This window comes from Rhodospirillales bacterium, assembly GCA_014323865.1.
Taxonomy (GTDB): domain Bacteria; phylum Pseudomonadota; class Alphaproteobacteria; order SP197; family SP197; genus SP197.
Genome location: JACONG010000010.1, coordinates 1 through 223,880, shown reverse-complemented (window position 1 = coordinate 223,880; position 223,880 = coordinate 1). Strand labels below are relative to the sequence as shown.

The following is a 223,880-nucleotide window of genomic DNA, read 5'->3' as shown; positions in this document are numbered from 1 at the left end:
TGCAGGCACATCGAGGCCTTCTGGCAGGCGGCCCGCGATATCCTCCTCGCTGACCGGCTGCGGCGAGGCAAACAGCAACGCTTCGATCATGCGGAGGTCTTCGGAAATCTCGCTCATGAATCGTCGCCCCGCTGTTTGGTCCTGACTTCGATCGGCCCGAACGCGCCCGACTGCCGCAGTTCGATCTGACCCTGCCGGGTCAACTCGAGCGAGGCGGACAGCGTCGAACTGACAGCGGAGCGATAGATGATCCCGCCTTTCACCTCCTCGGGAAGCAGGGCGAACATATCCTTCCAATCGGGCAGATTGCCGACCAGAGCGCTGAGCCGCTCGATCGCCTGCTCCATCGTGAAGACCTCGACCGGACGCGGACGCCAGTTGCGCCCCTCGCTGCGGCGTGTGTGGTCGGCATAGGCGTTGAGCAGCTCATAGAGCGAGGCTTTCCAGACCACGTCGACATCGACCGGCAGCCCCTCTGCATTGCCACAGCAAAACATATCGACGCCGAGCTGCGGACGCTGCATCAGGCGCTTGGCGTTCTCGCGGATCGCTTCCAGCCGGTGCAGATGGAACTGCAGTGCCTCGGCCATCAGTTCGGGGCTGGGGTCTTCCTCCTCGTCGACCGGCAGCAGCAGGCGCGATTTGAGGTAAGCCAGCCAGGCAGCCATCACGAGGTAGTCGGCGGCCAGATCAAGCCGGATCTCGCGCGCCTCGGTGACAAACGCCAGGTACTGGTCGGCCAGTTCCAGGATGGAGATACGCGTCAGATCGACCTTCTGCTGGCGCGCGAGTGTCAGCAGGAGGTCGAGCGGTCCCTCGAAACCGCTGACATCGACGATAAACGCGGAGTTCGTGGCTTTCGCGTCTCCCGGCCAGGAATCCTCGAAAGCGTCCGTCGTACCCTGCATGGCAGCCCGCCTAGCTCCCCTGCCCTGCCAACATCAAAACCACATTGATCACACACTGCACGGGCGGGCCCAGAATCCACCCCAACACGTTCAGGGGCTGACCGATCTGTTGACCGATAAGCGGCGGCAGCGCAATCAACGCAATGATGATCAGCATGCCGTAGCGTTCAGTGCGCGCATAGGGCCGCGCCAGATTTGTCGGCAGAAGTCCCGTCATGACTCGCCCGCCGTCCAGCGGCAGCAGGGGCAGCATGTTGAAGACCGCGAGCACGACGTTGATGATCAGGGCATTGCGCAGGTTGTCGGACGTCCATTGCGCCCACTCCGCCGGAAGCAAGGGAACGAGATGCAGCAGCACGGCGGCGCTGAACGCCATGAGGAGGTTGATGCCCGGGCCGGCAGCAGCAACCCAGATCATGTCCTGCCTGGGCCGATGCAGCTGCCGGAAGTTCACCGGAACCGGCTTTGCATAGCCGAACAGGAACGGTGCGCCGGTCAGCAGAAGCAGACCGGGCAGCAGGACCGTGCCGAACTTGTCGGTATGAACGATCGGATTGAAGGTGACCCGGCCGAGCTGCTTGGCTGTGTTGTCGCCCAGCTTCCAGGCAACCCAGCCGTGCGCCGCCTCGTGCAGCGTGATCGCCGTGACGACCGGCAGGACCCAGACCGAGATCTGGTAGAGAAGACCCGCGGGATCGCCGAACATCAGCTCGCAGCCAGAAGAGCATCGAGGCGGGCAAGGGCCGCGTCGGGATCGAACCCGGGCTCCGGCTGAGAGCGTCGGGCAGCAGCGGATCGCACACGCCGCAGGGCATCGCCGTCGAGTTCCGGCACCGCATCGGCAACCGTACGCCTGGAGTCCAGAGGTTGATTGCAGTGCATCACGACATCGCAACCCGCCGCCAGGGAGGCCCGTGCGCGTTCTGCATGACTGCCGGACAACGCCTCCATGTCGATCGCATCGCTGACCAGCACGCCGTCGAAGCCGATCTCCCCGCGGATGACGTCACCGATAACCCTCGGTGACTGCGTCGCCGGGCGGTCCGGGTCGATCGCCGCATAGATCACGTGGGCGGTCATGCCCCAGGGCATGTCGCGCAAGGCATGAAACGGGCGCGTATCGTGGTCGCGCAATGTCTCCAGACTGGCATCGGTCGTCGGCAGGACATCGTGCGGGTCGACCGAACCCCGGCCGTGACCGGGCATATGCTTGATCATGGGCGCGACGCCGCCGGCCTGAAGACCGTCGCAATAGGACCGGCCGCAGACCGCCACGGTTTCGTGGTTGCTGCCGAAGGCACGGTCGCCGATGACGGCGTGCATGCCCTTGATCCGGAGATCCAGACAAGGCGCGCAGACCACATCGATCCCCATGGCGCGCATGTCGTGGGCAAGCAGCCGGCCCGCCAAACCGGCCGCTTCGGGACCGGCCGTGCCGAGCCGTTCGGCAGCGACACCGCCCCACCAGTGAGGTTCACGCAAGCGCGCAACGCGCCCGCCCTCCTGGTCGATCATGACCGGCGCATCGTCTCGCCCTACGACAGAGCGAAATTCTACAATCAAATTACATACTTGATCTGGATTATTAATGTTCCGTGCAAAGAGAATCAGCCCCAGGGGATCGGAGTCACGCAGGAACGCCCGCTCCTCATCGCCCAAGGTCAGACCGGCAAGATCGGTAATCAGCGCCTTGGGCATCGCGTCAGGGACCAACCACGAGGCAGTCGATGTCCCGCTGCCTGAGATCGGAACACAACGTCTCCGCGCCCGCGCGACTGTCGTAGGCCCCGACCTGGAGCCGATAGAATGTCGCCTCGCCGATCACGGCCTCGATGATCAGGGCGTCGACATCGGCAAGCAGGTCGTTGTTGTTGAGATAGAGCCGGTCCCAGGCCGCCGTGGCGATGTCACGCGATGAATAGGCGGCGATCTGAACCCGCGTCAGCCCGTCGCCCCTGGGAACGGCAGCGCCGTCGAGTGCAGGCTCTCCGGTGTTCGTGGCGACCGTCCCGGTTGTCGCCCTGCTCGTGCCTTCAACGGCCGACACGACGTCTTCGAAGGTCAGACCCGCATCGTCGGTCAGACCCGCGTTGTCGGCACCGGCGGCGAGCGAGACCGTGGTCTCATCAACGGCGGCGATCGTAACGGCCGGAGCTTCGGGCGGTTCCGGCTTCTCGGTCGGGATCGGCAACCCGCCGGGAACGGCATTGGCCACATCGGTCATGACCTGATCGACCAGCGTGGTCACCGCGTCGGGGCTGTAGAACGGGTCGGTGCCGACCGTGGTGATGGTCTCCGCAACGCCCGAAACCTCGACGTCGATGATGTCTGAATCGTCGGCTGTGTCCTTGAGTGCCATCGGTCGTTCGGGCTCGGGCATAAGGACTTCAAGCTTCTCGCCCTCCGCTTCACCACCGAACGTTTCGATCAGGATCGCGACGTCTGTGTGCTCGATTTCGGCACCACCGGGGTCGTCCGGAACCTGCTTGTAAGGCGAGTTGTTCGCGGTGAAGTAAGGCATCTCGCCAGACACCGACGGCGTGCCCTGGAGGAACTGATAGCCCTGCCAACCGCCGTAGACAAGCCCGCCGAGGACCAGGAGGCCGATCACCCAGCCGGTCGGAAAGCGCCGCTGCCGCTGCTCGTCGTCATCATCGTCGCAGGATGCCCGAGGCGCCGGTGCAGGCGGAGGCGGTTCGACATAGGCAGGGGGTTCGGGCTCGACGTCCGGCTTTACCTCGGGCCCGGGCTGCGGTGCCTTGTTGTCGCCTCCACAGAAAAGCTTGGGTTCCCTGCGCGTGCTCAGCGCATTTCCTCCCTGGGTTCGACACCGAAGAGATGAAGCCCTTCGGCAATCACCTGCCTGACGCCATCGATCAGTGCAAGCCTTGCACGTGTCAGCCCCTCATTATCTTCCACAAGGAAGCGCAGGGAAGGATCGTCGCGCCCCTTGTTCCACAACGCGTGGAATTCCCCTGCAACTTCATGCAGATAGGTGGCGATCCGGTGAGGCTGGTGCGCCTCGGCCGCGCCCTCGACAACCCGGGGCCAGCGCGCCAGGACCTTGATCAGGCCCAACTCGGCTTCATCCGACAAACCTGAGAGGTCGGTTTCGGAGAGAGCCGACGTATCGATCCCTGCCTCGGCGACATTGCGCATGACCGAACAGATCCGGGCGTGTGCGTAGTGCACGTAAAAGACGGGGTTGTCCTTCGACTGTTCCCGGACCTTCACGAGATCGAAATCGAGCGGCGCATCGGGCTTTCTGGTCAGCATGATGAACCGGACGACATCCTTGCCAACTGCCTCGACAACGTCGCGCAGTGTAATGAAACGCCCTGCCCGCTTCGACATCCGGAACGGCTCGCCGTTCTCGAAAAGGTTCACCAGCTGGGTCAGCAGAACGTCGAAATCGGCTTTGCCATCCGAGAGCGCTGCGACCGAGGCCTTCAAACGCCTGACGTAACCGGCATGGTCGACACCGAAGATGTTGATCATCACATCGAAACCGCGCTCAACCTTGCCGTTGTGGTAAGCGATGTCGGGCGCGAAATAGGTCCAGGTGCCGTCCGACTTCTTGAGGGGACGGTCCAGGTCGTCACCGAAGTCCGAGGACTTGAAGAGCGTCTGGGGCACAGGCTCCCAGTCCTCCGGCTTCTTGCCTTTGGGGGGCTCCAGCACACCGGTATAGATCAGGCCCTTCGATTCGAGCTTGGCGAGACAGGCCTCGATACCGCCCGATTCGACCATGGCACGCTCGGAACTGAAAACCTCCTGGTTGATACCGACCAGCGCGAGGTCTTCGCGAATCATGTCCATCATCGCTTCGATGGTGAACCGGCGAACAGCGATTAGCGGCTCCGGCAGAGGGCTCGCGCCCCGTTCCACCGCGCCCACCGCCTCTTTCAGGGCGGTACCGTGGTCGCGCGCCAAGGCTTCACCCACGGCCATCAGGTATTCGCCCGGATAGAGCCCCCCGAAGGCCTCGGCGGGCACGTCATCGCCGAGCGCCTGCAGGTAGCGCAGGTAGGACGACCAGGCGAGCTTGTCGACCTGGGCGCCTGCGTCGTTGACGTAGTACTCACGCGTGACGTCGTAACCGACCGCAGCCAACAGCGAGGCCAGCGCATCACCATAGACCGCACCGCGAGCATGGCCGACGTGGAGTGGGCCCGTGGGATTGGCCGAGACGTATTCGACGTTCGCCGTACGTCCCGCGCCGAGGTTCGGCAACTGCGCCAACGCGCCGGCGCGCAACAGAGTGGTCAAGCGGTCGCGCCAGAAGTCGTCGGCCAGCCGGATGTTGACGAAGCCGGGTCCGGCCACATCGACCCCTGCCACGTCGCTGTCTTCGCCCAGGCGATCGGCAATCTGCTGTGCGAGATCACGCGGCTTCACCCCGGCGGATTTGGCCAGGACCAGCGCAGCGTTGGTGGACACGTCACCATGGCTTGTGTCGCGTGGGGGCTCTGCCAGTATACGGTCGATCATGCCGCCGGCAGCGAGCGCACCGGACGCCTGCATGTCTTCGATTATCTTCTGAACTCGCCCAGTAAACTCACCGTAAACATTCATCTTTCTTCGCCACTACACGATGGTGTTCTTCCTGTGCGAACCGATCACTCATACCCGCGATATAGTCGGCGATCACCCGCATGCGAGCGGTCTCGTCCCGACCGACAAGGCAGTGACGCCACTCCTCGGGCAGATGCTGCGGACTGTCGCTGAAGATCGCGAACAACGCACGCAGAAGCTCGGCAGCCTCGCGGCGCTCAACCTTTACGCGGTCGTGATGATACATATTCGTGAATAGCCAGGCCTTCAAGGCCGTGTTGGCCTCCGCAACCGAGGGGCTGAACGCGATCACCGGCGCGCCGTGCCAGCGCACATCATCGGCGCTCTCGACGCCGCTTTCGGCGATCCTCAGACGGGATTCCTCGGTCAGATCGCCGACCAGCCGGTTGATGATCCGGCGCACCGTCTCCTGCACCAACCGGTCGGAGGCGGCACCGGGATAACGCTCGATGACCTCGCGTGCGGCATCGCCCGCGAGCGGCGCACCGAGCAGGTCATCGAGCGTGAAGAGGCCGGCCCGCAACCCGTCGTCGATGTCGTGGCTGTGATAGGCGATGTCGTCGGCAATCGCAGCGGTCTGGGCTTCTGCACCGGCGAAGGTATCGACCTGAAGGTCGTGGACGGCGCAATAGTCGCGGATCGCGCGCGGCACCTCGCCGGCGATCGGGCCGTTGTGCTTCACCACCCCTTCGAGCGCCTCCCAAGTCAGGTTGAGGCCATCGAAATCGGCATAGCGGGTTTCGAGCTCGGTCAGAATGCGCAGGGTCTGCACGTTGTGATCGAACCCGCCCCAGGCCTCCATGGCAGCATCCAGCACATCCTCGCCAGCATGACCGAAAGGCGTATGGCCGAGATCGTGCGCCAACGATACCGCCTCGGCGAGATCTTCGTTGAGCCGCAACGACCGCGCGACCGAGCGCGCGATCTGGGCCACCTCCAGACTGTGGGTCAGCCGCGTGCGGAAATGATCGCCTTCGGTCGCGATGAACACCTGAGTCTTGTGCATGAGACGGCGGAATGCCCGGCAATGGACGATTCGATCGCGGTCACGCTGAAAGACCGATCGGCTTCGACTCTCGGGTTCGGGAAAGCGCCGTCCCCTGCTTTGCGCGGGATCGCAAGCGTAGGGCGCGAGGGAGCCGGTCGTCATGGCGCGGAACCTAGTGTTCCGTTAGGGCAATAGCAATGCGTTGAATTGACACGCATTCGCGCGCACCTACATTGAGAGTACAAGAGAGAAACGGCCATGAGCGACATGACCACCATCGATGGTATAAATGTGACCCCCGATGCTGCCAAGCGCATCGGGGAGATCATGACCGCAGAACGTGGCGATGCTGCGGCGGGACGTCTGCGCATTGTGGTCACCGGCGGCGGCTGCTCTGGCTTCCAGTACCACTTCAAGATCGACGAAGGGCCCGAAGACGGCGATATCGAATATGTCTCGGGCGGTGCCAGGGTCGTGGTCGACGATATCTCGCTCCAGTTCCTGGCAGGTTCCACGCTGGAATTCATCCAGAACCTCGAAGGCAGCTACTTCACGCTGGAGAACCCGAACGCCACATCGTCCTGCGGCTGCGGCACCTCGTTCGCGATCTAGCCGTCAGGCTCTGGCCTCCCCTTCGTGTGCCCGCTATCGTCGGCCCATGAAGATTGCCACCTGGAACGTCAACTCGATCAAGGCGCGCCTGCCGAATGTTCTGGCGTGGCTGAATGATGCCGCGCCCGACGTGGCGCTGCTGCAGGAGCTCAGGACGGTCGAGGACGGCTTCCCGTTCCTGGAAATCGAAGAGCTCGGCTACAACTGCGCGGTTGTCGGCCAGAAGACCTACAACGGCGTGGCAGTGCTTTCGAAGCACCCTCTGGACATCGAAACCAGGGTCCTTCCGGGCAACGACAGCGATGAACAAGCCCGTTACCTGGAAGCGGTTACCAACGGCGTTCGGGTCGCCGCGATATATCTGCCCAACGGCAATCCGACTCCGGGCGAAAAGTTCGACTACAAGCTCGCCTGGATGGACCGTCTGGTCGACCACGCCCACACGCTTCTGACATACGAAGAGGCCGTCGTTCTGGGTGGCGACTACAACGTCTGTCCGACCGACGCCGACGTCTACGACCCGGAAGGCTGGGCTGACGATGCGCTGTGCCGACCGGAATGCCGCGCTCGCTTCCGCAAGTTGCTCTGGTTCGGCTATACTGAGGCCTACCGCACGCTGCACCCGGACACGGCCCGTGCCTGGAGTTTTTGGGACTATAAGGGCGGTGCATGGCGGCACGACCACGGCGTTCGCATCGACCACCTTCTGCTCTCTCCGCATGCCGCAGACCGTCTGGTCGCCTGCGACATCGACCGTGAACCCCGCGGCAAGGAGAAGGCATCCGATCACACACCCGTCTGGTGTGAGCTTGCATGATGAAAACCACGACGATCGCGTGTGTTGTCTTTGCCGTGGCGCTGAGCGATTGCCTGGGTTCGCGGACACAATCGTCAGGCACAAGCGTTCCATCATCGACCTATGGCACGGCGCCTTCGAGCTTCGATGAGGTCGCCGTCATCCCTGGATGGTCCGTGAGGACTGGAACGCCGTTTATGAGATGACAACCGGCCCCGCTCAACGCGACGCCGTTGCCCTGGAAATGCTGGGGTTGGCGATCAATGATGGCTCCGTCACAGCGTCCCGGTTTGTCGACGGGTGCAGGGTGCTGCCAGACCATGCCGCGGGTTCACCGTCGCCATGGCCGCTGTACGAGGCCAGGTCGTTGCCTGGCGCACGTCCCCTGCGTCTGGTATGTCGCCGGTGCCGAGAACGGCGGGGCGGACGCGCAGTTCAAGGCTGGACGTCCGTTCCTGGCCGGCGAAATCGTCCGCTTCGATCTCGAACGCACAACCGAAATGCTGTTCGCGGCCGACGCCGTAGACACACGCCTCTACGCAGGCATGATCGGTGAGGCCCTCTCCTACAGCCTGCCGATCATTGCGGAGAACGCCGGCGAGCATGAGGTTGGCCCCTATGCCTCGATCAGTCTTCTCCCCTAGCTTGAGATTTCCCAGCAGACAAAGGACTATCTCACCACTTCGGAAGCGGACGTCGAAAGACGCATCACCGATGTGTTGCCCGCAGAAGCGGTCGAAGCAACACGAGATCCTGCCAATCAGTACATCGAACTTGTCAACGATCCGAAAACGCTGCAACGAGCGCTGGAGGAGTTTCTGGAGTCTTAGGATTCGAGGCCGCCGGGCCAACCCCCGGGCCGGCCCTTGGAACAACGTTTGGAAGGAGGAAAACGATGGCAGCATTGCCCGAAAAGGTCGAGGGATGGCCTTTGTCCACTCCGCGCTCTGTGACGCTCGGCAGGGGCAGGCACAGGCGCGGTCGTCTTGGTTTCGTCCTTTTGACCAACGAAGAAACGGCCGATGACGACATCCGCAACATCGTACCCAGCGACGTCGGCGTCTTCTACACACGGGTGCACATCGATGACCCTGTTGACGTTGCCAACCTGTCCGCTGTCGGTGACCGCCTGCCAGCCTGCGCGGCCTTGCTGCCAGAAGACATGGACGCCGTCGCCTATGTCTGCACGTCCGGCAGTGTCGTCGTCGGTGAGGACGAGGTCGCGCGCAAGTTGTCCGAGGGTCAGCCGGGTGCCAGGGCCACATCGGTAGCAGCGTGCGTGATCGCGGCCATGCGGGCGCTCGGCATGACAAAGGTCGTGCTCGGCACCCCCTATCTTGATGAGGTCAACCATTTCGAGGCCGACTGGCTGGTCGATCGCGGCTTTGAGGTTCTCGACGTCCAGGGCCTGTGCCTGGAGACCGGCCGTCAGATGTGCCAGGTCGAACCCGAGGACCTCGTCAAACTCGCACTGGAGATCAATCGACCCGACGCGGACGGCATCTTCATCTCCTGCACGGCACTACGCACGGTCGAGGTGATTGAAGAAATCGAGCAGAAGACCGGAAAACCCTGCGTGGCCAGCAACCAGGCTCTGATCTGGCATATGATGCGGCTCGCAGGCGTGAACGACAGGATCGAGGGGCTCGGGCGACTTTATCGGGAACACTGAATTTGGCACCCCGGCGACGCAACGCCCGGGACCGTCTGGCCCGCATCGAAGCCGCGCTCGCCGCGTTTCGACAACGGCTGATTCGACCGCGCGTCGATCGGGTTCCCCCTGCTTGCTATGGAGCAGACGGTCGAGAGCGTGATGATTGGCGTGAGCGTCGTCTTTGCCGAACCTGGACGCGGAGCGCCGGGCAACCAGGCCGACATACCTCATAACCGGTGTGATGCGCGCGCTGAAGACGCCCGGCGCGACCCGTATTGTTGTCGCAACCCCTTATCCCGACGAGGTCAACCGGATCGAGGCCCACTACGTGGCCGCCCAGGGCTTCGACATTCCGGACATCCAGGCGCTCAACATTGAAAACGATGTCGACATGGTGCGCGTCACGCCGGACTACCTGCTGGAGTACGGTACCGGGGTTGGCCGGCCCGAGACCGAAGCGATCTTGATGATCTGCGGCACCCTGCAATCCATGGAAATCATTGATGCCCTGTAAGCGCGAACCCGCAAGCCTCTCGTGACATCCAATCAGGCGATGTTGCGGTGCGATCCGCTACCGGATGTCGGCCGAGACCTTCGAAACCAACAACTGCCACTGTCGCAGTTGCCACATGGCGGCAGGCGCTCTTGTTATGGCCTTCGTCGATCTGAAGCCCGGAGAGTTTCGCTGAACCTCCGGAATGCCCGCCATGACGTATCCTCACTGGGCGGCAGGCGCTCTTGTTATGGCCTTCGTCGATCTGAAGCCCGGAGAGTTTCGCTGAACCTCCGGAACGCCCGCCATGACGTATCCTCACTGGGCGGCAGGCGCGGAACGTCGCTCCCCTACGAAGACAGCGACTGGCCGAGAGAGGTTCATGTCTGCACCTCAACCCTGGATGATCCGGCCACCCTTCCGCCGACCGTTCACACCACGATGGCCGACAACATCCCATAGTTCCGCTGCGATGACAGATTGCCGGAACTCGAGGGGGTTTGGAGCGAACTCCGTCCCCTGAAGGGCCGACGCTGCCGACGTGATCAATGCGGCGATCCGACGCCCGGAACGCCAACCGACACCTAGAGGTCGGCGAAAACGTGCGTTTCGCCCTGCCCACCGGGATGGGTCACGGCGCCAAAACGGGCCGGACCGACCGTCTGGGCGTACTTCCAGATGGTGCCGGCGTTGTAGTCCGTCTGGCGCGGTTGCCAATCCGCCTTGCGCGCGGCCAGTTCCTCGTCGGAGAGCTCGACATCGAGCGTGCCCTTTTCGGCGTCGATGACGATCATGTCACCGTTCTGGAGAAGGCCGATCGGGCCGCCCTCGGCCGCCTCCGGCCCAACATGGCCGATACAGAAGCCGCGCGTTCCGCCCGAGAACCGCCCATCCGTGATGAGGGCGACCTTTTCGCCCATGCCCTGGCCGTAGAGTGCGCTGGTGGTCGAGAGCATCTCGCGCATGCCCGGGCCGCCCTTGGGGCCCTCGTAGCGCACGATCAGGACATCACCTTCGTTGAATTCCTGGCGCAGCACGGCCTCAAGGCAGTCTTCCTCGCGGTCGAAACAGCGCGCAGGCCCGCGGAACCGGAGGGTTTTCATGCCGGCGATCTTCACGATCCCGCCCTGCGGTGCGAGGTTGCCCTTCAGCCCGACCACGCCGCCCGTTGTCGAAAGCGGATTGCTGATCGGCCGGATGACGTCCTGGTCCTCCGGGAACACCACATCGGCATGATTCTCGGCCAGCGTCTTTCCGGTCACCGTCAGGCAGTCGCCGTGCAGATAGCCGCCATCCAGCAGCGCCTTGATCAGGATCGGGATGCCGCCGGCCTCGTAGAGATCCTTGGCGACGTAACGGCCGCCCGGCTTGAGATCGGCGATGTAGGGCGTCTTGCGAAAGATCTCACAGACCTCGTCGAGCGTGAACCCGATGCCGGCCTCATGCGCAATCGCGGGAAGATGCAGCCCCGCGTTGGTTGAACCGCCCGAGGCCGCGACGACGACCGCCGCATTCTCAAGCGCCTTGCGCGTGACGATGTCGCGCGGACGGATACTCTTTCCGATCAGCTCCATCACCGCGTGCCCCGCGCGCTCGCAGAAGGCGTCGCGGCTCTCGTAGGGTGCCGGCGTCGAGGCCGAGTACGGCAGAGCCAGGCCGATCGCCTCGGAGACCGTCGCCATGGTGTTCGCCGTGAACTGACCGCCGCAGGAGCCGCCCGACGGACATGCCGCGTGTTCGACAATGCCGAGGTCCTCGTCGGACATGTTCCCGGCTGCGTTTGCACCGACCGCCTCGAAGACATCGATGATCGTCACGTCCTTGCCGCGGAACTTGCCGGGCAGGATCGAACCGCCATAGATGAAGACCGACGGCACGTTGAGCCGCACCATCGACATCATCATGCCCGGCAGGGATTTGTCGCAGCCCGCGAGACCGACAAGGCCATCGTAGCAATGCCCGCGCATGGTGAGTTCAACTGAGTCAGCGATGACTTCGCGGCTCACCAGTGACGACTTCATGCCGTGATGGCCCATGGCGATGCCATCGGTCACCGTGATGGTCGTGAACTCGCGCGGTGTGCCACCGGCAGCCTTCACGCCCTTCTTCACCGCCTGCGCCTGACGCATCAGGGTGATGTTACAGGGTGCTGCTTCGTTCCAGGTTGTGGCGACACCGACGAAAGGCTGCGCCACATCGTCATCGGTCAGGCCCATGGCGTAGTAGAAGGCCCTGTGCGGTGCACTCTTCGGTCCCACCGACACGTGTCGGCTCGGCAGTTTCGACTTGTCCCAACGGGTCATGGCGTCTCTCCCTGAAACGAAACGTCTTGTTTGTCGCGGCGGAGACTAGTGGTGCGGTCCCGCGATGTCACGCTGCACCCGGGTCCCCTCGCCGTTGCCGTTGTGCCAAGCAGCGGCTCCATTCCCGTGCGGCTTCCGCCCAATCATGCGTCATGCCCACCACGTCCCGATCTCGATCGGCGTCGCGCTCGCAGCCGGGCTTTGCGGGCTCTACGGGTTGCCGCAACGCTATCTCGAGGGCGAGGACATGACGGGCGGCTGGAGAGCACTCACGCAGTACATCATCCCGCTCGTGCTGATGACGCTTCACGCCACAGCACGGCACGAACGTCTTCGGTGCCGCAGGATATGATCACGAGTAAATTGAATCTGCTCTGGAAGGAAGGGCTTTGACATGTCGATAAATGAATACGGGCGCATCACGCGCATCGGCCTGCGGCACGCGCGCGAGGCCTTTCGCGATCCGATGACAGTCGCGGGCCAATGGCAGGGTCTCAACTATCACGCCATGCCGGACTTTGACGCCGCCCTGCGCGAATACGACAGTTTCGTCGAAGTCCTCTCGCTTGCCGGTGCCGATATCCATTTCCTGCCCCACGGCGACGGCCTGTCGATCGATTCGATTTATGTGCGGGACGCGTCGATCCCCTCGCCCAAGGGTGTGATCCACTGCAACATGGGCAAACCTGCGCGCAAGGCCGAACCCGGTGTCAACGGCGGCGTCTATGACAGCCAGGGTGTTGCCATTGCTGGCACCATCACGGGCGACGGCCACATCGAGGGTGGCGATTTCGTCTGGCTCGATGACAGGACCTGCGCCGTCGCCTGCGGCTACCGCACCAATGCCGAGGGCATTCGCCAACTACGCGCGCTGCTCGGTGCGGACGTTCACGTCGAAGTCTGCCCGCTACCTCACTTCAGGGGGCCATCGGACGTGTTTCATCTGATGTCAATTCTGTCGCCGCTCGATCGTGATCTTGCGCTTGTCTATTCGCCGCTGATGCCCGTGCCGTTCCGCAACTGGTTGCTGGAACGCGGGCTCTGCTTGGTCGAAGTGCCCGACGAGGAGTTCGAAAGCATGGGCTGCAACGTGCTCGCGACCGCGCCGCGCCGTTGCGTGATGGTCGAAGGCAACCCCGAAACCCGTCGTCGGCTGGAGACCGCAGGTTGTGAGGTCGTGACCTATGACGGCAGCGAGATCAGCCGCAAGGGTGAAGGCGGGCCGACCTGTCTGACCCGACCGCTGGAACGCGACAGCTAGGCCGCAAGCCGCACGATTCCGCCCTCGAGCCAGCACTCGATGAAGCGCTCGGTCCAGGCCTGGATCGAGGCTTCGTAGGACGCAGACAAGCGCAACTGCTGCGGAAGGCTCTGGATGCCCGGACGGCCGAGCTGCGTGTCGTTGTCGCCATACCAACCTTCGAGATCGGCGTGCTTGGCATCGGGGTGTCCCTGCAGGCCGATTGCGGAGCCCAGGGCGTATGCCTGAACCGGGAACGCCTCGTTGCGAGCGAGCAGCGTTGCGCCTTCGGGCAGGTGCATGATGCCCTCGTAGTGCGCCTGGTAGATGTGGCTGAGGCCGAAGAACAGGCTCGCGCCCTCGGCGGTCGGCTCCAGGGGATAGAACCCGAGTTCCATCAGGCCGTCCGGACGGGGGCCACCCTCACCGCCGAACGCCATGGCAATCAGCTGAGCGCCGAGGCACATGCCCAGGACCGGACGATCGCCGCGCTCGACCACCTTGCGCACCCAGGCCATTTCACGGATCAGCCAGGGCCAGCGCTCCGACTGGCGCATTGACCCCTCACAACCACCGGCAATCACAACGCCGGCGTAGGCCGATGCGTCTTCAGGCAAGGGATCGCCATCGACATGGCACAGGAAATCGATCTCATAGCCCCGAGTGTCCAGGACGTCGGCGATGCGCGTGCTGGTCCAGTCGCGGCGGTGGATGATATAGAGAATGCGATCGGACATCATGATTACGCCGCCTCCGCTTCGCTGCAAGCCGAACCGACCCAGGTGTCGATGAACCGTTCCGTCCAGGCCTGGATCGAGTCCTCATAGACCGCGGCCAGACGCAGCTGCTCCTCGACGCTCTGAGCGCCAAAGAAGTCGATGTAGGGATCGTTCTCCAGGAACTCGCGGGTCAGCTTTTCGAGCGCGACATCGGGATGGAACTGCGTGCCGTAAGCGTGGTCGCCAATGCGGAACGCCTGCACCGGAAACTGGTTTCCGCGCGCCAGCAGCACAGCGTTGTCCGGCAGCCGGAAGATGCCTTCGTAATGTGCCTCGTAGAAATGGCTGGTGCCCTCGAAGAGGTCGCGTCCGGCTTCGGTCGCGTCGATCTGATAGAAGCCGAGTTCACACAGCTCGTCAGGACGGCCCCAGATCTTGCCGTCGTAGGCCGCGGCCAGGAGCTGCGCGCCCATGCAGATTCCATAGGTCGGCACACCCTTGTCGACAGCCTCACGGATGTAGGCGATCTCGTCGGCGACCCACTGCAGTTCGTCGGGCCGGGCAGCATGGCCGTCCTCGCTGCCGCCGATCACCAGGGCGGTGTAGCCGTCGACCGGCGGCAAGGTATCGCCGAAGGCCGGGCAGACGAATTCGATCGTATGGCCGCGCGAGCGCAGGACTTCGGCCACGCGACAGTCCGTCCAAGCCTGGTTGTGAACGACGTAAAGAATGCTTGATGACATTGAGAGATCCCCCGGAAATACGGGTTCATGCCCGTCATCGAGAGGTAATCCGGGCCATTACATGAATCCAGCGGAGAATTTTCAACATCTTCATGAACGATTCTCAAGTTATGGGATGAGCCGCTTCGTCACCCGGTCGCACACCACCGCGTCGCCACGATCGATCATGTGAACGCGGTCGTCTGGGTGAAGCAGATCAGCCGGGCGCCGATGGCGTCGGCGTGCTGCGACCAAGCCTTCAAGGTGCTCTCGATCAACGCATTGAACTCGGCGCGTTCGGCGTCATGGTTCTCCGCGTTGTGACGCAGTGGGTAAAACGCGTCGTTCTTCCGGCCGTAGAGCGGTTGCTGCCTTTTCGGTATCTGGCCCATGTGAGGGGGCAGGGTCTTGCCGTCGCCGTCACCCCAACCGCGAAACAGAACGAACCGCCGAGGACCAGATCGACCGGTTCGTCGGCCGGTATCTCATCGAGCCGGATCTCCCGCCCGCCCGCGCCTATGCTGCGTCGCAAGCCCCAGGCATCTGTCTGGCAACGCCCTTGGCTGGAGTTGGGGATCGTCAAGCGCATGACGAACGGCTCCCAGACCCGCACAATGTCGAGCCGATGGGTAAAGCCGCATCTGCGGCAACAGCACATAGACACGCGAGAGATCGCAGCCGTCGGAGGCCTTCGGTTCGTTGGTATCAGCCATGGCGCACCATACTCTGCCCTTACGGCTGCGCCTCAGGCGGCCTCGAGCCGCGCCAGGGCCTCGGCCAAGCGGTCGCGCGACTGCTCCGCCGCAGCAAGACGCTCCCGGTTCTCCTCAACGACCTCGTCGGGCGCATTGGCCAGGAACTTCTCGTTCGAGAGCTTCTTGCCGAGACCGGCCACCTCACCGTCGGCCTTGCCGATCGCCTTCTTCAAGCGTGTCACCTCGGCCGCGATGTCGATCACGTCTTCAAGCGGCAGGATGAGCGTGGCACCATCGAACACGGCTTGGGCCGAACCCGCAGGTGTCGTGTTGGCGCGGTCAATGCTCTCCAGACGCGCCAGCCGCAGGATGAGGTCCCGGTGGCGTGCCATGCGAGCCTCGGCCTCCGCGCCACCGTCCTTGAGCAACGCCACGATCCTGGCACCGGCCGGCACGTTGACCTCAGCGCGGATCGTACGGATCAGCGAGATCAGGCGGACGATCCAGTCCATCTCATTGGATGCTGCGACGTCGATCGCTTCCTCGCCATAGGTGGGCCAACCGGCGCGGATGAGCCTGGTCTCGCGATGACCGTCCAGCTGACGCCACAGCTCCTCGGTGATGAAGGGCATGATGGGATGCAGCATCAGCAGCAGCTGGTCGAGAGCCCAACCGGTCGCCGCACGAGTCTCGGCCGCAGCCGCCTCGTCGTCACTGTTGAGGATCGGCTTGGTGAACTCGAGGTACCAGTCGCAGAACACGTTCCAGGCTGCCTGATAGGCCGCCTGCGCACCGTCGTTGAAGCGATAGGCCGCAAGCGCCACATCGAGACGGATGCGGAGCCGCGCCATCTCGCTCGCGATCCAGCGGTTCACGGTCTCCCTGCAGGTTGACGGGTCGAACGTGCTGTCGGCAACGCAGCCGTTCATCTCGCAGTAACGCGCCGCATTCCAGAGCTTGGTTCCGAAGTTGCGATAGCCCTCCACACGCTGCTTCGAGAGCTTGATGTCACGCCCGGGCACCGCCATGGCGCAGAGCGTGAAGCGCAGCGCGTCGGCACCGTACTCGTCGATCAGTTCCAGGGGATCGATGATGTTCCCCTTGGACTTCGACATCTTGGCGCCCTTCTCGTCCCGCACCAGCGCATGGATGTAGACGGTGTGGAACGGCACCTCTTTCATGAAGTGAAGTCCCATCATCATCATGCGGGCGACCCAGAAGAAGATGATATCGAAGCCCGTGACCAGCACATCGGTCGGGTAATAGCGGCGCAGTTCCGGAGTGTCCTCGGGCCAGCCGAGGGTCGAGAACGGCCACAGCGCCGACGAGAACCACGTGTCGAGCACGTCGGGGTCACGCTCCAGCGGAACGTCTTCGCCGTAGTGCTCGCGCGCCCTGAGCCGTGCCGCCTCCTCGTCATGCGCCACAAAGACCTCGCCGTCGGGCCCGTACCACGCGGGAATCTGGTGGCCCCACCAGAGTTGGCGCGAGATGCACCAGGGCTGAATGTTGCGCATCCACTCATAGTAGGTCCTGGTCCAGTTCTCTGGCACGAAGCAGGTCTTGCCCTCCTCGACCGCCCTGATGGCAGGTTCGGCCAGCGTCCTGGCGTCCGCATACCACTGCTCTGTCAGCCAGGGCTCGATCGGCACGCCGCCACGGTCCCCGAACGGCACCTGATGGAGATGTTCGTCGATCGTCTCCAGAAAGCCGTCGGCCTCCATGTCGGCGACGATACGCTCGCGCGCCTCGAAACGGTCGAGGCCGCGGTAGGCTGCGGGCGCGTTCTCGTTGATGCGTGCTTCGGCATCCAGAATGTTGATCATTTCGAGGTTGTGGCGCTTGCCGACCTCGAAGTCGTTGAAATCGTGCGCCGGCGTGATCTTCACCGCACCGGAACCCTGTTCGGGGTCAGCGTACTCATCAGCCACGATCACGATCCTGCGGCCGACCAGCGGCAGAATGGCGTGTTTGCCGACAAGGTCGCGATAGCGCTCATCGTCGGGGTGCACGGCCACCGCAGTATCGCCCAGCATCGTCTCCGGCCGGGTCGTCGCGACGGTGATGAAACGACCGTCTTCGCCCTCGACGGGGTAGCGGAAGTGCCAGAGATGGCCCTTCACCTCCTGCTGCTGGACTTCCAGATCGGAGATCGCGGTCAACAGCCTGGGATCCCAGTTGACCAGGCGTTTGTCCTTGTAGATAAGGCCGGCTTCGTAGAGGTCGACGAAGACCTTGATCACGGCCTCACTCAGGCCCTCGTCCATGGTGAAGCGTTCGCGCGACCAGTCCGCCGAGGCACCCAGGCGCCGAAGCTGCCGGCCGATCAGGCCGCCGGACTCACCCTTCCAGGTCCAGACCTTGTCGATGAAGGCTTCCCGCCCCATTTCGCGCCGGTCGAGACCCTGTTCGGCAAGCTGACGCTCGACCACCATCTGCGTCGCGATGCCGGCATGATCCATGCCCGGCTGCCAGAGCGCATCGCGCCCCTTCATGCGCTCGTGGCGGATCAGGATGTCCTGCAGCGTGTTGTTGAGAGCATGGCCCATATGCAGGCTGCCGGTGACGTTCGGCGGCGGAATGACGATGGTGTAGGGCTGCGCGTTGTCACGGCTGCCGATTGAGAACGAGCCGTCGCGGTCCCAGTCTTCATAAAGGTTCTGTTCGACGCCGTTGGCGTCGTAGGTCTTTTCAAGCATGGCTTGGTTCCAGGACAGCAACGCCGCGGAGGGTCATCCGCGGCGCCGGGTTATAGACGATCCTGTCGTTTTGTCAGTTCCTGTCGTCGCCCTCGAGCCGCCGCGAGAGGTAGCGTACTTCACGCTCGACAATCCGTTCGACAATGGCCGGCAGATTCTCGTCCAGCCATTGGCTCAGCATGGGCCTGAGCTGTTCCATCACAAGCTGCTCGATCGGCCGGCCTTGAGGTACGCCTTCAAGCGGATCGCGCTCGGTCGCCCGGGCGAGCGAACCAAGGGCGGCGGCGGCAGAACTGCGCGTGGCTTCCGACATCAGACCGTCGTCGCTCATGGGTTTCTCCTCCTGGAGCGGTTTCTCATTATCGGGCACAGCGTCGGCAACCGGTGCGATCCCGATGTCCTCGGGAACATGCGACACATCCGTGCCGGTGATGTGGGCCGCTTCTTCGGCCTCGGGGACCGCAGCCTCGCCATCGTTCTCTTCCGGCGGATCCGCCTCAGCGGCCTCAGGCATTTCCGGCACGTCGGCTTCCGCTTCGGCTTCGATCACTTCGGCCAAGTCGAGCGGCTCGGCATCCTCGTCATCGGCTATCTCGGCGAGGCCGACGATGTCATCGTCGGGCGCAGCATCGTCCTGCGCGTCCCGAACGGTCGTATCGCCCCTGGAATCGTCCTCGTCGATGATCTTGCGAATCGACGCCAGGATGTCCTCCATCGAGGGATCCTGACTGTTCGTGGAATCTGCCATCGCCTCAACCGTTCTCGTTCGCATGCAGATTATGCGATTTGTGGGCCTTCCGAAACATAGTCGGGTAGTCGGGAGCTATACTACCCACGCATTCGCATGCAGATTATGCTATTTGTGGGCCTTCCGAAACGTCAGCCATCTCCAGCAGTCAGTCGTCGGTCAGACCGCCGTATCCCCACCACGCGTCGCGGGCCTCGTCGTAATACTCCTCGACGTCGTAAATCACGACCGGGAGCCGAAGGTCGTCGGCGGTCAGGCGCCCAAGCGTGGCCTGCAGGGCGTAGCTCGCGACCACGGCATCGCGTTCGGCCGTCACCAGCCTGATCTGGCTCTCGAACAGCTCCTGCTCGGCATCGAGGATGTCCAGAACGGTGCGCTCGCCCACCTGCGCCTCGCGCTCGGTGCCCTCAAGGGCGATGGTGTTGGCCTCGACCTCGGCCATGAAGGCGTCGACCTCGGCCAGAGCCGTCGCGAAAGCCTGCCACGAACTGATGACATTCGCTTCGACCTGACGCCGTGCCTCATCGATCTGAATACGTCTCTGGGCCGCCGTCTGGGTCGCCTCACGGATCTGGGAGGATTCGAATCCGGCCTGGTAAAGCGGAACCGTCAGTTGCACCTGAATTGAAAACTCGTCCTGATCGGCGATCGTCGTGCTGAGATCATCAAGATGCTGATAGCTGGCAATCAGGTTGATGTGGGGCAGCAGATCGGCGAACTGGATGTCGATACCGTCCCTTGCAGCCAACTCGGTCGCCAGCGCCTGACGGATCACGGAACTTTCGCGCTCGGCGATATGCTGCGCCTCATCGACATCCTGCGGCAGTCCGACCAGAACGCCCGGCCGCGACAACACAGTGGGCGCGATCCCGATCGTCTCCTCGAACGACGCGTTCTCGCTGATCAGTGAGCCTTCCGCCCGGATTCGATCTGCAACCGCGCCGGCATGCCGGGCGCGCGCCTGCGAAACGTCGGTCCGGGTCACTTCACCGACACGAAACCGGTCCTCGGTCGCCTCAAGCTGGCGCAGCAGGCGCTGTTCGTTGCTGACCGCAAGGTTCACCACCTCGCGTGCAAGCACGACGTCCATGTAGCTCGTAACCGCGTCCAGCAGGACCTGCTGTTCGATGTTCTGAAGGCTGGCCCGCTGGGCGATAATGATGTTGTCGGCCTGTGACACTTTCGCGGCAGTCCTGCCACCCTGATAGAGCGGCTGGTTCAGGCTGAGCCCATAGTTGTTCGGGTTCGAAGACTCCCAGGGCGACAAGTTCGTCTCGCTGCGTTCGTACGCTAACGCACCGGTCGCCGAGAGTGTCGGCCTGAAACCCGACAGTGCCTGCGAAATCTGCTCATCGACCGAACGGAGCTCGGCGCGCGCCGCCAACAGCGTCGGGTTGCTGTTGTAGGTCAGAGCCATCACCTCCTCGAGGCCCTGGGCCCAGGACGGCGTCGCAGCGCCTGCCAGCAGCGCGAAGGCGGAACTGGCGGCGAGGGTTCTAAAGCTGAAATGCGGCTTCACGTACGAAACTCCGCAAAGGTGGGACATTGGCGTCAAACAACACGCGCTGTCCGACAGCACCGCCGGTGCCGCGGCGCATCACGACAGCCTTGCCGACCCCGCGATCGTCGACGACCGTCAAGAGACGACCACCGTCAGCGAGCTGTTCGGTTATCCCGTCGGGAACCTCGCCACAGCGCCCCTCGATGATGATCACATCGTAAGGTGCCTGCCTGGGATACCCCTCGACAAGCTCGCCCTCCACCACGACACCGTTGTCGACACCGAGATCGGACAAAACACGGTCGGCATGGGCAACAAACTCGGGATCATCGTCGAGCCCCACGACCGTCTCGGCAAGGTGCGAGACCAGCGCAACGGCGTAACCCGTGGTGCAGCCGACAACCAGGACCGCGTCGCTCGCCGTGATCTCGGCCGTCTGCAGAAGGCGGGCCAGCACCATGGGCTCGGTGACATAACGTTCGCACTTGATCCGGAGATCCTCATCGACATAGGCAATCGACCGCAGATGCTCGGGCAGAAAAACCTCGCGCGGGATATCACCCAGCGCATCGAGAATCCGCTCGTCAGTGACCTTCACGGTCCGTATCTGGCTGTCCACCATGGCCTTTCGGGCCTTGACGAAATCGACCATGAACAGGGCTTTCCGCAGGTTCCAGAACGATGACTTCTTTAACCCTTGTCCATCGCGCGCGCAACCGGCGTCTCCGGTTGACCGGCATCACACATCCAACCGAAGCGCCGCGGCGCACTGGAACCAGGCGAAGGCTTGCGCGTCATCGTGCGGCATGGCGTCGCCGTCGTGGCAGGCGAGGCTGGCGACCCTGGATCGCATGGCGGCGGGCCAAAAGCGACGGCAACAAACCTGTTGCAGCCCCTCTGCGAAACCGCTAGGAACGCCCGCTCCGCGGCCAGGTGGCAGAGTGGTGATGCAGCGGACTGCAAATCCGCTTACATCGGTTCGATTCCGGTCCTGGCCTCCACTCATCTCAAGACCAGGTTATCTTGAGATCAGGCGTCGATGAATGGCGGCAGCCGACTTCGATCATGTTCTGGCGCAGTTCGGTCTTGAGGATCGACAGCATGTGATCGCCACCCGAACGGCCCCCGCGGCGACGGCATGGACGAAGGCGCGTCCCGGCAGGACGAAGTCAGCCCCAGTCCGATCAGCCACATTTCATCAAGCGCCGAACACACGCCGCCGACGTCTGGCAGGCAGGCGTCGGGGCCGACCGCTTCGCGGATGACGTGCAACACGGATATGGACGTCGGCACCGCATCGAGCTGGTGACCGTCATGGTTCGAGACGGCGATCGCGTCGTCACCGATCAGGCGCTGTATACCCGTCAGCGTACGCATTGACGTGCGCGGGGCCATCCGTATAAGATCTTTCTGCCACTGATCCGCGATAGCTCAGTTGGTAGAGCAGCTGGCTGTTAACCAGCGGGTCGTAGGTTCGAGTCCTACTCGCGGAGCCAATTCGAAAAGGCTGCATCAGACCGATGCGGCCTTTTCTTTTTTTCTCCCTGCTTCCCTTGTCCGAAGTACCCTTGGACCGCGCCGCGTCCGGGCCGCGACGGGGACACATGGCAGACCAGGATTTCCAGAGCGACATCGCCGCGCACCACGACGCACCATGATGGAGGTCTGGGAAGACCAGATCCATCCCGACCTCTTCGAGGGCGATGACGCCCACGGCCGCGACGCGGTGATCCTCGACCTCTGGGAAAGCTACCTAGAAGCAACATGAACGAAACCACGATCCAACCGCCCCAGGCGATCCTCGATATGCTGCCCGACGACGGCAGCGGTCCGGTGTTCAAGGAACCCTGGCAAGCCCGCATCTTTGCGCTGGTCTCGCAGATGTACATGGACGGGCAGTACATATGGGACGATTTCAAACACCTGCTGATCGACGAAATCCAGACCAACGGGGCCGACGACGGCAGCGACTACTACGAACGCTGGCTTGCCGCAGCGGAACGGCTGGTGACGGCCAAGGGCATGGCCCAAACGGCCGCCCTGGCCGAGCGCAAGGCGCATCTTGCGGACCATCCTCCGCACCCGACCACATCCGACTCCGGACCGATCGCCGTCGATCCCGCGCGCAAGTCCTGACCATGACGTTGGAACGCGCCCGCAAGGAGGCCCTCAACCGCCTCGTCGCAGCGCATCGCAGCAAGGATGACGACACGGCCGCGCGCCTGACCGCCGAACGGTGCCCGACCAGGACGATCCGGAGGCTCACCGTCGCACCAAGGTCGCCCTTATGAACCAACGGCCTCATCCCGGCGGCCATCACGGCACAGGTCAACTGCGTCAATGCCGGCATGCGGATCGGCAAACGCCTCGCCGATGACGAGACTCCGCTGACCGCATCGATCCCGATCCACGACGATTGCACCGATGACAGAGCCGCCATCCATCGCCAACGCAACCTTCACCTTCACAATGTCCCCTGGCACAATGTCCCCTGGTTCCTCCCGATGGTTGCGCGCCTTGCAGGGCAGATCGGCGATGCGGCCAGGTGTTGTCGGCCGTCAACGCGGTGGCCGGTCCAGCGGCGCGGAATCCGGCCGATCCGGGACCGATCGGTGCGCTGTGTTGAGGGTCGTTTCGCGATGCAGGATGTAGAGGCCGCTGGCGATGACAATGGTCGAGCCGGTGACGATCCAGACGTCGGGTACGGTGTCGAACACGAGGTAGCCCAGGATCACGGCCCAGACGATGCTGGTGTACTTGAACGGCGCGACAAGCCCGATCTCGGCGTAACGCACCGCCTCGATCATCAGGTACTGCGCGCCGGCCAGCAGGACACCCGCACCGGCCAGGAGGCCGATGTGCTCCCAGGTCATGGCTTGCCAGGCGACCGCGTGCCAGCCCACGACGGGCGCGAGCGACGAGACGAGGCCTGCCAGCATGACGGCAACCGTGGTCACCATGAGGATCGACGACGAACTGTCGGAAACACTCAGCCTGCGCGTCACGATGTCGCGCAGGGCACCGGTCACCGCCGCACCGAGTGGCAGCAGCGCGGCGAGTGCGATCCCCTCGCCTGTGGGCTTGAGAGCCACGACCACGCCGCACAAGCCGACGATGACAGCCGACCAGCGCCGCCAGCCGACCCGCTCGCCCAGCATCGGCACGGCCAGCACCGTGCCCAGCAACGGCGCGGCAAAGGCGATTGCGAGCGCATCGGCGATCGGCATCAGGCTGATCGCGGTGACGAAGAGGAACATGCCGCAGACCACAATGCCGGATCGCACGGCATGGCCCTTCACATTGCGCACGCGCAGGTTCGACAGTCCCCCCTCGTTGAGCGCCAGGAGCAGGATCGGCGGAAACACGAAGATCGCGCGCACGAACATGATCTGGCCCACCGGATAATCCGTGGTCAGCCATTTCAGGATCGCGTCGTTGAAGGTGACCAGAGCGCAACCGGCCACCATGCAGAGAAGACCCTTGACGCCTGGCGCCATACGCGCGGCTTGCAAAACAACCATAACGACCCTCTTAGCACCGCTCCCGCAGGCATTGACAGGGCGACCGTGAACGGCAACGAAGGCAAACCCGCGCGCCGTGGGTCATCAGCCGCATTTCCTTGAGGACACCACGTGACCGCAACCGATTCCTCCACCAACCGTTTCGAGACCGATCTCGATCAGACGCCGGCCAACCACGAGGCCCTGACGCCGATCGATTTCCTGGTCCGCTCGGCCCTCACCCATCCGGCCAGGACCGCCTGGGTCTACGGCGACCGGTCCGCGACCTATGCCGAAATGCACGATCGCTGCCGGCGACTGGCGAGCGCCCTGCGCAAGCATGGCGTCGAGCGCGGCGAGAGCGTTGCGATCATGGCCCAGAACGGCCCGGCGATCCTGGAGGCGCACTTCGGCGTCCCGATGGCCGGCGCGGTCCTCAACGCGCTCAACTTCCGCCTCGACGCGGCGTCCATCGCCTTCATGCTGGGCCATGCGGGCACGCGCGTCCTGATCGCCGACCGCGAGTTTACCGCCACCATGGAAGAGGCCGTGGCCCAGCACGGCAAGCCGCTCCATGTCATCGCGATCGACGACCCCGATACCGACAACGAGACCGGCTTCGGCGACACGACATACGAGGCATTCCTGGAGGCCGGCGATTCCGCCGACGAGCCCGTTCTGCCCGCTGACGAATGGAACGCGGTCTCGCTCAACTACACATCAGGCACCACGGGCAACCCCAAGGGCGTGGTCTATCACCATCGCGGTGCCTTCCTGAACGGCATCGGCAACGGCATGTCGCTCGGCTTCTCCGGCGAAACGGTGAACCTCTGGACCCTGCCGATGTTCCATTGCAACGGCTGGTGCCATGCCTGGGGCGTCACGGCGTTTGCCGGAACCCATATCCTGCTGCGCAAGGTCGATTCGAAGGCGATCTTCCGCCTGATCGACGAGCACAGGGTCACGCACATGGCCGGTGCGCCGATCGTGCTCAACATGATCCTGAACGCACCCGACGAACACAAACGCACCTTCCCCCAGACCGTGACGATCTCGACCGGTGGCGCTGCGCCACCGAGCGCCGTGATCGCGGGCATGGAGGCGCTGGGCTTCAGGGTCATCCACCTCTACGGCCTGACCGAAACCTATGGTCCCGCTCTGATTGCATCCTGTCAGGACGACTGGATGGACATGTCCGTCGAGGACCGGGCCCAGGCCATGTCGCGCCAGGGCCTGCGTCATCCCATGGTTGCCGGCCACATGGTGGCCGATCCCGACACGATGCAACCCGTCCCCGCCGACGGCGAGACGATCGGCGAGATCATGCTGCGCGGCAACACGGTGATGAAGGGCTATCTCTCCAACCCCGACCAGACACGCAAGGACCTGGCCGGCGGCTGGTTCCACTCGGGCGATCTCGGCGTGATGCATCCCGACGGCTACATCCAAGTGAAGGACCGCTCCAAGGATATCATCATCTCGGGCGGTGAGAACATCAGCTCGATCGAGATCGAGGACATGCTGTTCAAGCATCCGGCCGTCATGGAGGCCGCCGTGGTCGCGCGCAGCGACGAGACATGGGGCGAAACACCCTGCGCCTTCGTGACACTCAAACCCGGTCGGGAAGCAACCGACCCGACCGACATCATCGGCTTCTGTCGCGACAACATGGCCCACTTCAAGGTGCCGAAGACCATCGTCTACGGACCGCTGCCGAAGACTGCGACCGGCAAGATCCGGAAGTTCGCCCTGCGGGATCGGGCCAATGCGCTCGGTCTTGACGACGCCGACTTCGACGTCAACCGCCGCTAGCACCCTCACAGACAGGAGTTCACGCCCATGAATCGTCCCGCGCCACAGGATGTTCGTTCCATCGCCTGCATCGGCGGCGGCGTCATCGGCGCCGGCTGGGCCGCCGGTTTCGCGGCCAGGGGCTACGATGTCACCGTGCAGGACATCAATCCGGCCGCCAAGGCCCGGATGCGCCGCATCATCGATTCGGCCTGGCCGAGCCTCGAAGCCATGGGCCTCAGCGAGGGCGCCTCGAAGGATCGCGTGGCGTTCACGACCGACCTCGCCGCAGCCGTGGCCAATGCCGACTTCGTGCAGGAAAGCGGGCCCGAGCGGATCGACATCAAGCAGGAGATGTACGCCGCCATGGACGCGGCGATGCCCAACGATGTGGTGATCGCATCATCCACCTCGGGCCTGCTGATATCCGACATCCAGGCGAAGGCGGGCAATCCGGGCCGCATGGTGCTGGGCCACCCCTTCAATCCGCCCTACCTGATGCCGCTGGTCGAAGTCGTCGGCGGCAAGCAGACGGGTGCCTCAGCGGTCGACTGGGCCTGCGAGTTCTACACTGTCGCCGGAAAACACCCGCTCAGGATGGATCGCGAGGTGCCCGGTCACATCGCCGATCGTCTGCAGCAGGCAATGTGGAACGAGATCGTCTACATGGTCGATGCTTGCGAGGCGACGCCCGAACAGATCGACGAATCGATCGTCTACGGCTTCGGCCCGCGGCTGGCCGTGATGGGCTACTGCCTGCTGTTTCATCTGGCGGGCGGCGAAGGCGGCATGCGCCACTTCCTCAGGCATTTCGACCCCGCCGTCTCCGACGACTGGACCCGCCTGCCTTCGCCGCCGATCACCGACGAACTGATCGAGACGTTCGCCGCCGGGGCCGAACGCCTGCAGGGCAACCGCACCATCGAAGAGCTCAACGCACTGCGCGACAAGGCGCTCGTCGGCTTTCTGCAGCACTTCAATGCGGTGACCGGCGAGGGCGGAACCCGGCCATGACGGTCTTCATCCGACAGGCGGCCTTTCGTCGCCAGGTCGGAAAACCCGGCGCAATCGCGCATGAGTGCACCGCACATCGGGCGCAGCGCTTGACCGATGCACCTCCCGTGCCCTAACACTGGGCCGGGAGCGAACATGGATCGAACATGAGGAGACGAGAGAATGACTTGTACCGGAACACGGGGCACCGGAACACGGGATATGCGTGGCAGGATCCGCCACGGGATCGCGGGCGCAATCCTGGCAACGCTGATGCTGACCGGTCAGGCCGGGGCGCAGGTCGTCGGATGCGACTGGACAGACTGGGCGTTCTGGGACGGCGCGGACCTGCCGGACGTGGAACGTTGCATCGCCGCCGGTGCCGACATCCGCGCGCGGGACGAAGACGGATGGACACCGCTGCACGTGGCGGCGCGTGACGGCACAGCGGAGAGCGTGCAGGCCCTGATCGACGCCGGGGCTGACACCGAGGCGCGGACCGACAACGGAGCGACGCCGCTGCACGTGGCGGCGGGTCACGGCACGGCAGAGACCGTGAAGGCCCTGATCGACGCCGGGGCCGATATCGGGGCGCGGGCCGAAGGTGGTTTGACACCACAGAGGAGACCGTGAAGGCCCTGATCGACGCCGGTGCCGACATCCGCGCGCGGAACGAATTCGGCAAGCTCCCCGCCGATCTTGCCGAAGACAACGAAGCGGTGCGCAATCATCCCGTGTTCTGGGTGCTGAACGACGCGCGGTTCGACTGACCGGCGGGCGTCGGGATCGGGGTGCGAAACGAAGGCGGCACGCGTCCTGTCGATCTTGCCAGGCACAACGACGCCATTGCCGATCGTGCCGTGTTCGGGAAACCTGGAGCGTGAATCCGCTTCAGCTCTCAACAATGAGGAGACACCCATGGCTGCGAACACCAACCGTGCCCTGACCCTGAGGGAATACCCGGTCGGCGCGCCGGGGCCTGAGCACTTCGATCTGGTCGAGAGCCCGGCGGCAGAGCCCGGCGACGGCGAGGTGCTGGTCCGCTCGATCTATCTCACGGTCGATCCCTACATGCGCGGACGCCTGCGGCCCGGACCCAGCTATGCCGAGCCGCAGAAGATCGGCAAGGTCATGGTCGGCGAGGTCGCCGGTGAGGTCGTCGCCTCGAACGCCGACGGCGTCGCCGTCGGCGACTACGTTGCCGCCCATATCGGCTGGCAGACACACGGCATCGCCGATTGCCGCGACCTGCGCAAGCTCGATCCCGCAGCCGCACCGATCTCGACCGCGCTCGGCGTTCTCGGCATGCCGGGCCTGACCGCCTACTTCGGCATGCTCGAGGTCCTGACGCCGCGCGCCGGCGACACGCTGGTCGTGAATGCCGCGTCGGGTGCGGTTGGCAGCGTGGTCGGCCAGATCGGCAAGATCGCGGGCTGTCGCGTCGTCGGCGTCGCGGGCTCGGACGAGAAGTGCGACTTCATCATCAGGGAGCTCGGCTTCGATGCCGCCATCAACCACCGCACCACAACGGATATGTCGGCCGCCATGCGCGAGACCTGTCCCGACGGCATCGACTGCTACTTCGACAATGTCGGCGGCCCGATCAGCGACGCCGCCTTCGAGAACATGGCGATGTGGGCGCGGGTCGGCATCTGCGGCCAGATCGCGCAGTATAACGACACCGAACAGGCCATGGGCCCGCGCAACCTGCGCCACGTCCTGGTCAAGCGTGCCACGATGCGTGGCCTGCTCGTGTTCGACTGGCAGGCCCGCTACCACGAAGGCCTCGCGCGTCTGACCCGTTGGGTTCAGGATGGCCGCATCAAGTACCGCGAGGACATCGTGGAGGGCCTGGAAAACGCCCCTGCCGCCTTCGCTGGCCTGATGGAAGGCAAGAACTTCGGCAAACAGCTCGTCAGGATCGGAGACGATCCGACGCGATAGGAGCGCACCGATGAAGATCACCGCCGGGCGGCGCTGTCTCCCGGGCATCCGTTACACCCCTGGGGGCAATGTGCAGGGCATGACGTGCGCCTTCGGCGGGATCGAGATGGCGATGTGGGACGCTCGGGTGGCATCCAGCGCACCCGGCCAGACGCTGTTCCGCTGGTATGCCGACGACGTCTGCAACGAAGGCACGCCCGTACCGAAGAACGGCAGGGTCCCGGTACCGATGGGGCCGTCCGACGCTGCCACCAGCGCTACCTCGAGGAAGGTGCCTTCCCCATGAGCGACAGCGGTCCGCGCGACTTCAGGATGCACTTCAGGCGGATTTAGAAGGTCTCGGGCCGCACCGACGCTTCATTGACGTCCGGGTGGCCAGGGATGTCGGCGACGCTGTTGAAGAGACGGGCATCCCGGCCCGCCTCGCGAGCGGTCTCAACCATGGTCTCCGTATCGTCGAGGACAATCAACGGACCCGTACCCGGACACGCTCCGTCTGCCGGCCCCACGCCGCCGCATCGTGCGCAGCCGCCTCGACGATCCAGCTGCGGAAGGAGGCGATCGCGGGTTCCCCGGCCCGGTCGCGGCGGTAGACCAGGAACATCCGGGTGCCGGTCGGCAGGGTGATGTCAAAGGGTTCGACCAGGGCGCCTGAGCGCAGGTCCTCGTTCACCAGCGACCGGGTGGCAAGCACCGCTCCCCTGCTGTCCCGTGCCGCACGAATGGCATGGCTGTGGGCCGTGAAGTGCAGGCCCCGCGTGCCATCGACAGCCGTCGCGCCGGCTTCCTTGAGCAATTTCGGCCAGTCCGGCCAATCCCCCTGCCCGACCGGCCAGTCGAGATGGATCAGCAGATGGTGCTGCAGGTCGTCGGGTTCGCGCAACGGGTGGTCCCCGTCCAGCAGCGACGGCGGACACACCACGATGACCTCCTCGTCGCCGAAGAGCTGTTCGGCGACCAGACCGGGATAACGGCCGCCACCCCAGCGGACGCCGATGTCGATGGGGTCGCGTTCGAAGTCGACCAGACGGTCGGATGCGTCGATCAGGATATCGAGGTCGGGGCAGACGGTGCGGAATGCCGACAATCGTGGCACCAGCCAGCTTCCGCCGAAGGTCGGTTCGGTGGTGACACGCAGGATCGGGTTCATACGGCTTTCGCGAATACGGCGCACACCCTCCGCCAGAAAATCGAAACCGCGGCGCAGTTCATTCAGCCCAGACCGCGCATCGGGCGTCGGGACGAGGCATCGGTTCTCGCGATCAAACAAGCGAATGCCGAGGTCATTCTCCAGCGCCTTGACCTGGTGGCTGACCGCGGCCGGCGTGACATGAAGCTCCTCGGCAGCACGCGTCAGGCTCATGTGACGCGCCGCAGCTTCAAATGCGCGTAGCGCTCCAAGCGAGGGAAGACGTTCCGACATTTTCAGTTTTCCTAAAAACAGGTGCGCAGACTTCTCGTTTGAGAAATCGGGCGTCCGGGCTCACATTTCAGGCACGCAAGCGGGCAGAACGAAAGATCGAACGCTGTCGCAGACAAGAGGGAGTTGAGCAATGTTTGACGCCATATGCAAGAACCTCACGACCCGCCAGAGCCTTCGCCGGATCGCCCGGCTCGACCGCCACCTCAAGCACGACATCGGTCTGGGCCACATCGCCGACCCCGACCGCCACGAACCCCTGCTCATGCCGACCCGCGGTCCGTTCGAACGCGACACCGCCTGACATGGCTGTCGCGGAGCAGGTGGCGACGCGGTTCTGGCGGCGCATCGACAAGGTCTGGACGGCGAGCGGGACGATCCTGCTCGCGGTTCTGGCGTTCAATGCCGATCAGTTCCGCGACTCCCTTCTCTTCCTGTTCGAGAGCTGGATCCGGGTGCTGCCGTTCGTCGCCGTCTCAAGCATGATGGCGGCATCGATCGCCGCCACCGCGCTCGATCGTCCGCTCGGCGAGACCCTGCGCCGGCGGACCGTGCATGCAGTCCTCCTCGCCGGTGTCTTCGGCGCGCTCTCGCCTTTCTGTTCGGTCAGCGTCGTGCCGCTGGTCGCGGGCCTGCTCGGCGCTGGCGTCCCCCTGGCACCCGTCATGGCCTTCTGGGTCGGCTCACCGCTGATCGATCCCGAGATGTTCGTGCTGACGGTCGGCATCGTCGACCTGCCGTTCGCTCTGGTTCGCGCGCTGACCGCGATCCTCTCCGGTCTGCTGGCCGGGTTTCTCACCCTGGCACTGATCCGCTTTTCCTGGGTTCGCTCGCCCCTGCGCGCCGACGTCCCGTTCGACAACCCGGGCACAATCTACGGCACCGGGTGCGGCACCGATAACGAGCGCCCCGTCATGCTGCGCTTCTGGCGCGACCCGGAACGACGCACACGCTTCGCGATCCAGGCGCGTTCGATCGCCTTCTTCATGATCAGGTGGCTCACCCTCGCCTTCGTGATCGAGAGCCTGCTGCTGGCCTGGGTTCCGCCCGGGCAGGCCGCAGCCCTGCTCGGCAGCGGCGCGTGGTGGACCGTGCCTCTGGCAGCCTTCGTCGGCATACCCACTTACCTCAACGGCTATGCCGCGGTTCCGGTGATCGCCGGTCTGCTGGAACTCGGCATGGAGCCGGGTGCCGCGATCGCCTTCATGATCGGCGGCGAGGTGACATCGATTCCCACGGCCATGGCTGTCTTCGTGGTGGTCCGGCGCAAGGTGTTCGCGCTCTACCTCACACTCGGCCTGGGCAGCGCAATCCTGATGGGCTGGCTGACCCGGCTCCTCCTGGCGACGAGCTAGAGCGTCTTCACGCACCCGCTCCAGACGTGTCGGCAGCGCCCTGGCCCGCCTTGGCCCGCCCTGGCGACGACGCGGTTGTGTCCGATGTCGCCCGCCGGCGACGGAACGGAATGCCGGACCCGCCGGTCACCCCTATCGAACCGACGCCCGCCGGTCAGTCATACCGCGCTTCGTTCAGCACCCAGAACACGGGATGATTGCGCACCGCTTCGTTGTCTTCGGCGAGATCGGCGGCGAGAATGCCGCCTTCGCCCCGCGCGCGGATGTCGGCACCGGCGGCGATCAGGGCCTCCACGGTCTCTGGTGTGCCCTCACCCGCCGCAAAGTGCAGCGGTGTCGCTCCGAGTCCGCCCCACGCTTCGATATCGGCACCGGCGGCGATCAGGGCCTCCACGCTCTCCGCTGTGCCGAGACCCGCCGCCAGGTGCAGCGGTGTGAATCCGCCTTCGTCCCGCGCGCCGATGTCGGCACCGGCGGCGACCAGGGCCTGCACGGTCTCCGCTGTGCCGTCAAACGCCGCCACGTGCAGCGGTGTCAGTCCGAGTTCGGTCCGCGCTCCGATGTCGGCACCGGCGGCGATCAGGGCCTGCACGCTCTCCGCTGTACCGCGCGCCGCCGCCACGTGCAGCGGTGTCGCTCCGCTTTCGGACCGCGCTTCGATATCGGCACCGGCGGCGATGCAGCGTTCCACGGTCGGCAGGTCCGCGCCGCCCCAGAACGCCGGTTCCGTCCAGTCGCATCCGACGACCTGCGCCCCGGCCTGACCGGTCAGCATCAGCGTTGCCAGGATTGCGCCCGCGATCCCGTGGCGGGTCCTGTCACGCAGGCCTGTGGTCTTGCTGCTCGTCATTCTTTCGTCTCCATTCTCTCGTCTCCGCAATCATGTTAATCCAAAGGGCATGTTGATCCAAAGGGTTCGGTGGCTTGACGTTCACGCACCCCTGAACAGCCCGAACGTCAGGATCCGATGTCGATCCGTGTTCGATCCATGTTCTCTTCCGGCGCAATGTAGGGCACGGGAGGTGCATCGGTCAAGCGCTGCGCCCGATGTACGGTGCACCCATGGGCGGTTGCGCCTGAGCTTCCGGCCTGGCGACGAAAGGCCGCCATGCCGGCCGAAGCAGGGCAGACCATGGACGACGGCCAGGTCAGCCAGACCCTGACCGACGCGAGGCTCAAGCGCGACGAACATCCCGTTCATGCCTTCATGCCTTCGCGGAGCTTGACGGTCGTGCGCATCGTCGATGCCGCGTTTACGCTGGGCGTTGCATGGGGCCGGACATCGATCGGGGCAACGTCGCCCTCGGATCGCAGGCGCTCCCGCAGTGCCGCGGGAGCGAGCCGTTCCGCACGCATCAGGCGGGAACGTCATCGAAGCTCTCGTAGACGCCCTTCCCTTCGTTGTACGCCTTGCGGCCCTTCAGATACGCGAAGCCGAGGCCGTAGAGATGGAGATGCATGTTCAGTTCGCCGGGCTCGATGTGAATCGAGTGGTAGTCGTTGGGCATCAGGCAGACACCCGACCCTTTCCTTACCTCGACCTCGCGGGCGACCCTGGGCGGTGCCACGCCGATCGGTCCCCCGTCGCCCTCATAGATACGGTTGAGCTCGAGGCCCCGGATTCCGGTCACCACCGCCCAGGTCGTGTGGTTATGGGCCGGCGTGGCAACCTGTCTGTCGGCGACCTCCAGGTAGAGTTCGAAGCGTCCGTCGTCATCGACCGACAACACCTCGAACAGCTCCCCGTTGTTGCCTTCCGGGATCGGAAACTCCTCGACGGGAAAGAGCTCGGTACGGCTCGACAGACCGATCATGACCTCACGGATGTTCTCCAGCGATTTGCGCGTCACGCCCTGCCCGGCTTCGATCGTGCGGACCCTCGCGAGGGCCTCCTCGATGGCGGCGATACGTTCTGCACGTTCTGCTGTAACGGACATGGCGGACATGGCGGGCTCTCCTTCGTTGTTCACCAGTGGCCGCGGGCGTCGATCGGCCAGATATCAACGAGCCTATCGCCGCGCACCACATGGTAGCAATCGTGGAGCGCGAGGGCTTCGAGGCGAAGTGAGCGACACGGACGCCACTGGCGTCACCCGCACACGGGGCGGCCAGGGCGCGGGCCGATCACGCTCAGGCCGTGGGGTCCTTAGGCACATGGGGAACGGCTCGCCGTATCCCGTATCCCAGCAGGATGGCCAGCACACCGCCGCCAAACCCGTACATGCCGACGGCCTGCCATGAACGGTCGGTCTCGGTGACCTCGTCGTGGATGTCCTGATAGGTCACGACGGTGCCCTCATGAAGTGGGTCGTGCTCGACCAGGCCCCAGACGTCGTAGGCCCCGTCCAGCCCCGGTTTGCCGTCAATCTCGACAAGAATGTCGACCTGGCGATTGATGCCCAGACGGTCCCGCACCTCGACGTATTGCGGATAGCGGGAGACGTAGCGATAACGTTTGTCGTGGTCGCGATAGATGAAATAGACGATGTCGGTCCCGTCGAAATCCTTCTCCAGGCGGATGCCGCGAAGGAACCCCTCGTACCATTCCAGCTGATCCTCGCTCGGCACATTCGGAATATGCGCGAAGCAGAGCGCCGCCCCGAACACGGCGGAGACCCCGCCCAGAACGTACAGCCAACCGGCAAACACACGCATCGAACGATCTCCCGGAAAGCTGTCGCAACTTCCTACTTGCGAGCAGCCTCAGGCGCTCAGGCCGGTCGATGGCGACCATTAATCCATCAGGATGCGGTGTAGCTGAGGGGCACCTGGAAATACAGACTGCCTACCTATAACTAAGGAATCGAGCCATAACCTGCATCAAGCCGGGAAAGCCGGAGCTGAGGAACACATAGATATACAGACTGCCTACAAGGACTGCACAGAACAGAGAAAGAAGGCCGAAGTGCTCCAAGATGGCGTCCTTGAGATGCTTCCCAGCGCGCCATGCGACGACGGAGAAGAGAAGCCACAGCACGGTCAGCATCATGAAGCTGTTGATAGCGACGAAACTGTGGAAGTAGTTCAAGTTCTCCATGGTGGTTACTCATGTTGTGTGTAGGCTATATATCATGTCACCTTATCCCGCCTCAGGGGTCGGGCGGCACAAAAAAGAACTCGAGATGGCCCAGACCGGGCGTCAGGGCGCCCCACCCGGCCTCGCTGAAGGTCAGCATCGCAAGCGCCGATGTCGGATACCTGGACTTGAGTCGATCCATGGCATCGCCATTCGACGTCATGGCAAGCGTGCTCGCTGTCTGCTGCAGCGTGGGATCGTGCCCGACGACCATGATCCTTTCGATGTCATCGCCGAGCCTGCGCAGCATCGCGATGAGACGATCGGCGTCCATGCCGTAAATCCCGGGGAGATGGCGCACCCTGGGATCGCCCAAAGCGGGCAGCACGATGGCGAGGGTCTCTTTCGTCCGTACAGCCGTTGAACACAGAACGAGATCACATCCGAGACCGCGGTCTTCGAGCCACGCCCTGAGCTTCCCGGCGCGCCGCTGTCCCTTCTTCTGAAGTGGCCGGTCGTGGTCCTGCAGTTCGGGATCGGCCCAGCTCGACTTGGCGTGGCGAAGCAGATAGAGCGTCGTCGGCACGGTCGCCTCCTTCCGGACGAAAATCGCCGACATCCAAATCCGGGCAATTTTATGCTATGATTGCGCTATCAATGGCGAGGCCAGACATTATCACACGGAAGTTGTGACAGGGAGTTCCGAATGGTCGACGATGACCTTCGCAACAACGATGACGCCGTTTCCAATACGAGCGCGGAGAATTCACCGGCGGCGGCCGCCGCAACCGTGGAAACGCCCCTGCCGCTCGGACGATACATCAATCGGGAACTGAGCTGGCTCGCCTTCAACACGCGGGTCCTGGAAGAGGCGCGCAACCCGCGCCATTCCCTGCTGGAACGCCTGCGCTTCCTGTCGATCTCGGCGAACAATCACGACGAGTTCCAGATGGTACGTGTAGCCGGCCTGAAGGCCCAGGTCGAAGCCGGGGTCACAACGCCGAGCATCGACGGCCTCACACCCCTGCAGCAGCTGGAAGAGATCAAGCGCCAGTCCGATCAGCTGATTGCCGGCCAGTACGACACCTGGCGCGGCCTGCGCGAACAGCTTGATGCCGAGCACATCGTTCTCGTCGAGGAGCATGAGCTCACCGACGCCGAGCAGACATGGCTCGCCGACCGGTTCGACATGGAGATTCTGCCGCTTCTGACGCCCATGGCGATCGACCCGGCGCATCCCTTTCCGTTCATCCCGAACTTCGGCTTCGGCCTGGTCCTGAAGTTCCATCGCGCCAGGCAGGACGAACCGGTCTACGCCATCATTCGTCTGCCGCAGCAGACCGATCGGTTCATCCGCATGCCCGGCAACATTCATCGTTTCCTACCGCTTGAGCAGGCGGTGCGCATGCATCTGAAGCGGCTCTTCCCGGGCTTCCGCCTGCTCGGCCTCGGTTACTTCCGCGTCGTCCGCGACAGCGAGATCGAGATCGACGAGGAGTCGGAAGACCTCGTCCGCCATTTCGAGTCCGCGCTCAAGCGCCGCCGCCGCGGCAGTGTGATCGATCTCGTGGTCGACCGGGAAATGCCCGACGAGCTGCGCCGCCTGCTGATGGATCGCCTGCTGATCGATCCCGATGACGTCACCGAGGTCACGGGCGAGCTGGGTCTCGCCGATCTCAGCCAACTCATCGTGGGTGACCGACCCGACCTGCTGTTCGAACCCTATGCCGCACGTTTCCCGGAACGCATCCGGGACTTCGGCGGCAACTGCTTCGATGCCATCCGGGCCAAGGACATCATCGTTCATCATCCCTATGAGAGCTTCGATGTCGTCGTGCAGTTCGTGCAGCAGGCCGCACGGGACCCCGCCGTCGTCGCGATCAAGCAGACGCTCTACCGGACCAGCGAGGGCTCACCGATCGTCAAGGCGCTGATTGAGGCGGCCGAGGCCGGCAAATCGGTCACGGCCGTGGTCGAGCTCAAGGCCCGTTTCGACGAGGAAGCGAACATCCGCTGGGCCCGCGATCTGGAGCGTGCCGGCGCGCAGATCGTCTATGGCTTCGTCGATCTCAAGACGCACTCCAAAATGTCACTCGTTGTGCGCCGCGAGAGCGGACGCCTGACGAGCTACGTCCACTACGGCACCGGCAACTACCATCCGATCACGGCCAAGATTTATACCGATCTTTCGCTCTTCACGGCCGATCCGGCGCTGTGTCGCGACGCCAACCGGATTTTCAACTACCTCACCGGCTACATCCGCCCGCGCAACTTCGAGGCCGTGGTGGTGGCACCGCTGAGCATGCGCGACGAACTGACCGCGCTGATTCGTTGCGAGGCCGACAATGCGTGCAACGGCAAACCGGCGGGTATCTGGTGCAAGATGAACTCGCTCGTCGATCCCGATCTGATCGACCTGCTCTATGAGGCCTCCCAGGCCGGCGTGCCGATTGAGCTCGTAATCCGCGGCATCTGCTGCCTGCGTCCGGGCGTGCCGGGTCTGTCGGAGACGATCAGGGTCAAGAGTATCGTCGGCCGTTTCCTCGAACACTCGCGCATCTTCTGTTTTGCCGACGGGCAGTCCCTGCCCTCGCCCAGGGCCAAGGTCTTCGTCTCGTCGGCGGACTGGATGCCGCGCAATATCGACCGCAGGGTCGAGACCATGGTGCCGATCAACAACGCCACGGTGCACCGCCAGGTGCTCGATCAGATCATGATCGCCAACCTGCGCGATGTCGCGCACTCCTGGATGCTCGATGCGGAGGGCAGCTACACCCGGCTGACAAGCGACGAGAGCGCCTTCAGCGCCCACCGATTCTTCATGATCAACCCGAGCCTGTCGGGCCGGGGCAGCGCGCTGCAGAAGCAGATTCGGCGCGGCAACGTGGCGGCCAACAGCCAGGGATGAGTTCGCGCTTCACGCCAGAGCTGGTCGGGACATCGGGCCACAGGCTCGGCATCGTCGACATCGGCTCGAACTCGATCCGCCTGGTGGTCTACGACCGTTTGAGTCGTGCGCCGCTGCCCATCGTCAACCGCAAGGCCGTGATCGGCCTGGGCACCGATGTCGAACGCTCGGGCCGGTTCAGCGACTCGCTCTTCTGGCAGGCCGTGGACGCCGTCGATGCCCTGGTCCGGACGGCCCATGACGTGCCCGTGGCCGACCTTGCCCTGCTCGCCACCGCAGGCGTGCGCAGCGCCGGGAACGGCGATGACTTCTGCCGCACCGTCGAAGCGAAGACCGGATCGATCGTCACGGTCCTGAGCGGTGACGAGGAGGCACGCCTGTCCGCACTGGGCGTGGTGTCGGCTGTGCCCGATGTCACAGGCGTGATCGGCGATCTGGGCGGCGGCAGCCTGGAACTGGTCGCCCTCAGGAACGGCACCATCATCGGACAGTCCTCGCTCGACATCGGTCCGCTGCGCCTGATCGAACGGACAGGTGGCGAACTCGGTGACGCCACCCGCGTGATCGACAAGGCCCTCGCGAAGGTTGATTGGCTGCGCGACTGGATCGGCCTGCCGTTTTATGCGGTCGGTGGTGCCTGGCGTGCCGTCGCCCGGCTTCACATGGCACAGCAGGACTATCCGCTGCAGGTCGTGCATGGCTATCGCATGGCTCGTCGCGAGGCGCGCGACTTCGCCGGAATGCTCGAACACCTCGGCAGCGAGACCATCGCCCGCATCCGCACGGTGTCGGCGAAACGTGCCGAGACGCTGCCGTGGGGTGCGATCGCGCTGGAACGGGTCCTCACCGTGCTCAAGCCCAACGAGTTGGTGTTCTCGGCGCACGGCCTTCGCGAGGGCCATCATTTCCGCATGCTGGATCGCGCGATCCAGTTGGAAGATCCTCTGCTGTCCGCCTGCCGCGAACTGGCCGGCCAGCATCGCCGCTTCTCCGACCCCTCCGGCGCCCTTGAAGCCTGGCTCATGCCGCTTGCCTCCCAATTCGTGGAGGTCGACACACGTCTCGTTCGGGCGGCCTGCATCCTGGCTGACATCGGCTGGAACGAGCACCCGGAGTACCGCGCCGAACAGGCGCTCAGCCGCATTCTGCGCATGCCCTGGTCCGTTCTGGACCACGAACAGCGCGCCCTTCTGGCACTCACCGTGTTCGTTCGTTACGGCGGTTCGGCCGGCTCCGGCGAAGCCGCCGGATGTCGAAGCCTGCTCGACGAGGACGGGATCGGAGAGGCCAAGGCACTGGGCAAGGCCCTCCGGCTGGCCCTTGAGATCTGCGCCGGTCGTGGCCACGTGCTCGACAAGACGCCTTTGGAACGCTCGGACGACAGTCTGTTGCTCGCGATCGGCCCCGACGCGGTGATCGCGTCCTTCGACAGGATCGAACGCTACGCCGCCTCGCTCGGCCGTGCGCTCGATATGCCGGTCAACGTCGAACAAAGGCTGGCAACACTCGCGCCCAAAAAAGCCGCCAGCTGAAGGGCCTTCTTTCCTGATCTGAATCGAACACGGGGATTCCCATTCGTTCCACCAGATGATTCTCTACCCGCAGGGGCTTCGGGAGGCAGATATGGGGCGTTGCTACGGATTGAACCTTCGCCGCCGGGTCGGAATACCTTTGCCGTCGAGTACGTCAAAAAGCACTCCAAACACCTTTGCTCCCATGGCTGGCAGACAGTCGACACCAACCATCGGGACGTTGTGATTGACCGACAGATGGTGCATCGCGTTGACGTCACCTTCAGTACGGGGCGGGATGGACCATGAGGACCCGGCCGCTCGCGCGACCCTCAGGCAGCAAATTCCAGCAGCAACTGGTCGACCGCGACCGAGTCGCCCCTGGCCGTGTGCACCTTGCCGATCTCACCCGAACGCTCGGCGCGCAGGATGTTCTCCATCTTCATGGCATCGACGATGGCGAGAGCCTGTCCGGCCTCCACCCTGTCGCCTTCGTTGACCAGCACATCGACGATCATGCCGGGCATGGGCGAGAGCACCATTGAGGTGGTGTCGACCGGCTCCTTCTCCGGCATCCGCGCCAGCAGCGTCTCTGCCTTCTCGGACATGATGACGACGCTGTCGCTGACCCCGGCGTGGACCAGATGCCAATGCGTACCGTGGCGTTCGATCTGAACAGTCGCCGGCTCGCTGTCGACCGTGCCCTCGAACAGGGTCTGCCCGGGCCGCCATGCACCACGCACAGCAACGGGGCCGGAATCGACCGTCATATCGAGTCCACCGGTCACCAGTCGGGCCGAGGCGTGGACATGATCATCCGAGAACCGGGCCATCCAGCGATCGGGTACGGCGACAGGGCCATCCAAGGTGCCGGAAATGCCACGATCACGGGCCAGCACCGTGAGATGGGCCAGCAGGCCGACGCCCGCCATCACCTTCTTTTGGCGTTCGCCGAAATCGGCACCGGAGAATCCGTCAGGCCAGGTTTCATCGACAAATGCGGTGGTCAGAGCGCCACTCTGGAAGCGCGCGTCGCGCATGATCGCGCCGAGAAAGTCGATGTTGTGACGCACACCACGAACCTGGAAGCCGTTGAGTGCCTCCTGCATCGCCACAACCACGGCCGCGCGATCAGGGCCATGCACCACCAGCTTCGCAATCATGGGATCGTAGAACATGGTGACCTCGGAGCCCTCCTCGACCCCGCTGTCGATCCGCACCGTCGCGCTCTCCTCTGGCGTCCGGTAACGGCTCAGCCGCCCGATCGACGGCAGGAAACCGCGATAGGGATCCTCGGCATAGATCCGGGCCTCCATGGCCCAGCCGTCAATGCCGACGTCGTCCTGGGTGAAGGCAAGCGTCTCGCCCGCCGCGACACGGATCATCTGTTCGACCAGATCGAGACCGGTGATCATCTCCGTCACCGGATGCTCGACCTGCAATCTTGTATTCATTTCGAGGAAATAGAAGTTCTTGTCCTGATCAGACACAAACTCCACGGTACCTGCGGAACGGTAGTCCACGGCACGCGCCAGGGCGCAGGCCTGCTCACCCATGATGCGCCGGGTCTCGGCATCCAGAAGCGGGCTCGGCGCCTCCTCAACGACCTTCTGGTGGCGGCGCTGGATCGAACATTCGCGCTCGTTGAGCCAGATGACATTGCCGTGGCCGTCGGCCATGAGCTGAATTTCGATATGACGGGGATTCTCGATGAACTTCTCGAGGAAGACCCGGCCGTCGCCGAACGACGTCTCAGCCTCCGAACGGGCCGCGCGGAAGCCCTCACGCGCCTCGTCGTCGCCGTCAACGACACGCATGCCCTTGCCGCCACCGCCCGCGGCGGCCTTGACCATGACGGGATAACCGATCTGCTGGGCGATCTTCACGGCCTCGTCGGGATCGTCGATCTCCGCCATGACACCGGGAATGACGTTGACCCCGGCCTCCCGGGCGATCTTCTTGGACTCGATCTTGTCGCCCATGGCGGCCACGGCACCGACCGGTGGGCCGATAAAAACAGCGCCCGCGTCCTCGACCGCCTTCACGAACTGCGCGTTCTCCGACAGGAAACCAAAGCCCGGATGCACCGCCTCGGCGCCGGTTTCCCTGATCGCCTGGGCGATCCTGTCGATCAGCAGGTAGCTCTGTCCGGGCGGCGGCGGCCCCAGATAGACCGCCTCGTCGGCCATACGGACATGCAGCGCACCGTCATCGGCCTCCGAATAGACCGCCACGGTGGCGATCCCCATCCTGCGGCAGGTCCTGATGACCCGGCAGGCGATCTCGCCGCGATTCGCAATGAGAATTTTTCTGAACATTTTGTCTGGTCCATTCTCAGAGCGGAATATTATCGTGCTTCTTCCACGGATTTTCGAGCTCCTTGCCCCGCAGCATCCTGAGCGCACCGCAGAGCCGACGGCGGGTGTTGTGGGGCATGATCACTTCGTCGATGAAGCCGCGCTGGGCGGCGACGAAGGGATTGGCGAAACGCTCCTGGTACTCCTGGGTCCGCGCCTCGATCTTCTCGTCGTCGCCGATGTCGGCCCGGAAGATGATCTCCACCGCGCCCTTCGAGCCCATGACCGCGATCTCCGAGGTCGGCCAGGCATAGTTCACGTCGCCGCGCAGGTGCTTGGACGCCATGACGACATAGGCACCGCCGTAGGCCTTGCGCGTGATGCAGGTGACCTTGGGCACGGTCGCCTCGGCATAGGCGTAAAGCAGCTTGGCACCGTGCTTGATGATGCCGTTGTACTCCTGGGCCGTACCCGGCAGGAAACCGGGTACGTCGACGAAGGTGACGATCGGGATGTTGAAGCAGTCGCAGAAACGCACGAAGCGCGCGGCCTTCCGCGCGGCGTCGATGTCGAGGCAGCCGGCCAGCACCATCGGCTGGTTGGCGACGATGCCGACGGTATGGCCCTCCATGCGAGCGAAGCCGACGATGATGTTGGCCGCGTGCGAAGGCTGGATCTCGAAGAAATGGCCCTCGTCGACCACCTTCAGGATCAGTTCCTTCATGTCGTAGGGCCTGTTCGGGTTCGCAGGCACCAGGTTGTCAAGCGACATCTCCGGCCGGTCGGTCGGATCCTCGGTCTCCAGCACGGCTGCCGTGTCGCGGTTCGACGACGGCAGGAAATCGACAAACCGGCGCACTTCGGCCAGGGCCTCGACATCGTGCTCGAAGGCCAGATCGGCGACACCCGACTTCGACGTGTGGGTCGTTGCACCGCCCAGTTCCTCTTGGGTCACGACCTCATGGGTCACGGTCTTCACGACGTCGGGGCCGGTGACAAACATGTAGGACGTGTCCTTCACCATGAAGATGAAGTCGGTCATGGCGGGCGAATAGACCGCACCGCCCGCACATGGGCCCATGATGACCGAGATCTGCGGTACGACGCCCGAGGCCAGCACGTTGCGCTGGAACACCTCTGCATAGCCCGCAAGCGAATCCACGCCCTCCTGAATGCGCGCGCCGCCGCTGTCGTTGAGGCCAATCACCGGCGCGCCGACCTGCATCGCGCGATCCATGATCTTGCAGATCTTGAGCGCATGGCTATCCGACAGCGAACCGCCGAACACCGTGAAATCCTGGCTGAACACGAACACGAGGCGGCCGTTCACGGTTCCCCAGCCGGTCACCACGCCGTCGCCGGGCACCTTCTGCTGCTCCATGCCGAACTCGGCGCAGCGGTGCTCCATGAACATGTCCCATTCCTCGAAGGACCCTTCATCGAGCAGGAGTTCTATCCGTTCCCGCGCGGTCAGCTTGCCTTTGGCATGCTGGTTGGCGATGCGTTTCTCGCCGCCACCCAGGCGCGCGAGCGAACGGCGCTCTTCAAGCTCGCCGATGACATCCTGCATGGGCGTCCCGTCCCTTTCACTTGCTTGCCGTGGCTCCGGTTCTATCCGCAGTCCAGCGCGCCAGCAAGCAACCCCTCAACCCTCTGTGTGCAGAAGCGAAATGAAGCGCTCGACCGCCAGAATGCTGGCCTTTAGGCCGTCCAGACGTTCCCATGCGTCGCGATCGTCGCCCCAGACCTCCAGCGCATAGAGATCGTCGAGACAGCCCGCCTCGAACGCTGCCGCCCCATCGACATGGCGATCGAGGAAGGCCAGCGCGATGACCAGCGACCCCGTCGAGACGGTCAGGGTGTGGGCCGCCATCAGATGGAAGTCGTCGAGCCCCTCAAGGGCGCGTGCGAGCGCTGAAACCGCCGGTTCCGGCTGCTCGACATGCAGAATGCCGGAGGTCACCGCCAGCAGCGCATCGTGCCGCGCTGCGGCCCAGTCGACGAACGGCTGCCAGGCCTCCATCTGCCGTTGGGCCAGTTCAGCCGGGCTGTCGGTGCGGTAACAGATGAGATCGGAGCCGCCGTAGGCCGTGAGATCCTCCAGAATGGCCGCTCGTTCGGGGCCGACACGATCAATGGCCGTGGTTGCAAGACGCATCAACGGCATGATCTCGGGGTCGACGGTCTCGCCCTGCCCATCCCATTCGTTCGCAATGGCCGCGGCCAGACCGGCTGTCGGAACCATGAGAGTGGCGCGCCTGGGGGTCTTCACCGGCCGCCCGTCGAGCGTGACGCCATGGCCTCCCGTGAGCACCTCGGTGCCGCTGGTCCTGTAGAAGCGCTTCATGGCCCGACCATGCGTCCGAGCACCTCGGGGATCAGGTCGTGCAAATGCAGCGAATCCGTTGCAATGGCCTGCGCACCGGCGTCGCTGGGCGTCTGATCGGGATGGCAACCCCAAGCCACGCCGAGAGTTGCGAACCCCGCTGCGCGGACCATTTCGATGTCGAACACCATGTCCTCGAACACGACGGTCACCTCGGGCTCCGCGCCGACCGCGCCCATCGCCTGGAACACCATCCCCTCATGGAGCGGCTCACGCTCGCATGGTCAGGCTCCCGGCGCAGGGCGAAGAAGCAACGTTTGTGGTCTTCCTCAACCGCCGCGATCATCATGGCATTGAGGTCCGGTGCCAGCATGGTCACAACCTCATCGAGTCTCACCCCTGCGACGCCCCGGACAGATGCGCGCGACGGCACCGGCAGCCCCTGCAGCTGAAAGGCCCGGTCCATGGCTGTCGTGCTGACATGCTGGCTGTCAGCCAACGTGCCGTCACAGTCGAAGACAACGAGGTGAACGCCGTTCATTTGTCATTTTCCAGCGCAAACCCGAAGAAATCCCAGCTCTTGCGCAGGTCGGCGGGCAACGGCGCCGTGGCGTGCAGCACACCGCCGGAGGGATGGGGAATGCAGATCGAACGGGCATGCAGATGAACCCGACGCGCCACCGCCTGTCGGTCGAAAAACGCCTGTCGGCCGCCGTACTTGCCGTCTCCCAGGATCGGATGGCCGATGGCCGCGCAATGCGCGCGCAACTGATGCGTGCGACCGGTCAGCGGCTTCAGTTCCAGCCAAGCGGCCTTGCCGCCCGCATGATCGAGGGTCCGCATCCGGGTTGCCGCACGCTGTCCCTCTTCCATATCGACCTGGACCCGCTCGCCCCCGGCCCGCCCTTTCTTGAGCAACGGCAGCAGGATGCAGCCCCCAGCGGGGTCCGGGGCGCCGGCAACAAGTGCCCAGTAGGTCTTTTCGGCGTCCCTGCCCTTGAAACTCTTATGCAGCGCGCGCGCCGCCTGCGCTGTGCGGGCCAGCAGCAGGACACCGCTGGTGTCGCGGTCGAGGCGATGCACCAGGCGCGGCCGTTCTTCGACGCCAAAGCGCAGGCCGTCGAGCATGGCATCGAGATGGCGTTCGGTCGCCGTGCCGCCCTGCACTGCAAGACCTGCGGGTTTGTCGAGGACCAGGACGTGGTCGTCGCTGTGAATCACACATTGGGCGAGATCGTCGAGGTCACGCTCGCTCGGCGTCCAGCCCCGGCGCGGCTCCGCGGCCTGCTCATCGGCATCGGGCAGCGGCGGCAGCCGCACGGTTTGCCCGGCGCCGAGCCGATCGCCGGCCTTGCAGCGTTTGCCGTCGAGTCGTATCTGGCCGGTCCGCAGCAGCTTCGAGAGCCTGCCGTGCCCGACATGCGGAAATTTACCGTGAAACCAGCGATCCAGCCGCATCTCGGCATCGGCCGCCTTGACCGTCAGATGCTGCACGCCGCTCATGTGAGCACCAGACGCATCAACCGCAGCCCGGCAAGGAGCGCCAGAACCGAAAGCGCAACCGACGAGACGATGTAGATCGCCGCCAGCATGAGATTGCCCCGATCCAACTGCAAGATCACGTCCAGCGAAAAGGTCGAGAACGTCGTGAAGGCTCCGAGGAAACCCACCACCAGCAGCGCCCGAACCTCCTGCGAGACGGACCAGGACAGCGCCAGCGTCTCTGTCAGCGCCCCAAGGATGAAGGATCCCAGCACATTCACCACAAGCGTGCCGAACGGAAAACCGTGGCCCATGAGAGCCGTTACGCCGACCACCGCAAGGTAACGGGCTATGGTCCCGATCGCGCCGCCGGCTGCGACGAAGAGCAGCATCTTCAGCATGTTCACTCCGTGTCGCGTTGCCGCTTGTTGCGCAGCTTCTGCCAGTATTCGAGGCGCTTGCCGATCTCGCGCTCGAATCCGCGCTCGACGGGCTCGTAGTAGCGCTCGCGCGCCATGCCGGCGGGGAAGTAGTTCTGGCCCGAGAAGGCGTCGGGTGCGTCGTGATCGTAGTCGTAGCCTGCACCGTAGCCCATGTCCTTCATCATGCGCGTGGGCGCGTTGAGGATGATCCTGGGCGGGGTCAGGCTGCCGCTTTCCCTGGCGCTTCGCGTGGCCGCTTTGAAGGCCTTGTAAGCAGCATTCGATTTGGGTGCCGTGGCGCAATAGACAACGGCCTGGGCAATGGCCAATTCGCCTTCGGGCGATCCGAGGAAGTCATAGGTATCCTTGGCCGCAATCGCCTGCCTCAGGGCCTCTGGATCGGCCATGCCGATATCCTCGATCGCCATGCGCACGACCCGGCGCGCGACATAGAGCGGATCCTCGCCTGCATCCAACATCCTGGCGAGCCAGTAGAGCGAGGCATCGGGATCAGACCCCCGCACGGACTTGTGGAGCGCACTGATGAGGTTGTAGTGCCCCTCCTCCGCCTTGTCGTAGACCGGCACGCGGCGTTGCACGACCTCGGCAAGCTGCTCCCGGTTCAGCGGCTCCAGCGCATCGAGGACCAGAAGCTCCTCGGCGATGTTGAGCAGAAACCGGCCGTCGCCGTCCGCCATGTTGGCCAGCGCCGCGCGGGCATCATCCTCCAGCGGCAGGGTGCGTCCCTGCAGCGCCTCGGCCCGCCGCAAGAGCTCACCCAGCGCCTCCTCGGAGAGCCGGTTGAGCACCATGACCTGACAACGCGAGGTCAGCGCCGAATTGACCTCGAAGGAGGGGTTTTCGGTCGTGGCGCCGACCAGAATGACCGTGCCGTCCTCGACAAAGGGCAGCAGCGCATCCTGCTGGGCCTTGTTGAAGCGGTGGATCTCATCCACGAACAGCAGTGTGCCGAGCCCGTCCTTGCGCCGCGCCTGAGCCCTTTCGAAGACCTTGCGCAGATCCGCCACGCCGGCGAAGACCGCCGAGATCGGCTCGAACACGAGGTCGGTCCTGTCGGCCAGCAGACGCGCGACCGTGGTCTTGCCCGTGCCCGGCGGGCCCCAAAGGATCATCGACGCCAGCCTGCCCTGCCCGACCATCCGTCCGATCGGACCGGCTGCCGCCAGCAGATGGTCCTGGCCCACGACCTCTTCCAGCCGCGCGGGCCGCAGCCGGTCGGCCAACGGCCGCAGCGCCTGGGATTCGAACAGCGTGTTCATCCAACCGGTGTCATCCCGGCCAAGCGCCGAAGTCGCGCCCAGCCGGGACCCATGCCTGAACAATGCGATCTGTAACCATGTTGACGCCTGGTAACCTGCATCACCACCATCGGCGATGCCCTACTACGTCTATATCATGGCGAGCCAGAAGCGCGGGACGATCTATGTCGCATGACCAACGCTTACGGCTCGTATTCCTTCGATGCCTGTTTGTATTGCACCCAGTCACCCGGCGGCGGCTGAGGCGACCCCCATGGAACAGTCGGTCGACGCCGTGCTGCGGAACATCGTCGATGGGCTCGTAAGGCCCGAACGCGACTATGGCGTCGACGCCACGGCGACCGCCCCTCGACGCGGCAGCAAGAGCTCGGTGCCCGCCCTCTGATCTCGCGCTGTTGCAGCCCGGAGAGCGAGGCGCTATAAGCCCGCGTTCTGAAGTCGGGTCGATCACCGCCTGCGCTCCCGAACGCAGCCAAACGATGCGATAGATCGCTTGAAGATTTTTTCGCATCTCGCTGATTTGACGCGACAATCGGAGTGTAGCTCAGCCTGGTAGAGCACTGTCTTCGGGAGGCAGGGGCCGGAGGTTCGAATCCTCCCACTCCGACCATTCTTGATCCTTGGACATCGTTCCGAAACGCATCTCACTCGCCGCCACCCGTTCGTCACCGGGCATGGCGGTTTACCCACGTGGCGATTGTCTCAATGTCTGTCACTCGAAGAGCCTGCAACCGCGGCCTTGCGAGGCGTTGCAACCGGTGAGCACGCGGGCTATCGACACGATGCAATTGTGCGCGTGAGGCTCCAGACATGGTCAACGATCCGCTTGCCGCTCTGCCCAAGGTCGCCTGGGGCAAGGGCATCCACATCTACGACCAGGACGGGAAGCGCTACATCGACGCTTCGGGTGGCCCCGCGACGTTCTGCATCGGCCACGGCAACGAAGAGGTGAACCAGGCGATCAAGGATCAGCTCGATAAGATCGCGTTCGGTTACCGCAACCATTTCCGCAGCGATGCGGCGGAAGAGTTGGCCGAGATCATTCGCAAGAAGGCGGGCGGCACGCTTCAGCATGTGATCTTCACGACCGGCGGTTCGGAGTCGGTCGAAGGCTGCCTCAAGCTCGCCCTGCAATACCACGCCGCGCGCGGCGAGATGTCGCGCCGCCGCTTCATCAGCCGTCAGCGTTCCTGGCACGGCAACACGCTCGGCGCACTGTCGGTCTCCGGCTTCCAGGCTCGGCAGGAGCCCTACTACGGTTCGCTGCTCGACGTCAGCCTCCTCTCGCCCGTCAACACCTACCGCCCGCCCGAAGGCGTAGCGCCCGAGAATGTTGCGGAGTACTGCGCGAACGAGCTGGAGGAAGAAATCATCAAGCAGGGCGCCGAGAATGTGGCCGCGTTCATCTTCGAGCCGCTGGTCGGTGCCGCTGGCGGTGCCGTGCCCGCGCCCGAGGGCTACGCCCAGCGTATCCGTGAGATCTGCGACCGCCACGGCGTCCTGATGATCGCCGATGAGGTGATGTGCGGCGTCGGTCGTTGCGGCACCTGGCGCGCGCTGGAACACGACGGCGTCGAACCCGATCTCATGCCGGTCGCCAAGGGCCTGGGTGGCGGCTACCAGCCTCTCGGCGCCTGCGTCTACTCCAGGAAGGTCGCCGAGCCGATCTACGGTGTGCACGGCATGCCCATCACGGGCCACACCTTCACGGCCCACACCGTATCCTGCGCAGCCGGCGTTGCCGTCCAGACGATCATCGAGCGCAACAACCTGCTGCAGAACGTTACCGAGACCGGTGCCTACCTGCGCACCCGGCTGCAGGCGGCCCTGGGCCAGCACACCCATGTCGGCAACATCCGCGGCCGCGGGTTCTTCCAGGGCATCGAGCTGGTCGAAGACCGTGACAGCAAGGAACCCTTCGCTCCGGACGCCCGCATGTTCCATCGCGTGATGAAGACCGGTTTCGACAACGGCCTGATCGTCTACCCGACCGGCGGCAACGTCGACGGTGTGAAGGGCGATCAGATCATTGTCTCCCCGCCCTACAACGCGACCCGCGACGAGGTCGACGAAATCGTCGATCTGCTCGCCACCACCATCGATCAAGCCATCGCTTCCTGGACGCCATGACCCGCACGTCCGTCAAGAAGACACGCAAGTCCAAGAGAACTGCCGTGCTGAGAAGGGTTCTGATCGGCCTTGTTGTGATTGCTGTCACCGGCGGTGCCATCGAGTTGGCGTCGGCACAGTCGCAGTGGCGCTACGAGTGGCCCGACACCGATTTCGAGAATACCTCGATCGATCTTGATGAGATCCTCTCCGGCGGCCCGCCGAAGGATGGTATTCCCTCGATCGACGATCCGATCTTCGTGCCGGTCTCGGAAATGGATGACCTGCCGGGCATCGAGCCGATTATAAGTGTCAAGGTCGGCGGCGAAGCACGCGCCTATCCCCTGCGCATCCTGCTGTGGCACGAGATCGTCAACGACACGGTCGCCGGCATCCCGCTGACGATCACCTTCTGTCCGCTCTGCAACACCGGCATCGTGTTCGAACGCACGATCGACGGTGTGGTCTACGACTTCGGGACGACCGGCAAGCTGCGGAACTCCGATCTCGTCATGTACGACCGGCAGACGGAGAGTTGGTGGCAGCAGTTCACAGGCCGTGCCATCGTCGGCGACATGAACGGCGCCAGGCTGGTCGCCTACCCGTCCCGACTGGAGTCCTTCGACCGCTTCAAGGAGCGTCATCCCGACGGCATGGTCCAGATCCCGAATAACGAACGGGCCCGCCAGTACGGTACCAACCCCTATATCGGTTACGACAGGCGTGATGCCCCTTACGGCTTCTTCGAGGGCGACCTGCCGACAGAGGTGCCACCGTTGTCCCGTGTCGTCCGCGTCGACGACCGGGCCTGGTCATTGCTTCTGCTGCAGTCGGAGGGCCGGATCGAAGACGGCAATCTCGTGATCACCTGGAAACCCGGTCAGGCATCGGCGCTCGACGATCACGACATCGCGCTGAGCGTCGACATCGGCAATGTCGTCGTGCAGAGGATGACCGATCACGGGCTGGTCGACGAGGTCTACACGGTCGACTTCGCCTTTGCGTTCAAGGCGTTTTATCCGGAGAGCGACATATTGACCGCCGCCGATCAGTGAAGTTCGGGCTCAGCCTCCAGGAACAGCGTGAGCACGCCGGTGTAGGCATAGAGCCGGTCGAACGAGATTTCGCCGTTGCCAAAGAAACCCACGATCGGGATGTCGCCCAAGACCTCTTGGACGATCTTCATCTCGTTGCCCTCGTCGCCAAACAGGTTGGGACCGCGCGCAAGGCAGCTGAAGTAGAGCCCGCCGCAAGGCTTGAGCGCACGCGCCTTCATATCGTGCAGCATGCGTCGCAGGTCGGTCTCGGCAGCCTCGCGATCGCGCCGGCAGAACATCAGCGCATCGCCTTCCTGAACGTGATCGCCGATCACGATCGAACGGGCCTCGGGATCAAGCTCGAGCAGGTTGCGAACCAGATAATCGCCCATGTCCGAGCCTGTCACGGGGAGCGCGACATGAAGCGCGCCCGACAACGAACGCAGATCCGTGACGCCCGCTTCGGCCAGCACCTCGACAAAGACGTCCATCGCCGGCCGGTCATCGAGCCCGAGCACGACGTTGTCCTTCGCATCGGTGACCTGATGGTAACCGCCGAGCGGCGAACAGCCCTGGGTCAGACCGGCGGCGACCCGCGCATCGGTCACGAGCAGACCCGAAAGGCTGTTGTCGGCCGGATGCCCTGCGATGGTGCCGAAGGCTCCGCGCGACGACGTCAGTCCGCCGACCAGAAAGCCGTCGGTGTCACGCGCCAGCCGGGGAATGTCGCTCACCAGTTCTTCACGCCGGGGATCACCATGCACGATGCCGAACGCGCCACCGGGACCGGCACCGAGTTCGCTGTAGGCCGTGATCGCCTCGTCGACCGAGGTGAAGGTGTTGATACCCGAACCCGGAAGGTTACAGGTCATCGCAACGATCCCGGGCCTATCGAAATACTCGACGCAGGTGGCGCAAATCCCGATGCCGATCGTGCCGCACCAATGGAGCGTTCCCGTCGCCGCCGAAAGGAACGACGTGATGTCACCCAGATGGTTCGCGAAATGGTCCGTGACATAAACGAAACCAACATCGTCCTCGTCACGGTCGCCAAGCTGCTCCGCCACCCGGCGGGCCGCCTTCTGCCATGTCGTGTCGGTGGCATGGCCCATGACGAAACGCGAGCCGGAAACAAGCGACGAATGATCCATGTCCGCACCATAGAACGCCTTGGGACGCGGTCAACACTGGCCGCCGCAGTGGTAGACTGGGCCATGCCGTTTCCACTGCCGCGCAGGCCTTTCGCCGCTCTCGCCAATCTTCTTGCCCTTGCGGTTCTGGCGTTGGCCACCAACGTCCGCGCCGAGCCATGGACCGTGCACGGCCTGACCTTCAGCGACGAGGAAGGCGGGTTCACCATCCGGGCCGTCTTCGGCAGCGGATCGTTGAGCGATCCCATCACGGTCGTCGAGGAGGTCACGAGCACACAGGGCGTGGTGCTGATCGTTCGCGGCCTGGGCCCGCATTCCGGGAATCCCATTCCGACCGCACACCCGGCGGGGTTCGCCATTCGCAAGATCGTGATCAATGCGACCGGGCGCACCTGGAACCGCTACGATATTCAACTGCAGAAGAGCTTCGGAACGCCGAGCGATCTCTACGACGGCCTGTCCTTCGGCCAGATGTCGGAAGCCGGACGGCCCTTCCCGTCCGACGGTTTCGCCCAAAGCGCCATCTTCGAAGAGCCCAGCGACAGTCTCAGCTTCTTCGACGGCGTGGTCGAGCCGGACGAAGCCGTGGCGATGACCTTCGTCATCACCGCGACCGGCCCTGTGCCGGAGTTCTTCGTGCTGCAACAGCCCAACCATCCCATCGCCCAGTTGTTGTCGCCCGGTGGGCGACCTGTTCGTATTGATCCGCCTGCGCCTCGTAACGGGACCGACTCCTCTTTGCTTTCATCGTCACGCATCTTGCCAACACGCCCTGGCTTGGATGGACAACGGCCTGATCGTGCACTTCGTCCTGGCGCTTGAGGCGGTCTGGCGTCACGGCTCGCTCGCCATGCCATGGCGCGATACCATGCAGACATCTCCGGGGCTCATCGCGCCGATCCTGGTCGCCGGACACGTCGCCGACCGGCGCGACTTCATCAGCCTCTCCGAAGACCAGCTTCCCTATTGATACGGTCTTCATCCTGAAATGCTGCTTCGTGGCGATGGGACAGGCGCCCGAACGGCTCAACGACGACATGGCGAACGATCTGCCGCAGCTCTTTCGCATGGGGATCGGCATCCATGCGGGGGCCGTCGCACCGCGCTGCGCATCCTCGCGTTCCGGGAAGCCGTGGATGTGCAGCGCGGTGTCGGTTGACAGCGGGCGGCGCTTGACTCAGGTTGGAGTCATGGGACGAGTGCGCCATAACGTCAGGGTACGCGTGTTGTGTGCGTTTCTGTCCGTATCCCTCTTTGCGGCGTCCGCCGACGCCGGATACGACGAAGGTGTCGAGGCTTTCGCCGTCGGTGACTACGCCGCGGCCATGGCCGAATGGTGGCCGTTGGCCGAGGCAGGAGACGCCAACAGTCAGTACGGCCTGGGCGTGATCTTCGAGAACGGTCACGGTGTCGGGCGCGATTATCGCGAAGCCGCCGAGTGGTACCTTGGAGCCGCGGAACAGGGCCATACCGGCGCGCAGTTCAATCTGGGGCATCTCTACCGCCTGGGGGCCGGCGTTCCGCCGAGCATGGACGAAGCCGTGCGGTGGTGGCAGGCGGCCGCCGATCAGGGGCTCACGCAGGCTCAGGTCCTCATGGGTCTCGCCTACCAGCGCGGCGACGGAGTCGCGGCCAATGCCGAGACAGCCGTCGAATTGTTCACACTCGCGGCCGATCAGGGTTACCCTCCGGGACAGTATGCGCTCGGGTTTGCCTACGAGACCGGATCCGGCGTCGAGAGGAACATTGATACCGCGCGACACTACTACGAGCTGGCCGCGGCCGCCGGAGTCGAGCAGGCGATCAGTCGCCTGACGTCCCTGACCTTCCCGCCAACGCCCGAGGAGCCGCCTCCGCCGCCCGCCGAAGAGGATGTCATCGACCAGCTGGCGGGCACCGCAAACGGCAACCAGACCGCCCATATCGAGGATCCCGCAGCACCCCCTCGCTCCCCGGCACCGGCATCCGGGCCGGTCTACATTCAGCCGGTCTACATTCAGGTTGCAGCCTACGTCGACGCAGACCGCGCCGAGCGCGCCTGGAGCGACCTTGAGAAACGCCATCCCGACCTGCTCAAGGGGCTGCCGCACAGGGTGACATCGGCCCTGCGCGATGACGGCAGCTCCGTGTTCCGCCTACAGGCCGGGCCGCTGCCGATCAGCGACGAAGCCGAGGCTATCTGCGACCTGCTGAAACAACAGCAGACCGACTGTTTCATCGTTCGGGACTAGTCGAGCATCAACTGCAGGTCGCGCAGGGCTCGGTCGGAAGGACGCGGGCAATCCAGCCGGTACCATCGTCGCTCCCCGGCATCCCCTCACAGAAGGGATGGGCATACAGCACCTCCCTTCCGGCTGTCGGCCCAGATCATGGCCGCAGACTGTGTCACATCCTGTACTCCTCGGGAATGAAGAGCATAGAATCGCGTTCGGCATGGACATGGCAGTCGATACAGAACGCAACGTTGCCGAAACCTTCACCTTTGGTCGTTCCGATCACGTTGCCGTTCCGAAGGATCAACGGCCTGGCGAACACGGCCATTTCCACACCTTCCTTCGCACCTCGGGCATGAAACGCGGCGTGGAGCCCATTCCCTACGACGGTGACGCGACATGGCCGGTCAACCGATGGATCACCGGGATGGTCCGGCTGTTCCAGCCGCTCGTGAAAGACCTGATCCGCGAGCGCGACCTTGCCGTTGACGCCCGCCACCGCAGCCATCCAGGCGATGTCTATGAAGACAAGGGCCTGGAGGTCACCTCGCAGAGCCCGATCTCCGTCGAGAAACAGATCACCCGGCTGCGAGCCCTGCTCGCAGGGTAGTTGTTTCTTTAGCCTCAGTCGCCGGTCCTCGCTCCGCAGGCGTCTGGCGATTGATGCGGGATCACCAAAAACGCACGCCGCCCCCGGAGAGGGAGCCGGGAGCGGCGCGGCTTAAGAACGTCGGCCGGCTTGCGGTCGTATGGTCGGGGACGAGGATACGGACCGCGTCCACCGGGCGGGTCCCGGGGGAGTGGACGTATCGCCCGGCACCGGGCGCGAAGCCCGGGACCGACGTCTCATGAGATGGATATGTGCACTCCGTCACACCCCGGCAAGGGGTCCAATCAAACTTCTCGACGATGTGAACCCGACCACAAACCCTTACACTGCTGGGGCTTCAGGATTTCAGGCCGCTTGCAACGCGAGATAGCGGTCGACGTCATCAACGCTGTTGAAGAGATGAGGACTGGCCCGGACGCGAGTCGATCGACGAGATCAAGCGGGCGATGCCCTCCGATGCGTTGCCGACGAAGGCGTGTTCGTCCGGCGTCATCGCCGTTTTTCACCATTGGCACGGTCGGTTGCATAGCGTTCAAACGCGTCACGATGATGCACGAGCATCGGGCTTTGTCCGCCGCTGCTGAGAAGCACGACTCCATCGTCGAGACCGATGAACTCGGATCGTGGCGCGGAAAGCATTTGTGTCATGGTGTTCCGCAGGCCTGGCGGCCCAGACAGCTTGTCTTGCCAAGCCTGGTGCAAGCCCCAGGCCAACGCACCCGTTTCTGCTACAATATTGATGCCGATGACGATCGCCAATGCCCCTGCCCCGATGCTGAGCGCGCGATGCGCCCGGCGTGCATGGCGTTCGGCGGCTCCGAGCGGCCAGGCTGCGACCATCGACAGCGCCACCATTCCCAGGATCGAGCCGGCGCCGAACAGGACGACATAGATCAGCGCCACGACCGCATCCTGCGTGGCCGCGACCACGAGCGCGAGCAGGCCGGCGGACCCGGCCGTACCGTGAACCAGACCGACCGCCAGGGCACGCATCGGCAGACCCCGGGGATGCTCATGGCGATGCGGGTCCCCATCATGCGGACCGGACGCCTCGGCGTGGCTGTGTGCGTGGAGATGAGGTTTGCCATCGTCATGGCGATGGACGTGGAAGTGCACCTTCTTCCGACGCAGGCACCACAGCACATCCGCGCCGAGCAGCACGAGCATGACACCGACTCCGAACTCCAGTGTCGCGCTCAGGCGCTCACTGAGGTGCAGGCCGAGAAGGACCGCCGCCGAGCAGAGCGCGAACAGCGTGATCGTATGGCCCAACCCCCAGGCCGCGCCGCGCAGGGCCAAAGATCGCCGCGAGGACGGCTGACCTGCCGCCATGGCACCCACGGCTGCCAGATGATCGGCCTCCAGCGCATGCTGCATGCCGATCAGAAATCCCAGTGCCAAAAATCCTTCCAAGGGGTACCGCCCATCTTTCCGAAGTCGCCCACTGTGCGGAGCCGAAAGCGGGCTTCCTCGCACGATCGGGAACCAGCGGAAAGAGGGTGCGACCGGAAATCGGCACCACGTGTGGCCACGGCATGGGCGGAGTGATAGGTCAGACTCCGCGCCGCCCCGGCTTCAGGGAGAGGATGACGCCATGTCTGACGACCGTTTCGCCAACGCGCGCGAGGTGATTGCGCCGACGGGTACGGAGATCACCGCGAAGAGCTGGCTGACCGAAGCGCCTCTGCGGATGATGATGAACAACCTTGATCCCAACGTGGCCGAAAAGCCCGAGGAGCTGGTGGTCTACGGCGGCATCGGCCGCGCCGCCCGCGACTGGGGCAGCTTCGACCGAATCTGCGGCGCTCTACGCGAGCTCGAGGACAACGAAACGCTGCTGGTGCAGTCGGGCAAGCCGGTCGGCGTCTTCCGCACCCACAAGGACGCACCCCGCGTTCTGATCGCGAACTCGAACCTCGTCGGCCACTGGAATTCGTGGGACCACTTCCACGAGCTCGATCGCAAGGGCCTCATGATGTACGGTCAGATGACGGCCGGTTCCTGGATCTACATCGGCAGCCAGGGGATCGTTCAGGGCACCTATGAGACCTTAGTGGAGGCTGGCCGCCAGCACTTCGGCGGCGACCTCACGGGCAAGTGGATCCTGACCGGAGGCCTCGGCGGCATGGGCGGCGCGCAGCCGCTGGCAGCCACGATGGCGGGCGCCTCAATGCTGGCTATCGAGTGCCGTCCGAGCCGCATCGATCGCCGTCTGGAAACCCGCTACCTCGACCGGATGGCAATCTCGCTGGACGAGGCCCTTGGGATCATCGACCAGGCCAGGGCCTCGGGCGAAGCCGTCTCGGTCGGGCTGGTCGGCAACTGCGCCGAACTGCTGCCTCAGATGGTCGAAAAGGGCATCCGGCCTGACATGGTGACGGACCAGACGAGTGCCCATGACCCCATCAACGGCTACCTTCCGGCAGGCTGGACCCTGGAGGAGTGGGAGGAACGGAGCCGGAGCGATCCCGCGGGCACCGAACAGGCCGCACGGGAGAGCATGAAGCTGCACGTTCAGGCCATGCTCGACTTCCAGAAGGTGGGTGTTCCCACCTTCGACTACGGCAACAACATCCGCCAGATGGCGCTGGAGAACGGCCTCGAGAACGCCTTCGACTTTCCGGGTTTCGTCCCGGCCTATATCCGGCCGCTGTTCTGTCGCGGTGTCGGCCCGTTCCGCTGGTGCGCGTTGTCGGGCGATCCCGAGGACATTTACGCGACCGATGCCATGATGAAGGAGGCCGTGCCCGACAATCCACACCTTCACCGCTGGCTCGACATGGCCAGGGAGCGCATCAGCTTCCAGGGTCTACCCGCACGCATCTGCTGGATCGGTCTGGGCGACCGTGCGCGTGCCGGCCTCGCCTTCAACAGGATGGTGCGCGACGGCGTGCTCAAGGCACCGATCGTGATCGGCCGCGACCACCTGGACTCGGGTTCGGTGGCGAGTCCCAACCGCGAGACCGAGGACATGCGGGACGGTTCGGACGCCGTGGCCGACTGGCCCCTGCTCAACGCCATGCTGAACGTTGCCTCGGGCGCGACATGGGTCTCGATCCACAACGGCGGCGGGGTCGGGATCGGCTACAGCCAGCACGCCGGCATGGTTGTCGTGTGCGACGGCAGCGAAGAGGCCGGCCGTCGCCTGGAGAATGTGCTGACCAATGATCCCGCGACCGGCGTGATGCGCCATGCCGACGCCGGCTATCAGGAGGCGATCGACTGCGCCACCGAGCAGCGCCTGAACCTGCCGATGCTGGGACAGGGGTGAGCGAGACGTTCCGGCATCGCGAGGCACGGGAAGCAGGCGCAGACGGCATTGCGCGGGTTCACCGCACCGCGCGGGAAAAGGGCCATGCACCGTTCTTCCCGCTGGATGCGCTTGAGACCCACCTGGCGCGCACCGGGCCTGCATATTGGCGGGGCTACCTGCCGACCGTTCTCAGCACGGAAGACCGTTTCATCATCGCCGAGGAAGACCGCGGCGTGCTGATCATCGCGCCACAGGCCGAGATCGTCCGGGGTGTGACGACCGTTCGCCATCACCTCCGTGGGCGCGATGAAAACCAGGCCGGCACCGCCAAGCACGAAGCGCAACAGATGGGCCAGGTACCAGTCATGCGACAACCCATCGCGCGCCGGATACCGGCGCGGTCGATCAGAACGTGATCAGTTCCAGGGCGAGTCCGACTTGCGGCTGTAGCTCGCATGGCCGGCAAGGATGTCCTCGGAGACAATGCCCCAGTTGCGCTCGCCGACCTTGATATCGTTGTCGACATTGTTGCGCAGCCAGCCGTTCCTGACGCGCTCGTTCCAGTTCAGGTAGAGCATCCCGTCGCGCACCGTCCAGGCATTCTCCGGGTCGACTTCGGCAGCATACGGGCCCTTCGAGAGAGCATAGGCGCACCAACCGCCGAACTGCGGCGCATAGGTCTCGGGGTCGCCAGCGAACAGATCGCGGTTCTCGGCAGACGAGAAGAGCCACGTGGCACCGTCCCACTCGTGGGAGAACTCTTCCGAACCGGCGACGGCGCGGTTCTCCGTGAAGTACGCCACAGTGTCCCAGCCACCGATGGCGATGCCGTCGGGCGTGATGTTGACCGCGGTCCCGGCATTGGCATGCGCGGTGCCACCGGCGGCGACACCGAATCCAAAGGCGACCAACACTGCGAGCAGAATTTTGCGAGTCATGATTTCCCCTCTCGTTCGGTTTGATGAAGCCGTCCACTGCCCTCTGAGCGGGAGATTAGGGGTGCGCCGGCCGAGAGGCCAGTCGCAGGTCTTCACAAAAGTGCCAGCCCGATGTCAGGCCGGCACAACCGTTGTGCCGTCCTTGACCGCACGGTGCAGGGAATTGAAGCCGATGCGGTAGCTCAGCTCGGCGGGTCGTTCGATATCCCAGATCGCCAGATCGGCGGCCTTGCCGACGCTCAGAGTGCCGCGTGTGGCGAGCATGCCAAGGGCCCGGGCCGCCTCGCGCGTCGTGCCGGCCAGCGCTTCCTCCGGCGTCATGCGGAAAAGTATCGCCGCCATGTTCATCATCAGCAGAAGCGAGGTCGCCGGCGAGCTTCCGGGATTGCAGTCGGTCGAGACCGCCATGGGCACGCCCGACCGGCGCAAGAGATCGACCGGCGGCACGTTGGTGTCGCGCAGGAAGTAAAAGGCCCCGGGCAGCATGACGGCCACGGTGCCCGCTTCGGCCATCGCAGCAGCGCCTTCCTCCGACAGGAACTCGAGATGATCGCACGACAGCGCACCACAACGCGCGGCGAGCGCTGCCCCGCCCATGTCCGAGAGCTGTTCGGCATGAAGCTTCACCGGCAGGCCGAGGTGCCTGGCTTTTGCGAAGACACGTCCGGTCTGCGCGGCATCGAAGGCGATATGCTCGCAGAAAGCATCGACCGCATCGGCCAGCCCTTCCTCGGCGACAGCGGGCATCGCCTCATCGCAGACAAGATCAATGTAGGCGTCCGCCTCACCCTCGTACTCGGGCGGCAGGGCATGCGCGCCCAGAAACGTCGTCGCGATTGTCACCGGCCGCAGCTCGCCGAGGCGGCGCGCCGCGCGCAGCATGGTGCACTCGGTCTCGATGTCGAGCCCGTAGCCGGATTTCACCTCGATCGTTGTCACGCCTTCGGCGCGTAGCGCATCGACCCGCTTGAGGGCACCGGTGACCAACGTGTCGAGATCGGCGTCACGGGTCGCGCGCACCGTTGAGAGAATGCCGCCACCGGCCTGCAGCAAGGCCTCATAACGCGCGCCGCCGAGCCGCATTTCGAATTCGGCGGCACGATCGCCGCCGTAGACGAGATGAGTGTGGCAATCGATCAGGCCGGGCGTCACCCAGCGCCATTCGAGGTCGACAACATCGCGCGCCAGGGTATCGGCCGGGCCGGGCAGTTCGGCCTCCGCATCACAAAAGACGATCGTCCCGTCCTTCACGCCGATCGCGCCGGGTTCGATGGCACCGTAGGGTGCGCCTCCGCCCTCCATGGTGGCCAGGCGCGCGTTGCGCCAGAGTGTGTCCCACATGCCTCGTCTCCCGCTTGGATCGACCGTAGTGTTGTGGCGGTCACAGTGGCAAGGCTTGCGACCCTCCCGTCGCTGCGCTTAAGTCTCCGCCTCGCAGGGGCAACAGCGACTCCATGACCGACTATTTCGCCACATCAGCACTTCTTCCGAAGGGCTGGAGCGACAACGTGCTCATCGTCGTCGGCGACGACGGTGCAATCACCTCGATCAAGGCCAACAGCCGGGCAAGCCGCGGTGCGGTGTGGCTCACCGGTCCTGTGCTGCCCGGCATGGCGAACCTCCACAGCCACGCCTTCCAGCGTGCCATGGCCGGCCTCGGCGAGAAGGCCGGCACCGGCAGCCAGGACAGCTTCTGGACCTGGCGCGAGATCATGTACAGGTTCCTGGCGCGCCTCGATCCCCGCCAGGTCGGTGCAATCACCGCACAGCTCTATCTCGAGATGCTCAAGGCCGGATTCACCACGGTCGGCGAGTTCCACTACCTGCATCACCAGCCCGACGGCACGCCCTACGACGATCTTGGCGAGATGGCGCATCGCGCGATCGATGCCGCGCACCGGACCGGTATCGCCATGACCATGCTGCCGGTGCTCTATACCTACGGCGGGTTCGGCGGGCAGCCACATCAGACGCAGCAGCGCCGCTTTATCAATGGTGCCGACCGTTTCCTTCGGCTTTTCGGCGATCTCTGCAAACGCTACGGCAATGACCCGCAGGTCCGGCTCGGCATCGCGCCGCATTCCCTTCGCGCGGTCAGCAAGGGCGTGCTCTCCGAAGCGCTGACCGGACTCAACCGGATCGACGACGGCGCACCGGTCCACATTCACATCGCCGAACAGGCCAAGGAGGTCGACGACTGCATCGCCTGGTCGGGCCAGCGCCCGGTCACCTGGCTCTATGACAACTTTCCCGTCGATGAACGCTGGTGCCTGGTGCACGCCACCCACATCAACCGGATAGAAATCTGGATGGTGGCGCACAGCCGCGCCGTGGCCGGGCTCTGCCCCACGACCGAAGCCAACCTGGGCGATGGCATCTTCCCGCTAGGGGTTTTCATGCGGGGCGAGGGCCGGTTTGGGATCGGTTCGGACAGCCATATCTCGGTCAGCCCGGTCGAGGAGCTGCGCTGGCTTGAGTATGTCCAACGTCTGCGCCGCGAACTGCGCAACGTGATGGCGTCGGATCGCGAACGCCACACGGGCGCGAGACTCTGGAACGCCGCACTCGCCGGCGGTGCGCAGGCACTCGGTCGTCCGATCGACGGCATCAGGGCGGGCAACCGGGCCGATTTCATTGCGCTCAATCCCAATCACCCGATCCTCTTCGGCCGCAGTGGCCATCATGTCACCGACAGCCTCGTCTTCTCGGGCAACGACACCACGGTCTCCGACGTCGTGGTCGGTGGCCGCCACATAATCCAGGACGGTCACCACACTGATGAAGAGAGGATTGCGCGCGCTTACCACAAGGCCGTCAAAGACCTGATGGATTAGGCAAGGTCGAGCGACTCGACGCTGAGCGTCTCACCGTCACGAACCAGTCCTGCCACGGCCGCAATGTCGGGCGCCATCAGGCGGTCCTGATCCCAGAACGCCGCAACATCGCGAATGCTCCCATGGGCCGCCGCCAACGGCGGCGACGTCTTCAGCGGCTTGCGGAAATCGATGCCCTGGGCGGCGCCCAGGAGTTCGATGGCAACGATCTCCGCCAGATTGTCGTTCATCGCGGCCAGGCGGCGGGCGCCGTGGGTGGCCATGGAGACGTGGTCTTCCTGATTGGCCGAGGTCGGCAGGCTGTCGATCGACACTGGCGTGGCGCGCTGCTTGTTTTCGGCAGCCAGCGCGGCGGCGGTGACCTGGGCGACCATGAAGCCGGAATTGACGCCGCTGTCCTCGACCAGGAAGGGTGGCAGTTCGCTCATGCGCGAATCCGTCAGGAGCGCCATGCGCCGTTCGGAGAGCGAGCCGATCTCGGACAGCGCCAGCGCGATGACGTCGGCGGCCATGGCGACAGGTTCGGCGTGGAAGTTGCCACCCGAGAGCACATCGCCTTCGGCGGCGAAGACGAGCGGGTTGTCGGTGACCGCATTGGCCTCGCGCAGTAGCACGCCGGCGGCAAACCGAAGATGGTCCAGGCAGGCACCCATCACCTGGGGCTGGCAGCGCAGGGAATACGGATCCTGTACGCGGTCGCAATCCTCATGGGACTTTCTGATCTCGCTGCCTTCGAGGAGGCCGCGATAGATTGCCGCAACCTCGATCTGGCCGGGCTGCCCGCGGGCATCGGATATCCTGGGATCGAACGGTGTATCGGCACCCAGCGAGGCATCGACCGACATCGCACCCGCGATCATGGCGGCGCCGAAGTTGTCCTGCGCACGATAGAGGCCGTCGAGCGCAAGGGCCGTCGAGACCTGGGTGCCATTGAGCAGAGCGAGCCCCTCCTTGGCGCAGAACGCAATCGGCTTGATCCCGATCCGCTCAAGCGCCACAGCGGCCGACACCGTGTCCCCGGCCATGCGCACGTCGCCGACCCCCATCAGAACGGCGCTGAGATGAGCGAGCGGGGCGAGGTCGCCGGAGGCACCCACGGAGCCCTTCGACGGGACGACCGGCAGGGCGGCGGCATTGTAGAGCGCGATAAGGGCCTCGATGGTGGTGCGCTGACAACCGGAGAAACCGCGCGCCAGCGCGTTGATCTTCAGGGCAAGAACGAGGCGCACAACGTCGGCGGCGAGCGCTTCGCCCGTTCCGGCGGCATGACTGAGCACGATGCGGCGCTGCAGATCGAGCAGGCGGTCCCGGGGTATCGCGGTCCTGGCGAGGCTGCCAAAGCCCGTGTTGATGCCATAGACCCGATCCTCGCTATCGGCCACGTCGAGCACGAGCTGCGCCGACACGTCGACCGCAGGCCATGCGGCTTCGTCCAGCACAAGCCGTATAGAACCGTCGCGCAGACGCCGGATGTCGTCATGGCCCAGCACTCCAGGCGTCATTACGAAGGTTTCAGTCATCGGAAGCCCCATTCGCCGCACTGCAATTTCCGTGTTTACACTGTTCCGGACCGGACCTAATAGCGATCCCAAGAAGCGTTTGGGGACAAGGAGATTTCATGGCGCGTGAGAGACGGCGCGAGCGACGGACACGGTCTGCAGAACCGGCGGTGCGTCAGTCGCCCTGGCGGGAGGTGGTCAACCGGTTCCCGCCAATGACGCCGGTGTCCGAAGACGAGCTGAAATTCATCCAGGACCGCTCGCTGAAGGTGCTGGAAGAGGTCGGCATCGAGTTCCTGCACGACCGCGCCCTCGACATTCTCGAGGCCGCCGGTGCCGACGTGAACCGCGACACGCTCCGCGTGCGGTTCGACCGCGGTCTTGTGACCGAGAGCATCGCCAGGGCACCTTCGGAATTCCGGCTCCATGCCCGCAATCCCGAGCGCAACATCACGATCGGCGGCAACCGCATCGCGTTCTGCCCGGTTGCCAGCCCGCCCTTCGTGCATGACATGGACGGCGGTCGCCGGGAAGGCAACTTCCACGACTACTGCAACTTCCTGCGCCTGGGTCAGAGTCTCAACGCGCTCCACTTCTTCGGCGGCTATCCGGTCGAGCCGACCGACCTGCCAGCCGCCAGCCGTCACCTCGACTGCCTGCAGGCCTTCGTCACACTGACCGACCGCGCCTGGCACGCCTATTCACTGGGTTCGGAGCGGATCGACGATGCGCTCTCGATCATCTGTATCGCGCGGGGAATGAGTCGCGAAGAGATCAGGGCGGAGCCGAGCATCGTCACGGTCATCAACGCCAACTCGCCGCTCCGGTTCGATACACCCATGCTCGACGGCATGATGGCGATGGCCGAGCACAACCAGCCCGTCATCGTCACGCCATTCACTCTCTGTGGTGCCATGGCGCCCGCCACCGTCGCCGGTGCACTGACGCAGCAGAATGCCGAGGCGCTCGCCGGATTGACCATGGTGCAGCTGACCAATCCCGGCGCACCGATGGTCTACGGTGGGTTCACGAGCAATGTCGACATGAAGACCGGCGCACCGGCCTTCGGCACACCGGAGTTCACCCGTGCGGCGATGATCGGCGGTCAGCTCGCCCGGCTCAACGGCGTGCCCTACCGGTCCAGCAACGCCAACGCCTCGACCTCGGTCGACGCGCAGGCAGCCTATGAGAGCCAGATGTCGCTCTGGGGTGCCGTGATGGGCCACGCCAACATCATGCTGCATGGTGCAGGCTGGCTCGAAGGCGGTCTGGTGGCGAGCTTCGAGAAAATGGTGATCGACGCCGACACCATCCAGATGATCGCCGAGGTCATGGAACCGGTTGTCGTCACCGATGACGAGATCGGCATTGAGGCCATGCGCGACGTGGGCCCGGGCGGCCACTTCTTCGGGACCCAACATACCCTGGAGCGCTACGAGACCGCGTTCTACGAACCCATGGTCTCGGACTGGCGCAACTTCGAGAGCTGGGAGGAAGCGGGCAGCCCCGATGCAGCGACCCGGGCCAACGGCATCTACAAGGCCCTGATCGCGGCTTACGAGCCCCCTGCCCTCGATCCCGCCATCGCCGAGGAACTCGACGCCTTTGTCACGCGCCGCAAGAGTGAGATCGGACGGCAGGCGGCCTAGTCGGGCGAAAACGGGACGGAACGTGACGGGCTGGTGTTTGTTGCCGCGTGAATCGCGCGCCTAGCCTGTCCGCGCCCGTTCGGAGTGTTCCATGTCCCGCCGTTCCAGCTCCCGCCGCCGCACCTCGGGTCGCGAGCGGTCATCCGGCCTCACCCAGCTTCCCTGGCGCGAGATTCGCAACCCGTTTCCACCGCTCAACGTGCTCTCCGAGGATCAGCTTGAGCATATCCATCAGGCTTCGCTGACGATCCTCGAGGACCTCGGCATGGAAGTGATGGGCGAGGATGCCCGCCGCCTTTACCGCGATGCCGGTGCCGACGTGGACGACAGCACCATGCGGGTGCGCATGGACCGCGATATGGTGATGGAGCATGTCAGCAAGGCGCCGTCGGAGTTCACGCTCCACAGCCGCGTGCCGGGCCGAGACGTGACGCTCGGCGGCAACCGGATCGTGGTGACCTCGGTCTCCAGCCCGCCCAACACGTCGGACCTCGACAACGGCCGCCGACCCGGCACCTTCGAGGACTTCCAGAACCTCGTGCGCGTGGCGACAAGCCTCAACTGCATCCACTTCTTCGCGGGTTATCCCGTGGAACCGATCGACTTGCCGGTCCCGACCCGGCACCTCGACTGCTACATGACCTTCATCACCCAGACCGACCGGGTCTGGCGCACCTACGCGCTGGGTGCCGAGCGCAGCCGCGACGGCATCGTGATGAACCGGATCGCACGCGGCATCGATGAAGACGAGATGCGCGAGAAGCCGGGCATCATCACGCTGATCAACACGAATTCGCCGCTCCGCCTCGACGAACCCATGAGCCAGGGTCTGATCGAGATGGCGACCGCCGGACAGGCCGTCTCGATTACGCCGTTCACCCTTTTGGGTGCCATGGCACCGACCTCCCTCGCGGGCGCACTTGCCCAGCAGAACGCCGAGGCGCTGGCGGGTATCGCACTGATCCAGCTTGTCCGGCCCGGCAATCCCTCGGTCTACGGCGGCTTCACCTCAAACGTCGACATGAAGTCGGGCGCGCCGGCCTTCGGCACGCCGGAATACGTGAAGGCGACGCTGGCGGGCGGCCAGTTGGCGCGCAAGTACGGCATCCCGTTCCGCTCGAGCAACGTGAACGCCTCGAACGCGGTCGACGCCCAGGCGGCCTACGAGAGCGGCATGTCCCTGTGGGCGGCGTTCATGGCACACGGCAACTTCATCCACCACGGCGCGGGCTGGCTCGAGGGCGGGCTGGTCGCGAGCTTCGAGAAGATGATCGTGGATGCGGAAATGCTGCAGGGCATGTTCGAGACCATGGCGCCGGTCACGGTGAACGACGCCGAGATCGGCATCGATGCCATGGCCGAGGTCGGCCCCGGCGGCCACTTCTTCGGCACGCAGCACACGCTCGACCGTTACGAGAACGCGTTCTACGCGCCCATGCTGTCGGACTGGCGCAATTACGAGACCTGGGTCGAGGCCGGCAGACCGGATGCTGCGGTCCGTGCCAACCGAATCTGGAAACAGATCCTGGCCGACTTTGAGGAACCGCCGCTCGATCCGGCGATCTGTGAGGAGCTTGAAGCCTTTGTTGCCAGGCGCAAGGCCGAAGGCGGTGTCCACGACAACTGATCGGATTGCCCAATTATAACTGGATCAGGCTGGATCAGGCTGGATCGGGCTGGATGTCGATCGGGGGGATGTCCTGCGTTCAGCGCGGACGGTTTGACAGCGCTCCCGGCGACGGCAATGATCGGTGCCGATGACCGATCATGATATCCTGCACACCGAAGACAACTTCGACAGTGACTTCGAAAGACTGACCGGCCACGCGCCGTTCGCCTGGCAAAGACGGCTTTTCACGGACTGGTTCCAAGATGGCCGGATCCCGCAAGCCCTCGACCTTCCGACCGGTCTTGGCAAGACCTCGGTCATGGCGATCTGGTATCTGGCGCAACAGTCCGGTGCCGGGCTGCCGCGCCGCCTCGTCTATGTGGTCGACCGCCGGGCGGTGGTCGACCAGGCGACAAGCGAGGCGGAGAAACTGGCGGCCCGCGATGCGGAGCTGCGCGTCAGCACGCTGCGTGGCCAGTATGCAGACAACCGCGCGTGGCTTGAGGATCCGGCGGCTCCGGCGATCGTGGTCGGCACCGTGGACATGATCGGCTCGCGCCTGCTGTTTTCCGGCTATGGCGTCTCGCGCGGGATGCGCCCCTTTCACGCCGGTTTGCTCGGTGCCGACGCGCTCGTGGTGCTGGACGAATCGCATCTCGTACCGCCGTTCGAGCGGCTGTTGCGCGCGGTCGAGGACCAGGGACGCGGCGACGATCGGGGTCGCAGCCTCGCAGCGGCGAACGAGGCGGATCGGGCTGCGATTCCGCCTTTCCGGCTGCTTTGTCTCTCGGCGACCGGACGCGGGGGGACGGACCGTGAGCCGGATAGCGATGTCTTCCGGCTTGAGGAGGCAGACCGCGAGGACAGTGTCGTCCGGCAAAGGCTGGACGCGCCAAAGAGATTGGCCATGCGTGACATCGACGATGAGCCAAAGCCGGTCGAACTTGCGCAGAAACTGGCAGACGAGGCCTGGAAACTCGCCGATGAGGGAACCGCGGCGTCAACCTTCCTTGTCTATTGCAACAGTCGCGAGGTCGCGGAAAAGACAAAAGAAGCGCTCGATAAAAAAGCCAAGCAGGCCAACAATGTCGAGACCGAATTGCTCGTCGGTGCCCGGCGCGTTCGTGAGCGCAGCAGGGCAGAACAGCGCCTCAAGGAGCTTGGCTTCCTCGCCGGAGACAACGGCAAGCAAGATCGGGACGGTTCCGCCTTTCTCATCGCCACCTCGGCAGGCGAGGTCGGTATCGATCTCGATGCCGATCACATGGTGTGCGATCTCGTTGCCTTCGAGCGGCTTGTGCAGCGCTTCGGGCGGGTCAACCGGCGCGGCGGCAAGAAGGCTGAAATCCGGCTCATCGTGGCCAGAGACAAATCGGCCGATGCCCGGGAGGCGGTCAAGGATGCTGCGAAAGACCTTCTCGAAGAACTCCGTGATGCCTCTGGTTGCAGCGGCGATGCGGATGACGAAGCGTTCGATGTGAGCCCCGGCAATCTGCTCAACCTGAAAGAACGTGCGGAAGGCGATCCGTGCCTTGCCGCCAAGATCAAGGCCGCAACGACACCGGCCCCGCTCTACCCGGCGTTGACGCGACCGCTTGTCGATGCTTGGTCGATGACATCGCTGGAGCACCATAGCGGCCGGCCGGAGGTGAACCCCTGGCTGCGCGGCTGGGAGGAGGATGAGAGGCCCCGGACCACTGTGATCTGGCGCAGCCATTTGCCGGTTCGTCCCTCTGGCGATGGCGATGCAACCGCAAGCGAGGAGAGCGAGCGCAATGCGTTCTTCCGCGCCGCCCCGCCGCATCTCACCGAGCGGCTGGAAACGGAGACCCACCGGGTTTCCGACTGGCTGCTTGCGCGGGTCAGGAAAATCGAGAAGATATCGAAGTCTGCCGATGCAAGGACAGACCCGCCCGATGCAGACGACGAGTCTCCAGAAACCGCGCAATGTCCCCCGCTGGACGAGGGAACCGTCGTCGCCCTTGCCCTTGACAATCGTGGCGAAGTGTCCCGATCCTGGCGGCTGGACGATCTCATCATCGACAAGACAAAGGGCAAGACAAAGGACGGGATCAAGAAAGCGCTCTCTGGCCATGCTGTGGTGGTGGTCGATGCACGGCTCGGCGGGCTCTCGAAAGCCGGGCTTCTGGACGAGAACATCGACGAACCCCCGCAGACCCTGGACAGCGGCGAAGCGTGGCTTGACGGACTGGTCCCGGATTTCAAGGTGCAGCGGTCGCAGGCTTGCGAAACTCTGCCGGACCGCACGGTGCACAGCTTCGCGATAGCTTACTCCGAGGAGGGCGAGCCGACAGAGTTCCTGCATGTCCAGACTCTGGCAAATGAGACGAGCGAGACGAGCCGTTCGGTCGCTGCCAATGCGCAGCTTTTGGAGGACCACCTTGCCGAGACGGCGGAAAAGGCAAAGGCGCTCGGCGAACGACTCGGCTTGCCGGAAGACTATCGCCAGGCCCTCGTTCTGGCGGCACGGCTGCATGACGAGGGCAAGCGGGCAGAATCCTGGCAAAGGGCAGCGAACGCGCCTGGGGACGGGGTTTATGCGAAAACCAGGGGCCCCTTTCGGGGTAACGAACTCAACGGCTACCGCCATGAATTCGGATCGCTTCCCCATGCCGAGCGCGATGAGGAGTTTGCCGCGCTCTCCCCTGGGCTGCAGGATTTGACGCTGCATCTGGTTGCCGCCCACCATGGCCGCGCCCGCCCGACGATCCCGACGCTGGGCTGCGAGGACGCGCCACCCTCGGTTCTGCGGAAACGCGCCCGGGATGTCGCGCGGCGCTTTGCGCGGCTGCAGGAACGCTGGGGACCCTGGGGGCTCGCCTGGTTCGAGACGCTGCTGCGCGCTGCCGATCAGCAGGCATCGCGCGACAACGATGCGCGGAACGGTGCGGACTGATGGCGCAGGCCTCCATTCCGGTCGATCCGTTCAATCCCGGACAGGTGTTCGCCTGTCTGGGCTTCATGGAAGCCGCCGACATCCTGCTCGGTCACGCGGAAGGCGGGTTCGACTGGCAGTCGAAGGATGGCGATACGCGCTTTGTGCTGAAGGCCGACGGCGACGAAAACCCGTTCGCGACAGTGCTGGAGTTTCTGGCCGAAGCCGAAATCGTCTCGCTTGCGCCTGCCGGATCGTCGAATGACACCGAGAAATGGAACATAAAGCAGGTAAGCCTGCCGAACGACGATCCGTTTCCGTTCCCCGATCCGGACAGCCCGGCGACGCTGCCAGCCCGACTGACAACAGCCGACGGACGAGAGATCGTCATCGATCATTGGGGCGACGGAACGATCCGCCGCGACAGGGTGAAGTTCTGGGCAGGGTCCGGCGGCTATCCCGGTGTCGCTCTTGTGAGGGATGCGCGCGACCTGATCAAATCCAGCCTCGATGAGCAGGGTTGGAAGGTTGCAGATGCAGCTTCGGACCCATTCGCACTTTCGGCTGTTCAATCCAGCAGTTTTCGTTTCGATTGGCGACGGGACTACATTCCAATCGATGCCGGATTTTCTCCCAACGACCACAAAAAAATAAGGATGCTCGGGTTTCCGATTGTCGAACTGCTCGCGGCGATTGGCCTCACGAATGCACGACCGCAGCGTCTCGGAATTCTTGAATATCGATACGGCATTGCAGGTCTGGAAGGATCACGGCTCTTGAGTCCGATTTTTCTTCGCGCCGCGCTGGGCGCGGGTCCCGCGATACCGTACGCTGGAAACGATGCGTTTCTGCCGCTTCCCCGCAGAACGTTCCACATGCAACTGGGTTGGCCCGCCCAAGAAGGCCAAGCGCGCTGCATTCTCGATGTCGATGAGGAGATCGATCCATGACCGAAACACAGATAACGCCAGAGACGTTCGACCGATGGGCTGACGACAGGAAGGGGCCGGTTGCCCTGCATCTGAAGCAGACGCTGCTGCCCGTCGAGGGCGAAGGGGGCGTGATTTTTCCGCCGACCTATGCGAACATCGGTTATAATATCGACGCACTCCAGGACGGCACGAAGGTCGCGACCATCGACAGTGTCGGCTCGCAAGCCAACCGGATCGAGCCCGTGTTCAGGGACGAGCCGTATTCGAACCTAGTGCCGCAAATCGATATCGCTTACGGCAATGAGAAGACGGTGTCGATCCTCGAGGTCGGGCACCGGCTGGGCGACGCCTTGATTCGCTCAACGGGCGACGATCTGCCGGGAAAAGCCTAATCCGCCTTCGAGGACCTGAACAGGACCGGCAATGCGGGCGCCATTGCCAGGCTGGCACCGACCTCGCTGGTGTTCGGGGTCTGGGATTCGCGCGGTACCCAGGCCAAGCTCCCGCGCCTCGTGCAGTCGGTCGTCCGCGCTTGGGATGTCTCCGAATTGACGCGCTCGGCGCAATACGAACCGCCTCTGGATTACGCTGAACTGGATGTCTTCAGCGAAGCCGAAAAGGAAAAGCAAAGCGGCGATTCGAAAAGCCCGTTGGCGAAACGCGGTTTTGTCCATGTCCCGGCTGTCGGAACCCATGGCGGTGTGATCGCGCGCGGTCCGATCGAGCGCGACGTAACGGTGAACCTGGTGGCGTTGCGCCGGCTCCGGGGCAGCGATGGTGGCAATGGCGATGAAACACGGCGACTGCGGCGTTATGTTCTGGGCCTTTGTCTGGTTGCCGCGACCGCACCGATGGACCCCTTTCTGCGCCAGGGGTGCCTGCTCGTCTCCGATCCCGACGCGCCGGCGCAATGGCACCTTGTCGGGCGTTCGGGGGAACGATCTGCAATCGTGCCGGATGAAAAAACGGTGCTCGATTATGCGACAAGGTCTGCCGAGGCCTTCGGCGTGGGCGAAAACATGACTGTGACGTTCGACAAGGCCCGCGCAAAGGAAGACACAAAAAAGAAAACGGAGGGAGAGCAGGCCTGAGCCATGGTCCGGGCGCTTCTCCTCTCGGTCCGCTTCCATGACGGCCGCTACCATGGTGTCAGCGACGGTGTCGGCGACTGGCCCCCTGCGCCGGCGCGTCTTTTCCAGGCGCTGCTTGCGGGGGGTGCGCGGGGTGGGGTTGTGGCCGAGGAGGCGACGGCGGCGCTGCGCTGGCTCGAAGGGCTCGCGCCGCCTTCGATCGCCGCGCCGCCCGGGCGAACGGGAGTCGGCCATACGACATATGTCCCGAACAACGATCTCGACGCGGCGCTCAGGGAGAAGAAACACGGCGGCAATCTTGCCGCAGCAGTGGCCAGCATCCGTGTCGGGAAGACGATCCGACCGCAGATCTTCAAGGCCGACATGCCTTTTCTGTACATGTGGACCGTCGATGACGATCCGGAGAACGACGTTCATGCCTCATATGTATGCGCCATGGCGGAGGACGTGTTCCAGTTGGGCCGCGGCGTGGACATGGCATGGGCATGCGGGGAGATGCTCGACGGGCGAGACGGCGAAAAACGGCTCGCCGATCACGCCAACAACGGTGGAGTGGTGTACCGCCCTGGGGGCAACGGGTCCCGCCCCCTTGCCTGTCCTGTGCCCGGCTCGCTCGACAGTCTGATCGCGCGCCATCGTGCATTCGTCAGCCGGTTTTCGCCCCGTTACCGGAACAAGCCGACGAAGAAGGATCCGGCACACCGCGTACCCGACGGGCTGGTTTTTGCCCAGCCGCCGAAGCCCCGTTTCAACCGCATTGCCTATGGCAGCCAGCCATGTGACAGCCCGCCATGGCACAGGGTTTACGAGATTCGCGATACTGCGGGCCAGGGCTGGCAGCCACAGTCGGCGTCCGACGCGGTGCAGCTGGTCGAGAGGGTGCGCGATCTGGCCGCCGCCAGGCTCATTTCGGGACTGGCTTCGGGACTTCCAAAGCGGCAAGCGGAGATCGAGCGCCTTGTGATTGGACGCGGTGCCGGGCCGCGCGACAAGAGTGCGCGGATTCGCATCGTGCCGTTGCCGTCCATCGGCCATAAGCACGCCGATTACGGCATCCGCCGCCTGCTGGTCGAGGTTCCGCCGGACTGCAGGATCGAATCCGGCGACATCGACTGGGCCTTTGCGGGCCTCGATCTGGGCAGGGGACGCCGTCTTCTGCCGACTGCCGCCGACACGATGCTGAAGCACTACGGGATCGCCGACGAAAAAGGCCATCGGTCATGGCGATCGGTGACGCCGGTGGCGCTACCCTTTTCTGCCAGGCGCGCCGGCGGTCGCAAATCCGCACCCGTTCGGCTTGAGGAGGAGGCACGGGCGACTGGCGCGGTCACCCGGGCCCTGCGCCATGCCGGGATCGCCGTACCCCCCATGACGGTGCGGGTCCAGCGGGAGCCGTTCGATGCAAAGGGCACCCGTGCCGAAGCCTTTGCGGCGGGGCGGTTCTGCGCCTCCCGCCTGTGGCATCTGGAGATCGTCTTCCGGGAACCGGTTCCCGGCCCGCTCGCGATCGGCGATGGCCGCTATGTCGGCCTCGGTCTCATGCAGCCTGTCCGCAGGACAGGCCGCGGCCTGTGGGTGTTTGCCATGCCGCCGGAAAACCGCATCGGCGTCGCCGATACCGGCCCGTTGCTTGAGGCCGTGCGCAGGGCGCTGATGGCGCTTTCCCGATGCGACGACGGCAATGTGCCTCTTCTTTTCTGCGGCCACGAAGGCGACGGGCCGGCACGATCGGGCCGACACCGCCATATCTTCCTGACCGCCGAGGATGCCGATGGCGATGGTCATCTCGACCGGCTTCTGGTGGCTGCGCCGTGGCTCTGCGATCGTTCGCGGGGCGCTCCGAAACCCGCAGAGCGTGCGATGTTCGACGAGATCGTTCCGTGCCTGCGCCGGTTGCGGGCCGGTCGGCTCGGTGTCCTGGAATTTGCCGAACCCGTTACGCCTCCCGAGGGCGATCCGATTGTCGGACCCGCACGGGCCTGGACAAGCCGAACGCCCTATCGTCCGACCCGTCACGCCAGCCGTGGCCGCGACGCGGAAGCGGCGGTGTGCGAGGATGCCGCGCTCGAATGCCGACGCCGCGGCCTGCCCGTGCCGTGCATCGACGTTCTGGCGTTCCGTGCGGGGCCAAAAGGCGGGAACCCTTCGGCCCGCCTGCGCCTGCGTTTCACCACCGCCGTGGACGGGCCGTTGCTGCTCGGTCGCGACAGCCATCGCGGCGGGGGCCTGTTCGTCGCGGAAAGTCCGTTCGTCGCGGACAATAATGGCGACGATGACATCCGGCGGCCAGTTTGAACTGCACCTTACGGCGCCCGCGGCCGATGACCAGACCCCACTGGCCCCGGCCCGCATGGTCAACGAATTCGTCTATTGTCCGCGCCTGGCCTATCTGATGTGGGCACAGGGCGAATGGGCCGAGACCGGCGATACGGTCGAGGGCCGGCGCGTCCACGCCCGTGTCGACAAGCCCGGTACGCCGTTGCCGGCACCCGAAGCGCTCGACGACGACGCTGCCGAATTTGAAAGCGTCGTCAGTCGTTCGATGACACTGTCATCGCAGCGGCTGGGCGTTATTGCCAGGCTCGATGTCGCAGAGGCCGGGAACGGCACGGTCACGCCCGTCGACTACAAGCGCGGCAAGCGCCCGCATGTCGCACACGGTGCTTTTGAGCCCGAACGCATCCAGGTGTGCCTTCAGGCCCTGCTTCTCGAAGAGCATGGCTATCGCGTCGAAGAGGGTGCGATATGGTATGCCGGCAGCAGAGAGCGTGTGCGGGTGGCGCTCGATGACGACCTGCGGTCTGTAACGCTCGCGGCAGTCGGCGATTTGCGGCTGACCGTGACGCAGGGCCGCATACCGCCGCCCCTGAAGGACAGCCCGAAATGTCCGCGGTGTGCGCTTGTGACCGTGTGCCTGCCCGATGAGGTTCGCTGCCTGTCGGGCATGTCCCTCGAACCGCGTTCTGTCGCCGTGCCCGCGGATGACGCCTTGCCGCTTGTGGTTCAGGCCCAGGGGGCCCGTATCGGCAAGGACGCGCAATCCCTGAAAATCAGCCATGACGAAGAGGAGACCCGGGTTCGCCTTATCGACATTTCCGATGTCGCGCTGTTCGGCAATATCGCGATCACGACGCCGGCCCTCTCGGCCCTGCTTGAACGGGAGATCCCGGTCAGTTTCCACAGCTACGGCGGCTGGTTTCGCGGCATTGCACACGGCGCGGGGCATCGCAATGTCGAGGTGCGCACGGCACAATATGCCATGAGCTTCGACAGGGCGGCCTGTTTGCGTTTTTCACGGGAGCTCGTTGCTGCCAAGATCGTCAACCAGCGGACGATCCTGCGGCGAAACTGGCGGGGAATGCCGGATGAACGCAAACCCGTCCTTGATCGCCTGGCAGCGGCCAGGAAATCCGTCGGAGGTGCCGAGACACCCGCAAGGCTTCTTGGCCTCGAAGGGGATGCGGCGGCCGTTTACTTCCGTGCCTTTGCCGGGCTGATCGACGCGCCGCAATCCGACAAGGGATCGCACGCTTTCGACTTCAGGGCCAGAAATCGCCGCCCTCCGGCGGACCCCGTCAACGCCATGCTGTCCCTGGCCTATGCCATGTTGACGCGGCACCTGACCGTCGCACTCAGTTCCGTCGGGCTCGATCCCTATCGCGGCTTTTTCCATGCGCCGCGCTACGGACGACCGGCGCTTGCGCTCGATATCATGGAACCGTTCCGGCCGATCATCGCCGACAGCGTTGTCCTCAATGCTGTTAACAACGGCGAAATCCGGCCAGGCGATTTTGTCGTGGCCCCGACCGGAACGGCGCTGAACCAGGCCGGCCGCCGCAGGTTCGTGCAGGCCTTCGAACGCCGGCTGTCGCAGGAAACGACACACCCCGTCTTCGGCTACCGCGTCAGCATGCGCCGAATGCTGATCGTGCAGGCCCGATTGCTGTCGCGTTTCCTGCTCGGGGAGTTGCCGTCATACCCTCACTACCTGCCACGTTGAACGTCTCTGCATGAGCAAGGAACAACTCTATATTGTCACTTACGACATCGCCGACAAACGGCGTTGGCGGCGGGTGTTCAGGATCATGCAGGGATATGGAGAATGGCTGCAACTTTCGGTCTTCCAGTGTCGACTGACAAGGAGACGCCGTGCCGAACTCGAGACAGAGCTTCGTGAGGCGGTGAAGGACGGCCACGATCACGTTCTTTTGCTCGATGTCGGCCCTGCCGCAAAGGTCAATCCGGCGATCGAAAGCATCGGCAAGCAGTTTTCGCAGGTACAACGTCAGGCAACGGTGATCTGATAACGCCAACCGAGGGGACAAGGTGAGACATCGGGGTTTCCGTGACCTGCTGCCGCGTCGATTCGAGAGGTCCGGTGCCGATATGAACCTCACCAGCGCTCGATTCCTGCAAGTGGCTGTTATCATTCGGATGTTTGAAATTGTAAACGCATGGGCCGGGATTTCGGGGCTGACCGCCTTGCAAGGCAAGGCAGCGCTCGAATTCACGCGGGATTTGTGTTTCTCTGCAATGGATTATAGGATGGCGGCTTCCGGGGCACACGTGCCCCGGCCTCATTGAAGCCTTGAGCAATCCTATCTCGACGAGCGGCGCAACGAGTAGCTTCCGGGGCACACGTGCCCCGGCCTCATTGAAGCGGAGAATTGGTCCGCCGCCTCGAACGGACTGTCCGGCGCTTCCGGGGCACACGTGCCCCAGCCTCATTGAAGCACCTTCAAGAGTTCAAGGACACCCAAGCCGAAATCTGCTTCCGGGGCACACGTGCCCCGGCCTCATTGAAGCCCATCGGGTGGTCGGACTTCCACAAGCCGGTGCCGAGCTTCCGGGGCACACGTGCCCCGGCCTCATTGAAGCTTCCGCCGTCTTCGTTTGTGCGCCTCAGTGAAGGGAGCGCTTCCGGGGCACACGTGCCCCGGCCTCATTGAAGCGTGGCTACGCCGCCGAGTGGCGGCTCCGCAAGGTCCGGGGCTTCCGGGGCACACGTGCCCCGGCCTCATTGAAGCATCATCCTGCTGGCATCGACGAGGTACCAGGCGGTCTTGCTTCCGGGGCACACGTGCCCCGGCCTCATTGAAGCGAAGGTGTGCGACGGGCAGGGCTTGTTACTGCTGAAGACGCTTCCGGGGCACACGTGCCCCGGCCTCATTGAAGCGCAGTCAGCGAGGTCGTTCGACGCCTGCCGGCCCGGCCCATCATGCGCCTGGCGCTCGGCCAGGGCGGCGCGCTCACGAGTCCACGTCCTTCGGCCAGCGGAAGAGGAACGGGAGCGCCGCGCTGATCGCAACAAAACGGATGAGCTGGTGGCCCGCGACAAACGCCGGGTCCAGGCCGAGCGAGAAGGCAAGCACCGGCATGGCATCAAAGCCGCCTGGCGCATAGGCAAGCCAGAGTTGGACGAAGGGCACGCCGGTGAACACCGAAACGGGCCAGGCCATCAGACCCATCAGGACGATGCCCAGCAGGATGCCGCCGACACCGGCCTTCAGGCTGTGCCACATGTAGGGCAGCGTCGTCCCGGCAAAGCGGGCACCGACGACCGAACCGCTGACGATCAGCGACGGATACAGAAGCTCGCCCGGCATGAGGCCGTCGACCACACCGGTCATTGAGAGCCCGCCGACGAACAACATCGGCGCGATGAAGGTCGGTGCCGGGAAGCGCAACGTCTTCACAAGCGGCACGATGGCACATGACAGCGCGATCAGCAGGATCGCCGGACCCCAGTCGAGCGCCGGTCTCGCGCCCGCAAGCGCAACATGCCTGAGTTCGTCGTTGAGCGCGCCGACCGCAGGAATCAGCGTGAGAAGCGTGGCCAGACGCAGGGTGTGGAGGATGGCAACACGCCGTGCGTCGACATTGAGCTGCAGGGCAAGCACGACGACATGGCCGAGCGCGCCCGGAATGGCGCACATGCGCGCCGTGCGGCGGTCGATCCCGTGCAGCCGCTCCAGGTAGAGCGGAACCAGCGTCATCAACAGCACCAGGCCGATCAGCAAGCCGACAAGGGAGACCGGCCACTCGGGCAGGGCGTCGAGGGTCCGGCGATCCACGGTCGTACCCAGGATCGCGCCGAGGATGACAAACGCAGCCTCGCGCAGGGGCATCGGCAGGGCGACCGGCACCCTGGCCAGCGCCGCCAGCGCGACGGCTATCATCGAACCGGCCAGGAAGGCAGCGGGAACGCCGACCGAATCGAAGACGATGCCGCCCGCCGTTCCGATGGCAAGCGTGATCGTCGCCCAGAGCAGCTGACGCCGCGTCGGCCATGGCAAGCGCGGTATCACGCACGCCTCCACAGCCGCGCAGGCGGCACCACGGCGAGCGCAAGGCGAAGGGTCAGGAAGGTGACGGGATCAGCCAGGGCGGTGCCGCGGTCAGGTGTGCTGCGCCTCCGGTGCCAGCTCTTCGACATTCGGATGAACGTTCGGATGGACAGGCTCGTCCTTCGGCACGAAGAGAAACTGCCTGACGATGTCGCGGTAGCCCTTCCACAGAAACCCGCCGTTGGCTTCGAGCCAGGCGTCCCGGTTCTCGCGGTAGATACGCGGCAGTTCGTACCACGCGGTACCCGGCAGTTCGTGGTGCACCGCGTGCAGGTTGTTGTTGAGGAAGAGCAGGGCCATGGGCGCTTCGGCCTCGTTGATACAGATGCGGTGATCGACCGAGACCGCCGGACGATGCTCGGCATAGGACCGCATCATGATCAGCGAAACCCCGAGATACATGCAGGGCAGGTAGAGCCAGAGCGGAAAGCCCACCACGCCGACGAGCCAGGTCAGAACCAGGGCACAGCCGATGGCATGCAGGACCCAGCTGTTGAGATCGGTGGTGTCACCCTGCGCCAAGCGACGGACAGCGTCGCCGCAGAGCGCGCCGGTCGCAAGGGCCGGACCGATCGATAAGCGGCCAAGGACCGTGTTGTTGAACCGAAGCACGGCCTTGCGGAACGCACCCATCCGCTCCCACTGCCGGGGCGTGACGTAGCAGCTCTCGGGATCGTCGATCGGACATGTCAGATGGAAGTCCATGTGGTGCGCAAGATGTGTGTCACGATAGAGCCCGTACGGAAACCACATGCCGAGCGGCGGGAAGACCAGGAGCTCGTTCAGCCAGGTGATGCGCGTGGGGTGACCGTGGAGCACCTCGTGCTGCAGATGGCCGTGCCAGCACAGCAGAATTGCCGCGACAGGAATGATGAGCCATGCCGGCAAGGCGGCGTGCCACCATGTCAGCGCAAGCCAGCTGGCGTAGATCACAAGGATCACGCCCCAGGTGGGCAGTTCCCAGCGACGCCACAGCGCCGGGGTGTCTGCTCGCAAGGTGTCGGTTCGGATTGTCATGCGCCCCAACGAAGCCTCCCCGTTCGTCACATGTCATTTTCGTCGGGTGTCATTGGAGCGACACCAAAGCCCTCGCGACAATGTGACTCTGCAAACATTTTGCATCGCTTTGTCACCAAAGACATCGTATGTTCATTTTTATCAACAATTGTGGTAAACCATGCGTCCCTACGACAGACGCGACGCCACCCGTGTGTTCCGCGAACGCCTGATGGCAGTCATCAAGCGGCAGGGCGGCAGCCAGGCCGCCTTCGCCCGGCAGATCGGCGTCGATCGCTCGACGCTGTCGCAGCTTCTCAGCACCCGGGAGGACCGGCTGCCCCGCGCCGACACGGTCGCGGCCATCGCGCAGACCTGCCAGGTCAGCGCCGACTGGCTGCTCGGCCTGAGCCAGCAGGAGCAGGCAGACGACGCGATCATCGGCACGCCGCTGGAGATCGCGACCGACGCGTGGGACCCGGCCAACCGGAAGCTGCGCGCGTGGCATGCCGAGGCGGCCGGCTACAAGGTGCGCTATGTGCCGACCACCCTGCCCGATCTGCTGAAGACCCGGCAGGTCAACGCGTTCGAGTACAACGCCAGCAAGGGCATGAGCCCGGAGCTCGCCGTGCGCACGGCCCAGGACCACCTTGCCTACTCACGCCGGCCCGAGACCGATATGGAGATCTGCAGTTCGCTCCATGCCCTGGAGGGGTTTGCGGCCGGCGAGGGCATCTGGCGCGACCTGCCGACGGAGGCGCGGCATCAACAGCTCGAAACCATCGCAACCCTGGCCGACGAACTCTATCCGACGGTGCGCTGGTTTCTTTTCGACGCTCTGGAGCGTTACGCACCGCCGATGACGATCTTCGGGCCCAAACGTGCGGTGCTATACACGGGCGAGGTCTATTTCGTCTTCAACAGCACCGACCATATTCGGCTACTCACGCAACACTTCGATTCCCTGATACGGTCGGCCGTCGTCCAGCCGCCGGAGATCCCGGGACTGGCGCGACATCTCCTGGCAACGATGGACGAATAAGGCTTCCACCATGACCGGCAATGCCCACCACGAGGACAACCACGGGGCCAACAACACTGGCGGCTGCCTGTGCGGTGCCGTGCGTTACACCGTGACAGGCGCTATGCGCGAGGTGGTCGCCTGTCATTGCGGCCAGTGCCAACGGATGCACGGCAACTTCGCGGCTTACAGCGCCTGCGACACGGACCGGCTCGGATTCGACACGGACGAGGGGCTGACCTGGTTTCGCGCTTCGGACACGGCGCAACGCGGCTTCTGCCGGCATTGCGGATCGAGCCTGTTCTGGAAGCCGGATTTTGCCGATTACGTCGCAGTCTCGGCAGGCACTCTCGATCAGCCGACCAACCTCAGGCTGGCGAAACACATCTTCACCGCCGACAAGCCGGACTGGTACGAGATCTGCGACGGCCTGACCCGGCATGAAGGCAGTTCGTTCGGGCGAGACGCATGACCATCGCCAGCCTGCCCATGTACGATCTGGAACCGCTGCGCGAGGCAACCGATGCGTGGTGGCGGGCGATCGCCACGGCGCTTCGCTGTCACGGCTTCCGCGATGTGCCCGACACACTCGACCGCGGCGACTTCGGGGACCGGTTCGATCACTGGTCGTCGCCCGATCTGTTGCTCTCCCAGACCTGCGGCTATCCGCTGACCCACGACTTCGCAGACAAGGTCCGGCTGGTGGCGATCCCCTTCTACAGCGCGCCGCACACCGTGAGTCACCAGTACTGCAGCGTTGTCATGGTCCGTGACGATGACCCCGCGACGTCGATCGGGGACCTGCGCGGCAAACGCGCCGCGGTGAACGGCTTCGACTCCCAATCCGGTTTCAACGCGCTGCGCGCCACGGTCGCGCCCCATGCCCGCGGCGGCCGCTTCTTCAGCAAGGTGATCGAAACGGGACATCACCACGCCTCGCTGCGCAAGGTGGCGGAGGGCGAGGCCGACGTCTGCGCCATCGACTGCGTGTCCCACGCACTGTGGTGCGACACGATGCCCGAACGGGTTGCAGGCACGCGTCTGCTCACCACCACCCCGCTCGCGCCGAACCTGCCCTATGTCACCCATATCGGGCGGCGCGACGAGGAGGTCGAGGCGATGCAACTGGCTCTGGTCGAGGCGTCCGGGAACACCGATGTCGCCGAGGCCCGAAAGGCCGTGCGGCTGGCCGGATTCAACTTTCTGCCGGCCTCGGTCTACCACACGATCGAGGCAATGGAGCAACAGGCAGCCGCTCTGGGATACCCGGATCTGGCCTGACGACCACGACATCTTGGGCTGGGGACAAGCACGAACCTCAACATCTGTGTAATTTAAGGATAAACCAGAAAATGCTTGAATCTCAACAAGATATAGGGTTTCCTTGATTGCATAAATCAAAGGATAACCCTCATGGTCCTTGACACGCCACACTGGGCGGGCACCCCGCCCCAGGCGGGCCGTTACGCGGTCATTTACGCCGATCCGCCGTGGCACTTCGCCACATGGAGCGGGAAGGGCGAGGGTCGCAGCGCCACGGCGCATTACGGCTGCATGTCACAACGTGACCTGGCAGCGCTCCCCGTTGCGTCATGGGCGGCCCCGGATGCGGCGCTGCTCATGTGGACGACCGACACGCACCTTCCCCGGGCGCTGGACCTGATTGAGGCATGGGGCTTCACCTACAAGACGGTTGGCTTCACCTGGGCGAAGCTGAACCGGTCGGCGACCGGCAGGGGCAGCTACACCGACCGGGATTTCTTCACCGGGATGGGATACTGGACGCGGGCGAACCCGGAACAATGCCTGCTGGCAACCCGTGGCAAGCCGCAGCGCCAGGGCCGTGACGTGCGCCAGCTTGTGGTCGCACCCCGGCGCGAGCACAGCCGCAAGCCGGATGAGGTTTATGACCGCATCGAACGGCTGATCGACGGCCCCTATCTTGAGATGTTCGCCCGCCAGACCCGGCCCGGATGGGACGCATGGGGCGATGAGGCCGGCATGTTCGACGGTGGCCGCGCTGAGACCCGCCGATGGCCGTCCAATCTCAAGCGCCACCCCGACAGCATCGCCGCCCGATGATCCGGGACCTGGAGAGGATCGCGGGGCTGCCAGCGCGGGCCTGTCGGGATCCCGGCTCTCCGCTCCACGGCGGCCGGGATGACAATCGAGGCAGTCAGTTCAGCAGCACATCCTCGTAAGGGAAGGTCGAGAGCCGTGCCGCACCCTTGTCGGTGATCAGGACCTGCTCTTCGAGTTTCACGCCTTCGTTGCCGTCCTCGGCACCGATGTAGCTTTCGACGCAGAGCGTCATGCCGGTCTCCAGCATGCCGGTCGACGACATATCGGCATTGTCGGTGAAGGCGATCGACGGGTACTCGTCGACCAGGCCGACGCCGTGGGCGGTGATGCCATAGCGGCGGGCGTGGAACTCGTTGGGGATGCGCCAGGACTTTTGGGCCGCCTCGACGAAGGTCATGCCGGGCTGCAGCATGTCGATGTTGTGCTGCACCTGCTCGTAGGCATAGGTGTAGAGCCGCTTCTGTTCGTCGGTCGGGCGCCCGGGCCCGCAGAAGTACGTGCGTGAGATATCGGCGCAGTAGCCCAGCGGTCCGACGAGATCGGTGTCGAAGGCGACCAGCTCGCCGGCCCGGATGATCCGGCTGGACGCCTCGCGGAACCACGGGTTCGTGCGCCCGCCCGATGCCAGAAGCCGGGTCTCGATCCATTCGCCGCCGAGCGCGATGTTGACCCGGTGGAGATGCGACCAGAGCTCGATCTCGGTGATGCCGGGCCGGAGCTCCTCATGCATCTTCGTCATGCCGGCCTCGCAGGCCGAGATCGCGATGCACATGGCGGCGACCTCGTCGTCGGACTTGATGACGCGCGCCAGCTCGGTGACGCGCGTGCCGCTGTGGAGTTCGTAACCCATCGCCTGCAGGGCGTTGGCACCCTCGAAATCGAGACGGTCGGCGGCAATGCGCTTGCCCGCGTTGTCGCCGCGCATGACCTCGTCGATGTCCCTTGCCCAGAGCGCGACCCGCTCATCGATACGTTCGGAGGCGGTCATGTAAATGTAGCCGATCGCCGGCCGGACCTCGCGGATGGTTTCCAGATGGCCATGGAGGTGCATCGACTTCGCATAGTCGAACAGCACCGGCACGCCTTCGACCGGGACCCAGCAGTAGCGGATCGGGTTGTGGGTGAACCAGACCTGCATGTTGGACGAGCCGGTCGCGTAGCGGATGTTGAGCGGGTCGTAGAGGATGATGCCGCCGATATCGAGGCGCCCGAGCTGCTCCTGAATGCGGCCCAGCCGGTAGGCACGCATGCGCTTCATGTCGATCTGCGGTTCAGCGTCGTGCTGCGCAAGACCCGGTGTGTTGCGGGCCAGTGTGTTGCTGTCTGGAGCGATGCTTTCGAGGTCTTGCCGGGACACGGCGGCTCTCAGTTCAGGAGCTCGTGTTCGTAAGGATAGGTCGACAGGCGCTGGGGACCGTCCCCGGTGACCAGGACCTGCTCCTCCAGCTTGACGCCCTCGTTGCCGTCCTCGGCCCCGATGTAGCTCTCGACACAGACGGTCATGCCGGCTTCCAGCATGCCGGGCATTGAGGTATCGGCCTTGTCGGAGAAGGTCAGATATGGCCATTCGTCGGCAAGGCCCACGCCGTGGGTCATCGCCCCGTAGCGCCGGGCGACGAACTCGTTGGGCACCCGCCAGGAGGTCTCGGCGACCTCGCGGAAGGTGCGCCCCGCGCGCATCTCGTCGATGTTCGTCTGGATCTGCTCGTAAGCGTAGTTGTAAAGGCGCTTCTGCTCGTCGGTCGGGCGGCCAGGCTTGCAGAACCAGGTGCGGCTGATGTCGGAACAGTAACCGAAGGGACCGATCATATCGGTGTCGAAGGCCACCAGTTCGCCCGCCCGGATGATCCGGTCGCTGCATTCGCGAAACCACGGGTTGGTGCGCCCGCCCGAGGACAGCAGTCGGGTTTCGATCCACTCACCACCCATGGCGATGTTGACCTGATGGAGGTTCGACCAGAGCTGATTCTCGGTGATGCCGGCCCTGAGCTCCTCCTGCATCTTCGCCATGCCGGCCTCGCAGACGGAGATCGAAATCAGCATCGCCCGGATCTCGTCATCGGACTTGATCGAACGGGCCCGCTCCATGACTTCCTGGCCGTTGTGGATCGTGAAACCCCGGGCCTCCAGCGCCTTCGCGCCTGAGGGGTCGAGGTGGTCTGCGGCCACGCGCGTCTCGCCGCCGGCGGTCTCGCGGATCACATCGGCCAGTTCATCGGCCCACACGGTGACCTTACTTTCATAGTCGTCGCCTGCACCGAAATAGGTCCATGTCCGCGCCGGCCGGATCTCGGCGATGGTCTCCAGATGCTCCGCCAGATGGACGGTGAGCGGATCGTCGAACAGCACCGTCTTGCCCGTGGCGGGTACCCAGCAGTAGCGGTGCTGGTTATGCAGGATCCAGACCTGCATGTTCGACGAGCCGTTGGCGTAGCGCACATTGATCGGGTCGTAGAGCAAGACGCCGCCGAGGTTCCTCTCCTGCAGCATCTGCTGCACGCGGCCGAGTCGGTAGCCACGCATCCGCACGATATCGATCTGCGGCTCGGCATCGTGCTGCGCAATGCCGCGCGTATCGCGCGCCATGCGGATGCTTTCGAGGGGAATGTCGTTCATGGAGGAGACCTGCCGATTTGAGACCGACGCCATGAGACGGTCTGGCGCACAAGCTGTCAATGCGAATTGTCCTTGCAGGCATCGGAAATCGGAGTAACATTCAGACACACTCAACGGGAGCAACGCCATGGCGCGACAACGCCGGACGCGGAAGGACCTGGGCACCGAGCGCAGGGCGCTCAACACCCTGCCGTGGCGCAAGGTCGAGAACCCCTTCCCGCCGATCGAACCGTTGCGCGCCGATCAGATCGAGGCGATCCACCGCACGTCGCTGCGCGTGCTCGACGAACTCGGCATGAAGGTGCTCTGCGGGGAGACGCGGAGCCTGCTGCGCGATGCCGGTGCGCGGGTCGACGAGGCAGGCGAGATGGTCTTCATGGAGCCCGGGCTCGTGGAGGAACGGATCACGACGACACCCGAACATTTTACACAGCACGCACGCAATCCTGCAAAATCGATCGAGGTCGGCGGCAACGTCATCAACTTCGGACCGGTCGGCGGGCCTGCCTTCACCAGCGATCTCGACCGCGGTCGACGCGCCGGCACTTTCAACGAACTCTGTGATTTCATTCGCCTGATCCAGATGTTCGACATTCTCCAGATCAGCGGTGCGGGATCGTTCGCGCCGCTCGATCTTCATCAGGACTCGCGCCACCTCGATCAGGGGCTCGCGGCCTACACGCTGACCGACAAGGTGGTGGGATCGGGCCTTCTGGGTGCCGGCAGGGCACGCGACGGCCTGGAACTCGCCAAGATTGCCCATGGCATGAACGACAGCGACCTGGAGCGGAAGGTCGTGACAGCGGGCGGCATCAACACGAACTCGCCGCGACAGCTCGACGCCAACATGGCCCAGGGGCTTCTGACGCTGACCCGTGCCAACCAGCCCGTGGTCGTCACACCCTTCACCTTGTCCGGCGCGATGGCGCCCGCCACCGTGGCGGGCGCGCTGGCTCAGCAGAACGCCGAGGCGCTGTTCGGCCTGGCGCTGATCCAGATCGTCCGGCCCGGCGCGCCTGCGGTCTACGGCGGCTTCACCAGCAATGTTGACATGAAGACCGGCGCACCGGCCTTCGGGACGCCGGAATACACACTGGCGACCCAGGCGACCGGTCAGCTCTGCCGCCGCTACGGGGTGCCCTATCGTTCATCGAACACAAACGCATCGAATGCGCCCGATGCCCAAGCCGCCTATGAGAGCATGATGTCGCTCTGGGCCGCAGTCATGGGCCACGCCAACATCATCTTTCACGCCGCGGGCTGGCTCGAAGGCGGCCTTGTCGGCAACTTCGAAAAGCTGATCATCGACGTCGAGATGCTGCAAATGATGGCGGTCTATCTGGAAGGCATTCGGGTCGACGACGACAGCCTCGCCTTCGACGCCATCGCCGAGGTCCAGCCGGGCGGGCACTATTTCGGCGCCCGACATACGCTGGCGCGCTACGAGGACGCCTTCTACGCACCGCTGGTGTCGGACTGGAACAACTTCGAGAACTGGTCGGAGGCTGGCGCCAAGGACACCGCCACACGCGCCAACGACGTCTGGAAGCGCATGTTGAAGAACTACGAGAAACCGCCGCTCGACCCCGCCAGGGAGGAGGCGATGCGGGACTACGTTGCCCAGCGCAAGGAAGCGATCCACGGCAAGGCGGCCTAGATCAGCTGCGGCGGCTCAGAACAAGGGGGTGCCTCAGAACAAGGGGTGTTGTGGTGTGGCGAGCGCCGTCCTGAGGAGTGACAGACCGAGCAGCAGGATCACAACGCCGCCGGCAAGGGCGATCCAGTCGGTCCAGTTCGGCCCATGGCTGTGAGAGTGGCTGTGCCCGAGCCGTTCGGCCAGTTGTGCCGCATGATCGCGAAACACCAGCGTCACCAACGCAAGAATGCCGAGCGAGAGTGCCGTGCCCGCCGACATGGCGATCGCGGCCCCGATGCCGGCCCAGCGCAGATCGATAGCACAGGCGAGCAGGAGCACAAGGATGGCGCCGCTGCAGGGGCGCAGGCCGATGGTGAAGGCCACAGCCACCAGCTTGCGCCACCCCCAGCCCGCTTCGACCGAACCGTGATGGTGGCGATGCCCCTTCCCTCTCATGCGCCGCAGGGCTGAGATGCAGAGGACCACGCCGATCAGCATGACAAGGCCATAGCTGACCGTTTCGAGATCGGTTGCCAGGCCGCGTGCCTGCCGCAAGGGGATTTCAAGGATCAGCACCGCCACCTGAACGGCGACGATGGCCGTCAGTCCCTGGAACATGGCCGACATCGACGACAATCCGAGCCCCCGCGCCAGATCGCTGCGCTGGGTCATCAGATAGGTCGCCAGCACCGCCTTGCCATGCCCGGGCCCGACCGCATGGAACACGCCGTAGAGGAAACTCACAGCGATCAGCGTCCACGCCGCGGCGCGGCCCTGCTCACGGATCGCATGGATGGCTGCGGTCAGGGCATCGAAGAATGCCCTTTGCCGAGCCTGAATCCAGACAACGGCATCGCCCCACAGCCCCGTGACGGCAATCAGCCAGACAACAAGGCAGCCCGCCAGGGTCCCGGCGAGTGCGACAATCCCCCAGACCCGCGCGGGCGGGTTCAGCAATCCACTGCGATCCATTCGGCGAACAATTCACCCAAGTTGTCGGGAGCGGTGGCATTGATGTCGAGGGCGGCGACCAACCCGACCGCCTCGGGCGTCGGCTCCGGCGCGATCAGGTCCGTGTCGCATCCGGACGGCGCACCACCGGCGAGCGAGATCGGTTCGCCCTCGACATGCAACATCTCGGCGAAGTAGGTCGGATCGAAGATGGCATAACGAATGGCGTCGTCACGAGGATCGATCGGCTGCTCAAGCGGAACCGTGAAACGCATCCAGATCCGTTCGCCCGCGATCCCCGTCACCGCACCCTCCGCAATGCCGAGCGCCAGAGAATGAGAGCCGATGCGCACATCGTTGAAGTAGCGGAAGGGCTCCAGGGTCATCATGTTCTCGTCGGCCACGTCCTGAAGACCGGCCTGCGTGACACCCCCTTCGGCCTTCAGCTCCTCGACGATGAAAAGCGAGTAGTAGATATCGAAGGTCCATGTCTGCTCGATGCCGGTGATCTCTCCCGCATCGTTGAACACAGGCGCACTCACGAGATCGATCCAGGCATGGGGATGCGCTTCAGCGCGCCCGATGGCGATCAGCAGAAGCCCGGCAATGAAACCTGCATATGCACGTTGGATCATGGCATCCTCATACCAGATTGGAGGGCATCATGGTCTCATAATCGGGCGAGAGTCGGGCGGGCCGGGCCTCAAGCGATCCGCTCGATGTTTCGCCCCCTTCGTGCGAAGCCGGCTTCGGCATGAGCCGGATGGCGATGGTGCTGCCCGACGAGGGCCAGACCACCGCACAGACCACCGCGCGGTCATCCCGGAAACCGCAACGCCATCACGTGACGGGATTGCGGTTTTGCGTGGCCGCGATGACACCGGGTGGGGTCAGGCGCGCAGGCGTTCGTTTCCGGGATCGAACGGGCTTTCCGGCAGGATCGTCACCCGCCTGGTCTCACCCAGAATGTCGATCGTGAGTTCGTTGCCCTCGGCCGCCTGGTCGGGATGGACCATGGCGAGCACCATCGATTTGCCGATCCGGAAGCCATAGCCGCCGGAGGTGGCGCGGCCGACCAGCTTGCCGTCCTTGCGGATCGGGTTGTTGCCCAGCGCGTCGGCGTCGGTCACGTCGTGTACCTCCATTGTGACGAACCGATTCCGGAAACCGCGCTGCTGCCACGCGGTCAGGCCCTGCCGGCCCTTGAAGTCGCCCTTGTTGAGATGGACGAACCGATCGAGCCCGCTCTCGAAGGCGGCGTATTCGATCGACATCTCCTGGCCGACGAGCTTGTAGGACTTCTCGAGCCGCATCGAATCCATGGCACGGATGCCGAAGGGCCTGATGCCGAGGTCTTCGCCGGCGGCCATGACGGCATCGAAGATATGGTTCTGGTACTCGACCGGGTGGTGAAGCTCCCAACCGAGCTCGCCGACGAAGTTCATGCGGATCGCGAGCGACGGTGCGAGGCCGACGTCGATCCAGCGTCCCGAAAGCCACTTGAAGGCCTCGTTGGAGAGATCATCGCGGGTGATGCGCTGCAACAGTTCGCGGGACTTCGGCCCCGCGATCACCAGCACGCCCATCCGGTTGGTCAGGTCGTCGAAGCGCACCGAGCCGTCGGTCGGCATGTGCTTCCTGAGCCAGTCGTGGTCGAGGCGTGTCGTGGCGCCCGCACTGACGATGTAGAAGCTGTCAGCCGCCTCGCGCCGGATCGTGAACTCGGAATGCACACCGCCGGGATCGGTCAGCGAATGCACGAGACCGACACGGCCGACGGTCTTCGGCAGCTTGTTGGCGATCATGGAGTCGAGGAAGTCCTCGGCACCGGGGCCAGAGATACGGCACTTGGCGAAGGCCGACATGTCGAGCATGCCGACGTTCTCATGCGTGTTGCGGACCTCGTTGCCGACGGGCTCGAACCAGGCCGAGCGACGGAACGACCAGTCGTCTTCCCGTGGCGTGCCCTCGGGCGCGAACCAGTTGGCCCGCTCCCAGCCGAACGTCTGGCCGAAGACGGCCCCCAGTTCTTTCAGCCGGTCGTGGCACGGGAAGGTGCGCAGCGGCCTGCCCGCTTCGCGCTCCTCGTCGGGGTAGTGGATCGTGAAGACGTTGGCGTAGGCCTCCTCGTTCTTCTTCACGAGGAAGGACCTGGTGCAGTAGTCGCCGAAGCGGCGGGGGTCGACGCCCAGCATGTCGATCGTGGGCGTGCCGTCGACCATCCACTCGGCAAGCTGCCAGCCAGCACCGCCGGCAGCGGTGATGCCGAAGCTGTGGCCTTCGTTGAGCCAGACGTTCGGGAGGTCCCAGGCCGGGCCGATAATGGGCGAGCCATCGGGTGTGTAGCAGATCGCACCGTTGTAGACCTGCTTGACGCCGACCTCCCCGAAGGCCGGCACCCGCTCGATCGCCGACTCGATATGCGGTGCCAGGCGCTCGATGTCCTCCTGGAAGAGTTCGTATTCCATGTCGTCGGAAGGACCGTCGACATAGCAGGCCGGCGCACCGGCCTCGTAGGGGCCGAGGATCAGGCCGCCGCGCTCCTCGCGCATGTACCAGCTGCCGTCCGAACCGCGCAGCACGCCCATTTCGGGCAGGCCCTGCTCCTTGCGGGCGACGATCGCGGGATGGGAGTCGGTGACGATGTACTGGTGTTCGACAGGAATGACCGGAACCTCGAGCCCCATCATTGCGCCGACATCGCGGGCGAAGCTGCCCGAAGCGGTCACGATGTGCTCGCAGGTGATGTCGCCCTTGTCGGTCCTGACCAGCCACTCGCCGCCCGAGGTGCGCTCGATGCCGGTGACGCAGGTGTTACGGTCGATCTCGGCGCCCCGGTTCCGCGCGCCGGCGGCAAGGGCCTGGGTCAGATCGGCGGGCTGAATGTAGCCGTCTTCGGGATGCTGGATCGCACCGACCAGCCCGGTGGTGTCGCACAGCGGCCAGACCTCCCCGACCTCGTCCGGCGTGAGAAAATTGACCTCGACGCCGATGGTCTCGGCCACACCGGCGTACTGATGGTACTCGTCCATGCGGTCGCGGTTGGTCGCGAGGCGGATGTTGGAGACCTTCCTGAAGCCGACATCCATGCCGGTCTCTTCCTGGAGCTCCTGATAGAAGCGCACCGAATACTTGTGTACCTGGCCGACCGAGTAGCTCATGTTGAAGAGTGGCAGCAATCCGGCAGCATGCCACGTGGAGCCCGATGTCAGCTCCTTGCGCTCGACCAGGACCACATCGGTCCAACCCTTCCTGGCAAGGTGGTAGAGCGTGCCGACACCGACAACACCACCACCGATCACGACAACACGAGCATGGGTCTTCATCGCGCCACTCCCTCAGCCGAAGGCTTCCCCGGTCGCCATCTGTTCCGACAACATCTGTCCCGACAAATGGCAGGGCGCTTCACTAGCGCGCAGCGGGACAGTGAAGTTTCATGCAAACGACATCCGGACCGTTCGCGACGTCCGCCATGGATTATTCGCCGCACGTTCGCCGCACGCAACCGGCCGGGGGGCCAGGGGCAACCTCCGATCCGGACGATTCCCCCGGCGCGCGATTCAGGATGCTCTCAGGCTTCGGATGCAGAGCATCTTCACGCACTAGAAGGCGTGCACCATCTGCACGGCCGGACGCTCGGCCACGGCGTCGGCGATACGCCTGGCGTTCGGGAACTCGGCAAGCGCGGGATGACCCATGCCGGTGTTCAGCCAGGTCGTGAGCATGTGGAGGTGGACGTCGGCCGCGCTGAAACGCTCACCGACAAACCATGTCCTGCCCTCGAGCGCGGCATCGATGTAGCCCCAGATCTCGCGCAGCCGTTCGCAGGAACGCTCCCGTGAGGCGGCATGGTGCTCCTCGCCCTTGGTGTAGCGGGCCGGGTAATAGGTCATCTGGTAGGCGATCTGCAGCGTGTTCGACATGTAGACCAGCCAGGTCAGGAACGGCCCACGCGCGGGGTTGCCAACCGCCGGTGCAAGGCCCGCTTCCGGATGTTTGTCCGTCAGGTAGATCGAGATCGCCGAAGCCTCGTGCATCGCGACATCGCCGTCGATCAGGACCGGCACCCAGCCGTTGGGATTGTGCTTGAGAAGCTCCGGATGACGCGGGCCGCCCCACTTGATGCCGGTCTGGATCATCTCGTACTCCGCGCCGATCTCCTCGAGCAGGATACGCGGCGCATAGGCGGCGGAGCCGCGGGCGTGGATCAAACGGTACATGGCTGTTCCTCCTGTCCGGGTCCTTGTCCGGGCTCTTTTGTGGTCGGTCCCAGTTATGGCCGCCACAGGTCTGGCGACAAGGAGCGAACCATGTCAATGGCATAACCCAGCGCCGCAAGAAACCCGGTCGCGGTCATCGGATTACATCCGCGGTCATGGCATCCCGGAGCGGATCTGCTCGCCCGCAAGGAAGTCCTCGACATCGACCTTGCCAGGCAGCGTCGCCTCCGGCCAATCGGGCCTGGCTGCGCGCTCCCACCAGCAGGGTGTGTCCTTTCCATCCGTCGACGAAGACGTTGCCTGCCATGCCACGGTTCCTCGCCTTGCCGGCTGGAACCCCGGTCCAGCCACAGACGGGCGGCAAACCGGAACCGGCGGATAATCCGACCGCAGACGACGAAATGGCCCGCATCTGCGGCGCAATCTGGCCGATTTGGCTCCCGACCGCGTGTCATAAGCAGCCACAAATCGCGAAAACGCAGGAGTTTTCGATGAGCGACGAACAGGATCAGGGCCAGGCAGGGGGCGGACGTCGGGGCCGCAGGGGACGCGGCGACCGGGGCGGCAGCGGCGCACGACGGGCGCAACGCGGCCAGAAGTTCGACACCACGCCCCTGCCCTATATCCAGCGCAAAGTGCCCGTGTTCGATGTCCTCTCCGAAGAGGGCATGGAGATCATCGAGAACAACGCCGAAACCATCATGGAAGAGGTCGGCATCGCCATCAAGGACGATCCCGAGATCGTGGCGATGTGGAAGGACGCCGGTGCCCAGGTCGCCAGGGATGGCGAGACACTGCATGTGCCGCGTGGCCTGGCCCGCGAGCTGCTGAAGACGGCACCGAGGCACTTCATGCAGGTCGCACGCAATCCCGACCGCACTGTCAAGATCGGCGACGGTGCCACCGTCTTCGCTCCTGTCTACGGACCGCCCTTCATCCGCAATCTTGATGAAGGTCGGCGCTACGCCACGATCGAGGACTTCAACAACTTCGTGAAGCTGGCTTACATGACGCCCGCCATGCACCACTCGGGCGGCACCGTGTGCGAGCCGGTCGACATCCCGGTGAACAAGCGTCACCTCGACATGGTCTACGCCCACCTGCGCTACAGCGACAAGCCGTTCATGGGTTCGGTGACAGCGCCCGAGCGCGCCCGGGACACCGTCGACATGGCAAAGATCGTGCTCGGCGAGGACACGGTCGAGAACAGCTGCTGCATCATCAATCTGATCAACGCCAACTCGCCCATGACCTTCGACGGCACCATGCTGGGGGCCATGAAGGTCTATGCCGGCGCGGGCCAGGCCTGCGTCGTCTCCCCGTTCATCCTGGCAGGCGCGATGAGCCCCGTGACGGTGGCCGGCACCGTGGCCCAGCTGTTTGCCGAGGCACTCGTCGGCATGGCGACCACACAGCTGATCCGCAAGGGCGCACCGGTGGTGTTCGGCACCTTCGGCAGCTCAATCTCGATGCAGTCGGGCGCGCCGACCTTCGGCACGCCGGAACCGGCCCTGGTGCTCTTCGCCTCGGCCCAGCTTGCACGCCGCCTGGGCGTACCGTTCCGTTCGGGCGGTTCGCTGTGCGGCTCGAAGATCCCCGACGCCCAGGCGGCCTATGAGAGTGCCCAGACGATCCTGCCGACCCTGATGGGTGGTGTGAACTTCGTGCTGCATGCCGCGGGCTGGCTCGAAGGCGGCCTTGCCTCGGGTTACGAGAAGTTCGTCATGGATGCCGACCAGATCGGCATGATGCAGGTGCTGGCCGGCGGCGTCGACATCTCCGAGAACGGCCAGGCCATGGACGCCATCCGCACGGTCGGACCGGGTGCGCATTTCCTCGGCTGCGCCCACACCCAGGCCAACTTCGAGAACGCCTTTTATCGCTCGACGATCGCCGACAACAACAGCTTCGAGCAGTGGGAGTCGGAAGGCTCGCTGGACGCCGCCAGGCGCGCCAACAAGCTCTGGAAGGAGATGCTGGCCGACTACGAGGCACCTTCCATCGATCCCGGCATCGACGAAGCGCTGATCGCGTTCATGACCAGAAAGAAGGACTCGATGCCCGACGCCTTCACCTGAGAAGCTGGCACATGAAGCTGGCATGCGCCTCGTCGCACTGGCCGCAGCCGGTGGCCAGGAACCATTCCATTTCGGTCTCATCGGGGCCGAGGCCGGGCCGGGGCATATCCCGTTCAGAGTGAATCAATCTGAACGGAACATGCTGTGAGGCTTTGGATGCAGAGCGGATTCACGCACTTCGTTGGAACCGGTGTCATTCGCTGGCCTTGGCGCTAGCCTTGGCGCTGGCGCTGGAGCGGGCCGGACGACACCAGGTCGGTGTCCCGGGCTCGGGCACCACCGCCACGCCGTAGGGGCCGCCGCCGGTCTCGAACCAGGTCCAGAGGTAGTCGGTCTGGCTGCGTTCGATGTGGATGTCGAACACAGCGTTGTCCGCCACCTGGTGGATGATGACCGGGCTGCGGCTGATGAAGCTCTGAGCGCAGCGTCCCGTTCCGAAGGCACGCGGATGCAGGTCGAGCGGGCAGCCCATGGCAATCACATCGCGGGCCATGTCTCCGCTGACGCGGATCGTGGAGCGACCCTCCGTGACATCGACGACCGACGCACTGGCGCCGGCGAGCGCTTCGACCAGGTTCTCTTCGATCGCCGCTTCCGCCCCTGCCGGACCGACGATCAGCCATTCGGCCGGCCCAAGCCACAACGCGCAGAGGTTGTTGCCCTCGGCCACGGTGTTGGGCTCGGGCGGCAGTTCCACGCCGACCGCCTGCCTCACGGTTGCACCGTCAGCCTTGCCGCGAATGTTGATCTTGGCGAGGAAGCGCCGCTCGGTGAGCACCAGCGCGGCCGCACCCGTGTCGTCGGACGCCCGTGCGTCGAGCGCGCGATGGGCCAGCGGGCTCTGGCGGAGATAGCTGTCAGCCACGGAGACGCTCCCCCTCCTCGTCGAAGAAGACCGGTTTCACGACCTTCGCTCTGACGATCCTGTTCTCGAGCGGGATCGCCACCTGCTCGCCCATGCGTTCGTGCCCGCGCTTGAGCAGCGCCATGGCGATCGAGCGCCCGCAGTTCGGGCTGTAGTAGCTCGACGACACCCAGCCCTCCATGGGCACCGGTGCCTGGGCAGCGGGTTCGGGCGAGATATGGGCGCCTTCGGGGATCACCTCGTTGGGGTTCTCGGTCAGCAGGCCGACGAGCTGCTTGCGGTCCTCGCGCAGGGTGTCGGGACGCAAGAGCCCGCGCATGCCGAGGAAATCGTCCTTCTTCCTGGAGACGATCCAGCTCATGCCGAGGTCGTGGGGCGTCGTCGTGCCGTCAGTATCCTGGCCGACGATGATGAAACCCTTCTCGGCGCGCAGCACATGCATCGCCTCGGTGCCATAGGTCGTGATGTTGTACGTCTCACCCGCGGTGATCAGCGCACGCCAGAGTGCGAGCGCGCAGCTCGACGGCACATGAACCTCAAAGCCGGTCTCGCCCGAGAAGCTGATGCGGAAGATGCGGCCCTCGATGCCTGCGACCTCGCCATCCTGCCAGGTCATGAACGGGAACGCCTCGTTCGAGAGATCCATCGCGGTCAGCTCGCTCAGAAGGCGGCGGCTGTCGGGTCCCGCGATGGCGATCGCGGCCCACTGGGTCGTGACCGAGGTGCAATAGACTTCGAGGTCCGTCCACTCGGTCTGGAGCCATTCCTCGAGCCAGTTCAGCACGTTGGGAGCGCCCCCCGTGGTGGTCGACATGAGGAACCGGTTCTCGCCGATTCGCGCGGTCACACCGTCGTCGAACACCATGCCGTCGTCCTTGCACATCAGGCCGTAGCGGCAGGACCCCACCTTCAGCGTCGAGAACCTGTTGGTGTAGATGCGGTCGAGGAACCCGGCGGCGTCAGGACCCTGGATGTCGATCTTGCCCAGCGTCGAGGCATCGAGGATGGCGACCGACGTACGTGCGGCAAGCACTTCGCGATCGACCGCCTGCTTCACCGTCTCGCCGTCGCGCAGATAGCAATACGGGCGCTTCCAGGCGCCGACGTCCTCGAAACGGGCGCCATGCTTCTCGTGCCAGCCGTGCATCGGCGTCTTGCGCACGGGATCGAGCAGCTCGGAGCCGGTGTCGATGCCGGCCAGCGCACCGATCGTCACGGGCGTGTACATCGGCCGGAACGTCGTGTGACCGACCTGCGGGATCGGCTCACCACGGAGATCGGCCAGGATCGCAAGACCGTTGACGTTCGAGGTCTTGCCCTGGTCCGTGCCCATGCCGGTCGTGGTGTAGCGCTTGACGTGCTCGATCGAGGCGTAGTTTTCGCGGTGGGCCAGTGCAATGTCGGACGCCGTTACGTCGTTCTGGAAGTCGTGGAACCGCTTGGCGCCCTTGCGGTCGGTCGGCACCGACCAGATCGCCTCGAGATTGAGGACCCCGTCGCTCTCATCGGCCTCGACATCCGGCACAGCCATCGGCGCGACGGGAAAGCCTGCCGATGTCGCGGCCTCGGCGCCGGCCTCGGAACCTTCCGCGAGGCAACCCGCCAGAGACAGCGTGCCTCCCGCAGCACCAACGCTGGCCTGCGCCTGCTTCAGCACACCGGGAACGAAGCTCGCCAGCCCCTCGTCCCAGCGCATCCTGGCACCTGACTGCGAGGCCAGGTGAACCGTGGGATTCCAGCCGCCCGACATCATGACGAGATCACAGCCGAACGAACGGGCCGCACCGCTGACCGAGGTGCCGTCGTCGCCCAGGGCCATGACATCGACACCGGCAACCTGCCTGGCACCCGTGACGTTCGTGATCGCGCTCCGGGCAATCACCTTGATGCCACGGTCACGCGCGGCGCGCACCGGACCACCTTCCGGCCTGGCACGCACGTCAATGATGGCGACAACGTGGATTCCGCCGTCGGCCGCATCCGCCGCCGCGCGGTAGGCGCTGTCGTTGTTGGTGAAAACAACAGCACGATTGCCCGGCCTGACGCCATAACGGTTGACGTAGGTCCGTACCGAATCGGCGAGCATGACGCCCGGCCGGTCGTTCTGGGCAAAGACGAGCGGACGTTCGATCGCGCCGGTCGCGAGCACGACCCGGCGGGCGCGGATCTTCCAGACACGCTGACGCGGACCGATGCGTTCGCCGATCGGCTGGTGGTCGGTCAGCCGTTCGGCGGCCATCAGGAAGTTATGATCGTAGTAACCCGCGACGGTCGTGCGCGACAGCAAGCGGACTTCGGGCATGGCCTCGAGGTCCCTGACCATGCCGGCGACCCATTCGGCTGCAGGCTCGCCGCCGATCCCGGCGCGGCTGGAGAGCAGCGATCCACCGAACGCCGACTGTTCGTCGGCCAGGATCACCCGGGCACCCGAGGCACCGGCGGCGTGCGCGGCCGCGAGGCCGGCCGGACCGCCACCGACGACGAGGACGTCGCAGTGGGTGCGGCGCTTCTCATAACTGTCGGGATCGGGCTCGGTTGGCGCCCTGCCCAAGCCTGCCGCACGGCGGATGAACTTCTCATAGAACATCCATGCGCCGTCGGGCCACATGAAGGTCTTGTAGTAGAAGCCGGCCGGAAAGATTTTCGACAGCACATTGTTGATGCCACCGACGTCGAGATTGAGGCTCGGCCAGCGGTTCTGGCTCTCCGCCACGAGCCCGTCGTAGAGCTCGATCTGCGTTGCGCGGATATTGGGCTCGGTGTGCGCGTCGGTCGCAAGCTGGATCAGTGCGTTGGGCTCTTCAGAGCCTGCGGAGACGATGCCGCGCGGACGATGATACTTGAAGCTGCGGCCCACGAGCCGGATGCCGTTTGCCAGCAGGGCCGAGGCCAGCGTATCACCGCCATGACCGGTATAGCTCCGCCCGTCGAAGGTGAAGTTGACGCGCTGGCCGCGATCGACATGGCCGCCGTCGCTGTTGCGGAAGGGCTGGCTCATCGGTCGCTCTCCCCGCCGTCGCGGGCGGGCGGCTTCTCGGTGATGCCGTATACTGCGAGGATCTCATGGGTCACGGTGTCGCGCGCGACGTGAAACCACTGGCGGCAGCCATGCGCATGGAACCAGCGCTCAAAGTGCACACCCTTGGGGTTCTTGCGCATGAAGAGATAGTCGGCCCACTCCTCATCGGTCGCGGTCCTGGGATCGGGCCGTACGATGTGACCCTCGCCGCCGCAGATGAACTCGGAACTCTCGCGTTCGCCGCACCAGGGGCAGGTGATCAGAAGCATCCTCGTTCCTCCCCTAGTGCGCCACGGCCGCAGCGCCGTGCTCGTCGATCAGGAAGCCGGTCTCGAAGCGCTTGAGGTCGAATGCCTCGTTGAGCTTGTGGGGGCGATCCTGCGCAATGGTGTGGGCGAACGACCAGCCCGAGCCCGGCGTCGCCTTGAAGCCGCCGGTACCCCAGCCGCAGTTCATGTAGAAGCCCTCGACCGGAGTCTTCGAGATGATCGGGCTGGCATCCGGGCAGATGTCGACGATGCCGCCCCAGGTGCGCATCACGCGCAGGCGGCTGACAATCGGGTAGAGCTCGATCAGACCCTCGAGCTGGTGCTCGATGATGTCGATGCCACCGTTCTGGCTGTAGCTGTTGAAGCCATCGATGCCGGCGCCGAGCACCAGTTCGCCCTTGTCGGACTGGCTGATGTAGACGTGCACGGTGTTCGACATGATGACGGTGTCGAGCACCGGCTTGATCGGCTCCGAGACCATGGCCTGGAGGCAGTGGCTCTCGACCGGCATCCGCAAACCCGCCATCTGGCCGACGACCGAGGCGTGGCCTGCCGGCACGGCGCCGACCTTGTTGGCCTTGATTGGGCCCTTGGTGGTCTCTACACCGACGACCTTGCCGTTCTCGACATCGATCCCGGTGACCTCGCAGTTCTGGATGATGTCGATGCCGTACTCGTCGGCGCGGCGCGCGAAACCCCAGGCAACAGCATCATGGCGCGCGTTGCCCGCGCGGCGCTGCATGGCACCGCCCAGCACCGGATAGCGGATCGACTTCGAGATGTTGATGATCGGCGCGATTTCCTTGATCTGTTCGGGCGTGACGAGCTCGTAATCGATGCCGTTCAGCCGGCAGGCATGGCCGCGCCGGGCCAGCTCCTTCAGGTCGTGCTCGTTGTGCGCCAGGTTGATCACGCCGCGCGCGCTGAACATGACGTTGTAGTTCAGGTCCTGGCTCAGGCCCTCGAAGAGCTGCAGCGACTTCTCGTAGAGGAACGCGCTCTCGTCCCACAGATAGTTGGAGCGGACAATCGTGGTGTTCCGGCCGGTGTTGCCGCCACCCAGCCAGCCCTTCTCCAGGACCGCGACATTGGTGATGCCGTGTTCCTTGGCAAGGTAGTAGGCCGTCGCCAGACCATGACCGCCGCCACCGATGATGATGACATCATAGGCCGGCTTCGGCTCTGGACTGCGCCAAGCCTGGGGCCAGTTCTTGTGATAGTCGCGAGCCTGCCTGAGCAGGCTGAAGATCGAATACTTCATGGCAGCTTCTACGCCGATCGCCCCAACGAAGACGAACCTTTCGACCACAGCCGAAAAGGCGGCGCAAGCTAACGAGGGTAGCCAACCCCGTTTGTCCCGTGAACGACGCAATGCGTTGGAAAACGACCCGCGTCAGGCCGACATTGAGAATGCACCGGGTGCCAGCGGTTGTATCGGGCCGGAGTGACATTCCCCTCGCGTGTCACGGCAAAAGGAACACTCCAGATATTCAACCAGACCACCGGCCAGCCCGGCAAACCAGGCTCTCGGCGGCTGGCGACAGCCTCGTCGCACGTCCGTCCTGGCCCTGCTGTTGATGCTGCTATCGGCGTCGCTCGCTTCGGCACGAGCCCAGGTCCCATGCACCCATGATGACCACTATCTCGCACCGGGTTCCGAAGGCAATGTTCTCGATGAACTCCGAGCCGACGGCCGCGTGGATGTGACAAGGCTTGAGAATGTCATCGCCGAAGACTTGCATGCAACGCGTTCCTTCCGCTGTTCTGAGGCTTGACCTGCCTGACCTACCGGTCCAACGCCATCGATCAGGAGATCGGACTCCGCATGCTCTCAAGATTGGCGAGACACGGATCTTCGGACGCGCCTTATGCAGGCGGCATGTACATGGCTCAGGAAAAACCCGTCGAAGCCCTGTCGACGCTCTATCTTGCCCGCACCTGCCAGCCATCCGACCCCTTCGTCGATCCCGATCGCGAAGTGCCGCAAGGCGACGACTATCGATCGGCCGAAGAGATCAGGGACTCATTGATCGCCGTGCTTGAGGACAACCTGGGGGCCTCTCTCGCAAACCAGATGAAAACACTTGCGGTCCAGTACGAATGGGAATGCTGCGCCCAGACGACGTCCAGCGCCACGACCCTGTCGCCGCCCGACTCGCGAGGCGAGGAGCGGGGCGGTCGACAAGCTTGGCGTTACTCCGCCGCGTCCTTCTGGTGGAAGATGGGCTCGACCTGGGCCAGCTCGCGCAGCGGGATGTGGCACTTGATGACGTGGCCGTCGCCGACATCCTGGTTGGGCGGTTCCTGCTCGTCGCAAAGCTTGCCGAGATAGCGCGGACAGCGGGTCGAGAAGCGGCAGCCCGACGGCGGGTTCAGCACCGACGGCATCTCGCCTTCGAGACGAATGCGCTTCTGCTCAATATCCGGATCCGGGATCGGCACGGCCGAGAGCAGCGCCTCCGTATACGGGTGATACGGCGGATCGAAGATTTTGTCGGCGGCACCCGATTCCATGATCTGGCCGAGATACATCACGACGATCTCATCGGAGATGAAACGCACGACCGAAAGGTCGTGGCTGATGAAGAGCAGAGTCGTGTTGTACTGCTTCTGCACGTCGTTCAGCAGGTTGATCACGGCAGCCTGCACCGACACGTCGAGCGCGGAGACCGGCTCGTCGGCGATCACCATGCTCGGGTTGCCGGCGAAGGCGCGAGCCACAGCGATACGCTGCTTCTGCCCGCCCGAAAGCTGGCGCGGCTTGCGGGTGATGAAGGCCCGCGGCAGGCGCACGATCTCGAGCATGTCGCCGACGCGATCGCGGATCTTCCCGGGATCCTGCTCGATGCCGAACTTCTTGATCACGCGGCCGATGCAATGACCGACCGAATGGCTCGGGTTGAGTGTGCCGTCCGGGTTCTGGAAGACCATCTGCAAGGCACGGATCAGCTTGGGGTCACGCTTCTGCGCCGGGATCACGCCGATGTTCGTGCCTTCGAACATGATTTCGCCGTCGGTCGCGGTCTCGAGACCGGTCAGCACCTTGGCGAAGGTCGACTTGCCGCAGCCGGACTCACCCACAATTGCCACCGTGCGGCCGCGCTGGGCCTCGAAGTTCAGCTTCTCGTTTGCCTTCACGTAATGCTTGCTCTCGCCCTTGAAGAGCGCGGCAAGCGACATGTCCGAGATCTCGTAGAACTTGCTCATCTCGTTGATGTCGAGAACGGCTTCACCTTCGGAGACGTCGACCTCGCTGCCGGCTTCGGACGCGACATGTTCGATCTCGTCCACACGCAGGCACCGGGCGCGATGGGTGGAGCTGCCATCCAGGTGTTCGATCGGAATCTCGCCCTGATCGCACACGCCCGGCTTGAAATACTTGCAACGCGGGCCGAAGGCACACCCCGGGGGCCGCTCATGCGGCAACGAGACCTGACCGGGGATCGGCTCCAGCGTGCGCGCGTGCTTGTCGGCCCCAAGTGTCGGGATGCAGTCGAAGAGGCCGAAGGTGTAAGGATGACGGGTCTTCTTGAAGAGCTCGTCGATCGTGCCCTCTTCCACCATCGAACCCGAATACATCACGCCGACCCGGTCGCAGACCTTCACGATCAGACCGAGATTGTGGCTGATGTAGAGCAGCGTGGTGTTGTACTTCTCACGCAGGTTCGCGATCAGGTCGATCACCGTCGCCTCGACCGTCACGTCGAGCGCCGTGGTGGGCTCGTCGAGCAGGAGGAGCGACGGGTTCGAGAGCATCGCCATGGCGATGACGACACGCTGCTGCTGACCGCCCGAGATCTGGTGCGGGTAACGCGCCATGACCTTGTCGGGGTCGGGCATGTTGACGTCGCGCAGCATCTGGACACAACGCTCATAGGCCTGTTTGTCGGAGAGTCCCTCGTGGATGACGAGCACTTCCTTGAGCTGGGTGCCGATGGTCAGGCTGGGGTTCAGCGCGCTCATCGGTTCCTGGTAGACCATGGCGATCTTGGAGCCGCGAATGTCCCGCAACTCCTCCTGCGACATGGTCGACATGTCCCGGCCCTCGAATTTGATCGAGCCCTTCACGATGCCGCCGTTCCGGCCAAGGTAGTTCATGATCGCCATGGCAACCGTGGATTTGCCGCAACCGGACTCGCCGACGAGGCCGTAGCTCTCGCCGCGCTTCAGCCTGAGCGAGAAATCGGGCACCGCCGGGATCTCGCCGATCCGGGTGAAGTACGAGATCCCGATATTGTCGATCTCGAGGACGTAGTCGTCGCTGGTCTGATCGGTCATGGCGTCAGTCCCTCGTCGAGATTTCGCGCAGGCCGTCGGCGAACAGATTGAAGCCGACAACGAGGCTGGAGACGGCGATCGACGGAATGATCGCGAGATAGGCCTTGCCCGGCACGGTCACGAAGGTCCGTGCTCCGGCAACCATGCCACCCCAGTCAGGCTCGGGCGGCGGCAGGCCGAGACCAAGGAAACCGAGAATACCGATCGTGATGACCGTGTAGCCCATGCGCAGACAGGCATCGACGATCAGCGGCCCCCGAGCGTTCGGCAGCAATTCCACGGCCATGATGTAGAGGCTCTTCTCACCCCTGATCTGCGCCGCGGAGACATACTCCAGATTGCGCAGATCGAGCGTCAGGCCTCGGACAATACGGCCGATGCCTGGAGACGCCGCAAGCGTCACCGCAACGATGATGTTGATCGCCGAAGCGCCGAACACCGAGATGATGATGATGAAGAGGATGATCAACGGGAACGACAGGATGATGTCGCTGATACGGCTGATCACATTGTCGACCCAGCCACCGTAGTAACCGGCCATCATGCCCATCAGGATGCCCAGGAAGTAGGCGCAGATCATGGCCGCCGGCGCGATCACCAGCGTGTTGCGTGCGCCATAAGCCAGCCGCGACCAAAGGTCACGACCCAATTCATCGGTGCCAAGCCAGTGCGGACCCTCGGTAAACGGTTCCTTCAGCGTATGAAGATAGTCGTTCTCGAGCGGGCCGAAGACTGTGATGACATCGGCGAAGATGGCGACAAAGACCCAGAAGATGATGATTGCAACGCCGATCATCGCCGACCAGGATTCGCCCAGCAGGCCAATGTTGTAGATGAACTTGGCGAAGCCTGTGCGATCCGGCTGTTCCGCGCTCTTGGGCGCGTTGCCGTCGACCTGGGGAGTCTGTTCTTGTGTCTGATCCGTCATGGCAGCCTCCCTCAGGTGAACCGGATACGCGGGTTGATGTACATGTACCCGACGTCACCGATGAGCTGCGTCGATACGGCAATGAACACCGCGATCAACGTGGCAGCCTCCACCATTGTGATGTCACCGAAGGTCGCCGACTCCAGGAGCATCTTGCCGAAGCCCGGATAACCGAAGGCGATCTCGGTCACGACCACGCCCGTGATCAGGAAAGGAATCTGCAGCAGAATGACCGTGAACGGCGCGATCAGCGCGTTGCGCAGCGCGTGTTTCATGATTACCTGGCGATAGGGAATACCCTTCAGAATGGCGGTTCGAATGTAGGGTCTGGTCATGACCTCGACCATCGAGCCGCGCACCATGCGCGCCACGTAGCCGAAGTCGTAGAGCACAAGCACAGCGACCGGCATGATCATCTGCGAGGCCCATGACCATTCATCGAAGTTCTGCATGGTCGATGTACCGGGTAACCACCCCAGCATCAGCACGAAGACGGCCGATAAGAACACTGCCGATGCGAACTCCGGTATCGAGGTCAGGGTGATGCTGGTGTACGACAACGTTCGATCGAGTGCGCTGCCCTCCCGCATCCCCGACAGCACACCAAAGACCAGAGAGAGCGGGACGATGATGGCGAAGGCAATACCTGCGAGTATCAGCGTGTTCTCCAGCCGTCGCCAGATCGTGTCGTTGACCGGACCCTTGTATTTCAGCGAATAGCCGAAATTCCCGAAGTACTGGTCACCACGGGGATCGTCGAAGCCCAGGCCCAGATCGGGATCCTGCAGCGGATCGGCGATCACGCCCACCAGCACGCCGACCCACCGGAAGTAGCGTGTGAGCAGCGGATCATCGAGATTCAGCTTCTCGTAGAGAATGTCTTTTTGTTCCGGGGTCGCGTACGGACCGAGCGTCTTGCTCGCCACGTTACCCGGTGTGAATTCCATGAGCGCGAAGACGATGAACGAGGCCACCACCATGGTGGCCGCCATCATCAGCAACCGCTTGAGGATAAAGACGACCATACCCCCGTTGCTCCCTCAGCCTGTGTTCCCCGCCGACCGGCCACTTGTTGCAGCTCTTCGTTCGGCTGTTGTCGACAACCTTGGGCCATGGCCGGACATCGAGTCCATAGCCGCAACGGCAAAAAGTGTTCCGAATTCACCGCATACAGTCACAATCTGGTCAACATCGGTCCGGTGGCCCGCTGGACACGCCAAAGTGCCATGAAGTCAAGGATCAATGCAGGGGAACGACCATGGGTGCCATCGATTCGGTTGCCGATCTCACGGAGTACGGCCGCACAAGGCTGTCTTGAAGACGTCTTCATGCGCGAGATGCTCTACAGCGAGGTCGCGAAGACCCCGACCTTGCGCTCCATACTTGCGCTCCATATCGGCGAGCAGATCGCCCCGAAGCTGATCGAGCCCCTGCGTAGCCCATTCGGCCACGTGACGATCCGCGGTCGCTGGCCTGGTGGATCCGCGCGACAACCTGCCGGGCTACGCCGGGATGATCTTCTTTCCCAGGCTCGCGGCCTTCAACATCCGCTGGTACGAGGGCGAACCGACCAAGGCGATCGACATCGACGACGGCGTCAGCCTGGAAGAGGAGGTCCTGATATGCCCCGCCATGGAGAACTTCGCAGGCGACGTATCGCAGGGCGGCCGCGTCATCGAAGACTGCGCGGCCGGCAGCCTCGCTCTTGACGATGGCGGCCACGTTGAGGGGCTGGAGACCGACCAAGGCGTGCTGACAACAAACAAGGTGCTCCTCGCCACGGGGCCCGACACCGGCGATGTGCTGGCAGCGCTGCCGCGCTGTCCTCCCAGGCCAGCAGCAGGGCGGTTCCGGCTGCCTTCCAGTTGCCGAGAGCATCAAGCGCCAGAACGCGCTTGCCACACCGGGCCGATCCGTCGAGCACATCGTCGATGGCAAACACGTTGAGGCTCTCCACGCCCGGCAACGATTCCTGGAACGGCAGCGCACGCTGATAGCCGTCGCGCACCGCCCATGGCCCGTTCGCGGTAGTAGCCAAGGTGCCGTTCGCCGCACAGCCGCTCCGCGGCCATGCTCGCCGTATACGCTCCGAACACGGCACGATTGCGTAGGATCAGATCACGCAGCGCGAACGGCTCGAAAAAGTCTGGAAACGGATCGGACATGGCGAACGGCCGATTGCCAGCAGCAGGCCACTCACAGTAGCGTTCTGCGGTTCTCCTGCAACAGGGCAAACGCATGACCGCCGAACGTTTCGATGCGCTCAACGCCGCTGTCGTCGACGCGCTGCGCCAGGCCGCAACGCAACCGTTTATGCCGCGACCGGAACTGGAAACCGCCCGGACACGACTGGAGGGTCTCAGCTTCACCAGCGCCAGCAAACGCCCGCCTCATCCGATGGTTGCACGTGAACTCGAAAGCGCAGCGGTCCGGCACGCTGACGCGCGCAAGGTCCATCACGCTCTGATTGACGCATCGCCGTTCCTCACGTGGAACGGCGCCGAACGGGTCTACGGCAGGGAACCGGGCATGGAGGCGTTCTGCGCCAGCTACGCGTTTGCAGCCCTTGCCGCGCCCGCATCCTGGGTCGGCGACGGCGGCGCAGCCAGTTCGACCGTAGGTCTGAGCTTCACCGTGCAGGGACCCGGCGTGACGTACCCGCCGCACGCTCACAAGGCGGTCGAGCTCTACTACATCATCGCCGGCAAGGGCCTTTGGAAGTGCGGCGACGAACCCTGGATCGAGCGTTATCCCGGTGAGGTCATCCTCCACACCGCCGGCATGCGGCATGCCATGCGCACGCTGGACCAGCCGCTCGTCTCGCTTGCCATCTGGATCACCGATGTCGATTCGCCGATCGCCATCGTGCGGGCCTAGGCTGCTGGCACCATTCGAAGGAAAACAATCATGAATGTCTACATCAGCGGCGACACCGAGGACGTCACGGGCATCACCCATTGGGACGAGGCCGAGATCGGCAAGCCCGGCTATGAGACCCTCCGCGACCAGATGACCGCCGAAGCGGCGACCGCATTGGTGGCCTTTTCGGGCTGGCGTTTCTTTTCGTTTCAGCGATGACTGCCTGTAACGACGCGCGGGGCACCCATCTCTTCGGTCACGGGCTGGAGCGGAAAGAGCGTGTTCAAGCTGAGCTCCGGCGTCTTCGGCCAGGTCCACTCGCAGACCCGCTGCCAGAGGTCGTTGTTCCGGTAGAGCGCCTGGGCCGGTTCGCCCGGGCCGATGCCGATGAGCTGCGCTGTGTTCATCGTGGTCGACGCCATCGGACTCCGCGAGGAAGGCCTCGGCGACCTCGTGGACGAGCGGTGTCAGTATGATGTCGATGAAGGCGTTGCTGTGCTGGGCGAGGCTTGCGAAGCGAACGGTGTTGCGGCCCGTGCTGACGTGGAGGCGCTGGAGAGCCAACGCCCTTGCCCCCTCAGCTCCGCAACCGGGCGACGTCGGGCGACGACAGCAGACTGTCGATCGGCGGCGTCTGGCCCTCGGCGCAACACTCTTCAGCCAGAAACGCGATGACATCGCGCATGCGCGCATAGTTCGCCGTGCAGTGGTGCGTCGTGCCTTCCTTGCGCCGGTCAACAAGGCCCTGCAGTTCGAGGTGTTTCAGGTGATGGGTCAGTGTCGAAGCGGGAATGCTGACCGCTTTCTGGATGGCGCCCACGGGTCGCCCAGCCTCTCCGGCACGCACCAGCAGACGAAAGATTGCGAGACGGGTGGGATTGCCGAGCGCCTCGAGCGAGGCGGCCATCTGTTCCAGTCGTTCCATGCAACGAAGATATGGGCCCGGAGACGGCGCGACAATCTTTGTTCGAAAAATATCGAAATAAGGTTGACTCCGATACAAACTATCATACTAGTATAGTCGAATTATTGATCAGCCGGAGGACCAACCGATGAAACTCCATGTCTCCATGCGCGTCGCCGACTACGAGAAGGCCGTCGCGTTCTACAGCGGCCTGTTCGGCCAGGAACCGAGCGTGACGCGCGAGAACTACGCCAAGTGGGATGTCGAAGATCCCAGCGTCAACTTCGTGATCGAAAGCGAGCGCGGCGAGCCCGGCTTCGACCACATCGGCATCCAGGTCGCCGACCATGACGAGCTCAACACTGTAGCCGACCGCATGCGCGCCATGGATCGCCCCTTCCTCGATATCGAGCAGACCACCTGCTGCTTCGCCAGGATGGAGAAGGCCTGGGTCAAGGGAGAGGCGAACGACGCTTGGGAAACCTTCCTGACCCACAGCCACGACGCCGAGGAGTACGGCGTCGACCGCAGTCACCTGCTCGACCGGGGTATCCATCGTCCAAGCCAATGCCCTTGAACGACCGGCATCGACGCGACGGATCACCAGTGATGGATGGCCAGTGATGGATGGCCAGTGATGGATGGCCAGTGATGGATGGCCAGTGATGGATGGCCCGGTCAAGCCGGGCTCTTCCGCAGTCTGTTGGATAAGGAATGCGCCTGCCGCTCAGCTCGCGCTCACACCTGTGGCAGCGGATGTTTGCGGCGCATGCCGGTGAGTGCGTTCATGACGATGGCGGCGAAGACGATGCCGCCGCCCCAGAAGGTCGCTTCGACCGGCACCTCGCCGAGGATCATCCAAACCCAGCTCGGGCCGAAGACAATCTCGGGGAGAGACAGCAGGGCCAGTTCGCCGGCGGACACATGCTTCGAACCTGCGAATGAAGAGCGCCATGCCGCCGGTCATCTGCACCACGCCCATCATGGCGGCCCGGAAGAGATCGTTGCCGGTGACGCTGAGGCCGTAGCCGTCGGCGAAGGCCATACCCGTCGAGAAGATGAAGCCGATCAATGCGCCTGCGACAATACAGGGCAGCATCTCGACGTTGCGGCGACGCACTGGCCTACGAAGTCACCCGGTTGTTCAAGTCGAACGGACATGGAGATCGCGAGGAAGAAGGTGCGCCAGGCGACAATCTGCCAGACCTCGGCGTGATCGATCAGGCGGAAAAGAGCCCGCCCAACGACCAGAACATGCCGGCTGCCGCGACCAGGATGAGGCCACGGGTGTCGTTCTCCGAACGCAGCGGCGGGTCGGCGGCCTCAGTCACAGACAACGGTCCGAAGTCTGGGTCGGCGGCACCCTCGGTCGGCGCCTCGGCGAGGTAACCGCGAACGACTGCGTCCGAGCGTGCCATACAGGCAGCTCTCCGTTCCGCAAGGTCGCCCAGCGCCGTGTCATCGCCGGCAGCCCTGACTTCGCTCTCGGCCTTGCCGCGTTGAAGCGGGTCCAGCAACAGGCCGTCCCGATGATGATATCGGGCGCATGGCCGGCAACGCCGACCTCGTCGAAGCCAGCGCCCCCATCAGTACGTTGAATCTGCGCTCCGACGTGATGTGCGGGCCGCCGGCGCTCCACGATCAGCTCACGATATCGGGTAGCACCGCCTTGCGCTCGGCCATGAAGGCCTGGAGTTCTTCGTCCTTTGCGGGATCGAGCTCGGGCGCCTCGTAATGAGCAAGCATGCGCTTGGCCTTTTCGACGGCGCGCTGGTCGTGAGTCTTCGCACCCTCGGCTTCCCACTGCTCGTAGCTGTTGTTGTCGGCCAACTGGGGCATGAAGAATCCGTTGAGGTAGTTCCGCTGGGTGTGGGCGCAGCCAAGGAAATGATTGCCCGGACCGACCTCCCGGATGGCTTCCATGCCGAGCCCGTTCTCCGTCATGTCGAGTGGCTCGGTGAAGGCCTGAAGCATGGCGATCTGCTCGGTGTCCATGATGAACTTGCCGTAGCCGGCGGTGAGACCGGCCTCGAGCCAGCCGGCCGAGTGCAGCACGAAGTTGGTGCCGGCGAGCAGAGTCGCCGTCATGGTCTGCATCGATTCGTAGGCGGCCTGGGCATCGGCGATCTTGGCACCGTTCAGCATGCCGCCCGAGCGCAACGGCACGCCGTACTTCCGGGAGAGCTGGCCGACGGCATAGATCATTTGCAGCGTCTCGGGCGTGCCCATCATCGGCGCGCCCGACTGCATCGAGACCGTGGCGAGGAAGCTGCCGTAGACCATCGGCACGCCGGGCTTCACGAGTTGGCTGTAGGCCAGGCCCGCCGTCACCTCGGCGTTGAGCTGGGCGATCGCGCCTGCAGTCGCGACCGGGGCCATCGCACCGGCCATGATGAACGGCGTGATGAGCACCGCCTGGTTGTGCTCGGCATAGTGCCGCAGCGCTCCGAGCATGGATTCGTCCCACACCAGCGGCGAGTTGCAGTTCACCACCGAGGTCATCACCGTGTTCTCACGGATGAAGTCCGCGCCGAACAGGATCTCGACCATCTTGCAGGAGTCATAGGCGCGTTCGGGTGCCGACTGCACACCCATGAACGGCTTGTCCGAGTACTTCATGTGCGAATAGATGATGTCGAGATGCCGCTTGGGAACGGGCACATTGACAGGTTCACAGATGATGCCGCCGTCGTGGTGCAGCTCGGGCGTCATGTAGGTCAGCTTGATGAAGTTCTGCAGGTCTTCGAGCGTGGCGTAGCGCCTGTTGTTGTCGAAGTCGCGCACGAAGGGCGAACCGAAGGTCGGTGCGAAGACGGTGTGCTTGCCGCCGATCAACACGGTGCGGTCGGGATTGCGAGCGACCTGGGTGTACTGCTCGGGGATCAGCGCCAGCTTCTCCTCGGTCAGGCCGCGCGGGATGTGGACCCGCTCACCCTTCACATCGGCGCCCGCCTCCTTCCAGTGGGCCAGCGCCACCTCGTCGCGGAAGTCGATGCCGACCTCCTCCAGGATCTCCATGGAGGTGTCGTGGATCAGCTCCAGCCCCGCCTCGTCGAACAGTTCATAGAGCGGTATGTTGCGGGTGATGTAGCGCTTCTGGACGATCGGCGCGCCGACCCGCTCCTTGCGCCTTGCCGCACGTCCACCCCGCCTCGATTGCGCTGATGCCGCCATGGGCCTCATTCCAAGAGATCACGCGGCTATGTGAGGCTTGCCGAAGGGCGAGTCAATCAGGGACAGCGAGGTGTGGGGGCACACGACGACTCGGGGTTGGCGGTCATGTCGCTTACGGACGGACCACATCGACGCCGCAGCCGAACAAATGCTGCACTGCACAAGACTGTGACCGGCGATATGAACCCTTGGAACTGCGCCCGTGACACCGTCGTCACAACCGGGCGGATTTGGTTTGGATTGCGTCAGGATTGGTCGACGTGTGTCGTAATTGTGACAAGCCGTGTCGCGATCATTCTAGCCATGGGGACCATGACGGGCCTACCTGTGCGACCGAGTTCAATCCGAAGCCGCCGTAGGAGTGCGTCACATGGCCGACGAAGAGGACGATCTCGATCTCAGCACGTTGGATGATGATGAACTTGTGCAACAGATGCACGAGGACCTCTACGATGGTCTCGCAGATGAGATCGTCGAGGGCGTCAACATTCTGCTGGGGCGCGGATGGGAACCGTACAAGGTTCTGACCGAAGCGCTGGTCGAAGGCATGCGGATCGTCGGTATCGACTTCCGCGACGGCATTCTCTTCGTGCCTGAGGTGCTCCTGGCCGCCAACTCGATGAAGGCCGGCATGAACATCCTGCGCCCGCTGCTCGCCGAGACCGGCGCGCCGAAGCTGGGCTCTATGGTGATCGGCACCGTGAAGGGCGACATTCACGACATCGGCAAGAATCTCGTGGGCATGATGCTCGAGGGTGCCGGTTTCGATGTCTGGGATATCGGCATCAACAACGATGCAGATGCCTACATGGATGCGCTCGAAGAGCACAAGCCGGACTTCCTCGGCATGTCGGCTCTTTTGACCACGACCATGCCCTACATGAAGGTCGTGATCGACACGCTGAAGGAGCGTGGCCTGCGCGATGAGTACATGGTTCTCGTCGGCGGTGCGCCGCTCAACGAGGCCTTCGCCGACAGCGTGGGCGCCGATGCCTACTGCCGCGACGCGGCGGTGGCCGTCGAGACCGCCAAGACCATGGTTGCCGAACGCCGCCAGGGCGCGCCCGCGGCCTGATCACGACGTGGCCGACCGCAGCCTTGTCATTGCCTGCGGAGCGCTGGCCTGGGAGATCATGGCGCTCATCCATGCCAACGGATGGGACGCCATCGAAGTCCAATGCCTGCCCGCCGACTGGCACAACAGGCCACAGCTCATTCCTGAGGGGGTGCGCGAGAAGATTCGTGCGGCGCGCGAAGAGTTCGACCATATCTACGTCGCTTATGGAGATTGCGGCACCGGCGGCTTGCTCGACGCGGTTCTGGAGGAGGAAGGTGTCGAGCGCATCCGCGGTCCGCACTGCTACCAGTTCTATGCCGGCGACGAGGAATTCACGGCCCTGCACGAAGCCGAGCTCGGTACGTTTTATCTGACCGACTACCTCGCCAAACACTTCGAGACCCTGATCCTGAAGGGCATGGGTGTTGACCGGCACCCCGAGATCGAATCGATGCTGTTCGGCAATTACAAGAAGCTCGTCTATCTGGCCCAAACTCACAACGCAGACGTAGAAGCCAAGGCCCGAGCCGCCGCCGAGCGCCTGAACCTCGACTTCGAGATGATCTTCACCGGTTACGGCGGACTGCAGCCCCTGCTCGCCGAAGCCAACAACGCCGCCACCCGAGTACAATTATGGCAACCCTGACGATTGTTTACTGGCGCGACATCCCTGCGCAAGTCATCGCGAAGGCCGGACGCAAGAACGCCAAGCGTGTTCTGCCCGAGCGCTTCGAGAAGGCGATCGATCAGTCGGCCATGTACGCCAAATTGGGCGATACCGATTCCTATCTCGAGCACTGGCGCCGTGGCGAATCCGTTGCCTGCGGCGATGACCTGGAGACCGAAGCCGACGTGCTGGCCACCAAGCTCGACACCGAGTTCACCGATGAGGTCCTGGCGGGTTACATCCGCGCCGGCGGCCTGAAGCCAGAGGCATAGGGAGACGATGACCATGAAATCGAACGGCAATCTGGAAGCCAAGCTGCGCGCCGGCGATTTCGTGCTGACGGCCGAGACCACCCCGCCCGACGGCGCGAGCGAAGCCTCGGTCATGGACAAGGTAGGCTGCCTCAAGGGACTGGTCGATGCGGTCAACGTGACTGACGGTGCCGGCGCCCGTGCGCACATGTCGGCCATCGCAACCTGCGCCATGATGGCCAACAACGGCATCGAGCCCGTCCTGCAGTTCACAACGCGCGATCGCAACCGGCTGGCCATCCAGGGCGACATGATCGGCGCGCCCGCACTCGGCATTCACTCAATCCTCTGCCTGCACGGCGACAGCATCACCAACGGCGACCAGCCCGATGCCAAACCTGTGGAAGACATGGACAGCCGCGGACTGATGTCGATGGCGCGCCATATGCGCGATACCGGCACCTTCCCTGCCCCAAGCGAGCGCAAGATCGATCCTGCGCCGGGCCTGATCATCGGCGGCGCGGAGACACCACGCGACCCCGACGAGAACTTCAACACCAAGGGCATCGAAGCCAAGCTCGAAGCCGGTGCCGATTTCTTCCAGACGCAGTTCGCCTACGACATTGAGGTTCTGAAGCGCTACATGGCCGCCCTGGTCGACCGCGGCATCACCGAGAAGGCATTCTTCATCGTCGGCGTAGGTCCGATCATGTCGGCCCGCTCGGCGCGCTGGATGACCGAGAATCTTTTCGGCGTGCATGTTCCCGACCATGTCATCGCGCGCATCGAGGGCGCGGATGACGAGAAGGCGGAGGGCCGCAAGATCTGCGCCGAACTGGTCGAGCAGTTCAAGGAAATCGAGGGTATCAGCGGCGCGCATCTGATGGCGCCACGCGGCGAGAAGGCCATCGCCCAGACGTTGTCGGATTACAACCTGCGCGGCTGAGCTGCCGCGCCAAACGGAGGCTGCGCCATGCGCGCGATGCGTCTGTGGTCCGTGCGGAATTCGCGCGGATTGATGAAGCTCTATGAGATGTTCGAAGGCACGATCATGGTGATCGAGCCGCTCGCACGGAAGATCGGCTACCAGAAGCTGGAAAGGCCGGTCGTCGCGGTCGAACGCAACATCAAAGGCTTGATGTTCGATTGCCAGATGTGCGGGCAGTGCGCACTCAGCTCGACCGGCATGTCATGCCCCATGAACTGCCCGAAGAACCTGCGCAACGGTCCCTGCGGCGGCGTTCGCAGCAACGGTCACTGCGAGGTGAAACCCGAGATGCCATGCGTATGGGTCGAGGCATGGGAGGGCAGCCAAGCCATGGCCAACGGCAAGTTCTTCGATGTCCAGGAGCCCGTCGATCATCGTATGAAGGGGAGCTCCTCCTGGCTGCGGATCATGCGCCAGAAGAAGGACGGCACCTATCCCGAGCCGAAGGAGTCGGCGCGCACGGACATCGGGAAGATCGCGACATGACATCCGACGACCTCGACAATCCCTGCCAACCGACGGGCCCGCTGAACGAGGGTCCGGCGTTCCCGGAGATAATCGACCCGGGTGCACCGCTGGAGCTCCTCCCCGGCCATACCTCACGCGGCCGACTCGAGCGCATCCTGCGGGCCGGCGAGTTCGCCGTGACCGCCGAGCTGTCGCCGCCCGATTCCGCCGACCCCATGGATGTCTTCGAACGTGCTTCGATCTTCGACGGATGGGTTGATGCTATCAACGCGACCGACGGTTCCGGCGCGAACTGCCACATGTCGAGTGTCGGTGTCTGCGCCCTGCTCACCCGCGTGGGCTACGTGCCGGTGATGCAGATATCGGCGCGCGACCGCAACCGCATCGCCATCCAGGGCGACGTGTTGGGCGCATCTGCCATGGGTGTGGCGAACATCCTGTGTCTGACCGGCGACGGCGTGCAGTGCGGCGACCATCCCGAGGCCAGGCCGGTCTTCGACCTGGACTGCATGGGTTCGCTCGAAATCCTGCGCACAATGCGTGACGAGAGGACCTTCTCCTCGGGACGCAAGCTCGACAAGGCACCCGAGCTCTTGCTCGGCGCAGCCGCCAATCCCTTCGCTCCGCCGTACGACGTGCGGCCGCTGCGGCTGGCCAAGAAGATCGCGGCGGGTGCGCAGTTCGTGCAGACACAGTACTGCTACGACATCCTGCTGCTCGAAGAGTACATGAAGCGTGTTCGCGACATGGGGCTCCACGAGAAGTGCTTCATCCTGGTCGGTGTCGGCCCGCTCGCCTCGGCCCGTACAGCGAAGTGGATTCGCTCCAACGTGCCCGGTGTTCACATCCCCGACGACGTCATCAAGCGTCTCGAAGGCGCGGAGAAGCAGAAGGCCGAGGGCAAGCAGCTCTGCATCGACCTGATCCAGCAGATCAGGGAGATCGAAGGCGTTTCCGGCATCCACCTGATGGCGTATCGTCAGGAGGAGAGCGTTGCCGAGATCATCGAAAAATCCGACGTCCTGAAGGGTCGTGCACCCCACGCCGTCGACCCCGTTATTCCCGACTATATGCAACAGAGGTTCAAAGCGAAGGCATGACCGAGACCGTTATCAGCTCGGCGACCAAGACCGTTATCATCGGCTTCGATCGCCCGTTCACCGTGATCGGCGAACGCATCAACCCCACGGGCCGCAAGAAGCTCGCCGCCGAGATGGCCGAAGGCGACTACAGCCGCGTGGAATCCGACACCGTCGCGCAGGTCCAGGCCGGCGCGCATATGCTGGACGTCAACGCTGGCGTGCCCTTGGCCGACGAGCCGCAGATGCTCTGTGACTGCATCAAGCTGGTGCAGTCGCTGACGGACGTGCCGCTCTCGATCGACAGCTCGATCGTCGCCGCGCTTGAGAAGGGCCTGGAAGCCTACGTCGGCAAGCCCCTGGTTAATTCGGTCACAGGCGAGGAAGAGCGCCTCGAGTCGGTTCTGCCTCTGGTCGCAAAGTACAACGCCGCGGTCGTCGCCATCTCGAACGACGAGACCGGCATCTCCGAGGATCCCGACGAGCGCTACGCCGTCGCCAGGAAGATCGTCGAGCGCGCCCAGGATCACGGGATTCCGCCCGAGGATGTCGTCGTCGATCCGCTCGTCATGCCGATCGGCGCCATTGGCGAGGCCGGCCGTACGGCCTTCAAGATCATCCGCCGCCTGCGCGAGGAGCTGAAGGTCAACACGACCTGCGGCGCCTCGAACATCTCTTTCGGTCTTCCCGCGCGCCCGGCACTGAACGCCGCATTCCTCACCATGGCCGCCTCGAATGGCATGACCTCGGCGATCACGAATCCGCTCGAAGCCGAGATCATGACCGGCCTGCGTGCGGCCGACGTCATGAACGGCGTCGACAAGAACTGCCACACCTGGATCTCGCTGAACTCAGGGTCCGGCTCGGGCGGCGCCTCAATCGCCGAAGCGCGCGCCAAGCGTCGCGAGGGACGGAGGCGTCGTGCCTGACGATCCTCTTGTCGTCTTTACCCCGTCGGGCAGGCGAGGCCGGTTCCGACGCGGCACGCAGCTTCTGCAGGCAGCGCGCGAGTTGGGCGTGGATCTCGACTCCGTCTGCGGCGGACGCGGCATCTGCACGCGTTGCCAGGTGCGCATCGGCGAAGGCGACTTCGCCAAACACGGCATCGCATCATCGCAGGACAATCTGACGCCGCTGACCGACGCCGAGGAGCGCCAGCGCAAGAGCGGGCTGCTCAAGGAAAATCGCCGGCTCTCGTGCCAGGTCCGCATCGGTGGCGACCTTGTGGTCGACGTACCGGAAGAAAGCCAGGTCCATCGCCAGATCGTGCGCAAGCGCGCCGACGCCCGCACAGTCGAGGTCGATCCCGTCGTCCGACCCATGTATGTCGAGATCCCCGAACCCGACATGCATGACCCGGCGTCCCACCTTCGCCGCTTGGAAAAAGCGCTGAAGGAGACCTGGGACGTAACGGTCGCGGGCGTCGATGCACATGTCCTGCGCAAGCTTCACAAGACGCTGGAAGACGGCGAGTACAAGGCGACGGTGATGGTGCGTCGGGGCAAGCGGCTGGTCGATATCCGACCGGGCTTCCACGACAAGGTCCATGGCATTGCGACCGATGTCGGCTCGACCACGATTGCCATGCACCTCTGCGACCTGCTAACCGGCGAAGTGCTCGCCTCGGCGGGCCAGATGAACCCGCAGATCCGTTTCGGCGAAGATCTCATGAGCCGTGTCAGCTATGCGATGATGAACGAGGGCGGTGCCGAGGCCATGACCGAGGTCGTGCGCAAGGCGCTCAACGACCTCGCGCAGGAGACCGCCAGGGAAGCCGGCGTCGACCTCAACGACATCATGGAGGTCTCGATCGTCGGCAACCCGGTGATGCACCACCTGGTGCTGGGACTCGATCCCACACCGCTCGGATTCGCACCGTTTGCGCTGACGACCGATGACGCGACGATCATGCTGGCGTCCGACATCGATCTCCATCTCAACACCGGCTCGCGCATCTACGTGCTGCCCTGTATCGCGGGCCACGTCGGTGCCGATGCCGCCGGCGTCGTGCTGTGCGAGATGCCCTACAAGAACGACGAGATGACGCTGATCGTCGATGTCGGCACCAACGCCGAGATCATCCTGGGCAACAGGGACCGGCTGCTTGCCGCCTCCTCGCCCACGGGTCCGGCCTTCGAGGGTGCACAGATCAGCTCGGGTCAGCGCGCCGCGCCCGGTGCCATCGAACGTGTCGCGATCGACCCCGAGACACTGGAACCCCGCTTCAAGGTGATCGGCGATGAGCGCTGGTCGAACGAGGAAGGTTTCGACATCGAGCCCACCGGTATCTGCGGCTCCGGCATCATCGAGGCCCTGGCAGAGATGTACCTCACCGGCCTGCTCACGACCGACGGTGTGATCGACGGTGCCATGGCGGCGAAGACCCCGCGTGTGATCCAGCAGGAGCGCACCTTCGCCTATGTGCTTCACGACGGCTCGCCCCAGATCACCGTGACCCAGAACGACATCCGCCAGATTCAGCTCGCCAAGGGCGCGCTCCATGCCGGTGCGCGTCTTCTGATGGATCACATGGAGATCGACGCGGTCGACAAGGTCACGCTGGCAGGTGCCTTCGGCAGTCATATCGACCCCAGGTACGCCATGATCCTGGGCATGATCCCCGACTGCGATCTCGGCAACGTGTGCTCGGCCGGCAATGCCGCCGGCACCGGCGCACGCATCGCACTCCTGAACGGGTCGCTGCGCAAGGAACTCGAGAACCAGGTCCGCCGCATCGAGAAGATCGAAACAGCGGTCGAGCCGAAGTTCCAGGAGCACTTCGTCGAGAGCATGGCGATCCCCCACAAGACGGCGAGCTATCCCAACCTCACACAGGAGGTGACCTTGCCCGAGCCGAAGTTCGCCCAGACCGATGACGATGCCGGTGGCGGACGCCGCAGGCGCCGCCGCGAGGGCCGCAGGGGGAGTGAGGCGGCGGAATAGGCACCCACCGCCGTCTCATCCCGGACAAGCGGCCCAGCGCCTTCACACCGATAACTCCTGGCCCACACCGCTCCGGAGCCTCGGCAATCTCTGCGTGAACGCGACGATCGCGCTGACCGACGACATGGCCGAAAACGGCGCCACGCTGATCATTCCGGGCAGCCATATCTGGAACAAGGGCGAAGATGGCCGAGCCCGGGGACATCGTTCCGACGGAGATGCCGGCGGGCACGGGCGCGATCTTCACCGGCGAGACCATTTACATCGGCGGCACAAGCACCGCGACCTATATCCTCCGTGGCCTCTCGATCTCCGACTGCGAGGGGCTGGCTGCGGCCGGTCGAGAACCACGATCTCAACCTGCCGGCCGATGTGGTGAAGACCCTGCCCAAACGCGCCCAGCAGATCCTCGGCTGGCACGTCCACCACGGCACCGGCGTGCCCGGCTACAACGAAATGGGCAACCCGCAGGACATGTTCCGTTGATCTTCAGGATCCGGTCCCCTGCTCGGACCACTGCTTAAGAAGTTCGTCGATGAGGTGGCGAACATCGAGACGCTTGGCCCAATCGGCCGGCATACCTTCGAAGCCGTAGGCCGCTCCCCAAAGCTGACCGGCGATGCTCGCCGTGCTGTCGCTGTCGCCATCGTGGTTCGCAGAAACGCGCAACGCCTCCTTGAAATCCTTCGCCACAAGGACGGCATAGAGTGCGATGGCGAGCGCCTCTTCACCAACCCACCCCTCGCCGAGCGCCTGGATTGCTTTGTCGTCGGCGCGCCGTGGTGAAGACGCAGCACTTCGGGCAGCGCGGATTGCTTGTACTGTCTCAAGACCGTCTTCTTCTTGCTCAAGAAGGGTCAACATGCGCTCAGACACGTCGTCGTAGGTCATGCCGCGAATGAGTCCGGCAATCATCGTCGCCATCGCTCCTGCCGACAGGTATCCGCACGGATGGCCATGAGTGAGTGCGGCTGTCCGAGACGCGAGATCGAAGAGGTTGTCCTGATCGATGTCCGACCAGAACGCTACCGGTGCGACACGCATGACACCGCCGCATCCCTTGCTGTCGTTCCGCGGTGAGGCGGGCGATCCCATACCGCCGTTTCGGAGCGCTGAGAGGCATGTGATGCCCGGCGCGCGCCGAACATGAAGAATCTCATCCCTCGCGAGGGCTCCAGCGAACGGTCGGGACGTGTTCGGTTGCTGTGTTTGATACCAGTCGAGATAAGCCTCGTTGACCGAATGGAGGACGGAGTCCGGGACGTTCCGGTTGGGAGGGCAACGCAAGAGACCTTCAAGCGTAAACAAGGTCATCTGCGTATCGTCGGAGACAATGAGGTGGCCGCGATGGAAGACAGGCTCGGTGATTCCGCAGGGACCAAATCGGTTTCGGATTTCCGACAATCGATCGAACTCGATTTCGAAGCCGAAAGCGTCACCGACCGCGCCACCGATCAAACAGGCGCGCACACGGTCATGGATTGTCGGAGTCTTGCCTGGGCCAGAGCTCATGACGCCCCGCGCCGCTCCTCGCGGGGGGTGCGGCCGAAGTATTCGCGGTAGCGGCGGCTGAAGTGGGAGGCCGAGACGAACCCCGCGGCCAGAGCGATCGACAGGATCGATGCCGACCCCTGCATCAGCATCAGGCGGGCATGGTGCAGGCGCAGTTCGCGGTAGTAGCGCGACGGCGTGCGGCCCAGGTGCTTCTTGAAAAGGCGCTCGAGCTGGCGAGTCGACAATCCAACGGAGTCGGCGATGTCGGGCAGCGGCAACGGTTCTTCAAGGTTCGATTCCATCTCACCGATCGCCGCCAGCAGTTTGGGATCGCTCACGCCGACGCGTGACTGCAGGGCCATGCGCTGGTGATCATGGGATTCGCGGATGCGCTCGTGGATGAACTGTTCGGAGACCTTGCCGGCGAGCTCGGCACCGTGCTGCAGGGTGATCATGTGCAGCATGAGATCGAGTGCGGCGGTACCACCCGAACAGGTGACGCGATTGCGGTCGATCTCGAAGATGTCGTCGGTGACCTCAAGATCCGGATGCTCCTCAACGAAACCTTCGATGTCTTCCCAGTGGATGGTGCAGCGGTATCCCCCGAGCAGGCCCGCCCGCGCCAAAAGGTGCGTTCCCGTGCAGAGTGCGCCGACGACACCACCCTGACGCGCAATCCTGCGTAGCCAGGCCATGGTCGGCCGGTCCTCGTAGCGGTGGGCGTCGATGCCGGCGCAGATCAGCAGCGTGTCGCAGCTGGTCACGGATTCGATGCTGTGCTGGGCAACCACCGCGAGCCCGTTGCTCGCAACGACCGGCTGGCCGTCACGCGAGACCACCTGCCAGTCGTAGAGCCGCGACCCGCTCATGCGATTAGCCGAACGCAAGGGCTCGACAGCGGCGGTGAAGGCCATCATCGAGAAATTGGGTACCAGGTAGAACGTGAAGGTGCCAGGAGCCATGCCCGACCCTCATCTTGTCATTTTCGACACCAGAATGTCGTGAACCAAACAAATGTCAATCAGCACAGGCCAATTCCTTGGGTGTGATCAGGAGCCCGCGATCTCGGCCGGTGCGGGATCCTTGGCATCGATCCGGACCACGGCCGGCGGTGTCGTTCCACTCCGGATTTCTCCGAAGTAGACGGTCATGTGCGGGAACGGAATCTCGATCCCGACCTCGTCGAACTTCAGCTTGATGCGGCGCAGGTACTCGCGGCGCACGCCCCATTGGTAGCCCGCCAGCGTCTTCACACGAACCCGGACCGTGACCGACGAATCACCCAGTTCATTGACACCCAGGACTTCCAGTTCGCCCGACAGCTTTTCGGCAACCTCGGCATCCTTGCGTGCTTCGGCGTCGACCTCCTTGATCACCTCAATAACGGTGTCGGTGTTCTCCTGATAAGCGATGCCGATATCGATCACCGCAAAGCCGAAGTCGCGCATCATGTTCGTCAGCGCCGTGATCTCACCATAGGGCACGGTATGCACGTAGCCGTCGATGTCGCGCATCTTCACGGTACGGATCGAGATGCTCTCGACTCCGCCCATCTTGCCACCGGCATCGATCCAGTCACCGACCGAGAACTGGTCCTCAAAGAGGATGAAGGCGCCGGTGATGACGTCCTTGACAAGCGCCTGGGCGCCGAAGCCGATGGCGAGACCGACCACACCCGCACCCGCCAGCAGTGGCGCTATGTCGAGGCCGATCTCGGCCAGCACCGTAATCACCGCTATCGTCGCGATCACGACCACAAGGACATTGCGAATCAAAGGCAGGAGTGTCTTCAGGCGCGGACTGAGCGCCGATTCCTGACTGCGCCGCATGTAGCTTGAAATTGCGCCGTCGCCCAGTTCCCAGGCGACGACGGCAACAAGACCGATGACCAGCACGGCGGCGATCCTGCCGAGAAGATCGAGACCTTCGTCGGAAACCAGGAGCACGCCGGCTTCAAGACCCCATGCCTCGAGAATGATGATGGCGGCCAGGAACCAGACTGTACCGCTCAACAGCCATCCTGCGATGTGAACGTAGCGGTTGCTGCGTCGCTCAAGGCCCGGGAAGCGCTCCGCGATGTCGCTTCCGACGCTGAACAGTTGGTCGATGCCGTGACGCATCACTGTGGTGGCCAAAAGGGCGCCGAAGATCGCAAGCCCAGTTACGCCAAAGGCGCGCAGCAGATAGTGGAAGCCGTTCTCGACACGGAACGCCCAGACGGCAAAGAGCATGACCACGGCGATCATCGCCAGGATGTGCCAGATGTCGGCCAGGCGATGGCGCAGCATTCGGCCGCTGCCGTCGCGCGGATGGTCGCGGATCCACGTCGCCACCGCCTCCCTGCTCTGCAGGATCATGACGATCACGAGCAGCAGCAGCACGAGTCCGACGATGCGGCGCAGCAGCATGACACTCGAATCGGGCAGCCCGAGCGACGCCAGCAGCCCGACGCCGATGGCACCATAGACCGAAATGATGACGAAGCGCCGCAACCAGACGTACAGATAGGCTGCCTGCCTGTCGCTCAGCGGCACAGCCCTGAGCTGCGGCGAGAGCGGTGCCAAGATGGTGCGGGCGATCACAACGACCGTGCGTGTGAGCGCGATGGCATTCACCGCCGCGAGCAAGACGATACGCGCCAGATCGCCGAACTCGCCGACCAGCATCACGACACAGGCGACACCGACGAAGGCACCGATCGGGATGATCCGCAGGCCGAGCCGCCCCAATGCGATCAGCGGTCGCTCGAACCAGCCGACCGATTCGCGCTGCCGAAGTGCGCGCAGGTGCGCGTTCACCAGGCGTCCGATCAGGAACATGGCAAGGCCGGCCAGCCCCAATGTCAGGACCACCTGCCACGCCGCCTCCAGCAGCAGTCCCTGGAAGTCGCCGTCGGCCGCCCGCTCGACGAACCAGGCTGCCATGGCGCTGCCGTCGTCGAGCTCGGCAAAGAGCAATGTCAGCCAATCGTCGAGCGCGGCGATTTCCCGGGAGAGACGCGCGACAAGCCCCTCCACAACGGCGTCTTCGGCCGGGTCGACCTGCCGCTGTGCATCGGCGAGGGTTTGCAGGTTGTAGATGAAGGCCTGGCGCGACGCGTCGTCCTCCAGCGTCGCAATCAGGGCATCAAGCTCCTCGGCGGTCGGAACCGTCGTTTCGGCCGCAGGATCGGACGTCGGTTCGTCCTGGGCAAACGCTCCCGGCGCCGCCAGAACCGACACGACGAGCACAAGGGTCAGGAATCGGGAGAGAAACGATGATGTCGACATGGCTGCCCGGATGTCATCATAGGGCATGGGACAAGGCAAGAAGTCCCGCACCAGAAGGACATCGCCGACCTGCTGGCCGAACGGTTCGAGCCGAACCGCTGATTGCTCCTTCACAGCAGCCGTCCCGATCGCCTATAATCGCGCCAGCATTGGGCCAGCATTGGGCCAGCATTGGGTTGGTTTATGAGAGCGAGGGGCAAATGTCCGAAGTGATCCCTGATTGGGAACGTTCCGACGATTCGCATCTGAGCACCTACAAGGGTGTCATGCGTCTGACGGTGGTCTCGGCCATCGCCAGCATCGTCGTTCTGATCCTGATGGCCCTGATCCTGCTCTAGGCCTCACCGTTCCGGTATTCGTCAGAAAGATCGTCTCGGGCGGCCAGACCGGCGCCGATCGGGCGGCGCTTGATGTCGCGCTCGATCTGGGGATTGCGTGCGGCGGGTGGTGTCCCCGGGGACGCATGGCCGAGGACGGGGTGCTCGACATGCGCTATCCGCTCACCGAAACGCCCAGACGGCAGTACATCCAACGCACCGAATGGAACGTGCGTGACAGCGACGGCACGCTGATCGTGGCTCGCCCGCCGCTGTCCGGGGGCACGGCAGCGACGGAAAGTCTGGCACGCACACGCGGAAAGCCCTGCCTTGTCGTGCATCCCGACGATGACGAATGGCGCGCCACACTTCGAACCTGGCTTGAGGCCAACGATATTGCGGTTCTCAACATCGCGGGACCGCGCGAAAGCTCCGGCGACCTGCCCTATGCCGCAACGGAGCGACTGCTACGCGGCCTCTTCGACGGCGGCTGACGCACGTTTCTTGCGATCCCGGCGGCTGTCGGCCCAATCGCGCAACTGATAGGTCCAGTAGGTCGCCTGCGCAGCCATGCGCCCGACCGGACCACCGGCCCATTCCAGACCGAAGGGCTCGAACAGGCGGAACCGGTCGTCGCCGTCAGTTATGGCTGACGCGAGCAGCTCGCCCGCCACGGTCGTCGTTCCCATTCCGCTCCCGCCGAAGGCCTGCGCATACCAGACGCCATCGCGCAAGCGCCCGATCTGGGGCATCCGATGGCGCGCGTAACTCATGGTTCCCATCCATGCGGTCTCGAACCATGCGTGTCCGTCGAGCTGTGGATAGACCTTGACCAGGTCCGCAAGCATGGAGCGTGCCAGGCGCGGCGGCTCACCGACCCGCGAGGTCATGCGACCGCCCCACAAAATCCGGCCGTCCGGCAGGGCGCGGTAGTAGTCGCCCGCCATGCGGGTGTCGCCAATGCAGATGCGCTGCCGGATTGCTCCGGCCAGGGCGTTCTCGGAGACCGGCGTGGTCGCCATCACATAGGTCGCCACAGGCAGGACCGCACCGGAGACCTCGGGAAGGATGCCTCTGCCGTAACCGCCACAGGCCAGCACGATATGCCGTGCCCGAATGAAGGCGCACGGCGTTGTGGCCTGTTTCCTGGCGCCTTCGATCTCAAGGAAAACGAGTGGCGTGCCTTCGCAGATCCGTGCGCCGGCCGCTTCGGCGGCCGCGGCGATGCCGAGGCAGTAGTTCAACGGATGGAACTGGAACGCATCGTTGTTGAGCAGGCCATCGAAGTAGTGCGGCGAGTCGGCAAACTCCTCGGCAAGTCGCTCGCGTTCGACGAAACCGAGATCGACGCCGAAGTTCTCGCGCATGGTCTCGGCGTGCCGCTTCAGGACGTCCGGACTGTCGGTCCACGAGGCGACCAGCATACCGTGTGTGTTGGGACCGCAGGCGATGGCATGACGTTCGATACGGTCCTTGATCAGTGCCAGAGCTTCCCGGGTCAGGCCATGGAGCGATCGGGCGTGGTCGAGTCCAAGACGCCCGGCCAGCCACTCGGCGTCGCGCGAGTAGCCGTGACCGACGAAGCCGCCATTCCGCCCCGAGGCACCGAACCCGACGCTCTCCGCCTCGATCAGGATAATCCTCAGCCCCTTCTCGGCCAGCCCGAGGGCCGTGTTGAGGCCCGCGAGACCGCCACCGACAACCAGAACGTCGACCTCATGTTCGCCAACCAGGGGCGGGCGTTCCGGCGCTCTCTCCCGGGTCGCGGCATAGTAACTGCGGGGATAGCTCACGCGGCCCGTCCGGCACGTTTGCGGGCGCGTGCCGTCGTCACGCGATCGCAGGTCCTGACATAGACGCGGTAGGCCTCGCCGTAGATCTTGCCGATCGGACCGCCGGCCCAGCTGAGCCCGAACGGCTTGAAGAGATCGATGGTGTCGTCGCCCTGAGCAATGGCGCCCGCAAGCGCCTCGCCCGCCACCGTCGTCTGCGCCATGCCTTGGCCGCCGAAACCCTGGGCATACCAGAGGCCGGGCTTCAGTTCGCCGGTCTGGATCATGCGGTGGATCGGGAAGCTCATGAGCCCGCTCCACGCCGTCTCGATCTCGACGTTGGCAAGCTGCGGATAGACCAGAGCCATATCGCCGCGCATCAGGCGCCACAGGTTGTAGGGCTCGGTCGTCCGGGTGGTTCCACGCCCGCCCCACAGAATGCGGTTGTCCTCCAGGCGACGGTAGTAGTCGAGGCTGAAGCGATCGTCGGAGATCGCGTTGTGACAACGGATCGCGCTCTGGACCAGATCCCCGTCGAGCGGTTCGGTCACGATCACATAGGTCGCGACCTTCTGGAAGGCTGCGCCGAGTTCCGGAACGAGCGAGGTGTTGTAGGCGCCCGTTGTCATTACCACCGTTTCGGTTTCGATCATGCCGCGCTCCGTGTTGACCAGCATCGGCTGACCGTCTGTGACAAGAGACTCGACCGACGTACCCTCACAGATGCGGACACCGAGCGCCTCGGCCGCCCGTGCGACACCAAGACAGAAGTTCAGCGGATGGAACCAGAACGCGTTGTGGTGCATCAGGCCGTCGAAGTACTTGTCCGACGCCGCGAATTCGTCGTGCACCCGCTCCCGCGGGATGTACTCGAAGCTCTCGCCGAACATCTGCATCTCGGTCTCGGTGGTGCGCTTGAGCCCGTCGGGATTGTCGTACCAGGAGACGTTCAGGATCCCTTCCGGGTTGGGCCCGCATGCAATGTCGTAGCGCCCGATCCGATCGCGCACGAGATTGACGGCGTCCTGGCTCAGCTTCACGAGTTGCCGGGTGTGCTCCAGCCCCACCTTGCGGATCAGATCCTCGGTCTCGGCCGCGTAGTAGCTGCTGACAAAGCCGCCGTTGCGGCCCGATGCCCCCCAGCCGACCCGCTCGGCCTCGAGAAGGATCACGTCGGTCACGCCCCGCTCGGCGAGGCCGAGCGCCGTGGTGAGACCGGCCAGCCCGCCGCCGACGACACAGACCTGGGCCTTGTGCTGGCCGACAAGGGGTTCGCGCCGCGCATCGTCGGTGCGTGTTCGGGCGTAGTGGATATCGGGATAGTCGGTGGTCATGGGCATGGATAAGTGTAGCGGGTGTGGATGTCCTCGATGGCAGTGAGCAGGTCATCGCTCAAAGCGAGATCGACGCAGTCAACGTCCTTTTCGAGCTGCGCCATCGAGCTTGCCCCGATGATCGAGGACGTCATGAACGGCTGCATGGCGACGAAGGCCAGCGCCATCAGGCCGGGATCGAGGCCGTGGTCCCGGGCCAGTTCAACATAGGCGCGGGTTGCCGGCTCCGCATTCGGCGGTCCGAGGTATCGCCGATTGGTCGGATACATCGTCATGCGCGCACCTTCGGGCCGTGCGCCGTCGAGGTACTTTCCCGACAGCGCGCCTGCGGCCATCGGCGCATAGGCCAGGAGGCCAACATGCTCGCGCATGGCGATCTCGGCACAGCCGGCCTCAAAGGTACGGTTGAGCAGGTTGTAGGGGTTCTGGTTGGTCACGATACGCGGCAGGCCCAGTGTCTCGGCCAGATGCAGCAGGCGCATCGTGCCCCAGGGCGTCTCGTTGGAGACCCCGATCGTGCGCACCTTGCCGGCGGTCACGAGGTCGCCCAGCACAGCCAGGGTCTCTTCGAGCGGGATTGGGTGGGATTCGGTGGGATGTGTGTAACCGAGTTGGCCGAACGTGTTGGTGTCCCGGTCGGGCCAATGAAGCTGGTAGAGGTCGACATAATCCGTCTGGAGGCGGGCCAGACTGTCGTCGATCGCCTGCTCGATGTTCCTGCGGTCGAGGCGGAGGTTGCCGTCACGGATGAAGTCGAGGCGTTCGTCGGGCCCGGCCACCTTCGTCGAGACGATCACCTTGTCGCGGCTGCCGCGCGCCTTCATCCAGTTACCGATGACGCGCTCGCTGTTGCCCTGATGCTTCGGCGTGACGGGAATCGAATACATCTCGGCCGTATCGAGAAAGTTGATGCCCCGGTCGAGACAGAAATCCATCTGCCGGAAGCCTTCCGCCTCGGTTTCGCTGGAACCGAAGTTCATGGTGCCCAGACACAGCAGGCTGACCTCGATCCCGGTCCGACCCAGTCGTCGGTACTGCATGATACCCCCACATACCCCCGTGTGCTCGTTGCGCCTGGACCACAGGCACGGAGCCCAGGGAACGGACACATCCTGACGGACGCATCTTAACCGCCGCATCCGCAAGGCCAAGTGCCACAGTCACTTGTTGCCCGGCTTGCCGATCGATAGTGTCCGCGCCATGTCAGACACGACTCTCTCCGCAGACCTGCGTCTGCATGTCAACTGGCGCTGCGAGCGCGACGCGCCCTATGGCCCGGCCCAGCGCGCCGTCATGGATCACGCAAGCCGCACGGCCGCGCGCGACACCATTTCGGCATGGCCCGGCTATCAGCCCACGCCGCTGGTCGAACTGCCCGGTCTGGCGGCCGGGCTCGGCATCGCCCGTCTGCGGCTCAAGCACGAAGCCAAACGCTTCACGCTGAAGAGTTTCAAGGCGCTCGGCGGTGCCTATGGCGTCATGCGCATCCTGGAGCGCGAGACCGGTGAATCGATCGCCGACATCATGGCCGGACGGGTGAAGGACAAGGTCGCCGGCGTGACGGTGTGCTGCGCCACCGACGGCAACCACGGCCGCGCCGTGGCATGGGGTGCGGGCCTCGCCGGGGCGCGCTGCGTGATCTATCTACACGAGCACGTCAGCCAGGGGCGCGAGGACGCCATTGCCGGCTTCGGTGCCGAAATCGCGCGGGTCGAGGGCACCTATGACGATTCCGTTCGCCAGGCCGCCGAAGATGCCGAGGCGAACGGCTGGATTGTCGTCTCCGACACGTCCCGGCACGGTTACGAGGAGATCCCCGCCTGGGTGAAGCAGGGCTACACGGTGATCATGGCCGAAGCGATGGAGCAGATGGGTGACGAACACCCGAGCCACCTGTTCGTCCAGGCCGGTGTCGGCGGCCTGGCCTGTGCGGCCGTCGGGCCGCTCTGGGAGGATTGGGGCGCGGATCGCCCGATCTGCATCGTGGTCGAGCCCCATGAGGCCGATTGCATCTATCAGAGCGCCGTTCAGGGCCACATGGCGAACGGCCTGGGTTCTCTCGAGACGGTGATGGCCTGCCTCTCCGCCGGCGAGGCGTCGCCACTCGCCTGGGCGATTCTCGAGACGGGTGCTGACGCCTTCATCACCATTGCCGATCGTCTGGTGCCCGAGGCGATGTGCATGCTGGCGTCGGGCGAGACCGACGCACCGCTCGTGGTCGGTGAATCCGGCTGCGCGGGCCTGGCCGGCCTCATGGCCGTTGCCACAGATCCGAATGCCCGGGCCGCCCTGTCGCTGGGGCCCGATGCCGACGTCCTGCTGATCGCAAGCGAGGGCGCGACCGATCCGACGATCTACACCGGGATCGTCGGCAGGACGCCCGAAGAGATCGGCGAAGGCCTGTGAGCCATCACCTCGACCTCTCCGTGCGTGGTGGAATGGTGATGACCGCCGCCGACACCGTGCGCTGCGGCATCGGCATTCGTGACGCCATGATCGTCGCGCTGGCGGACCCTGCCGGGGACGCTACCGGAACCCTGGACGCCGGAGGACTCCCGGTCATTCCCGGCGGGGCCGACGCCCATTGCCACGATGCCCAGCCGTCCTGCGGTGGCACCGTCTGCGGCGGCACGACCACCCCCCTGTCGTTCGCAACACAGATGGTGGGACAGGTGGCAGGCGAGCCACTGCACGAGACGGTCAACGCCTATCTGGCGAGCGCCGACAGCAAGAAGGTTCATGGCGATGATGCGCCGTTCACCAGGATCGCGAACGGCATTCCCGGTATCGAGGCCTTCCTGCCCCCTATGTTCCCAGATGGCGTCACCAAAGGCCGGATGACGGTCAACGAGTTCGTTGCCCTGACGGCGACCAACCCGACGCGCATGACACGGTCTTCTGCCTCGCAAGGGCACGATTGCGGTCTGCGCCGACGCCGACCTTTGCCTCCGGGCCCTCGCGCGGACCGAAACCATCAGAAAAACGACAACCTGCATCACAATGTCGACGTCACACCGTACGGAGGCCACAATGTGACCGGTTGGCCGGTCAAGACGCTCGCGCGTGGGGAGCTGGTGTGGGACGATGGCACCGTCCTCGCCGAAGCCGGACGAGGCCGTTTCTGCCGCGCGGGACTCCCGGGCCGGTACGAAACCGCTGCCACAGGCAAGACCGCCAGATCGACGGAACCCTGACATGAAACCCAGGCCGACGTCCCGTCCCCTTCTCGCACCGTTCTTCGCCGTCTGTCTGGCGCTCACTGCCGGCCCTGCACTCGCGGCCACCGAAGCGACGATCATGGCGATCCAGGACGGTCTCGTGGCCATGGGATTCGATCCGGGCACACCTGATGGCGTTGCCGGCTCCAACACCGAACGGGCGATCAAGGCGTTCCAGACCGAGTTCGGCTATGCGGCGACCGGTGAGGCGAGCGAAACGCTGCTCGACCAGATCAATGCGGCGGCCGCAGGCGGCACAGCCTCGCCCGAACGGCTGCTCGCCCGCGAAGGGCTACTCAGGAGTTACACCCGCGCCGTGCAGCAGGGCCTGACAGATCTCGGCTACGATCCGGGGTCCGTGGACGGTGCGCTCGGCCCCCTCACCCGCACGGCCGTTCGCGAGTACCAGACGGCCACCGGCCTGAGCGCGACGGGCGAAATCTCGAAACCGCTGCTCTCCAGCATCAACACGGCGCTGGGCCGCTGAGTTCCGTCATGCCTGACGAGGCACCCGCCAGAAGCATCTCCGCCGACGACCGGCTTCACGCCCCTGCCGCGGAGCGCAACGGACAGACGATCCTTGAACATATCGAGGCGTTTCTCCGTCCCGGCCTTTCAGTCCTCGAGATCGCCAGCGGTCCGGGACAGCATGCCGCGCTCTTCGCGGAGGCCAATCCGAAGGTCGTCTGGCAGCCCAGTGACCCCGACCCGCGGATGCGCATCAGCGAAGCCGCGTGGAGCAGCGGCCTTGCCAACGTTCCGGAGCCCCTCGACCTCGACGTGACAGCCGACGGCTGGTGGTCGAAGGCCGGGGGACCCTATGGGCTGACGGTCGCGATCAACATGTTGCATTGCTCCGAACCGGAGACGATCGGCGGGCTCATGGCGGGTGCAGCCGAGCTGCTCGAAACCGGCGGACACCTGCTGCTCTATGGCCCGTTCACGTTCAACGGCCTGCACAGCGCACCGAGCAACCAGAACTTCGACCGCATGCTGCGCCGGCAGAACGCGCTTTGGGGTGTGCGCGATCTCAACGACATCGCGTCGACCGGCCACGACCACGGGCTGGCGTTCGAACGCGCGATCGAGATGCCCGCGAACAACCACATTCTGGTGCTACGACGCCATCTGATCATGTGACCGGCGCGGCGTTGCCATGGGCACCGCCGCATTTATACTCGCGCCCGTATACTCGTCGCCCGGGAGCGATGCAGATTTGGGGAGGGCTGTCGTTGAGGCAGGGCGGCTGGAGATTTCGAGACGCACGACGCGAGACGAGGCAGCGGCGAAACCGCCGTATCCTGCGGTCCTTCGTCATGGTTGCCGCGCTCGCGGCGATCGCCTGGTTCTGCTTCGATACCGGTCGCCGCAACAGCGAAAACCGTGTCCTTATCCTCGAAAACCGTGTTGCAGAACTGGAAAGCGGCATCGATGCGGCCCGCGACGCGGAAACCGCTGCCAAGGCCGATCTCGACGCCATGACGGGCGAGGCGGCCGAATGGCGTTCGCGCTATGAAACGGACGTTCCCCAGGGCGAAAACGCGGTCCTGTGGCAGCTCCTGACACGCCGCCTCAGCGAAGGCGTCGAGCACGGCCGGGTGGCCGAGGTGGTCGAACTCGTGGCCAACGAACGGCGCTGCGATCCCCAGCTCACCACCAAACGCATCATTGTGAAGACCCATCTCCACGGCGGGACCGACACCTCCGCCTCGTTCGCCGACACCCGTGTGTCCGTGCTCGGCGAGGGCGAAGCCGCGCGTGACGCGAACAACAATCCCGTCGCCTGGTACGACTCTGCCAAGCCGGTCGCCATCAGCTTCATCGCGATCGGTGGCGATGCCGAGGTGGTGGAAGGTTATCTGCCGATCAACCACGCTGTCCTGGTGGGATCGGATGAGTATCGCTTTGCCGTCACCGAGGGCCCGCGCAATTTCGCGCTTGTCACCGCCGAGCGCTGCGACTATCCTTGAGCCATGCACGGCGACATCGACACGGTGCTGAACCTTCCGGTTCGGACGCCCCTCCGATCCCGATTGGGCCGCGATGCGGGAGGACTGGTTCACCAAGGCGGATCGTTTCGACGAGGCCCTGCCGCGGTGCCCTGTCCAACGACAGAAAGCGCCTGCCATGGGAATCCAGCGTGTTCAACCCACCGACCCTCGTGGAGAATCACAGGGAATCGTCCAGAACAGCGCTCCAAAGGTTGACGCCAACGATGCTGCCATGCTAGAGGAACAGGCAGAACGCAGGAGCGCCACCCGTCGGCAATTTCTTGCTATGCTGACAGACCTGTGCGCAAGAAGATTATCCAGTACTGTCAAAGAGACCGTGAAAGTTCAATCCCGCATCCTGACCTGCGCATCCTGACCTGAGTTATGAGACATATCGCGATGGAGATTTGTATGATTAAAATTTTGCGGTCATTTTTTGTATTGATTGTCATCTTTGGGTTAACACTTGCAAGCAAGGCAATCGCTGCGCCAAATGAATTTCTTATAGCCGAACTCATTCGATCCGGGAAAATTCAGGAAGCATATGATGAGCTGCAAAAATCAGACCCGAAAGAAGAAGATATTTTGTTTTTTGAAGGTCTGGTGGCGCAAAGCAATGGCGATTACTCTGAAGCCATCTTACTCTTCAACGATGCTTTGGTGGCCAACCCAAACCATATGAATGCAAGACGAGAGCTTGCAGTTACCTTGCTTCTTGAGGAAAAATACTCGCTCGCCGAACGAGCATTTCTGGAACTGATCGAGCTCGACAACTCTCGGGAACTGGATCAGGTTTATGAAGAATATATCTACTATATTAGAGAAAAAAATCCGCTTGGCATAACAGGAAGTTTTTCTATTTTGCCGTCATCAAACGTGAATCGGGGCACAGAAAACTTTGCCTACAACAGCTTGATAGGAAGATTTGTTATCGATCCCGATTCCCAATCCAAATCTGGCGTGGGATTGCAGGCCGGTCTTTCCGGATACTATCGATTTTCTTCCGAAACTGAAAATCGAAACACATTGTCGTGGGGTCTGTCTGGACGTTATTACAGGGTTTCCGAGTTCAGGAGAGCGAATGCAAATCTCAGTCTCACACACTCAAGGCTGGTGAGTGACAGAACCAGAGTCAGCATTGGAGCCTATACAAGATATGGATGGCAGGGCGACGATGCAGATAACGGCGCGCTTGGGGTAAACTTAGGCCTTCAGCACGCACTTACCTCAAAGGATGTCCTGGTTTTCCAATTACGACATGAGAGTATACGATATTTTTATCAACGACATAATTCGGGGCCGTTCTCGAGCTTGAGTTCCAGACTCATACATCAGCATAGCCCGAGCCTGTCGTATCATGCAGGTGTGACGGTGTCTCAGCACGACCCAAAGACAGCTCATTCCATTTATCGTGGATTGGAAGTTGCCACGGGATTGGATAAGGCATGGTCAGGCGGACTAACCACTGGACTTCGTTTGAACGCAGGACTGAAGAGCTATGATGAAGACTTCCCCCTGGCAGGAGAGCCGCGCGAGGACAGGTTCTATGGTATCATTGTTTCAGGGGAAAACAATGACTGGAATGTTGAGGGTTTTGTGCCTCATGTTTTTTGTGGCTACACATATAATAATTCAAATATAGAATTCTATGAATATGATGTTTTGGAGTGTAATTTGAACTTTAATAAAAAATTCTAGACGGCGGCATCGTCTGAAACCTTGTTCCGGTTTTCGAGAGGCGGTCAAGAAGACGGTAGCGCGGCGAGAGACATTCCTCGCCGAGCTGAACGCACGAGATGGATGCGGTTGTGACCCGGTTTCGTCTTCTGGCTCCGATGGAACCTCACGCGACCCGAATTGGGTCCGGGAGGCGAACGGCCCCTCATGCTGTACGCCCCCATGCCGCCGGAGACGATGTTGCGGGTCTGCTTGATCTTCGGAACCTCGACACCTCGGCGGATGGCGACATCGGACCGCCCGATGCCCTAGGCACTCAGGCGGCGAGCCTCTCGGTCACGACATCGGCGATGGCGAGGGACGCCGTCAGGCCCGGCGATTCGATGCCGAACAGGTTCACGAGTCCCGGCACGCCATGGTCGGCGGGCCCCTGGATCATGAAGTCGGTCGCCGCACCGCCAGGACGCTGCAGCTTGGGCCGGATACCCGCATAGCCAGGTTGGAGGGCACCGTCCGGCAGATCGGGCCAGTAGCGGCGCACCGCATCATAAAAAACGTCGGCACGGGCCGGGTCGACCTCGTAGTCGATCTCGTCGACCCATTCGACATCGGGGCCGAAGCGGCACTGTCCGGCGAGGTCCAGCGTCACATGCACGCCGAGGCCGGCCTTCGTCGGCACGGGATAGATCAGGGTCGAGAACGGTGAGCGGCCCGGCAGGGTGTAGTAGCTGCCCTTGGCCATGAAGCGCTCGGGCACCTGCGCCGCATCGAGTCCCCTGATGGCACGGCCCAGGCCGGTTGCGCCGAGCCCCGCAGCGTTCACCACCTCGCGCGCCAGAAGTGTCATCGGCTCCGGTCCGCCAACATGCAGCACGATTCCATCGTTGCGCACCTCTGCCGACTCGACCGGCGCATGCAACGCCAGCATGGTGCCCGCCGCCTCCGCATCGCCCAGATAGGCCAACATCAGGCCGTGACTGTCGATGATTCCGGTCGAGGGCGACCACAAGGCTCCTGCCGCGCGCAGAGCCGGCTCGCGGGCCGCGACCTCCGCCGCATCGAGGAACACGAGGTCGTCAACACCGTTCCCGGCCGCCCTGGCCTTCAGGCCACAAAGCGTTCCAGGCTCGGCTTCGTCGGTCGCAACGATCAGCTTGCCGCTGTTGCGGTAGCCGACACCGTGGCTGCGGCAATAGTCGTAGAGCCGCCACTTGCCCGCAACACAGAGGCGCGCCTTGAGGCTGCCGGCTGGATAGTAGAGACCGGCATGGATCACCTCGCTGTTGCGCGACGATGTCCCGGTGCCGAAGTCCCCGGCCGCCTCAAGCACGATCACCTCGCGCCCGGACAGAGCCAGGGCCCGTGAGACGGCGAGACCGATCACCCCTGCCCCGACGACCACCGATTCAACAACATCCATCGCAACTATCCATCGCAACTCGCCCGCAAATCCCTGGTCCTCATTGATGGCATTGTGTTAAGCTCGGATCAGTGGCGAAACGCAAGGGCATTCTGAAGGGATACGACCAGGGACCGTTCTGGTGTGAGCTGTTCGGGCGTCGGGGCCAGCCGGCGCGTCATGCAGAGATCGTTCAGAACCGGTTGGGTTCGATCAGGATGGACGACCTCGAACGACGTGCGCGAGACGCCGAACGCGAACTCTACAACCTGGGTATCACCTTCACCGTCTATTCGGACCGGGACGCGGTCGACCGCATCCTGCCGTTCGACGTCATCCCGCGCGTCCTTTCGCCCGAGGACTGGAAACAGATCGAGACGGGATCGCGCCAGCGCGTCACCGCGATCAACCTCTTCCTCAACGACATCTACCACAAGGGGCATATCCTGAAGGACGGCGTTGTACCCGCCGACCTGATCAAGGGCAACGACAACTATCAGCCCGCCATGGAAGGCTTCGATCTGCCGCACGGAACCTATGTCCACATCTGCGGCATTGATCTGATTCGCGATGAGAAAGGCGCGTTCCAGGTCCTTGAGGACAATGGGCGCACGCCGTCGGGCGTCTCCTATGTGGTCGAGAACCGCCATCTGATGATGCGGGCTTTCCCGGACCTGTCCGAGGGTCTTGCGATCAAGGACGTCTCGGACTACGGCGTCCGGCTGCATGCAGCGCTGTGCGATGTCGCTGCGCCAGCGAAGGGCGACCCCCAGGTGGTGCTGCTTTCGCCGGGTGTCTTCAACGCCGCCTATTTCGAGCACGTCTTCCTCGCCCGCGAGATGGGCGTGCCCCTGGTCGAGGGCCGCGACCTCTTCGTCGAGAACGACAGGGTCTACATGCGCACCGTGGGCGGGCCGACGCACGTCCACGCGGTCTACCGTCGGCTGGATGACGACTTCCTCGATCCTCTGGCGTTCAATCCGGCGAGCATGCTGGGCGTGCCCGGCATCGTCGCGGCCTGCAAGAAGGGCAACGTGACGCTGGCGAACGCGATCGGCACCGGTGTCGCCGACGACAAGGCGACTTATGCATACATGCCACGCATCATCCGCTACTACCTGGGTGAAGATCCGATCCTGCCCAATGTCGAGACCAACATCTGCCGCGAGAAAGACGGCCTGGACTATACGCTCGCCAATATCGACAACCTGGTTGTGAAGCCGGTCGGCGAATCCGGCGGCTACGGCATCACGGTCGGGCCGCACGCCTCGAAACGCCAGATCGCGGCCTGTCGGAAGGCGGTGAAGGCCGACCCGGAGAACTATATCAGCCAGCCGATGATCAATCTCTCGGTCTCGCCAACGCTGATCGACGGCGCGGTCGAGGCCCGCCATGTCGACCTGCGGCCCTTCGTGGTGACCGGCCGCGACAGCTGGGTCCTGCCGGGCGGTCTCTCGCGCGTCGCGCTGCCCAAGGGCTCGCTGATCGTCAACTCGTCGCAGGGCGGCGGATCGAAGGATACCTGGGTCCTTGGATAGCCTGCTCGCCCGTTTCGCGGAGAACGCCTTCTGGATCGGCCGCTACATGGAGCGGACCGAGAATCTGGCGCGCATCCTCGACGTCAACGAGACCTTCTCGCGCGACAGCACCGAGGATGCGCTGTGGCGACCGATCCTCCAGCTGCACGGCGAAGAGGACATCTTCCTCGAACAACACCAGCAGGCGACGGCCAACGAGGTGGTCCACTACTACCTGCTCGACCGCAACGGGGTGAATTCGGTCCGCACCTGCCTTGAGCAGGCGCGCGAGAACGCACGTTCGATGCGCCATCTGATCGGTACCGAAATGTGGCGCCATCTCAACATGCTGCATCGCTGGCTGATCGGCCTGAACCGGCGCGACATTCGCCTCGACAAGCTGACCAGGGTGTGCGGGCGGATCAAGGAAGGCAGTCAGTTCTTCACCGGCATCCTCGAAGGCACACTGCATCGCGACCAGGTCTGGTACTTCATCCAGCTCGGCAAGGCGATCGAACGTGCCGGCCAGACCACCCGGCTGATCGACATGAAGTCCTACATCCTGATGCGCGAAGGCGAGGAGGCTGCGGGGATCGACATCTCGCAGTGGAACACGATTCTGCGCTCGGTCGCGGCCTACCACGCCTTCAGGCGCGTCCACCCGCGCGGCATGAACGGCCAGCAGGTGGTCGCGTTCCTGCTGATGGATCCCGCCTTCCCGCGTTCGGTGGCGCGTTGTGTCCACGATGTGGATAACCTGCTCTACGGTCTGCGACGCCATGCCGGCCTGAAGCAGGCCAGTACCGTTCGAAAGGGCATTGATCCCCTGATGGGCGAAATTCATGCGGGTCTGAAAGGCGGTTCGCTCAAACATGGCCTGACCGATCGCATCGATCGCATCCAGATTCATCTGAACGATCTCTCCGACGAAATCACGGCTGCATTCTTCCGATGATGCCGTAGAGTCACGACCGCTTCACCGCCTTGCCAGGGCCGCCGCGTTTGAGGTGTCATGCAGCGCCTGCAAATCCATCACAGAACGGTCTATTCCTACCGTCGGCCCGTCACCTTCGGGCCGCACCACTGGCTGTTCCGGCCGCGCGACAGCCACAATCTGCGCATCATCAACGTGGCGCTCGATGTCAGCCCGTTTGCCACGCTGCGCTGGTATCACGACGTCTTCGGCAACTCGATCACCATCGCCAATCTCACCGGATCCTCCGACCGCCTGGCGTTCGAGAGCCGGCTTGAGATCGAATACTGCGGCATGGAGAACAAGGCCTTTCCGATCGAGGACACAGCCAGGAACCTGCCCTTCATCTACCCGACGAGCGAACAGCCCGATCTCGCCCGCAGTATCGAGCGCCAGTACCGCGATCCCGAAGGCGCCATCGAAGGCTGGGCCCGCCAGTTCCTGAATCCGCACGGCAACAGCCGCACGCTTGCCGTCCTGAGCGAGATGAACGAGGCGATCCGTACCGACTTCCGCTACCAGGCACGCGACGAACACGGCGTCCGGAAACCGACCGACACGCTGGAGCTGGGCAGCGGGAGCTGCCGCGACTACGCCGTCTTCTTCATGGAAGCCGCCCGCAGCCTCGGCCTCGCCGCCCGCTTCGTCACCGGCTACCTCTACGATCCCGCACGCGACGGCATCAGCGGAATCGAGGTGCGTGGTGCGGGAACGACCCACGCCTGGGCCCAGATCTATCTGCCCGGTGCCGGCTGGGTCGAGTTCGACCCGACCAACGGCATCGTCGGCGGCCACAACCTGTTCTGCGTCGGCATCGGCCGCACGCCCGAACAGGCCATTCCGCTGCGCGGCACCTTCGACGGCGACCCCGAGGACTGTCTCGGTATGACGGTTGAGGTCTCGGTTCGGAGCATCGCCGGCCAACCGGCCGCGGCCAACGCGAACCGCAGCTAGCCCAACACGTTTCCCGGCACGGTCCGCACCAGCATGCCCTTCTCCGGGCCGCAATGGCGGCAGTAGCAGTTCTCGATGCGACGGCGGGGTTTACGGACGAAGGGGTACTCCTCGCCGCAGTTCATGCAGGTCCAGATGCAGGACGCATGCGCCCTGCGCGAGAGGTAAGGGATCTCGTGGTGGGTCACGGGCAGTTCGCCCAGCATCACCATGGTGGCGCGCCAGAGCGGGCCGTGCTTGCAGGGCTTGCCGTAGTGGCGGTCGGCCAGGATGTGGGCGCATTCGTGCAGAAAAGTGGCGTTGCGGTCCTCTTCCCGACCCGGTTTGAGCAGTTCCCTGTGCAGCACCATGCGCTGCTCGTGCGGCCACGCCTTGCCCGCCTGCACGGCGGCGCGAGCGTCGGCCTCGACCATGCTGGCGAGGCATTCATGATAGGCGGCACCCAGGGATTCCGCACGATACAAACGCTCGGCGACGCCCCATTCAGCCGCGACATCGGCAACCGCCCCGAGATGTCGACCCGATCTTCGCATCGCCGGCGTCAGCTCCCGTTCTTCATGAGATGGCGCGCAATCACGACGTTCTGTATCTCGGTTGCGCCATTGAGCCACTGCGCCATCCGGGCACCGGCCAGATGACGCGCCACCGGATGGCCATCGTCGATCCGGAAGCCCCGCGCACCCATGACTTGCATGCCGTCGCTGATCGCCTTGCAGGCGGCCCGCGTGGCAAACTTCCTGGCGTGTGCGCAGGCCACCATGGCGGCGTCGCAGGCATCGAACAGCTCGCAGGCATGCCTGGTCAGCAAGCGGGCGGCCTCGAGATCGGTCGCTGCGTCGGCCAGCATCCACTGCACGCCCTGGAAGTCGCCGATGGTCTGGCCGAAGGCCGTGCGCCCCTTCACGCCGTCGAGCGCGTGGCGCAGGGACGCTTCCATCATGCCGCACGACATCGCGGCGACGCCGGCGCGTGCAATAGTGATGCCGTGCATCGCGCCCTTGAACGCTTCGCCCGGCGGATGGATCAGGGTGCCCTCGTCCACCGCAACGTCGCGGAAGCGGATGCCGACCGCACCGGCCGCAGCCTCGCCCACAGAGATGCAAAAGGCATTCAGCCGTTCCATGGCGGCGTCATCGAGCTCGGTCATGGCTCCTCCCTTGCAACCGGTTCAGCACGAGGAGACAGAGCAACCCGAGACCGACACCGATCGTGACGCCGGCCGCGTTGGCTGCCATATCCAGCCATTCGGCATGGCGGTTGACTAGGGGCTGGAGCCCCTCGATCAGCCCGCCCAGCATCAGGCATCCGACCGCCACAACAACGATCCGGCACCAGACCGGCGCGCCGGAGACCAGCCAGAGGAACGACATCAAGCCGTATGCCAAAAGATGCCTCACCTTGTCGGAACCTGGCGCTACCGGCAGCTCGGGAAGAGGCCAGAGGGACCCCGCAACGATGGCCAGGGTCGCAAGCCAGGCCCCGGTCCTGAACACGCGCTCATTGAAAAGGAATGGACGACGCACGCTGGGCTCGATCGCCACGGGCTCAAGGGTCCTGCAGCAGGTTGCAGGCTTCGGCGATACACGCGATCAGCGCGTCCCTCGTGCGTTCGCCGTCGGTGCCGTCGGCAGGGCCGGGTTCGCAGCCACGGACCGCGAGTCTGCGCCGGCAGGCTTCGACCAACGGTGCGTCGGAGAGTTGCATGGCGCACCCGAAACCCTGAAGGGCTTCGTCGGACCGGCCGGGAACAGACAGGATTTGTGCCCGTGTTGCCTGTGCAGTGGGACGGTCAGGCACCAAGGCAAAGGCGGTCTCCGCATCGGCCAGACCACCCTGCGGATCGCCCGTCAGCGCCCGGGTCCAGGCCTTGTTGAGCAGCACCAGTGTGCAGCCGGGATCGGCGGCGAGCGCCTCAGCGTGGCGGTTCATCGCGGAGCAGACGTTGCTGCGCTCCGGATAGATCTGCAGTACCTCCGGCTGGTGCGCCAGCGCGCGGTCGAAATCCTCAAGAGCGCCGGCATCCCCGGCCTGTTCGAAACGAAGGCTGCCCCGGCCATGAAGCACCGAGATATTGTCGAGATCGAGCGCCAACGCCTGCTCCGGATTCTCACTGGCATGGTCCGCCGCCCCGATGGTCAGAAGGATGTTGCCCCGGCTCGAACAGGCGGCCAGGAGGGTCTCGGGCTAAAGATGGCGTCCCCACGGGGACTCGAACCCCGGTTTTCGGCGTGAGAGGCCGATGTCCTAGGCCACTAGACGATGGGGACACAGTGGCAGGCGTGTTGTGCGCCGAGCGTGCGTCTTAGGGGATCGGCGGTGCACCGTCAACATGCCGTCACGTACCGCGCCGCCGGCCCGCGTGGCAGGATCGCCTTCATAACAAGCAGCATCCATTCAGGGGAAAACCGGATGGGCCAGACGATCGATTTCGTGCGTCCCGACGGCGGCAGCACCAAGGGCTTTCTTGCCGGGGCCGGAAGCGACCGGCCGGGCGTGATCGTGATTCAGGAATGGGGGGCTCAACGACCGGATCTGCGGTGTCGCCGATCGTTTCGCGCGGCCACCGATTACGACACCAGGAACTGCACCAATGGCACGTGCCGCCTACCTGAAAGCGGCCAGAGATCTCCTGATGTCCGATCTCGGGGATGCCATCGCCATGCCCTGAGGCCCTATTCGCTGCGGGAGAGGAGCTCGAGGGTGCCGAGCACCTCGCCGGTGCGCCGATCGACCGTCATGACCGCCCGGGCCCCGTTCTCAAGCTCAACCAGCAGCGAAAGCGCGTCATTCTCGACCGATATGGCGGTGACACGGGCGCCGGCGGGCAGCGCCACGGCGACATCGGCATAGTCCCCGGCGGACCCGGTGCCGCTGCCGCCCGATGCGACGCCTTCGCCCGCCTTGCTGATGATGCCGTAGACCAGGATCACCGTGAGGCCGACGATCGCGAGAGCGAGACCGATGACAATCGCCTTGATCGTTGCAGGCGGTCGTTCCATGAGCGTTTTCTTGCTGGAAGTGTTTGACGATTTGCCGCACAAGCGGCGCGTGATCGAACGACGTTTCCTGAACCACATTGTGACCGACGCCGAGGCGGGCAACCGACTCGATCGGGTGCTGGCCGATGCCCACCGAGAACTGTCGCGCGCACGCATCCAGGCGCTGATCGCCGAGGGGCACCTCATCGCAGGGGAGCGGACAGTAACCGAGGGCAGATACAGGGTCAAATCAGCCGAACGCCTGACCCTGAAGATCCCGCCGGCCCGCCCCGCCAGGCCCGAAGGCCAGGCGATGCAGCTCGACGTCGCCTATGAGGACGACCACCTTCTGGTGGTCGACAAGCCGGCCGGCCTGGTGGTCCATCCTGCCGCCGGAAATCCGGACGGTACGCTGGTCAACGCGCTGATCGCGCACTGCGGCGACAGTCTCTCCGGCATCGGCGGCGAAAAACGCCCCGGCATCGTCCACCGCCTCGACAAGGACACCAGCGGCCTGATGGTCGTCGCCAAGACCGACGACGCCCACATTCGCCTGTCGAATGCCATCGCCACGCGTCAGGTCTTGCGCAGCTATTCGGCGCTGGTCTGGGGCGTGCCCGATCCAGCCAAAGGCGAGGTCGCGGGCGCGATCGGCCGCAGCCCACAGAACCGCAAGAAGATGGCGGTGGTCCGCTCGGGCGGAAAGAGCGCCCTGACCCGCTACGCCGTCGAACGAAACTGGGACGTCACGGTCTCGCTGGTCACCTGCCGCCTTGCCACCGGGCGGACCCATCAGATCCGTGTCCACATGAGTCACATCGGCCATTCTGTCCTCTGTGATCCGCTCTATGGCGCACGAAACGGAGCACGTCTCGAACGCCTGTCAGATCCGACGGGCAGCGCGGTGCGGGCGCTGCGCCGCCAGGCGCTTCACGCCGCACGGCTGGGCTTCCATCATCCTGCCACAAACGAGCTGATAGACTTGGAAAGCCCGTTGCCGACTGATCTCGCGGGCCTTGTTGCGTCCCTGGATGACACCGATCTGAAGGATTAGAAAATTCCCGACCTTCACACTAGGTTATTCTGGCCGCATGCGTATAAACTGCAGCGATCTCTACCCGTTTCTGTAACCTTGACTGGATAACCATGGCCCAAGTCAGCCTTCCAGCCCTGACCCCCGAAAGCAGCCTGAGCGGATATCTTCGCGAGATCAGGAAATTTCCCATGCTCGAGGCCGAGCAAGAGTTTCGTCTCGCCAAGCGCTGGCGCGAGGATGGCGATGTCGACGCCGCGCATGAGTTGGTCACGAGTCATCTCCGGCTGGTCGCCAAGATCGCCATGGGCTACCGCGGCTACGGCCTGCCGCTTGCCGAGTTGATCAGCGAGGGCAATGTCGGTCTGATGCAAGCGGTCAAGCGTTTCGATCCCGACAAGGGCTTCCGCCTGGCGACCTATGCAATGTGGTGGATCCGTGCCGCGATCCAGGAGTACATCCTGCACTCGTGGTCGATGGTGAAGATGGGAACGACAGCCGCCCAGAAGAAATTATTCTTCAATCTTCGGAAGTTGAAGGGACAACTTAAAGCGATTAACGATGGTGATATGCCGCCTGAAACCGTGACTGAGATCGCCGCCCGACTCGATGTTCCCGAGCAGGACGTTATCTCGATGAACCGCCGCCTGTCGAGCCCGGACCATTCGCTCAACGCCCCTCTCCAGCAGGATGGCGACGGCGAATGGCAGGACTGGCTGGTTGACGAGAGCGACAACCAGGAAGAGATTCTCAGCGATCGCCAAGAGCTCGAGTCGCGCCGGGCGATGCTGTCCGAAGCAATGGAGGCGCTCAACGACCGCGAGCGCCACATCCTGGTCGAACGTCGACTGTCGGAAAGCCCGAAGACCCTGGAGGATCTTTCCCAAGAGTACGGGATCAGCCGCGAGCGTGTGCGCCAGATTGAGGTGCGCGCCTTCGAGAAGCTGCAGAAGTCGGTCCGCAACGCCGCGGCCGAGCGGCGAAGCGCCGCCAGCTAGGAGCTAGTCGATCCGCCACATCTCCCTTGGCGCACGTTTGGTGAGAAGCTCACAGCCGTCCCCGGTGATGACGACGTTCTCCTCGTGAACGATCATGCGGCCCGGCGCGAACTCCATGCCGGGCTCGATGGTCAGCACCACGCCCGGCTCCAGCATGGTGTTGTCGCCCGGCATGTTCGATGGCGGTTCGGTCAGCTGCATGCCGAGGCCATGGCCCATGCGGCCGACGTTGTTGCCCAGCGAACCCGCCTCCTCGAGCACCTTCGACTGCGCCCGCCAGACGTCTTCTACCGTCACACCGGGGCGTGCAGCGGCGATGCCCGCTTCGGTCGCATCCCAGACGGCAGCATTGGCGCGTTGGGCCGCATCGCTGATGTCACCCACCGCCCAGTTGCGGTCGAAATCGCAGAAATAGCCGTCGTAGGTCGAGCCGGTATCGATGAACAGGATATCGCCGGGATCCAGGTGCTTGTCCTGTGGACCGCAGACAATCTGCCCGACACCGTCGTGGCCCGCGATCGCCGGCAGGAACGGCACGGCATCGGCACCGCGGCGCAGGATATCCATAGAGAGCTTGCGGCAAACCTCGCGCAGGTGTTCGCCAGCGGACACCAGGCTTGACAGGCCCTCGTAGGCTTCGCTGGCCGTGCGGCAGATGAAGCGAATCCGCTCAATCTCGGCCGGCGTCTTGACCCGCCTGATCTCCCAGATGCACGGCGACGCATCATCCAGGTCCAGCCCCGGGAGCCGGTCGCGCAGGTCGAGGAACTGCATCACCGGCATGCGCAGCACCATCTCGCGACCCAGTTCGGCCCCGATCCGACCGAACCGACGGGGCAGCCGGGCCAGGGTTGCCGCCAGCAGGCTGGTGCCGTCGTCATCGGGCTGCGGCGCGGGCCAGGACTGAACGTCGTCGATCCAGGTCTGCGCCATCTGCGGCGCGCCGATTTCCGGGATCACGGCGATGGGTTTGCCCGCCGCCGGCACCACGACGAACCAGGGGCGTGTCGGGCTCTCCCAGAACTGCGTCTCGAAGCCCGTGATGTAGCGGATGTTGTGCGGTGTCGTGAGCAGAAGCGCATCGAACTGGGCCGCGCGCATCAGCCGCTGGGCGCACGCCACTCTGCTTTCGAACTCCCGGTCGGGAAATCCGTGCGGCGGTGCCATGTCGGTCATGACGGCATCACTCGCAGCTCAGTTCGACGTCGATGCAGATCCCCTGTCGGGCCCGCTCTTCGGACGGCAGGCTGCAGCAGATCTCCTCGACCGATTGCGCTCCGGCGTTTTCGTTGGCCTGATCATCGGTATCGTCGGTCGAGAACTCGAAGAGTACGAGATCCTCATCGTCCTTCGGGCTGTGTCCCGGCGTCTCGAACAGTCCCTGCGAATCATCGGCGAACTGCGCCACGGCGGGCGCACCGGTCAGCGAAACCAGAAGAACGGCGGCCATCAGAGCGAGGAGGGTCTTGAGGCGCATCACGGGTTCAGTCGGCGAAGGGATCGGTTACCATGATCGTATCCTCACGCTGCGGGCTTGTGGAGAGCAGCGCGACCGGTGCCTCGATCAACTCCTCGATACGGCGAACGTACTTGATGCAGGTCGCAGGCAGCTGGGCCCACGAGCGCGCACCCTGGGTGCTGTCCGACCAGCCTTCGAGGGTTTCGTAGATCGGTTCGACACCGGCCTGGATATGCGGCGCGGCGGGAAGATGATCGAGCGTCACACCCTGGTAGCGATAGCCGACGCAAACCTTGAGGGATTCGATGCCATCGAGCACATCGAGCTTGGTGAGCGCGATCCCATCGATGCCGCCGACCTTGATCGCCTGACGTGTCATGACCGCGTCGAACCAGCCGCAACGGCGCGGGCGCCCGGTGACCGTGCCGAACTCATGACCCCGCTCGCCCAGGGTCTGGCCGATCTCGTTGTCCTGCTCGGTCGGGAACGGTCCCGCACCCACGCGCGTCGTATAGGCCTTGGTGATCCCCAGGACGTAGTGCACAGCTCCGGGGCCAATGCCCGCGCCAACGGCGGCGACGGCACCCACCGTGTTCGACGATGTCACGAAGGGATAGGTGCCGTGGTCGATATCGAGAAAGTGGGCCTGTGCCCCTTCGAACAGAATGCGGCGTCCCCGTCGCCGCAGATCTTCAAGGCGACGCCAGACGGGCTGCGCGAAGGAAAGCACACGCGGCGCGATCTCTTCGAGCTGAGCAATCAGGGCGTCGCCGTCGACCGACTCCATGCCCATGCCCTTGCGCAGCGCATGGTGATGCTGAAGCAGCATCTCGACCTTGTGGGTCAGCGTGTCGGAATCGCCGAGATCGCAGACACGCACCGCGCGGCGAGCGGCCTTGTCCTCGTAGGCCGGACCGATGCCGCGTCCGGTCGTGCCGATGGCGTGCCTGCCGCGTGCCTCTTCGCGCGCCCGGTCGAGCTCACCATGAAGCGGCAGGATCAGCGTCGCGTTCTCAGCGATCAGGAGATTGTCGGGGCCGATCTCCAGCCCCTGCTCCCTCACCCGTTCGATCTCGGCAAAAAACGCCCACGGGTCGATGACGACGCCATTGCCGATGATCGACAGCTTCTCCGGGCGCACGACACCCGAAGGAAGCAGCGACAGCTTGAAGGTCTGATTGTCGATCTGCAGCGTGTGGCCGGCGTTGTGCCCTCCCTGGAAGCGCACCACGACATCGGCGCGCTCCGACAGCCAGTCGACGATCTTTCCCTTGCCCTCGTCTCCCCACTGGGAGCCGACGACCGCAACATTGGCCATGTTGGTCATCCCCGAAAATCGGCAGACGCGGGACTATACATGCCATGGCGCTGTGCGGTAGGGGCTGGCGATGTTCCGCCACTCGATTGAGGCCCCGATGACCAATCTACCCACCACCATGACTGCCGTTGTCCTCACCGGACACGGCGGTATCGACATGCTCCACTACCGTGAGGACGTTGCAGTGCCGTCCCTGGCCGCCGACGAGGTGCTGATCCGCGTTGCCGCAGCCGGCATCAACAACACCGATATCAACACCCGGATTGGCTGGTACTCGAAGGCCAACTCCGGGGGCACCGGGACCGGAGCGGCCGAAGGGCTGGATGCGATTTCGGCGGACGATGCGAGCTGGTCGGGAATCCCGCTCCAGTTTCCGCGCATCCAGGGTGCCGATTGCTGCGGCACGATCGTCGCCGTGGGTGCCGACGTATCGGCCGATCGAATCGGCGAGCGGGTTCTGGTCCGCAGCGTCATGACCGCCCGGGATACCGACAAGCCCTTCATGAGCTGGACCTTCGGCTCCGAAATGGACGGTGCCTTTGCGCAGTATGCCGCCGCACCTGCGGACGAGACCGTCTCCATCGACAGCACTTGGAGCGACGTGGAGCTCGCCTCGATCCCCTGTGCCTACTCGACCGCCGAGAACATGCTGCACAGGGGCGACCTCGGCGCAGACAGGGTTCTGGTCACCGGAGCATCGGGCGGCGTCGGTTCGGCCGCCATCCAGCTCGCCAAGCGGCGCGGTGCGGAGGTGATCGCGCTGTCGTCGGCAGCGAAGGCCGATCAGGTCCGTGCGCTCGGTGCCGACCGTGTACTCGACCGCAACGCCGATCTCGTCGCGGAGCTCGGCCGCGACTCCATCGACTACGTCGTCGATCTGGTCGGAGGGCCAGATTGGCCCAGCCTGCTCGACATCATGCGTCGCGGCGCCCGCTATTCAGTCGCCGGGGCCATCGCAGGCCCGATCGTGGAGCTCGACCTCCGGACCCTCTACCTCAAGGATCTCAGTTTCTTCGGCGCGACCTATCAGGAGCCCGTCGTGTTCCAGAACCTGATCGGCTACATCGAACGCAATGAAATCAGCCCGGTCATTTCGGCAACCTATCCCCTGAGCGATATCCACACCGCCCAAGAGGATTTCATCGCCAAGAAACACACGGGCAAGCTTGTGCTGGTGCCCTAGAGCAGATTAGCCGTGACGATATCCTGCGGCCGCGAAGACGTCGGCTGACAGGTCGAGGGGAAGGCGGGTCGCCTGGTCGATTACGTCAGTGTCATCGGCGGGTAACTTCTGTGGTCATGGCGGCCTTCCCGCCGCGGCGGGAAGGCCCTGATACCATGTCAGCCACCATGTCAGCCGGGAATATGGGCGATTCCTTCGAGGTACTTCACGGCACGACCGGCAATTTCGACGCGGTCGCCCCGCATGGCGCAGAAGAGCTCTCCGCCGCGCTTCGAAATCTGGAAGGCGTGCACCTTGTCCTGCCCCAGGCGCTGAGCCCAGTAGGGCACGATCATGCAATGGGCCGAGCCAGTCACCGAATCCTCCGGTATGCCGCGGGCCGGTGCAAAGTAGCGGGAGGCCGCATCGCCCTCGCCCGATTCGCGCGGCGCTGTCGCGATCACCCCGCGGTGGTGACCGGCGAGAAGCTGGCCGAGGCGACCGAAGTCGGGCGAGAGCGTCGCGACATCGGACTCGGACTCATAGACAAAGAGGTGGTTCGGTCCATCGAACGCTTCGGTTGGCACCTTGCCCATGGCATCGGCGATCTCGCACGGGGCATCGACCGGCGTGAGATCATGCACCGGAAAGTCGAGTGCGAAGATGTCCCCCCGCTGCCGAACGAAGAGCCGGCCGCTGCGCGTGTCGAAGGCGACCTTGTCCATCTCGGGATCAATCTCGGTCATCAGAACGAAACCCGATGCAAGTGTGGCGTGGCCGCACAGCGGTACCTCCACCGTCGGCGTGAACCATCGCAGTTCGAAGGCGTCGTCCTCGCCGGGGCGGAAGAAAGCGGTTTCCGCAAGATTGTTCTCGGCCGCGATCGCCTGCAGCACATCATCCCTCATCCACTCCTCAAGCGGCATCACGCCGGCTGGATTGCCGCGGAAGACGGAACTCGAGAATGCATCGACCTGATAGAAAGGAAAGCGCATGGCAGAGACTCCGGTTGAGGATTCAGGAAGCGGCCTGTGACTCGTCCCTGCCCGCGCCGAAGCGGGCCTGTTCCCAGCCCAGCATGGCCTGCTTGCGAACCGGCCCCCAGGCGTAGTTGTGGAACGGACCCGTCTTGCGAATCACGCGATGGCACGGGATGAGGAAGGCGATGGGATTCCTGGCGACCGCCGAGGCGGTGGCACGCACGGCACGCTCGTCACCGCTGCGGCGGGCGAGGTCCTGATAGGAGATGACGGTTGCCGGCGGCATGCGCATCAGCGCCTCCCAGACGCGAAGCTGGAAATTGGTGCCGCGCAAATGAAGCGAGATGTCGGTCTTTTCCTCGGTCTGGTCGAAGACGCGCCGGATCATGTCGGCGGTCGCATCGCGATCGCGATCAAGCGTCGCCCGGGGCCAGCGAGCCGAAAGAAGATCGGCCAGCCAGGGGTCGTCCGCGGCGTCCTCCGGCGCGAAACCGAGGAAGCAGATGCCGCGCTCGGTCATGCCAAGACCAACCCGACCGAAGGGCGAATCATGTACGCCGTGGCGAATGACGAGGCCTTCGCCGCCCCGGCGCACATCGCCAGGCGTCACGGCTTCGGAGACGACAAAGAGGTCGTGCAGCCGCGAAGAGCCGGAGAGCCCGGCATCGAAGGCCGTATCAAGCACGGGGGTCGAGCTTTCGAGCAGGCCGCGGGCATAGTCCACGGTCAGGAACTGCAGGAACCGCTTCGGGCTGATCCCGGCCCAGCGGCGGAACATGCGCTGAAAATACCAGGGGCTGAGCCCGACCCGCTCGGCGAGATCCTTGAGATCGGGCTGGTCCCGGAAGTTCTCGTCGAGGTAACAGATCGCCTGCTCGATCTTGGCGTAGTCGCTGGCCTGGGTCCCGGTCATCGCTGTCTCCGAACACGTCGTTGCTTCGACCCTCAACCTGGGCCCCAAGGGCATTCGAAACGACCCGGTTCTTGCTCCCATTGCGTTGACCATACGCCACGGCGGTGAGAAAGGCACGTCCGGAGAATACCAAACGGTCGTTCTCAGGCCACCGGGAGGGGTTCCCCGGCGGCACAGTCAGGCTTACGCCTTCCAGAAGGGCTTCGCGGCCTCGCGCAAAGCGTCGGCGCGGGTGATGCCCGAACTCGCCCGGCGCTGGATGGAATCCGGCCAGGTCGAGACCTTTGAGCGGATCGTTCGCGAGGAAGCGACGGCGTGGCAGGCGATCGCCGCCGATCGGCTTGAGGGGTTCGAGCTCAAAGCTCACCCCGCCAGCTTTCACACCTGGCTGACTCTGCCCGAACCCTGGCGCCCAACGGACTTTGCGCGCGAGGCCGAACGTCAGGGTGTCATCGTCACGCCCGCCGAGGCCTTCGCCATCGGGCGCGACACGGTTCCCTTCGCCGTCCGTCTGTCCCTGACTGGCCCCATGACCCGTGACGACCTGGTGGCCGGGCTCGACATCGTGGCCCGCCTCGCACGCAATACGCCATCGGCGCTCAGCATCGTCATACAGGATCGCAGGACGGTCAGGCGACCGCTTTCCGGATTGTCTCTTCCAGTTCCGAAACGACCGTGTCGAGCAGTTCGGAATCGCCGTGTTCGGCCATGATGCGGATCAGCGGCTCGGTGCCCGACTTCCGCACCACCAGCCGGCCGTCATTGCCCAGGCGTACCTCGGCGGCGCTCAGCGCCGACTTCACCGAGTCCTCCTCCAGCGGCTGACCGCCCTCGAAGTGCACGTTCCTGAGCAACTGCGGCACCCGTTCGAACTGGCGGCCCAGCTCGCTCATGGGCCGTTCGCGCTCGACCAGCACGGCAAGCACCTGAAGTGCGCCAATCAGACCATCGCCGGTGGTGGAGTGGTCGGAGAAGATCACATGGCCGGATTGCTCGCCGCCCATGTTGAAGCCCTTCTCGCGCATCCGCTCGACCACGTAACGGTCGCCCACCCTGGTCCGCTCGAGCACGAGGCCCTTCGACTCCAGCAGGCGCTGGAAGCCGAGATTGGACATCACAGTGCCGACAATGCCGCCACCGCGCAGGTTACCATGCTCGTTCAGCCAGACGCCGACCAGCGCCATGATCTGGTCGCCATCGACAATGTGACCGGTCTCGTCGGCCACGATCACACGGTCCGCATCGCCGTCGAGGGCGATGCCGAGGTGGGCACCATGGGCGCAGACCGCCCGCTGCATCGCTTCGGGCGCGGTCGAACCGCAGGCCTTGTTGATGTTCGTTCCGTTGGGATCGACCCCGATCGGAATGACCTCGGCACCGAGTTCCCAGAGCGCCTCGGGTGCAACGCGGTAACCGGCCCCGTTGGCCGCGTCGACCACGATCCTGAGCCCGTCGAGACGACGGTTGCGGGGATAGGCGCTCTTGCAGAACTCGGAGTAGCGGCCCAAAGCCCCCTGTAGCCGCCGCACCCGACCAAGACGGCTGTCGGTGACACGCTCCTCGACGAGGTCGGCATCCATCAGGTCCTCGATGGCGTGTTCCTCCTCGTCCGACAACTTGTAGCCGTCGGGGCCGAAGAGCTTGATGCCGTTGTCCTCGAAGGGGTTATGGGAGGCAGAAATCATCACGCCGAGATCGGCCCGCATGGATCGCGTCAGTGTGGCCACACCCGGCGTCGGGATGGGGCCGAGCAGCAGCACCTCCATGCCCACGGAGACGAATCCGGCGGCCAGCGCATTCTCGAACATGTAACAGGACAGACGCGTATCCTTGCCGATAACAGCCCGATGGTCATGGTTACCGCCGCGGAAATGCAGCCCCGCCGCCATGCCGACACGCAGGGCGACATCGGCCGTCATCGGCGCGACATTGGCCTTGCCGCGGATGCCGTCGGTCCCGAAGTAACGCCGGCTCATCACCCATCTCCCGCCTCAATCGCCTGCCAGACCCTGAGCGCCTGCACGGTCTCGGCCACGTCATGCACACGCAAGACATGTGCCCCGCTGTGCACGCCGGCCAGCGTCACAGCGACGCTGCCGCTGACACGCCGGCACGCCTCGGATTCGTTGGCCAGGGTGCCGATGAACCGCTTGCGCGACGCACCGAGGAGGATGGGACAGCCGAGGCAGCGAAACAACGCCAGGTCGCGCAGCAGGATGAGATTGTGGTGTAGCGTTTTGCCGAAGCCGAGGCCGGGATCGACGATGATGCGATGTCGCGGGATACCGGCCTTGAGACAGGCCGTGATCCGAGCTTCGAGGTAGTCGAAGATGTCGAGGCTGACGTGATCGTAGGTTGGATCATTTTGCATCGTCTTCGAATCGGACAACGCATGCATCAGGATCGCCGGCACGTTCCGTTCGGCGACGAGCGCCATGGCATCCGGGTCATGGGTGAGCGCGCTGACGTCGTTGACGACAAACGCCCCGGCGTCCAGCGCCGCCGCCATCACCGACGCCTTGCGGGTATCAATTGACAGCGTCGCTCCACAATCGGCCAGACGCTCGATCACGGGGATGGCCCGCTGCAACTCTTCGTCTTCATCGACGGGATCAGAACCGGGCCGGGTCGATTCGCCGCCGATATCGAGAACCGTGGCGCCTGCAGCCAGCATGTCCCGCCCCTGCCGTTCGGCCGCACCGGCGTCGCAGGTCTGGCCACCGTCCGAAAAGCTGTCAGGCGTCACGTTGATGATGCCCATGACGTGGGTCTCTGCGCCACCGAGGCCGGCGACATCCGGGTTCGGCATCGTCGCAGCGGCAAGCTGATCTTGCACGCGACGGGCCTGCAGCCGATCGAGAGACGCACTCCAGGCAGCCGCGTCGCGATGCGTCGCAACTGCGCTTTCCACGACGTCTGCCTTGCGAAGGAAAACTTCCACCCGCTCCAACGACGTCGCGCCTGTCGCCCAGGGGCGGGCGAGCGGCTTGACGTAGACTCGGGTGGTCGGCGCTACGGTGTCGGGAAGACCGGTGCGCCCGCGAACGGGCAGGCGCGAGGTCAACTTCCGGGTTGCGGTTCCGGCGTCGCGCCGCCGGGCGCCTCGCCCTTGCCGTCAGTCGAGGGAACGGACGAACCCTGACGCGGCGGCATCGGCCGCTCGGACTGACCGTTCTCGTCCTTCGAGATCGACTCTCCCTTGATGACACGACGGACTTCATCGGCCGAGAGCGTCTCGTGCTCGAGAAGCGCCTGGGCGAGCAGTTCCAGCTCGTCGGCCTTATCGGCCAGAATCTCACGGGCCGTCGCCTCACCTTCGTCGATCAGACGACGAATCTCCGAATCGATCGTGGCCGTCGTGTGCTCCGAGACGTTCTTCCGCTGGGTCACTGAATGCCCGAGGAAGACCTCTTCCTCGTTGTCGCCATAGAGCAGCGGGCCGAGTTTGTCAGAGAAGCCGAACTGCGTGACCATGCGGCGCGCCAGATCGGTCGCAACCTTGATGTCGTTGCTGGCACCGGTCGTGATGTTCTCCTTACCGAAGATCATCTCCTCGGCCACGCGGCCGCCGTAGAGGCTGGCAATCTTGGCTTTGAGCTCGCGCTCGGAGATCGAGAGCTTGTCCCGCTCCGGCAGGTACATCGTGAGGCCCAGCGCGCGGCCGCGCGGGATGATCGTGACCTTGTGCAGCGGCTCATGGCCCGGGACGTAGAGCATCATGATGGCATGGCCGCCCTCGTGATAGGCGGTCAGCTTCTTCTCATCCTCGGTCATGACCATGGAGCGGCGTTCCGCACCCATCATGACCTTGTCCTTGGCGTCCTCCATCTCCTTCATGGTGACGACGCGCTTGCCGCGGCGGGCGGCGAGCAGCGCGGCCTCGTTCACCAGATTCGCGAGGTCAGCGCCGGAGAAACCGGGCGTCCCGCGCGCAATGGTCTTGAGAACCACATCGGCCCCGATCGGGACCTTGCGGGTGTGGACCTTGAGGATCTTCTCGCGGCCGAGGATGTCGGGATTCGGCACCACGACCTGACGGTCGAAGCGGCCGGGACGCAGCAGCGCGGGATCGAGCACGTCGGGACGGTTGGTTGCGGCGATCAGGATGATGCCCTCGTTCGCCTCGAAGCCATCCATCTCGACCAGGAGCTGGTTCAGCGTCTGCTCACGCTCGTCGTTGCCGCCACCCAGACCCGCGCCACGGTGACGGCCGACAGCGTCGATCTCATCGATGAAGATGATACAGGGCGCGTTTTTCTTGGCCTGATTGAACATGTCGCGCACGCGGCTGGCACCGACGCCGACGAACATCTCGACGAAGTCCGAACCGGAGATCGTGTAGAATGGCACATTCGCCTCACCGGCGATGGCCCGGGCCAGCAGGGTCTTGCCGGTGCCCGGCGGACCCACCAGCAGCACACCCTTGGGGATGTTGCCGCCCAGGCGCTGGAACTTCTGCGGATTCTTGAGGTACTCGACGATCTCCTCGAGCTCGTCCTTCGCCTCGTCGATGCCGGCGACATCCTCGAACGTCACCCGGCCCTGCTTTTCGGTCAGAAGTTTGGCCTTCGAGCGGCCGAAACCCATGGCCTTGCCGCCGCCCGACTGCATCTGGCGCATGAAGAAGATCCAGACACCGATGAGAAGGAGCATCGGGAACCACGACAACAGGATGCTGAGGAACGACAATCCGTCCTCGGCTGGTGCCGCGGTGATGTTCACACCGCTTTCCTCCAGCATCGGGATCAGCGTCGGATCGTTCAGCGGGATGAACGTCGTGAACTCGCCGCCCCGATCCTTGCCGATGATCTTGTCACCCTGGATCTCGACCTCGGTCACCTGACCATTGGCTACGGAACCAAGAAAATCCGAGTAGGACATCGTCGTTGTCTGGTTGTCGCCAAGCAACATCTGGAACAGGACAATGATCAGAAGCCCGATCACGACCCAAAGCGCCAGATTACGGCCGAAGTTGTTCAAAGCGTCCTCGCTGTCCTTTGCGCCGGGGCATTATGGAGTCCTGACCCTGTCGATGCCAGCCCCGTACGATAACGTGAAGCGCGGACCCGACAGAGGCTGAGGCGGTACAAAACGGGCCCGGATGGCCTGGTTTGCACCAAGCGTCGTCCAGTCAAGGTGGGGCACCGCAACAAGGCCTTCAAGTCCGTCGATTACCGGCAATGTTCGTTCGATACGCGAGGCAAAGCCCGACGGATTGCCGCAGACTTCGCGGTCTCCGGCGGGGTCGAACGGCCGGACCGTCCAAGTGCCCTTCGGCAGGACCACGCGAAAGCGCCGGTCCCAGACAACGGGGTCAAAGCCGCCGTTTGCCGTGACCGTCGGCAGGTGCCGCGCCTCACGCGTCACCGACACCGTGGAATCGCCCTTCCAGTGGCAGCGCCCCAGTGTCCTGGAAACCGGTTCGGCCGACCGCAATGCACCGGCCATGGCCTCGATGCGGTCACCGCGCGGGGCGTGCTCCAGTCCGCCGACCAGACGCGCAACGGACATCAGAACAAGCCGCGCGAGATCATCCGGAAGCGACCTGAAGACCCTGCGATCCAAGGCGGCTGCACCGAACCGGTCGAGCGTCAGGAGACCGGGCAACGCCGCGGCGAGATCGTCCTCGAGCCGGATCCGTGCCGTCGCCATGTTGCAGTCCGGCGCCGGCAGGTTGCCACGACTCCGCAGGCGCGCACGGGCGAAGCGTGTGTCCCTGTTCATGGGATCCTCAACCCAGGTTTCATGCCGTGTTTTGAGCGTGGCGACGAGGCGCTCCCTGGGCACACCGAGGAAAGGCCGGAGGACACGGTATCCGGCCCACTCCACACAGGCGCTCATGCCCGCCAAACCGCGCGTACCGCTGCCGCTTTCCCTTCGCATTGCGACGGTTTCGGCCTGATCGTCCACATGATGGGCAAGCAGCAGGTGGAGAATGCCCCGACGCTCCACGGCCCGTTTCAGCAGGTCGTGACGCGCCGAGCGGGCGGCGGCTTCAATCCCCGACACCGGCCTGGTGCTCTGCCAACGCAGAACCTCGACATTGATGGCAAGGCGGCGGCACCAGGCGGCGACTGCCTCCGCCTCGGGCGCGGCTTCGGGGCGCAGACCATGATCGACCACCAGGGCAACGAGCTCCCCGTCGCGGGCCGCAAGCCAGTCGCGCGCCAACAGGGTCAATGCCTTGCTGTCCGCCCCACCCGAGAGACCGACCGCAAGGCGCGGTCGCATCTCCCAGGGTTCGAAGGTGGCCATCAGGGCATCAAAGGTCCCCGCATCCAGCGGCGACAATAGATCGGCGGTTGCGCACGTCATCGCGTCATCATGGCGATGCCCAAGAGCACTGTCACTGCCGAGATCAGGTGATTGTCAGCACGGCGCGACGGTTCCTGCTCCAAGCCTGCCCGGTATGGCCGGCCTCGACCGGACGTTTCTTGCCGTAGCTGATCGTGGCGATCCCGCTCCCGTCGATACCGAGAGCAATCGGCAGGTCGCGCAGCGCTGCTGCGCAGCGTTCGCCCAGAGCGAGGCTGCACTCACGGCTGCCGTGCTCATCGGTGTGGCCTTCGATGACGACACAGAACAGCGCACAGAACGAAGATACCGCCCACCATGCCCCCTGAAATCGAAGCTACGCCGACACCTCACCCGCACCGTCACTGCCAACCCAAGTCCTCAGACGACCCGGAAACGCCCTGAACTGGTCCTTAATTGCACCCTGCAGCCGAGGCTTCCTCTGAAGCCCTGTCCAGAAGAATTGCGGGAGCATCGGGGAAGTTGCTTTCAAACTCCTTGAAGGTGGCACAGGCCACGTCGAACTCTTCGAGACGCGAGAGGGCGACACCGAGCGTCAGGAGGTTGCCGGCCGCCTTCGGCCCGTTCGGCGCATCCTGGTAGCCGCGCAGGAAGGCCTCAGCGGCCTCGCGGAACATCTTGCGCACGAAGTAGGTGGAACCCAGCCAATAGTAGGCGTTGCTTGTCAGTTCGCTTTCGGGATAGACGGTGATGAACTCGTTGAAGGCAATCCCGGCATTATCGTAGTCCGCCTTGCGCAGCAACGAGTAGGCAAAGTTGTACTGATCCATCTCCGAACCCGGCGGCAGAATCGCGCCCGCGGCGTTCGACGCCGTATCAGTCTCTGGTTCGACCATGAGCTCAGCCGTACCCTCATCAAGCGCAGCGGTATCGGCGGTCGCGGTGTCGGTCGCCAAAGCGGCTGACGGCGCATCCTGAAAACGGGCTTCGACGTCGGCGACGAACGTGTCCATGCGCGCGACCAGTTCCCGCTGCTGGAACTCGAGCTGTTCGACCCGGCCGGTGAGGTGCCGAACCCTCTCTTCAAGGTTCTGGATGCTTAGCTGTAACTGCGCCCCATCCTGGCCGGGTTCGATCGCCGTGGTCACGGGTTCGCCCTCACCGGGATAGACAAACCGCTGAAGGTCGACGAGATCGGTACGCAGTCGTTCCAACTCGCGGACCAGCGCCTGGATGTCGTTGGACTGGGCGCGCACGGGCACAGCAGCAAACGCCACGGCGAAGACCACAAGCATCAGGCACAACGTCTTCATCATCGTCATTCCCGTCGATCTCTGTCCCGGCGGAGCGGCGAACGGGCAAATCCGGCACACAGCATGGAGACGGATCGTACCTCGCGGAGAAACCGCGGCGAGGGGCGGGCACCGCAATCGGAAGGGGACGTCCCGCCAAACTGTCCGCTGCGGCGCGTTATTCCAGAACGAGCACGCCGCGGCGGTTCTGTGCCCAAGCCGCTTCGGTATGGCCTTCGACCGCCGGACGTTCCTTGCCGAAGCTGATGTTGGTGATCCGGCCGGGATCAACGCCGAGCGCAACAAGGTAGTTCTTGATCGCATTCGCGCGCCGCTCACCCAAGGCAAGATTGTATTCGCGCGTGCCGCGCTCGTCAGCGTGACCTTCGACGATGACGACAATGTCGCCGTAGTCGTTCATCCACTCAGCCCAGCGCTCGATCATGCCCTGCGCCCGGGCGCTGATGACGGAGCTGTCGAAGTCGAAGTAGACCGTATCACCCAGCACCTCGGTGACGTATTCAGCCGAGCGGGGATTGATCTCCTCGACCTGGATTTCCTCCGACATACCGCTGTCCTGCATTTCCTCTGAAATGCCTGAAACGCCGCTGGTGCCGGCATCTGAATCCGAGGCATCCCGGGTCGATTCGCACGCGGCGATCAAAAGACTTGCTGCGAACAGGCTAAACAGTTTGAAGCGCATGGAAGCTTTCCTCTTCAATGGGTTGGTGGCTGACGCGCCCCAAGGAATGCCCGAAGGATTCTCCGGCTGCCCTGCGATGTCAACCAAAGTCAGCGCAACGCCGTCACCAGCGCTGCGAAAACTTGCGCGGACTATAGTGTTCCGACGCTAGGGAAGCAAGGGAGACCAAGCAGGGTCGGAGCCCTCCTCCGGGGTCAGCACAACACGCTCATTGAAGCCTGTGAGATCGATCGTGAAGAGCTGTTCGATGGTTTGGGCACCCACCAGACTCTCCTTGAGGAACATCAGCACACGACCATTGGGCGCCCAGGTCGGACTGTCGACGAGGTATCCTTCGGAAATGAGCCGCTCGCCCGAGCCGTCGATGTTCATGACACCAATGTAAAACCGGCTGTTGTGCTGTTTCGTGAAGGCGATGAGATCGCCGCGCGGCGACCAGACGGGGGTCGAGTAACGCCCGTTGCCGAACGTGATGCGCTGCACGCCGCTGCCGTCCGAACGCATGACGTAGATCTGTGTCTTGCCGCCCCGATCCGAGGTGAACGTCACGAAATTCCCATCGGGCGAGAAGGAGGGTGACGTGTCGATGGCAGGATCGGAGGTCAGCCGGCGGGTATGCAGTGTTGCGAGATCCATGATGTAGATGTCAGTGTTGCCGTTGACCGCCTGTGACAGGATCACCTCACGACCATCCGGTGAGAAGCGCGGTGCGAAATACATCCCCTCGAAGTTGCCCAGGGGCTCCTGCCGTCCCGTGTCGAGCTCCAGCAGGAAGACGCGGGCGGACTGGTCATCGGAGAGCTCCACATAGGTGATCTCCTGCTCCGTCGGCGAGAATCTGGGCGTGAGCGCGAGGTCTGAGCCGTCGGTCAGGTACCGGTGGTTGGTGCCGTCCTGATCCATGATCGCAAGGCGCTTGATGGGTTCAAGTTCGGTGCCCGACACCGAGACATAGACGATACGGGTGTCGAAGTAGCCGGCCTCACCGGTCAGGCGCTCGTAGACGGCGTCAGAAATCTTGTGCGCAATGCGCCGCCAGATGTCCTCGCCACCGCGATAGACGTATCCGTCGAGCTGCTCTTCGCTGAATGTGTCCCACAGGCGGAAGCTGACCTTGATGCGACCGTCGGCCTCACGAGTGACCCAGCCCGTGATCAGCGCCTGGGCGTTTATCGTGCGCCAGTCACCGAAGCGCGGCAAGCCCTCCTCGCCGATGTCCTCGGACCGCTGGATGAACGCCGCCTGCTCGATGGGCGCAAACAGCCCGGACCGCTCCAGATCGGCCGACACGACCTGCGCGATACTGGCGCCCACGATGGCTTCGGTGCCGGTGCCGTGGAATTTGGTCACGGCTATCGGCAGGGGATCGTTCTGACCGATGGTAACATCGACCTCAAGCTGCGCGAGAGCGGTGCCTGGGGCCAAGCCCGTGACGAGAACCAGAGTTGCAACACAACGAAGGACAGTTCGGCAAGGCATCATGGTGATCAGGTCCTCAGCATCTGGCTCGGGTCGAAACGAATGATCAGATTGCGCCAGATATCATAGCGATCCACGGGCAAATTCAGGAACGGTTGGTCGCGGAAATAGTTGACCGCGCGCAGGGCGGCATCGCTGGCAGCGCGTTTGAGTTCTTCAGAGCTATTGCCCACGACTTCAATGACAGCAGCCCGCAGGACCGTGGCATCCGTGGCGAGTGCCACGTCGATTTCCACGATCAGAGTCTCGGCTCCCGAAGCACCCGCAGGAATGGTCCAGTGTTTGGCGATCTGTTGCGCGATCGCATGAACAATCGTCGCTGTTTCTTCGTCCGAGGGCGGCGTATTGGACGTCGATTCGAGCAACGAAAGCACGTCGTCGAAGGTCGTCTCCGTCGTCATTTCCTGTGGAGCACGTTCTTCATCGGCGCGGTCGAGCAGCAGGCTTTCCATCACACTGGCCATGAAGACCTCCTCCTCGGGCGCAGGCTTCGGCGGTACCTCCGGCTTTTCGTACGGCAGGGGCGCGGGCTCGGACGTCACCTGCGGTTCGGGCTCGGGCAGCGGTTCGGGCTCGGGAAGTTCGAACGGCTCCGGCACGTCGAATTCCGCCAAGGGTTCCAGCTCGGGGGTCGATTCGATCTCGGGCAGCGGCAGCAGTTCTGGCGTTTCCAGTTCGACCACTTCGGGCTCCGGTTCGAGTGGCGCGATTTCCTCGATCTCGGGCTTGGGTTCCGGCTCCGGCGCGAGCGCACGGGCCTCGTCGGCGATCGTCACAAGCTCGACAGTCACGGATTCAATCGGCTCCAGCTCGCTGCGCCACAGCTCGGGCAGACCGACGATGGCGAGCACCACCAGAAGGGCATGCATCACGCTCGAGGCTATGAATCCCGTCGACCACAAGGGCTATTGCTCCGCAGCCTCGCGCGGCCGCTCGGCTTCCAGCGCAAGCCGGCGGTAGCCAGCCTCGTTGAGCGCGCCCATCACGGCCATGATCTCTCCATAGGCGACCCCGCGGTCGCCCCGCACGAATACCCTGACATCCGAATTGTTCTGTGTGATTGCGACCATTCGAGGGCCGAGCTCGCCAATCGTGACCGGCGTCTCCATCAGATAGATTGATCCGTCGGCCTGCACCGAAACTTCGATCGGTTCGTCGGTTCCGCTCAGCTCGCCGACATTGGCGTCGGGCAGGTCGACCTCCACACCGACGGTGAGCAGCGGTGCGGCGACCATGAAGACGATCAGCAGAACGAGCATCACGTCGACGAAGGGCGTGACGTTGATCTCGCTCATGGGCGGCCGTCGGCGCCGCGCCCTGGCGCTGCGCTGGCCGCCGCCGCTCGCACTGAACTGGATCGCCATCAGCCGCCCTTCTCGTCGAGCTGGCGCGAGAGAAGCGAATGGAACTCGGCGGCGAAGGTCTCAAGCCGGCTGCCGTAGCGGTCGAGATCGGTCGAGAGCTTGTTGTAGGCAATCACGGCGGGGATGGCCGCAAGCAGGCCGAGTGCCGTCGCGAAAAGCGCCTCGGCAATGCCCGGCGCGACGACCGTGAGCGAGGTGTCCTTGCTCACGGCGATGGCGGTGAAAGCGTTCATGATGCCCCAGACCGTGCCGAACAGGCCGATGAACGGAGCGGTCGAGCCGACGGTGGCGAGGAAGCTCATGTAACGTTCGAGACGGTCCATCTCGCGATCGGCGCTGACGTGCATGGCCTGGTTGATGCGCTGCTGCAGACCGGCGCGCAGCAGGTCATCGGCGATCATGTCCTGACGCTGCATCGCCCGTCCGAGTTCCTCCATGGCGGCCGCGAATACGGCGGACATGGGGTTGCCTGGATCGCGTCCGATACGGCCATAGAGATCCTCCAGCGAGCCGCCGGACCAGAACGACTCCTCGAAATCCTCGGCTTGGCTACGAAGCCGACGCAGCCGGACCACCTTGTCGAAGATGATCGACCAGCAACACACCGAGGCACCGAACAGGATGATCATCACAAATTTGACGATGATGTCGGCGCGCCAGAACAGGCTCCAGACCGACATGCTGGCTTCCGGCGCGGAGCCGGCGAGAGCGGCAATTTCCAAGGTCTTCTTCTCCTTCAGACCGAGGGCGCTTGCGCGCCCTCTCCCTCATTCACGATTCAGAAACGCCTGTCGGACACCGGGCGGTATGCGACCCGGCCGCCCCGATGGCGACAGGAAAGCGAGCTTCACATCAAGCCGAACGAGCGTGTCGTCACCGCGCATCACGTTCTGTTCCATGCGGACACTGGTGCCCGAGACATCCCGGACGTTCGTCGAAACAACCAGTTCATCGTCGAGCGACGCGGCAGCCCGGAAGTCGATCGCCATCTCGCGCACGACGAAGCCGCCACCGGCTTCCTCGCGCAGGGTGCCGTGGTCGAACCCGCAAACCCGCAGGCACTCCGTGCGGCCGCGTTCGGCAAAGCGCAGATAGGCCGTGTGATAAACAATGCCGCCAGCGTCGGTGTCCTCGTAGTAGACCCGGACCGAGTGGCGATGGACGCGATCATCCATCCTCTCCCCCGTCCATGAAGAGTTCGACCTGATCCTTGCGGCCTTTCGGCGCGTTGAGCCCGAGATGCTCGTAACTCGCCAGCGTGATCATGCGGCCCCGCGGCGTGCGCTGCACGAAACCCTGCTGAATGAGGAACGGCTCAATGACGTCCTCCAGGGCGTCGCGATGCTCCGACAGGGCCGCCGCGACCGTTTCAACACCGACCGGCCCGCCGCCATAGTGTTCGGCAATGCAGGCGAGATAACGCCGATCCATGGTGTCGAGCCCGCGGGCATCGACGTCCAGTCGCGCGAGCGCAGCGTCGGCCACAGCCGCATCAATGGTGTCCGCACCTTCCACATGGGCAATGTCACGCACGCGGCGCAGCAACCGTACGGCCACGCGCGGTGTTCCGCGGGCCCGTCGTGCGATCTCCATGGCGCCGTCGTCCAACAGCGGCGCCTCCATGATGCGCGCCGCGCGCGACACGACGATCGCGAGGTCGTCGGCGTCATAGAAGTCGAGCCTGAGCGGAATGCCAAAACGTTCACGCAGCGGCATGGTCAGAAGACCCGACCGCGTCGTCGCGCCCACCAGCGTGAACTTCGGCAGATCAATGCGCACGGAGCGTGCCGCCGGCCCCTCGCCGATGATGAGGTCGAGCTGGAAGTCCTCCATGGCGGGATAAAGCACCTCTTCTACGGCAGGATTGAGGCGGTGAATCTCGTCGATAAAGAGGACGTCGCGTTCTTCGAGGTTGGTCAGCAGCGCGGCGAGGTCACCCGCACGCACGATGATCGGGCCCGAGGTGGCGCGAAACCCGACACCGAGTTCACGAGCGACGATCTGGGCCAGCGTCGTCTTGCCCAGTCCGGGCGGTCCATGCAGCAGCACATGGTCCAGCGCCTCGCCACGTCCGCGCGCCGCCTGCACGAAGATGGCGAGGTTACGGCAGACCTGACGCTGGCCGATGAAGTCGTCGAGCGCCTGTGGGCGGAGAGAACCCTCGACATCGTCGGAGCCCGGCGCGCCGCTGACCAGCCTATCGTCACTCACTGCGAGAGCTCCTTGAGGCTGCCACGGATCAGCGCCGCGACATCCGCGCCCTCACCCAGAAGCTTGCGGGCTGCAACGACCGCAGCGAACGCCTCCGAGCGCCCGTAGCCCAGGTTGACCAGTGCCGAGAGGGCGTCGGCGTCGGGCCCCGCATCGGCCGTTGCCGGCGCTCCCGGTTGCAGCGCGGCACCCGGTCCAGGGCCGATATCGCCCATGCGGTCCTTCAGCTCGGTGACGACCCGTTGGGCGAGGCGCGGGCCGACGCCGCTGGCGCGCGCCACCGCCGTCTTGTCCCCGGCCATGATGGCCTGGGTCAGCTCCTCGGGTGCGAGCACCGACAGGATCGCCAGCGCGACACGCGCGCCGACCCCTTGCACGGTCATCAGGATGCGGAAGCAATAACGTTCGGCGTGATCGGCAAATCCGTAGAGGACGATCCGGTCGTCGCGGATGAAGGTCTCGACGAAAACACTGGTCGCGCCGTCGCCCAGGGTGCGCAAGGTACGGGTCGAACAGGAGAGCTCGTAGCCGACGCCGCCAACATCAAGAATCGCCCAGTCCTCGCCGGCCGTGTCGAGCGTGCCTGTCAGCTTGCCGATCATGCGGTCACGGCCGCCGTCAGACGGCGCTGCGGTCCCAAGGTCTCCGCGTGGTGGGCGTGGCAGATCGCAACGGCGAGCGCATCGGCCGCATCGGCGCTCTTCACGCCGGAATCGGGCAGCAGCATCGCCACCATGGCGGCGATCTGATCCTTGTCGGCCTTGCCCGTGCCGACGACCGACTTCTTAACCAGCCGCGCCGCGTACTCCGCAACCGGCAGGCCGGTCGAGGCGGAAGCCACGAGCGCCGCGCCGCGCGCAAGACCAAGCTTCAGCGTGCTGTCCGGATTGCGGTTGACGAAAGTTTCCTCGATCGCCACGCCGTCGGGATGGCGCGCGTTGAGCACGTCGACCACACCGTCATAGATCGCCGTCAGCCGCTCGGCCATGGCGGCCTTGATCGCAGGCGAGATCACGCCATGCGCCACGTGGCGCAGGGAGTTCCCTTCGATGTCGATCACACCCCAGCCGGTGTGTTGGAGGCCCGGATCCAGGCCCAGGATCCGCATCAGGCGACCAGCCGTTCCATAACGTCGGCGGCGATCTCGAAGTTCGCCGCGACCGACTGAATGTCATCGTTGTCCTCAAGGACGTCGATGAGCTTGAGCAGGGTGCTGCCCTTTTCTTCATCGATCTCGATGGTGTTGCCGGGTTTCCAGATCAGGCCAGCTTCCTGCGGATCGCCGAACTGATCGGAGAGCGCCTCGCTGACCTGGCCGAAATCACCGGGGGCACAGTAGATTGTGTGGCCGTCACCGTCGGAGACGACATCGCTGGCGCCAGCCTCAAGTCCCGCTTCGAAGATGGTGTCGGAATCGCCGACGTCGGCACCGAACACGACCTGGCCGAACCGTTCGAACATGAAGGAGACACTGCCGGTCTCGCCCAAGGATCCGCCGAACTTGTTGAACGCGGCGCGGACCTCGGATGCGGTCCGGTTGCGGTTGTCGGTCAGCGCCTCGACAATGACTGCGATGCCGCCGGGTCCGTAACCCTCGTAGCGCATCTCCTGATAGTCCGTCTGGTCGTCACCACCGGCGGCCTTCCTTATGGCCCGTTCGATGGCGTCCTTGCCCATGTTCACGGCACGCGCAGCCTGGATCGCGGCCCGCAAGCGCGGATTGTGCTCGGGGTCCGGCATGCCCGTCTTGGCGGCAACGGCGATCTCGCGCCCCACCTTGGTGAACTGCTTGGCGCGCTTCGCATCCTGTGCGCCCTTGCGGTACATGATGTTCTTCCATTTGGAATGGCCGGCCATAATGTCCTCTGACTCGTTTCTGTCTTCGGTTGGCGTCCAGATATCGCGCGTTGACACATTGACAATACCACATCCGGTCCCCCGAGGGGACGCAAACTGTGGGCGGATCGTCAGATTTTGAACACGGAATCGGCCGACGCGCGGGCACCTTCCTTGCTGTTGATCATGGCCCGGGCGCGGCCGATCTCGGCTTCGAGTTCCGCGACGTAATCCTTGAGCGCCTCAATCGACATGGTCTCCAGGTTCCGAGGCTTGGCCGTGGGCCGTTTGGGCTCCACATCGTCGATGTCCATGGCGTTCTCCTCGCTTGATCCGGTAACCCTGTTATAGAGCAGATCGTCAAACGACTGAATCGCCCCGGAGATCGCCATGACCGACCTGCCCATGACCATGCGCGCGATCGCGTACGACGGCAGCGGCGGATCCGAGGTCGTCAAGATCGCGGAACGACCGGTACCGGTGCCGTCGATCGGCGAGGTGCTGGTCAAGGTCGCGGCCGCCGGCGTCAACCGGCCGGACCTGCTGCAGCGCGCCGGGGGTTATCCGCCCCCGCCCGGCGCCAGCGACATCCCAGGCTTGGAAATCTCGGGCGAGGTGGTGGCCAACGGCCCGGACTCCGCCGATCTGACCGTCGGCGACAAGGTCATGGCGCTCGTCTCAGGTGGCGGCTACGCGGAGTACTGCGTGGTCCCCGCACCGCAGGCCCTGCCCGTTCCCGAGGCCTTGACGATGGCCGAGGCCGCTGCGGTCCCTGAGACCTTCTTCACCGTCTGGACCAACGTCTTCCAGCGCTCGCGCCTGCAGGCCGGCGAAACACTGCTGGTGCACGGTGGTGCAAGCGGTATCGGCACCACCGCCATTCAGCTCGCCCAAGCCCGGGGATCGCGCGTCTTCGTCACTGCCGGCAGCGGCGAGCGCTGCCGTTCCTGCGAAGCGCTCGGTGCCGAGCGCGGTATCAACTATCGCACCGAGGATTTCGTCGAAGTGACGGCCGACCTGACCGATGGGCGGGGCGTCAACGTCATCCTCGACATGGTGGGCGGCAGCTATATTCCGAAGAACATCAAGGCGCTGGCAACCGAAGGCCGGCTCTGTTTCATCGCGTTCCTGGGCGGGCCGAAGGCCGAGGTGAACTTCGCCCCGTTGATGATGAAGCGCGCGACCATCACCGGTTCCACCCTGCGGGCGCGGTCGGTCCTCGAGAAAGGTGCGATCGCCGAGGAGCTCAAACGTGAGGTCCTGCCGCTGCTGGAGAACGGCCGGGTCAAGCCCGTCATGCACGCCGCCTATCCCCTGGTCCGGGCTGCCGAGGCGCAGGACGCCATCGACGGCGACCACGTGGGCAAGGTGGTGCTGACCATGGAATGACGGCGGATCGGTTGTCAGAGAACGACTGATCGATTAGGTAGCTTCCGTACTGGGCCCGATTCGCGGCCGCGCCGTATCAAGGAGACATGATGGCAAAGTTGCTCATGCCCCAGGCAACCGCCGTCTGGCTGGTCTACAACACGACGCTGACCTTCAAGCAGATCGCCGACCTGTGCGGCATGCATGAGCTCGAGATCCAGAGCATCGCCGACGGCGAGGTCGCGACCAGCATCGTCGGCCAGGATCCGGTTCTGTGGGGCCAGATGGACGCTGACGAGATCGCGCGATGCGAAGCCGACCCCGATGCGTCGCTCAAGCTGCGCGAGCGCAAGGACCTGCCCAAGATCAAGCAGAGCAAGGCGCGCTACACACCGGTCTCCAAACGCCAGGACAAGCCCGACGCCATCGCCTACCTGCTGAAGCGGTTCCCGCAGCTTGCCGACGCCCAGATCGTGCGCCTGATCGGCACGACCAAGCAGACCATAACCCATGTGCGCGAGGGCACCCACCGCAACTCCGAGGAACTGGAGCCGAAGGATCCCGTTCTGCTGGGGCTGTGCACGGCCAAGGACCTCAACGTCGAGATCGAGAAGGCAAACGCCAAGGCTGCGACACTGGAAAAGAACCTCGCCGCCGCCCGCGCCGAGCTCGCCGCCCGCGACGCCGAGGAACCGAAGGAAATCGGCGAGGCGTAGTCTTTTGGCCCGCCGCATCATCCTGGATGCGTCGCGTCGAACGTCCTACACCGGTCTCCTGAAGAGGTCCTTGCGCAGGCTGGACATCGCTTCCCGATCGACCGCGACTTGGATGACGGCGGGTTCACCCGCCGCGAGTGCCTCCGAGAGCATCCGGCCGACCTCGCCCGGTTCCGATGCCGTGTAGCCCTTCGCGCCGATCTGTTCGGCAAAGGTGGGGTAACTCGGGTTGAGCAGATCGGCACCGAGATAGCGCGCATCGAAGAAGTCGCGCTGATAGGCCTTCTCCGCGCCCCAGGCGCCGTTGTCGAGCACGACCGCGACGACCGGAAGACCATGCTGTACGGCCGTCGTCATCTCGATCATCGTCATGCCGAAACCGCCGTCGCCCATGATGGAGACGACGGGCCTGTCAGGCGCTGCCGCCTGAGCGCCCAGGGCAGCGGCGTAGCCGAAGCCGACGAGGCCGAAGTCGAGCGGCGTGACGAGGCCCGGCGTCTGCCCGAACCGCATCCGGTCGGCGGCTTGGAGACACATTGCCCCGGTGTCGAGCGTGACGATCACATTCTCCGGCAGTGCTTCGCGAATCTCCCCGAAGACACGCACAGGCGGCAGGGGATCGCCCGTCTGACGCGCCTCTTCCCTGCGCTCGGCATTCAGCGCCTCGCGGTTCGCCGTGAAGGCCGACGTCCACGACGACCAGGCCGCGCCATCGATACCCTCGGCTCGCACTCTGTTGTGCAGCGCGACGGCCGTCGCGCGTGCATCCGCGACGATCCCAAGCGACACCGGGAAGTGTCGGCCGAGCGCCATGGCATCGATGTCGACCTGAACGATCCTGGCGTCGGCGGCGACATAGTCATTGCTGTGGAAGGTCGAGTTGAAACCGAGCCGTGTTCCCAGCGCCAAGATCAGATCGGCATCGCGGGTCAGGGCGCTTGCCGCGCGATTGCCGCGCGGTCCGGCCTGGCCAGCCAGCAGCGGATGATCGGTCGGCAGGACATCGTGGTGCCCTGTCGACGCCACGACCGGAACCTCCAGCGCCTCGGCCAGGGTGGCCAGCGCCTGTGAACCGCCCGACCATTTGAAGCCAGCGCCGGCCACAAGGACCGGGCGCCGCGCGTCGCGCAGCATGCCGACGATCGCATCGAGCTGTACGCAGGACGGCCCGCCGGCGGATGCCTGCAGATGAAGCAGCGACGTGCTGGCAGGAACATCGGCCGCAAAGCAATCGCGCGGCACATGCAACACAACGGGACCACGCCGACCGGTCATCGCGACCCGCATGGCCTCGGCCATCAGTTCAGGCAGGCGATCGGGCCCAGGGACCACGATCGACCGCTTGGAGATCGGGGCAAAGAGCGCCTGCTGGTCGATCTCCTGGAACGTGTCACGCCCGGCCTGCTCGCGCGAGATTGCCCCCGCAATCGCAACGACGGGCGAATAGGCCAAGTGCGCCTCGGCGATCGCTGTCACCAGGTTTGCAACACCGGGCCCAGCCTGCGCCCCCAGCACGACGCCGGGACCACCGGTGATGCGGGCGTAACCGTCGGCCATGTGGCCCGCGGCCCGCTCGTCCCGCGTACCGACGTAGGCAATCTCCGACGAACGCAGGGCGTCGTAAAGCTCCAGCATGGAACCGCCGAGCAGACCGAAGACGGTTCCGACACAGGCCTGTTCGAGCAAGCCGACCACCGCTTCGCCAGCACCGATCCGTTCGTTCATCAAACCTCCCAGGCCGCCTGCAGGCCCTCGAGAACCGCCTCTTCGGCAGTGCGGGGGGCGAGGCAGTCACCGATACGGGTGAAGGCAATGCCCGCGCGTTCCAAGGCTTCGCCGAGGTCATCACAGGGCGTCTGCCCGAGTGAAAGAACCAGCGTGTTGACATCGTCTGCGACAATCGCTTCGTTGGTCAGTGTGTTCTGGAAGTAGGCGCTGCCGGCATCGGCACCGAACAGCCGCGCATGGGTGCGGATCTCGACGCCCAGCCTGTGAAGACGACCGACGTAGTGATTGCGCACGTAGAGCTGGAGGATTTCGCCTGCCATCGCGCCGTTGACCATCAACCTTACATGACGGCCCGAGCTCGCGAGCATCTCGGCGAGCCCGATGCCGATCCAGTCACAGCGCCAGTCTGCAATGACAATCCGGTTGCCGATATTGGCGCCATCAAGCGCCTGCCAGGCGTCGACAACATGCGCCTCCTCCTCGCCCTCGATCGCTGGGCGATACGGCACGCCTCCGGTCGCAACGATCACGGCGTCTGGCGTGTCGGACGCGATCGTCGCCTGATCGACATGCGATCCCAGTCGGACGGACACACCGGCCTCGCGCATCTCGCGCTCAAGGTTCTGAACGATCCCGCCGAATTCCTCGCGCCCCGGCAGACGCTGCGCCAGCAGGACCTGTCCACCAAGGCGATCCGCAGCTTCATGCAGGGTCACGTCATGGCCTCGTGCCCCCGCAACCGCAGCCGCCTTCATGCCGGCGGGACCGCCCCCCACCACCATCACGTGCTTGTGGGCGTCAGCCGGGGTGATGTCGCCGAACTCAACCTCCCGCCCACTTTCGGGATACTGGATGCAGGAGACCGGCACGCCTTTGTGCGAGTGACCGATGCAGGCCTGGTTACATGCGATGCACGCCCTGATGTCGTCCAATCGACCCGCCTGCGTCTTGGCGGGCATCTGTGGGTCGCAGATCATCGCACGGGTCATGCCACAAAGATCCGCATCACCCGATGCCAGGATTGTTTCGGCCGTCTGCGGCTGGTTGACACGGCCGGTCACAATCACGGGCAGACCAGTGGCCTCCTTGATGCGCCGGCCGTAGGGCGCGACGTAACCCGCAGGCACACCCATCGGTGCGGCGATATGGATTGAGGCACCCAGGCTCGACGACATGCCCGCGACCACGCTGATGTAATCGAGCTTCGGCGCCAAGACTGCGCAGATGTCGACAACCTCGTCGGCGCTGAGTCCTTGGGCCGGTTCGAGTTCGTCGCCGGAAATGCGCATCCCCAGGCTCCGGTCACCGATGGCCGAACGCATCGCGTCAAGACAGTGCACGACGAAGCGAAATCGGTTCTCGAAAGAGCCGCCCCAGCAATCTTCACGAAGGTTGAGGCGGGGATTGAGAAACTGGGCCGGCAGGTAGCCCTGGCTTGCGACCAGCTCCACGCCATCAAGCCCGGCCTCCACCATATGGCCGGCGCTGCGCCCAAAGCCCTCAATGACCTCTTCGATCAACGCGTCCGACATCGACCGCGGCATGATGTGGAAACGTTCGTTCGGCACCGACGATGGCGCGTAGGCAGTTGCGAGCGTCCCGTCGGGCGTCGATTGCACCTCGCGACCCGGGTGAAAGAGCTGGCCGAACAGCGCGGCGCCGTGGCCGTGAACTGCCTCGGCCAGCCGGCGGTAACCGGGGATGCACGCGGGTGTGTCGGCCTGCAGGAAGTTGTCAGCAAAATGGGCGGTCTGATGAACACCGGCCACCTCGGCCACGATCAGTCCGGCACCGCCCCGCGCACGCGCTTCCTGATAGGCGATGTAACGATCCGATGGCACACCATGGGAGTGGTGCGTGTGGTGGCCGGTCGAAACGATCCGGTTGCGAACCCTGGTGGTTCCCAGATCGACCGGCGAGAAGAGGTTGGGAAACGCCGCATTCATGGTGCCGGAGCCATTCGCTCCCGCGGCAGCCTGATCGGGAAACGCTCGCGCAGACGCCGATCGGTCGCATCGTCGATGTGGCGGGGATAGTGCGAGGCGAGGATGCGCCGGACCTCGTCCCTGGCCCGGTCGCGGATGTCCCTACCCCCCTTCTCCTCCCAGTCGGAGGGCGAGAGGCGGTCGGCGATGTCGGGGTAGAGATAGTCGCGGGTCATGTTCTCGAGCGTCTGGGCGTGGCCGAGATAGTGCCCCTCGCCCAGCACCACATCACGAATGGTCTCGACCGAGAGGCTTTCATCGCTGACCTCGATGCCGCGCACGGTTCTCAGGATGGCACCCAGCATGTCGTTGTCGATGACGTAACCTTCCATCGTCAGTCCCAGAAGACTTGCCTGCATGCCGCAGGTCTGGGTTACCATGGAGCAGCCGGCCTGGGCTGCCAGCGTGATCGTGTAGCCCTTCTCATAGCCCGATTGGGCGTCCGGGATCTTGGAGTCGGAGATCCCCGCCATCACGCTGCAGGGAATGCCGTATTGGCGCGCCATCTGGGTGGTCGCCGCAGCGACGATCGCCTGCTCGCCGCTGCCGCCGCACATCGCACCCGTGCGCAGATCCGAGACGATCGGTTTGGGGCCAGTGATAACAGTAGCTTCTGGGTCGATCAGATTGCAGTAGACCAGTCCCGCGAGCGCCTCGGCGACGGCCTGGGCGACCGTGCCGGCGAGTTTGACCGGCGCTGTCGCTCCGGCCTGCCCGGCCGAGACCAGCATGACCGGCATGCCGAGCGGGATCGCCTTTTCGATGACCCAAAGCGCCTCTTCGGCGAAGCGCATGGGCGGAACGACATGGCAGGACAGCAGCATGGCGAATGGCCGCTTGCGGTACCGACCCTCGCCGCCCGCGACCGTGTCGAACAGCGCTACGACATCCTCAACGTTGTCCGCCACCGTGATGCTGGTGCCGACGTGCTTGGCCGTGCCCGAGAGGATGGCGTAGGCGGTGTTGAGATCGAACGCGCGCACGTCCTCCACGTCACGGGCGACGAGCGAGCGGTCGTAGAAATGGATGTTGGGCAGCGTGTCGACAATGCGAGCGACATCGTAAAGATCGGCCAGGTTCGCCCCGCGATAAAGCCCGGTGTCCAGGTCGACGATGTTGGGCGAGGCGCCACCGGAACCGAAATGCACGCGACCGTCGGCGATCTCAAGGTCGTGCTCCGGGGTCTGACCGTGCGCAACGAAACGCTTCCGGCTACGCGCCAGGATGTCCTCGACGAGGGCGCGGGGAAAGTGAAGCCGCCCGTGCTCGCAGACCCAGCCGCCACGCTCGGACACGCGCTCAATCATCGGCGGAATCGCGCCGGCGAATCCGATGTCCTCCAGCAGCCGCATGACAGCCTCCTGGACCTGTGCCACATCGCTGTCGGAGAGCGGCTGGTAACGCCCGCCGGACATGCCAGGCCAAACCGCCCGTTCGTCGGGCGGAAGCGGCGCGGCGCGCTCGGCATGGCGCGCACTGCGTCCCCGGCGTTGCGGTTTCGCGGTCTGGGCCTCGTCCATCGTCACAGCCTGCCCGTGTCAGGCATGAGGAAGATTAAGCCTAGTCGTCAGGCACCACGGGCGACAAATGCGGAATTCTTGGTGGTAGGGTTAACGCCGCTAGCTCTCGTCGTCCGGTTTCATGTGCCTGTTCATGAACGGAATCTGGGACAGCGTGAAGCCGATCGTCAGCGCCATGAGACCGAACACCTTAAAGTTCACCCAGATGAGCTCGCTCTGGGTACGCCAGACCAACTCGTTGAGCGCGGCCATGGCAACGAAGAACACGGCAAAGCGCAGCGTCAGGCCCCTCCAGCCCGCATCATCAAGACCAAGCGCCTTGCCCACGACGAACTGCAGCGGCGACTTGCCCAGCGCCAGACCGCCGGCCAGCAGCACGGCGAACAGGAGCTGAACGATGGTCGGCTTCATCTTGATGAAGGTGTCGTCCTGCAGGATCAGCGTGAGGGCTCCGAAGACGCCGACGAACCCGGCAGCAACCAGAGCCATCTTCGGCACGTGACGCGCCACGCCGTAGCCAAGAGCCAGCGCACAGAGCGTGGCCACCATCAGGGCCACCGTCGCGGTCATCAGATCCGACATCAGATAGGCGACGAAGAACACCGCAAGCGGGCCGTATTCGGTCGCTGGCGTCAGCCAGCGAGGCGGTGCATCTGATGTCATGCCAAGCCGTTGTCTGGAGGGTCTTGGCAACCAATATCGGATTTGCTCCGCCGCTGACAACCACCTGCGAGCCCGAGACATGAGCCTGCAAGCCGAACTGAGCTCCATCGAGAACACGCTGCCGTCCGACCTCGCCGCCTCGATCGGCACCATGGTCAACCGCATTGTCAACGCCAACAGCGGCGCCGGAACGCGCGCCCAGAAGGTTGGTGACGATGCGCCCAGCTTCATTCTGTCCGATGCCCGCGGCAACGCGACCGCGTTACGGGCGCTGCTGATGCAGGGGCCAGTGGTTCTGGTCTTCTATCGCGGCCGCTGGTGTCCCTATTGCAGCGCCGAACTCGCGGCCTACCAACTCGCTTTGCCGGACATCAAGGCATGCAAAACGTCGTTGGTGGCGATTTCGCCGGAAGCGCCCGACGGTTCGTTGACCGAGGATGAAATCGATGCGCTCTCGCTGGAAATCCTGAGCGATCCCGGCAACCAGACCGCGAGGACGTTCGGCCTTGTCTACCGGCTCGACGACGAGTCCCGGCCGCTCTATGAGCGGAACGGCCTCGACCTCGGCAAGATCAACGATGACGAGAGCTAGGAGCTCCCGGTACCGGCGGTGTTCGTTGTCGGCCAGGACCGCAAGAGCGCCTTCGCTTCAGCCCATCCGGATGATCGTGAGCGGGCCGAACCGGCCGATGTTGTCGACGCGCTCAACGCCATGGCTACCCTGAACGGATGAATGGCATGTCCATCGAGACCAGCTTCGGCGTTCTGCGCACAAAGATTCTGCGGTTCCTAAACGAGCGGGCGGGTGCCTGCCCCGATCAGGCGCGCCCCATCGGGACGTTGATCGAGGCCCTTGAAGGAGCCGACCTGCCATGGCCGCCGCCGGAACCTCTGCGCCTGCCCGGCTGCCGTCACCTCAAGAGCGCCCTTGCGATGGCCGAGGACGGACCGATGGCGGATCTCGCCCGCGCCTTCGCAGCCTTCGAACCGCATTTGCGGTGGATCCGCACTGAGCATTACCGCGAGGCGCTCGGCGATGAGTACATGGCGAACTACTGCTACGCCAACATTCTGGGCTACGACGCGCTGATCCCGCACGACCGGGTGATCGCCGCCTTCTTCGTGATCGGCCCGGGGCGCCACTATCCGCGCTACTATCACGAGGCCGAGGAAATCTACTTTCCCTTCGGCGGCGACACGCTGTGGAGCCAGGACGACGAGAAACCAAGGCTGCGACCCGCGGGCGAGCCGATCCACAACACGCCGTGGCTGCCGCATGAGATGATCACGCAGAAAACGCCGCTCTTCACCTTCTGCTTCTGGGTCTCACCGGGACCGATCAAGCTCGCGCAGCTCAGTCCGGCAGGTTGATCGGATCGGAGGTGGCGTCCTTCCGGGCGAACCAGTGGAACAGTCGCTCGAACAGGTGTTTTGCGGACATGCCACCCCGGTCCTTCCGTCGATAGGCCACGTACCGCGAAACCGACGAGCCACCGGGTCCGAGGCAGCGGCACGTGACGTCGGCGCGATCAAGCGCCGCGTCGAAGCGCTGCCTGAACGATGGTGCGGCCGACGCCGCCCGCGACCAGATCGGCAAGGGATGATGAAGGAGACCGCCGGCAGGATCCGAAGCAGCTTCACGCCGGCCGGTTGGAGCCTCGCGACAAACCCGGGGTCCTAGACGGGATTGTCCTCTTCGGTGATGTCGGTCCAGTCATGGAAAACAGAGGGATCAATTCAGCTCTGATCGCCAGCACCGTCTGCGTACCGACATGCGACAAGATCGTCCTCGAACAGCACGCGTACAAAGACGTGCTGCTCCGGCGGGGCCCGCGGAAAGACGGCGACATCGATGCGTCCGCGCGCCAGCGCATCCAGGGTGTCGTCGGGCAACGTCACGTCATAAGCGACATCAAGCTCGGGGAAGTTCTCGGCCACATGGGAAAGGAAAGGCGGCATCCAAACCAGGCACGCACGCGCGACATGCGCTCGACAGCGGCCTCCGCCCAGGCGAGTGCATCGAGCGCGATGTCGGCCGTCGCACCGCGGTCGAAGCCTTCGGGCGTTTCGCCAGACGATGGCAGGTGTCTCAGGTACCCGAAAACACTGCGGCCGTGGAATTCTGGCGCAAGGTGATCGCTGACTGCACCCCACGCCTGGACCCATTATTGTCATCATCTGGCTCCTTCTGCGGTCCTCGATCGCGATTCAGACTATTCGTCACGCTCCGAGAGATCGCCACAGGACCGCTGTCAATGACCGATACGAACACCTCCGTTGCCCGTCGAGGACGCGAAAAGCGTCGCCGGGACCGCGAGTCCCGGCGCCAGTCGACGGACATGGTCGCGGGAAGTCCGTTGGCCCAGGTCTTCCGGCCTCTCAGCGACGGCGACGTCGCGCGTGTTCATGACGCCGCGCTGACCCTGCTGGAAACGGTCGGGATGGCAACCCCGACGGACCGTGTTCAGGAGACCGCGCTCGCGGCAGGCTGCTCGCTCTCGGAGTCGGGCCGCCTCCTCTTTCCGCGTGCCTTGGTCGAGGACCTGCTCGCCGGCGCGGCAAAGAGTTACGTGGTGCACGGACGCGATCCCGCATACGACTTCGAAGCGCGCAACGGCACGGTGAACTTCTGCACAGGCGGCGCGGCCGTGAAGATACTCGACATCGACACCCGCCAGTATCGGCCCAGCACCCTGCGCGACCTCTACGATATCGCCCGGGTCTGCAACACGCTAGAGAACCTGCAGTGGATCACCCGCCCCGTGGTGATCACGGACGTCGAGGACGTCTTCGCCTTCGACATCAACTCGATCTACGCCTGCGCGGCGGGCACGAAGAAACACATCGCCACCAGCTATGCGAACGGCGAAAACGTCACTGCCTCGCTCCCGATGCTCGATCTTCTGGCAGGCGGTGACGGCGCCTTCGCCAAACGACCGTTCTGCACGATCCACGCGACCACCGTGGTCTCGCCCATGACCTTCTCTCAGGACAGCTTGGATGCGGCCTGCGCGGCGATCGACATCGGCATGCCGCTCCATTGCCTGACGGGACCGCAGGCCGGTGCGACCTCGCCTGCCGCGCTGGCGGGTGCGCTGGCCCAGGGTTGTGCGGAATCGCTGGCCTCGCTCTGCATCGTCAACATGCTGAGCCCCGGCTATCCCGTCGCCATGGGCAATTGGCTCTTTGTCTCTGATCTCCGGACCGGCGCCTTCAGCGGCGGCGGCGGCGAGCAGGCCCTGCTTTGCGCTGGCGCCGGGCAGATGGCGGCGTTCTATGGCATCCCGGGAGGCTGCGGCTCCGGCATGACCGACTCAAAGCTGCCGGATAACCAGGCAGGCTTCGAGAAGGGCCTCACCATGGCCACGGCGGCCATGTCGGGCGGCGGCTTCGTCTGGGAGTCGGCGGGTATGCTCGCGAGCCTGCTCGGTTGCTCCCATGAGGCGCTGATCATCGACGACGAGATGCTGAGCGTGATCCGCCGGATCGCGCGCGGCATTGAGGTGACCGACGAGACTTTGTCGGTCGACGTGGTCGCCGAAACCGTCGATGGGCCCGGCCATTATCTCGGCGCGCAGCAAACCATGGAGCTGATGGAGACCGAATACATCTACCCGCGCTACGCGGATCGGTCCTCGCCCGACGACTGGATGGATGCGGGCTCGCAGGACATGTGGGATCGCGCCACCGAGCATGCCCGCTCGGTCCTTGCGAACCACATGCCGGTCCAGATCGACGCCAAGACCGACGCCCGCATCCGTGAGCAATTCCCGATCATGCTCGATCCCGTCTGGCTGAGGGACACAGCCGCATGACCGACCGCGTCAGGGTCGCCATCGTCGGTGGCGGCATCGTCGGCGGCAGTGTGCTGTTCGCCCTTGCCAAACGCGGCTGGACCGACACGCTGCTGCTCGAGCGACACGCGCTGACATCGGGATCGACCTGGCACGCCGCCGGGAACGCTACCTTCTTCGGCCACTACACCAGCATCACCCGACTGTTCGTCGAGTCCGTGGCAACCTATCTTGAGACTGAGACGGAATCGGACCCGTCGGTCGGCTTCCACCCGGCGGGCAGCCTGCGGCTTGCGACCAGTGCGGCGGAACTCGCGGCCTATCAGCGCCTCGTGCCGATGTACGAGGAGATGGGCGTTCCCTATCACGTGATCGGACCGGCAGAAGTCGCCGAGATTCATCCGCTGCTCAATGTCGAATGTCTGTTCGGCGCCGCCCATACGCCGACCGACGGACACTGTGACTCCTCGGGCGCAACCCACGCCCTTGCTGCGGCAGCACGCAAGCGGGGCGCCCGGGGTCAAACGTCACTGCCACGTCCACGCGATCCGGCAAGCCGGCGACGGCTGGGAGCTCGAGACCGATGACGGTATGGTGCACGCTGAACACGTCGTCCTGGCCGCGAGCTTCTGGACCCGGGAGCTCGTCGCACCGCTCGGGCTCAACCTTCCGCTCTATGCGTTGGAGCATCACGAGGTCATCACCGACACCGTACCGGAACTGCAAGCGCTCGATTTCGAGGTCCCGACGGTGCGCGATCCCTGGGTGCCGTCGAACACGCGGCAGGAGCGCGGGGGCTTTCTGTGCGGGGTCTACGAGTCCGAGCCGAAGTTCTGGGCGATCGACGGCATTCCGCCCGACTTCACCAACGCGCTTCTGTCGCCCGACACGGAGCGGCTCGAGCCGCACCTTGTGCGGGTGATGGAGCGCCTGCCGGCCTTCGGACGTGCCGGCATCAAGACAGTCAACAACGGCCCGATCTGCTATGCGCCGGACGGCTGTCCCATGCTCGGGCCGGTCGAGAGCCACCCCGGCCTGTGGCTTGCCGCCGGCTTCGCCATCGGGATCGGCACCGGTGGCGGCTCCGGCAGGTTTCTCGCAGACTGGATGGTCGACGGCGTCGAGCCCTATCCGCTGCCAATTGTCCGCCCGTCGCGCTTTGCCAACGACATGACGCGCGACGCCTGCCTGCAGCAGATCGCTGCGACCTACCGCGCAGGCTACGTGATGCCGGGGACCGATCCTTGAAAGGCTGACGCCCCGGGCGTGACCTGCTTGCGGATCACGCCCGGGGCACCCTTGTGCACGCTACCCTTGTCTGTCTTCTGAACCTCGAAGGTGTGCCCTACGCCTTCACGTTCACATTGCTGCAAGGATTGCTCGTCCTTGCGCTGGCGATCCCATTCACGGTGATTCCGCTCCTGGCACTGGAGTTGCTGGGCGCCGCCCAAGCCGTCAGCACATTCTACCTAGCGATCGGGGTCTTTAGCCTGAGCGGTGCTCTGGCGTTGCCGATGATGCTGGAACGTCTGAAGCGCATGCGCATGATCCTGCTGGGGACGGTCTGCATCGTCCTGTCGACGCTCCTCTTCCCGCTGGAGAGCGCCGGCGCGCTTTTCGTCGCCGCGGTGCCGTACACCTTCGGGTTCTTCGCGGTCAATATCGTGATGAACGTCATCATCATGGAGAGCATCCTGCGCCAGCGTTTCGTCCGGTTCGAGGCCATGCGCATGAGCATGCTGGGCCTCGCCTTCACCATCGGCCCGTGGCTGGGTGTCCGGATCACCAGTGACTTCGGTATCTGGTGGCCGTTCGTCGCGATGACGACCATCGGCGTCGTCGGCTACTGCTTCGTGCGCAACCTGATCAACGATCGAAAGTCGACACCGGGCGGGCACGGGCAATCCACTGCGCTTCATTCCGTGCTTCGTGCGCCAACCCCGCGTGCTGCTTGCCTATGTGCTGGCGCTGATCCGGTCGTCGTGGTGAAACACGATCTTCGTCTATGCTCCAATCTACTGCGTCGCCCACAGCTAATCCGACGAAACCGCAGGCCTCATCGTCTCGTTGAGTGCCATGTTTGTCGTTCTGGGGCCGGCCCGGCGCACCCTTCGGGCAAGCACGTGATCTTCGGCTACATCGCCACCGCACTTGCCGCCTCTGCCATGACCGCGCTCGCCGGCTGGCCCCTGGTCGGAATCATCATGATGCTCTTTTCCTGTTTGTGCGCCGCGTTGCTCGATGCCGTCGGCAACGCGCCGTTCGTCCGCACGTTCAAACCGCACGAACGGGCGAGATGACGTCGCTTTACACGACCTGTCGCGATGTCGACCGTGTCGTGCCGCAGGACATCTTCGCGGTCATGCTGCTCGCCCTGCCGCTCTCGGCCGTGTTTACGGTGACCAGCATCGGCATGATGTGCGGCGTCTGACTTTGCCGCCTCATCCCGAAGCGGTACTGGGAAAGCCATGACAGACTTCCCCATCGCACCACTGGGCGGCAGCCAGATCGAACAGACTTGCCGTCCTGACACCGCCCAGTAGGGCTCGCGATCTCGACGGCCTCGCGCAGAACGTCGATACAGTGCAACGATAAAGACCCGACGCAGGCAGACGATACCGTCGTTGCTGCAGGTTTCGAGGTCGAATCCGGAGATCAGCATCGGTTTGCCAGCCACGTGTCATCCCGGCTGACCGGCAGGAGAGTCGGGATCCCCTCGCGCAGAGGCGTGGCGAACCTGGATCCCGGATCGGCGACTCTTCCGGAGCTTGTCCGTGATGACATCGGAAGCTAGCTGCCCGGATAGCCCAACGGTTTCAGCGCCGTGCCGATCTCGTCGAGGATCGCGGGATCGTCGATCGTGGCGGGTATGGGAAAATCCTCGCCGTCGGCGATCTGGCGCATGGTCTTCCTGAGGATCTTGCCCGAGCGGGTCTTGGGCAGACGATCGACAACGGCGGCCTTGCGGAAGCTAGCAACAGCGCCGATCTCGTCGCGCACCATCTGAACAACCTCCTTGACGATCTCGTCATGCTCGCGGTTCACGCCGACCTTCAACACCATGAGGCCGACCGGCACCTGACCCTTGAGCTGGTCGGCGACTCCGATCACGGCGCATTCGGCGACATCCTGGTGCTTCGACAGCACCTCCTCCATGCCACCAGTCGAGAGACGATGGCCGGCGACATTAATCAGGTCGTCGGTGCGGCTCATGATGTAGATGTAGCCGTCCTCGTCGAACATGCCGGCGTCACCGGTTTTGTAGTAGCCGGGGAAATCGGCCATGTAGCCGTCGACGTAACCATGCGGGTTGTTCCAAAGTGTCGGCAGGCCACTCGGCGGCAGCGGAAGCTTCACGCAGATTGCGCCAATCTCGCCGTCGGGCACCGGATGGCCGTCGGCGCCCAGGATGTCGATCTTGTAGCCCGGCGTCGGTTTGGTGGGCGAGCCGTACTTCACGGGGAAACGGCCGAGGCCCAGGCAGTTCGCGGCCATGGCCCAGCCGGTCTCGGTCTGCCACCAGTGGTCAATCACCGGACGGTCGAGCATGCGCTCGGCCCACTGGATGGTGTCGGGATCGGCGCGCTCGCCGGCGAGAAACAGCGTGACGAACCGCGAGAGGGCGTACTCGCCAATGTACTTGCCCTCGGGGTCTTCCTTCTTGATCGCGCGTAAGGCCGTCGGCGCTGTGAACAGCGCCTTCACGCCGTGCTCGGCGATCACGCGCCAGAAGACACCAGCATCGGGTGTGCCGACAGGTTTGCCCTCGAACATGATCGTCGTGTTGCCGTGCAGCAGCGGGGCATAGACGATGTAGCTGTGGCCGACAACCCAGCCGATGTCGGAGGCTGCCCACCAGCAATCACCGGGATCGAGGTCGTAGACCCCCTTCATCGTCCAGTGCATGGCAACTGCGTGACCGCCGTTGTCGCGCACCACGCCCTTGGGCTTACCGGTCGTGCCCGAGGTGTAGAGAATGTAGAGCGGGTCGGTCGCGGCGACCGGCACCCAGTCGACGGTGCTCGCCTTGGCGATCTCGTCATACCAGTCGAAATCGCGGCCTGGCTTGAGCTCGCCATCCTGCTGTTCGCGCGCCAGAACGATTGTCGCGTCGGGCGTGTGGCCGGCGATCTCGTAGGCCTCCTCAAGGATCGGCAGGTAGGGGATGACGCGGCCGGGCTCGAGGCCACAGGTTGACGTTAGCAGCACCTTCGGGCCGGCGTCGTCGAGCCGCTTGGCGACCTCGGCCGCCGCGAAACCGCCGAATACCACCGAATGGATCGCACCGAGGCGCGCGCAAGCCAGCATGCCGATCACGGCCTCGGGCACGGCGGGCATGTAGATCAGAACCCGATCGCCCTTCTCGACACCATGATCGCGCAGCACGCCGGCGAAGGTCGCGACCTCGTTCTTGAGCTCGCTGAAGGTCAGAATGCGCTTGTCGCCGGCGATCGGGCTATCCCAGATCAGCGCACGCTGGTCGCCGCGACCGTTGTCGACATGGCGGTCGACCGCGTTCCAGCAGGTGTTTGTCTCCGCGCCGGGAAACCAGCGATAGAATGGCGGGTTGTCGTCATCGAGCACCCGGTCCCAGCGCTTGGTCCAGCCGATCGCCTCGGCCAGATCCCCCCAATAGCCCGCCGGATTCTCCAGCGACTGCCTGTAAACCTCCTCGAAACGCTGCGACATCGCTGTACTCCCCCGTTCGGACGACGATTGTGCATCCATGCCCCGTCGCTCGCGAACAATCAAACCGTTCGGTTGACGAACACCGTTTTGGGGTGCATGCAGCGCGCCCGTGTCGCAATGAAACGACGATGACCGAAGCCGCCGACCTCTCCTCCGCGATCCAATCGCTGCCCGGTGCCAATGTGATGGTGATTGGCGACCTGATGCTCGACCGCTTCGTTTATGGGGAGGTCGAGCGCATTTCGCCCGAGGCGCCGGTGCCGGTGATCCGTGTCGGTGCCGAAGAATCCATGCTGGGTGGGGCCGGCAATGTCGTACGCAACCTGATCGCGCTGGGTGCCGAGGTCTGCTTCATCGCCGTGGTGGGTGACGACCAGGTTGGTCGCGACCTGATCGCCATGGTCGCCGAAGAAGAATCGGTCGAACCCTATCTGCTCGTCGAACGGGGCCGGCGATCGACCACGAAGGTTCGCTACGTCGCCGGCAGCCAGCAGCTCCTGCGCGCCGACCGCGAGACCCAGCGTCCCGTCGACGACGCGACCCGTGGGCGCATCATCGACATCGTCGCCAACGGGCTCGACGGCATCAATGCCCTGGTCCTGTCGGACTACGCCAAGGGCGTGCTGACCGACGATGTGATCGAAGCGGTCATAGGGGCGGCGCGCGACGCCGAGGTGCCGGTGGTGGTTGATCCGAAGAGTCAGGATTTCTCGCGCTATCGCGGCGTGACCGTGTTGACGCCAAACCGCAACGAACTCTCGCAGGCCGCCCGAATGATGGCCGAGACCGACGACGAGGTCATCGCCGCGGGCGGCCGGGTGATCGCCGACACCGATTGCGAATTCCTGCTCGTCACACGCAGCGCCGACGGCATGTCCCTGGTCAACCGCAACGGCAGCGCCAGCCACTTTGCGGCCGAGGCGCGCGAGGTGTTCGACGTTTCGGGCGCGGGCGACACCGTGGTGGCAGTCTTTGCGGCGGCCTTGGGCCAAGGCCTGTCGCCGGAGACGGCGACGCAGCTCGCCAACCGCGCCGGCGGCGTCGTGGTGGGCAAGACCGGAACGGCCGTGGTCGATCTCGACGATCTCCATCGTGCCAATCACAGCCACGCCTTTGCCAGCAACGAGGACAAGCTGGTCTCGGCGGGCCGTGCCGAGGAACTGGTCCGCCGCTGGCAGAACCAGAGCAAGACGGTGGGTTTCACCAACGGCTGCTTCGATCTTCTTCACCCCGGCCATGTCTCGCTGCTGCGCCAGTCGCGCAACACCTGCGACCGGCTGGTGGTCGGGCTCAACAGTGACAGTTCGGTCCGCAGCCTGAAAGGCCCGGATCGGCCTGTACAGAATGAGCTGTCACGGGGCCAGGTGCTGGCCTCAATGGCGGATGTGGATCTGGTGGTGGTGTTCGACGAGAAGACGCCGCTGGCTCTGATTGAGGCCTTGCGTCCGGATGTACTCGTCAAGGGCGCCGACTACACCATCGATCAAGTCGTCGGGGCTGAGGAAGTACAGGCTTATGGCGGCAAGATTCTGCTTGCCGATCTTGCCGACGGTCACAGCACAACCACCATGGTCGCCCGTATGGCGACGTGACGGGTCAGTTCCCGTTTATGTTATGGCCGCTGAGGCGGCCAGGGGTCAGGCGGCGAGTTCGCCTGACGCGCGCGCGATCTCTTCCTTGATCTTCAGCTTTTCGCGCTTGAGTTCGGTGAGGAGCGCCTGATCGGGCAGCGGCCGGTTGGCCTCGGTCTCGATTTCGCTCTCGAGAGCGGCGTGACGCGCCTCAAGGCCGTGCAAATCAACGGTTTTGCTCATAAACGCCTCCGGATTAAGGTCCGTCCGCGAACCGGGCGCTTCATGGCGATCCGTCAGCTTCACGCCGGCGAATGCCCAGCTCGGAACTTCACTATAGGGAGGTGACGTCGGTATGGCGAGCCCCGATCGAATCATCGTGGGGATCAGTGGCGCCTCGGGCGTGATCCTCGGCGTACGCCTGCTGGAGGCGCTCGCGAACACCGAGGTCGAAAGTCACCTCGTGATGACCAAGACCGCCGAGGTCACACTGGCCTACGAGACCGACATGAAGGTCGTCACCGTCCACAAGCTCGCCGACGTGGTGCATCCCGCGGGCGACATGGGCGCTGCGATCTCGAGCGGCTCGTTCCGCACCGTGGGCATGATCGTCGCGCCGTGCTCGGTGAAGTCGTTGTCGGAGATCGCGACGGGCGTGACGTCGACCCTTCTGACGCGCGCCGCTGATGTGGTCCTGAAGGAACGGCGCCGCTTGGTGCTGGGCCTGCGCGAGACGCCGATTCACACCGGGCACCTCAGGAGCATGGTGGCAGTCTCGGAGATGGGCGCCATCGTGGCACCGCCGGTCCCGGCCTTCTATGCCAGGCCGGATTCTGTGGATGATCTGGTCAATCAAACAGTCGGCCGCTGGCTCGACCTGTTCCAGATAGAGAACCCCCTTGTCCGAAGATGGGACAGTCTGCGTCAGAATCGGAAAGGCGGCAAAGGAACCGTTACGATATAAGCGACATCGCCGCATCGACCGCGGTACTGCCGGCCTCCTGGCAGGCAGCTTCAACCAAGGCGCGCATCGAGGCCAGATCGGCCTCGTCGTTCTCACCATCGGAGAGAGCCATTACGGCAGCCAGGTTCTCGGCGACCACCGACGGGTCCGGCTCACCCGACTCCTTGCCCTTGGCCTCGCTGTTCGCACTCTCGATGATCAGCTGTTCGATCCGTTCAGCCTCGATTTCAAGCTTCAGGATCTGCTTGCGCAAACCTTCCGCCTCGTCTTCGGGCACGTGGACGACCCCGTCCCGCATGCCGGTTCGCACCGCGCGCAACGGCTCGATTGCAGCCTCGCGCCAGGCGCGGACACGGGATGCCAGGAACGCGACATGGGTGCTGTCGAAGGCGGGTAGACCAAGATTTGCGGTCCACATGGCATAGAGCAGAAGGTTGACGTCGGCGTCGCGCGCATCCTGCAGATGGATGACCGACGGCTGCACGCCATCACGGCCATAGACGCCCATGGTGTAGGTCCAGAAAGCACTCATTTCGGAAACTCCGGATCACGCTGTAAGCGGCGGTCCCCCGGAACCGGACGGCAGCGTGTCTTTAAGTAAGGAGGAAGTATCAGCAGCGCCGAAGGAAATGGCAACCGGTGCAGGGAAGGCCTAAGCGGCCGCGCCCCTGAGCTTCTGCACATACATCGCCTTGTCAGCCTTGGCCAGTGCGCTGGTGGCGTCGTCGCCGGCGACAAAGCTGTGCACACCAAACGAAACCGAGACGAAGATCGGCGAACCGTCGATCAGGAGCGGGTGTCTTTCGGCCGAGATCGGCGTGGTGCTGATCTCATCGACGAGTTTCTGCGACTTCCGCATCGCGCCGGTCTCGTCGGAGTTCGGCATGATCAGTCCGAATTCGTCTCCACCCAGGCGACCGACGAGATCCGAGTTGCGGACCCGCTTGAGCAGCGTGTTCGCCACGTGCAACAGCGCCGCATCGCCTAGGGCGTGACCATAGTGGTCGTTGATATGCTTCATCTTGTTGAGGTCGAAGTAGACCACAGCACTCGGAATGCCGTGTCGCGCGGAATATGCGATCGCCCGGCCAAGCTCACACATGAAAGCCCTGCGATTTACAACTGGAGCGAGAGAATCCTGATCGATAAGACGCTCAAGATACTTGATGCGCGAGCGTGTCTCGCCGAGTTCCATGCGGAGACGCTCGAGTTCGTCGAGGAGTTTGATCATGGCTGAGCGAACCTTGGGCGACATATCGTCCGGCGATACGCCGACCGCCCGCGACACCGCATCGCCGGGTTCCAAGTCACCGATCGATGCCAGATCGCTGACGTCCGGGTTCTTTCCTGTGTAATCCACCTGGGTCACGCGCTTCTGTCTCCGCTTGCCCACACATCAACGTCCAGGCGCGAGGCACCTGCCGTGCACGGGCGGCGAACGCCATACTAGCAAGCAAGTCGTGTGCCATGCGTGACATAATGATGAGACACCGCTTCGGTGCTTGTGCATGAACGACACAACAATCAGGATAACAGCCCTTTTTCGCGGAACGGAGATCAGCATGGCCGAACCGGTCGTCGGCATCATCATGGGCAGTCAGTCAGACTGGGAGACCATGCAGCACGCCGCCGAGACCTTGGCAACCTTGGGGGTCGATCACGAGGTTAAGATCGTCTCGGCCCATCGTACGCCTGATCGCCTTTTTGCGTATGCCGAGACGGCACGCGGGCGTGGCCTGAAGGCGATCATCGCCGGGGCCGGCGGCGCGGCCCACCTGCCCGGCATGGCCGCAGCCAAGACTCCGGTGCCGGTCTTGGGCGTTCCCGTCGAAAGCAAGGCGCTCAGCGGCATGGACAGCCTGCTCTCCATCGTTCAGATGCCGGCCGGCATTCCCGTCGGCACCCTTGCCATCGGCCGTGCCGGCGCGGTCAACGCCGCACTTCTGGCCGCGGCGATCGTCGGAAACGACAACGCCGACGTGGCGCAAGCGGTCGACGATTATCGCGCATGCCAGACCGCGGCGGTGGCCGACGCTCCGACCGACACAGCTTGACGTGATGCAGGATGATCTGAGAATCGTCCCGCCGGGCGGAACGATCGGAATCGTCGGTGGTGGCCAGCTAGGTCGCATGGCGGCGCTCAGTGCCGCTGCGATGGGATACCGATGCCATATCCTCTGTCCGGAAGATGACAGTCCGGCGGCCCAGGTGAGTGCGGCCGCGACCGTTGCGTCCTATGACGACCTCGCGGCGCTCGACAGCTTCGCGGCCGCGGTCGACGTTATCACCTACGAATTCGAGAACCTGCCGACCGAGAGCTTTGCGCGCATGGGGGCCATCACGCCGGTCCGACCGCACTGGCGTTGCTTGGAGACGACACAACACCGCGTGACCGAGAAGGACTTCATCAACGCACTGGGAATCGGCACGGCCCCCTACAGGCGCGTCACCTCGGCGAACGAGCTTGGGGCGGCGCTTGCAGCATTAGGCCGGCCGGCCGTGCTGAAGACCACACGCATGGGGTACGACGGCAAAGGCCAGGTCATGATCGGCGCCGATGACGATGCCGAGACGGCATGGCAGGCGATGGGCGACGCCGAAGGCATCCTCGAGGGCTTCGTTGATTTCGATCGAGAGGTTTCGGCCATCGTCGCGCGGGGCCCCGATGGTGCGACGGCCTGTTTCGACGTGGTCGAGAACGTTCACCGCAACCACATCCTCGCCAAAACCCACGCGCCCGCTCCGATCTCCCGGGCGCTGGCGGATCAGGCGCGGTCGATCGCCGTCAGGCTCGTGGAGTCATTCGACATGGCGGGTCTTCTGGCCGTCGAGCTGTTCGTGACGCGCGACGACACGTTGCTGGTCAATGAACTCGCGGCGCGACCCCATAATTCGGGGCATTGGACCATCGATGCCTGCATCAGCAGTCAGTTCGAGCAGTTCATCCGGGCCGTTGCAGGCCTCCCGCTGGGCGATCCGTCGCGCCACAGAGATGCGATCATGATCAATCTTCTGCATAATGACATCGACGACTGGCAGGCCATGATCGCCGCGCCCAACGCCAAGCTCCACCTCTACGGCAAGGCTGAAGCACGGCCCAGCCGCAAGATGGGTCACGTCACCCGGCTGTATCCGAAGACAGACAGCTGAAGACCGAGAACGGCTGAGAGCGGTAGCGCACGAGCCGCCCGACAAGGTCGTCCGGGTTCGGCAGCCATCGTTCCATGCGGCCCTTGGCCTTCTGGATTTGCATGACGTTGTCGATGCGCCGATCGAGGAAGCCCCATGTCGCCTCGTCGTCCTCGCTGGTGTCCGAAAGCCAAAACATCAGCGTCGACATGTAGACGCCCGAAAGCAGCATGCGCTTGGTGTAGAAGTTGTAGTCCGTCGCGGTGTCGCCCGCGGCATGCCACATCGTGTCGACCGTCCGGTAGAGCGCCCGCAGGCCGCCAGGACCGTTGTGCGGTAGCGCCTGGATCGCGAGCGCCTTTCGGATCGCGTCCTTGTGAACCGCGTTCTGCTCAAGCCTGACGCGAACTGCCGTCGCGATCCGGTCGCGAATACGCATGTTCCCGAGACCGCGCTTGGTCAGTTCGTCTTCCATCAGCCGATCGGCTTCGGCGACGAAAAACGCGATAACTTCGTCGGGCCCGCCCGGAAACAGCCGCCTGACATCGGCAAGCGGCATGTCGCAATCCTCGGCACCGGCCCGCATCGCGGTCAGGGTCCAGCCGTCGAACGATACGTGCGGCAGGGTGGCGGCCAGCAGGGCGCGCCGTTCGGTACCGCGTTGAGGTGTCGCGCTCATGCGCCCTCCTCTTCGGACGAACGGAACCACCGGGCCTCGGACACAAAAATCAGCTTTTTCATATCGGTCATCCTCTGGGGATAGAGAATGCCGTCGAGATGATCGAATTCGTGCTGCACGACGACAGCGTGCAAACCGTCGACCGTGCGGTCGATGAACGTGCCGTCGGTTGTCGTTCCGGTGTAACGCACCTTGGGCGAACGCGGCACGACGCCCTGGAGGCCAGGCACCGACAGGCAGCCTTCCCATCCCTCGATACGCTCCTCGCTGAGAAGTTCCAGCGTCGGGTTGACCAGTACTGTCACCCCTTCGTGTTCGGAAGCCTCCGGTGTGATGAAGACAACGCCGCGCAACGGCACGTGGACCTGCGGGGCAGCAAGACCCCTGCCCTCGGCGTCGTGCATAGTCTCGATCATGTCCATGACCAGCTTACGTATTGGCGGCGCGGTCGGATCGGGCACTTCATCGGCCCGCCGATGCAACACGGGATGCCCCATGCGGGCGATCTTTAGAATAGTCATGCCGGAACTCCTAACCGTGCACCATGTCGCAACCGTCGTAGCGGAAGCCGAAGCCGTTGCCCCTGGAGAAGACATGCTCAACCGACGGAGCCGGGAAGTGCATCATCATCATCAGGATGTCCGTGTCAGCGACCGACTCGAGGAATCGGCGGAAGCCGAGGTCATCCTTGTTGAAGAGGTAACACGCGTTGGGGAAGGTCAAGACCCAACGGCCATCCTCCTGCCTCGTGTTCCAGCCCGCGTGGTCGAGATAAAGGTGGCTGCAGAGCACGAAATCGACGTCCTCGGGCCCGACGCCCACGGCGGCCATGTCGTCCAGCTGACGATAGTCGGTGCGCTGGCCCCATATCGGCATGCCGGGATGGTTCTTGTGGTTGCCAACCCAAATGTTCAGGAGTAGGGTGTGGTAGCACCTATTCACGAGAGAACTCCGCACAGGCATGATGCAACCGCCCGTCGCCGGGGGTCGATCGCTGCCGGCATCAGCCATTACCAGGTAGGGCTCTATGGCTTCCGGGGCGGCGTCGGGGAAGTCCTCATGGGGTGCACCGACGACATCGCAGGACTCCTCAATCCGGATGTCGCCGATGGTTAATGTCATGGCCGTCATGCCCCTGTCGAACTCGCGGCGCATTCTACAGTGCAGCCGTTTGTCAGGCCAGCAGGGCACTTCACAAGCCTCCGGCGCTGTGTTAGGAGGGCCACCCCTTACAGGGGACAGAATCGGGATGACACGGCCCAGTCAGGGCCATCATGACTGAGGAGAAGAACCATCGTTCAGGTCACCGTACGCGATAACAATGTCGATCAGGCCCTGCGCGCGCTGAAAAAGAAGCTGCAGCGCGAGGGCGTGTACCGCGAAATGAAGCTTCGGCGCCATTTCGAGAAGCCTTCCGAGAAGAAGAAGCGTGAGCGTGCCGAAGCTGTGCGCCGCGCCCGCAAGCTGGCCCGTAAGCGCGCCCAGCGCGAAGGCAACAACTAAGTCTTACCCAGTTTCCGCTTCGGCGTGCAAAAAGCCGTCGTTCATGACGAACGGTGGCTTTTGTCGTGACTAAGCTTCTGGTGATCCCTGTGCGCCGAGCCAGGCAAGGGACGCATTGGCGCCTTCATGGTCGAAGGCCTTGGGCATCAGACAGGCGTGGCACCTGCTGGTGGTCCGGACGCCGTGCGGGGTGACCTGACGCAAGCGACCCTCACGGATCAAGTCTTCGGTCATGAAACGCCACGTCAGTGCAATCCCGGCGCCATCCATCGCCGCCTGCTGATAGACGATGAAGCTGTTGAACTCGTCGCCACGCTCGATCGACGGTACATCCAGACCGACATCGTCAAACCAGACGTCCCAGTCGCGCGCATAGCTCTGGTTTCGGAGACGCAGCAGGTTCTCATCGAGCAGGTCGGCTGGCACGATCATGGGCCCCTTCGCGCGGTAGGACGGACCACAGGCCGCGATTAGTTCCTCCGGGAACACCTCGACAGACCGGCTTGACGGCAGGCCGGCGCGGCCGAAAAGGATCACGATGTCAGCCCGGTCGGCCATCGCCGGGGCATTGCCGTCGCGTGTGAAGAGACGGATGTCGACATCGTCGTACCGGCTCCGGAATGCGCTGAGCCTCGCCATCAACTGGCCAGACCGATCGAGATACCGACGACAATGGTTTCGGAGCCCGGCCTTTTGCGCATTGCCTCGGCCGACTGGGCGATCGTGCCGAACCCCGAGGAAACAGCCTGAAAGAAACGTTCGCCTTCGGGCGTCAGCGTCAGCCTGGATTTCGTGCGGACGAACAGGGAGACATTGAGCTCACGTTCGAGTTCGGCAGCCTTCCGGCTAACGGCGGGCGGCTGCACGTTCAGCTCACCTGCGGCCCTGACGAAACTCAGATGCCGGGCCGAGGCCTCGAAGGTCCGAAGAGCGGCAAGGTTGGGCAGTCTCATATCATTCTTCTAGAGAAAGTTATCCGCTTCTGATTCCCGGTTTCTCAGGAGTTATACAACCTTATACTTCTTTCCATGATCCACGGGCATGGCGTCCCATGTCGACTGTCCACCTTGCTTCCTCGATTCCCAGTGACACGCCCGTGCTCACGCGCTTGGGCGCCTTCGTCGCTGGCGCCCGCTTCGAACTCGACCCCGGCACGGTCAACGTCGTAAGGGATGCTTTGCTCGATACTTTCGGCTGCATCATCTCAGGCGCCGCCGAAGCCGTCGCACGCCGGGCGCAGGATGCGATGTCCGGCGACGCCGGCACGGCGGAGGTCTTCGGCACCGCCCTCTGCACGACGCCGGGCGCGGCCGCCCTGCTGAACGCAGTCGCAGGCCACGCCTTAGAGTTCGACGACTGGGAGATCCCCGGCAACTCCCATCCGACGGTCGTTATGGTTCCAGCGCTGCTGGCTGCCGCTCGGGAGTGCCGCCCGGCCGGCCGCGACATGCGGGACGCTTATGTAGCCGGTTTCGAGGTGATCGCGCGGTTGGGCGATATCCTGAACTTCGATCACTACGACAGGGGCTGGCACACCACTGGGACAATCGCCGCCGTGGGCGCTGCCGCATCGGTGGCGCGCCTCTGGAAACTGGACCCGGCCACGACAACACACGCCCTGTCACTGGCGGTGAGTCGGGCCGCAGGCCTGACACGGCAGTTCGGCAGCGACGCCAAGCCGCTGCAGGCAGGCTTCGCTGCAGAGGCCGGAATCACCTGCGCCCGCCTGGCACGATGCGGCATGACAGCTGTGCCCGATGTCCTGGAAAAGGATCAGGGCTACGCCACGCTGACATCATGTGGCGAAGCACAGATCGCGAGTGCGATGGAGAGCCTCGGTCATGTCCTCGCACTCGCCGAGCATGGCCTTGTCTTCAAGCCCTACCCGAGTTGCGGCTACACCCACAGGATCATCGACTGCGCGCTGAACGTTCGTGAGCGCATGTCTCCGGCAGCGGATCAGATCGCCGGGATCGCGATTTATCTTCCTGCAATGCATGCCGGCATTCTGCCGTTCCGCCAGCCCGACGATGCCCGCCAGGCCCGATTCAGCCTGCCGTTCTGCGCCACACAGGCCCTGGTGCACGGCCACGTCACCGCTGACGATTTCGTCCGGGAGCGCTGGCAAGAGCCGGACGTTGCACGTCTGATCGGGCTCAGCACGGTGCATTCCTTCGCACCGCTGAACCCGCGCCTCAACTACGATCCCGACGACCCCGACAGGCTGTCTGTCACCCTGGCCGACGGCACGGTGCACGAGGTCCGGGTCGCCTATCCGCTGGGTTCGCCGCAACGTCCCATGACGTCGGCGCAGATCCTCGACAAGTTCCGACAGAACACCACTCGCTTCCCTGCAGACGGGGGCACCATCGACAGGCTCAGCGCCTGGCCCGACGCCGACGACCTTCTTTCCCTTCTAGAGCCATGGAGCACGGCACCATGACCGACGCGGCTGTTTCACAGGAGTCTCACAGACGGCGCGGCGGACGATCCGCCCGACGCGCTGAGCGTATCGACGGTGCCGGCAAGGGCCCGACGAGTGCGATCTGGCCCGGCATCAACGGCGGCCGCTACAAACCCCTGAGACGCGACGATGTGCAGGCCGTCCACGAGACCGCACTACGCATTCTTGCTGAGATCGGCCTGCGCGATGCGACACCCCGCAGCATTGCGACCTTCGAGGCTGCTGGTGGCCGCCTGACCAACGATGGCCGTCTCTTGATCCCGCAAGAGGTCTCCGAGGCCGTGCTGGCGACGGCGGGTCGCGACTTCAAGCTTCATGCCCAGGATCCGGCCCACGACATCGACCCTTCGGCCACACGCATTCATCTCGGGACCTCGGGTGCGGCGGTTCACATCGTCGATACCGAAAGCCGGACGATCCGCGATTCGACGGCACGCGACCTCTACGACATGGCGCGGCTTGCCAATGCGCTGCCCAATATCCACATGTTCCAGCGAACGGTGGTGGCGCGCGACATCACCGACCCCCGCGAGATGGACCTCAACACCGCGTATGCATGCCTGGCCGGCACGGCCAAACACGTCGGCACCAGCTTCGGCAACCAGGAGCATCTCGCGGACGCCCTCGACATCGTGCACTGCATCGCCGGCGGCGAAGACGCCTTTCGCGCGCGTCCGTTCCTGTGCGTTTCGACTTGTTTTATCGTGCCACCGCTCAAGTTCGCCGAGGAGGCGCTCGGCGTCATCGAACTCTCCTGCGACACGGGTGTGCCCCTGAAGCTCGTATCCGCTGGACAGGCAGGTGCCACCAGCCCGGCGGCGCTTGCCGGCGCGATCGCACTGCAAACCGCCGAGGTTCTGGCGGGGCTGCTTTATGTGAACTTGCTGCGACCGGGTCATCCTGCGCTGTTCGGTGCCCTGCCCTTCGTCTCGGACCTGCGCACAGGCGCCATGTCAGGCGGCAGTGCGGAACAGGGTCTGCTGATGGCCGCCTGCGCCCAGATGGCTCAGCACTATGGCATCCCCTGCGCGGTCTCGGCAGGCATGACTGATTCCAAGATGCCGGATTCCAGGCGGGCTACGAGAAGGGCTACACCGAGCTCCTGAGTGCGCTCGCAGGTGCGAACCTGATCTACGAGGCCGCCGGCATGTATGGCTCGCTGCTGGCCTGTTCGCTCGAGAGCTTCGTGCTCGACAACGACCTCATCGGTGCCGTCATGCGCGCGACACGCGGCATTGAGGTCAGTGACGAGACGCTGTCGTTCGAGACCATCCGGGATGTCTGCATCGACGGCCCCGGTCACTTCCTCGGCCATGCCCAGACCCTGGAACGCATGCAGGACGACTACTTCTATCCCACGCTCGGCGACCGCCAGACGCCGCAGGAATGGGACGCACAGCGCACGCCCGATCTGCTGGAGCAGGCACGCGAGCGCACCCGCGAGCTGCTCGCTGCACCCCCGCCATTACATATCCCGCCCGACATCGACCGCACGATCCGCGAGCGGTTCCGGATGCACTTCTAGGACGAGAACGCGACGGAGCCCGGGTAGAGGCAGCGGTAGGCCGGGTGTCTGGCGAGACGGTCGAGACAGGCTGAAAGGGCGGGCTGGTCATCCAGAAGTCTGGCCACCCGCGCTATGAAACAGCTGTGGCCGACCATGATATCCGCACCGCTGAAGGTGCCGCCCAGGATGTGGTCATTGCCATGGAGAGCACGGGCAACCACCTCGGCGCATACGCCGAAGAGGTGGCGTCCGCGTCCAGCAACGTCGGCATTGTGCGTGCTGCCGGTAAGCCGCATGCCTTCCGATGGTAGCATCATGTTATCGAACACCATCATCAAGACGCGGTCGATTTCGGCAGCAGCGAAGACACCCTACTGGTAGTGGAGCGCACGGTCCGGCGATCCAACAGACGGGCGAGGCCGCTTTCGGGATGTTCGTCGATGATCTGGAACACCATCGACACCGACTCAATCATCGTGTAGCCGGCTGTCTCCAGCACCGGCACGACGCCGAGCGGATGGAGTATGCGACAGGTATCGCCGTCCTGTTCCTTGCTCGGCAGATCGACCAGAGCCGCCCTTCGTACGACACCCAGACTTCCTCAAGCGCCCATTTTGCACACTGCGAGCGGGTCGACGGAAACTCGTAGAGAATAGTCATTGCGTTCTCCCGCAGTGATGCGGACGGAACGCTACTCAAGCGCCTTGACGATGTCCTCGACCATCTTCTTGGCGTCAGCGAAGAGCATCATCGTGCTGTCCATGTAGAACAGCGGATTGTCGATGCCGGCGTAACCCGGCGAGAGCGAGCGTTTGATCACCAGCACGGTGCCGGCCTTGTCGGCGTCCAGGATGGGCATGCCGGCAATGGGGCTCTGCGGGTCGGTCTTGGCAAGCGGATTGCAGACGTCGTTGGCACCGATCACAAAGGCGACGTCGGCCGTGGCGAACTGGGAGTTGATTTCTTCGAGCTCGAAGAGCTCGTCGTAGGGCACGTTGGCCTCGGCCAGCAGAACGTTCATGTGGCCCGGCATACGTCCGGCCACTGGGTGGATGGCGTAGGCCACCTCAACGTCCTCGTCCTTGAGCTTGTCGGCCATCTCGCACAGGGCGTGCTGGGCCTGGGCCACGGCCATGCCATAGCCCGGCACGATGATGACCTTGCGCGCGTTTTGCATGATGAAGGCAGCATCGTCGGCGCTGCCCTGTTTGACCGTGCGATCACCGAGATCGGCCGCCGCACCGCCATCGGCGCCGAAACCGCCGAGAATCACGCTGATGAACGAGCGGTTCATACCCTTGCACATGATGTAGCTCAGGATCGCGCCTGAGCTGCCGACCAGAGCGCCGGTTATGATCAGAAGCTCGTTCTCCAGCGTGAAGCCGATGCCCGCGGCCGCCCAGCCCGAGTAGCTGTTGAGCATGGAGACGACGACTGGCATGTCCGCACCGCCGATCGGGATGATCAGCGTGACGCCGATCAGAAAGGCGAGACCGGCGACGATCCAGAACGCCAGTTCCGCCTCGCCCGAGACGAACCACACGGTGACACCGATCATCACGAGGCCGATGGCGAGATTGAGAAGATGCTGGCCGGGGAAGACCACGGGCGCGCCGGAGACCAAGCCCTGCAGCTTGGCGAACGCGATGACGGAGCCCGAGAAGGTGATCGCGCCGATCGCCATGCCGAGGATCATCTCGATCTTGCTGGCGGTCTTGATCGTGCCGTCATCACTGACGATGCTGTAGACTTCGGGCGCGTAGAGCGCCGCCGCGGCGACCAGCACCGCCGCCATTCCGACAAGGCTGTGGAAGGCCGCGACGAGCTGGGGCATCGCCGTCATCTGGATGCGCAGCGCGATGACAACACCGATCGTGCCACCCAGCACCAGGCCACCGAGGATCCAAGTGTAGGACAGCACCGAGGGGTCGAGCACCGTGGTGACGACCGCGATGACCATGCCGGCGATACCGATGGCGTTGCCACGACGCGACGACGTCGGCGAACTCAGACCCTTGAGCGCCAGGATGAAACAGACCGCCGCGACCAGATAGGCGATGGCGGTGAGATTGGCGCTCATCGGTCACCTCCCTGCAGACGTTCCTTCTTCTTGAACATCTGGAGCATCCGCTGAGTGACAGTGAAACCGCCGAAGATGTTGACCGCCGCGAGCGTGACCGCGATGAAGCCGAGCACCTTGGCGACATTCATCTCGGCAGGGCCGACGGCAATCAGGGCGCCAACGATGATGACCGAGGAGATCGCGTTGGTGACGGCCATGAGCGGGGTGTGAAGCGCCGGTGTGACCGACCAGACGACGTAGTAGCCGACGAAGATCGCCAGAACGAAGATCGTGACCCGGAAAACGAAAGGATCGACCGCGGCTTCCATCGCTCAGCCCTCCTCGCGCAGCATGGGGTGGACCAGCTCACCCGCACGCATGGCGCAAGCCCCAGCGATGACCTCATCCTCGAAGTCGAGGGTGAGCGTGCCGTTCTCCTTGTCGATGAAGGGCTGTATCAGATTGAGCAGGTTGCGGGCATAAAGCGACGAGGCATCGGTCGCCATGCGCGCCGGGACATTGGCGAAGCCGACGATGGTGACACCCTCGGCCTGGACGACTTGGTCGTACTGCGTCAGCGCGCAATTGCCGCCGCCCTCGACCGCGAGGTCGACGATAACAGAACCCGGCTTCATCGCGCAAACCATCTCGGCGGTGATCAACTTCGGTGACGGCCGGCCGGGGATCTGCGCGGTGGTGATGCAGATGTCGCACTTCTTGAGCGCGGCCGCGATTGCCTCGGCCTGGCGTCGCTTGTAGTCCTCGCCCATCTCCTTGGCGTAGCCGCCGGAGCTTTCGGCATCTTCGACGCCCTCAACCTCGACAAAGCTGGCACCAAGACTCTCGACCTGTTCCTTCACGGCCGCCCGCACATCGAAAGCAGATACGACGGCACCAAGACGACGCGCCGTGGCGATGGCCTGGAGACCCGCGACGCCGGCACCCAGGATCAGCACCTTGGCGGGCGTCAGCGTGCCCGCCGCCGTCATCATCAGCGGCATGGCCCGCCTGTAGTAGATGCAGGCATCCAGCACGGATTTGTAGCCGGCCAGGTTGGCCTGAGACGAAAGCGCATCCATCGACTGCGCGCGGCTGATGCGCGGAACGAGCTCCATCGCCAACACCGTCAGGCGCTTGGCAGCGTAGGCCTGGAACTGGCCGCGATCGACCAGCGGATTGACCAGGCCGATCAGCACGGACCCGGCGGGAATCAGCGCGACCTCATCGGTCTCGCCTTCACACTCCACAGCCGGACGGCGCACCTTCAGCACCACCTCGGCACCGTCGAGCGTGCGGACCGGATCGCCCGCAATGCCAGCACCCGCCGTGCCGAACGCATCGTCCGTGATGCCCGACGCCGCACCGGCGCCAGCTTCAACGACAACCTCGACACCGAGCCCGACCAGCTTCTTCACCATGTCGGGCGAAGCGGCGACTCTGGTCTCACCAGGGTGCCGCTCCTTGAGAATCGCGACCTTCATCGGGTTTCCAACAACGTCAGGCAGGAAAATGTTGCAGTGCACAATGAAGGATCCGCCGCGGTTTGTGAAGGGCGTGGGCGACTCATTCCGTGCGGCAGCAAACACACTCGGGAACCGAAGACGCCTTGACCTGAAACGCCATCTCTCCATATCTAACCATGCGGCTAACTATAATGATGACTCCCTGTCCGCGACCTTCCACGCTCTGGCCAATCCGACACGCCGCGCGATCCCGGCACGGCTTGCCGAGAGCGAAGCCAAAATGGGCGCACTGGCCGAACCCTTCGCGATGTCGCTGCCGGCAATCTCGAAACACCTGAAAGTCCTGGAAAACGCGGGCCTGATCCGTCACACCGTAGACGGCCGCGTGCACCACCGCCGGCCTGCGCCGGAGCCGCTCGACGATGCGACAGGCTGGATCCGCGAACGCAGGGAGTTCTGGCAGAAGACGTTCAACCAGCTGGCCCGTTAGCTGGAAGACACCAGCGGCCGGACCGCTACTCGTGACGAGGCGGCCACCTGAACCGTGTCCGAGGAACACGAACTCAAGATCAGCCGACGCTTCAAGGTGCCACGCGAACGGGTGTTCGCGGCCTTTCTTGATCCTGTCGCACTCAGTGCCTGGTGGGCACCGAAGGCATGACCTGTCCGGCGCCGAAGGTCGATGCGGGTCGGTGGTGCCTACGAGCTCGCGATCCACAACAGTGAGGGCAACATCCACACAGTCGCCGGTGTCTACCGCGAGATCACCAAACCGGAGCGGCTGGTCTTCACATGGCGGTGGATCACCAATCCCGACGGGACCGAAATGCTGGTCACGCTGACCTTCACCACGGTCGGCAATGACACCGTTCTTGATCTTCACCAGACCCTGATGCCGTCGGACGAAGCGGCCCGTCTCCACAACGAAGGCTGGTCGAGCTCGTTCAACAAGCTCGAAGTTCACCTCTCGGGCTGACAGGCGCCTTCCCCACTCAACCAAGGGACACACCCATGGCCGACATCAAGCTTTACGGCTTCAACGCCTCCACCTTCGTGCGCACGATCCGCATCGGCCTCCACGAGAAGGACGTCGACTACAATCTCATGCCGCTTGAGATGGGCAGCGAGGAACACTTTGCTCTGAACGCGTTTCACTAGATCCCGATCATGGTGCACGGCGACACGGTGATTTATGAGTCGCTCGCGATCGCGACCTATCTCGACGTCCACTTCGGCGGGCCGCGCCTCGTCCCGGAAGACGCAGAAGCCGTCCGCACGATGCAGTGGGTCGGTGTCCACAACGACTCGGTCCAGGAGGCGCTGACCGTGGGCATCGTCCTCGAACGTGTCGTCAAGCCGATGTTCGGCATGGAGACCAACGAAGCGACCATCGCCGAGAACCTGCCCAAGGTGCAACACATACTGCCTGTGCTTGATGCCGCCGTCGCCGACAGCGGCCATTTCGGCAGCGCCGAACCCACGCTCGCCGACTGGTACTTCGTGCCGAGCATTGCCTATGGGCTCGGTTGCTCCGATACGGCTGACCTGATCGCCGCACAGCCGAACCTGTCGACCTGGTTCGAGCGCATGAACGCTCGTGACGCCGTTGCGGTAACGGTCCCGCATGTGGGCTGACCGTAAGGTGCACCCCGCTCGCGCGCGTGCCAATGGCCATGGCACCTCTGCTGACACGCCGCAGCCTGCTCCTAGCGCTCCCAGCTGCCGCATCTCACCACGCCGAGAGTCCGGGGAACTGCGCTATGCCCTGTTGTGTGTCGGTATTTCGATCGGCAGCCATCACATTGCCATCGCAAGCGACGACGACAACGGCGACCTCACGGTCGTTAATCGCGTTGAGATCGTGGTCGATCTTCTGCTGTTCGAAGCGATCCGGTTCGAACATGCCAGCACGGAAATCTGGTGCTGCAGACTCCTCGATCGCTTCGAATCCGAGACTTTCGACGACGGCGAATGGTACGTCGTCTCCGGCCATGCCATCCCGAATGGTCTCGCGCTGACTGCAAGGGAGTGGGACGACGAGAATCGGAACGCCGAGTCGCCGTTCCTTCGTCCTGTCCAAGGCGCAGGCCATAAACCGCGAGCAGCGCAATCAGCATGGAACCCGCCGCGCCGAATACGATGTTCGAGAGCATCGGCGCGGGCGGCCGGGTCCGGTGCCAGTTCCGGATTTGCTCATTTGACTCGAAAGATTGTGCGCTCTCGCCCGCAGCCCTTGGCGGTTCGCCGGTGAAGCTCTTTCTCAGGAACGACGATATCAAAGCGGTGACGGCCAGAGCCGAAGCCGCGGGTGCCATGATCCTGCGCAAGGCCAAGGACGAGTTCTCCGGCGAACGCACGGCCATGGTCTCCGACCCCTTCGGCTACGTCTGGTTCCTCTCTGCGCCGATCGAAGAGGTCAGCCCCGCGGAGATGCAGGAGCGCTGAAACGACGCAATGCTGGTCGAGTAATGCTCTCAGCCCGCGACAAGCAGTTCCAGCGGCATTTCGGATAACTTGCGGGTGCCGTCCTTGCCGTAGACCAGCATGTCGATCAGGTCGGTGTTGAAAAGGCTCCCATAGTTGGTAACAATGTTCTCCTCGAATATATGGTCCAGATACCTGTCGTCGACCAGATGCAAGTAGAAGTCGCCAATCCAGCCGAGCTCGTGACCCAAGCCCAGCCCGCCGTTCTGTCCAGATGCCGACTTCCTCGTAGTGGGCGCGCAAGGGCCGGATGACCTCGGCGGCTGACATGCTGGCATTCACCTCCGAACAGATTACATCGAAGCTTCCACCGGATTTCTTGTACTGCTCTGCTGCGGCTCGTCGCCGACGTAGTACCCGCGCAACGTATTGGCGTTACAGCGATTGAAGACACCGCAGATGTCGGCGCCGAGGATCTCACCCTTCTGGATGACCTTGCGGGAGGCCATGGTGTGCCGTTCGACATTGGCACCTCCACATCCATGGGCGAGGTGTTCAAGATCGGGATCAGCGCGGAGAACTCGCCGCCCGCCGCCATCATCGCAGCCATATCTGACCGAAGAGTTCGAGCTCGATGATGCCGGATCGCAGGTTCGCCATGATCGTGTGGTGGCCGATGTCGCAGATGCGCATGGCCTCTTCGGTCTAGGCGATCTCTTGGGCCGACTTCTGGCACCGGACGCGGCGCATCAACTCGCTCATGTCGACCGGACGACAGCCGTGGGTCAGGAAGGCACCCTCGAACATCGTGCTGATCGTGTGATTGGAGACGTAGATCCAGAATTCCATGCTCACCGTGCCACCGAGCCAGCCTTCGGCCTTGAGCTCCTTCATCATGAAACGGATGTTGGGTCGACCTCGCGGTCGGGCGTGTAGCGGTTGTCTCGGCAGATCGAGGTGCGGGCCAGCACCGGCTCCTCGGTCGAGTTGTCGAAATGTATGAAACGAACGGACTCCACATGCACCGCCGTGCCGTAACGCTGCGGATAACGCATCGGCCCCTGCCCCGTATGCCAGGAGGCGAAGAAGCCGTGGGTCCAGGCGACACCCTCGGGTGAGGTGTTCCAGAGCAGGTCGCGCCGCTGTTCGCTCGCCATGCCGAGCAGGCGTTCCAGGCGCGCGGCGTACTCCTCCTCGGTGAACGACACCTCAAACGCCACCATTCTGGTGGCGTCGACGTGCCCGGGTTGCGGACCGACACCGGTCATGGCGTCCTCCTAGGCTGCGAACAGGCGTCCATCCGCACCGATGGTCGGGCAGAGCCCGCAGGCAGGGTGATCGCCCAAGGCGCGGCCGTGTTCGGCAAACTCCGGCAGAAAGTCGGGATTGCAGCCCCCGGGTCTTTGCGTGAGGCGAACGTCGGCACCGAGGTACTGTGCCGACACCGTACGGCGCTGCATGCCGTCGGGCAGGTTGCCCGAGCCACCGTGAATCACCATGCCGTGGAAGATCACGATGTCGCCGGGATCCATGGCCCAGCCGAGGAACTCGTACTCGTCGCAATCGGAACCGGAGAAGTCGGGCACCGGGATGGTCTCGTACTCCTTGAGGTCCATTTCGCCGCCGAGGTTGCCGTCCTCGAAATGCGGTTTGGCAAGCGGCTTCTCCCAGAGGTGCGAGCCCTTCACGAACTGCAGTTCCGTGCCCTGCGGCACGGGATCGATCGAGGTCCAGACACTCAATGCCTGGCACCCCTCGGCGCACCAGTAGGTCTGGTCCTGATGCCACGGCGTACGCGACCGGGTTCCGGGCGAGCGCACGAAGACGGTGGCGTAGAAGGCATGCGCCTTTTCCTCACCGAACATCTGCGCTGCGATCGGTCCCAGCGGCGACTGCGTCATGTAGCGGTGCAGGTGCGGATTGTGACCGACCGTGATGGTGTCGACACAGAGACGCTTACCGCTGGCGTCGCCCTTAAGCCAGTCCATCATGCGGTCGCTAGGCTGTTCGATATCGAGCGTGATCCCGGCCTCGAGTTCCGCCAGCCATTCGTCGTTAAGCACGCCCTTGATCATGACCGCGCCGTCTTCCTGGAACGCCCGGACCTGCTCGCCGGGAACCAGAAACACTTCTGCCTGCGCCATGCCAGCCTCCCCGTTGTCGCGGCGAAACTAGAGGATCTTCCTCTTGATCTGGATCGAAAAAGGGGATTCCCCTTTGTTCCAACCCATATCCTCTACCCGCAGGGGCTTCGGGAGTCAAATATGGGGCGTTGGTACGGATTGGACCTTCGCCGCCGGGTCGTTGATGCGATCAAGGGCAGTCTATCGGCGCGTGGTGCGGCGGCGCGATGCTCTGTCGCGCCATCGACGGCGATCACCTGGCATCGTCGTTGGCGCGAGAGGTGCTCGCTGGCGCGCGAACGGCAGGGCCAGGATGACAATCAATCCTGTGAGCAATCCTGCGGGTTCGAAGCCGGACAGGCACGCGGCCTTTGTTCCCGGTCTGGCCGAGAGCCTCGGTGAAGAAGCTTGCGGCCCGTCCCATCGTCATACCCGAAGGTCTCGTCGGCAACAGGTCTCCGGGCGATGCGAAGGCCTATCTGCGCAGTTTTCCCGATGGCAGCGAATGAAATCAGGTGGTTCAACACGCAACAATGCCTCCAAAGAAATGCGGCGCTCTCAGAGTTTGAGAACGCCGCATAACGTCTTGCGTATGTTGAGCCTCGTGCGGCCTAGCGCTTCGAGAACTGGAAGCTGCGTCGGGCCTTGCGCTTACCGTACTTCTTGCGCTCGACAACGCGCGGGTCGCGGGTCAAGAAGCCCAAGCTCTTCAGCGTCTTGCGCAGCGCGGGCTCATAGGCAACCAGCGCCTTGGAGATGCCGTGGCGCACCGCACCGGCCTGGCCCGAAAGGCCACCGCCCTTGACGGTACAGAAGACGTCGTACTGCTCGAGTCGGTCGGCGACCTGGAACGGCTGGCTCAGGATCAGACGCCACGTGCCGCGGGTGAAGTACTCCTCGATCGAACGGCCGTTCACGATGACGCGGCCGGCGCCGGGCTTCAGCCACACACGCGCAATCGCGTTCTTGCGCTTGCCGGTGGCGTAGGAGCGGCCGTGCTTGTCGATCTGCGGATCGGGCAGTTCGACCGGCTCTTCGGTCATGACGGGCACAACAGGCGCTTCGGCCTCGGGGATCACGGTCTCAGTTGCGGCCATGGTTCAGGCTGCCCTCTTGTTCTTGCGGTTGCGCGCGGCGAGATCGAGCACCTCAGGCTGCTGCGCCTCATGTGGGTGCTCAGGACCGGCATAGACCTTGAGCTTCTTCATCACCTGGCGACCCAGCGAGTTGCGCGTGATCATGCGCTCGACGGCCTTGATGACGACCCGCTCGGGGTGCTCGCCATCAAGACGCGCACCCAAGGTCTGGCCCTTGATGCCGCCATGATGGCCGGTGTGCCAGTAGAAGGTCTCGCCGTCACGCTTGTTGCCGGTGAGATGGACCTTCTCGGCGTTGATGACTACGACGAAGTCGCCGCAATCGACATGCGGCGAGAAGGTCGGCTTGTGCTTGCCGCGCAGGATGTCGGCGATCTCGACGGCCATGCGCCCGAGGATCATATCCTCAGCGTTCACGACGTACCACTTGCGCTCGACCTCAGCGGGTTTGGCGACGTAAGTCTTCATGATGTTCTTTGTCTCATAAAGTCAGGGCCGCTGTGCCGTTTGACACCGCAGCCCTAGGGGTCCGCAACCTAACACAAGGGCCTGCGGAGTCAACGCACCGAAGAGTTGATTTCGCAGCCCGTTTGGCAGGCCCTATCTGCTGTGAAATGGTCCGAAAAGCGGGGCTTGGCAAGGCTATGGAAGAGACCAGTTCAAACGACCGCACGGTCGAGGCGCTCCAGGACGTCCTGATGGCGATGATTCCGCCGATCAACCAGAAGTTCTTCCATTCCCGCATGCTGCGCGCCTAGGGCCATTCCAAGGGCGGTGCGCGCAATTGGGAGTGGATCGGGAAGATGCAGCGCACCAAGGCGCTGGTCGGCGTCACGACACGGCTCGGCGGCGGCCCCGTCGACCGTGACGCCGAACCGATCACGATCGGCACCACGCCGAAGGCCATCTTCCTGGCCGATGCCGAGCAGATCCTGGGATTCATCGCAGCCGTCGATCGCGTGATGGATGCCTGCGCCGACGATGAGGCACGTGCGACACTTCTGACCATTGCCGATGCCGAACGCGCCGATGTCGAGGTGCTGGAGGCCTTGGCGTTGGGCTCGGAGGGGATTGAGGAACCGGCCAACCGCAAACATCTGCTGCCGAAGATGGGCGGCACTGATATCGCCACAGCGGCGATCAAAGGCACCCTGCCCGTCATGACCTCGGCGGTGAGCCAGATTTTCTTTCACAGCCTGAAGCACGAACACGGCGGCTGGGAAGACCTCACCGAACGCGAACTCAATGCCGCACTGGTCATGATGTACCGCAGCGAGGCGTTACTCGAACGGCTGCTCGATCTCGGCGGCCTGCCCGCCGGGTCGGCCCAGGGTGAGGCCCGGATCGGTGAGGGCGACCGGGGCGCGGATCAAATGGCGCTGCCGCTGCACAACGCCGTGATCGCCTCGCTCGAACGCGGACTTGAAACCGTGAGCGGTGAGGTCGATCCCATGACCCACACCCTGTTCGACTCGAAGCCGAGATCTTCGGAGAATTCGCAGGACTCGGTGATGTCTGACACGAAGAGCTGGGGCTCCGCCGCGAGGATTTTGGGTGCTTCCGGGTGGAGACGACTGGTCTGGACCATGGCGCTGCCGATCCGCTGAACGTTTCCGCAGCTTCGGGTTGGCAACCGGTCTAGAGCAACCGTTTCGCGCGTGATCGGCTTGCTGGCGGGACCGGCACACGCCACATTGTGCTCATGACCGATGACATCCTTCTCCGCGACGACGCCAAGGGCGTAGCCCGCCTCACGCTGAATCGTCCGAAGCAGCGCAACGCGCTCTCGGTCGGGCTTATGGCCGCCCTCCAGGACGAGCTTGACGCCATCGCCGCCGACCGCGCCATCCATGTCGTGACGATTGCGGGCAACGGCCCCACCTTCTGCGCCGGCCACGATCTCAAGGAAATCCGCGCCAATCCAGGCCGGGGCAACTACGATGATCTCTTCGCCCAGTGCAGCCAGCTGATGACCTCCATCGTCACCCTGCCCAAGCCGGTGATCGCCCAAGTGCACGGCATTGCGACGGCGGCGGGCTGCCAGCTTGTCGCGACCTGCGATCTGGCCGTGGCGACGACCGACGCGCGCTTCGCGACGCCGGGGGTCAACATCGGGCTGTTCTGCTCGACGCCCATGGTCGCGTTGTCTCGCAACGTGGCGCGCAAGCAAGCCATGGAGATGCTGCTGACCGGCGACATGGCCGATGCCGAGAGCGCCAAGGCGATGGGGCTTGTGAACCGCGTTGTCGACGCGGATGCCCTGGCCGACGAGACCCTGGCTCTGGCTCGCCAGATCGCCTCGAAATCGCCGCTGACGCTTGCTGTCGGCAAGGAGGCCTTCTACCGCCAGCTCGAGATGCCGCTCGACGATGCTTATCTTTATGCCAGCACGGTGATGGCCGAGAACATGATGGCGCGCGACGCCGAGGAAGGGATCGACGCCTTCCTTGAGAAGCGCCAGCCGACCTGGACCGGCGAATAGCTTTGGATCATGAGACTTACGAAGACGAGTACCTGCGCGGCATTCTGCGGCGCTGCCGGACCATCGCCATGGTCGGCGCCAGTCCCAACTGGGCGCGCCCCAGCAACTTCGTCTTCAAATACCTGCAGGCCAAGGGATACCGCGTGATTCCGGTCAACCCGACATCGGCCGGCAAGGAGATCCACGGTGAGATCGTATACGGCTCGCTGACAGAGGTGCCCGTATGCTTCGATATGGTCGACATCTTTCGCAACGCGGAGGCCGCGGGCCCGATCACCGACGAAGCGATCGCGCTCAAGGACAAGCACCAGATCGATACGGTCTGGATGCAGCTCGGCGTGCGTAACAACGAAGCCGCGGCACGGACCGAGGCGGCGGGCCTCAACGTCGTGATGAACCGCTGCCCCAAGATCGAGTATGGCCGCCTCTCCAGCGAACTCTCCTGGGGCGGCATCAACTCCGGGATCATCACCGCCAAGGCGCTGAAGATATGAGGTGGCCCCTCACCCTCCCACTGATTCGCGTCGGGTCCCTCCCTTTCCGGCCCGAGGGAGAAGGGATGACCTGCGCAAATGTCCCCTCGACCCAACGGGGAAGAGTGAGGGGACCCGCCGGATCGTATCGCTCACCGCAGCGGCCAGTATCGCCCTCCTCCTTTCGGGTTGTTCCTCGATCGACTGGGAGCGGACGGGGCAGCTCTGGCCGGGGTCGTTGTGCGATGCTGCGTCGCAATGCACCTGGGACGCCGACGGCGATCTCTACACACACCGGTAGGTCCCGATGAGCGACGGCAAGCCCGACTATGGCCTCGAAACCCGCACAGTGCATGCCGAGGCCCGGCCCGATCCCGTGACCGGTGCGCGCGCCACGCCGATCTACCAGACCACGAGCTACGTCTTCGACGACGTCAACCATGCCGCCTCGCTCTTCAACCTGCAGACCTTCGGCTACATCTATTCGCGCCTCACCAACCCAACGGTCGCGGTGCTCGAGGAGAAGGTCGCGAACCTCGATGACGGCCGCGCCGCAGTGGCCTGCGCGTCAGGCCATGCCGCGCAGTTCCTCGCCTTCTTCACCTTGCTGGAGCCCGACGACCACATCGTCGCCTCGAAGTTCCTCTATGGCGGCTCGGTCAACCAGTTCACCAAGTCCTTCGGCAAACTCGGCTGGCATGCCGACCTGATCGACTCCAACGACACCGGCCTGGTCGAGGCCACCATCCGGCCCAACACAAAGGCGATCTTCGTCGAGGCGCTGGCCAATCCCGGTGGCGTGATCGTCGATCTCGACCGCTGGCGGAGATCGCCCGGCACCACGCCATCCCGCTCATCGTCGACAACACCATGGCAACGCCCTGGCTGTACCGGCCGTTCCACTGGGGTGCGGATATCGTCACCCACTCGGCGACCAAGTTCATCGGCGGGCACGACACGTCGATGGGCGGGCTTGTGGTCGAGTCCGGCAAGTTCGACTGGTATGGCAGCGGGAAGTTTCCCGGAATGACCGAACCCGAGCCAACCTATCATGGCCTGACCTTCGCAGAGACCTTTGGTGACATCGGTTTCACCATGAAGGCCCGCGCCTTTGCCCTGCGCGACTTTGGAACGGCCCTGTCACCGACCAATGCCTTCAACCTCATCACCGGCTGCAAGACCCCGCCGCTGAGGATGCAGCGCCATTGCGACAACGTGATGGAAATTTCCCAATTCCTTGAAAACCACCCCAAGGTCGCCTGGATGTCCTATGCAGGGCTGCCCTCAAGCCCTTATCGCGCGCTCGCCGGGAAGTACCTCGAACACGGCTTCGGCAGTGTCTTCACCTTCAGCCTCAAGGGCGGTTTCGAAGCGGGCTGCCGTGTGGTCGAGGCCTCGAATCTGTTCAGCCACCTCGCCAACGTCGGCGACACCCGCAGCCTCATCCTGCACCCGACCAGCACCACCCACCACCAGCTTACCCAAGAGCAGCGCGACGCCGACGACGACACCATCCGGCTCTCCTTCGGCATCGAAACCGCCGCCGACCTCATCGCCGATCTCGATCAGGCCCTGGCCGAAGCCTGATCTGCGCCGCAGTCGTCAGGTACCCGACCAGCGTCACCAGCACGATTCCTCCTCCGACCACCGTCCACATGCCCGGAACCTCGGCCAGGAAAAGGAAACCCCAAAGCGGGACGAGCGGCATCTCGAGCGTGCTCAGCAGTCCAGCTTCGGCAGCGCGGATGCGGAGAACGCCTTCGGCCAGCATGATTGTAGCGGCGGCATGCGCGATGCCGAAGGCGCAGACGAGCAGGAGGTCGTAGCCGGAGATCGCCAGGGGATCGGTCATCAGCCAGCCGACCAGAACGAGCTGCAGGCTTGAGATGGGGCCGACGGCCAAGGTCATGGGGCGCTGCGGATAACGCCGCATGATGACCATCATCAGCGCCATCAGGACGGTCATGCCGACCGCCAAAAGGTCGCCCGAGAGGTTAGGCGTGCCGGATGAACCGCCGACCATGACAGCGACGCCGATGACACAGAAGGCAGCCGCCACGAGGGTCGTGCAGCCCGGCGCCTCACGCATCCAGAACAAGGCGATGGCTGCGGCGGCAAACGGCGCCGTCGCATAGATGATCGCAACATTGGCGACGGCGGTGTTCTTGAAGGCAGCGATAAAGCAGATCGTCGCCGCACTGCCGACGGCGGCCGCGGCCCAGCCAGCCAGGCCGAGCCGACTGGCGTCGGTCAGCGCACTGCCGCCCTGGCGCCAGACGAGATAGGCCCACATCAGCACTGCGGCCAGCGCGCCCCGCCAGAACAGCACGGTCCAGACATCGGCTTCGACGCTCTTGGTGAAGATGCCGGCACCGCTCCAGGCGACCGCCGAGCCGATCACCAACAGGCGTCCGAGTGTCTCGGCGTTCCGGGCTTGCTGTCTGCTTGAGGCGAGGTTCGTCATGGCCGCGATCCTGCGACAGCCGTGCTGACAGCGTATTGTCAGCAGCTTGCGTGCTGGCCCCTTCCGCAAGCAGCCTCTATCGAAGCCGCTATGCCCACGGTTCCCACGCCGGACCGGTGCCAACTCCTGATGGGCTTGGGTTGCGCCGTCCCGGTGGCTATCCTCTGGGCGGGCTTGATGGTGACGTCACGTTATGACGCGACAAGCAGTCTGCTGGTCAGCAACATCACGCTGCTGCGCTTCCTGGGCTCGGGCTTGGTGATGGCGCCGGTCTTCTGGAAGCGCCGCTGGGAGATCATGGACGCCGGGTGGCCGCCGCTGCCGGTGCTCTCGATGATGGGCGGTGTGCCCTACAGCCTGGCGTCGGTCGGCGGGCTGGCGTTCGCGCCGGCGGCCCAGGGCGCCACCGTTATCCCCGGCGCACTGGACGTCTTCGTCGCCCTGCTCGCCTGGGCCTGGATCGGCGAACGACCCTCGGGCGATCAATGGCTCGGCCTGGGGATCGTGCTTGCTGCGCTGGCGCTGATTGGCATCAAGGACAGTCAGTTCGGCACCTGGCAGGGCACGCATTCTTCCTCGCCGCAGCGCTCATGTGGGCAGCCTTCACGATGGGTACGCGGGTCTACGGCCTGAGCCCGCTGACCAATGTGGCGATTATCGCCGTGGTCCCGGCCATCTGGTAAGCCCCGCTCGTGCTGCTGTTCGATCCCACGACCGTTCCCGAAGAGCCGTGGCACGAGAGCGCACTGCAGTTCGTCTATCAGGGCTTTCTCACAGGCGCCCTGGCGCCGATCCTCTACACCCGCGCGATCCGCACGATCGGTCCACAGCGCGCCGCGCTCGTGATGATCTTCGTTCGGTGCTGGCGACACCGATTGTCTGGGGCCTGCTCGACGAGGTGCCGAATACGCTGACGATGATCGGCATGACCCTGGTGCTGCCCGGCATCGCGCTGGGCGGTAGGCTATCAGGTTTCGCCGCTCTCCCCGCCCGCCGGATCGGCCGGCGGGCTGATCAGGCACAGCGCTCCACCGCAGCAGGGATCGACGTTGGTGTGGCACGTGCTGCACTGCACGTCACCGTGAACATCCACGGGACAGGCGATGGGGTCGTTGCAGAACGGACAGGAGAAGTCGGTCATCGGCATATCCCCATCGATCCCTCCGCACAGACTCGCTCGCCGTCGATCCAGATGGCGCCGGAGAGATCGGTGCCGGTCAGGTCGACATCGCGCAGGTTCGCACCGGTGAAGTCGACGCCGGAGAGATTGGCGAACTGGAACTTGGCGTTACGCGCTGCGACATCGCGCATCGACGCACCCGAAAGATCCGCCCGGTCGAACCGGGCGTCGGTCAGCGCCGCGCCGTCGAACACGGTGTCAACCAGGATCGATTCCACGAAGCGCACCCGGTAGCCGTCGATGCCGGAGAAGTTGCTGCCGGTGTGATCGGCATTGCTGAGCGAGGCGCCGCGCAGGTTGCCGTCCGACATGTCGGAAGCGGGAAACGAGATGCCCTGCAGGTTGCAGCTTCGCCAGTCGACCCCGGGGGCCGGAAGGTCGGAACAGCCAGCATGGGCGGGCCGCAGGGCGAAGCCTGCGGCGGCAACGATCAGGGCGAGACAAACGACACGGACAGCAGACATGAGCTCATGACACCATTGCTTCAGGACACAGACAACCGCTTACCCTACTCCGGCAGATAACAGCACCGGCAAGGCCCCGCACCCAACCGCTTTCCGTCGCACCAGGCGTCGGGGTGCACCCGGTCGCCACGCCACAGGCCGCGACCGGCATTGTTCGCCTGGGATTCGGCGGCTTGAAGATTGTTGGCGAAATAGGCGTGGGAGGTCGCCATGCCGGCGCGCAGCATCTCCTCACCGATAGCGGTGTCGTCGTCGCGGCGCAGCGCCATACACTCACCATCGGGTTCGTCGTCGCAGTACATGCAGCAGGCCAGTTCGCGCTCGTCGACCAGGGCAGCCAGCGTGGACCGGGCTTCGAGGCCGCAATCCCACTCGACGCCGTCGATGCGGCAGACCTGACAGAGCTCCGGCGCTTCAACGCTGACCAGTCGGATGATATCGACGAGGCCGTTGTCGCGGGTGAAGTGCAGGGTGTGGCCATCAATGGCATCCGCCACGCCACGATGGACGGGCGTTTCGCAAGCCGACGTCACCGTGCCCCAGAACGCGGACGCCCCGATGGCTCCACAAAGCAGACAAAGCGATACGGCGACAGCGCGGATCATGACCTGAATATAGGTCTGCCCCGCGCAAAGGCACGGGATCGGGATTCAAAATCTCGCGGGGTTCGGATGCGCGGGGTTTGGGGTGGCTAGTCGGATTCGAACCGACGACCTCCTGGACCACAACCAGGCGCTCTAACCAACTGAGCTATAGCCACCACAGGCCACGTTGGAGCCTAAGAAAAAAGGGCGTTTCGATGCGCTTGGCTCCAAGGCGCGCGTCTGTACGATGAAGGCCCTTCCGGGTCAACCGTCAACATGCTTCCAAACATGGACCGCGTCATCTCATGATCACCGCCGCGAACGTTGCCAATCTGGCCTCCGAGACCGCCTTTGCCGTGCTCGGACGCGCCACGGAACTCCAAGCACAGGGCCGTTCGATCATCAACCTTGGCATCGGCCAGCCCGACTTCAAGACGCCTGAGCACATCGTCGAGTCCGGCATTCGGGCGCTACGCGACGGCCACCACGGCTACGCACCGGCCCCGGGTATCATGGCCCTGCGCGAGGCGGTCGCCGCCGATACCTTGCGCCACAGGGGCGTCGAGGTCTCGCCCGAGCAGGTCATATGATCGTGCCGGGCGGCAAGATAACGCACCCAATGGGCCTACATCTTCGGTGCAATCTGTCCGGCGGCCGGTCTGGGCATGCCCTGGGTCGACACCCACGCGATGGCCGAACACCTGAAGCCGATCAGCATCGAAGTCGCGCCTGGCCGCCCACGCAATCCCGATCGTCGATCAGGCCGGAGGGCACACGACATCGAAACTGGAGGTGCCCGGGAACATCACCTTGTTGCCACTGCCGCCGAGGGCGCCTGAGTTGAACCCGGTCGAAAACGTCTGGCAGTACATCCGGGACAACGGGCTCTCAAACCGCATCTTCGCAAGCGACGACGATATCATGGCGAACTGTTGCGAGGCTTGGAACAGGTTGATCAATGATCCAGAGCGCATAACCTCAATCGGATCGAGAAGCTCGGCCAATCGGTTCTGATCAACGCGCTTCGGTATAAAGCGCCTTGTCCTCGTTGAGCAGTACGGGGAAGTCAACGATGCCATAGTGCGCGAAAAGCGGATCAAACGGCGGTGACGAGACTGGAAAGCCTCCTTGATCGAGAAAGACAATCCGGACTGGAACGACCTCAGCCACGCGCTTCCATCGTAACTCGGCTACCGAACGAGATGCTCAGGCATGGGGTCCCGAATCAGCGGCCGTGGGGGCCATGTCCGGTATGACACTATCGAGCAAAGAAAAACAGTGACAGGGAGCCGCCCTTTCGCAACACTCTGTTGAACGATCAGGCTGCGGCCTGGTCCTTGATCTCGTCCTCGTCGTCAAAGACGGGGCCAGAATCCTGGCCCTTGGCGGACTCGTCGCGTTCGACAAACTCGATGATTGCGATGTCGGCGGCATCACCATAGCGATGACCGGCCTTCAGGACGCGCGTGTAACCGCCGTGGCGGTCGCCATAACGCTCGGCGAGCACATCGAAGAGCTTCTCGACCATGGCGTCGTCACGCAGCTGGGCGAATGCCTGGCGGCGGGCGTGAAGATCGCCGCGCTTGCCCAGCGTGATCAGCTTCTCGACATAAGGCGAGAGCTCCTTGGCCTTAGCCAGCGTGGTCCTGATCTGCTCGTGCTTGATCAGCGCGCAAGCCATGTTCTTGAACATGGCTTTGCGGTGCGAGCTGGTACGGCCCAACTTACGGCCCGAATAACGATGTCGCATTGTTCTCTCTCTTTTCACACAGCGACGCCGGCGTTGCAGCGCCAAGCCATCCTCAATTGAACGGATCCTCGAGACGGCGCACCAGAGCCTCAATGTTCTCGGGCGGCCAATCCGGGATCTTCATGCCCAAGTGCAGGCCCATGTGTGCCAGCACGTCCTTTATTTCATTGAGCGACTTGCGGCCAAAGTTCGGCGTGCGCAGCATCTCGGCTTCGGTCTTCTGAACGAGATCGCCGATGTAGACGATGTTGTCGTTCTTCAAGCAGTTGGCCGAACGGACGCTGAGCTCAAGCTCATCGGCCTTACGCAGGAGGTGCGGATTGAACTCCGGCTCCACCGGCTCCACCGTCTCGACGCGACTCTCCGGCTCCTCGAAATTCACGAAGAGCTGCAGCTGGTCCTGCAGAATACGGGCGGCCAGCGCCACGGCATCCTCCGGCGTCACAGCACCGTTGGTCTCGACCGTCATCGAAAGCTTGTCGTAGTCGGTCACTTGGCCGACACGGCTGTTCTCGACCTTGTAGGCCACCTTGCGCACCGGACTGTAGATCGCATCGACCGGGATCAGGCCGATCGGCGCATCCTCGGTTCGGTTCTGCGTGGCCGGCACGTAGCCGTTGCCGATGTCGACGGTGAACTCCATGTTGAGCTCAGCGTCGGAATCCAGCGTACAGATGACGTGATCGGGATCCATGATCTCAATCTCGGAGCCCGTCTCGATCATCGAGGCGGTCACCGCACTGGGGCCCTTGGCCTTCAGCAACATGCGCTTGGTGCCCTCGCTGTGCGACTTGATCGCGAGCGCCTTCACATTGAGCACGATGTCGGTCACGTCCTCATGCACGCCCGCGATCGAAGAGAACTCATGCAGCACGTTGTTGATGCGGATCGAGGTCACAGCCGCGCCCTGGAGCGACGACAGCAGGACCCGGCGCAGAGCATTGCCGAGCGTCAGGCCGAAACCACGCTCGAGCGGCTCAGCCACGATCGTCGACTCACGGGAGGCGTCGATGCCCGGCTCGATCTGCAGCTTGTTGGGTTTGATCAGCGCTTGCCAGTTTCTGTTCATATAGCCATCGACCTCCTGGTTCTGGCGCCATCGTCACGGCGCGTACCGGCCCGGAGCCGGTGTCGTACATCACAATCGGGGCACAATCGGGGCCGAGGCGAGCCACCCACCTCGGCCGTATCTCAGACGCGGCGGCGCTTGCGCGGCCGGCAGCCGTTGTGAGGAATGGGGGTAACGTCCTGGATGGCCGTGATCTGGAAACCGATCGCCGAAAGCGCACGCAGTGCCGACTCGCGGCCCGAACCCGGACCCTTCACGAAAACCTCGAGCAACTGCATGCCGTGCTCCCGGGCCTTCTTGCCGGCTTCCTCGGCGGCCATCTGGGCAGCATAGGGAGTCGACTTGCGCGAACCCTTAAAACCCATGGAACCGGCTGACGACCATGAGATCGCGTTGCCCTGGGCGTCCGAGATCGTGATCATCGTGTTGTTGAAGGAAGCGTTCACATGGGCCACGCCCGACGTGATGTTTTTCCGTTCGCGCCGCCTGACACGGGCTGCATCGCGTGCCATCTGCTCTGCCTACTTCTTCTTGCCGGCAATCGGCCGCGCCTTGCCCTTGCGGGTCCGCGCATTGTTGTGGGTGTTCTGGCCGCGCACAGGCAGGCCTTTGCGGTGACGGATGCCTCGGTTGCAACCGAGGTCCATCAGCCGCTTTATGTTCATCGCCACCTCGCGGCGCAGGTCACCTTCGACCGTGTAGCCCATATCAATGATTTCACGGATCTGCGCGACCTCGGCATCGGTGAGCTCGTTCACACGGCGCTCCTGCGGAATCTGCGCGTTCGCACAAATTTCCTCAGCCTTCGTGCGCCCGATACCATGAATGTAGGTCAGCGCAATTTCGACCCTCTTCGAGGTCGGGATATTCACACCAGCGATGCGCGCCAAGGCTTTCGCTCCTTAGTCAATGACAATGAGCCGACAAAACCGCTCAGGTTTGGAAGATTGATGACAGATTGTAGGGTTAGAGATGTGTTGAGTCAATCATCGAAAACCCTTAATTTCCACCGTTGAGAACGGCGCTCAGCTGGGCCGTCACGTCGTCGATGTCGGCCATGCCATCGACCTCACGAAGCACACCTTTGGCGCGATAATATGGGAGAAGCGGCGCGGTTTGGTCGAGGTAGACACCCAGACGCAAACGCACCGTCTCTTCGTTGTCGTCGGCACGGCGCTTGAACTCCGTGCCACCGCACCTGTCGCAGACGCCCTCAACCCTAGGCACCTGGAGCCGGTCATGGTAACCCGCGCCACAGTTGGCACAGGTGTAGCGGCCCGTGATGCGCTCAACGAGCACATCGTCGACCATCTTCATCTCAATCACATGGTCCAGCGGCAGGCCACGCTCCTGCAGCATGGTGTCGAGCGCCACGGCCTGGGCTTCCGAACGGGGAAAACCGTCCAAAATGAAGCCGTTAGCACAATCGGGCCGGTCAATCCGCTCGGCGATCATGCCCACGATGATCTCGTCGGAGACCAGATCACCACGATCCATGACCTCCTTGGCCTGTTTGCCGAGCTCCGTGCCCGCCGCAACAGCAGCGCGCAGCATGTCACCGGTCGAAAGCTGCGGGATACCGTGCGTATCCATCAGACGACGCGCCTGGGTTCCCTTGCCCGCACCGGGCGGACCGAGAAGAATCAGTTTCATCGCCGGGGCCTTCCCCTGCTACCCTTGAGCTTGGCTTTCTTGATCAGGCCTTCGTACTGATGGGCCAGCAGATGCGACTGAATCTGCGACACCGTATCCATGGTGACGGTCACGCAAATCAGCAGCGCGGTTCCGCCCATCAGGATCGGAAGCTGATTGACCCCGATGATGTACTCAGGGATCACGCAGACGATCGTCAGATAGATCGCACCCACGGTGGTCAAGCGCGTGAGGACGTAGTCGAGGTACTCCGCTGTGTTCTTGCCGGGACGGATGCCGGGCACGAAACCGCCGTTCTTGCGCAGATTGTCGGCGGTGTCGGCCGGATTGAACACGACGGCCGTGTAAAAGAAGCAGAAGAACACGATCGAGGCGCCGAAAATGGTGAGATAGAGCGGCTCGCCGCGGCCCAACAGGCGCGTGAGCTCGGTCAGCCAGTCGGCCCCGCTTCCAGCGGCCGAGAAGCTGGCCAGGGTCGCCGGCATCAGCAGGATCGAGCTTGCGAAGATCGCCGGGATGACACCGGCCGTGTTGAGCTTGAGCGGCAGGTGCGAGCTTTCGCCACCGAACATGCGGTTGCCGACCTGGCGCTTCGGATACTGGACAACGATGCGGCGCTGGGCGCGCTCCATCCAGACGATCCAGTAGATCAGCAGCGCACCGCCGATCAGGATCGCCATGATGGCAAACGCCGACAGCGTGCCAACGCGACCGGCCTCGAGCAGCTGGGCGACGGAACCCGGGAAACTCGCCACGATGCCCGCGAAGATGATCAGCGAAACACCGTTGCCGACACCACGATGGGTGATCTGTTCGCCAAGCCAAAGCAGGAACATGGTTCCGCCCAGCAATGACACGACGGTCGTGAAGCGGAACAGCATGCCCGGGTCGATCACGGCCGAGACGCCAGCGCTTGTCACCAGTCCCTGCTCGAGCCCCACTGCGATGCCGTAGCCCTGCACGATGCAAAGCAACACCGTAAGATAGCGGGTGTACTGATTCATCTTCTTGCGGCCCGACTCGCCCTCTTTCTTCAGCTGCTCAAGCTGGGGCGAGACTGCCGTCATCAGCTGCATGATGATCGAGGCCGAGATGTAGGGCATGACGTTGAGCGCAAAGATCGACATGCGTTCCAGCGCACCGCCGGCGAACACGTTGAACATGTCGATGATGCCGCCGGCCTGTTGGTCGAAGATATCGCTCAGGATCTGGGAATCGATGCCCGGAGTCGGAATGAAGGTGCCAAGTCGATAGATAATCAAAGCACCCAGAGTGAACCACAGACGCTTCTTGAGTTCGGTCGCCTTGCCGAATGCTCCGAGATTGAGCTGGCTGGCGAGTTGTTCGGCTTGGTATGCCATCTAGCGCTGCCTTGACGTCCTTACTCGGCGTCCGCTTCGGCCTTTTTGGCCTTGGCGACGGTGATCGTGACGCTGCCGCCGACCTTCTCGATCGTCGCGGTCGCCGTCTTCGTGGCGCCGGCAACCGTGATGTCGATCCTGGCGGTCAGCTCGCCACGGCCAAGCAGACGCACACCGTCACGCGCGCGCTTGATCACACCGGCGGCCTTCAGTGCGGCGGTATCGATCGGCACGGAGGCATCGAGCTTGCCTGCATCGATCGCCTGCTGGATGCGCTCGACGTTGACGCCGACATAGTCACGCCGATTCGGATTCCGGAACCCGCGCATCGGCAGACGGCGGTAGATCGGCATCTGGCCGCCTTCGAAGTTGGCCACGGCCACACCGGAGCGCGACGTCTGGCCCTTGTGGCCGCGTCCGCCGGTCTTGCCCAAGCCCGAACCGATGCCGCGGCCGCGCCGCTTCCTGGCGTGGGTCGAACCCTTATTGTCGCGAATATCGTTGAGTTTCATGACTACAGCTTCCCGTGCCCGTCTGGAGTGCGTCAGACTTCTTCCCAGTGCACCAGGTGGCGCACCTTGTTGATCATGCCACGCACCGCGAGCGTGTCTTCCAGCTCACGGGTGCGGTGCATCCTGTTGAGGCCGAGACCGATCAGCGTCCGACGCTGATCGGCCGGGCGGCCGATGGGGCTGCCGATCTGCGTCACGCGCAGACGCTTGCCGACGTCCTTCTTACCTGCCATGGCGATCAGTTCTCCGTGACAAACTCGACGCCACCGGCCTTGCCCAGAACCTCCGCAACCTTCTTGTTGCGCTTGGCGGCCACCGCACGCGGCGACATCGTCTGGGTCAGGGCATCAAACGTCGCCTTGACCATGTTGTGGGGGTTGGCGCTGCCGGTCGACTTGCAGACCACGTCCTGAGCACCGAGCGCCTCGAACACGGCGCGCATCGGGCCGCCGGCGATCACGCCGGTACCCGGAGGCGCGGTGCGCAGAACAACGCGGCCCGCACCGTAGCGGCCCTTCACGTCGTGGTGCAACGTGCGCCCCTCACGCAGAGGAACGCGGATCATGTTGTGCCTGGCCTGCTCAGTCGCCTTGCGGATCGCCTCGGGCACCTCGCGCGCCTTGCCGGCGCCGTGACCGACGCGGCCCTTCTGGTCACCGACAACGACGAGCGCAGCAAAACCGAAGCGACGACCGCCCTTCACCACCTTGGCGACGCGGTTGATGCTGACGAGCTTCTCGAGAAACTCGTTGCCCTCATCGCGATCGCCGCCGCGACCGCGGCCTCCGCCGCGCTCGTTCCGGTTGCCGCCACGGTCGTTGCGACCGCCGCCACGCTGCTCACGTCCTGCCATAACCATCGTTGTGCTTCCTTTTCCCTGGCCTGCGCGGCTCAGAACTTAAGGCCGCCCTCGCGGGCGGCATCGGCCAAGGCCTTGACTCGGCCGTGATAGCGGCAACCGCCGCGATCAAAGACAACCTCGGTGACGCCGGCGGCCGTCGCCTTTTCGGCGATCGCCTTACCGACCTTCGCAGCCGCATCAATGTTCGCACCCGTGGGCGAATCACCGCGCACGCCACTGTCGAGCGATGAGGCCTGCGCCATCGTGTGGCCTGCGCCATCGTCAATCACCTGGGCATAGATGTGCTTGCCCGAGCGGAACACCGAAAGCCGGGGCTTTCCGTTCTGACCCGCCTTGACCTTGCGGCGGATACGCCCGGAGCGGCGGGCGTGAAGATCTCTTGCGTTCTTCATGGCGGCTTACTTCTTCTTGCCTTCCTTACGCAGGACGTACTCGTCCTTGTAGCGGATGCCCTTGCCCTTATAGGGCTCAGGCGGACGCCAGCCGCGGATGTTCGAAGCGACCTGGCTGACCCGCTGCTTGTCAACGCCCGACACCACGATCTCGGTCTGGTTGGGGCATTCGATGGTGATGCCGTCAGGCACCGGGAACTCGACGTCGTGGCTGTAGCCAAGCTGCAGCTTCAGCGTCTTGCCCTGCATCTGGGCACGATAGCCGACGCCCTGAATCTCGAGCTCGCGCTTGAAGCCCTCGGTCACACCGGTGACCATGGTCTGGATGTTGGCGCGCGTCGTGCCCCACAGAGCCCGAGCCCGCTTGGTGTTATCGTTGGGCGTCACCACGACCTGCCGCTCCTCCATCATCACGGTGACGTGGTGGGGCAGGATGTGCTGACTCAACGTGCCGTTCTTACCCTTGACCTCAACGACGTCGTCGTTGATCGAGACCTCGACGCCCGATGGTATGTCTACGGCATTCTTGCCTACGCGTGACATGGTTCGTTCCCCAGTCTTCCGGCGTTCCTCAGAACACCTTGCACAGGACCTCGCCGCCGACGTTGGCAGCGCGGGCCTCGTGATCGGTCATGACGCCCTTGGGCGTCGAAACGATGGTGACGCCGAGACCGCCATAGACGCGCGGCATGTCGCTCACGCCCGAATAGACGCGGCGGCCTGGCTTGCTGACACGGCCGATTTCGCGAATGACCGGAACGCCCTCGTAGTACTTGAGCTCGATCACAAGTTCAGGCTTGGGCGTGTCGACGGCATCGCGGCGGTAGTCGCGGATGAAACCCTCGCGCTTCAGCACCGAAAGGACGTTCTCCTTCAGCTTCGAAGCCGGGCAGTTCACCTGCGACTTGCGGCGCATGTGTCCGTTCCTGATACGGGCGAGCATATCGCCCAAGGGATCTGTCATTGCCATTGGCGCCCTCCCCTTACCAGCTCGACTTGGTCACACCGGGGATGAACCCGTCGGAGGCCAGTTGGCGCAACAAGACGCGGGACATGTTAAATTTACGGTGATAGCCACGCGGACGTCCGGTGACGCCGCAGCGGTTGCGGACGCGCACCCTCGCCGAGTTGCGCGGCATCTTGGCGAGCTCGAGACGCGCCTGGAAGCGCTCCTCAATCGGCAGTTCGCGGTTGTTCGCGATCGCAAGAAGCTCGGCACGCTTAGCGGCGTACTTCGCCACCAGACGCTTGCGACGATTGTTCTTCTCAATGGCGCTCTTCTTGGCCATGTCGTTTCCCTTCGAACCGCTTGGGGTCAGTTCTTCACGAACGGCATCTGGAAACCATCGAGCAGCGCATAGGCTTCCTCGTTGGTCTTGGCCGTCGTGCAAATGACGATATCAAGTCCCCGGATCGCGCTGACCTGGTCGTAGTCGATCTCGGGGAAAACGATCTGTTCCTTCAAGCCCATGGCGTAGTTGCCACGGCCGTCGAAGCTCTTGCCGCTAATGCCGCGGAAGTCACGGACGCGGGGCAGCGCGATGTTCACGAGACGATCAAGGAATTCGTACATCTGTGTGCCACGCAGCGTGACCTTCGTACCCACGGCCATGCCCTCGCGCAGCTTGAAGTTTGCAATCGACTTCTTGGCGCGCGTCGGGACGGCTTTCTGGCCGGCAATCAGCGTCAGTTCGTTGGTCGCGTTGTCGACCTGCCTGGAGTCGGCGATGCCCTCACTCACGCCCATGTTCAGCACGATCTTCTCGAGCTTCGGCACAGCGTGGATGTTTGTGTAGCCGAACTGCTCCATCAGGGCGGGCCTGACGGTTTCAGTATAATGTTCCCGGAGTCTTGCGGTAGCCATCATGTGCGTTCCGGTCAGGAGTCGATCATTTCGCCGGAACGACGGGCCACGCGAACCTTGCGGCCGTCATCCAGCGTCTGGAAACCGACACGGGTCGGCTTGCCATCCTTGGGATCGACGAGTGCCAGGTTGGAGAGCTGGATCGGCAGTTCCTTGTCCTCAATCCCGCCCGGCGTCGTCTGAGAGGGCTTCAGGTGGCGGCGCGCCATGTTGACGCCGTTCACGATCGCCCGGTTTTCACCGGTCAGCACCTTGAGCACCTCGCCCTCACGGCCGCGGTCACGGCCGGCCAGAACGATCACCCGGTCGCCCTTTCTGATCTTGGCCGCCATCTCAGAGCACCTCCGGAGCCAGCGAGATGATCTTCATGAAGTTCCGGCTGCGCAGTTCACGCGTGACCGGGCCGAAGATACGGGTGCCGACCGGCTCGTTCTGACGGTTGATGATGACCGCGGCATTGCGGTCAAAACGCAGCGCGCTGCCATCGGGGCGGCGGATTTCCTTGGCCGTACGCACGATCACAGCACGGGCCACTTCGCCCTTCTTCACGCGCTGACCGGGCTGCGCCTCCTTGACCGCCACGACGATGATGTCGCCCACAGTCGCCGTCTTGCGCTTGGAGCCACCCAGAACCTTAATACACTGGACACGGCGGGCGCCAGAGTTGTCAGCGACGTCCAGGTTGGTTTCCTGCTGAATCATCTATCATGTCCTCTCAGGCCTCGTCCCCGACGACCATCCAACGCTTGCGCTTGGAGATTGGGGCACATTCCTGGATCCGCACGGTCTGGCCGACGGCCACCTCGTTTCCCTCGTCGTGGGCGTGGTAGCGCTTCGAGCGGCGGATCGTCTTCTTGTAGATCGGGTGCTTCATCAGCCGTTCGACGTTGACCACAACGGTCTTGTCACCGGACTTGCTGGTCACCATACCCTGCATCACGCGACGCGGCATCTCTCTCTTCCCTTATGAACCGACTGGGGCCTTGTTGGCCTTGGACTGGATGGTCTTGATGCGCGCGATGTCACGGCGGACCTGCCGCATACGCGCAGTGTTTTCCAACTGACCGCTCGCCTGCTGGAAACGCAGGTTGAACAGCTCCTTCTTGAGCGTCAGAACCTCGTCGCTCATCTGGTCGGCGCTCATGGCGCGTACGTCGGCAGCCTTCATGACGGTCTCCCTCAGTGCAACCGCTGAATGAACTTGACAGGGATCGGCAACTTGGCAGCACCCAGACGGATGGCCTCGCGAGCGATCTCCTCGTCGACACCGTCAAGCTCGAACATCACGCGACCCGGCTTGACCCGGCACATCCAGTACTCGGGCGAGCCCTTGCCCTTACCCATGCGAACCTCGGCGGGTTTGGTCGAAACCGGAACGTCCGGGAAGACCGTGACCCACACGCGACCGGCGCGCTTCATGTAACGCGTGATCGCACGACGCGCGGCCTCAATCTGGCGCGCGGTGATACGACCGGCCATCTGCGACTTCATGCCGTAGGAGCCGAAGTTCAGCGTGGTGTAACCCTTTGCGTTGCCGTGGATACGGCCCTTGTGCGCCTTGCGGAACCTTGTGCGTTTCGGTGACAGCATCTCTCAGTTTCCTTGATCTCAGTTGCGGGCCTGGCCGCCCTGCGCCCCGGTCTCACGCTTCTCGTGCGCCAGCGGGTCGTAGGCGAAGATCTCGCCCTTGAAGATCCAGGTCTTGATGCCCAAAGAGCCGTAAGCGGTATTCGCGGTGACCCGACCGAAGTCGATGTCGGCGCGCAGGGTATGAAGCGGGACGCGACCCTCGCGGTACCACTCGACACGCGCGATCTCGGCGCCGCCGAGGCGACCGCCGACGTTGATGCGGATGCCTTCGGCGCCCAGGCGCATGGCCGACTGCACGGCACGTTTCATGGCGCGACGGAAGGAAATCCGGCGCTCGAGCTGCTGGGCAATGTTCTCAGCGACGAGGTAGGCGTCGACCTCGGGCTTGCGGATTTCGACGATGTTCACCGTCACCTCGGACTCCGTCATCTTCTGGAGGCCCTGCTTGAGCTTCTCGATGTCGGCGCCGCGCTTGCCGATCACCACGCCGGGGCGCGCCGTGTGAATCGAGACCCGGACCTTCGCGGCCTGGCGCTCCACGACAACCTTGCTGATGCCGGCCTGACCGAGCTGGCTACGCACATACTCGCGAATCGCGAGATCCTCATGCAGCATCCGCGCATAGTCGAGGCCATCGGCGTACCAGCGCGAGTCCCAGGTGCGGTTGATGCCGAGCCGAAGCCCGATCGGGTTAACCTTGTGTCCCATCAGTACTCGCTCTCCGCAACTTCACGAACAATGATCTCGATGTTGCTGAATTCCCTGCGATAAGGGTGGAGGCGACCACGGCCCGCGGGGCGAAAACGGCGCATCTTGATGCTCTGGCCGACTGACGCACGCGCCACCACCAAGCGGTCGACGTCGAGGCCGTGATTGTTCTCCGCGTTGGCAATCGCCGACTGCAGCACCTTCTTGACGTCGACCGCGATGCGGCGCTTTGAGAAGGTGAGCTCGGCCAAGGCCCTGGCGACCGGCTTGCCGCGGATCTGCTCGGCAACGAGGTTAAGCTTGCGCGAACTGGTGCGCAGCGAACGCGCCATCGCGCGGACCTCGTTGTCGGGGAGCTGACGCTCCAAGTTTTTCTTGCCCATGACCTCAGCCCCTCCTCGACTTCCTGTCGGCGGCGTGACCGTAGTAGTTCCGGGTTGGCGAGAACTCGCCAAACTTGTGGCCCACCATGTTCTCGGTCACGAGCACGGGCACGTGCTTCTGGCCGTTGTAGACGCCGAAGGTCAGGCCCACGAACTGGGGCATGATCGTCGAGCGGCGCGACCAGGTCTTGATCACTTCCTTGCGCCCGGATTCGCGCACGGCATCGGCCTTCTTGAGCAGATAGCCGTCCACAAACGGACCTTTCCAGACAGAACGAGACACCTCTGGTCCTCCTAGCGCTTCTTGCGGTGGCGACGCGCGATGATCAGCTTGTCACTCGCCTTCTTGCTTCGTGTACGCGCACCCTTGGTCGGCTTGCCCCACGGGGTCACCGGATGACGGCCACCGCTGGTGCGACCCTCGCCGCCGCCGTGCGGGTGATCGACCGGGTTCATGACCACGCCGCGCACCGACGGGCGTCTGCCCATCCAACGCTTGCGGCCGGCCTTGCCGAGCTTGCGGTTCTGATGATCGGGGTTCGAGACCGCGCCGATCGTGGCCATGCATTCGCCACGCACCATGCGCATCTCGCCCGAGCTCAGGCGGAGCTGAGCGTAACCCTGGTCCTTGCCGATCAGCTGGGCGTGGTTGCCGGCCGAACGTGCGATCTTGCCGCCGCCCCTGGCCTTCATCTCAATGTTGTGGACGATCGTGCCCACCGGGATGTTCTGCAGCGGCATGGCGTTGCCGGGGCGAATGTCGGTCCGCTCGCCGGAAACGATCTTGTCGCCGGGCTGGAGGCGGTGCGGGGCCAGGATGTAGGCCTGCTCGCCATCGTCGTAGTTGATCAGCGCGATATAGGCCGAGCGATTGGGATCGTACTCGAGGCGCTCGACTATGCCGACGACATCGAACTTGCGGCGCTTGAAATCGACCAAGCGGTAACGGCGCTTATGACCGCCACCACGATGACGCATCGTGATGCGGCCATGCACATTGTGGCCGCCCTTCTTGTTCAGGCCTTCGGTCAACTCCTTGACCGGCCCGCCCTTGTGCAGGTGCGAGCGGTCGACCTGGACCAGATTGCGCTGGCCCGGCGTGACCGGCTTATGGGGTTTCAGCGCCATGACTTCAGACTCCCGTCGTGACATCGATCACGTGGCCTTCGGCCAGGGTCACGATCGCTTTCTTCACCGCGCTGCGGCGGCCCATGCGGCCACGGAAACGTTTGGTCTTGCCCTGCTGGTTCAGCGTGTTCACCGCCGTGACCTCGACCTTGAAGAGCTCCTCAACGGCCTTCTTGATTTCGGGCTTCGTGGCGCGGCGGTCGACGCGGAACGTCACCTGGTTGTACACCGCCCCCTGGGTCGACTTCTCAGTGATCACAGGGCTGCGGATGATGTCGTAGTTCTTTGCCAGACTCATTTGAGCCTCTCCTCAAGCACCGTGACGGCGTCCCTGGTCAGCACCAGCGTGTCGCGGCGCACAATGTCGTAGACGTTCGCGCCCATGCTCGACAGCACGTCGATGCCGGGAATGTTCGAGGCCGCCCGGGCGAAGTTCTCGTTGACGGCAGCGCCGTCGACGATCAATGCATTGGCGATGCCCATGGCTGAAAGCCGGGCGACGAGATCCTTCGTCTTCGGCCCTTCAAGTTCGGCATTCTCCAGCACGACCAGCTTGCCGTCGGCCTGCTTGACCGAGAGCGCCGTCTTCAGGCCCAGCGAACGGATGCGCTTGGGCAGCTTGAAGGCGTGGCTGCGCTGGACCGGACCATGTGCCACGGCACCACCGCGGAACACGTTAGTCTTCCGGCTGCCGTGGCGCGCCGTGCCGCCGCCCTTCTGGCGACCGACACGGTGGGTCGTGCCGACAACGTCGCTGGTCGACCTGGTCGAATGGGTTCCGGCCCGGCGCTTGGCGAGCTGCCAGTTGATGACACGGGCCAGAATGTCCGGGCGGGCCGGCAGGCCGAACACGTCGTCGCTCAGCTCGACCGAGCCGGACTTCCTGTTGTCCAAGGTGAGAACGTCAGCCTTCATGATTACTTGTCTTCTCCTGCGTTCTCGCCACCTTCGGGCGCGGCCTCTTCGGCCACCTCCGGCTGCGCGTCCTCGATCAGAGCCGCTGGAAACGGCAGATCACCCGGCGCATCGACCTTCACAGCGTCCGACACTATCACCCAGCCTTCCCTGGCGCCGGGGATGCTGCCCTTGATCATGATCAGGCCGTGTTCGATATCGGTCCCGACAACCTCAAGGTTCTGGGTCGTGACGCGCTTGTCGCCCATGTGGCCAGCCATCTTCTTGCCCTTCCACACCTTGCCCGGATCCTGGCTGTTGCCGGTTGAACCATGGGCACGATGCGACACCGAGACACCATGGCTGGCGCGCATACCGCCGAAGTTGTGCCGCTTCATCGAACCCGCGAAACCGCGGCCCTTCGACGTGCCGGTGACATCAACCATCTGGCCGGCAACAAAGTGCTCGACCGAGATCTGCGCGCCGACAGGCAGCACTGCATCGTTGCTGACGCGGAACTCGACAACCTTGCGGACGGGCTCAACACCGGCCTTGGAGAACTGACCGCGCTCGGCGCTGTTCAAGTGTTTCACCTTGGCGGGCTGTGCGCCGATCTGAACGGCGACGTAGCCGTCGCGCTCCTGAGTGCGTTGGCCGACAACCCGGTTATCCTGCGCCTGCAGAACGGTCACGGGGACATGGCCACCGTCGCCCGTGAAAACGCGGCTCATGCCAATTTTTCTGGCGATTATACCGGTACGCATCAATCGTTCCTCAGAGCTTGATCTCAACGTCGACACCAGCCGCAAGGTCGAGCTTCATGAGAGCGTCGACGGTCTGCGGGGTCGGCTCGACGATGTCGATCAGACGCTTGTGGGTGCGCATCTCGAACTGCTCGCGGGACTCCTTGTCGATGTGGGGTCCTCGCAGAACCGTGAATTTCTCGATACGCGTCGGCAACGGGATCGGTCCCCGCACCTGGGCACCGGTCCGCTTGGCCGTGCCAACAATTTCATTCGTCGACTGGTCGAGCAACCGGTGGTCGAAGGCCTTCAGCCGAATGCGGATGTTTTGACCCGCCATGGTGCTTCTCCTGTTTTCCCGCCTGCCTGCGGTCTTACTCGATGATTTGTGCGACGACGCCGGCACCGACGGTGCGTCCGCCTTCGCGGATGGCAAAGCGCAGGCCCTCGTCCATCGCGATCGGCGCGATCAGTTCGACGTTCATCGTGATGTTGTCGCCCGGCATCACCATCTCGACGCCGTCCGGCAGCAGCACGTGGCCCGTCACATCCGTCGTACGGAAGTAGAACTGCGGACGATAGTTCGTGAAGAACGGCGTGTGACGACCACCCTCGTCCTTCGTCAGGACATACGTCTCGGCCTTGAACTTCGTGTGCGGCGTGATCGTGGCAGGCTGCGCCAGAACCTGGCCGCGCTCGACCTCCTCACGCTTCGTGCCACGAAGCAGAGCACCAATGTTGTCGCCCGCCTCACCACGGTCAAGCAGCTTGCGGAACATCTCGACGCCCGTGCACACCGTCTTCGTCGTGTCCTTGATGCCCACGATCTCAACCTCGTCGCCCGTCGTGACCACGCCACGCTCAACACGGCCCGTCACAACCGTGCCGCGGCCCGAAATCGAGAACACGTCCTCAATCGGCATCAGGAAAGGACGGTCGATCGCACGCTCAGGCGTCGGGATGTAACTGTCGACCGCGGCCATCAGTTCAAGGATCGTGTTCGCACCGATCTCAGGATCGCGATCCTCCATCGCCGCAAGAGCCGAACCCTTCACAACAGGGATCTCATCGCCCGGAAAGTCGTACGACGACAAAAGCTCGCGAACCTCAAGCTCGACAAGCTCCAGAAGCTCCTCGTCGTCAACCTGGTCGACCTTGTTCATGTAAACAACAATCGCAGGAACCCCAACCTGGCGCGCCAGAAGAATGTGCTCACGCGTCTGCGGCATCGGGCCATCGGCGGCGTTAACAACAAGGATCGCCCCGTCCATCTGCGCAGCACCCGTGATCATGTTCTTCACGTAGTCCGCATGGCCAGGGCAATCAACGTGCGCGTAGTGCCGACCCTCGGTCTCGTACTCCACGTGCGCCGTGTTGATCGTGATACCACGCTCCTTCTCCTCAGGAGCCTTGTCGATCGACGCGTAGTCCGTGAACGTCGCGCCGCCCGTCGTCGCGAGAACCTTCGTAATCGCCGCCGTCAGCGTCGTCTTGCCGTGGTCAACATGGCCAATCGTGCCAATGTTCGCATGCGGCTTCCTACGCTCAAACTTCTCCTTCGACA

Annotated in this window: 245 protein-coding genes, 5 tRNA genes, 5 pseudogenes and 1 CRISPR repeat array (1 of these 256 running past the window's edge); of the genes and pseudogenes, 101 read left to right on the top strand and 154 right to left on the bottom strand. The window is 64.0% G+C overall.

All coding sequences use genetic code 11. From position 1 onward, the window contains the following. From scpB to GDA49_05395, 7 genes are all read right to left on the bottom strand, one after another. Positions 1-117: the 5' end (the start) of an SMC-Scp complex subunit ScpB gene (gene scpB / locus GDA49_05425; protein ID MBC6439845.1), read on the bottom strand. 501 nt of this gene lie to the left of the window's left edge; only the first 117 of its 618 coding nucleotides appear in the window; its start codon is at positions 115-117; its stop codon lies off the left edge, out of view. Beyond that, on the bottom strand, positions 114-908 hold the full coding sequence (locus GDA49_05420; GenBank protein MBC6439844.1) for a segregation/condensation protein A: 795 nt from the start codon (positions 906-908) through the stop codon (positions 114-116). Before GDA49_05420 ends, scpB begins: the two co-directional genes overlap by 4 nt. 10 nt (positions 909-918) lie before the next feature. Next, on the bottom strand, positions 919-1,614 hold the full coding sequence (locus tag GDA49_05415) for a site-2 protease family protein (GenBank protein MBC6439843.1): 696 nt from the start codon (positions 1,612-1,614) through the stop codon (positions 919-921). Next, positions 1,614-2,606: a beta-N-acetylhexosaminidase gene (nagZ, locus tag GDA49_05410; protein MBC6439842.1), complete on the bottom strand. Its 993-nt coding sequence runs from the start codon at positions 2,604-2,606 to the stop codon at positions 1,614-1,616. Before nagZ ends, GDA49_05415 begins: the two co-directional genes overlap by 1 nt. Positions 2,607-2,610: 4 nt before the next feature. Then, positions 2,611-3,519, bottom strand: a complete 909-nt coding sequence (locus tag GDA49_05405) for an SPOR domain-containing protein (protein ID MBC6439841.1) — start codon at positions 3,517-3,519, stop codon at positions 2,611-2,613. 191 nt (positions 3,520-3,710) lie between these two features. Beyond that, positions 3,711-5,483 carry an arginine--tRNA ligase gene (locus tag GDA49_05400; protein MBC6439840.1) on the bottom strand — a complete coding sequence of 591 codons (1,773 nt, stop codon included), beginning with the start codon at positions 5,481-5,483 and terminating at the stop codon, positions 3,711-3,713. Further along, the gene (locus tag GDA49_05395) at positions 5,467-6,633 is read right to left on the bottom strand and encodes a deoxyguanosinetriphosphate triphosphohydrolase (protein ID MBC6439839.1); all 1,167 of its coding nucleotides are present in this window, start codon (positions 6,631-6,633) and stop codon (positions 5,467-5,469) included. The genes GDA49_05400 and GDA49_05395 overlap by 17 nt, the downstream gene beginning before the upstream one ends. Before the next feature lie 105 nt (positions 6,634-6,738). On the opposite strand from GDA49_05395, the gene GDA49_05390 reads away from it, so the two are divergent. The 5 genes from GDA49_05390 (at position 6,739) to GDA49_05370 (ending at position 10,047) form a co-directional block, all read left to right on the top strand. Then, positions 6,739-7,083: an iron-sulfur cluster assembly accessory protein gene (locus tag GDA49_05390; protein ID MBC6439838.1), complete on the top strand. Its 345-nt coding sequence runs from the start codon at positions 6,739-6,741 to the stop codon at positions 7,081-7,083. A 46-nt stretch (positions 7,084-7,129) separates the two neighbouring features. Further along, positions 7,130-7,900: an exodeoxyribonuclease III gene (xth, locus tag GDA49_05385; protein ID MBC6439837.1), complete on the top strand. Its 771-nt coding sequence runs from the start codon at positions 7,130-7,132 to the stop codon at positions 7,898-7,900. Positions 7,901-8,199: 299 nt separating this feature from the next. Further along, on the top strand, positions 8,200-8,523 hold the full coding sequence (locus GDA49_05380) for a hypothetical protein (protein ID MBC6439836.1): 324 nt from the start codon (positions 8,200-8,202) through the stop codon (positions 8,521-8,523). Between the two features lie 356 nt (positions 8,524-8,879). Further along, the gene (locus GDA49_05375; GenBank protein ID MBC6439835.1) at positions 8,880-9,551 is read left to right on the top strand and encodes an aspartate/glutamate racemase family protein; all 672 of its coding nucleotides are present in this window, start codon (positions 8,880-8,882) and stop codon (positions 9,549-9,551) included. A 223-nt stretch (positions 9,552-9,774) separates the two neighbouring features. Then, positions 9,775-10,047, top strand: a complete 273-nt coding sequence (locus GDA49_05370; GenBank protein MBC6439834.1) for a hypothetical protein — start codon at positions 9,775-9,777, stop codon at positions 10,045-10,047. 563 nt (positions 10,048-10,610) lie between these two features. Here the strand turns inward: GDA49_05370 and ilvD are convergent. Beyond that, positions 10,611-12,329: a dihydroxy-acid dehydratase gene (gene ilvD, locus GDA49_05365; GenBank protein MBC6439833.1), complete on the bottom strand. Its 1,719-nt coding sequence runs from the start codon at positions 12,327-12,329 to the stop codon at positions 10,611-10,613. Positions 12,330-12,474: 145 nt separating this feature from the next. On the opposite strand from ilvD, the gene GDA49_05360 reads away from it, so the two are divergent. After that, a complete protein-coding gene (locus tag GDA49_05360) occupies positions 12,475-12,681 on the top strand; it encodes a hypothetical protein (GenBank protein ID MBC6439832.1) in 207 nt (68 codons plus the stop codon). 42 nt (positions 12,682-12,723) lie between these two features. Continuing rightward, the gene (locus tag GDA49_05355) at positions 12,724-13,590 is read left to right on the top strand and encodes a hypothetical protein (GenBank protein ID MBC6439831.1); all 867 of its coding nucleotides are present in this window, start codon (positions 12,724-12,726) and stop codon (positions 13,588-13,590) included. Here GDA49_05355 and GDA49_05350 read toward each other — a convergent pair. From GDA49_05350 to GDA49_05320, 7 genes are all read right to left on the bottom strand, one after another. Continuing rightward, the gene (locus GDA49_05350; protein MBC6439830.1) at positions 13,587-14,309 is read right to left on the bottom strand and encodes a hypothetical protein; all 723 of its coding nucleotides are present in this window, start codon (positions 14,307-14,309) and stop codon (positions 13,587-13,589) included. The genes GDA49_05355 and GDA49_05350 overlap by 4 nt on opposite strands. A 2-nt stretch (positions 14,310-14,311) precedes the next feature. After that, complete coding sequence (locus tag GDA49_05345; protein MBC6439829.1) at positions 14,312-15,031, bottom strand: gamma-glutamyl-gamma-aminobutyrate hydrolase family protein; 720 nt, start codon at positions 15,029-15,031, stop codon at positions 14,312-14,314. 164 nt (positions 15,032-15,195) lie between these two features. After that, on the bottom strand, positions 15,196-15,402 hold the full coding sequence (locus GDA49_05340) for a hypothetical protein (protein ID MBC6439828.1): 207 nt from the start codon (positions 15,400-15,402) through the stop codon (positions 15,196-15,198). Between the two features lie 353 nt (positions 15,403-15,755). Further along, entirely contained in the window at positions 15,756-18,404 is a 2,649-nt protein-coding gene (locus GDA49_05335; protein MBC6439827.1) for a valine--tRNA ligase, read from the bottom strand. 73 nt (positions 18,405-18,477) lie between these two features. Beyond that, positions 18,478-19,152: a DUF2497 domain-containing protein gene (locus GDA49_05330; protein ID MBC6439826.1), complete on the bottom strand. Its 675-nt coding sequence runs from the start codon at positions 19,150-19,152 to the stop codon at positions 18,478-18,480. A gap of 148 nt (positions 19,153-19,300) precedes the next feature. Beyond that, positions 19,301-20,671, bottom strand: coding sequence for a TolC family outer membrane protein (locus GDA49_05325; GenBank protein MBC6439825.1), 1,371 nt, complete (start codon positions 20,669-20,671; stop codon positions 19,301-19,303). Further along, positions 20,649-21,305 carry a protein-L-isoaspartate O-methyltransferase gene (locus tag GDA49_05320; protein MBC6439824.1) on the bottom strand — a complete coding sequence of 219 codons (657 nt, stop codon included), beginning with the start codon at positions 21,303-21,305 and terminating at the stop codon, positions 20,649-20,651. The genes GDA49_05325 and GDA49_05320 overlap by 23 nt, the downstream gene beginning before the upstream one ends. 275 nt (positions 21,306-21,580) lie before the next feature. On the opposite strand from GDA49_05320, the gene GDA49_05315 reads away from it, so the two are divergent. Beyond that, positions 21,581-21,654 (top strand) — tRNA-Cys (locus GDA49_05315). A 28-nt stretch (positions 21,655-21,682) separates the two neighbouring features. Here GDA49_05315 and GDA49_05310 read toward each other — a convergent pair. Then, positions 21,683-22,048, bottom strand: coding sequence for an alpha-hydroxy-acid oxidizing protein (locus GDA49_05310; protein MBC6439823.1), 366 nt, complete (start codon positions 22,046-22,048; stop codon positions 21,683-21,685). A 25-nt stretch (positions 22,049-22,073) separates the two neighbouring features. On the opposite strand from GDA49_05310, the gene GDA49_05305 reads away from it, so the two are divergent. Together GDA49_05305 and GDA49_05300 are read left to right on the top strand one after the other, a co-directional pair. Next, a tRNA-Asn gene (locus GDA49_05305) sits at positions 22,074-22,149 on the top strand. 268 nt (positions 22,150-22,417) lie between these two features. After that, on the top strand, positions 22,418-22,789 hold the full coding sequence (locus tag GDA49_05300; protein ID MBC6439822.1) for a nitrile hydratase accessory protein: 372 nt from the start codon (positions 22,418-22,420) through the stop codon (positions 22,787-22,789). A 422-nt stretch (positions 22,790-23,211) separates the two neighbouring features. On the opposite strand, the gene GDA49_05295 is transcribed toward GDA49_05300, so the two are convergent. Then, on the bottom strand, positions 23,212-24,174 hold the full coding sequence (locus GDA49_05295; GenBank protein MBC6439821.1) for a DMT family transporter: 963 nt from the start codon (positions 24,172-24,174) through the stop codon (positions 23,212-23,214). 111 nt (positions 24,175-24,285) lie between these two features. Here GDA49_05295 and GDA49_05290 point away from each other — a divergent pair, with 111 nt between their 5' ends. The 6 genes from GDA49_05290 to GDA49_05265 all read left to right on the top strand — a co-directional run bounded on the left by GDA49_05290 (position 24,286) and on the right by GDA49_05265 (position 29,167). After that, positions 24,286-25,965: an AMP-binding protein gene (locus GDA49_05290; protein MBC6439820.1), complete on the top strand. Its 1,680-nt coding sequence runs from the start codon at positions 24,286-24,288 to the stop codon at positions 25,963-25,965. A 27-nt stretch (positions 25,966-25,992) separates the two neighbouring features. Beyond that, positions 25,993-26,958: an L-carnitine dehydrogenase gene (locus GDA49_05285; protein ID MBC6439819.1), complete on the top strand. Its 966-nt coding sequence runs from the start codon at positions 25,993-25,995 to the stop codon at positions 26,956-26,958. A 162-nt stretch (positions 26,959-27,120) separates the two neighbouring features. Further along, entirely contained in the window at positions 27,121-27,570 is a 450-nt protein-coding gene (locus GDA49_05280; GenBank protein ID MBC6439818.1) for an ankyrin repeat domain-containing protein, read from the top strand. Further along, on the top strand, positions 27,567-27,707 hold the full coding sequence (locus tag GDA49_05275) for a hypothetical protein (GenBank protein MBC6439817.1): 141 nt from the start codon (positions 27,567-27,569) through the stop codon (positions 27,705-27,707). The genes GDA49_05280 and GDA49_05275 overlap by 4 nt, the downstream gene beginning before the upstream one ends. Positions 27,708-27,855: 148 nt before the next feature. Then, complete coding sequence (locus tag GDA49_05270; GenBank protein ID MBC6439816.1) at positions 27,856-28,881, top strand: NADP-dependent oxidoreductase; 1,026 nt, start codon at positions 27,856-27,858, stop codon at positions 28,879-28,881. A gap of 10 nt (positions 28,882-28,891) precedes the next feature. Next, entirely contained in the window at positions 28,892-29,167 is a 276-nt protein-coding gene (locus tag GDA49_05265; protein ID MBC6439815.1) for a hypothetical protein, read from the top strand. A 180-nt stretch (positions 29,168-29,347) separates the two neighbouring features. Here GDA49_05265 and gcvA read toward each other — a convergent pair whose 3' ends face one another. After that, positions 29,348-30,304, bottom strand: a complete 957-nt coding sequence (gene gcvA / locus GDA49_05260) for a transcriptional regulator GcvA (protein MBC6439814.1) — start codon at positions 30,302-30,304, stop codon at positions 29,348-29,350. Between the two features lie 130 nt (positions 30,305-30,434). On the opposite strand from gcvA, the gene GDA49_05255 reads away from it, so the two are divergent. Together GDA49_05255 and GDA49_05250 are read left to right on the top strand one after the other, a co-directional pair. Next, complete coding sequence (locus tag GDA49_05255) at positions 30,435-30,605, top strand: hypothetical protein (GenBank protein MBC6439813.1); 171 nt, start codon at positions 30,435-30,437, stop codon at positions 30,603-30,605. Position 30,606: 1 nt separating this feature from the next. Then, on the top strand, positions 30,607-31,656 hold the full coding sequence (locus tag GDA49_05250) for a permease (GenBank protein MBC6439812.1): 1,050 nt from the start codon (positions 30,607-30,609) through the stop codon (positions 31,654-31,656). 154 nt (positions 31,657-31,810) lie between these two features. Here the strand turns inward: GDA49_05250 and GDA49_05245 are convergent, their stop codons facing one another. The 5 genes from GDA49_05245 to GDA49_05225 all read right to left on the bottom strand — a co-directional run bounded on the left by GDA49_05245 (position 31,811) and on the right by GDA49_05225 (position 35,291). Continuing rightward, a complete protein-coding gene (locus GDA49_05245; protein MBC6439811.1) occupies positions 31,811-32,506 on the bottom strand; it encodes an ankyrin repeat domain-containing protein in 696 nt (231 codons plus the stop codon). A 505-nt stretch (positions 32,507-33,011) separates the two neighbouring features. Next, positions 33,012-33,602, bottom strand: coding sequence for a cysteine dioxygenase (locus GDA49_05240; GenBank protein ID MBC6439810.1), 591 nt, complete (start codon positions 33,600-33,602; stop codon positions 33,012-33,014). Between the two features lie 184 nt (positions 33,603-33,786). Beyond that, the gene (locus GDA49_05235; GenBank protein MBC6439809.1) at positions 33,787-34,311 is read right to left on the bottom strand and encodes a hypothetical protein; all 525 of its coding nucleotides are present in this window, start codon (positions 34,309-34,311) and stop codon (positions 33,787-33,789) included. 130 nt (positions 34,312-34,441) lie between these two features. Next, positions 34,442-34,693: a hypothetical protein gene (locus GDA49_05230; GenBank protein MBC6439808.1), complete on the bottom strand. Its 252-nt coding sequence runs from the start codon at positions 34,691-34,693 to the stop codon at positions 34,442-34,444. Between the two features lie 52 nt (positions 34,694-34,745). Continuing rightward, complete coding sequence (locus tag GDA49_05225; GenBank protein MBC6439807.1) at positions 34,746-35,291, bottom strand: histidine phosphatase family protein; 546 nt, start codon at positions 35,289-35,291, stop codon at positions 34,746-34,748. An 87-nt stretch (positions 35,292-35,378) separates the two neighbouring features. Here GDA49_05225 and GDA49_05220 point away from each other — a divergent pair, with 87 nt between their 5' ends. Further along, positions 35,379-37,580: an RNA degradosome polyphosphate kinase gene (locus GDA49_05220; protein MBC6439806.1), complete on the top strand. Its 2,202-nt coding sequence runs from the start codon at positions 35,379-35,381 to the stop codon at positions 37,578-37,580. Further along, positions 37,577-39,112, top strand: coding sequence for a Ppx/GppA family phosphatase (locus GDA49_05215; protein ID MBC6439805.1), 1,536 nt, complete (start codon positions 37,577-37,579; stop codon positions 39,110-39,112). Before GDA49_05220 ends, GDA49_05215 begins: the two co-directional genes overlap by 4 nt. Positions 39,113-39,423: 311 nt before the next feature. On the opposite strand, the gene GDA49_05210 is transcribed toward GDA49_05215, so the two are convergent. From GDA49_05210 to GDA49_05175, 8 genes are all read right to left on the bottom strand, one after another. After that, positions 39,424-41,409 (bottom strand): acetyl/propionyl/methylcrotonyl-CoA carboxylase subunit alpha, encoded by a 1,986-nt coding sequence (locus GDA49_05210; protein MBC6439804.1) that lies wholly within the window; start codon positions 41,407-41,409, stop codon positions 39,424-39,426. Between the two features lie 16 nt (positions 41,410-41,425). Further along, on the bottom strand, positions 41,426-42,958 hold the full coding sequence (locus tag GDA49_05205) for an acyl-CoA carboxylase subunit beta (protein MBC6439803.1): 1,533 nt from the start codon (positions 42,956-42,958) through the stop codon (positions 41,426-41,428). 75 nt (positions 42,959-43,033) lie between these two features. Next, a complete protein-coding gene (locus GDA49_05200; GenBank protein MBC6439802.1) occupies positions 43,034-43,735 on the bottom strand; it encodes an ATPase in 702 nt (233 codons plus the stop codon). Beyond that, the gene (locus GDA49_05195; GenBank protein MBC6439801.1) at positions 43,732-43,953 is read right to left on the bottom strand and encodes a hypothetical protein; all 222 of its coding nucleotides are present in this window, start codon (positions 43,951-43,953) and stop codon (positions 43,732-43,734) included. The genes GDA49_05200 and GDA49_05195 overlap by 4 nt, the downstream gene beginning before the upstream one ends. Continuing rightward, positions 43,923-44,255 carry an HAD hydrolase-like protein gene (locus tag GDA49_05190; GenBank protein MBC6439800.1) on the bottom strand — a complete coding sequence of 111 codons (333 nt, stop codon included), beginning with the start codon at positions 44,253-44,255 and terminating at the stop codon, positions 43,923-43,925. Before GDA49_05190 ends, GDA49_05195 begins: the two co-directional genes overlap by 31 nt. Then, a complete protein-coding gene (locus GDA49_05185; GenBank protein ID MBC6439799.1) occupies positions 44,252-45,217 on the bottom strand; it encodes an RluA family pseudouridine synthase in 966 nt (321 codons plus the stop codon). Before GDA49_05185 ends, GDA49_05190 begins: the two co-directional genes overlap by 4 nt. Continuing rightward, on the bottom strand, positions 45,214-45,597 hold the full coding sequence (gene crcB / locus GDA49_05180) for a fluoride efflux transporter CrcB (protein ID MBC6439798.1): 384 nt from the start codon (positions 45,595-45,597) through the stop codon (positions 45,214-45,216). The genes GDA49_05185 and crcB overlap by 4 nt, the downstream gene beginning before the upstream one ends. Before the next feature lie 2 nt (positions 45,598-45,599). Next, positions 45,600-46,898, bottom strand: a complete 1,299-nt coding sequence (locus tag GDA49_05175) for a replication-associated recombination protein A (protein MBC6439797.1) — start codon at positions 46,896-46,898, stop codon at positions 45,600-45,602. A 533-nt stretch (positions 46,899-47,431) separates the two neighbouring features. Here GDA49_05175 and GDA49_05170 point away from each other — a divergent pair. From GDA49_05170 to GDA49_05160, 3 genes are all read left to right on the top strand, one after another. Further along, positions 47,432-47,508 (top strand) — tRNA-Pro (locus GDA49_05170). A 200-nt stretch (positions 47,509-47,708) separates the two neighbouring features. Then, entirely contained in the window at positions 47,709-49,028 is a 1,320-nt protein-coding gene (locus tag GDA49_05165; GenBank protein ID MBC6439796.1) for an aspartate aminotransferase family protein, read from the top strand. Continuing rightward, positions 49,025-50,062 (top strand): DUF3179 domain-containing protein, encoded by a 1,038-nt coding sequence (locus tag GDA49_05160; GenBank protein MBC6439795.1) that lies wholly within the window; start codon positions 49,025-49,027, stop codon positions 50,060-50,062. Before GDA49_05165 ends, GDA49_05160 begins: the two co-directional genes overlap by 4 nt. Here GDA49_05160 and GDA49_05155 read toward each other — a convergent pair. Beyond that, a complete protein-coding gene (locus GDA49_05155) occupies positions 50,056-51,195 on the bottom strand; it encodes an FIST C-terminal domain-containing protein (protein ID MBC6439794.1) in 1,140 nt (379 codons plus the stop codon). The genes GDA49_05160 and GDA49_05155 overlap by 7 nt on opposite strands. Positions 51,196-51,429: 234 nt before the next feature. On the opposite strand from GDA49_05155, the gene GDA49_05150 reads away from it, so the two are divergent. The 4 genes from GDA49_05150 (at position 51,430) to GDA49_05135 (ending at position 54,018) form a co-directional block, all read left to right on the top strand. After that, positions 51,430-52,017, top strand: a complete 588-nt coding sequence (locus tag GDA49_05150; protein MBC6439793.1) for a hypothetical protein — start codon at positions 51,430-51,432, stop codon at positions 52,015-52,017. Then, positions 51,995-52,165, top strand: a complete 171-nt coding sequence (locus tag GDA49_05145; protein MBC6439792.1) for a hypothetical protein — start codon at positions 51,995-51,997, stop codon at positions 52,163-52,165. The genes GDA49_05150 and GDA49_05145 overlap by 23 nt, the downstream gene beginning before the upstream one ends. A gap of 28 nt (positions 52,166-52,193) precedes the next feature. Beyond that, positions 52,194-53,426, top strand: coding sequence for an SEL1-like repeat protein (locus GDA49_05140; protein ID MBC6439791.1), 1,233 nt, complete (start codon positions 52,194-52,196; stop codon positions 53,424-53,426). 202 nt (positions 53,427-53,628) lie between these two features. Then, positions 53,629-54,018 (top strand): hypothetical protein, encoded by a 390-nt coding sequence (locus GDA49_05135; protein MBC6439790.1) that lies wholly within the window; start codon positions 53,629-53,631, stop codon positions 54,016-54,018. Between the two features lie 489 nt (positions 54,019-54,507). On the opposite strand, the gene GDA49_05130 is transcribed toward GDA49_05135, so the two are convergent. Then, positions 54,508-55,431 carry a high frequency lysogenization protein HflD gene (locus GDA49_05130; GenBank protein MBC6439789.1) on the bottom strand — a complete coding sequence of 308 codons (924 nt, stop codon included), beginning with the start codon at positions 55,429-55,431 and terminating at the stop codon, positions 54,508-54,510. Between the two features lie 181 nt (positions 55,432-55,612). On the opposite strand from GDA49_05130, the gene GDA49_05125 reads away from it, so the two are divergent. Next, complete coding sequence (locus GDA49_05125; GenBank protein MBC6439788.1) at positions 55,613-57,289, top strand: urocanate hydratase; 1,677 nt, start codon at positions 55,613-55,615, stop codon at positions 57,287-57,289. Beyond that, entirely contained in the window at positions 57,286-57,687 is a 402-nt protein-coding gene (locus GDA49_05120; GenBank protein MBC6439787.1) for a hypothetical protein, read from the top strand. The genes GDA49_05125 and GDA49_05120 overlap by 4 nt, the downstream gene beginning before the upstream one ends. Here the strand turns inward: GDA49_05120 and GDA49_05115 are convergent, their stop codons facing one another. Together GDA49_05115 and GDA49_05110 are read right to left on the bottom strand one after the other, a co-directional pair. Then, positions 57,688-58,209, bottom strand: coding sequence for a YHS domain-containing protein (locus tag GDA49_05115; protein ID MBC6439786.1), 522 nt, complete (start codon positions 58,207-58,209; stop codon positions 57,688-57,690). A 114-nt stretch (positions 58,210-58,323) separates the two neighbouring features. Further along, positions 58,324-59,550 (bottom strand): imidazolonepropionase, encoded by a 1,227-nt coding sequence (locus GDA49_05110; protein ID MBC6439785.1) that lies wholly within the window; start codon positions 59,548-59,550, stop codon positions 58,324-58,326. A 113-nt stretch (positions 59,551-59,663) separates the two neighbouring features. Between GDA49_05110 and GDA49_05105 the strand changes: the two genes are divergently transcribed. After that, positions 59,664-61,043, top strand: coding sequence for a formimidoylglutamate deiminase (locus GDA49_05105; GenBank protein MBC6439784.1), 1,380 nt, complete (start codon positions 59,664-59,666; stop codon positions 61,041-61,043). On the opposite strand, the gene hutH is transcribed toward GDA49_05105, so the two are convergent. Further along, positions 61,040-62,563: a histidine ammonia-lyase gene (hutH, locus tag GDA49_05100; protein MBC6439783.1), complete on the bottom strand. Its 1,524-nt coding sequence runs from the start codon at positions 62,561-62,563 to the stop codon at positions 61,040-61,042. The genes GDA49_05105 and hutH overlap by 4 nt on opposite strands. A 98-nt stretch (positions 62,564-62,661) precedes the next feature. On the opposite strand from hutH, the gene GDA49_05095 reads away from it, so the two are divergent. The 8 genes and pseudogenes from GDA49_05095 (at position 62,662) to cas2 (ending at position 75,023) form a co-directional block, all read left to right on the top strand. Further along, complete coding sequence (locus GDA49_05095; protein ID MBC6439782.1) at positions 62,662-64,191, top strand: trimethylamine methyltransferase family protein; 1,530 nt, start codon at positions 62,662-62,664, stop codon at positions 64,189-64,191. Between the two features lie 91 nt (positions 64,192-64,282). Continuing rightward, positions 64,283-65,818, top strand: coding sequence for a trimethylamine methyltransferase family protein (locus GDA49_05090; GenBank protein MBC6439781.1), 1,536 nt, complete (start codon positions 64,283-64,285; stop codon positions 65,816-65,818). A 130-nt stretch (positions 65,819-65,948) separates the two neighbouring features. Next, on the top strand, positions 65,949-68,717 hold the full coding sequence (gene cas3u / locus GDA49_05085; GenBank protein ID MBC6439780.1) for a type I-U CRISPR-associated helicase/endonuclease Cas3: 2,769 nt from the start codon (positions 65,949-65,951) through the stop codon (positions 68,715-68,717). Continuing rightward, entirely contained in the window at positions 68,717-69,646 is a 930-nt protein-coding gene (gene cas8c, locus GDA49_05080) for a type I-U CRISPR-associated protein Cas8c (GenBank protein MBC6439779.1), read from the top strand. Before cas3u ends, cas8c begins: the two co-directional genes overlap by 1 nt. Beyond that, positions 69,643-70,719, top strand: a pseudogene (cas7u, locus tag GDA49_05075) (type I-U CRISPR-associated protein Cas7). Before cas8c ends, cas7u begins: the two are co-directional and overlap by 4 nt. Positions 70,720-70,722: 3 nt before the next feature. After that, a complete protein-coding gene (gene cas5u6u / locus GDA49_05070) occupies positions 70,723-73,014 on the top strand; it encodes a type I-U CRISPR-associated protein Cas5/Cas6 (GenBank protein ID MBC6439778.1) in 2,292 nt (763 codons plus the stop codon). Then, entirely contained in the window at positions 72,992-74,719 is a 1,728-nt protein-coding gene (gene cas1 / locus GDA49_05065; GenBank protein ID MBC6439777.1) for a CRISPR-associated endonuclease Cas1, read from the top strand. The genes cas5u6u and cas1 overlap by 23 nt, the downstream gene beginning before the upstream one ends. A 10-nt stretch (positions 74,720-74,729) precedes the next feature. After that, positions 74,730-75,023: a CRISPR-associated endonuclease Cas2 gene (cas2, locus tag GDA49_05060; protein ID MBC6439776.1), complete on the top strand. Its 294-nt coding sequence runs from the start codon at positions 74,730-74,732 to the stop codon at positions 75,021-75,023. 247 nt (positions 75,024-75,270) lie between these two features. Beyond that, positions 75,271-75,895: direct repeats of the CRISPR family, unit length 36 nt; unit sequence GCTTCCGGGGCACACGTGCCCCGGCCTCATTGAAGC. A 73-nt stretch (positions 75,896-75,968) separates the two neighbouring features. On the opposite strand, the gene GDA49_05055 is transcribed toward cas2, so the two are convergent. Together GDA49_05055 and GDA49_05050 are read right to left on the bottom strand one after the other, a co-directional pair. Then, on the bottom strand, positions 75,969-77,027 hold the full coding sequence (locus GDA49_05055) for an AbrB family transcriptional regulator (protein ID MBC6439775.1): 1,059 nt from the start codon (positions 77,025-77,027) through the stop codon (positions 75,969-75,971). A 90-nt stretch (positions 77,028-77,117) separates the two neighbouring features. Continuing rightward, complete coding sequence (locus GDA49_05050; protein MBC6439774.1) at positions 77,118-78,083, bottom strand: fatty acid desaturase; 966 nt, start codon at positions 78,081-78,083, stop codon at positions 77,118-77,120. Between the two features lie 160 nt (positions 78,084-78,243). Here GDA49_05050 and GDA49_05045 point away from each other — a divergent pair, with 160 nt between their 5' ends. The 4 genes from GDA49_05045 to GDA49_05030 all read left to right on the top strand — a co-directional run bounded on the left by GDA49_05045 (position 78,244) and on the right by GDA49_05030 (position 81,165). Further along, positions 78,244-79,104 carry a helix-turn-helix transcriptional regulator gene (locus GDA49_05045; protein ID MBC6439773.1) on the top strand — a complete coding sequence of 287 codons (861 nt, stop codon included), beginning with the start codon at positions 78,244-78,246 and terminating at the stop codon, positions 79,102-79,104. A 10-nt stretch (positions 79,105-79,114) separates the two neighbouring features. Then, positions 79,115-79,555 carry a GFA family protein gene (locus GDA49_05040; protein ID MBC6439772.1) on the top strand — a complete coding sequence of 147 codons (441 nt, stop codon included), beginning with the start codon at positions 79,115-79,117 and terminating at the stop codon, positions 79,553-79,555. After that, positions 79,552-80,364 (top strand): PhnD/SsuA/transferrin family substrate-binding protein, encoded by an 813-nt coding sequence (locus tag GDA49_05035; protein ID MBC6439771.1) that lies wholly within the window; start codon positions 79,552-79,554, stop codon positions 80,362-80,364. Before GDA49_05040 ends, GDA49_05035 begins: the two co-directional genes overlap by 4 nt. A gap of 132 nt (positions 80,365-80,496) precedes the next feature. Further along, entirely contained in the window at positions 80,497-81,165 is a 669-nt protein-coding gene (locus tag GDA49_05030) for a DNA methyltransferase (GenBank protein ID MBC6439770.1), read from the top strand. A gap of 94 nt (positions 81,166-81,259) precedes the next feature. Here the strand turns inward: GDA49_05030 and GDA49_05025 are convergent, their stop codons facing one another. Together GDA49_05025 and GDA49_05020 are read right to left on the bottom strand one after the other, a co-directional pair. Beyond that, positions 81,260-82,414 (bottom strand): aminopeptidase P family protein, encoded by a 1,155-nt coding sequence (locus tag GDA49_05025; protein ID MBC6439769.1) that lies wholly within the window; start codon positions 82,412-82,414, stop codon positions 81,260-81,262. A gap of 116 nt (positions 82,415-82,530) precedes the next feature. Further along, positions 82,531-83,688, bottom strand: coding sequence for an aminopeptidase P family protein (locus tag GDA49_05020; protein MBC6439768.1), 1,158 nt, complete (start codon positions 83,686-83,688; stop codon positions 82,531-82,533). A 220-nt stretch (positions 83,689-83,908) separates the two neighbouring features. Here GDA49_05020 and GDA49_05015 point away from each other — a divergent pair, with 220 nt between their 5' ends. Further along, positions 83,909-85,438, top strand: coding sequence for a trimethylamine methyltransferase family protein (locus GDA49_05015; GenBank protein MBC6439767.1), 1,530 nt, complete (start codon positions 83,909-83,911; stop codon positions 85,436-85,438). A gap of 33 nt (positions 85,439-85,471) precedes the next feature. On the opposite strand, the gene GDA49_05010 is transcribed toward GDA49_05015, so the two are convergent. The 4 genes from GDA49_05010 to GDA49_04995 all read right to left on the bottom strand — a co-directional run bounded on the left by GDA49_05010 (position 85,472) and on the right by GDA49_04995 (position 90,588). Continuing rightward, complete coding sequence (locus GDA49_05010; protein ID MBC6439766.1) at positions 85,472-86,389, bottom strand: sodium:proton antiporter; 918 nt, start codon at positions 86,387-86,389, stop codon at positions 85,472-85,474. Continuing rightward, on the bottom strand, positions 86,368-87,003 hold the full coding sequence (locus tag GDA49_05005; protein ID MBC6439765.1) for a DUF1007 family protein: 636 nt from the start codon (positions 87,001-87,003) through the stop codon (positions 86,368-86,370). Before GDA49_05005 ends, GDA49_05010 begins: the two co-directional genes overlap by 22 nt. Before the next feature lie 255 nt (positions 87,004-87,258). Beyond that, positions 87,259-89,694: an FAD-dependent oxidoreductase gene (locus GDA49_05000; GenBank protein MBC6439764.1), complete on the bottom strand. Its 2,436-nt coding sequence runs from the start codon at positions 89,692-89,694 to the stop codon at positions 87,259-87,261. A gap of 276 nt (positions 89,695-89,970) precedes the next feature. Then, positions 89,971-90,588, bottom strand: a complete 618-nt coding sequence (locus GDA49_04995; protein ID MBC6439763.1) for a glutathione S-transferase family protein — start codon at positions 90,586-90,588, stop codon at positions 89,971-89,973. Between the two features lie 491 nt (positions 90,589-91,079). Here GDA49_04995 and GDA49_04990 point away from each other — a divergent pair, with 491 nt between their 5' ends. After that, a complete protein-coding gene (locus GDA49_04990) occupies positions 91,080-92,666 on the top strand; it encodes a trimethylamine methyltransferase family protein (GenBank protein MBC6439762.1) in 1,587 nt (528 codons plus the stop codon). Between the two features lie 193 nt (positions 92,667-92,859). Here GDA49_04990 and GDA49_04985 read toward each other — a convergent pair whose 3' ends face one another. From GDA49_04985 to GDA49_04950, 8 genes are all read right to left on the bottom strand, one after another. Continuing rightward, on the bottom strand, positions 92,860-93,531 hold the full coding sequence (locus GDA49_04985) for a sarcosine oxidase subunit gamma (protein MBC6439761.1): 672 nt from the start codon (positions 93,529-93,531) through the stop codon (positions 92,860-92,862). After that, positions 93,524-96,529: a sarcosine oxidase subunit alpha family protein gene (locus tag GDA49_04980; protein ID MBC6439760.1), complete on the bottom strand. Its 3,006-nt coding sequence runs from the start codon at positions 96,527-96,529 to the stop codon at positions 93,524-93,526. Before GDA49_04980 ends, GDA49_04985 begins: the two co-directional genes overlap by 8 nt. Beyond that, positions 96,526-96,819 carry a sarcosine oxidase subunit delta gene (locus GDA49_04975; protein MBC6439759.1) on the bottom strand — a complete coding sequence of 98 codons (294 nt, stop codon included), beginning with the start codon at positions 96,817-96,819 and terminating at the stop codon, positions 96,526-96,528. Before GDA49_04975 ends, GDA49_04980 begins: the two co-directional genes overlap by 4 nt. Before the next feature lie 13 nt (positions 96,820-96,832). After that, a complete protein-coding gene (locus GDA49_04970; GenBank protein MBC6439758.1) occupies positions 96,833-98,080 on the bottom strand; it encodes a sarcosine oxidase subunit beta family protein in 1,248 nt (415 codons plus the stop codon). 932 nt (positions 98,081-99,012) lie between these two features. After that, positions 99,013-101,097, bottom strand: a complete 2,085-nt coding sequence (locus tag GDA49_04965; protein ID MBC6439757.1) for an ABC transporter ATP-binding protein — start codon at positions 101,095-101,097, stop codon at positions 99,013-99,015. 4 nt (positions 101,098-101,101) lie between these two features. Further along, complete coding sequence (locus tag GDA49_04960) at positions 101,102-102,025, bottom strand: ABC transporter permease (GenBank protein ID MBC6439756.1); 924 nt, start codon at positions 102,023-102,025, stop codon at positions 101,102-101,104. An 11-nt stretch (positions 102,026-102,036) separates the two neighbouring features. Next, positions 102,037-103,050 carry an ABC transporter permease gene (locus GDA49_04955; GenBank protein ID MBC6439755.1) on the bottom strand — a complete coding sequence of 338 codons (1,014 nt, stop codon included), beginning with the start codon at positions 103,048-103,050 and terminating at the stop codon, positions 102,037-102,039. A 261-nt stretch (positions 103,051-103,311) separates the two neighbouring features. Next, positions 103,312-103,476: a hypothetical protein gene (locus GDA49_04950; protein ID MBC6439754.1), complete on the bottom strand. Its 165-nt coding sequence runs from the start codon at positions 103,474-103,476 to the stop codon at positions 103,312-103,314. 25 nt (positions 103,477-103,501) lie between these two features. Between GDA49_04950 and GDA49_04945 the strand changes: the two genes are divergently transcribed. The 3 genes from GDA49_04945 to GDA49_04935 all read left to right on the top strand — a co-directional run bounded on the left by GDA49_04945 (position 103,502) and on the right by GDA49_04935 (position 105,103). Further along, positions 103,502-103,972, top strand: a complete 471-nt coding sequence (locus tag GDA49_04945) for a hypothetical protein (protein ID MBC6439753.1) — start codon at positions 103,502-103,504, stop codon at positions 103,970-103,972. 291 nt (positions 103,973-104,263) lie between these two features. Then, the gene (locus GDA49_04940) at positions 104,264-104,902 is read left to right on the top strand and encodes a cupin domain-containing protein (protein MBC6439752.1); all 639 of its coding nucleotides are present in this window, start codon (positions 104,264-104,266) and stop codon (positions 104,900-104,902) included. A gap of 30 nt (positions 104,903-104,932) precedes the next feature. Next, positions 104,933-105,103: a M55 family metallopeptidase gene (locus tag GDA49_04935; protein MBC6439751.1), complete on the top strand. Its 171-nt coding sequence runs from the start codon at positions 104,933-104,935 to the stop codon at positions 105,101-105,103. Here GDA49_04935 and GDA49_04930 read toward each other — a convergent pair. Both GDA49_04930 and GDA49_04925 read right to left on the bottom strand, forming a co-directional pair. After that, a complete protein-coding gene (locus GDA49_04930; protein ID MBC6439750.1) occupies positions 105,094-105,306 on the bottom strand; it encodes a hypothetical protein in 213 nt (70 codons plus the stop codon). The two genes, GDA49_04935 and GDA49_04930, sit on opposite strands and share 10 nt — an antisense overlap. A gap of 155 nt (positions 105,307-105,461) precedes the next feature. Continuing rightward, a complete protein-coding gene (locus GDA49_04925; GenBank protein ID MBC6439749.1) occupies positions 105,462-105,809 on the bottom strand; it encodes a helix-turn-helix transcriptional regulator in 348 nt (115 codons plus the stop codon). Positions 105,810-105,936: 127 nt separating this feature from the next. Here GDA49_04925 and GDA49_04920 point away from each other — a divergent pair, with 127 nt between their 5' ends. Continuing rightward, on the top strand, positions 105,937-106,365 hold the full coding sequence (locus GDA49_04920) for a VOC family protein (protein MBC6439748.1): 429 nt from the start codon (positions 105,937-105,939) through the stop codon (positions 106,363-106,365). 161 nt (positions 106,366-106,526) lie between these two features. Here GDA49_04920 and GDA49_04915 read toward each other — a convergent pair whose 3' ends face one another. From GDA49_04915 to GDA49_04905, 3 genes are all read right to left on the bottom strand, one after another. Continuing rightward, positions 106,527-106,712, bottom strand: coding sequence for a hypothetical protein (locus GDA49_04915; GenBank protein ID MBC6439747.1), 186 nt, complete (start codon positions 106,710-106,712; stop codon positions 106,527-106,529). 296 nt (positions 106,713-107,008) lie between these two features. Next, positions 107,009-107,305, bottom strand: a complete 297-nt coding sequence (locus GDA49_04910) for a hypothetical protein (protein ID MBC6439746.1) — start codon at positions 107,303-107,305, stop codon at positions 107,009-107,011. 124 nt (positions 107,306-107,429) lie between these two features. Continuing rightward, positions 107,430-108,971: a trimethylamine methyltransferase family protein gene (locus GDA49_04905; protein MBC6439745.1), complete on the bottom strand. Its 1,542-nt coding sequence runs from the start codon at positions 108,969-108,971 to the stop codon at positions 107,430-107,432. Positions 108,972-109,332: 361 nt separating this feature from the next. Between GDA49_04905 and GDA49_04900 the strand changes: the two genes are divergently transcribed. From GDA49_04900 to GDA49_04855, 10 genes are read left to right on the top strand one after another with little or no spacing between them, the layout of a single operon-like run. Beyond that, entirely contained in the window at positions 109,333-110,037 is a 705-nt protein-coding gene (locus tag GDA49_04900; GenBank protein MBC6439744.1) for a corrinoid protein, read from the top strand. Continuing rightward, positions 109,952-110,665 carry a DUF1638 domain-containing protein gene (locus GDA49_04895; GenBank protein ID MBC6439743.1) on the top strand — a complete coding sequence of 238 codons (714 nt, stop codon included), beginning with the start codon at positions 109,952-109,954 and terminating at the stop codon, positions 110,663-110,665. Before GDA49_04900 ends, GDA49_04895 begins: the two co-directional genes overlap by 86 nt. Next, positions 110,653-110,958 carry a virulence factor gene (locus GDA49_04890; GenBank protein ID MBC6439742.1) on the top strand — a complete coding sequence of 102 codons (306 nt, stop codon included), beginning with the start codon at positions 110,653-110,655 and terminating at the stop codon, positions 110,956-110,958. The genes GDA49_04895 and GDA49_04890 overlap by 13 nt, the downstream gene beginning before the upstream one ends. 13 nt (positions 110,959-110,971) lie before the next feature. Beyond that, positions 110,972-111,883, top strand: coding sequence for a methylenetetrahydrofolate reductase (locus GDA49_04885; GenBank protein ID MBC6439741.1), 912 nt, complete (start codon positions 110,972-110,974; stop codon positions 111,881-111,883). Positions 111,884-111,910: 27 nt separating this feature from the next. Next, positions 111,911-112,411 (top strand): methylenetetrahydrofolate reductase C-terminal domain-containing protein, encoded by a 501-nt coding sequence (locus GDA49_04880; GenBank protein ID MBC6439740.1) that lies wholly within the window; start codon positions 111,911-111,913, stop codon positions 112,409-112,411. Further along, positions 112,408-113,493 (top strand): methylenetetrahydrofolate reductase, encoded by a 1,086-nt coding sequence (locus GDA49_04875; protein ID MBC6439739.1) that lies wholly within the window; start codon positions 112,408-112,410, stop codon positions 113,491-113,493. Before GDA49_04880 ends, GDA49_04875 begins: the two co-directional genes overlap by 4 nt. Continuing rightward, positions 113,490-114,401, top strand: coding sequence for a dihydropteroate synthase (locus GDA49_04870; GenBank protein MBC6439738.1), 912 nt, complete (start codon positions 113,490-113,492; stop codon positions 114,399-114,401). Before GDA49_04875 ends, GDA49_04870 begins: the two co-directional genes overlap by 4 nt. Then, the gene (locus tag GDA49_04865; protein MBC6439737.1) at positions 114,394-116,415 is read left to right on the top strand and encodes a DUF4445 domain-containing protein; all 2,022 of its coding nucleotides are present in this window, start codon (positions 114,394-114,396) and stop codon (positions 116,413-116,415) included. The genes GDA49_04870 and GDA49_04865 overlap by 8 nt, the downstream gene beginning before the upstream one ends. Beyond that, entirely contained in the window at positions 116,399-116,794 is a 396-nt protein-coding gene (locus GDA49_04860; protein MBC6439736.1) for a phytanoyl-CoA dioxygenase family protein, read from the top strand. Before GDA49_04865 ends, GDA49_04860 begins: the two co-directional genes overlap by 17 nt. Then, positions 116,713-116,901, top strand: coding sequence for a hypothetical protein (locus GDA49_04855; protein ID MBC6439735.1), 189 nt, complete (start codon positions 116,713-116,715; stop codon positions 116,899-116,901). Before GDA49_04860 ends, GDA49_04855 begins: the two co-directional genes overlap by 82 nt. Positions 116,902-116,904: 3 nt before the next feature. On the opposite strand, the gene GDA49_04850 is transcribed toward GDA49_04855, so the two are convergent. The 3 genes from GDA49_04850 to GDA49_04840 form a co-directional block, all read right to left on the bottom strand. Next, on the bottom strand, positions 116,905-117,873 hold the full coding sequence (locus GDA49_04850; GenBank protein MBC6439734.1) for an ADP-ribosylglycohydrolase family protein: 969 nt from the start codon (positions 117,871-117,873) through the stop codon (positions 116,905-116,907). Positions 117,874-117,923: 50 nt separating this feature from the next. Then, positions 117,924-118,871, bottom strand: a complete 948-nt coding sequence (locus GDA49_04845; protein MBC6439733.1) for a GlxA family transcriptional regulator — start codon at positions 118,869-118,871, stop codon at positions 117,924-117,926. A gap of 87 nt (positions 118,872-118,958) precedes the next feature. Next, complete coding sequence (locus tag GDA49_04840) at positions 118,959-121,292, bottom strand: mechanosensitive ion channel (GenBank protein MBC6439732.1); 2,334 nt, start codon at positions 121,290-121,292, stop codon at positions 118,959-118,961. Between the two features lie 86 nt (positions 121,293-121,378). Here GDA49_04840 and GDA49_04835 point away from each other — a divergent pair, with 86 nt between their 5' ends. Continuing rightward, positions 121,379-121,516 carry an aa3-type cytochrome c oxidase subunit IV gene (locus tag GDA49_04835; GenBank protein ID MBC6439731.1) on the top strand — a complete coding sequence of 46 codons (138 nt, stop codon included), beginning with the start codon at positions 121,379-121,381 and terminating at the stop codon, positions 121,514-121,516. Between the two features lie 29 nt (positions 121,517-121,545). Then, positions 121,546-121,989, top strand: coding sequence for a putative molybdenum carrier protein (locus tag GDA49_04830; protein MBC6439730.1), 444 nt, complete (start codon positions 121,546-121,548; stop codon positions 121,987-121,989). Here GDA49_04830 and GDA49_04825 read toward each other — a convergent pair. The 3 genes from GDA49_04825 to GDA49_04815 are packed head-to-tail and all read right to left on the bottom strand — an operon-like array spanning position 121,963 to position 125,641. After that, positions 121,963-123,288 (bottom strand): FAD-binding oxidoreductase, encoded by a 1,326-nt coding sequence (locus GDA49_04825; protein MBC6439729.1) that lies wholly within the window; start codon positions 123,286-123,288, stop codon positions 121,963-121,965. The two genes, GDA49_04830 and GDA49_04825, sit on opposite strands and share 27 nt — an antisense overlap. Continuing rightward, positions 123,285-124,601 carry an FAD-binding oxidoreductase gene (locus tag GDA49_04820; GenBank protein MBC6439728.1) on the bottom strand — a complete coding sequence of 439 codons (1,317 nt, stop codon included), beginning with the start codon at positions 124,599-124,601 and terminating at the stop codon, positions 123,285-123,287. Before GDA49_04820 ends, GDA49_04825 begins: the two co-directional genes overlap by 4 nt. Further along, positions 124,598-125,641: an NADP(H)-dependent aldo-keto reductase gene (locus GDA49_04815; protein ID MBC6439727.1), complete on the bottom strand. Its 1,044-nt coding sequence runs from the start codon at positions 125,639-125,641 to the stop codon at positions 124,598-124,600. The genes GDA49_04820 and GDA49_04815 overlap by 4 nt, the downstream gene beginning before the upstream one ends. 160 nt (positions 125,642-125,801) lie before the next feature. On the opposite strand from GDA49_04815, the gene GDA49_04810 reads away from it, so the two are divergent. The 6 genes and pseudogenes from GDA49_04810 to GDA49_04785 all read left to right on the top strand — a co-directional run bounded on the left by GDA49_04810 (position 125,802) and on the right by GDA49_04785 (position 131,508). Further along, entirely contained in the window at positions 125,802-127,007 is a 1,206-nt protein-coding gene (locus GDA49_04810; GenBank protein MBC6439726.1) for a diaminopropionate ammonia-lyase, read from the top strand. A gap of 32 nt (positions 127,008-127,039) precedes the next feature. After that, a pseudogene (locus tag GDA49_04805) lies at positions 127,040-127,795 on the top strand (amidohydrolase family protein). 1 nt (position 127,796) lies between these two features. Further along, positions 127,797-128,306: a peptidoglycan-binding protein gene (locus GDA49_04800; protein MBC6439725.1), complete on the top strand. Its 510-nt coding sequence runs from the start codon at positions 127,797-127,799 to the stop codon at positions 128,304-128,306. Between the two features lie 8 nt (positions 128,307-128,314). Further along, the gene (locus GDA49_04795; GenBank protein ID MBC6439724.1) at positions 128,315-128,959 is read left to right on the top strand and encodes a DUF938 domain-containing protein; all 645 of its coding nucleotides are present in this window, start codon (positions 128,315-128,317) and stop codon (positions 128,957-128,959) included. Positions 128,960-129,135: 176 nt separating this feature from the next. Next, on the top strand, positions 129,136-129,789 hold the full coding sequence (locus GDA49_04790; GenBank protein MBC6439723.1) for a hypothetical protein: 654 nt from the start codon (positions 129,136-129,138) through the stop codon (positions 129,787-129,789). A gap of 432 nt (positions 129,790-130,221) precedes the next feature. Then, entirely contained in the window at positions 130,222-131,508 is a 1,287-nt protein-coding gene (locus GDA49_04785; GenBank protein ID MBC6439722.1) for a DUF560 domain-containing protein, read from the top strand. 295 nt (positions 131,509-131,803) lie between these two features. On the opposite strand, the gene GDA49_04780 is transcribed toward GDA49_04785, so the two are convergent. After that, positions 131,804-132,907, bottom strand: coding sequence for an NAD(P)/FAD-dependent oxidoreductase (locus GDA49_04780; GenBank protein MBC6439721.1), 1,104 nt, complete (start codon positions 132,905-132,907; stop codon positions 131,804-131,806). 197 nt (positions 132,908-133,104) lie between these two features. Here GDA49_04780 and GDA49_04775 point away from each other — a divergent pair, with 197 nt between their 5' ends. From GDA49_04775 to GDA49_04765, 3 genes are read left to right on the top strand one after another with little or no spacing between them, the layout of a single operon-like run. Next, positions 133,105-134,424: a circularly permuted type 2 ATP-grasp protein gene (locus GDA49_04775; protein MBC6439720.1), complete on the top strand. Its 1,320-nt coding sequence runs from the start codon at positions 133,105-133,107 to the stop codon at positions 134,422-134,424. Continuing rightward, complete coding sequence (locus GDA49_04770; GenBank protein MBC6439719.1) at positions 134,417-135,358, top strand: alpha-E domain-containing protein; 942 nt, start codon at positions 134,417-134,419, stop codon at positions 135,356-135,358. Before GDA49_04775 ends, GDA49_04770 begins: the two co-directional genes overlap by 8 nt. 57 nt (positions 135,359-135,415) lie before the next feature. Beyond that, the gene (locus GDA49_04765) at positions 135,416-136,330 is read left to right on the top strand and encodes a transglutaminase family protein (GenBank protein ID MBC6439718.1); all 915 of its coding nucleotides are present in this window, start codon (positions 135,416-135,418) and stop codon (positions 136,328-136,330) included. On the opposite strand, the gene GDA49_04760 is transcribed toward GDA49_04765, so the two are convergent. The 6 genes from GDA49_04760 to GDA49_04735 form a co-directional block, all read right to left on the bottom strand. After that, positions 136,327-136,863: a SprT-like domain-containing protein gene (locus GDA49_04760; protein MBC6439717.1), complete on the bottom strand. Its 537-nt coding sequence runs from the start codon at positions 136,861-136,863 to the stop codon at positions 136,327-136,329. The two genes, GDA49_04765 and GDA49_04760, sit on opposite strands and share 4 nt — an antisense overlap. A gap of 8 nt (positions 136,864-136,871) precedes the next feature. Then, positions 136,872-137,477, bottom strand: a complete 606-nt coding sequence (locus GDA49_04755) for an acyl-CoA dehydrogenase (GenBank protein ID MBC6439716.1) — start codon at positions 137,475-137,477, stop codon at positions 136,872-136,874. Then, positions 137,461-137,715 carry a hypothetical protein gene (locus tag GDA49_04750; protein MBC6439715.1) on the bottom strand — a complete coding sequence of 85 codons (255 nt, stop codon included), beginning with the start codon at positions 137,713-137,715 and terminating at the stop codon, positions 137,461-137,463. Before GDA49_04750 ends, GDA49_04755 begins: the two co-directional genes overlap by 17 nt. Positions 137,716-137,875: 160 nt before the next feature. Then, positions 137,876-138,421 (bottom strand): hypothetical protein, encoded by a 546-nt coding sequence (locus tag GDA49_04745; protein ID MBC6439714.1) that lies wholly within the window; start codon positions 138,419-138,421, stop codon positions 137,876-137,878. 100 nt (positions 138,422-138,521) lie between these two features. Further along, positions 138,522-138,597, bottom strand: a tRNA-Glu gene (locus GDA49_04740). 405 nt (positions 138,598-139,002) lie between these two features. Then, the gene (locus GDA49_04735) at positions 139,003-139,329 is read right to left on the bottom strand and encodes a hypothetical protein (GenBank protein MBC6439713.1); all 327 of its coding nucleotides are present in this window, start codon (positions 139,327-139,329) and stop codon (positions 139,003-139,005) included. Between GDA49_04735 and GDA49_04730 the strand changes: the two genes are divergently transcribed. Further along, positions 139,328-140,362, top strand: coding sequence for an RluA family pseudouridine synthase (locus GDA49_04730; protein ID MBC6439712.1), 1,035 nt, complete (start codon positions 139,328-139,330; stop codon positions 140,360-140,362). The two genes, GDA49_04735 and GDA49_04730, sit on opposite strands and share 2 nt — an antisense overlap. Before the next feature lie 92 nt (positions 140,363-140,454). Beyond that, positions 140,455-141,339 carry an RNA polymerase sigma factor RpoH gene (gene rpoH, locus GDA49_04725; protein MBC6439711.1) on the top strand — a complete coding sequence of 295 codons (885 nt, stop codon included), beginning with the start codon at positions 140,455-140,457 and terminating at the stop codon, positions 141,337-141,339. A gap of 3 nt (positions 141,340-141,342) precedes the next feature. On the opposite strand, the gene GDA49_04720 is transcribed toward rpoH, so the two are convergent. From GDA49_04720 to GDA49_04710, 3 genes are read right to left on the bottom strand one after another with little or no spacing between them, the layout of a single operon-like run. After that, complete coding sequence (locus GDA49_04720; protein MBC6439710.1) at positions 141,343-142,515, bottom strand: aminopeptidase P family protein; 1,173 nt, start codon at positions 142,513-142,515, stop codon at positions 141,343-141,345. A gap of 7 nt (positions 142,516-142,522) precedes the next feature. Then, complete coding sequence (locus tag GDA49_04715) at positions 142,523-142,816, bottom strand: hypothetical protein (protein MBC6439709.1); 294 nt, start codon at positions 142,814-142,816, stop codon at positions 142,523-142,525. A 7-nt stretch (positions 142,817-142,823) separates the two neighbouring features. Next, the gene (locus GDA49_04710; GenBank protein MBC6439708.1) at positions 142,824-144,116 is read right to left on the bottom strand and encodes an adenylosuccinate synthase; all 1,293 of its coding nucleotides are present in this window, start codon (positions 144,114-144,116) and stop codon (positions 142,824-142,826) included. 118 nt (positions 144,117-144,234) lie between these two features. Here GDA49_04710 and GDA49_04705 point away from each other — a divergent pair, with 118 nt between their 5' ends. Continuing rightward, a complete protein-coding gene (locus tag GDA49_04705) occupies positions 144,235-145,299 on the top strand; it encodes an alcohol dehydrogenase family protein (GenBank protein ID MBC6439707.1) in 1,065 nt (354 codons plus the stop codon). Between the two features lie 170 nt (positions 145,300-145,469). Here the strand turns inward: GDA49_04705 and GDA49_04700 are convergent, their stop codons facing one another. Together GDA49_04700 and GDA49_04695 are read right to left on the bottom strand one after the other, a co-directional pair. After that, complete coding sequence (locus GDA49_04700) at positions 145,470-146,273, bottom strand: PhzF family phenazine biosynthesis protein (protein ID MBC6439706.1); 804 nt, start codon at positions 146,271-146,273, stop codon at positions 145,470-145,472. Between the two features lie 22 nt (positions 146,274-146,295). Then, positions 146,296-147,171, bottom strand: a complete 876-nt coding sequence (locus GDA49_04695; GenBank protein ID MBC6439705.1) for a methylated-DNA--[protein]-cysteine S-methyltransferase — start codon at positions 147,169-147,171, stop codon at positions 146,296-146,298. 235 nt (positions 147,172-147,406) lie between these two features. Here GDA49_04695 and GDA49_04690 point away from each other — a divergent pair, with 235 nt between their 5' ends. Continuing rightward, a complete protein-coding gene (locus GDA49_04690; GenBank protein ID MBC6439704.1) occupies positions 147,407-147,883 on the top strand; it encodes a hypothetical protein in 477 nt (158 codons plus the stop codon). Here the strand turns inward: GDA49_04690 and GDA49_04685 are convergent. From GDA49_04685 to GDA49_04605, 17 genes are all read right to left on the bottom strand, one after another. Further along, positions 147,801-149,147 carry a phosphoglucosamine mutase gene (locus tag GDA49_04685; GenBank protein ID MBC6439703.1) on the bottom strand — a complete coding sequence of 449 codons (1,347 nt, stop codon included), beginning with the start codon at positions 149,145-149,147 and terminating at the stop codon, positions 147,801-147,803. The genes GDA49_04690 and GDA49_04685 overlap by 83 nt on opposite strands. Continuing rightward, a complete protein-coding gene (gene folP / locus GDA49_04680) occupies positions 149,147-149,980 on the bottom strand; it encodes a dihydropteroate synthase (GenBank protein MBC6439702.1) in 834 nt (277 codons plus the stop codon). Before folP ends, GDA49_04685 begins: the two co-directional genes overlap by 1 nt. Positions 149,981-150,231: 251 nt before the next feature. After that, on the bottom strand, positions 150,232-152,151 hold the full coding sequence (locus GDA49_04675) for an ATP-dependent metallopeptidase FtsH/Yme1/Tma family protein (GenBank protein MBC6439701.1): 1,920 nt from the start codon (positions 152,149-152,151) through the stop codon (positions 150,232-150,234). A gap of 30 nt (positions 152,152-152,181) precedes the next feature. Continuing rightward, positions 152,182-153,486, bottom strand: coding sequence for a tRNA lysidine(34) synthetase TilS (gene tilS, locus GDA49_04670; GenBank protein ID MBC6439700.1), 1,305 nt, complete (start codon positions 153,484-153,486; stop codon positions 152,182-152,184). 43 nt (positions 153,487-153,529) lie between these two features. After that, positions 153,530-153,757 (bottom strand): OmpA family protein, encoded by a 228-nt coding sequence (locus GDA49_04665; protein ID MBC6439699.1) that lies wholly within the window; start codon positions 153,755-153,757, stop codon positions 153,530-153,532. A gap of 121 nt (positions 153,758-153,878) precedes the next feature. Continuing rightward, entirely contained in the window at positions 153,879-154,742 is an 864-nt protein-coding gene (gene ybgF / locus GDA49_04660) for a tol-pal system protein YbgF (GenBank protein MBC6439698.1), read from the bottom strand. 154 nt (positions 154,743-154,896) lie between these two features. Continuing rightward, positions 154,897-155,421: a peptidoglycan-associated lipoprotein Pal gene (pal, locus tag GDA49_04655; GenBank protein MBC6439697.1), complete on the bottom strand. Its 525-nt coding sequence runs from the start codon at positions 155,419-155,421 to the stop codon at positions 154,897-154,899. 147 nt (positions 155,422-155,568) lie between these two features. Then, positions 155,569-156,903 (bottom strand): Tol-Pal system protein TolB, encoded by a 1,335-nt coding sequence (gene tolB, locus GDA49_04650; protein ID MBC6439696.1) that lies wholly within the window; start codon positions 156,901-156,903, stop codon positions 155,569-155,571. A 5-nt stretch (positions 156,904-156,908) separates the two neighbouring features. After that, positions 156,909-157,769 (bottom strand): hypothetical protein, encoded by an 861-nt coding sequence (locus tag GDA49_04645; protein MBC6439695.1) that lies wholly within the window; start codon positions 157,767-157,769, stop codon positions 156,909-156,911. Positions 157,770-157,805: 36 nt separating this feature from the next. Further along, complete coding sequence (locus GDA49_04640) at positions 157,806-158,264, bottom strand: ExbD/TolR family protein (protein ID MBC6439694.1); 459 nt, start codon at positions 158,262-158,264, stop codon at positions 157,806-157,808. Next, a complete protein-coding gene (gene tolQ / locus GDA49_04635) occupies positions 158,264-158,944 on the bottom strand; it encodes a protein TolQ (GenBank protein ID MBC6439693.1) in 681 nt (226 codons plus the stop codon). Before tolQ ends, GDA49_04640 begins: the two co-directional genes overlap by 1 nt. Positions 158,945-159,031: 87 nt before the next feature. Then, positions 159,032-159,439, bottom strand: coding sequence for a tol-pal system-associated acyl-CoA thioesterase (ybgC, locus tag GDA49_04630; GenBank protein MBC6439692.1), 408 nt, complete (start codon positions 159,437-159,439; stop codon positions 159,032-159,034). Further along, the gene (gene ruvB / locus GDA49_04625; protein ID MBC6439691.1) at positions 159,432-160,475 is read right to left on the bottom strand and encodes a Holliday junction branch migration DNA helicase RuvB; all 1,044 of its coding nucleotides are present in this window, start codon (positions 160,473-160,475) and stop codon (positions 159,432-159,434) included. Before ruvB ends, ybgC begins: the two co-directional genes overlap by 8 nt. Next, positions 160,472-161,077, bottom strand: coding sequence for a Holliday junction branch migration protein RuvA (gene ruvA / locus GDA49_04620; protein ID MBC6439690.1), 606 nt, complete (start codon positions 161,075-161,077; stop codon positions 160,472-160,474). Before ruvA ends, ruvB begins: the two co-directional genes overlap by 4 nt. Beyond that, positions 161,074-161,583, bottom strand: a complete 510-nt coding sequence (gene ruvC / locus GDA49_04615) for a crossover junction endodeoxyribonuclease RuvC (protein ID MBC6439689.1) — start codon at positions 161,581-161,583, stop codon at positions 161,074-161,076. The genes ruvA and ruvC overlap by 4 nt, the downstream gene beginning before the upstream one ends. Further along, on the bottom strand, positions 161,583-162,332 hold the full coding sequence (locus GDA49_04610; GenBank protein MBC6439688.1) for a YebC/PmpR family DNA-binding transcriptional regulator: 750 nt from the start codon (positions 162,330-162,332) through the stop codon (positions 161,583-161,585). Before GDA49_04610 ends, ruvC begins: the two co-directional genes overlap by 1 nt. A 110-nt stretch (positions 162,333-162,442) precedes the next feature. Then, positions 162,443-162,625: a DUF1192 domain-containing protein gene (locus tag GDA49_04605; GenBank protein MBC6439687.1), complete on the bottom strand. Its 183-nt coding sequence runs from the start codon at positions 162,623-162,625 to the stop codon at positions 162,443-162,445. Between the two features lie 97 nt (positions 162,626-162,722). On the opposite strand from GDA49_04605, the gene GDA49_04600 reads away from it, so the two are divergent. Then, positions 162,723-163,700: an NAD(P)H-quinone oxidoreductase gene (locus tag GDA49_04600; GenBank protein MBC6439686.1), complete on the top strand. Its 978-nt coding sequence runs from the start codon at positions 162,723-162,725 to the stop codon at positions 163,698-163,700. Positions 163,701-163,789: 89 nt separating this feature from the next. Next, positions 163,790-164,395: a DUF1013 domain-containing protein gene (locus tag GDA49_04595; protein MBC6439685.1), complete on the top strand. Its 606-nt coding sequence runs from the start codon at positions 163,790-163,792 to the stop codon at positions 164,393-164,395. A 45-nt stretch (positions 164,396-164,440) separates the two neighbouring features. Here the strand turns inward: GDA49_04595 and GDA49_04590 are convergent, their stop codons facing one another. The 4 genes from GDA49_04590 to GDA49_04575 form a co-directional block, all read right to left on the bottom strand. Beyond that, positions 164,441-166,120: a thiamine pyrophosphate-binding protein gene (locus GDA49_04590; GenBank protein MBC6439684.1), complete on the bottom strand. Its 1,680-nt coding sequence runs from the start codon at positions 166,118-166,120 to the stop codon at positions 164,441-164,443. Then, positions 166,120-168,069, bottom strand: a complete 1,950-nt coding sequence (locus GDA49_04585; GenBank protein ID MBC6439683.1) for an FAD-dependent oxidoreductase — start codon at positions 168,067-168,069, stop codon at positions 166,120-166,122. The genes GDA49_04590 and GDA49_04585 overlap by 1 nt, the downstream gene beginning before the upstream one ends. Continuing rightward, the gene (locus tag GDA49_04580; protein MBC6439682.1) at positions 168,066-169,628 is read right to left on the bottom strand and encodes a trimethylamine methyltransferase family protein; all 1,563 of its coding nucleotides are present in this window, start codon (positions 169,626-169,628) and stop codon (positions 168,066-168,068) included. The genes GDA49_04585 and GDA49_04580 overlap by 4 nt, the downstream gene beginning before the upstream one ends. 99 nt (positions 169,629-169,727) lie before the next feature. After that, positions 169,728-170,291, bottom strand: coding sequence for a septation protein A (locus GDA49_04575; GenBank protein MBC6439681.1), 564 nt, complete (start codon positions 170,289-170,291; stop codon positions 169,728-169,730). 79 nt (positions 170,292-170,370) lie between these two features. Between GDA49_04575 and GDA49_04570 the strand changes: the two genes are divergently transcribed. Further along, on the top strand, positions 170,371-170,883 hold the full coding sequence (locus tag GDA49_04570) for an AhpC/TSA family protein (GenBank protein ID MBC6439680.1): 513 nt from the start codon (positions 170,371-170,373) through the stop codon (positions 170,881-170,883). Positions 170,884-171,029: 146 nt separating this feature from the next. Continuing rightward, positions 171,030-171,662, top strand: coding sequence for a hypothetical protein (locus tag GDA49_04565; protein ID MBC6439679.1), 633 nt, complete (start codon positions 171,030-171,032; stop codon positions 171,660-171,662). On the opposite strand, the gene GDA49_04560 is transcribed toward GDA49_04565, so the two are convergent. Further along, on the bottom strand, positions 171,646-171,888 hold the full coding sequence (locus tag GDA49_04560) for a hypothetical protein (protein MBC6439678.1): 243 nt from the start codon (positions 171,886-171,888) through the stop codon (positions 171,646-171,648). The genes GDA49_04565 and GDA49_04560 overlap by 17 nt on opposite strands. 140 nt (positions 171,889-172,028) lie before the next feature. Beyond that, positions 172,029-172,250, bottom strand: coding sequence for a hypothetical protein (locus GDA49_04555; GenBank protein MBC6439677.1), 222 nt, complete (start codon positions 172,248-172,250; stop codon positions 172,029-172,031). 296 nt (positions 172,251-172,546) lie between these two features. On the opposite strand from GDA49_04555, the gene GDA49_04550 reads away from it, so the two are divergent. The 4 genes from GDA49_04550 (at position 172,547) to GDA49_04535 (ending at position 176,385) form a co-directional block, all read left to right on the top strand. Next, positions 172,547-174,106 carry a trimethylamine methyltransferase family protein gene (locus tag GDA49_04550; protein MBC6439676.1) on the top strand — a complete coding sequence of 520 codons (1,560 nt, stop codon included), beginning with the start codon at positions 172,547-172,549 and terminating at the stop codon, positions 174,104-174,106. Beyond that, the gene (locus tag GDA49_04545) at positions 174,103-174,672 is read left to right on the top strand and encodes an FAD-binding oxidoreductase (protein ID MBC6439675.1); all 570 of its coding nucleotides are present in this window, start codon (positions 174,103-174,105) and stop codon (positions 174,670-174,672) included. The genes GDA49_04550 and GDA49_04545 overlap by 4 nt, the downstream gene beginning before the upstream one ends. Continuing rightward, positions 174,572-175,333, top strand: coding sequence for an FAD-binding oxidoreductase (locus tag GDA49_04540; GenBank protein MBC6439674.1), 762 nt, complete (start codon positions 174,572-174,574; stop codon positions 175,331-175,333). The genes GDA49_04545 and GDA49_04540 overlap by 101 nt, the downstream gene beginning before the upstream one ends. A gap of 92 nt (positions 175,334-175,425) precedes the next feature. Next, entirely contained in the window at positions 175,426-176,385 is a 960-nt protein-coding gene (locus tag GDA49_04535; protein MBC6439673.1) for a hypothetical protein, read from the top strand. Positions 176,386-176,875: 490 nt separating this feature from the next. Here the strand turns inward: GDA49_04535 and GDA49_04530 are convergent, their stop codons facing one another. Then, positions 176,876-178,774, bottom strand: a complete 1,899-nt coding sequence (locus tag GDA49_04530; protein MBC6439672.1) for a propionyl-CoA synthetase — start codon at positions 178,772-178,774, stop codon at positions 176,876-176,878. A 128-nt stretch (positions 178,775-178,902) separates the two neighbouring features. Between GDA49_04530 and rfaE1 the strand changes: the two genes are divergently transcribed. Further along, the gene (rfaE1, locus tag GDA49_04525; protein MBC6439671.1) at positions 178,903-180,366 is read left to right on the top strand and encodes a D-glycero-beta-D-manno-heptose-7-phosphate kinase; all 1,464 of its coding nucleotides are present in this window, start codon (positions 178,903-178,905) and stop codon (positions 180,364-180,366) included. Between the two features lie 45 nt (positions 180,367-180,411). On the opposite strand, the gene GDA49_04520 is transcribed toward rfaE1, so the two are convergent. Next, positions 180,412-180,588 carry a YdcH family protein gene (locus GDA49_04520; protein MBC6439670.1) on the bottom strand — a complete coding sequence of 59 codons (177 nt, stop codon included), beginning with the start codon at positions 180,586-180,588 and terminating at the stop codon, positions 180,412-180,414. Positions 180,589-180,700: 112 nt separating this feature from the next. Between GDA49_04520 and GDA49_04515 the strand changes: the two genes are divergently transcribed. Beyond that, positions 180,701-181,309, top strand: coding sequence for a UbiX family flavin prenyltransferase (locus tag GDA49_04515; protein MBC6439669.1), 609 nt, complete (start codon positions 180,701-180,703; stop codon positions 181,307-181,309). On the opposite strand, the gene GDA49_04510 is transcribed toward GDA49_04515, so the two are convergent. Together GDA49_04510 and GDA49_04505 are read right to left on the bottom strand one after the other, a co-directional pair. Further along, positions 181,299-181,841, bottom strand: a complete 543-nt coding sequence (locus GDA49_04510; protein MBC6439668.1) for a TIGR02444 family protein — start codon at positions 181,839-181,841, stop codon at positions 181,299-181,301. The genes GDA49_04515 and GDA49_04510 overlap by 11 nt on opposite strands. A 120-nt stretch (positions 181,842-181,961) precedes the next feature. Beyond that, positions 181,962-182,678: a GGDEF domain-containing protein gene (locus GDA49_04505; protein ID MBC6439667.1), complete on the bottom strand. Its 717-nt coding sequence runs from the start codon at positions 182,676-182,678 to the stop codon at positions 181,962-181,964. A 193-nt stretch (positions 182,679-182,871) separates the two neighbouring features. On the opposite strand from GDA49_04505, the gene purE reads away from it, so the two are divergent. Together purE and GDA49_04495 are read left to right on the top strand one after the other, a co-directional pair. After that, complete coding sequence (gene purE, locus GDA49_04500; GenBank protein MBC6439666.1) at positions 182,872-183,363, top strand: 5-(carboxyamino)imidazole ribonucleotide mutase; 492 nt, start codon at positions 182,872-182,874, stop codon at positions 183,361-183,363. Between the two features lie 4 nt (positions 183,364-183,367). Continuing rightward, positions 183,368-184,459 carry a 5-(carboxyamino)imidazole ribonucleotide synthase gene (locus GDA49_04495; GenBank protein MBC6439665.1) on the top strand — a complete coding sequence of 364 codons (1,092 nt, stop codon included), beginning with the start codon at positions 183,368-183,370 and terminating at the stop codon, positions 184,457-184,459. On the opposite strand, the gene GDA49_04490 is transcribed toward GDA49_04495, so the two are convergent. From GDA49_04490 to GDA49_04480, 3 genes are read right to left on the bottom strand one after another with little or no spacing between them, the layout of a single operon-like run. Beyond that, on the bottom strand, positions 184,428-185,117 hold the full coding sequence (locus GDA49_04490; protein MBC6439664.1) for a COQ9 family protein: 690 nt from the start codon (positions 185,115-185,117) through the stop codon (positions 184,428-184,430). The two genes, GDA49_04495 and GDA49_04490, sit on opposite strands and share 32 nt — an antisense overlap. Continuing rightward, on the bottom strand, positions 185,114-185,638 hold the full coding sequence (def, locus tag GDA49_04485; protein MBC6439663.1) for a peptide deformylase: 525 nt from the start codon (positions 185,636-185,638) through the stop codon (positions 185,114-185,116). The genes GDA49_04490 and def overlap by 4 nt, the downstream gene beginning before the upstream one ends. A gap of 10 nt (positions 185,639-185,648) precedes the next feature. Further along, the gene (locus tag GDA49_04480; protein MBC6439662.1) at positions 185,649-186,239 is read right to left on the bottom strand and encodes a hypothetical protein; all 591 of its coding nucleotides are present in this window, start codon (positions 186,237-186,239) and stop codon (positions 185,649-185,651) included. Between the two features lie 156 nt (positions 186,240-186,395). Between GDA49_04480 and GDA49_04475 the strand changes: the two genes are divergently transcribed. Then, positions 186,396-186,620 (top strand): 30S ribosomal protein S21, encoded by a 225-nt coding sequence (locus tag GDA49_04475; GenBank protein ID MBC6439661.1) that lies wholly within the window; start codon positions 186,396-186,398, stop codon positions 186,618-186,620. A gap of 69 nt (positions 186,621-186,689) precedes the next feature. Here GDA49_04475 and GDA49_04470 read toward each other — a convergent pair whose 3' ends face one another. After that, a complete protein-coding gene (locus GDA49_04470; GenBank protein MBC6439660.1) occupies positions 186,690-187,259 on the bottom strand; it encodes a hypothetical protein in 570 nt (189 codons plus the stop codon). Beyond that, complete coding sequence (locus GDA49_04465; GenBank protein MBC6439659.1) at positions 187,259-187,573, bottom strand: LysR family transcriptional regulator; 315 nt, start codon at positions 187,571-187,573, stop codon at positions 187,259-187,261. The genes GDA49_04470 and GDA49_04465 overlap by 1 nt, the downstream gene beginning before the upstream one ends. A 143-nt stretch (positions 187,574-187,716) precedes the next feature. Here GDA49_04465 and GDA49_04460 point away from each other — a divergent pair, with 143 nt between their 5' ends. Beyond that, complete coding sequence (locus GDA49_04460) at positions 187,717-189,063, top strand: MmgE/PrpD family protein (GenBank protein MBC6439658.1); 1,347 nt, start codon at positions 187,717-187,719, stop codon at positions 189,061-189,063. Next, positions 189,060-190,609 (top strand): annotated as a pseudogene (locus GDA49_04455) (trimethylamine methyltransferase family protein). Before GDA49_04460 ends, GDA49_04455 begins: the two are co-directional and overlap by 4 nt. Here the strand turns inward: GDA49_04455 and GDA49_04450 are convergent. The 5 genes from GDA49_04450 to GDA49_04430 form a co-directional block, all read right to left on the bottom strand. Then, the gene (locus tag GDA49_04450; protein ID MBC6439657.1) at positions 190,606-190,926 is read right to left on the bottom strand and encodes a hypothetical protein; all 321 of its coding nucleotides are present in this window, start codon (positions 190,924-190,926) and stop codon (positions 190,606-190,608) included. The pseudogene GDA49_04455 and the gene GDA49_04450 overlap by 4 nt on opposite strands. After that, positions 190,926-191,090, bottom strand: a complete 165-nt coding sequence (locus GDA49_04445; protein ID MBC6439656.1) for a hypothetical protein — start codon at positions 191,088-191,090, stop codon at positions 190,926-190,928. The genes GDA49_04450 and GDA49_04445 overlap by 1 nt, the downstream gene beginning before the upstream one ends. 192 nt (positions 191,091-191,282) lie before the next feature. Continuing rightward, entirely contained in the window at positions 191,283-192,671 is a 1,389-nt protein-coding gene (locus tag GDA49_04440) for an NAD(P)(+) transhydrogenase (Re/Si-specific) subunit beta (protein ID MBC6439655.1), read from the bottom strand. Next, entirely contained in the window at positions 192,668-192,982 is a 315-nt protein-coding gene (locus GDA49_04435; protein MBC6439654.1) for an NAD(P) transhydrogenase subunit alpha, read from the bottom strand. The genes GDA49_04440 and GDA49_04435 overlap by 4 nt, the downstream gene beginning before the upstream one ends. A 3-nt stretch (positions 192,983-192,985) precedes the next feature. Next, complete coding sequence (locus GDA49_04430; GenBank protein ID MBC6439653.1) at positions 192,986-194,134, bottom strand: Re/Si-specific NAD(P)(+) transhydrogenase subunit alpha; 1,149 nt, start codon at positions 194,132-194,134, stop codon at positions 192,986-192,988. Between the two features lie 43 nt (positions 194,135-194,177). Here GDA49_04430 and GDA49_04425 point away from each other — a divergent pair, with 43 nt between their 5' ends. The 4 genes from GDA49_04425 to GDA49_04410 all read left to right on the top strand — a co-directional run bounded on the left by GDA49_04425 (position 194,178) and on the right by GDA49_04410 (position 195,751). Beyond that, positions 194,178-194,606, top strand: coding sequence for a winged helix-turn-helix transcriptional regulator (locus GDA49_04425; GenBank protein MBC6439652.1), 429 nt, complete (start codon positions 194,178-194,180; stop codon positions 194,604-194,606). 192 nt (positions 194,607-194,798) lie between these two features. After that, positions 194,799-195,092, top strand: a complete 294-nt coding sequence (locus GDA49_04420) for an SRPBCC domain-containing protein (GenBank protein ID MBC6439651.1) — start codon at positions 194,799-194,801, stop codon at positions 195,090-195,092. Between the two features lie 35 nt (positions 195,093-195,127). Continuing rightward, positions 195,128-195,274, top strand: a complete 147-nt coding sequence (locus GDA49_04415; GenBank protein MBC6439650.1) for a glutathione S-transferase N-terminal domain-containing protein — start codon at positions 195,128-195,130, stop codon at positions 195,272-195,274. 9 nt (positions 195,275-195,283) lie between these two features. Next, on the top strand, positions 195,284-195,751 hold the full coding sequence (locus GDA49_04410; protein MBC6439649.1) for a glutathione S-transferase family protein: 468 nt from the start codon (positions 195,284-195,286) through the stop codon (positions 195,749-195,751). A 94-nt stretch (positions 195,752-195,845) separates the two neighbouring features. Here GDA49_04410 and GDA49_04405 read toward each other — a convergent pair whose 3' ends face one another. Then, on the bottom strand, positions 195,846-196,109 hold the full coding sequence (locus GDA49_04405; GenBank protein MBC6439648.1) for a hypothetical protein: 264 nt from the start codon (positions 196,107-196,109) through the stop codon (positions 195,846-195,848). A 122-nt stretch (positions 196,110-196,231) separates the two neighbouring features. Here GDA49_04405 and GDA49_04400 point away from each other — a divergent pair, with 122 nt between their 5' ends. Further along, positions 196,232-196,561, top strand: a complete 330-nt coding sequence (locus tag GDA49_04400) for a VOC family protein (protein ID MBC6439647.1) — start codon at positions 196,232-196,234, stop codon at positions 196,559-196,561. A 29-nt stretch (positions 196,562-196,590) separates the two neighbouring features. Here GDA49_04400 and GDA49_04395 read toward each other — a convergent pair whose 3' ends face one another. The 7 genes from GDA49_04395 to rplM all read right to left on the bottom strand — a co-directional run bounded on the left by GDA49_04395 (position 196,591) and on the right by rplM (position 200,228). Next, positions 196,591-196,791 (bottom strand): hypothetical protein, encoded by a 201-nt coding sequence (locus GDA49_04395; GenBank protein MBC6439646.1) that lies wholly within the window; start codon positions 196,789-196,791, stop codon positions 196,591-196,593. Between the two features lie 102 nt (positions 196,792-196,893). Next, positions 196,894-197,049, bottom strand: coding sequence for a hypothetical protein (locus GDA49_04390; GenBank protein MBC6439645.1), 156 nt, complete (start codon positions 197,047-197,049; stop codon positions 196,894-196,896). Between the two features lie 196 nt (positions 197,050-197,245). Continuing rightward, complete coding sequence (locus GDA49_04385) at positions 197,246-197,437, bottom strand: hypothetical protein (GenBank protein MBC6439644.1); 192 nt, start codon at positions 197,435-197,437, stop codon at positions 197,246-197,248. Beyond that, entirely contained in the window at positions 197,434-197,808 is a 375-nt protein-coding gene (locus GDA49_04380; protein MBC6439643.1) for a hypothetical protein, read from the bottom strand. Before GDA49_04380 ends, GDA49_04385 begins: the two co-directional genes overlap by 4 nt. A gap of 9 nt (positions 197,809-197,817) precedes the next feature. Continuing rightward, entirely contained in the window at positions 197,818-198,684 is an 867-nt protein-coding gene (locus GDA49_04375; GenBank protein MBC6439642.1) for a phytanoyl-CoA dioxygenase family protein, read from the bottom strand. A gap of 590 nt (positions 198,685-199,274) precedes the next feature. Further along, positions 199,275-199,706 carry a 30S ribosomal protein S9 gene (gene rpsI / locus GDA49_04370; protein ID MBC6439641.1) on the bottom strand — a complete coding sequence of 144 codons (432 nt, stop codon included), beginning with the start codon at positions 199,704-199,706 and terminating at the stop codon, positions 199,275-199,277. Positions 199,707-199,763: 57 nt separating this feature from the next. After that, a complete protein-coding gene (rplM, locus tag GDA49_04365; protein MBC6439640.1) occupies positions 199,764-200,228 on the bottom strand; it encodes a 50S ribosomal protein L13 in 465 nt (154 codons plus the stop codon). Positions 200,229-200,563: 335 nt separating this feature from the next. On the opposite strand from rplM, the gene GDA49_04360 reads away from it, so the two are divergent. The 4 genes and pseudogenes from GDA49_04360 (at position 200,564) to GDA49_04345 (ending at position 204,302) form a co-directional block, all read left to right on the top strand. Next, complete coding sequence (locus GDA49_04360) at positions 200,564-201,367, top strand: hypothetical protein (GenBank protein ID MBC6439639.1); 804 nt, start codon at positions 200,564-200,566, stop codon at positions 201,365-201,367. Between the two features lie 95 nt (positions 201,368-201,462). Beyond that, positions 201,463-202,242 (top strand): enoyl-CoA hydratase, encoded by a 780-nt coding sequence (locus tag GDA49_04355; GenBank protein ID MBC6439638.1) that lies wholly within the window; start codon positions 201,463-201,465, stop codon positions 202,240-202,242. 68 nt (positions 202,243-202,310) lie between these two features. Beyond that, positions 202,311-202,736, top strand: coding sequence for a CoA-binding protein (locus tag GDA49_04350; GenBank protein ID MBC6439637.1), 426 nt, complete (start codon positions 202,311-202,313; stop codon positions 202,734-202,736). Between the two features lie 286 nt (positions 202,737-203,022). Further along, positions 203,023-204,302 (top strand): annotated as a pseudogene (locus tag GDA49_04345) (aminotransferase class I/II-fold pyridoxal phosphate-dependent enzyme). Here GDA49_04345 and GDA49_04340 read toward each other — a convergent pair. Then, complete coding sequence (locus GDA49_04340) at positions 204,265-205,179, bottom strand: DMT family transporter (protein MBC6439636.1); 915 nt, start codon at positions 205,177-205,179, stop codon at positions 204,265-204,267. The pseudogene GDA49_04345 and the gene GDA49_04340 sit on opposite strands and share 38 nt — an antisense overlap. A gap of 90 nt (positions 205,180-205,269) precedes the next feature. Here GDA49_04340 and GDA49_04335 point away from each other — a divergent pair, with 90 nt between their 5' ends. Then, positions 205,270-205,812: a DMT family transporter gene (locus tag GDA49_04335; GenBank protein MBC6439635.1), complete on the top strand. Its 543-nt coding sequence runs from the start codon at positions 205,270-205,272 to the stop codon at positions 205,810-205,812. Between the two features lie 59 nt (positions 205,813-205,871). Beyond that, entirely contained in the window at positions 205,872-206,093 is a 222-nt protein-coding gene (locus GDA49_04330; protein ID MBC6439634.1) for a hypothetical protein, read from the top strand. A 53-nt stretch (positions 206,094-206,146) separates the two neighbouring features. Here GDA49_04330 and GDA49_04325 read toward each other — a convergent pair whose 3' ends face one another. The 4 genes from GDA49_04325 to GDA49_04310 all read right to left on the bottom strand — a co-directional run bounded on the left by GDA49_04325 (position 206,147) and on the right by GDA49_04310 (position 207,583). Beyond that, positions 206,147-206,320: a hypothetical protein gene (locus GDA49_04325; protein ID MBC6439633.1), complete on the bottom strand. Its 174-nt coding sequence runs from the start codon at positions 206,318-206,320 to the stop codon at positions 206,147-206,149. Then, positions 206,317-206,823 carry a pentapeptide repeat-containing protein gene (locus GDA49_04320; GenBank protein MBC6439632.1) on the bottom strand — a complete coding sequence of 169 codons (507 nt, stop codon included), beginning with the start codon at positions 206,821-206,823 and terminating at the stop codon, positions 206,317-206,319. Before GDA49_04320 ends, GDA49_04325 begins: the two co-directional genes overlap by 4 nt. Positions 206,824-206,867: 44 nt before the next feature. After that, on the bottom strand, positions 206,868-207,428 hold the full coding sequence (locus tag GDA49_04315; GenBank protein MBC6439631.1) for a thermonuclease family protein: 561 nt from the start codon (positions 207,426-207,428) through the stop codon (positions 206,868-206,870). Between the two features lie 78 nt (positions 207,429-207,506). Continuing rightward, positions 207,507-207,583 (bottom strand) — tRNA-His (locus GDA49_04310). 129 nt (positions 207,584-207,712) lie between these two features. Here GDA49_04310 and GDA49_04305 point away from each other — a divergent pair. Together GDA49_04305 and GDA49_04300 are read left to right on the top strand one after the other, a co-directional pair. After that, positions 207,713-208,020 (top strand): annotated as a pseudogene (locus tag GDA49_04305) (aminotransferase class I/II-fold pyridoxal phosphate-dependent enzyme). Between the two features lie 116 nt (positions 208,021-208,136). Next, positions 208,137-208,421 (top strand): transposase, encoded by a 285-nt coding sequence (locus tag GDA49_04300; GenBank protein ID MBC6439630.1) that lies wholly within the window; start codon positions 208,137-208,139, stop codon positions 208,419-208,421. Here GDA49_04300 and GDA49_04295 read toward each other — a convergent pair whose 3' ends face one another. The 29 genes from GDA49_04295 to tuf all read right to left on the bottom strand — a co-directional run. Further along, positions 208,422-208,577 (bottom strand): hypothetical protein, encoded by a 156-nt coding sequence (locus tag GDA49_04295; GenBank protein ID MBC6439629.1) that lies wholly within the window; start codon positions 208,575-208,577, stop codon positions 208,422-208,424. Between the two features lie 148 nt (positions 208,578-208,725). Continuing rightward, the gene (gene rplQ / locus GDA49_04290; GenBank protein ID MBC6439628.1) at positions 208,726-209,157 is read right to left on the bottom strand and encodes a 50S ribosomal protein L17; all 432 of its coding nucleotides are present in this window, start codon (positions 209,155-209,157) and stop codon (positions 208,726-208,728) included. A gap of 52 nt (positions 209,158-209,209) precedes the next feature. Continuing rightward, positions 209,210-210,226, bottom strand: a complete 1,017-nt coding sequence (locus tag GDA49_04285) for a DNA-directed RNA polymerase subunit alpha (protein ID MBC6439627.1) — start codon at positions 210,224-210,226, stop codon at positions 209,210-209,212. Between the two features lie 122 nt (positions 210,227-210,348). After that, positions 210,349-210,738: a 30S ribosomal protein S11 gene (gene rpsK / locus GDA49_04280; GenBank protein MBC6439626.1), complete on the bottom strand. Its 390-nt coding sequence runs from the start codon at positions 210,736-210,738 to the stop codon at positions 210,349-210,351. Positions 210,739-210,747: 9 nt separating this feature from the next. Continuing rightward, complete coding sequence (gene rpsM, locus GDA49_04275; GenBank protein ID MBC6439625.1) at positions 210,748-211,116, bottom strand: 30S ribosomal protein S13; 369 nt, start codon at positions 211,114-211,116, stop codon at positions 210,748-210,750. A 109-nt stretch (positions 211,117-211,225) separates the two neighbouring features. Further along, entirely contained in the window at positions 211,226-211,879 is a 654-nt protein-coding gene (locus tag GDA49_04270) for an adenylate kinase (protein ID MBC6439624.1), read from the bottom strand. Then, a complete protein-coding gene (gene secY / locus GDA49_04265; GenBank protein ID MBC6439623.1) occupies positions 211,876-213,240 on the bottom strand; it encodes a preprotein translocase subunit SecY in 1,365 nt (454 codons plus the stop codon). Before secY ends, GDA49_04270 begins: the two co-directional genes overlap by 4 nt. A gap of 20 nt (positions 213,241-213,260) precedes the next feature. Then, a complete protein-coding gene (locus tag GDA49_04260; protein MBC6439622.1) occupies positions 213,261-213,752 on the bottom strand; it encodes a 50S ribosomal protein L15 in 492 nt (163 codons plus the stop codon). 32 nt (positions 213,753-213,784) lie between these two features. Further along, positions 213,785-213,985 carry a 50S ribosomal protein L30 gene (rpmD, locus tag GDA49_04255; protein MBC6439621.1) on the bottom strand — a complete coding sequence of 67 codons (201 nt, stop codon included), beginning with the start codon at positions 213,983-213,985 and terminating at the stop codon, positions 213,785-213,787. A 5-nt stretch (positions 213,986-213,990) separates the two neighbouring features. Beyond that, positions 213,991-214,605: a 30S ribosomal protein S5 gene (rpsE, locus tag GDA49_04250; protein MBC6439620.1), complete on the bottom strand. Its 615-nt coding sequence runs from the start codon at positions 214,603-214,605 to the stop codon at positions 213,991-213,993. A gap of 38 nt (positions 214,606-214,643) precedes the next feature. Next, a complete protein-coding gene (gene rplR, locus GDA49_04245) occupies positions 214,644-215,006 on the bottom strand; it encodes a 50S ribosomal protein L18 (protein MBC6439619.1) in 363 nt (120 codons plus the stop codon). 6 nt (positions 215,007-215,012) lie between these two features. Further along, complete coding sequence (gene rplF / locus GDA49_04240) at positions 215,013-215,549, bottom strand: 50S ribosomal protein L6 (GenBank protein MBC6439618.1); 537 nt, start codon at positions 215,547-215,549, stop codon at positions 215,013-215,015. A gap of 28 nt (positions 215,550-215,577) precedes the next feature. Further along, positions 215,578-215,976 (bottom strand): 30S ribosomal protein S8, encoded by a 399-nt coding sequence (gene rpsH, locus GDA49_04235; GenBank protein MBC6439617.1) that lies wholly within the window; start codon positions 215,974-215,976, stop codon positions 215,578-215,580. Between the two features lie 13 nt (positions 215,977-215,989). Then, positions 215,990-216,295, bottom strand: a complete 306-nt coding sequence (gene rpsN / locus GDA49_04230) for a 30S ribosomal protein S14 (GenBank protein ID MBC6439616.1) — start codon at positions 216,293-216,295, stop codon at positions 215,990-215,992. 26 nt (positions 216,296-216,321) lie between these two features. Beyond that, on the bottom strand, positions 216,322-216,870 hold the full coding sequence (gene rplE, locus GDA49_04225) for a 50S ribosomal protein L5 (protein ID MBC6439615.1): 549 nt from the start codon (positions 216,868-216,870) through the stop codon (positions 216,322-216,324). 14 nt (positions 216,871-216,884) lie between these two features. After that, positions 216,885-217,202 (bottom strand): 50S ribosomal protein L24, encoded by a 318-nt coding sequence (gene rplX, locus GDA49_04220; protein ID MBC6439614.1) that lies wholly within the window; start codon positions 217,200-217,202, stop codon positions 216,885-216,887. A gap of 1 nt (position 217,203) precedes the next feature. After that, complete coding sequence (gene rplN / locus GDA49_04215; protein MBC6439613.1) at positions 217,204-217,572, bottom strand: 50S ribosomal protein L14; 369 nt, start codon at positions 217,570-217,572, stop codon at positions 217,204-217,206. A gap of 13 nt (positions 217,573-217,585) precedes the next feature. Further along, positions 217,586-217,822, bottom strand: coding sequence for a 30S ribosomal protein S17 (gene rpsQ / locus GDA49_04210; GenBank protein ID MBC6439612.1), 237 nt, complete (start codon positions 217,820-217,822; stop codon positions 217,586-217,588). Positions 217,823-217,834: 12 nt separating this feature from the next. Then, positions 217,835-218,038, bottom strand: a complete 204-nt coding sequence (gene rpmC / locus GDA49_04205) for a 50S ribosomal protein L29 (GenBank protein ID MBC6439611.1) — start codon at positions 218,036-218,038, stop codon at positions 217,835-217,837. Positions 218,039-218,049: 11 nt separating this feature from the next. Beyond that, the gene (rplP, locus tag GDA49_04200) at positions 218,050-218,460 is read right to left on the bottom strand and encodes a 50S ribosomal protein L16 (GenBank protein MBC6439610.1); all 411 of its coding nucleotides are present in this window, start codon (positions 218,458-218,460) and stop codon (positions 218,050-218,052) included. Between the two features lie 18 nt (positions 218,461-218,478). Beyond that, entirely contained in the window at positions 218,479-219,168 is a 690-nt protein-coding gene (rpsC, locus tag GDA49_04195; protein ID MBC6439609.1) for a 30S ribosomal protein S3, read from the bottom strand. Then, positions 219,168-219,551: a 50S ribosomal protein L22 gene (rplV, locus tag GDA49_04190; protein MBC6439608.1), complete on the bottom strand. Its 384-nt coding sequence runs from the start codon at positions 219,549-219,551 to the stop codon at positions 219,168-219,170. Before rplV ends, rpsC begins: the two co-directional genes overlap by 1 nt. A gap of 4 nt (positions 219,552-219,555) precedes the next feature. Continuing rightward, on the bottom strand, positions 219,556-219,834 hold the full coding sequence (gene rpsS, locus GDA49_04185; protein MBC6439607.1) for a 30S ribosomal protein S19: 279 nt from the start codon (positions 219,832-219,834) through the stop codon (positions 219,556-219,558). A gap of 11 nt (positions 219,835-219,845) precedes the next feature. Further along, complete coding sequence (rplB, locus tag GDA49_04180; protein MBC6439606.1) at positions 219,846-220,679, bottom strand: 50S ribosomal protein L2; 834 nt, start codon at positions 220,677-220,679, stop codon at positions 219,846-219,848. Between the two features lie 4 nt (positions 220,680-220,683). Beyond that, a complete protein-coding gene (locus tag GDA49_04175) occupies positions 220,684-220,977 on the bottom strand; it encodes a 50S ribosomal protein L23 (protein ID MBC6439605.1) in 294 nt (97 codons plus the stop codon). After that, positions 220,974-221,594, bottom strand: coding sequence for a 50S ribosomal protein L4 (rplD, locus tag GDA49_04170; GenBank protein MBC6439604.1), 621 nt, complete (start codon positions 221,592-221,594; stop codon positions 220,974-220,976). The genes GDA49_04175 and rplD overlap by 4 nt, the downstream gene beginning before the upstream one ends. 2 nt (positions 221,595-221,596) lie before the next feature. Beyond that, complete coding sequence (gene rplC / locus GDA49_04165; GenBank protein MBC6439603.1) at positions 221,597-222,337, bottom strand: 50S ribosomal protein L3; 741 nt, start codon at positions 222,335-222,337, stop codon at positions 221,597-221,599. Between the two features lie 10 nt (positions 222,338-222,347). After that, positions 222,348-222,656, bottom strand: coding sequence for a 30S ribosomal protein S10 (gene rpsJ, locus GDA49_04160; GenBank protein MBC6439602.1), 309 nt, complete (start codon positions 222,654-222,656; stop codon positions 222,348-222,350). Between the two features lie 34 nt (positions 222,657-222,690). After that, positions 222,691-223,880 (bottom strand): elongation factor Tu (tuf, locus tag GDA49_04155; protein MBC6439601.1); only part of this gene is annotated, 1,190 nt, incomplete at its 5' end.

Coding starts and splice junctions, on each gene's coding strand:
- GDA49_04480 (MBC6439662.1), bottom strand. CDS start 186,239: ATGACATTAACCATCGGCGACATCCGGATTGAGGAGTCCTGCGATGTC.
- GDA49_05230 (MBC6439808.1), bottom strand. CDS start 34,693: ATGGAGAACTTGAACTACTTCCACAGTTTCGTCGCTATCAACAGCTTC.
- GDA49_04715 (MBC6439709.1), bottom strand. CDS start 142,816: ATGCGCCTCAAGACCCTCCTCGCTCTGATGGCCGCCGTTCTTCTGGTT.
- rpsQ (MBC6439612.1), bottom strand. CDS start 217,822: ATGCCGCGTCGCGTGATGCAGGGTATGGTGACCAGCAAGTCCGGTGAC.
- GDA49_04940 (MBC6439752.1), top strand. CDS start 104,264: ATGACCGCCGAACGTTTCGATGCGCTCAACGCCGCTGTCGTCGACGCG.
- rplD (MBC6439604.1), bottom strand. CDS start 221,594: ATGAAGGCTGACGTTCTCACCTTGGACAACAGGAAGTCCGGCTCGGTC.
- GDA49_04775 (MBC6439720.1), top strand. CDS start 133,105: ATGGACGACCTCGAACGACGTGCGCGAGACGCCGAACGCGAACTCTAC.
- GDA49_04835 (MBC6439731.1), top strand. CDS start 121,379: ATGTCCGAAGTGATCCCTGATTGGGAACGTTCCGACGATTCGCATCTG.
- GDA49_04755 (MBC6439716.1), bottom strand. CDS start 137,477: ATGACCGAGCTCGATGACGCCGCCATGGAACGGCTGAATGCCTTTTGC.
- crcB (MBC6439798.1), bottom strand. CDS start 45,597: ATGCTGAAGATGCTGCTCTTCGTCGCAGCCGGCGGCGCGATCGGGACC.
- GDA49_04605 (MBC6439687.1), bottom strand. CDS start 162,625: ATGGACATCGACGATGTGGAGCCCAAACGGCCCACGGCCAAGCCTCGG.
- rplE (MBC6439615.1), bottom strand. CDS start 216,870: ATGGCTACCGCAAGACTCCGGGAACATTATACTGAAACCGTCAGGCCC.
- GDA49_05285 (MBC6439819.1), top strand. CDS start 25,993: ATGAATCGTCCCGCGCCACAGGATGTTCGTTCCATCGCCTGCATCGGC.
- GDA49_04470 (MBC6439660.1), bottom strand. CDS start 187,259: ATGGCGAGGCTCAGCGCATTCCGGAGCCGGTACGACGATGTCGACATC.
- tilS (MBC6439700.1), bottom strand. CDS start 153,486: ATGACGTGCGCAACCGCCGATCTATTGTCGCCGCTGGATGCGGGGACC.
- GDA49_05160 (MBC6439795.1), top strand. CDS start 49,025: ATGACCCGCACGTCCGTCAAGAAGACACGCAAGTCCAAGAGAACTGCC.
- GDA49_05395 (MBC6439839.1), bottom strand. CDS start 6,633: ATGACGACCGGCTCCCTCGCGCCCTACGCTTGCGATCCCGCGCAAAGC.
- GDA49_04995 (MBC6439763.1), bottom strand. CDS start 90,588: ATGTACCGTTTGATCCACGCCCGCGGCTCCGCCGCCTATGCGCCGCGT.
- GDA49_04550 (MBC6439676.1), top strand. CDS start 172,547: ATGACCGATACGAACACCTCCGTTGCCCGTCGAGGACGCGAAAAGCGT.
- GDA49_04340 (MBC6439636.1), bottom strand. CDS start 205,179: ATGACGAACCTCGCCTCAAGCAGACAGCAAGCCCGGAACGCCGAGACA.
- GDA49_04435 (MBC6439654.1), bottom strand. CDS start 192,982: ATGGAAGCCGCGGTCGATCCTTTCGTTTTCCGGGTCACGATCTTCGTT.
- rplB (MBC6439606.1), bottom strand. CDS start 220,679: ATGGCGCTGAAACCCCATAAGCCGGTCACGCCGGGCCAGCGCAATCTG.
- GDA49_05235 (MBC6439809.1), bottom strand. CDS start 34,311: ATGCGTGTGTTTGCCGGTTGGCTGTACGTTCTGGGCGGGGTCTCCGCC.
- cas8c (MBC6439779.1), top strand. CDS start 68,717: ATGGCGCAGGCCTCCATTCCGGTCGATCCGTTCAATCCCGGACAGGTG.
- GDA49_04450 (MBC6439657.1), bottom strand. CDS start 190,926: ATGATGGTGTTCGATAACATGATGCTACCATCGGAAGGCATGCGGCTT.
- GDA49_04585 (MBC6439683.1), bottom strand. CDS start 168,069: ATGAATGCGGCGTTTCCCAACCTCTTCTCGCCGGTCGATCTGGGAACC.
- ybgF (MBC6439698.1), bottom strand. CDS start 154,742: ATGATGAAGACGTTGTGCCTGATGCTTGTGGTCTTCGCCGTGGCGTTT.
- GDA49_05320 (MBC6439824.1), bottom strand. CDS start 21,305: ATGGTCGATTTCGTCAAGGCCCGAAAGGCCATGGTGGACAGCCAGATA.
- GDA49_04795 (MBC6439724.1), top strand. CDS start 128,315: ATGCCTGACGAGGCACCCGCCAGAAGCATCTCCGCCGACGACCGGCTT.
- GDA49_04415 (MBC6439650.1), top strand. CDS start 195,128: ATGGCCGACATCAAGCTTTACGGCTTCAACGCCTCCACCTTCGTGCGC.
- GDA49_05355 (MBC6439831.1), top strand. CDS start 12,724: ATGTCGATAAATGAATACGGGCGCATCACGCGCATCGGCCTGCGGCAC.
- GDA49_05220 (MBC6439806.1), top strand. CDS start 35,379: ATGGTCGACGATGACCTTCGCAACAACGATGACGCCGTTTCCAATACG.
- GDA49_05210 (MBC6439804.1), bottom strand. CDS start 41,409: ATGTTCAGAAAAATTCTCATTGCGAATCGCGGCGAGATCGCCTGCCGG.
- GDA49_05015 (MBC6439767.1), top strand. CDS start 83,909: ATGGCGCGACAACGCCGGACGCGGAAGGACCTGGGCACCGAGCGCAGG.
- GDA49_04810 (MBC6439726.1), top strand. CDS start 125,802: ATGTCAGACACGACTCTCTCCGCAGACCTGCGTCTGCATGTCAACTGG.
- GDA49_04710 (MBC6439708.1), bottom strand. CDS start 144,116: ATGGCCAATGTTGCGGTCGTCGGCTCCCAGTGGGGAGACGAGGGCAAG.
- GDA49_04590 (MBC6439684.1), bottom strand. CDS start 166,120: ATGAACGAACGGATCGGTGCTGGCGAAGCGGTGGTCGGCTTGCTCGAA.
- rfaE1 (MBC6439671.1), top strand. CDS start 178,903: ATGACCGAAGCCGCCGACCTCTCCTCCGCGATCCAATCGCTGCCCGGT.
- GDA49_04175 (MBC6439605.1), bottom strand. CDS start 220,977: ATGAGTCTGGCAAAGAACTACGACATCATCCGCAGCCCTGTGATCACT.
- GDA49_05390 (MBC6439838.1), top strand. CDS start 6,739: ATGACCACCATCGATGGTATAAATGTGACCCCCGATGCTGCCAAGCGC.
- GDA49_05010 (MBC6439766.1), bottom strand. CDS start 86,389: ATGGATCGCAGTGGATTGCTGAACCCGCCCGCGCGGGTCTGGGGGATT.
- GDA49_05020 (MBC6439768.1), bottom strand. CDS start 83,688: ATGCGTGGCTACCGACTCGGCCGCGTGCAGCAGATGCTGCAGGAGAGG.
- rplF (MBC6439618.1), bottom strand. CDS start 215,549: ATGTCACGCGTAGGCAAGAATGCCGTAGACATACCATCGGGCGTCGAG.
- GDA49_04320 (MBC6439632.1), bottom strand. CDS start 206,823: ATGTCTGCTGTCCGTGTCGTTTGTCTCGCCCTGATCGTTGCCGCCGCA.
- GDA49_05155 (MBC6439794.1), bottom strand. CDS start 51,195: ATGGATCATTCGTCGCTTGTTTCCGGCTCGCGTTTCGTCATGGGCCAT.
- GDA49_05040 (MBC6439772.1), top strand. CDS start 79,115: ATGACCGGCAATGCCCACCACGAGGACAACCACGGGGCCAACAACACT.
- GDA49_04730 (MBC6439712.1), top strand. CDS start 139,328: ATGAGCGTTTTCTTGCTGGAAGTGTTTGACGATTTGCCGCACAAGCGG.
- GDA49_05105 (MBC6439784.1), top strand. CDS start 59,664: ATGACCGACTATTTCGCCACATCAGCACTTCTTCCGAAGGGCTGGAGC.
- GDA49_05115 (MBC6439786.1), bottom strand. CDS start 58,209: ATGACTCGCAAAATTCTGCTCGCAGTGTTGGTCGCCTTTGGATTCGGT.
- GDA49_05225 (MBC6439807.1), bottom strand. CDS start 35,291: ATGTCGGCGATTTTCGTCCGGAAGGAGGCGACCGTGCCGACGACGCTC.
- GDA49_05190 (MBC6439800.1), bottom strand. CDS start 44,255: ATGAACGGCGTTCACCTCGTTGTCTTCGACTGTGACGGCACGTTGGCT.
- GDA49_04350 (MBC6439637.1), top strand. CDS start 202,311: ATGGTCGGCGCCAGTCCCAACTGGGCGCGCCCCAGCAACTTCGTCTTC.
- GDA49_04390 (MBC6439645.1), bottom strand. CDS start 197,049: ATGGCCTCCCGCAAGGTCATCCAGAAGGGTGAGATCCTCGGCGCCGAC.
- GDA49_05175 (MBC6439797.1), bottom strand. CDS start 46,898: ATGAACACGCTGTTCGAATCCCAGGCGCTGCGGCCGTTGGCCGACCGG.
- xth (MBC6439837.1), top strand. CDS start 7,130: ATGAAGATTGCCACCTGGAACGTCAACTCGATCAAGGCGCGCCTGCCG.
- rplC (MBC6439603.1), bottom strand. CDS start 222,337: ATGCGTACCGGTATAATCGCCAGAAAAATTGGCATGAGCCGCGTTTTC.
- GDA49_05005 (MBC6439765.1), bottom strand. CDS start 87,003: ATGATCCAACGTGCATATGCAGGTTTCATTGCCGGGCTTCTGCTGATC.
- GDA49_04385 (MBC6439644.1), bottom strand. CDS start 197,437: ATGATGAAGGAGCTCAAGGCCGAAGGCTGGCTCGGTGGCACGGTGAGC.
- GDA49_04575 (MBC6439681.1), bottom strand. CDS start 170,291: ATGACATCAGATGCACCGCCTCGCTGGCTGACGCCAGCGACCGAATAC.
- GDA49_05345 (MBC6439829.1), bottom strand. CDS start 15,031: ATGTCATCAAGCATTCTTTACGTCGTTCACAACCAGGCTTGGACGGAC.
- rpsK (MBC6439626.1), bottom strand. CDS start 210,738: ATGGCACGCGATGCAGCCCGTGTCAGGCGGCGCGAACGGAAAAACATC.
- GDA49_04960 (MBC6439756.1), bottom strand. CDS start 102,025: ATGACGGATCAGACACAAGAACAGACTCCCCAGGTCGACGGCAACGCG.
- GDA49_04720 (MBC6439710.1), bottom strand. CDS start 142,515: ATGACCGACATGGCACCGCCGCACGGATTTCCCGACCGGGAGTTCGAA.
- GDA49_05350 (MBC6439830.1), bottom strand. CDS start 14,309: ATGATGTCCGATCGCATTCTCTATATCATCCACCGCCGCGACTGGACC.
- GDA49_04980 (MBC6439760.1), bottom strand. CDS start 96,529: ATGAGCCAGCCCTTCCGCAACAGCGACGGCGGCCATGTCGATCGCGGC.
- GDA49_05245 (MBC6439811.1), bottom strand. CDS start 32,506: ATGACGAGCAGCAAGACCACAGGCCTGCGTGACAGGACCCGCCACGGG.
- GDA49_05310 (MBC6439823.1), bottom strand. CDS start 22,048: ATGGCCCCGCGCACGTCAATGCGTACGCTGACGGGTATACAGCGCCTG.
- GDA49_05035 (MBC6439771.1), top strand. CDS start 79,552: ATGACCATCGCCAGCCTGCCCATGTACGATCTGGAACCGCTGCGCGAG.
- GDA49_05415 (MBC6439843.1), bottom strand. CDS start 1,614: ATGTTCGGCGATCCCGCGGGTCTTCTCTACCAGATCTCGGTCTGGGTC.
- gcvA (MBC6439814.1), bottom strand. CDS start 30,304: ATGTCGGAACGTCTTCCCTCGCTTGGAGCGCTACGCGCATTTGAAGCT.
- GDA49_04935 (MBC6439751.1), top strand. CDS start 104,933: ATGAATGTCTACATCAGCGGCGACACCGAGGACGTCACGGGCATCACC.
- GDA49_05095 (MBC6439782.1), top strand. CDS start 62,662: ATGGCGCGTGAGAGACGGCGCGAGCGACGGACACGGTCTGCAGAACCG.
- GDA49_04815 (MBC6439727.1), bottom strand. CDS start 125,641: ATGCAGTACCGACGACTGGGTCGGACCGGGATCGAGGTCAGCCTGCTG.
- GDA49_04800 (MBC6439725.1), top strand. CDS start 127,797: ATGAAACCCAGGCCGACGTCCCGTCCCCTTCTCGCACCGTTCTTCGCC.
- GDA49_04645 (MBC6439695.1), bottom strand. CDS start 157,769: ATGCATGCCCTTCTGGTGGTGCTCGCCATCGTCGGTCTGCCCGAGCTG.
- GDA49_04335 (MBC6439635.1), top strand. CDS start 205,270: ATGCCCACGGTTCCCACGCCGGACCGGTGCCAACTCCTGATGGGCTTG.
- GDA49_05380 (MBC6439836.1), top strand. CDS start 8,200: ATGCCGCGGGTTCACCGTCGCCATGGCCGCTGTACGAGGCCAGGTCGT.
- GDA49_04640 (MBC6439694.1), bottom strand. CDS start 158,264: ATGGCGATCCAGTTCAGTGCGAGCGGCGGCGGCCAGCGCAGCGCCAGG.
- GDA49_05050 (MBC6439774.1), bottom strand. CDS start 78,083: ATGACAATCCGAACCGACACCTTGCGAGCAGACACCCCGGCGCTGTGG.
- GDA49_04260 (MBC6439622.1), bottom strand. CDS start 213,752: ATGAAACTCAACGATATTCGCGACAATAAGGGTTCGACCCACGCCAGG.
- GDA49_04845 (MBC6439733.1), bottom strand. CDS start 118,871: ATGGCTCCTGGCACCTTCACGTTCTACCTGGTACCCAATTTCTCGATG.
- GDA49_04705 (MBC6439707.1), top strand. CDS start 144,235: ATGACTGCCGTTGTCCTCACCGGACACGGCGGTATCGACATGCTCCAC.
- GDA49_04440 (MBC6439655.1), bottom strand. CDS start 192,671: ATGAGCGCCAATCTCACCGCCATCGCCTATCTGGTCGCGGCGGTCTGT.
- GDA49_04465 (MBC6439659.1), bottom strand. CDS start 187,573: ATGAGACTGCCCAACCTTGCCGCTCTTCGGACCTTCGAGGCCTCGGCC.
- GDA49_04400 (MBC6439647.1), top strand. CDS start 196,232: ATGGAACCCGCCGCGCCGAATACGATGTTCGAGAGCATCGGCGCGGGC.
- pal (MBC6439697.1), bottom strand. CDS start 155,421: ATGCGCTTCAAACTGTTTAGCCTGTTCGCAGCAAGTCTTTTGATCGCC.
- GDA49_04820 (MBC6439728.1), bottom strand. CDS start 124,601: ATGACCACCGACTATCCCGATATCCACTACGCCCGAACACGCACCGAC.
- cas1 (MBC6439777.1), top strand. CDS start 72,992: ATGACATCCGGCGGCCAGTTTGAACTGCACCTTACGGCGCCCGCGGCC.
- rpsE (MBC6439620.1), bottom strand. CDS start 214,605: ATGGCAGGACGTGAGCAGCGTGGCGGCGGTCGCAACGACCGTGGCGGC.
- rpsI (MBC6439641.1), bottom strand. CDS start 199,706: ATGACCGAAGAGCCGGTCGAACTGCCCGATCCGCAGATCGACAAGCAC.
- GDA49_04545 (MBC6439675.1), top strand. CDS start 174,103: ATGACCGACCGCGTCAGGGTCGCCATCGTCGGTGGCGGCATCGTCGGC.
- GDA49_05265 (MBC6439815.1), top strand. CDS start 28,892: ATGAAGATCACCGCCGGGCGGCGCTGTCTCCCGGGCATCCGTTACACC.
- rplV (MBC6439608.1), bottom strand. CDS start 219,551: ATGGGCAAGAAAAACTTGGAGCGTCAGCTCCCCGACAACGAGGTCCGC.
- GDA49_04600 (MBC6439686.1), top strand. CDS start 162,723: ATGCGCGCGATCGCGTACGACGGCAGCGGCGGATCCGAGGTCGTCAAG.
- rpoH (MBC6439711.1), top strand. CDS start 140,455: ATGGCCCAAGTCAGCCTTCCAGCCCTGACCCCCGAAAGCAGCCTGAGC.
- GDA49_04570 (MBC6439680.1), top strand. CDS start 170,371: ATGAGCCTGCAAGCCGAACTGAGCTCCATCGAGAACACGCTGCCGTCC.
- purE (MBC6439666.1), top strand. CDS start 182,872: ATGGCCGAACCGGTCGTCGGCATCATCATGGGCAGTCAGTCAGACTGG.
- rplR (MBC6439619.1), bottom strand. CDS start 215,006: ATGAAGAACGCAAGAGATCTTCACGCCCGCCGCTCCGGGCGTATCCGC.
- GDA49_05110 (MBC6439785.1), bottom strand. CDS start 59,550: ATGTGGGACACACTCTGGCGCAACGCGCGCCTGGCCACCATGGAGGGC.
- GDA49_05030 (MBC6439770.1), top strand. CDS start 80,497: ATGGTCCTTGACACGCCACACTGGGCGGGCACCCCGCCCCAGGCGGGC.
- ruvC (MBC6439689.1), bottom strand. CDS start 161,583: ATGCGGATCCTGGGCCTGGATCCGGGCCTCCAACACACCGGCTGGGGT.
- GDA49_05295 (MBC6439821.1), bottom strand. CDS start 24,174: ATGGTTGTTTTGCAAGCCGCGCGTATGGCGCCAGGCGTCAAGGGTCTT.
- GDA49_04790 (MBC6439723.1), top strand. CDS start 129,136: ATGGTTGCCGCGCTCGCGGCGATCGCCTGGTTCTGCTTCGATACCGGT.
- GDA49_04695 (MBC6439705.1), bottom strand. CDS start 147,171: ATGACCGGGACCCAGGCCAGCGACTACGCCAAGATCGAGCAGGCGATC.
- GDA49_05340 (MBC6439828.1), bottom strand. CDS start 15,402: ATGGGCCAGATACCGAAAAGGCAGCAACCGCTCTACGGCCGGAAGAAC.
- rpsC (MBC6439609.1), bottom strand. CDS start 219,168: ATGGGACACAAGGTTAACCCGATCGGGCTTCGGCTCGGCATCAACCGC.
- GDA49_04405 (MBC6439648.1), bottom strand. CDS start 196,109: ATGGCCGGAGACGACGTACCATTCGCCGTCGTCGAAAGTCTCGGATTC.
- ilvD (MBC6439833.1), bottom strand. CDS start 12,329: ATGACCCGTTGGGACAAGTCGAAACTGCCGAGCCGACACGTGTCGGTG.
- GDA49_04495 (MBC6439665.1), top strand. CDS start 183,368: ATGCAGGATGATCTGAGAATCGTCCCGCCGGGCGGAACGATCGGAATC.
- GDA49_04975 (MBC6439759.1), bottom strand. CDS start 96,819: ATGCTTCTGATCACCTGCCCCTGGTGCGGCGAACGCGAGAGTTCCGAG.
- GDA49_05165 (MBC6439796.1), top strand. CDS start 47,709: ATGGTCAACGATCCGCTTGCCGCTCTGCCCAAGGTCGCCTGGGGCAAG.
- rpsN (MBC6439616.1), bottom strand. CDS start 216,295: ATGGCCAAGAAGAGCGCCATTGAGAAGAACAATCGTCGCAAGCGTCTG.
- GDA49_04565 (MBC6439679.1), top strand. CDS start 171,030: ATGTCCATCGAGACCAGCTTCGGCGTTCTGCGCACAAAGATTCTGCGG.
- ruvA (MBC6439690.1), bottom strand. CDS start 161,077: ATGATCGGCAAGCTGACAGGCACGCTCGACACGGCCGGCGAGGACTGG.
- GDA49_04900 (MBC6439744.1), top strand. CDS start 109,333: ATGGCCGACGAAGAGGACGATCTCGATCTCAGCACGTTGGATGATGAT.
- cas2 (MBC6439776.1), top strand. CDS start 74,730: ATGAGCAAGGAACAACTCTATATTGTCACTTACGACATCGCCGACAAA.
- GDA49_05255 (MBC6439813.1), top strand. CDS start 30,435: ATGTTTGACGCCATATGCAAGAACCTCACGACCCGCCAGAGCCTTCGC.
- hutH (MBC6439783.1), bottom strand. CDS start 62,563: ATGACTGAAACCTTCGTAATGACGCCTGGAGTGCTGGGCCATGACGAC.
- GDA49_04425 (MBC6439652.1), top strand. CDS start 194,178: ATGAAGGATCCGCCGCGGTTTGTGAAGGGCGTGGGCGACTCATTCCGT.
- GDA49_05135 (MBC6439790.1), top strand. CDS start 53,629: ATGGACATGGCAGTCGATACAGAACGCAACGTTGCCGAAACCTTCACC.
- ybgC (MBC6439692.1), bottom strand. CDS start 159,439: ATGGATGATCGCGTCCATCGCCACTCGGTCCGGGTCTACTACGAGGAC.
- rpmD (MBC6439621.1), bottom strand. CDS start 213,985: ATGGCAGGTAAGAAGGACGTCGGCAAGCGTCTGCGCGTGACGCAGATC.
- GDA49_05360 (MBC6439832.1), top strand. CDS start 12,475: ATGCGTCATGCCCACCACGTCCCGATCTCGATCGGCGTCGCGCTCGCA.
- rpmC (MBC6439611.1), bottom strand. CDS start 218,038: ATGAAGGCTGCCGACGTACGCGCCATGAGCGCCGACCAGATGAGCGAC.
- GDA49_04905 (MBC6439745.1), bottom strand. CDS start 108,971: ATGAGGCCCATGGCGGCATCAGCGCAATCGAGGCGGGGTGGACGTGCG.
- cas5u6u (MBC6439778.1), top strand. CDS start 70,723: ATGGTCCGGGCGCTTCTCCTCTCGGTCCGCTTCCATGACGGCCGCTAC.
- GDA49_05025 (MBC6439769.1), bottom strand. CDS start 82,414: ATGCGTGCCTACCGGCTGGGCCGCATTCAGGAGCAGCTCGGGCGCCTC.
- rpsH (MBC6439617.1), bottom strand. CDS start 215,976: ATGGCAATGACAGATCCCTTGGGCGATATGCTCGCCCGTATCAGGAAC.
- GDA49_04430 (MBC6439653.1), bottom strand. CDS start 194,134: ATGAAGGTCGCGATTCTCAAGGAGCGGCACCCTGGTGAGACCAGAGTC.
- cas3u (MBC6439780.1), top strand. CDS start 65,949: ATGACCGATCATGATATCCTGCACACCGAAGACAACTTCGACAGTGAC.
- GDA49_04920 (MBC6439748.1), top strand. CDS start 105,937: ATGAAACTCCATGTCTCCATGCGCGTCGCCGACTACGAGAAGGCCGTC.
- tolQ (MBC6439693.1), bottom strand. CDS start 158,944: ATGTCGGTCTGGAGCCTGTTCTGGCGCGCCGACATCATCGTCAAATTT.
- GDA49_04765 (MBC6439718.1), top strand. CDS start 135,416: ATGCAGCGCCTGCAAATCCATCACAGAACGGTCTATTCCTACCGTCGG.
- rplN (MBC6439613.1), bottom strand. CDS start 217,572: ATGATTCAGCAGGAAACCAACCTGGACGTCGCTGACAACTCTGGCGCC.
- GDA49_05125 (MBC6439788.1), top strand. CDS start 55,613: ATGTCTGACGACCGTTTCGCCAACGCGCGCGAGGTGATTGCGCCGACG.
- GDA49_05330 (MBC6439826.1), bottom strand. CDS start 19,152: ATGGCAGATTCCACGAACAGTCAGGATCCCTCGATGGAGGACATCCTG.
- GDA49_04955 (MBC6439755.1), bottom strand. CDS start 103,050: ATGGTCGTCTTTATCCTCAAGCGGTTGCTGATGATGGCGGCCACCATG.
- GDA49_04530 (MBC6439672.1), bottom strand. CDS start 178,774: ATGTCGCAGCGTTTCGAGGAGGTTTACAGGCAGTCGCTGGAGAATCCG.
- GDA49_04380 (MBC6439643.1), bottom strand. CDS start 197,808: ATGACCGGTGTCGGTCCGCAACCCGGGCACGTCGACGCCACCAGAATG.
- GDA49_05270 (MBC6439816.1), top strand. CDS start 27,856: ATGGCTGCGAACACCAACCGTGCCCTGACCCTGAGGGAATACCCGGTC.
- GDA49_04965 (MBC6439757.1), bottom strand. CDS start 101,097: ATGACCGATCAGACCAGCGACGACTACGTCCTCGAGATCGACAATATC.
- GDA49_05400 (MBC6439840.1), bottom strand. CDS start 5,483: ATGAATGTTTACGGTGAGTTTACTGGGCGAGTTCAGAAGATAATCGAA.
- GDA49_04735 (MBC6439713.1), bottom strand. CDS start 139,329: ATGGAACGACCGCCTGCAACGATCAAGGCGATTGTCATCGGTCTCGCT.
- nagZ (MBC6439842.1), bottom strand. CDS start 2,606: ATGCCCAAGGCGCTGATTACCGATCTTGCCGGTCTGACCTTGGGCGAT.
- GDA49_05300 (MBC6439822.1), top strand. CDS start 22,418: ATGAACGAAACCACGATCCAACCGCCCCAGGCGATCCTCGATATGCTG.
- GDA49_04325 (MBC6439633.1), bottom strand. CDS start 206,320: ATGACCGACTTCTCCTGTCCGTTCTGCAACGACCCCATCGCCTGTCCC.
- GDA49_04420 (MBC6439651.1), top strand. CDS start 194,799: ATGCGGGTCGGTGGTGCCTACGAGCTCGCGATCCACAACAGTGAGGGC.
- GDA49_05045 (MBC6439773.1), top strand. CDS start 78,244: ATGCGTCCCTACGACAGACGCGACGCCACCCGTGTGTTCCGCGAACGC.
- GDA49_04700 (MBC6439706.1), bottom strand. CDS start 146,273: ATGCGCTTTCCTTTCTATCAGGTCGATGCATTCTCGAGTTCCGTCTTC.
- GDA49_05420 (MBC6439844.1), bottom strand. CDS start 908: ATGCAGGGTACGACGGACGCTTTCGAGGATTCCTGGCCGGGAGACGCG.
- GDA49_04510 (MBC6439668.1), bottom strand. CDS start 181,841: ATGAGTGCTTTCTGGACCTACACCATGGGCGTCTATGGCCGTGATGGC.
- GDA49_05185 (MBC6439799.1), bottom strand. CDS start 45,217: ATGAGCGGCGTGCAGCATCTGACGGTCAAGGCGGCCGATGCCGAGATG.
- GDA49_04360 (MBC6439639.1), top strand. CDS start 200,564: ATGCAGCGCACCAAGGCGCTGGTCGGCGTCACGACACGGCTCGGCGGC.
- GDA49_05250 (MBC6439812.1), top strand. CDS start 30,607: ATGGCTGTCGCGGAGCAGGTGGCGACGCGGTTCTGGCGGCGCATCGAC.
- GDA49_05370 (MBC6439834.1), top strand. CDS start 9,775: ATGCGCGCGCTGAAGACGCCCGGCGCGACCCGTATTGTTGTCGCAACC.
- GDA49_04895 (MBC6439743.1), top strand. CDS start 109,952: ATGCCTACTGCCGCGACGCGGCGGTGGCCGTCGAGACCGCCAAGACCA.
- GDA49_04875 (MBC6439739.1), top strand. CDS start 112,408: ATGACATCCGACGACCTCGACAATCCCTGCCAACCGACGGGCCCGCTG.
- GDA49_05205 (MBC6439803.1), bottom strand. CDS start 42,958: ATGCAGGATGTCATCGGCGAGCTTGAAGAGCGCCGTTCGCTCGCGCGC.
- GDA49_04270 (MBC6439624.1), bottom strand. CDS start 211,879: ATGAAACTGATTCTTCTCGGTCCGCCCGGTGCGGGCAAGGGAACCCAG.
- GDA49_04760 (MBC6439717.1), bottom strand. CDS start 136,863: ATGCGAAGATCGGGTCGACATCTCGGGGCGGTTGCCGATGTCGCGGCT.
- GDA49_04685 (MBC6439703.1), bottom strand. CDS start 149,147: ATGAGCCGGCGTTACTTCGGGACCGACGGCATCCGCGGCAAGGCCAAT.
- GDA49_04785 (MBC6439722.1), top strand. CDS start 130,222: ATGATTAAAATTTTGCGGTCATTTTTTGTATTGATTGTCATCTTTGGG.
- GDA49_04690 (MBC6439704.1), top strand. CDS start 147,407: ATGCCCGAACTCGCCCGGCGCTGGATGGAATCCGGCCAGGTCGAGACC.
- rplX (MBC6439614.1), bottom strand. CDS start 217,202: ATGGCGGCCAAGATCAGAAAGGGCGACCGGGTGATCGTTCTGGCCGGC.
- GDA49_04890 (MBC6439742.1), top strand. CDS start 110,653: ATGGCAACCCTGACGATTGTTTACTGGCGCGACATCCCTGCGCAAGTC.
- GDA49_04610 (MBC6439688.1), bottom strand. CDS start 162,332: ATGGCCGGCCATTCCAAATGGAAGAACATCATGTACCGCAAGGGCGCA.
- GDA49_04490 (MBC6439664.1), bottom strand. CDS start 185,117: ATGAGCGCGACACCTCAACGCGGTACCGAACGGCGCGCCCTGCTGGCC.
- GDA49_05000 (MBC6439764.1), bottom strand. CDS start 89,694: ATGAAGACCCATGCTCGTGTTGTCGTGATCGGTGGTGGTGTTGTCGGT.
- rplQ (MBC6439628.1), bottom strand. CDS start 209,157: ATGCGACATCGTTATTCGGGCCGTAAGTTGGGCCGTACCAGCTCGCAC.
- GDA49_04410 (MBC6439649.1), top strand. CDS start 195,284: ATGGTGCACGGCGACACGGTGATTTATGAGTCGCTCGCGATCGCGACC.
- GDA49_04930 (MBC6439750.1), bottom strand. CDS start 105,306: ATGGCGTCGACCACGATGAACACAGCGCAGCTCATCGGCATCGGCCCG.
- GDA49_04990 (MBC6439762.1), top strand. CDS start 91,080: ATGAGCGACGAACAGGATCAGGGCCAGGCAGGGGGCGGACGTCGGGGC.
- GDA49_05215 (MBC6439805.1), top strand. CDS start 37,577: ATGAGTTCGCGCTTCACGCCAGAGCTGGTCGGGACATCGGGCCACAGG.
- GDA49_04870 (MBC6439738.1), top strand. CDS start 113,490: ATGACCGAGACCGTTATCAGCTCGGCGACCAAGACCGTTATCATCGGC.
- rplP (MBC6439610.1), bottom strand. CDS start 218,460: ATGCTGTCACCGAAACGCACAAGGTTCCGCAAGGCGCACAAGGGCCGT.
- GDA49_04580 (MBC6439682.1), bottom strand. CDS start 169,628: ATGGACGAGGCCCAGACCGCGAAACCGCAACGCCGGGGACGCAGTGCG.
- GDA49_04375 (MBC6439642.1), bottom strand. CDS start 198,684: ATGGCGCAGGCAGAAGTGTTTCTGGTTCCCGGCGAGCAGGTCCGGGCG.
- def (MBC6439663.1), bottom strand. CDS start 185,638: ATGACTATTCTAAAGATCGCCCGCATGGGGCATCCCGTGTTGCATCGG.
- GDA49_05240 (MBC6439810.1), bottom strand. CDS start 33,602: ATGTCCGCCATGTCCGTTACAGCAGAACGTGCAGAACGTATCGCCGCC.
- GDA49_04885 (MBC6439741.1), top strand. CDS start 110,972: ATGAAATCGAACGGCAATCTGGAAGCCAAGCTGCGCGCCGGCGATTTC.
- GDA49_04555 (MBC6439677.1), bottom strand. CDS start 172,250: ATGCCGCCTTTCCTTTCCCATGTGGCCGAGAACTTCCCCGAGCTTGAT.
- GDA49_04285 (MBC6439627.1), bottom strand. CDS start 210,226: ATGAACAGAAACTGGCAAGCGCTGATCAAACCCAACAAGCTGCAGATC.
- secY (MBC6439623.1), bottom strand. CDS start 213,240: ATGGCATACCAAGCCGAACAACTCGCCAGCCAGCTCAATCTCGGAGCA.
- GDA49_04970 (MBC6439758.1), bottom strand. CDS start 98,080: ATGAAGTATTCGATCTTCAGCCTGCTCAGGCAGGCTCGCGACTATCAC.
- GDA49_04515 (MBC6439669.1), top strand. CDS start 180,701: ATGGCGAGCCCCGATCGAATCATCGTGGGGATCAGTGGCGCCTCGGGC.
- GDA49_04595 (MBC6439685.1), top strand. CDS start 163,790: ATGGCAAAGTTGCTCATGCCCCAGGCAACCGCCGTCTGGCTGGTCTAC.
- GDA49_05280 (MBC6439818.1), top strand. CDS start 27,121: ATGACTTGTACCGGAACACGGGGCACCGGAACACGGGATATGCGTGGC.
- GDA49_05090 (MBC6439781.1), top strand. CDS start 64,283: ATGTCCCGCCGTTCCAGCTCCCGCCGCCGCACCTCGGGTCGCGAGCGG.
- GDA49_05335 (MBC6439827.1), bottom strand. CDS start 18,404: ATGCTTGAAAAGACCTACGACGCCAACGGCGTCGAACAGAACCTTTAT.
- GDA49_04925 (MBC6439749.1), bottom strand. CDS start 105,809: ATGGAACGACTGGAACAGATGGCCGCCTCGCTCGAGGCGCTCGGCAAT.
- rpsJ (MBC6439602.1), bottom strand. CDS start 222,656: ATGGCGGGTCAAAACATCCGCATTCGGCTGAAGGCCTTCGACCACCGG.
- GDA49_04880 (MBC6439740.1), top strand. CDS start 111,911: ATGCGCGCGATGCGTCTGTGGTCCGTGCGGAATTCGCGCGGATTGATG.
- GDA49_05195 (MBC6439801.1), bottom strand. CDS start 43,953: ATGGGCGCGGTCGGCGCGGAGCCCGAGGTGACCGTCGTGTTCGAGGAC.
- rplM (MBC6439640.1), bottom strand. CDS start 200,228: ATGAAGACTTACGTCGCCAAACCCGCTGAGGTCGAGCGCAAGTGGTAC.
- GDA49_05200 (MBC6439802.1), bottom strand. CDS start 43,735: ATGAAGCGCTTCTACAGGACCAGCGGCACCGAGGTGCTCACGGGAGGC.
- GDA49_04780 (MBC6439721.1), bottom strand. CDS start 132,907: ATGGATGTTGTTGAATCGGTGGTCGTCGGGGCAGGGGTGATCGGTCTC.
- GDA49_04315 (MBC6439631.1), bottom strand. CDS start 207,428: ATGATCCGCGCTGTCGCCGTATCGCTTTGTCTGCTTTGTGGAGCCATC.
- folP (MBC6439702.1), bottom strand. CDS start 149,980: ATGCCGAACCCGGATGTCGCCGGCCTCGGTGGCGCAGAGACCCACGTC.
- GDA49_04355 (MBC6439638.1), top strand. CDS start 201,463: ATGACCGATGACATCCTTCTCCGCGACGACGCCAAGGGCGTAGCCCGC.
- tolB (MBC6439696.1), bottom strand. CDS start 156,903: ATGATGCCTTGCCGAACTGTCCTTCGTTGTGTTGCAACTCTGGTTCTC.
- GDA49_04520 (MBC6439670.1), bottom strand. CDS start 180,588: ATGAGCAAAACCGTTGATTTGCACGGCCTTGAGGCGCGTCACGCCGCT.